The following is a 227141-nucleotide window of genomic DNA, read 5'->3' as shown; positions in this document are numbered from 1 at the left end:
CTGGGCACCACCTCGATCGAGAAATCCGAACTGCTCAGCCAGATGCTGACCAAAGAAGGCATCCAGCACAACGTTCTCAACGCCCGCCAGCACGAGCAAGAGGCGCAGATCGTCGCCGATGCGGGGCGTCTGGGCGCAGTCACCATCGCCACCAACATGGCCGGTCGCGGAACCGACATCCAGTTGGGCGGCAATGTGGAAATGAAAGTGCTGAAGGCGCTGGCCGAAAACCCCGAGGCCGACCCCGCCGAACTGCGCGCGGCCGAAGAAGCAACTCACGCCGAGGAAAAAGAAAAGGTTCTGGCCGCTGGTGGTCTGTTTGTTATGGCATCAGAACGCCACGAAAGCCGCCGCATCGATAACCAGCTGCGTGGCCGTTCGGGCCGTCAGGGTGATCCGGGCCGCACAGTATTTTACCTCAGCCTCGAAGACGACCTGATGCGCATCTTTGGCTCGGAACGTCTGGACAAAGTTCTACACACCCTGGGCATGCAAGAGGGCGAGGCCATCGTTCATCCCTGGGTCAACAAATCGCTGGAGCGGGCGCAGTCCAAGGTCGAAGGCCGCAACTTTGACATGCGCAAGAACGTTCTGAAATTTGATGACGTGATGAACGACCAACGGAAAGTGGTGTTCAGCCAACGGCGCGAGATCATGTCTGCCGATGACCTCTCAGATGTGGTCTCGGACATGCGCGAACAGGTCATCGACGATCTGATCGACGAATACATGCCGCCGAAATCCTATGCTGATCAGTGGGACACCGATGGATTGCACGAGGCGATCAAGGACAAGCTGACCATCGACGCGCCCGTACAGGATTGGGCCGCCGAAGAAGGCGTGGATGACGAACAGGTGCGCGAGCGTTTGGTCAAGGCCGCCGACGAGATGATGGCGCAAAAGGCGGCCGCTTTTGGCCCCGAGAACATGCGCAACATCGAAAAGCAGGTTCTGCTGAACACCATCGACAGCAAATGGCGTGAACACCTGCTGACACTGGAGCATCTGCGCTCGGTCGTTGGGTTCCGGGGCTATGCCCAGCGCGATCCGCTGAACGAGTATAAGAACGAAAGCTTCCAGCTGTTTGAAAGCATGTTGGACAGTTTGCGCGAAACCGTGACTCAGCAATTGTCGCGCGTGCGCCCTCTGACCGAGGAAGAACAGCGCGAGATGTTGGCGCAGATGCAGGCGCAACAGGCCCAAGCGCAGCAGGCGGTCGATCAGGCCGCAGGCCAGGCCGAAGCTGTGGCCGAGGCCGAAGCCTCGGGTGATGCGCGACCCGGTTTCGATGAAAACGATCCAAGCACATGGGGCAATCCGTCACGCAACGACAGATGCCCCTGCGGTTCGGGCAAGAAGTTCAAACATTGCCACGGACGCCTGACCTGACATCACCTTAGTTCAGACACAATTAACCCGCGTCACGGCCACATATTGGCCGTGATTGACCCGCAGGGTGCGACTCGCTCCTTCAACTGGGGAGGGTGTTTTGTTTGTAATTAAGAACTACGTGACCACTGGGGGTACCGTTGCCTGTGCCCTGGCCATTGGTTACCTGATGCAGAATGGAACGCCTGCGGAACCTGACGTCCCGCAGACGCAGATCAGTTCTGTCATGGATCACACGGCGATCATCGCAGGGCTGGAGGATATCGTTCTGACCTCCTCGACTCCGGCCCACGAAACGCCGGACGACACCACAACCGGACATCGCAAGCTGCACGCCAACGGGTCTGCCCCCTCGGGCCCGACGGACTGCGCTATCGGCGCACGGGCGCGGGCTGTACCCGGTGCTGCAGCGCAACTGACCGTCCTTGCCCCTTGCCACGCGGGCGAACGGATTGATGTGCATCACAGCGGCCTGACCGTCACGCAACAAACAGACGCGACCGGTCGTCTGGAAGTGACAATCCCGGCGCTCAGCGAATATGCGATCTTCCTGATCTCGGTCGGGGATCAGGCGGGCACTGTTGCGACCACACATATCCCCGATATCACCCATTTCGATCGCGTGGCCCTGCACTGGCAAGGCAATACGGACCTGCAAATCCATGCGCTGGAGTTTGGCGCAAGCTATGGCAGCACCGGCCATGTCTCGGTTGACGCCAAAACACAGGGCGCCGGGCAAGTTGTCCATCTGGGTCAACCCGACCTGAACGACGCGCAGAACGTTCAGGTCTATTCCTACCCTGCAGGGCAATCCGATCAGACCGGCTCGATCACCCTGTCGGTCGAGGCCGAAGTGACCCGGGCAAATTGCGGCCAGGAACTGCACCTGCAATCGCTGGAACTGCGCGGCGATCAGCGCCTCAGCGCGCGCGACCTGTCCGTCACTCTGCCGGAATGTTCGAAAGCGGGTGAGTTTCTGGTGTTGAATAATCTGCTCGAAGACCTGAAAATCGCGGCAAAGTAAAACCGCAGGCAGGCTCGGGCATCTTATGACATTTCTTCGTGTGGCGACCGCCGCACTCTTCTCCTTGGCATCTGCGTCGCAGGCGGCTGCGCAAGACATCACCCTGACCTCGCATGACGGCAAGGTCGAGGTAATCGGCAATCTGCTAGGCTATGACGGCGAGTTCTATCGCATCGACACCCGGTTCGGCGCGCTTACCGTTGACGGCTCGGGCGTGACCTGCACGGGTCCCGCTTGCCCCAGCCTGACAGATTTTGTGGCCGAGGTTCGCCTGTCCGGCGCGTCAGTCATGGCCGAGAACATCTTGCCCGCGCTTTTGGTGGCCTTTGCCCGACACGAAGGGTGGGCCGCGACCCCACGACATCTGGAGGGCGGGCAATTTGCCTATGAGCTGACTAGACCCGACCGCGCGGCGCCGCTGGGTCGGTTCGTATTCACCCCCACAACCACCGACCAGGGGTTTGCCGATCAATTGTCAGGTAAGGCCGACATCGTCATGGCCCTGCGCGAGGTTCGACCAACCGAGCAAGACAGCGCCATCAAGGCCGGTTTGGGCGATCTGTCCCTGGCCCGGCGGTCCCGCATCGTGGCATTGGACGCGTTGGTGCCGGTGGTGTCACCAGACAATCCGATCCGACAGATATCACCCGCTGATCTGGTCCGCATCTTCACCGGAGAGATCACGAACTGGACCAGCCTGGGCGGACCCGACGCGCCAATTGCCGTGCATCTGCCGGACACCGACCCGTCGCAAGCCTTGCAGGACAGTTTGCTGACACCGGTAAACGCCTCCCTGCCCGCAAGGATCAACCAGCATAACCGCAGCAGCGCTCTGGTTCAGGCAGTTGCACGGGATCCGTTCGCCATCGGCATCGCCAGCCAGGCGGCGGTCGACACGGTCCGCGCGTTGCCCCTGACCGGCGGCTGCGGTCACGCGCTGGCGGCGACCCGACAATCCATCAAGACCGAGGACTACCCCCTCACCTCGCCCATGTTCCTTTACTTGCCCAACCGTCGCCTGCCCCGGATCGCAAGGCAGTTTCTGTCTTTCGCCCAAAGCCCCGAGGCGCAAGTCGCAATCCGAGATGCAGGTTTCGTCGATCAAGCCCCCGAGCTGTTGTCCATCGACCAGCAGGGACATCGCCTGGCCAACGCCGTCGCCTCGGGCGGGGCTGAAATTGGGCTGGACGAGCTACAACGCATAGTAGGTACATTGCGCGCCCAATCTCGGCTGTCGCTGTCCTTCCGGTTCGAGACAGGCTCCTCCCGCCCCGACGCGCAATCGCGCGCCAACATCCAGCTTTTGGCTCAGCTGGTGGAATCCGGCCAATTCGACACCCGGCGCCTCACATTTATCGGCTTCAGCGACGGCGACGGATCGGCACAAGCTAACGCCCAGATCGCCCTGCTGCGCGCCAAAACCGTGCGCAACGCCGTTCTGGCCGCAATTGAAGCTTCGATCTCCGAAAAGGTGGAACTGAATGTCGACGGTTTTGGCGAAGCCATGCCCATGGCCTGCGACGACACCGAATGGGGACGAAAGGTCAATCGTAGGGTCGAGGTTTGGGTCCAATAGCCCGGCCCTTCTTCTCGTTCCAAATACGGCGGGGGTGAATCGTCCCCAAAGGCGAAGAAGAGCAAAGCCCCTACAAATATCCTTCCGACAGGAAACTCAGTTCTGTCGATTTCCCGATGATCAGGTGGTCATGCAAGGTCAGACCCAACGCGACACAGGCATCCTGAATCCGGGTGGTCATATCGATATCCGACTGCGAGGGCGTTGGGTCACCTGACGGATGGTTATGCACCAGAATAAGCGCCGAGGCATTCAGCTCCAGCGCCCGTTTTGCCACCTCCCGCGGGTAGACCGGCACATGATCGACGGTGCCTTTAGCCTGCTCTTCATCCGCGATCAGCACGTTCTTACGGTCCAGATAGAACACCCGGAACTGCTCGGTCTCGCGATGGGCCATGGTCGTGTGGCAGTAATCCAGCAGCGCGTCCCAGCCCGAGATCACATGCCGCTGCATTACTCGCGCGCGGGCCATACGATGGGCGCAAGCCTCAAGAATCTTCAGGTCGGTGATGACCGTCTCACCCACACCTTTGATCTGACGCAGCCGTTCTTCGGGCGCGGTCAGCACGCGGTTGAAATCCCCAAACGTATCCATCAGCGCCCGCGCCAGCGGTTTCACATCCTGCCGGGGGATGGACCGGAACAGCACCAGCTCCAACAACTCATAATCCGGCATTGCAGCGGACCCGCCCGACATGAACCTTTCGCGCAGCCGCTTGCGATGGTCTTTGATATAGGAGGGCAATCGACCACTTGGCAGCGGCTGCGCGGGCGCTTCGTCCGTTTCAAACAGCATTGGGGCTTCGGCAAAGGCGTCCTTGGTCATGTTCTCACCCTGACGCCGAATCGGTTTCCAAACCGTTAACGCACTTCACCTGCCATGCGCGCCGTCGCGCGGCGGAAGATCAGATGCAATAGGATCGAAAACACGCCCAAGGTCAGCATCGCGGCAAACATCAGGTCGGTCTTGGCACGCCCATTGGCCAGCAGCATTAGATAGCCCAAGCCTTGAGACGAGCCCACCCACTCGCCAATCACGGCCCCGATGGGCGCATAAACCGCCGCCAGCCGCATCCCCGACGCCAGCGAGGGCAGCGCAGCCGGAATGCGGATATGCCACAACACTGCACGCGGGCTGGCCTGCATGGTGCGTGCAAGGTCCAGATAGCCGGGGGGCGTGCGCATCAATCCGTCAAAAAAGGACGAGGTGATCGGGAAATAGATGATCAGCACCGCCATCGCCACTTTGGACCACAGCCCATAGCCCAGCCACAGGGTCAGCAGCGGGGCCAGCGCAAAGACCGGCAGCGCCTGCGTGAACACCAGCATCGGCTGCACCAACACCCGCGCTGCCCGCGAATTGGCCAATTGCAGAGCGGTAATGACGCCGAGAGCCGTGCCGAAAGCCAAGCCGATCACCACCTCTACCGCTGTAATCCACGTATGTTCGGCAATCACCCAGCGGTTCTGCCACCAGGTTTCAGCCACCAGCGCGGGACCAGGGAGGATGAATTTCGGTAGGCCCGTCAAGCTGACGATCGCCTGCCATACGGCCAGCGCGAATACAGTTGCGGCAAGAGCGGACAGGATCTTCATGCCGCCTCTCTCAACAACCGCAACAACGCGCCCTGCGTCTCAAGCGTTTCCAGATCGTCCACATGGCGCGGGGCCGGAGCCGAGGGCGGATCGCAGGGCGTCAACCCCTGCGCCGTCATCACCATGATGGATTGACCCAAACGCGCGGCCTCGGCCGGATCATGCGTCACCAACAACACGGTGCGCCCGGCCAGCGCCTCGGCCGCCAAATCCTGCATATCCGCGCGGGTACGGGCATCGAGGGCAGAGAACGGCTCATCCAACAAAACGATGGGGCGATCCTCCATCAAGGTGCGCGCCAGAGCCACGCGCTGACGTTGACCGCCCGACAACTCACCGGGTTTCTTGTTCAGATGATCCTGCAATCGCATCCGCTCGATCAAACGGCCCCGGCGGGCCAGGTCGGGTTTTTCCCTGCGCAGCCGCGCGCCCAGAGACACATTCTGCGCCACCGTCGCCCAAGGCAGCAGCAAGTCGTCCTGCGCCATATAAGCCACCCGGCTTGGCACCGGCTGCGCATCGCTGGCTGTGATCTGTCCTTTGAAATCCGCGCCCGTCTCCAATCCAGCAATCAAGCGCAGAACGGTGGTTTTCCCCACACCCGATCCGCCCAGCAGACACGTCCACTGCCCCGCCCCAAGGGTCAGGGTCAACGGCGCGAACAAGGGCGCGCCGTCGATTGTGGCCGAGCCACTGATGGTCAGATCAGGCGCTTGGGTCACGGGGTCAGACCCATTTGCCAGAAATTGACCTCAAGCTCGGTCGCGGTGCGGAAGGTCTGACACAGACGGTTCCAACGCGGTGAGGCTTCGAAATCTGCCCCAATACGTCGAGTTAGAGCCTGGTCCAACAATTCTCCTACCGCACTGCACGCGCCCTGATAGTCCTCACCGGCATAGGTGTTGATCCAATCACGATAGGTCTCGGATGTAGCCTCGGCAGCCAGCCGCGCACCGATCTCACCATAACCCATGACACAGGGCGCAAGGGCCGCCAGCAGGTCCAGCAGATCTCCGCTATACCCGGCCTCTAACACGAACCGTGTATAGGCCAGATTCTCGGCCCGCTCGGGAGTCGCGAACAGCTCCTCCTGCGAAATCCCGGCAGCCTCGCAGATGCCGATATGCAGCTGCATTTCTTCAGCGACCAGAGCATTCACTGTTCCCACAGCGGTCAACATCTCGGAATGCGTTTCCGATTTCACCACCGCCAATGCCCAGGCGCGGCTAAAATGGATCAGGAACACGTAATCCTGCCGCAGATAGTGCAGGAACGCCTCACGCGGCAGCGTGCCGTCCTTCATGCCTTCGACGAAGGCGTGGCGGGTATAATCCCGCCACGGCCCTTGCGCCGCGTCACGCATCAGCGCGAAGGCTTTGCCGTAGCCGCTCATTGCGCGGTCACGTCAATGGTGATGTCACTAACCGGGTTGATGCTGTCGATCATGCCGCTGTCTTTCAGGAACGCCTCGAACCGTGCGTAGCGACCAGCGTCAAAACCAGCCGGACGCAGGGCGAAACGGGGCAGAGTGTCGACCCATGCGCGCGCGTTCAACTCATCCTGCAGCTCGGGCGATGTGGCCGCAAAAATCTCCCAGCTTTTTTCGGGGTTGTTGACGATATACTGCGTGGCTTTCTCGGTCGCGGCCAGAAAACGCGCGATCATGTCGGCATCCATGGTTTCGGGGTTGGCCACATAGATCAGCTCATCATAGGGCGGTACGCCTTCTTCCTCGATGTAAAAGCAGCGGCCCGCGACACCTTCGATATCCATCTGGTTCAGTTCGAAATTGCGGAACGCACCGATCACCGCATCCACCTGCCCGGTCATCAGCGACGGCGACAGCGAGAAGTTCACGTTGATCAATTCGATATCGTCCAGCGCCACCCCATGGGCATTCAGCATGGCGGTCAGAATGGCCTCTTCCACGCCCGCGACCGAGAAGCCGATCTTTTTCCCCTTCAGGTCGGCCAAAGATTTAATCGGACCGTCTTCCAACACCAGAAGGCAGTTCAGTGGGGTCGCAACCAGCGTGCCCACGCGTTTCAGCGGCAGGCCTTCGTGGATTTGCAGGTGCAGCTGCGGCTGGTAGGACACGGCCAGTTCGGCCTGACCTGCTGCCACCAAACGCGGCGGGGCAGAGGGATCGGCGGGCGGGACGATTTCAACCTCAAGCCGCTGCTCGGCGAAATAGCCATTTTCCTGCGCCACGATGATCGGGCCGTGGTCGGGGTTGATGAACCAGTCCAGCAGGACGGTCATCTTATCCTCGGCCCAGGCAGGCGCGGCAGCCAGCAAAGCAATGGCGGTAATCAGCTTTTTCATATCTCGCGTTTCCTTTTCGCTTACGAGGTCGAAGCCGCGACGAGGACAATCTCGCCTGGCCAATCCGGTTGAATCTGTTCGGCAGCACGCCATGCGCGCAGGCCAGTGGCGCAACACAAGGCCAGTCTTTTGCCTTGTTTAGGGTCTATTTCTTCCAAATTTTCAGGCGAAATGCGCTGCGCGTTCGGATGCGCTGGGATCGCCGCCTCAGCCTCATCGCGCAGCTCAATGATTTGATCTTCAGCACCGAGTTGACCGGCTGAGACGAACCGAAAACAGCTATTGGGTTCGGGCGCGTTGTCGAACCGGAAGGTGCTGGTACGCAGGGTACGCGCGTCGTATTGAACCATCTGCCCCAAGGGCGAGGGCGAGATCCCAAGGATCAGATTCAGCGCCATCTGCGCCTGCATCGCGCCAATTGTTCCAACGACCGGACCCAGTACACCAGCTGTGGCGCAGCTCGCTCCGCTATCGGGCGCGTCAGGGAACACCGCGCGCAGCGAGGGCGCCCCTCCGCAGAACCCACCAACATAGCCCGACAGCCCCAGCACCGAGGCGCTGATCAACGGTTTCCCCTGCGCCAAACAAGTATCGGACAGAATATAGCTGGCCGCATAGCTGTCAGCACAATCCAGGATCACATCCGCCTGCGCGGCCATATTGGGCGCATTTGCACTTGTTAAAGCATGTTCTAGCGCCTCAACTTCGATCTCATCGTTTAAGGCCCGACACCTCTCGGCGGCCACTTTGGCCTTGAGTCGCCCACAATCCGCCTGCGCGAACAGAGTCTGGCGATGCAGGTTGGACAGATCAACTGTATCCCTATCCATCACCGTGATCCGCCGTACCCCAGCCCCAGCCAACAATGGCAAGACCGGCGCAGCCAGCCCTCCGGCCCCCACAACCAGCACATGCGCCGAGGACAGACGCGCCTGTCCCTCTGCCCCCACCTCAGGCAGTATTGTTTGACGCCCGTAACGGCTCATCGGGTGGCCTCGATCCATTGGCGCACGCGCGCTTCGGGGTCCGTGTTCAGGGTGATATCTGTCACGACCGAGACGATATCCGCCCCCGCCTGCAGAACACCCGGCGCGCGTTCGACGCTCATCCCGCCGATCCCGACCAGAGGGATATCGCCCACCCGCGCCTTCCATTCGGTGACACGTGGCAGGCCCTGCTGATGCCATTTCATCTTTTTCAGGATAGTCGGATAAACCGGCCCCAGCGCCACATAATCCGGGTCCATGGCCAGAACGCGTTCCAACTCGTCGTCATCATGGGTCGATACGCCCAGCTTCAGTCCAGCCTTGCGAATGGCTTGCAAGTCGGCGTCGTCCAGATCCTCCTGCCCCAGGTGAATCCAGTCACACCCGGCCTCAATCGCGGCCTGCCAATAGTCGTTCACCACCAGAACCGCGCCATGCTGGCGGCACAGATCGCGTGACTGTGCAATCTGTTCGTGCACCACCGCATCGGGTTGATCCTTGGCGCGCAGCTGCACCAGTTTCACGCCCAGCGGCAGCATCCGCCGCAGCCAGTCCGAGTGATCAAAGATCGGGTAAAAGCGGTCGAGGCTCATGACAGAAACGCCTTTCCGATCACGGGCGTCGAGGCTTCGGCCATATCGCGCGCCTCGATCGGGTCGGCTTGATGGGCCAGTTGCCCGGCCTCAATCGCCTGCATCATGGCCCGCGCCATCGCCGGCGGATCACCCGCGCGCGCCACGGCGGTGTTCAGCAGTACCGCGTCATAGCCCAGCTCCATCGCGCGCGAGGCGTGGCTGGGCAGGCCAATGCCCGCATCAATCACCAACGGCACATCCGGGAATTCTGCCCGCATCGCCCGCAACGCGTATTCGTTGTTCAGCCCGCGCCCCGACCCAATCGGCGCGCCCCAGGGCATCAGCACCTCACACCCTGCAGCCAGCAGACGTTCACCTACGATCAGATCGTCGGTGGTGTAGGGGAAGACCTGAAACCCTTCCTCGGTCAGGATGCGGGCAGCCTCGACCAGTTGGAACACATCCGGCTGCAGACTATCCGTGTGCCCGATCAGTTCCAGCTTGATCCATTTGGTGTCGAACACCTCACGCGCCATCTGTGCAGTAGTCACAGCCTCTTTAACCGTATGGCACCCGGCGGTGTTCGGCAGGACCAACACGCCAAGATCGCGGATCATCTGCCAAAAGGTCTGACCGGCCCCGGATTCGCGCCGCAGCGACACGGTGGCCACCCCGGCCCCGCTTTCCCGAAACGCCTGCTCCAGAATGGCCGGGCTTGGATATTGCGCCGTGCCCAGCATCAAGGGGTTGGGCAAATCTGTGCCGTAAAACGTCTTCATCCTCAGCCCCCCTGCATCGGTGCGACGACCTCGACCCGGTCGCCATCTACCAGTTCGTGCGCAATGCGCAGGCTCGAAGGAACGAATTCCTCGTTCACCGCCGTTGCGACCCGGCCCGAGAATCCGCATTCAACCAACATTTCCGACAGCGTCAGAGCCGTAATTTCTCGGGTCTCGCCATTAAGCACGATCTTCATCGACCATCTCCGAATGTTTGTTTTCAAGCGCCAGATCGGCCACACCCTGCGCCAGCGCCGGGGCCAGTAGATAGCCGTGGCGATAAAGACCGTTGGCGTAGATCGTGTGGCCCAAGCGCCGGATACGCGGCAGATTGTCGGGAAAAGCAGGACGTAGATCGACACCAATCTCCAGAACCTCGGCCTCACCGAAGGCCGGGTTCAGCGCATAGGCTGCACTGAGCAACTCCAGAATGGAGCGCGCGGTGATCCGACTGCTGTCCTCAGACTCGATCATCGTTGCGCCCAGCATGTAAACGCCATCTCCGCGCGGTACGATGTAGAGCGGCATCCGCGGATGCAACAGCCGCACCGGGCGGGTCAGGTGGATATCCGGGCAGCGGATCACCAGCATCTCACCCTTCACGCCGCGCAGATCATGCAAAACCTCGCGTGCATGTAACCCTCGGCAGTCTATCGCGTTTTCCAGACGGGGCGGGGCGAGTTTCTGGTGAAATTCAACCCCTTGACCCTGCAACTGCCGGTAGAGGTCCTGCAGCGCTTGCCGAGGGTCCAGATGCGCCTCATCCGGGAAGAACAAAGCTTTGGAGAAGCCATGCAGATCAGGCTCTAATTCTTGAATTTGGGTCTGATCAACATCTGAGAATGCCTGGGTCCTGCGCGCAAACCGCCGCAAATCCGGCAGATCGCGCGGATTGGCCACGACCAGAGTTCCGCGCCGCTGCACCTGTGTACGCGCGGCCCACCAGTCCAACGCGGTCTTTCCCAATCGCAGCACCGGCTCTTCGGCATTTTCATATTCGCACCATGGGGCCAGCATCCCGCCAGCCCACCACGAACACCCATGCGCACCGGGCGGGCCACCGGGATCAAAGACCTGCACCTTGGCGCCGCGCGACACTATCTCGCTAGCCACGGCCAACCCTGCGACACCGGCGCCTATGACCGACCAGATCGTCACGCAGGCCAAACCTCATGAAAATGATGAACCGGGCCGTGGCCCTGCCCAATATCCAATGCATCCGCCTTGGCAATCGCACCTTGCAAATAGTCATGAGCCTGCGCAACCGCGTCCGGGATCGTCAGGCCCTCGGCCAATCCGGCCGCAATAGACGAAGACAAGGTGCACCCGGTGCCATGCGTGTTTCTGGTTTGGCGGCGCGGTGCGGTGAACTCGGCGATCAGCCCTGCCGAACTGACCAGAAGATCATGGCAAATCTCGCCTTGCCCATGCCCCCCTTTCATCAGAACAGTTTGCGCCCCATACCCACATAGGGCGCGACCTTGTTCAACCATCTCATTGGGGCTTTGTGCATCAGAAGACCCCAGCAAACACGCAGCCTCGGGCAAATTCGGAGTCAAGACCGAGGCGCGAGGCACCAACACATCCCTAAGCGTTTGAACAGCATCCTCGGCAAGCAAAGCGTCGCCGGATTTGGCGATCATCACAGGGTCTAACACAATAGGGCCGTCGAATTCGGCGATGCTGCCGGCCACAGTGTGGATAATGTCTGGCGTTGCGAGCATTCCGATCTTGATGGCACCCACGTCCAAGTCCGTCAGAACCGCTTCGATCTGCGCCGCAATCACATCCAGCGGGATGCCATGAACCGCCGTAACCGCCCTGGTATTTTGCGCCGTCACTGCCGTTATCACACTGGCGCCGTATACGCCAAGCGCCGACATGGCCTTGAGGTCAGCTTGAATTCCAGCCCCACCGCCGCTGTCCGAACCGGCAATCGTCAATGCAATAGCGGCCATATCGTTGCTCCAAATTCTTGGGGCAATCGCGGCGTAGAAACCGTCTATAGTTTGACGACCGTTCCCTCCGCCGGAATTGCCCGGATCAGGTTCGATGGGTTGATGCGAAAGCACCTCTCAGCCCCTTCTAGGAGGCACCCCAACGGTTGGCGCGGAACATCTCAGGCGCGCAAGAAATAATCAAGAGGATTCTGCGAGGCTCTGCCTCGCGCTCCGGGATATTTACGACCAGATGAAGAGCGGATCCCACTTTACCTGGCCAAAAGTATACCGGGGGAGTCGCCTGGAACATACGGCGGGGGCAGGGCCCCCTATTCGACTTTTCAGCCCTTCATTCCGTCCCAGAAAGACTTGACGGATGAGAAAAAGCTTTTGGACTCTGGGTGGTTATCTTCACCCAAGTCGTCGAACTCCTTCAACAGTTCTTTCTGACGGCTAGTCAGGTTCACTGGCGTTTCCACTGCAAGTTCAATAAACATGTCGCCTACACCGCCGCCGCGCAAAGCGGGCATACCCTTACCGCGCAAGCGCATCTGACGACCTGACTGACTGCCCGCCGGGATTTGCACGCGACCGCGGCCACCGTCGATGGTAGGAACTTCGATCGAACCGCCCAACGCTGCTTTGGCCATGCTGACTGGCACGCGGCAATAGAGGTTTACGCTGTCTCGTTCGAACAGTTTATGGTCCGACACTTCGACGAAGATGTACAGATCACCCGGAGGGCCGCCGCGCATTCCGGCCTCACCCTCGCCCGCCAGACGTATACGGGTACCCGTTTCCACCCCGGCGGGGATGTTGACGGATAGCGCGCGCTCTTTTTCCACGCGACCCGCACCGCCACAGGATTTACAGGGGTTCTTGATGATCTGGCCCAGACCCGAGCAAGTCGGGCAGGTGCGTTCCACAGTAAAGAAACCCTGCTGTGCCCGAACTTTGCCCATACCCGAGCAGGTCGGGCAGGTTGTCGGTTCTACACCACCTTCGGCACCCGAACCGTCACAGGCTGAACAGGCCACAGCGGCCGGCACGTTGATGGTTTTTTGCAGACCTGAGAACGCCTCTTCTAGCGTGACGCGCAGGTTGTAGCGCAGGTCCGAGCCGCGGGCGGCGCGACGTCCACCGCCTCCGCCACGTTGGCCACCCATGAAATCGCCGAACAGATCGTCGAACACGTCCGAGAAGGCGCTGGAAAAATCGCCCTGACCGAAGCCGCCGCCAGGACGGCCACCACCGCCCATGCCATTTTCAAACGCGGCGTGGCCAAAGCGATCATAGGCCGCTTTTTTGTCAGCATCGCGCAGGACGTCATAAGCCTCATTTGCTTCTTTGAACTGCGCTTCGGCATCCGGGTTGTCTTTGTTGCGGTCCGGATGCAATTCCTTGGCTTTCTTGCGAAAACCTTTTTTGATCTCATCCGCCGATGCGCCCTTGGCTACGCCGAGCACATCGTAATAGTCGCGTTTTGACATCAGTATGTCCTTCTGCCTCAACGTAAATAGGCCGGCCCGGAGAACGGACCGGCCCGCATTGGCCCGGTGAGCCGTTAGTTACGTTTGTCGTCGTCCAGATCTTCGAACTCGGCGTCGACAATGTCATCATCGCCCGGCGCTGCATCGGCTGCGGCCGGTTCTTCTTCGCCTTCCTCGGACTGCGCCTTGTAGATGGCTTCGCCCAACTTCATCGCGGCTTCGGTGACGTTCTGGATGCCAGACTTGATCTTGTCGGCATTCTCGGTTTCCAGCTCGTCCTTCAGCGCGGCAATCGCCAGCTCGATCGCTTCGATAGTGGTCGGGTCGACCTTGTCGGCATGCTCTTCCATCGACTTTTCGGTCGAGTGGATGAGGCTTTCCGCTTGGTTCTTGGCGTCGACCAGCTCGCGGCGTTCCTTGTCGGCCTCGGCGTTTTCCTCGGCGTCCTTGACCATCTTCTCGATATCCGCGTCGGACAGACCGCCCGAGGCTTGGATGGTGATCTTCTGCTCTTTGCCGGTACCTTTGTCCTTGGCCGAAACCGAGACAATGCCGTTTGCGTCGATGTCAAACGTCACCTCGATCTGAGGCATACCGCGCGGTGCGGGCGGGATATCCTCGAGGTTGAACTGACCCAGGATCTTGTTGTCCGCAGCCATTTCACGCTCACCCTGAAACACGCGGATGGTCACGGCGTTCTGGTTGTCCTCGGCGGTCGAGAAGACCTGAGACTTTTTGGTCGGGATCGTGGTGTTGCGGTCGATCAGACGGGTGAACACGCCACCCAGCGTTTCAATACCCAGCGACAGCGGGGTCACGTCCAGCAGAACCACGTCCTTGACGTCGCCTTGCAGAACACCGGCTTGGATAGCGGCGCCCATGGCAACAACTTCGTCCGGGTTCACGCCTTTGTGCGGCTCTTTACCGAAGAATTTGGTGACCTCTTCGATCACTTTCGGCATCCGGGTCATACCACCGACCAGAACAACCTCGTCCACATCGCTGGCCGACAGACCGGCGTCTTTCAGAGCGGCCGCACAGGGCTTCATCGACTTTTTGATCAGGTCGCCCACCAGCGATTCAAGCTTGGCGCGGGTCAGTTTCATGACCATGTGCAGCGGTTGACCGTTGGCACCCATCGAGATGAAAGGCTGGTTGATTTCGGTCTGCGAGGTCGAGGACAGCTCGATCTTGGCTTTTTCGGCGGCTTCTTTCAGACGCTGCAGGGCCATCTTGTCTTGCGACAGGTCGACACCGTGTTCCTTTTTGAACTCATCCGCCAGGTAGTTGACGATGCGCATGTCAAAGTCTTCACCACCCAGGAAGGTGTCACCGTTGGTCGATTTAACCTCGAACAGGCCGTCGTCGATTTCCAGAATGGTCACGTCGAAGGTACCACCACCAAGGTCATAAACCGCGATGGTTTGCGTTTCTTCCTTGTCCAGACCATAGGCCAGAGCAGCCGCTGTCGGTTCGTTGATGATCCGCAGCACTTCCAGACCGGCGATTTTGCCGGCGTCTTTGGTGGCCTGACGCTGAGCATCGTTGAAGTATGCCGGAACAGTGATAACCGCTTGCGTGACTTCCTCACCCAGATAGCTTTCTGCGGTTTCCTTCATCTTGCCCAGAGTGAAGGCCGAGATCTGGCTTGGGGAGTACTTTTCGCCGCGAGCTTCAACCCACGCGTCGCCGTTGCCACCGTTCACGATAGCATACGGCACCATTTTCTTATCTTTTTCGACTTCGGCATCATCCACACGACGACCGATCAGGCGCTTGACGCCAAAGATCGTGTTGTCGGGGTTGGTGACCGCCTGACGTTTTGCAGGCTGACCGACCAGTCGCTCATCTTCGGTGAAGGCGACGATCGAGGGCGTGGTCCGCGCCCCTTCGGCGTTTTCGATGACCTTCGGCTGCGAGCCGTCCATGATAGCCACGCACGAGTTGGTGGTTCCCAGGTCAATCCCGATTACTTTGCTCATATGTTCGATCCCTTTCTCTTCAAGGCGATGTCCCGAGGCCGGGACCCGTTATGGCATCCCTGCCTCGATCTCAATTGCGCAATGGCCCTACACCATCACGCGTCCCGGCGTATATAAGGGCGAGACCAAAAGCCTGCAAGCGGTGTAAATCGCAGGTTTTCGGGAATCTGGGGCCTTTTTTGCAACGTTTCGGCAAGGATTGAGGAATCTTCGATGACGCGGCTGCTTTTGCGCGATTTCGATATCAGAAAAGCCTATCTGGATGTGGCGGCGCAGACCGCGCTGATCGACCTGTTGCGCCCGATTCTGAAATCCGCACCCCTGTTCCGCCCGACGACGCCATCAGGCAAAGAGATGTCGGTCCGAATGACCTCGGCCGGGGCGCTGGGATGGGTGTCGGACCGGGCGGGGTACCGGTATCAGGATCACCATCCCAAGGGGGTGGCATGGCCCGCGATACCCGATCCGATCCTTGAAATCTGGCACGCCCTCGCCAGCGTCGAGCGCGACCCAGATTGCTGCCTGATCAACTATTATGGCGAGGGCACCCGCATGGGCCTGCATCAGGACAAGGATGAAGCTGACTTTTCCTGGCCAGTCCTGTCAATCTCGCTGGGCGATGATGCTTTGTTTCGCATCGGCAACACCACCCGTGGCGGCAAGACCGAGTCGATCTGGCTGAACTCGGGCGATGTGGTGATCATGGGCGGCCCCGCGCGCCTGACCTATCACGGGGTGGACCGTATCCGGTTCGGATCATCCAAACTGTTGCCCAAGGGTGGTCGGATCAATCTGACGTTGCGCGTGGCGACCTAGCTGCGCGCCCCCCAGCTTTTCGACACGTGCTGACGGGTGAAGAAAATGCCCAGCAAACCGATCAAAAGCAGGATAATGCCTACCCAAAGCGCGTATTCCCAGCTGGTCTGGCGCGGGAAATAGTTGCGAAACACGAACCCGCGGCATTGGTCAATGACGTGAAACAGCGGGTTCCAGATAAACATGGTCAAAGTGAACCCACCCAGACTGTTGGCCACAAACATCTTGCCAGAAAAGATCATATTGATCCGACGGTAGACGACGGACGAAATGGACACAAATGTCGGAAGCCAGGGCTTGAGCGCCATAAACAGGACGCCAACTGCGCTGCCGGTAAACCAGGCCAGCACAAGCATATAGAACGCGCCACCCGGATCCTGTATTTCAAGCGGTTCGATGGCGACGTGATACATGAACAGGATGACCAGGATCGAAACCAGTTGCGTGTAGAACGTCCCGAACGCCGCCGCCAGAAGCGACACCATCATGTTCATCGGCGAATGCAGCATCATCGGGTTGTTTCCGGTCGCAACCCCGGCCACGCCGCTTACGGATTTCACGTGGGTTAGAAACAGAAACACTCCTGACAGCAGAAACAGGATGGGATTGCCGCGAATCTTGGACAAGCCGGTTATCTTTCCAACCAACGTCATGATCAGATAGAACACCGTTACCAGCGCAAGGATCTGGACGATATTCATGATCACCGCCAGCACCGCGTTCGACCGTTGCGAACGGATGCTGCGCACCACCGAATGAAACACCAGTTCCGAGGTGGTGAAGGCACCACCCAAAAGCGTCCGGTTTCGCTTAAAGTAATACACCTGCGCGGTCTTTCCTGCTTTATTGCCAGCAATCTGGCACGAAATTCTTGCTGTTCCGTAACCGGGACATCATAAGGCCGTCAGGATTTTCAATCAACAAATCACAGGAACGGAGCCTTTTTGTGACCTACGACGCCCTCATCCCCGTCATTCGACGTTTGGCCCTGGAAGCCGGTGACAAGATCATGGAGATCTATAACTCGGATGATTTCGACGTGAAGGTCAAATCTGATGCCAGCCCTGTGACCGAAGCGGATGAGGCTGCGGACGCTCTTATCTCGGCCGGCCTGCGCGCAGCCTTCCCCGATATCCTGCTGGTGACCGAGGAACAGGCGGCCTCGCACTCTGAGAAAGGCGACACGTTCCTGATCGTGGACCCGCTGGACGGCACCAAAGAGTTCATCAACCGTCGCGGGGATTTCACAGTGAACATTGCGCTGGTGGAAAATGGCGTACCGACGCGCGGGGTGGTTTACGCCCCGGCCAAGGGACGCATGTTTTATACCCAGCCCGATGGACAATCGGTTGAGGAAACCGGCGCTCTGGACAAGGATGTTGTGGGCAACGTGACGCCGATACTCGTCTCTAAACCAAACAATTCGGCGCTTCTGATCGTGGCCTCCAAGTCGCACCGCGATCAGGCAACTGAGGACTACATCAACAAGTATCAAGTGCGCGACAGCAAAAGCGCGGGTTCATCGCTCAAATTCTGTCTAGTCGCAACCGGTGAGGCCGATCTGTACCCTCGCGTTGGCCGCACAATGGAATGGGACACAGCCGCAGGTCACGCAGTTCTGGCCGGTGCCGGCGGCAAGGTGGTTCGCTTCGACAACCACGAACCGCTGACCTATGGCAAGGACGGCTATGCAAACCCGTTCTTCATCGCCTACGCTCCGGGTGTTGAGTTGAAGGAAGCCTGATGTCCGTTCTGATCGCCATTCCCGCCCGCTATGCCTCGTCCCGCTATCCGGGCAAACCGCTGGTGCCTCTGACCGGGGCAAGCGGCAAGGCGATGACGCTGATTGAACGGTCGTGGCGTGCGGCCTGTTCAGTGTCGGGCGTGGACAAGGTAGTTGTCGCCACCGATGACGACCGTATCCGCGAGGCGGCCGAAGGGTTTGGCGCCGAGGTGGTGATGACTTCAGACACCTGCCAGAATGGCACCGAACGCTGCGCTGAAACCCATGCCAATCTGGGCGCGGGCTATGATATCGTGGTGAACCTTCAGGGCGACGCGCCACTGACACCGCATTGGTTTGTGGAAGACCTGATCGCGGGCCTGCGCGCCGCACCCGAGGCCGGTGTGGCCACACCTGTTCTTCGCTGCGATGGCGATGCGCTCAACAGCCTGCTGAACGACCGCAAACATGGCCGGGTCGGCGGCACTACGGCGGTTTTTGCGTCCGATCACAGCGCCATGTATTTCTCGAAAGAGGTGGTGCCTTTCACAGCGCAGACCTATGCGGGCACCGAGGATACCCCGGTGTTTCACCACGTAGGCGTCTATGCCTATCGCCCTGACGCGCTGGCCGCCTATCCCACATGGCCGGTGGGCCCGCTGGAACAGCTGGAAGGTCTGGAACAGCTGCGCTTCATGGAAAATGGTCGCAAAGTTCTGTGCGTCGAGGTCGAGGCCAAAGGTCGCCAGTTCTGGGAACTGAACAACCCCCAAGACGTGCCCAAGCTAGAGCAGATGATGGCCGAAATGGGCTTGGAATAAACCATGAGCCTTGATGCAGAACTGCATCCTTCCACAACGCGGGAAAAGACTGTCCGATGACGAATATTCTTGTAACCGGCGGCGCCGGATATATCGGGTCCCATGCTTGCAAAGCGTTGAAACTGGCCGGATACACGCCCGTCACCTATGACAACCTGATCACCGGCTGGCAGGATGCAGTGAAATTCGGCCCGTTCGAACAGGGCGACCTGCTGGACCGAGCCAGGCTGGATGAGGTCTTTGACAAATACAAACCCGCCGCCGTCATGCATTTCGCAGCCCTCAGCCAGGTGGGTGAAGCGATGTCGGAGCCCGGAAAATACTGGACCAATAACGTCACCGGCTCGCTCAATCTGATCGAGGCCACGGTCGCTGCGGGCTGCAAAAATTTCGTATTCTCATCGACCTGCGCCACCTATGGCGAGCATGACAATGTGGTTCTGGACGAAGATACGCCGCAATTGCCACTGAACGCCTACGGGGCTTCGAAACGCGCGATCGAGGATATCCTGCGCGATTTTGATGCCGCGCATGTACTGAACCATGTGATCTTTCGCTATTTCAACGTAGCTGGCGCGGACCCCGACGGTGAAGTGGGCGAATTCCACCGTCCCGAGACTCATCTGATCCCCCTGATGCTGGACGCCATAGACGGCAAGCGCGACGGGTTGACCGTGTTCGGCACCGACTACGACACGCCTGACGGCACCTGCATCCGCGACTATGTACATGTCTGCGATCTGGTCGATGCGCATGTGCTGGGCCTGAACTGGCTGGAGCACGGCAAGGGCAGCCGCGTGTTCAATCTGGGCACCGGGACGGGTTTTTCAGTGATGGAGGTCATCGGTCATTCCAAAGCGATCACCAACCGTGATGTGCCCTATTCCATCGGTCCGCGTCGGGCGGGGGATTGCACCAAGCTTGTTTCCGGCTCGATTCGGGCCGGGGCTGAACTGGGCTGGACGCCAAAAAGCTCAACGTTAGAGACGATGATTGCAGATGCATGGCGCTGGCATCAAAACGGGCATTACGAGAAATGAGGGCGCGGTGACCGCTGCCACCAACCCTCTCCCGCCGATCTCATGGGCGCAGAAATACCGGTTGCGCCTGAAACGTCGGCGGCTTTTGTGGCGTGCGTTCCGCAGCCGACATGACCTGACATGCCTGATAGACCGGACCAGCGACATTCGTCCCGGTGCCATTCTGGCCTTCACCACCCTGCGCAATGAACGCAATCGGTTGCCGTGGTTTTTCAACCATTACCGCGCATTGGGCGTCGGTCATTTTCTGATCGTCGACAATGACAGCGGCGATGGCTCAACCGAGTATCTCGAATGCCAACCCGACGTTTCGCTTTGGCAAACCACGGCCAGCTATCGTGCGTCACGTTTTGGTCTGGATTGGCTGACATGGTTGCAGATGCGATACGGTCACGGCCATTGGACCTTGATGGTCGATGCAGATGAGCTGTTAGTTTATCCCGACCACGACACCCATCCTTTGCCAGACCTCACCGGATGGCTGAACCGCACCGGGCGAAACGCATTTGGCGCATTGATGCTGGATCTCTACCCCGACACGTCACTGGGGATGCAGGACTATGACCCCAGCGCCGACCCAACCGAAGTTCTGAACTGGTTCGACACTGGGCCATATCGGATGCAGAGGCAGGCTCCGCTGGGGAACCTATGGGTTCAAGGGGGCGCGCGGGAACGGATGTTCTTTGCCGAAACGCCGCAAAAGTCACCCACATTGAACAAAATCCCGCTGATCCACTGGTCGCGGCGCTATGCATATGTGAATTCGTGTCATTCTGCCCTGCCGCGCAGGCTGAACGCAGCCTATAACGGACCGGGCGACAACGCGCCCTCTGGGGTTTTGCTGCATACGAAATTCCTGCCCGAAGTGGTTGAGAAATCAGGTGTCGAAAAGACTCGCCGACAACATTTCCACGACCCCGATCAATTCAACACGTATTACGACAGCATTCTTAATCGCCCCACCATGTGGACGCCCAACTCGGCCCGTTACAAAGGCTGGAGACAGCTTCAGCAGCTTGGCCTGATGGGAAAAATTGAGTGGAAATCCGCCGCGCGGGCTAACGACTTGTAAATGCGTTGCTTTGATAGATGGAAAGATGGCATAACGCGGCAATGCTCCGGCACCACTCTGGTTGATCCAGGCCCCGGAGATGCTCGCGTAAAGTAAAAGGTTGGGCCGTCACGTGAGCCTGTTGGATTCGTATCGCATGAGATTGCGGCGCAAGCGCCGCCTTTTGCGTTGCCTGCGCAAGCGGCGCGAACTGACGCCTGTCTTGGACCAGACTAACAAGATCAGCCGCCGCGATATTCTGCTGGTCAGCGTCGTGCGGAACGAGAAAATTCGCCTGCCGTATTTCCTGGACTATTACCGAAAGCTGGGGGTCGATCACTTTCTGTTCGTCGACAATGACAGCGAGGACGGAACCGGTGCGTTTCTGGCCAATCAACCCGATGTCTCGCTTTGGTCAACTGATGCCAGCTATCGGCGGGCAACCTTTGGCATCGACTGGTCCAACTACCTGCTGCGGAAATACGCCCACGGTCATTGGGTACTGACAGTCGACCCGGACGAGTTCTTTATCTACCCGTTCTGCGACACGCGCCCCATCCGCGCTTTAACCGATTGGTTGAACGGATGTGCCGTGCGCAGTTTCGGCACCATGCTGGTCGATATGTACCCACGCGGACCCGTGGATGATGAACCTTACCACGAGGGTCAGGACCCGTTCGAAATCGCCCGTTGGTTCGACGCGGGCAATTACATGATCACCAAGAACCCCGAGTATGGGAACCTGTGGATACAGGGCGGCCCCCGCGCGCGCACGTTTTTTCGCGACACACCGGAAAAAGCCCCCGCGTTAAACAAGATCCCGCTTGTGAAATGGGACCGGCGCTATGTCTATGTCAGCTCGACCCATTCCCTGCTGCCGCGCGGGTTGAATCAAGTCTATGACGAATGGGGCGGCGAAAAAGCCAGCGGTGCCCTACTGCACGCCAAGCTGATCGACACGCTGGGCGCCAAGGCGTTGGAAGAAATGCAACGCGGCCAGCACTACCGCAAATCCGGTGAATACCGCGCCTATGCCGAAGGGTTGGAGGATCAGACGGTGTTCTGGTGTGACTGGTCCGAGAAATACATCAACTGGCGGCAGCTTGAGATTCTCGGCCTGATGTCCAAGGGGAACTGGGCATGAGCCTTGGGGTTGTCATGCTGGTCCACACTGCCTTCAACCGGGCCGAACAGGTTGCCCGCCATTGGGCCGCCGCCGGATGCCCTGTTGTCATTCACGTGGATCGCAAAGTGCCCGACCCCACATGCGCTGCGTTCAGAGCCGCTTGTAAAGATGAACCCCTGATCCGCTTTTCAGACCGGTTCACCTGCCACTGGGGTGGCTGGGGAATTGTGCGAGCCACGCAATCAGCGTCCGAGATGATGTTGAACGCTTTTCCCGATGTGCATCACGTTTTTCTGTCCTCTGGCGCGTGTCTGCCTCTGCGCCCAGTTGCCGAACTCATCGACTACCTTGCACAGCGGCCCCGCGTCGATTTCATCGAAAGCGCCACGACCGCAGATGTCAGTTGGACAATTGGCGGGCTGGATCAGGAACGGTTCACCCTGCGGTTTCCGTTTTCCTGGCGCAAGCATCGCAAATTGTTTGATGTCCATGTGAAGCTCCAACGCGCGCTCGGTCTGCGCCGACGAATTCCAGACGGTCTTGTACCACATATGGGCAGCCAATGGTGGTGCCTGACCCGTCAGACTCTGTCCGCCATTCTGCAAGACCCCAAACGCAAGACCTATGACCGCTATTTCAGTCGGGTCTGGATACCGGATGAAAGCTATTTCCAGACGCTGGCCCGAATGTATTCGACACATATTGAAAGCCGGTCTCTGACTCTGTCGAAATTCGATTTTCAGGGTCGTCCGCATATTTTCTATGACGACCATCTACAATTGCTGCGCCGGTCCGACTGTTTTGTTGCCCGCAAAATCTGGTGCGAGGCTGATCGTCTGTACCAAAGTTTTCTGAAGGATCAATCCGGCGCGTTGGAACGGGCAGAGCCCAACCCCGGCAAGATTGACCGAGTCTTTTCCAAAGCGGTCGAACGTCGGACCCGCGGCCGGGACGGGCTGTACATGCAAAGCCGCTTCCCCCGCCATGGCAGCGAAAATGGCCTGACCTGTTTCCCCTATTCTGTGTTTCAGGGCTTTGCCGAGTTGTTCGATGATTTTGCACCCTGGCTGACGGATTGTACCGGAACGCGTGTTCACGGACATCTTTTCGACCCTGAGCGGGCCGAATTTGTGGATGGGGCATCTGTCATCAACGGTGCCTTAAGCGATTGCGCCACTTTGCGCGACTATAATCCCACTGCATTCGTTTCAAACCTGATCTGGAACACGCGGGGTGAACGACAATGTTTTCAGTTCAGCCCGCGCGACACGCAAAAGATCAACTGGTTCTTTGCCCGCGACCGAAATGCCCAAATCTCGGTCATCACGGGGGCCTGGGCGATCCCCTTGTTCCGGTCCAACCGGGATTTCGCCGACATCCGGGCCGAGGCGGCGCGACTTCAGCAAATCGAGACCAAACAGCTAGAGGTTCTGAACTCGGTCTGGACCAAGGCACGGGTCAGGACCTGGACCTTGGCCGAGTTCGTGGAATCGCCGATGGAAGCTCTACAAACCGTGATTGATGAGATTGGTACACAACCCCACGGCCACTTGACCAAAGCCCCCACCATGGTGGATCTCAGCGGATTTGGCCAATTCCTTCAAAATCTGAAAAACCAGGGCATGCACCCCTATTTGATGGGCGATTTTCCGGCGGATGACGTGTTTGGCACCAAACTCCGCCCGTTTCCGAAACCCTATCTGGTGCAATAGCACGCAATGGCCAAGACCTTCGACTATTTCGTTATTCTCGCAGCCATGCGCACCGGTTCGAACCTTTTGGAAGCAAACCTGAATGCGCTGGACGGCGTGACCAGCCATGGAGAGGCGTTCAACCCGCATTTCATCGGGCGCATCAAAAAGGACGATCTGCTGGGGATCACGTTGGATGAGCGCGATGCGGACCCGCTGTCCCTGCTGGACGCCATCCGGTCGGGCGACGGTCTGAACGGGTTTCGGTTTTTCGACGGTCACGACAATCGTGTGTTAGAGCCTGTTTTGACCGATCCGCGCTGCGCCAAGATTATTCTGACGCGCAATCCTTTGGACAGCTATGTTTCGCTTAAGATCGCGCGGGAAACCAAGCAATGGCAGCTCAAGAACATAAAGCGACGGCGCGAAGCGCAGGTTGGTTTTGACGCGGCCGAGTTCGAACGGTTTCTGGATCAACACCACGCCTTCCAAACCTCGATCCTGCACCAGATGCAAGCCACCGGTCAGACCCCCTTCTACCTTGCCTATGAGGATCTGCGGCGGCTGGACAGTTTGAACGGCCTGGCCGCATGGTTGGGGGTTGAGGCGCGGTTGGATGCATTGGACGACACGCTCAAACCGCAAAACCCGGAACCGGCGCGCTCCAAAGTGACAAACCCTGATGAGATGGAGCGCGCGCTGCCCACTCTGGACCGGTTCAACCTGCATCGCACGCCGAATTTCGAGCCCCGGCGCGGTCCGGCTGTTGCGACCTATGTGGCCGCCCCGCAAACGCCGCTGATGTATCTGCCTGTGCGCGGCGGGCTGGAAGGGCCGATTACGCAATGGCTGGCGGATCTGGATGGCGTGCCGCAGGATAATCTGACCACGGGCCAGAACAGGCGACAAGCACGGAACTGGCTGCAATCACATCCCGGACACCGCAAATTCACGGTGCTGCGCCACCCTTTGGCGCGGGCTCATACGGCCTATTGCCGCTATATCCTCAGCACCGAACCGGGCGCTTATCTGAAAATTCGCAACATGCTGCGCAATCGGTTCAAACTGCCAATCCCCGGTCAATTGAGCGACGGCAATTATCCGATCGAGCAGCACCATCAGGCTTTTTGCGAATTCCTGACCTTTCTCCGCCAGAATCTGGCCGGTCAGACTCCGGTGCGCGTTGACGGGGTCTGGTGCAGCCAGGCACAAGTGCTGGAGGGGATGGCGGGTTTCACGCCCCCTGATCTGATCCTACGCGAAGAAGACGTCACCACTGCCCTGCCCGAGTTGGCGCGCCGTTTCGGCCATGAGGCCCCCCCGACTCCAACGGCCGTAGTGCGCGATGCGCCTTACGACCTGTCAGACATTTGTGACGAAAAAATCGAGGCGCTGGCGGCCGAAACCTACCAGCGCGACTATATGCAATTCGGATTTGATCGGTGGAAACCGGTTACGCGCGCAAGGTGATGATCGTGCCGCGGTTTACCATCGCGTAGATCTCTTCAATCTCTTCATTCTTGACGGCGATGCAGCCTGCCGTCCAATCGGGCGTTTTCTTGGCGCGTTTGCGTTCAGCCCGTCTGTTCGGTTGGCCGTGGATAAAGATATCCCCACCCGGATCAACCCCGGCGGCTTTGGCCTGCGCAACATCGTTGGAATTGGGATACGAGATTCCCAACGACAAGTGATATCGGCTGTTGGGGTTGCGGCGGTCGATCAGATAGGTGCCCTCGGGGGTGCGCCCATCGCCGCGCTTGGTCTTGGTCCCTTCGGGGGCGAATCCAAGATCTACATTATATTCCTTGAGGACGTGTTCGTTGTGCAGAAGATACAACTTCCGCGCGCCCTTGTTGATGACCAAAGATGTTACTTCGGGTCCATCATAAGTTAGAAAACGTGGGCTGGCCGAGGCACAGGCCGAAAGGCCTACCGCTGCCACAGCACCCAATCCAAATGCTCGACGATCCATATTTCACTGCCTGCTACTTATTTTTTTCCGAAATTATGCCATAAAACACAAAAACTGAAATCACTTTTTGCTGTTCGCCCGCTCGGCCAGGCGTCGTTCGATATTTTCCAGCCGTTCCAGCACCTCGTCCCGATAGGCATCGGTTTTCACTTCATCCTCGGCATGGTGCGCGTCCTGCATCGAGTTCACGATCAGACCAACCAGCAGGTTCACAACTGCAAAGGTCGTGACCATGATGAAGGGAACAAAGAACAGCCATGCATAGGGATAAACCTGCATCACTGGGCGGACGATCCCCATAGACCAACTTTCCAGCGTCATGATCTGAAACAGTGTATAGGCCGACAGACCCAGATCGCCGAACCAGTCGGGAAAGCTGCCCGAGAACAGCTTGGTCGAGATCACAGCCCCGATATAGAACAGTATCGCCATCAGCAAAAATACGCTGGCCATGCCCGGCAGCGCCGAGATAAAGCCTTCGACGACCCGACGCAGGCGCGGCGCGACCGAGATCACGCGTAACACTCGCAGAATTCGCAATGCCCGCAACACAGACAATGCGCCGGCACTGGGGACAAGAGCTATGCCCACAATGATAAAATCAAAGATATTCCAGCCGCTTGTGAAGAACCGACGCCCGGTCGCGACCAGTTTCATCGCGATCTCGGCCACAAAGATCGCAAGACAAAGCTTATCCAGAGTCACGATCAAAGGGCCCGCAGCCTCCATCAACGTCTCGGAGGTTTCCATGCCCAAGAGAGCGGCGTTAAACAGGATGACACCGGTGATGAATTTGCCGAAAATCGGCGCTTCTATAATGGTCAGCAGACGCTGATTGATGCCCATTCGGGATCTCCAGTGCGATTAGGGGTTCAGAGCGAACCGGGCGGCAAGTTCGGTGTGGGACGACCACCGAAATTGGTCAACCACCTGTACCCATTCAAGGGTGTAGCCTGCGTTAACCAGCGTCTTTGCGTCGCGGGCAAAGGTGACCGGGTTGCACGAAACATAGGCAATCACCGGCGGTTTGGCCTGCGCCAGCTCGGCAGTTTGTGCCTCTGCCCCGGCGCGGGGCGGGTCCAGCACCACGGCGTCATAGGGTTTCAGCTCGTCCGGCATCAGCGGGCGGCGGAACAGATCGCGCGCCTCGGTCGTGACTTTTTTCAACCCCTGTGCCCGGCGCCACCCCTGATCCAACGCGTCGGTCATCGCAGACTCGCCCTCAACTGCATAAACTTCGGCAGTTTGCGCCAGAGGCAGCGAGAAGGTTCCGCATCCTGCAAACAGATCGACAACCCGCTTTGCCCCCTGCGTGGCCTGCAAAACTGCCTGTAACAGAGCCTGTTCGCCCTCTTTCGTCGCCTGCAAAAACGCACCGGGCGGCGGTACAACCGCAGCTCCGTCGAAGCGCTGAACCGAGGCGTGGCGCATCGCGATAACCTCGCCCTCCCAACTGAGGCGGGCAAGCCCGTGTTTCTCGGTCGCTTGCGCAAGGGCCAGTTCCAACGGGCCATCCAGCGGCTTGCCGCCTTTGACCGCAACGTCCAGCCCGCCTTCGGACAGGGTCAGGGTCACCGCCAGCACACCTTTGCGACTACCACCCAACAGCGCAAGCGCCTCGGCCACGGGAATGGCAGCGATCAGGGCCGGGTCCAGCAGGTGACAATCGGGGATCTCGGTGATGGTATCAGACGCGCGTCCATGGAACCCGGCAAGCGTGCCTTTCTTCGTCCGCCGCACGGCAATCGTTGCACGGCGACGCGAACGTTCCGGCGAGGTGTGAATGGGCCGCATCGGGGCATCGAGCCCCTGCGCGGCCAGCGCGTTGCGCACCACCGCCACTTTCCAGTCAGCAACAAAATCATCCGCCGCGTGCTGCAATTGACAGCCGCCGCAGGCCTTATAGTGGCGACACGGTGCCTTCACCCGTTGGTCCGAGGGGGTTTCGACCCGGATATCAGTCAAAACCTGCCCGTTAAGCGTGCCGCTGACCACCTCACCCGGAAGGGTTCGGGTGGCATAAACGGGACCGTCGGCTATCCCGTCGCCCTGATGGCCAAGGCGGTTTATGGTGAATGTCTGAGTCATGCGGGCCTGATACAGGTGCTTTGCACACAACAAAAGCCCTTTGGGCGCTATTCCGCCGCCTCGGCCTGAATGAATCCGCCCGACTGGCGGTGCCAGAACCGCGCATAAAGCCCGCCTTGATCCAGCAGCGCGTCATGCGAGCCGGATTCGACGACGCGGCCCTGATCCAGAACCACGATCCGGTCCATCTCGCTGAGGGTGGACAGGCGGTGGGCAATGGCCAGAACGGTTTTGCCTTCCATCACGCGGTGCAGGGCTGTCTGGATCGACGCCTCAACCTCGGAATCCAGCGCCGAGGTCGCCTCATCCAGCACCAAAATTGGGGCGTCTTTGAGGATTGCGCGGGCCAAAGCGATGCGCTGACGCTGTCCACCCGACAGCTTTACGCCCCGCTCACCCAGATGCGCGTCATAGCCGGTGCGACCGTGAGCATCTTGCAGGGACAGGATGAATTCATGCGCCTCGGCCTTTTTTGCGGCGGCAATCATCTGATCCTCAGAAGCATCGGGGCGGCCGTACAGAATATTGTCACGCGCCGAGCGATTGAACATCGCGGTTTCCTGCGTGACCATGCCGATCTGACGGCGCAGGCTGTCCTGCGTCACCTGCGACACGTCCTGCCCATCAATACGAATAGCGCCTTTTTCCCCGTCATAGAGCCGCAATAGAAGCGAAACGAGCGTCGATTTCCCTGCGCCAGAAGCCCCAACGATCCCCAGTTTTTCGCCGGGGTGAATGACCAAATCCACATCCGATACGCCGCCGATATCACGACCATAGGCAAAGCTAACGTGGTCGAAGGCGATCTGACCCTGACCCACTTTCAGTTCCTTTGCGGCATGTGCATCCTCGACCCGGTCACGTTTGGCCAGGGTTTTCATGCCATTTTCGACCTCGCCGATATTGGCGTAAAGACCCATCAGGGTGAAACTGACCCAGCCGGTCATCTGCGAAATGCGGATCGAGACTGCGCCCGCCGCAACGATATCACCCGCAGTCGCAATGTCGCTGCGCCACAGCAACAAGGTCGCGCCCATCAGCAAGACCGGCAGAACACCTGCCAGCACCATCAGGATGAACCGGAAAGCGGCGGACAGGCTGCCGAACTCCAGAGATCTTTCGCGTAGATCGACCATAGCTGTACGCGCGGCCTGATCTTCGAACGCGGAATGGGCGAACAGCTTGACCGTCTTGATATTGGTGATCGTATCCACCACCTGCCCCGACACCATCGCCCGCGCCCCGGCCCGCGCGCCCGAGCGCAACCGGATTCGCGGCAGGTACCAGCGGATCAAAAGGAAGTAGACGATGAGCCAGCCGATAAAAGGCATCATCACCAGTGGATGAATCGATCCTAACAAAAGCAAAGAACCCACAAGCGAGGCCAGCGCAAAGACAATCGCACTGATCGTCTCGGACACGACCGAGGCCATCGCGTTCGAGGTCTGCATCTGTTTCTGCGCAATCCGTCCAGCAAAATCGTCATCGAAATAGGTAACCGACTGGCCCAGAGTCCAGCGGTTCAGCTTCGCCAACACCAAGGGCGTGATATTGGGCATCACGACATAGTTGTTCGACAGGGCCGACATGCCGAAAAACACAGGGCGCAGCAGCATGAAGAACGCGGCACCGCCAAGGATGACCCACAGATTGCTGCCGCTCAGAAAACCCTCGGGACCGCCTTGGGTCGCCACGTCTATGACGCGTCCCAAGATCCAGGCAGTTCCGGCTTCCATCGCACCTGCCGACGCCGAGAAGAACGCGGCAACAAAGATCATCGGCCAGGCGCCCGACAGGCTCCAGCGAATGAACGCCCCCAGCGTTTGCGGCGGGGGCGTTTCGGTGGATTTGAACGGGTTTATGAGGTCAGCAACCCTCATTCCGCGGCCTCCGGGTTCAGAAAGCCGCCGGATTGCCGCGCCCAGAACTGAGCATACAGTCCGCCCTGCGACAGTAGCTCTGCATGGCCACCCTGCTCGACGATCTTGCCGCCATCCATGACCAGAATACGGTCCATGCGGGCGATCGTGCTAAGACGGTGAGCAATGGCGATCACGGTTTTTCCCTGCATCATGCCGTAGAGCGTTTCCTGGATTGAGGCTTCGACCTCGGAATCTAGGGCGGACGTCGCCTCATCCAACAGCAAAATCGGCGCATCTTTCAGAATGACTCGCGCCAACGTCACTCGTTGCCGTTGGCCACCAGACAGTTTCACGCCACGCTCACCCACATGCGCGTCATAACCCGTGCGCCCCTGCGGGTCTTGCAGATCAAGGATGAACTCATGCGCTTCGGCTTGCTTGGCGGCGGCGATCATTTGCCCCTCTGTCGCTCCGGGGCGGCCATAGAGGATGTTGTCCCGGACCGAGCGGTGCAGCAACGCGCTGTCCTGCTGCACCATGCCGATATGGCTGCGCAAACTGTTCTGCGTGACCTGTGCGATGTTCTGATCGTCAATCAGGATCGCGCCCTGTTCGACATCATAAAACCGCAAAAGCAACTTGACCAAGGTCGACTTACCGGCTCCGGACCGCCCGATCAGACCGATCTTTTCACCAGGCTGAATTGTCAGGTTGATGTGATCCAGCCCTCCGGTCTCGCGCCCATAGTGATGCGACAGATCGCGGATGTCGATCTGACCGTGGGTCAGCTGCAAAGGCTGTGCGTCCGGTGCATCGAGCAGGTCGATGGGTTGAGCAATCGTCTCCATCCCTTCGGCCACAACACCCAGCTCCCGAAAGAAGCTGGTCAACGCCCACATGATCCAGCCGGTCATCGCATTCAGCCGCAAGGTCAGCGCCGTCGCCGCCGCGACCACCCCGACCGAGGCGCTACCCTGCATCCAAAGCGCAATGGCCCAGCCGACCACGCTGACGATCAGCAGCCCGTTCAGCGCAACCAGGACAGCATCCATGATGGTGAAAATCCGCATCTCGATCTGGAACGTGCGACGCGTTTCCTCGATCGCTTCGCGGGCATAGCCCAGCTCTTGCGCGTCATGGGCAAACATTTTGACCGAATGGATGTTGGTATAGCTGTCCACCACCCGCCCTGTCACTTCGGACCGCGCATCCGAGGCCGCCTTGGACGCGGGCCCCACCCGCGCAACCGTCCATCGTACTAGCAGCGCATAGAGCGCAAACCAGATCAGCAACGGCAATAACAGGCGCGGATCGGCGGCCATCAACAGGATCGCCGCACCCACCAGATACGCAAGCGAGAAAGAGATCGCGTCAAACACCTGAAACACCGCCTCACCCGCGGCGGGAGGCGTCTGCATGATGCGGTTGGCGATACGGCCGGCGAAATCATTTTCGAACCATTTCACCGACTGGCGCAGCACATGATTATGGGCACGCCATCTAAAAATAGTCCCTACATTGGGCAAAATTGCATTGTTCAGCAGCAATACATCCACCACATGCAACAGCGGACGCAGCAGCAGAACGAAGATGGCCATCAGAATCAACTCGGTGCCATGGGCTTTCCAGACTTCGGCCGGAGAGCCGGACAACAGGTCCACAACGCGGCCCATGTAGTAGATCAGCCCAACTTCGACCGCGGCCACAATGATCGAGATCAGCGCCGCCCAGACAAACAGCCCATAGAAGGGCCGGGTATATTCCAGCATGAACGGCCACAGCCGCGTGGGCGGCGTGTTGGTTTCCGTGTAAGCGGCAAAAGGGTCAACAAGGTTTTCGAAATAGCGAAACATGAAGCGTGCTCCAGATTGAGCAGATAATAGGTCGTGCGAAGAAAGATGGTGCCAGAACACCACCCTTACGGGTCAACGTGTCCCGGCTTTAGCCGAACCAGATCCCGTAATACATTCGCATCCCTCCATTCATGTGACAGGCGCACGTAAGCACAAAGAATCCAAATTGTCATCCCTTTTTGAGGCTTTGGCTCAGCTTCCCAGCAGTTCTTCACGGGTGAGGGCAAACCCGGACGCAATCCACCGCGTCTCAAGCTCTGCCAGTTTTTTGCCCAGCGCGGGGCCGGTGAAATCCGGGATCAGATCGGTCGCTTGAACTGGGAAATCAGCGGCAGCCCCTTTACGCAGATCAGCGCGCATGTCTTCTGACCAAGGCTGTTCCAGAAGAGCGCAGCGCAGCAAAGCTTCGTGCAGACCATCCTCTTCGCCGTCGCGAAAGCCCAACTCGGCAATGGATGCGGTGCCGCTGGCCTCATCCCTCATCCGGGTCAAGCGTTGAAGCTGGGTTTTGCTCAGGCGCAGGGTCTTGGCGATCTCAGGCGGGGCAATGGCGGCCAGACGGCGGATCGGTTCGGGATCTACCCCCGCCTGTTCTTCTAATGCAATCAAAGGAGCAAGCGCGCGGTCATCCGCCCCTGGCAGGATTTGAGACAGAGCCCCCGCCTGCCGCATCGCCGCGACCGAAGGCGCAGGATCCTGCGCACCCAATAGTTTCAACAGTTCAGCGCCAACGCGTTCGCGAGACAGGGCGACAAGCCCGTCCAGATTGGACGCAATCGCGGCCAGTGCATCGGGGTCAAACCCCGCCTCAGCGTCGCCATACCACGCATGAAACCGGAAATAGCGCAGCGACCGCAGGTAGTCTTCGCGAATGCGGTGTTCTGCCGTGCCTATGAACCGCACCCGTCGCGCCTGCAAATCGCCCAACCCGTTCAACGGGTCCAAAACCGAGCCGTCAGGCTGGGCGTAAAGCGCGTTCATGGTGAAATCGCGGCGGGCCGCGTCCTCTTCCACGTGATCGGAAAAGGCCACTACGGCCCGGCGACCGTCGGTTTCCACGTCACGGCGAAAGGTCGTGATCTCATGCGGGATGCCATCGCTGACGACAGTGATGGTGCCATGATCAATCCCGGTGGGGATCGCTTTCAGACCAGCACCTTGCGCCAGTTCCATTACGTGTTCAGGCCGCGCATCCGTGGCGATGTCGATATCCGAGACCGGAGCCCCCAGCAGCGCATTGCGCACGCAACCACCGACAAACAAGGATTGCGCGCCCGCATTCACCAGCGCCGCGCAAACTGTTTGCGTCGCCGGGTTTGACACCCAATCTTCGGTGATCACCGTCATTCGCTCATCCGTGCAGCCAAACCTCGCAGCATTCGGGCCGTCGCGCCCCAGATGTAGTAGGGACCATAGGGCACCGTAAAATAATACCGTTTCTGACCCCGCCACCGGCGCGATTCAACGAGATAGTTTTCAGGGTTCAGCACATGCGCAAGCGGGACCGAGAAAACCTCGTCCACCTCACCAGGTTCAGATACAAACCGGACCCTGTCATGCAAGATTGCCACGACCGGCGTGACCGTGAAGGACGTCACCGTCTCATGCGTGGGCAGATGACCCAGAATTTCCGGCAGATCCTCGGGCAAGCCAATTTCTTCACGGGCCTCGCGCAGGGCGGTGGCGGTGGCATCCACATCCCCCTCATCCTGCTTACCGCCTGGAAAAGCGATCTGCCCCGGATGATGTTTCAGGGCCGAGGAACGTTTCGTCAGGATCAGGCGCGGCGTGCCATCGGCGATGGAAATCGGAACCAGAACTCCGGCCGGTCGCAGCTTGCGCCCTTCGGGCAGAACCGTGTCGGGGTTCAGGTCAAAATCGCTTGACCCGTTGCCGGGGCGGCGCAGGGCCACCCGCAGCTGGTCTGTCAGTTCAGGCGTTGTCAACATCGAAACCAACAGTGCTGGGGTCCAGCACATAATGCGCACCGCAGAACTGGCAATCCGCGGTCACGTCACCCTCGGGCGTGGTCATCTTTTCGATGTCCTTGGCCGAATAGATCGACAGGCTTTGCCGCACACGGTCTTCGGAGCAGGTGCAGCCGAACTGCACCGGCTGCGCATCGTATACACGCGGCTGTTCCTCGTGAAACAGGCGGATCAGCAGGTCGGTCGGCGCTATGGACGGTCCTATTAGTTCAAGATCGTCCACCGTATCCAACAGGATGTTGACGCGGCCCCAATTTTCGCCCTCTTCCCCGTCCACCAGATCATTGGCGGTCAGTATCTCGCCCGCGCCCTGACCCGAAGCCGCAAAAGGCGAGGCTTTGGGCATGTGCTGCAACATCACCCCGCCCGCGCGCCAATGCTCACCGACGCCCGGTTCGGTCGATTTCCCAAAACTCAGCGAGAACCGCGTCGGCAACTGTTCGGACTGTGCGAAATAAGCTTCGGCACAGGCGCTGAGTGAGCCACCGGCCAGCGGCGTAATGCCCTGATAGGGCTGCGTACCCTCGCCCTGGTCGATGAGGATGGCGAAATACCCCTCGCCAACCTGATCAAACGGCGCGGCATCGGTCAGCTTATCATGGTCGAAACTGGCATAGGCGCGGATGCGGGCCGGTTCACCCTCGGCCTGCGGGGCATAGTAATCGGTTGCAATCATGCGCACCGCCCCCTTGGATTGCACCTGCAAAGACAGCTTCCAGCGCAGCGAAACCGTCTGACCGATCAATGCGGTTAGCAGGGCCATCTCGGCCACCAAAGCCTCGACCTTTTCAGGGTAATCATGCTGCTTCAGGATGCCGTCCAGCACCCCGTCCAACCGCGCTACGCGGCCACGCATATCGGATACATCGAGTTGAAAGGGCAGGACGGTGTCGTCCCACGCGATTTTGGTTCCAAGAGACATGGGGTTTCCTTACACGCCACAGATTGGCATACCGCCAGCATATAGGTCGAAGATTTCGGGTTGTAAGGGGCCATACATGATCAGACGGTTCGGTGAAACCCCGCAAGCAGGGCGCAAATACACGCAGCGGGTAGGAGTTTACGCCTTATTGCCGCGCGGGCAGCAGCTTTTGCTGACCTGTCAGTTGGAACCCGGCCCCGATCTGCAACTTCCGGGCGGCGGTATCGATCCCGGCGAATCACCCATCACCGCGCTGCATCGCGAAGTGGCCGAGGAAACCGGCTGGCTGATCGCCGCGCCCCGGCGCGTCGGTGCCTTCCGGCGCTTTACTTATATGCCGGAATACGACCTGTGGGCCGAAAAGGTCTGCCTGATCTACCGCGCCCGTCCGGTGCGGCGCATCGGCCTCCCGACCGAGCCGTTTCACGAAGCGCTTTGGATGGAGGCCACAGATGCAGCCCAAATGTTGGGAAATGACGGGGATCGTCACTTTGCCACGCAATATCTGCTGGATCTCTAGTTCCCGTTATATTCGAAGAATACGGCCGAGACGTCATCATCCATGCCCTTCCCCGGTGCCATGGATTGCGTCAACCGCCAGAACATGTCGTCCAGAAACTCGGTCCCGCTGCGACCCGGCACGCAGTCGGTTGCCAGGCGCCGCAGCCCGTCTTCGTCTAGCAGAGAGCCATCGGCCAAGCTGCATTCGGTGAACCCATCTGAATAGAGCAGCAGCTTGTCGCCCGGTTCCATATAGATTTCGGTCCGCTGAAAAGACACGTCTGACAGCAATCCGATCGGTAAACCGCCTTCGCCCAGAAACTCGGTCCCACCGTTCCGGCGCAACAACAGTGGATGCGGATGGCCAGCCTGCACCATTTTGACATGCCCGTTGCGCAAATCGACAATGGCATAGACCATGGTGAAATATTCTTCGACCCCTGCATCCGCCATTAAACGGGAATTGAGCGTTTCGGCCACGTCTTCAGGCGGTAAAAGCGCAAAGAATTTGTTAAAGCGCCGCTCCATCGCGACGTTTTGGTCAAAATGCTGACTGGAGAGATATCCACCCAGACGCGCGGTCATCATCGCCGAAGTGATCCCGTGGCCCGAGACATCTATGCTGTAGAACCCAACGCGATTCACGCCAGGTGAGAACATACCGACAAGGTCGCCCCCGATGTGACCACACGGCTTGAGCAGCATACTTACGCGCGACTTACCGAATTCCCGCGACAATTCGGGCACCAGAGATTCCTGGATCTTGCGCGCCTGCATCAGGTCCTTGTCGATTGCATCATGGGCCACCCGCAATTCGCTGAGCGCCGTTTCGATCAACCGGTTCTTTTCCGAAAGCTCGTGCTGCATGTCCAAGATGCGCGCCCCGGCCGAGATGCGCGCGCGCAGCTCATCCGCCTCAAGCGGTTTGATCAGAAAGTCATCCGCGCCGGCATCCAGACCCCGTGCCACCTCTTGCTTTTCACTTTTAGCGGTCAGCAGGATAAAGTAGCTGTATTGATCCGTTTCCAACGCCCGAAACGCCCGGCAAAATTCCGGCCCGCTCATCCCCGGCATAACCCAATCGCTGAGCACTAGATCGGGCAGGTCCTGCGCACAAATCTCAATTGCGGCATCGCCACTGTCAGCTTCGAGAACATCGAAGCCCCATTTTTTCAGCGACGCCACCAGGATTCGGCGTTGCAGGCGACTGTCGTCAACGACAAGCACCGTTCGGATACCGCCGAACCCCAGTTCTGCCCTGGTTTCTGTCTGACTGACCTCTGCCACCTGAATGCCCTGCGGTTCCCGTCTTTGCAGGCAGACCCTAGCGCAGGGCTGTTTAATATCCGGTGAAGGGTGAAGCAGTTTGAAATTTAACCGGGTTTTTACCGCTTTCACGTTACCAATCCTCCGTCACCGAAAATACGGAGGTTTGGGTATGATCGACTGGCCCAGGGTCAGCCAACTAAGGGATGAGGTCGGCGCCAGCGAATTTGATGAGGTGGTCACAATTTTCCTGGACGAGGTGCAAGAGGCACTAGCCCGCCTGCGCGCCGACACAAACCGCGACGGGTTCGAACGAACCCTGCACTTTCTGAAAGGCGGCGCGCTGAGCCTTGGTTTCAAAACCCTTGCAACGCTCTGCCAGGATGGTGAAAGGCAATCGGCGCAGGGGCAAAGTCAAATGGTGAATGTCGCGCAGATATTCAAGGCGTTCGAAACCTCATGCGCCGAGTTCAAGTCCGGTTTGAGCAACTTGAAAGGGCTATAGCTTTATGGGGAATTTCTCGGGAAACCGGAACTTTCGCAAGGTGACGTCCATTTTCCGATCATGGGTGAAATAGCCATCATTCATGGCCATCAATGATTTCAAGGCATCCTGACGGCACAGCTCGACACTTTCCGTCATTGGGAATTCTGCGCAGCGTAACAATTCCCGTGTCAACCGCCGGTGTCGCCGTGATCGTCTGCGCCAGCCTACGATCCCCACGGATTGTCCCGGCGTACTGGCAATCTCAACCCCACCCGCCATCGAGTCATCCACCAACGGAGACCTCTCCTGTTCCCGTCGGTGCAACTCGTCCAGGTTGCCATAGTGAAAATGCATGTTGAACAGGCCCGGAAGCAGGTCGAAACTGTCATTCATCACCCCATGCCCGCCGGTTCCGAAGGACACGCGCCGCTGGACAAGGCAAGGTTTGGAATAGGGGACCTCGAACAGGCAGAATTTATCGGGTGAAAACAGCGTTTCCTGATCACTGCCCTGCGTTGCCACCAGATTGAACCCCACCGCCCCGGCCGCGTTTTCCTCGAAGTCGAACTTGTAGTCCAACAGTGCAGATCCGTCCGCCGTTACCAGCAATTCGTCGCAATCTGCCACGATCACCCGGTCATAGAACTGCGTCAGCATGGCCGAAAAATCCGACAACATGCGCCAGCGGGCGTAGTCAAAGCTTTGATGCAGCCCGTCGCGCAGAATGGCGATGACGTTGCAGCCCTGCCCGATCCGGTCAATCTCGGGATCAGCACCGTGGGACAGGATATACACATTCTCGGGGCCAAGCTGAGTTGTGTAGTAGGCGACCCATTTCTCAAGGTACCAATAATCGCGCCATACCATGGTCACTGCTGCAAGCGGCTTCATCTGTGCACTTTCCGGTCCTGTTCACCTGAACGTGCCTAGGCGAAAACCAGAAGGCAAACAAGGCGGTCGGCGCGCTTGCAATCAGATCACGAACTGCGCCAGCGTTTCGTCCTCGGTGATATCGGTATAGGTGAACCCAGCCTCGTCCAGATGCGCAAACAAGCGGGCGAAATTCTCGGGTTTGCGCGTTTCAATCCCTATCAGGACCGAGCCGAAATTGCGGGCCGATTTCTTCATATATTCGAACCGGGCGATGTCATCCTCAGGGCCGAGGATATTGAGAAACTCTTTCAGCGCACCCGGACGTTGCGGCAGGCGCAGGATGAAGTATTTCTTGACCCCCGAATAACGCTGCGCTCTCTCTTTCACTTCCGGCAATCGCTCGAAATCGAAGTTGCCACCCGAGGTCACGCATACGACGGTTTTGTCTCGGATAAAGCTTTGAATGTCGCCCAGCGCCTCGATCGCCAATGCACCTGCGGGTTCCAGCACGATGCCTTCGACATTCAGCATTTCGATCATGGTGGTACAGATACGGTCCTCGGACAAGACATGCACGTCAGACAAGTGGCGCGATTTCAACAGCTCGAACGGTTTCGCGCCGATTTTTCCGACGGCCGCTCCATCAACAAAATTGTCTACGTGATCCAATGCAACCGGATGCCCGGCCGCCATAGCTGCGTGCAGGCAAGCCCCACCCTTGGGTTCGACAAACAGGCAATGGGTGCGGTCCCCGAACCACGTTGCCACGCCCGAGGACATCCCGCCCCCGCCCACCGGCAGGATCACGTGATCTGGTATTTGGCCCAGCTGTTCTTCGATCTCAACCGCCAGAGAGGCCTGCCCTTCGATCACGTCCTCATCGTCGAAGGGCGACAGGAAATGTCCACCCTCCTGCGCACACCACGCTTGTGCCGAGGACAGAGTATCGTCGAAATAGTCGCCGGTCAGGTGGATCTCGATATTGTCGCCACCAAAGATTCGGGTTTTCTGGATTTTCTGCTGCGGAGTCGTCACTGGCATGAAGATCACACCGCGCACGTTCAAATGTTTGCACATGAAGGCCACGCCCTGCGCGTGATTGCCCGCGCTGGCACAGACGAACAGGTCCTGTCCTTGCTGCTTGCGCATCGCATTGAACGCGCCCCGGATTTTGTACGACCGCACGGGGCTGAGGTCTTCACGCTTCAGCCAGATATCTGCACCGTAACGGTCAGACAGATGGGCATTCCGCTGCAACGGCGTCGCCGGAAAGACTGAGCGCATCGCCTGTTCGGCAGCGCGGGCGCGGGTCATGAAATCACTCATGACCCGTTCAGTGGCCGATCCTGACTAAAAGAGCAAGGAATACATATGTGTACGCAGCTTCACCGCAGCTCGCGTTTCTCCACAAACACGCCGAACATAGTGGTCAGGATGCTGACATTAACCATCGGCAACACCAGTGTTCCGAAAAACAGCGCCAGCAAGGCACCCAAAATCGGAACGAAAGCCAGTGCCGATATTACAAACTGAATAAGCATATGAAAAATTGCTCCCACGATCACCAACACAATGATCGCCCCACTGGACCCAACAGTGCCAGCCCACGCTTGGCCAAGCGTCAAAGGCCGCCCAATGGCCGCCGCAGGAAGAATGATCGACAAGCGATAAAATGCGATGAACACGAAGATTGAAAAGCCCACCATAGCGATCAGGGCCAACACGCGCCCTCCGGTAGCCGTTGCAAGAAAACTAAGGGGCACAAAGGCAAGCGCAACGAGCGCAACAAGCAGGCCAATCAAAATCAACCGTCCCAGATAGGCAAGGATTCTGTCGAACCGGAATGTCGGGAAAAGACCCCGAGGGTATTCCTCAAGCAGTATGAACCGGTGCCACGACACAGCGATCCAGAACATCGTCACGATGAAAATAACCGCCAAGCAAAGGAAAAACAGAACAACCGAGCCAGAAGGTTCAGTCGAGTCGGCATCAAGTTGGTCCAATGGGACATCCAGCACAAAAAACAAGCCGATCAAAAGCGCTGTCGCCACGATGGCCGGACCAAGTGTGATCTGCAAAACCTGTTTGAGATTTCCAAAAACCATTCGCACCGAGTGCATAAAAATCTGCCAACCCAACATCGTAAAATCTGTCCCTTCAACCAATTCGTGTTTTATGTGCGAATGTTTCACCCGAAATCAGGCAGCCCGTCAACGCAGATAACTTGCCCCGCGCGGCAAAACCCGTTAGGGGCCAGTCGTTCTACGCATAAAGGGAAGTCAGATGTCCGCGCCCAAGAAAGTTGTTCTGGCCTATTCCGGTGGCCTTGATACCTCGATCATTCTGAAATGGTTGCAGACCGAATATGGTTGTGAGGTCGTCACCTTCACCGCCGATCTGGGTCAGGGTGAAGAGTTGGAACCAGCTCGCCAAAAGGCCGAGATGCTGGGGATCAGCCCCGAGAACATCTTTATTGAGGATATTCGCGAAGAGTTCGTCCGTGATTTCGTCTTCCCCATGTTCCGCGCCAATGCCCAGTATGAGGGTCTGTACCTGCTGGGCACGTCGATTGCGCGGCCTCTGATCTCGAAGCGTCTGGTTGAGATCGCTGCCGAAACCGGGGCCGACGCCGTGGCGCATGGCGCGACCGGCAAGGGCAACGATCAGGTGCGGTTCGAATTGGCTGCTTACGCTCTGAACCCAGAAATCAAGGTGATCGCACCTTGGCGTGAATGGGATCTGACCAGCCGGACCCGTCTGATCGAATGGGCCGAAGCGCATCAAATTCCGATCGCCAAGGACAAACGCGGCGAGGCCCCGTTCTCGGTCGATGCGAACCTGCTGCACACCTCGTCCGAGGGCAAGGTTCTGGAAGACCCCGCCGATATGGCACCCGACTACGTCTATCAGCGCACAGTCCATCCCGAAGACGCCCCGAACGAGCCCGAGTTCATCGAAATCGGCTTTGAAAAAGGCGACGCGGTCAGCATCAATGGCGAGGCGATGAGCCCGGCTACCATCCTGACCAAGCTAAACGAATATGGAGGCAAGCACGGCATTGGCCGTCTGGATCTGGTCGAAGGCCGGTTCGTTGGTATGAAATCGCGCGGCATCTATGAAACGCCAGGCGGCACAATCCTGCTGGAAGCGCACCGTGGTATCGAATCCATCACCATGGACCGCGGCGCGATGCACCTGAAAGACCAGCTGATGCCGCAATATGCCGAGCTGATCTATAACGGCTTCTGGTACTCACCCGAGCGTGAGATGCTGCAGGCCGCCATCGACAAGAGCCAGGAACATGTCACCGGCACCGTCCGCGTGAAACTGTACAAAGGTCTGGCCTCGACCGTAGGCCGCTGGTCGGATCACTCGCTGTATTCCGAAGCGCATGTGACCTTTGAGGAAGATGCCGGTGCCTATGACCAAACCGACGCGGCGGGCTTCATCCAGTTGAACGCGCTGCGCCTGAAGCTGCTGGCCGCGCGTGAAAAGCGTCTGTCGAAGTAATCAAAACCGATCTTTGATGGAACCCGGCGCCCGAAACGGCGCCGGGTTTTCTTGTGCCATCACTGCCACGTCAGTTCCCGTTGGGTCACCCTTGCCTGACGTCGCGCTTTACCTTTACGCAAAGGTCAACCGAGGAGGAACACCATGTTGCAAGAGATCGCGGACGGCATTCAAAAAGGTCTGACCGGCAAGAATTTTGACGGCTCGCTGAAGTTCGATTGCGGAGAGGACGGTGTCATCGTTCTGGCCGATAATCAAGCCACGACGCAGGATCAGGATACCGACTGTACGATCCGCATTTCCAGGGACAATCTGACCAAGCTGCTAACCGGGAAACTGAACCCGATGACAGGCGTCGCGTTGGGCAAGCTCAAGATTTCGGGAAATATGGGCGTGGCGATGAAGCTTGGGCAGTTGCTGGGATAAACTCGTCTCACCACCGCGTGACAAACCATGTCAGCGGATTGCATGAGACGAAAAGAGAGGGCAGCTTTGATCTCAGAAGGAGACCTGCCATGACTCGCATCGCTTATCTCGACTACGTCAAACCGACGCTTCTTTTTGCTTTGATTACGATCGCAGCCTTGCTGCGTGCAGCCCCTGCGCCCGCCGCCGGGACCGAAACCCTAACCGTTGCCGGAGGGTGTTTCTGGTGTGTCGAATCCGATTTCGAATCTGTCCCCGGCGTGATCGGAGCGGTTTCGGGCTTTACAGGCGGTCAGGTGGCCAACCCCACTTATGATCAGGTGTCCAAAGGTGGCTCGGGCCATTATGAGGCCGTGCAGATCACGTTCGATCCGGCTCGCGTTTCCCGTGAAACCCTGCTGAACATGTTCTTCCGCTCGGTCGACCCCACGGATGCTGGCGGTCAATTCTGTGACCGAGGTGACAGCTATCGCACCGCGATTTTCGTCTCTAACGCAGGCGAAAAAGCCAAGGCCGAAGCAGCCAAAGCCGACGCCCAACGCGCCTTGGGCCAGACGGTCGTAACGCCGATCCTGCAAGAAGGCGCGTTTTATCCGGCAGAGGAATACCATCAGGACTACTACAAGGGCGACAAGCTGGTCTTCACCCGGTTCGGCCCAAAGCGTCAGAAGAACGCCTATAAGGCCTACCGCAAAGCCTGCGGCCGCGATGCCCGCGTTAAACAGCTTTGGGGTGGCGACGCACCCTTTGCCGGGTCTTAATCGAACCGCGCCTCCCGGACCTCTTTGAGGTCCGGTATTACATCCGCCGTACCGTGCCGCGTGACCATCAGGGCCGCGGCACGATTTGCTTGGGTGATCGCCTGCGCCATTGGCATCCCGCGATCCATTCCGGCCAGAACATACCCCGTAAATGTATCGCCCGCACCCGTAGTATCCACAGCATGCACCTTGTGGGCCGGAAAATCCGAGACCTCTCCACGGTGATAGTACCGCGCGCCCTCGGCACCCAGTGTGACAATCACATGTTCAATCTGAAGGTCCGTTACAGGTTGACCGGTGGCCTCGCGCAGCTGCTCGGCCTCGACCGCGTTGAGGATCAAAAAATCCAGATATGGCAGCACGGCCTGAACGGACTCTGCCTGAAACGGAGCAGCAGCATAACAGACCGTCAGGCCCAGCTCGCGTCCCATCTTCGCCGCCTCAACCTGCAGATTGGTTTCGTTCTGCATCACCAACAGATCGCCTTGCGACGCAGATGACAGCGCTTGCCCCAGTTGATCCTGTGAAATCGCATGGTTCGAGCCCTGAAACAGGATGATATTGTTCTCACCCTCGGCATCCACGGCGATGATCGCATGGCCCGTCGGCACATCCACCTGCGCGATATGGCGAGTATCGACGCCATATTCCGTCAACCGATCCCGCGCCCAGCGCCCATCGAACCCGACGGCCCCGATATGTGCAATCCGCGCCCCGGCTCGGGCCGAAGCCACGGACATGTTCGCACCCTTGCCGCCCAGAAACCGGTCGAGCCGATTGGCCGAGAGCGTTTCCCCCGGTCCGGGAAGGTGCGGCACATCATAGATCATATCCGCATTGATCGAGCCGAGGTTCCAGATCGTCATGGTTTGCCCGAAATGTCACACGAGGCCAGAATGGCCATGTTCAGGATGTCATTCGCCGTCGAGACGGTCGAACAGATTTGAATCGGCTTGTCGATCCCAGACAGGATCGGGCCAATCACGGTCGCGCCGCCCATCTCCTGCATCAGCTTGGTCGAGATCGAGGCAGAGTGCCGCGCGGGCACGATCAGGATATTGGCTGGGCCGGTCAAACGCTGGAACGGATAGCCCGCCTGTTGATCCACATTCAGGGCCACATCCACGGTCATCTCGCCTTCGTATTCGAAATCGACGCCGCGCTGATCCAGAACCGCAGGCGCACGGTGCATCTTTTCGGCGCGTTCCGACACCGGATAGCCAAAGGTCGAGAAACTGACGAAGGCAACGCGTGGTTCAAGCCCCATATGGCGCGCAACGGCGGCTGAGCGTTCGGCAATATTTGCCAGATCATTCTCATCCGGCCATTCATGGACCAGCGTATCGCCGATCAGAACAATCCGCCCCTTGTGCAAAAGGGCCGTCACACCCGCTGCTCCGTGCGCGGCGTCGGCGTCAAACACATGGTTGATCCGGTCCAGCACATGCGCTGACTTGCGCGTCGCCCCCGTGACCAGACCATCGCCATGGCCATGGGCCAGCATCAGCGAAGAAAACACATGCCGGTCGCGCGCGGCCAAACGGTGAATATCCTTGCGGTCGAACCCTTTGCGTTGCAGACGCTGATAAAGAAAATTCGAGTAGGTCTCGAGATGGTTGGTATTGGCAGCATTCACCACCTCCAACTCGCGCACGGCATCGCCCAGACCGGCCTCTTCCAGCTTTTGCTTCACGTCATCGGGGCGCCCCACAACCAGTGCCTTGCCAAAGCCCGACCGCTGATATGTCACTGCGGCGCGCAGCACGCGAGGGTCGTCGCCCTCGGCAAAGATCATCCGGCTTTGCGCGGCGCGGGCACGGGCGTTCAGACCACGTAGGATGCTGGCGGTCGGGTCCATGCGGGATTTTAGGCTCAGCTCATAGGCGTCCATGTCAATGATCGGACGCCGCGCTGCGCCGGTATCCATCCCAGCCTTGGCCACGGCAGGTGGAATGCGGTGGATCAAACGCGGGTCGAACGGCGTGGGGATGATATAGTCGCGCCCGAATGTCAGCGATTTGCCATAGGCCATGGCGACCTCATCCGGCACATCCTCGCGCGCCAAATTTGCCAACGCGTGGGCACAGGCAATCTTCATCTCGTCATTGATGGCGCGGGCGTGGATATCCAGCGCGCCGCGGAACAGGTAGGGAAAGCCCAACACGTTGTTCACCTGATTGGGGTAATCGCTGCGTCCTGTGGCGACGATGGCATCGACGCGGACCTCATGCGCTTCTTCCGGGGTGATCTCAGGGTCGGGGTTTGCCATAGCGAAGATGACAGGGTTGTCGGCCATCGAGGCAACCATATCCTGCGTCACCGCGCCTTTGACCGAAACGCCCAGGAAGACGTCTGCGCCTTTCATCGCCTCTTCCAGCGTGCGCAGGTCCGTGGTGATCGCATGGGCCGATTTCCACTGGTTCATCCCCTCGGTCCGGCCTTGATAGATCACGCCCTTGGTGTCGCAAACGATGCAGTTCTCATGCCGAGCGCCCATGGATTTGAGCAGCTCAATACAGGCGATCCCCGCCGCACCTGCCCCGTTCAGAACGATCTTCACGTCCTCAATCTTCTTGCCCGAGATATGCAGCGCATTCAGCAGACCCGCTGCACAGATCACCGCGGTCCCGTGTTGGTCATCGTGGAAGACTGGAATATCCATCTCTTCCTTCAGGCGCTGTTCGATGATGAAACACTCGGGCGCCTTGATGTCTTCAAGGTTGACGCCGCCGAAGGTCGGCCCCATGAGTTTCACCGCACGGCAGAATTCATCCGGGTCCTCGGTATCCAGCTCGATATCGATCGAGTTCACATCGGCGAAGCGTTTGAACAGAACGGCCTTGCCTTCCATCACCGGCTTACCGCCCAGTGCACCAAGGTTCCCAAGGCCCAGAACTGCCGTCCCGTTCGAGATCACAGCCACCAGATTGCCCTTGTTGGTATAGTCATACGCCGTCTCGGGCGCGGCAGCGATGGCCTCACAAGGCACCGCGACACCGGGACTGTAGGCCAGCGACAGATCGCGCTGCGTGGTCATGGGAACGGTGGCCTGCACCTCCCACTTGCCGGGGGTGGGGTCCAGGTGAAAGGCCAGTGCCTCTGCTTCGGTGATCTTCGTTTTGGGCATCTTTTAGGTCGTTTCCATGACTTCGGGGCTTATGCGTCATAGCGCAGGCAGGGCTGCGCCTCAACGACAATACGTTTTCACCTTTCGTCACGGTTGGGGGATTTGTAAGGTCGCGACCGGAAGACGCCAAGAGGGGGCCGCTTTTGTCCACAGTCACGCCGATGATGGCGCAATATCTTGAGATCAAAGAGGCCCATTCAGACGCCCTGCTGTTCTACCGCATGGGCGATTTCTATGAGATGTTTTTCGAGGATGCGGTGAACGCCGCCGAGGCGCTGGACATTGCCCTGACCAAACGCGGCAAGCACAACGGGGCCGACATCCCGATGTGCGGCGTGCCGGTTCATGCCGCCGAGGGCTATCTGCTGACGCTGATCCGCAAAGGCTTTCGCGTGGCCGTATGCGAACAGATGGAAAGCCCGGCTGAGGCAAAGAAAAGAGGCTCTAAATCGGTCGTTCGGCGCGATGTTGTGCGTCTCGTGACGCCCGGCACACTGACCGAGGACGCCCTGCTTGAGGCCCGCCGCCACAACTTTCTGGCCGCTTACGCCGAGGTCCGGGATGAGGCCGCTTTAGCCTGGGCCGACATTTCCACCGGGGCGTTTCACGTAATGCCTTTGACATCCGTTCGGCTCAGCCCTGAGCTGGCGCGGTTGGTCCCGTCCGAGTTGATCGTGGGCGACGGGATGGAACAGGCGTTGAACGAGACGGTCCGTGATCTGGGCATTTCGCTTACCCCCATCGGGCGCGCCAGTTTCGACAGTACAGCTGCGGAAAAACGCATATGTGGGCTGTTTCACGTAGGTGCCTTGGATGCGTTCGGTAGTTTTAGCCGGGCCGAAGTGTCCGCCATGGGTGCGCTGATCGATTATCTTGAGATCACCCAAAAGGGCAAATTGCCCTTGCTGCAAACACCGCTCAAGGAATCCGAGGACCGCGTGGTGCAGATCGACGCCGCCACGCGCCGCAATCTGGAACTCACACGATCCCTGTCAGGTGGGCGCGCCGGATCACTACTTTCTGTGGTTGACCGCACAGTGACGCCGGGCGGCGCGCGACTGCTGGAGCAGCGCCTGTCCAGCCCGTCCCGCAATCTGGACGTGATCCATGCGCGACTCGATGCGGTGGCTTTCGCGACCGAGGACAGCCTGATCGCGTCAGATCTGCGCGAGGCGCTGCGCAAAACCCCCGATCTGGACCGCGCCCTGTCGCGCCTGTCACTTGAACGCGGCGGGCCACGCGATCTGGCCGCAATCCGCAACGGCCTGACGCAGGCGGCCGCGATTGCTGAAATCTGTGAGGCGCAGGATCTGCCCGTTCTGCTCTCGACCGCATTGCAAAACCTTGTAGGGTTCGACGATCTACTAAACCTTCTGGACGAAGCATTGGTGGCCGAGCCACCCCTTCTGGCCCGCGACGGAGGCTTCATCGCCCCCGGTTTCGACGCAGAACTGGACGAAGCGCGCACCCTGCGCGATGAAGGTCGATCCGTCATCGCTGGATTCCAGCAGAAATACGCGGAACATACCGGCATCACGTCGCTGAAAATCAAGCACAACAACGTGCTGGGCTATTTTATCGAAACAACGGCCACACATGCCGAAAAAATGCTGAACCCGCCGTTCTCTGAGACCTATATCCACCGCCAGACCACCGCGAACCAAGTACGGTTCACTACGGTCGAACTGTCCGAGATCGAAACTCGCATCTTAAACGCAGGAAACATGGCGCTTGAGATTGAAAAACGGCTCTATCAAAGGCTTTCTTGCGATATTCTGACCCTCGCCGCCCGTCTCAACCAAGCTGCCCGAGGGCTGGCAGAACTGGACCTGACCACCGCGCTCGCCGATCTGGCGCGGGGTGAAAACTGGTGCCGCCCACAGGTCGACAGCTCGCGCGCGTTCAACGTGCAAAGCGGTCGCCATCCGGTCGTGGAACACGCGCTGCGCCAGCAATCGGGTGATGCTTTCATCGCCAATGACTGCGATCTGAGCGCCGATCAGGGGGCCGCGATCTGGCTGCTGACCGGTCCCAACATGGCCGGTAAGTCAACCTTCTTGCGCCAAAACGCGCTGATCGCCCTGCTAGCCCAAATGGGCAGCTATGTCCCAGCAGAACAGACCCATCTCGGCGTGGTCAGCCAACTGTTCAGCCGGGTCGGAGCCTCCGACGATCTGGCCCGCGGCCGCTCGACCTTCATGGTCGAAATGGTCGAAACCGCCGCCATCCTCAATCAAGCCGACGACCGCGCGCTGGTTATTCTGGATGAAATTGGCCGCGGCACCGCCACTTATGACGGCCTCTCGATCGCCTGGGCCACGCTGGAGCACTTGCACGCCGCCAACCAATGCCGCGCGCTGTTTGCCACCCACTACCACGAACTCACAGCACTGGCCGGAAAACTCGAAGGCGTCGACAACGCCACCGTCGCTGTCAAGGAATGGCAGGGCGAGGTGATCTTCCTGCATGAGGTCCACAAAGGCGCCGCCGACCGCTCCTATGGCGTGCAGGTCGCACAGTTGGCGGGCCTCCCAGCATCTGTCGTCGATCGCGCCCGAACCGTCCTTGAACAACTGGAAAAAACCGAACGCGAAGGCGGCAAGCAAAAAGCGCTGATTGACGACCTACCACTTTTCTCAGCTGCGCCACCACCTCCACCACACACGCCGAAACCCTCGCCGGTCTCAGACATGCTGCAAGATATCCTGCCGGACGAACTCACTCCACGCGAAGCACTCGACCTGATCTACAAACTAAAAGAGGCGGCCAAAAACTGACCGCCCCTTCTTCTGTTCAAAAATACCTCCGCCGGAGGCTTGGCCTCGCAGAGGCCAATCAGCTCGCAGGTGTCGACGACACTCCAACCTGCGCCGGACGCAGCAAACGGTCATGTAGCATGAATCCTTCAGCCGAGACCTGAATGATGTCGCCCGCCTTGGTGCCAGGAACCGGGGCTTCGAACATCGCCTCATGCATGTTTGGATCAAACCGATCCCCAACTTCCGGCGTGATCACCACAATCCCATGTTTTTGGAATACATCCTTCAGTGCGCGCATGGTCAGTTCCACGCCTTCTATCAAACCAGCAGCCACTTCTTTCTGCTCATCGGTCGCAGCCTCAAGCGCGCGTTTCATGTTATCGTAAACCGGCAGCATGTCACGGGCCAGCTTCGACCCACCATACTGTTCCGCATCGCGACGGGCCTTATCGCCACGTTTCCGCGCGTTCTCCGCATCCGCCAGGGCGCGCATGAACTTGTCCTTGAACGCATCTCGCTCGGCGCGCAACGCGTCGATCTCAAGCTCTTCTTCGCTAATCTCAACAAGGTCCTCGGCCAGCTCTTCCGCTTCGGCCATTGCGATATCGTCCAGAAAATCTTCGTTTTTGGGCTCTGCCATCTCTTACCCTCTAGCTCCGGTCGGAAATCAGCTTGCCGACCAGTTGCGCCGTATAATCCACGATCGGCACGATCCGTCCATAGTTCAGTCGCGTGGGTCCAATAACCCCGACCGCACCGATTATCTTACGATCAGCGTTCATATATGGAGACACCACCAAAGAGGAACCCGAAAGTGAGAAAAGTTTGTTCTCAGAGCCGATAAAAATGCGTACACCCTCGCCATCTTCGGTCAATTCAAGGAATTCGGCGATGTCACGCTTACGTTCCAGATCGTCAAACAGGGTGCGAATGCGGTCCAGCTCTTCAACTTCGCCCGAATCCGCCAGCAGATTCGCCCGCCCCCGCACGATCAACCGGGCCGAGTCGCCTCCGTCCCCGTCCCAGGCCGCGATTCCGCTTTCGACCATGTCACGCGCCAGAACATCAATTTCCTGTTTACGCGCGTCGATCTGAGACAGCATCTGCTTGCGCACTTCGCTAATCGTGCGGCCCTCAATCAGCGCGTTCAGGAAATTCGCCGCCTCGCGCATGGAACTCGGCGTCTGCCCCGGCGGCGGAGTGAACAGGCGGTTTTCCACGTGCCCGTCCGAAAACACCAGCACCACCAAAGCGCGGTCATGGCCCAGCGAGACAAACTCGATATGCTTGATCTCGGCCTCATGCTTGGGCGTCAGCACCAGTGACGCACCTTGTGTCACGTGTGACAAGGCCGATCCCACCCGGTCCAGCATTCCGCCCACATCGCCCGTGTTAGAGCCTAATGTCTCATTCAGCTTCTGCCGATCGTCGGCGCCCAGATCGCCAACCTCAAGCAACCCGTCAACAAACATTCGCAGCCCCTGCTGCGTCGGAATCCGCCCTGCGCTTACATGAGGGCTGTCCAGCAGGCCCAGAAACTCCAGATCCTGCATCACATTGCGCACCGTAGCGGCGCTGACTTTCTCCGACAAGGTGCGGGTCAGGGTGCGGCTGCCCACCGGCTCGCCGCTCTCCAAATAGCTTTCGACGATCAACCGGAACACTTCGCGCGAGCGGTCGTTCATCTCATTCAGAATATTACTTGCTTCGCTCATCGGCGGCCCCCTGCTGGATCGTCATTAAATCGCAGGTAAATGAAAGGTCAATCGGGGTTGCATCGTAACGCCACGGGGCGGTATCCCAAAGCCAGCAAACAAAGGAAATTCCATGCGACCCTCAGGACGTAATCTAGACGAAATGCGCGCTGTTTCCATCGAGACAGGTTTCACCAAACATGCCGAAGGGTCTTGCCTGATCAAGATGGGCGACACCCATGTGCTGTGTACCGCCACGATCGAGGACCGCGTGCCGCCCTTTATCAAGGGCTCGGGCCTTGGCTGGGTGACTGCCGAATACGGTATGCTGCCCCGCGCGACCAACACGCGTATGCGGCGTGAGGCGGCCTCAGGCAAGCAAGGCGGTCGCACCGTGGAAATCCAGCGCCTGATTGGCCGCGCCCTGCGCGCCGGTGTCGACCGGGTGGCGCTGGGTGAACGACAGATCACTGTCGACTGCGATGTCATTCAGGCCGATGGCGGCACCCGCTGCGCCTCGATCACCGGCGGTTGGGTCGCGCTGCGTCTGGCGGTGAACAAGCTGATGAAAACGGGCGATGTGATTTCCGATCCTCTGGTCGATCCTGTCGCCGCCGTGTCTTGTGGCATCTATGCCGGTCAGCCGGTGCTGGATCTGGACTACCCCGAAGACAGCGAAGCCGGTGTGGATGGCAACTTCATCATGACCGGCTCGGGCAAGCTGATCGAAGTACAGATGAGCGCCGAAGGCTCGGTCTTTAGCCGCCCGCAGATGGATCAGCTGATGGATCTGGCCGAGAAAGGCGTCGGCGAACTGGCAGCGGCACAGAAAGCCGCCACCGCATGACCCGCAAGTTCGACAGCGACAGGCTGCTGGTCGCCACGCACAACAGAGGCAAGCTTGAGGAGATGGCGCATCTTCTTGAGCCCTTTGGCGTGACCGTGATCGGCGCGGGCGAGATGAACCTGCCCGAACCGGAAGAGACAGAGGATACCTTTGTCGGCAATGCCCGGATCAAGGCGCATGCCGCGGCCAAAGCGACCGGCCTGCCTGCCCTGTCGGACGATTCCGGGATCACCATCGACGCGCTGAACGGCGCACCCGGCGTCTACACTGCCGATTGGGCCGAAACTGGCAATGGCCGGGATTTCCTGATGGCGATGACCCGCGCTCATAATGAGTTGGACACCAAAAACGCCCCCCACCCGCGTACTGCCCAGTTCCGCAGCACCCTGGTGCTGGCCTGGCCCGACGGTCATGACGAAGTGTTCGAGGGCATCGCCCCCGGCCATCTGGTCTGGCCCATTCGCGGCGAAGGCGGGTTTGGATATGACCCGATGTTTGTTCCCGACGGCTATGACATTACCTTTGCCGAGATGGATCGCTGGGAAAAGAACAAGATCAGCCATCGCGGTCGCGCGGTGGAGATGTTCGTGAAGGGCTGCTTTGGCGGATGATTGGCGCAACGGGGGCTTTGGCCTGTACGTGCACTGGCCCTTTTGCGAGGCCAAATGCCCCTATTGTGATTTCAACAGCCATGTATCGCGTAATATCGATCAAAAACAATGGCTTGAGGCATATCTGACCGAGTTGCGTCGCTCTGCCACAGAAACGCCCAATCGCGTCCTGAACACGATCTTCTTCGGTGGCGGCACCCCATCCCTGATGGACCCCGACACCGTCGCCGCTGTGATTGATGAGGCCCGCGCCCTGTGGCGGCCCGCCAATGACATGGAAATCACGCTTGAGGCCAATCCCGGCTCGGTCGAGGCTGGGCGCTTCGCTGCCTATCGTGATGCCGGCGTGAACCGGATCTCGATGGGGGTACAAGCGCTGAACGATGAAGATCTGCGTCGTCTGGGCCGTATCCACACGGTGGCCGAGGCCCGCGCCGCCTTTGATATCGCCCGTAATTGCTTTGACCGCGTCAGTTTCGACCTGATCTATGCCCGCCAGCATCAAACGTTGGACGATTGGCGCGCGGAACTAACCGAAGCCCTGTCGATGGCCGTTGATCATCTGTCACTGTACCAACTGACGATCGAGGAAGGCACCGCCTTTGGCGACCGTTACGCGGTGGGCAAACTGCGCGGCCTGCCCGAGGATGACCACGCCGCTGACATGTACCTCGCCACGCAGGAGATTTGTGAGGCCCACGGCCTGCCCGCCTATGAAGTGTCAAACCACGCCCGACCAGGCGCGGAGTCGCGGCACAATCTGATCTATTGGAACTACGGGGATTATGTGGGCATCGGACCCGGCGCTCATGGGCGCATCACGGTTCATAACACCAAATACGCCACTGAAACCTACTTGTCGCCCACCGCGTGGTTGACCGCTGCCCTCAAGGGATCGGGTGAAAAGGAACGCACCGCGCTCAGCCCGCAAGATCAGGCAAATGAATACCTTATGATGGGGCTACGTGTTTCGGATGGTCTAGATATAGATCGCTACAGTGCACTATCATCGTATGAGCTGCCACATGGCAAACTCAACGATCTGAGTGAAATCGGCATGGTCGAGGTGCAAGACCGTCGGCTTAAGGCCACCAAAAACGGACGCGCCGTGTTGAATGCCGTTATCCGGGAATTGCTGGGGTAGCATGCAGTATCTTTGGGCTACTCTGGGATTGATTTGCGTGGCGCTTGCAGTCATCGGTGTCGTGCTGCCACTGCTACCGACCGTCCCGTTCCTGCTGTTGGCCGCCTTCTTCTTCGCGCGCTCATCGTCCCGTTTGCATAATTGGCTGATCACACATCGCACGTTCGGCCCAATGATTATTGATTGGCAAAGCTCCGGCGCCATTCGTGCAAGTGCAAAAAAAGCGGCAACCGTGTCGATTGCCGCCGTTTTTGGAATTTCAGTCCTGATTTCTGTACCGGGGTACGTTCTTGCAATCCAGGCGATCGTTTTGGGCGCTGTGCTAACCTTTATCTGGACCCGCCCTAACGGCTGAGCTTGGCGCAAAGATCGTCGAGTTGATCCAGGTTTTCATAGGTTAATACAACCTGCCCCGTCTCGGTCCCCGCTTTATGGTTGATGACAACCTTCATCGCCAGAATGGCTGACAGATCCTTTTCCAATGCCCGCGTATCCGCATCCTTCCCTGCATCCAGATTACGCGCCCGAGGGACCGGTTTGGCTTCATTCGGCTGCTGTTGTTTCTTAACCAACGCCTCGGTCGCGCGGACTGAAAGGCCATCGCGGATCACAATTTTCGCCAGCTCAGTTGGGTTTTCGGCGGTAATCAACGCCCGCGCATGGCCGCCGGACAGCTTTCCCTCGACCACGAAATGCTGCACATCCATTGGCAATGACAGCAATCGCAGCAGGTTTGCGATATGGCTCCGGCTTTTACCCAGAGCCTCGGCCATTTTTTCCTGCGTATGGCCAAAGCGGTCCATAAGCTGTTTGTAACCCGCGGCCTCTTCTACAGCGTTCAGGTCAGCACGCTGGATATTCTCAATTATCGCGACTTCCAGAACCTCGGTGTCGTCGAAATCCCGCACAATAACTGGAATTTCATGCAGTTGCGCCATCTGCGCAGCGCGCCAGCGCCGCTCACCAGCGACAATCTCATAATCACCTTCCGAGATTTCACGCACGATCAAAGGTTGGATAATGCCCTTTTCCTTGACCGAAGCCGCCAGTTCATCCAGTTGCTCTCGTGAAAAAGTACGGCGCGGCTGGTTCGGATTGGCGTGCAGTTTTTCAATCGGGACTTTCATGTCCGGGCGGCGTGGTTCGGACATGACGCGGCCTTCGGTTTCCTGCGTTACATCCGCCATCAATGCAGACAATCCGCGCCCCAACCCCCGAGGTTTCGATTTCTTTGCTGCCACTGTGACCTCCTACCGCCATTCAGGCGGCTTTTTTATTCTTATGCATGACCTCGCGCGCCAAGTGTCGGTACGCCATCGCCCCTAAGGACCCAGAATCATATTGCAGAACTGGCAAAGCGTAAGACGGAGCCTCGCTGACCCGAACATTTCTGGGTATCTTGGTTTTAAATACCATCTCACCCAGATTGTCACGCGCGTCTTTTTCCACCTGACGGGACAAGTTGTTGCGGTTGTCATACATAGTCAGCACAACACCTTCGATTCTGAGGTCGGGGTTTGCGGTTTGCCGAACCTCTCGAATGGTCAGCATAAGCTGCGATAGGCCCTCAAGCGCAAAGAACTCACTTTGCAGCGGAACCAGCACAGAATGCGCTGCAACCATTGCGTTGACGGTTAAAAGGTTCAGCGAAGGCGGGCAATCGATCAGAACAAAGTCAAACCCAAACTTGTCGATAGCGGTTTGACGCAATGCGTCATGAAGCAGATAGCTGCGTTTTTCGTTGGAAATAAGTTCGATATCAGCCGAACTTAGATCCACAGTCGCCGGGATAACAAAAAGCCCACCAATTTCTGTTTCCTGAACGACCGCCTCCAGCGGTGCATCATCCAGGATCAGATCATATGTCGTCCAATCCCGGTCTTCGACACCTAAACCGGTGGACGCGTTGCCCTGCGGGTCCAAATCGACCACGAGAACTTTGCATCCAGCTTCTGCCAGGCCCGCAGCGAGGTTGATCGCAGTTGTTGTCTTTCCAACACCGCCCTTCTGATTAGCTACCGCAATTATCCGAGGGCCAGAAGGACGAGACAAATCAACCACGAGAAACTCCTTTTATCTTAAGGATAACGGCTTGGGACTCGGTTAAACTTTTAATCGGCTCGGCATCGAAATTCCATTCCTCCTGCGCGTCCGACAGTTCTTTTTTCCACTTCGCGCCTTTCGGCAACAGGGCTGTCCCAGATTCGCCTAAATGCCTGTCGCAAAACGATAATAAGACCTTTAATTCTGCAAGCGCGCGGGCTGACAAAACATCGGCATTCAAGGGGTCAACGGATTCAATTCGTTTGGAAATTACCCGGCAATTCGTGCTGCATTCACGCGCCACATTTCGCAGAAATGCTGATTTTCTTTGATCACTCTCCACCAGTGTGAACAAGGCGTCCGGATATTCTTCCATAGCCAGAATCGCACAGACCATACCTGGAAATCCGCCCCCACTACCCAGATCAACCCAAGAATTGAAGCTGTCGGCGCAGCGATAAACTTGCACAGAATCTTTGATGTGCCGCTCCCATATGTCCTCCAGGCTGTTCCTCGAGACAAGATTTATGCTTTGATTCCACTTTTTGACCAAATCCACATAAGTGGTCAGCCGGGAAAATGTTTCACGTGAAACATTCAAGTCGTCCCTCATATCTTTCGCACTTTCTGGTCGCGGCGAAGTCTGGCCAAAACCAATGTCAGAGCTGCAGGCGTAACGCCTTCGACGCGACTAGCCTGACCGATATTCTCCGGCTTTGCTCGGGACAGCTTTTGTTTCATCTCTGACGACAGGCCTTCCAGGGCAAAAAAATCGAAACCCCTAGGAATTTCATAAGCTTCATCCCGGCGCATTGCTTCGACGTCTCTTTTCTGCCGCTCAATATAGTTCGCGTACAGCGCGTCACGCTCCACTTGTTGGCGGATATCAGGGTCAACGGCTTCCGAGCCCGAAATTAGTGGGATCAAATCCGAGTAATTGACTTTGGGAAACGCCAGAATCGCCATGCCATCTCGACGATTGCCGTCGTTATTAACCGAAATTCCTGCCGCGTTTATCTCTTTCGGCGTATATTTCCGCTTATTTAGCAACGACTTTGCCGCCGTTAACTTCTTCATCTTCTCGGAAAACACTTCTTCCCGTTTAGGTGTTACGCACCCCAGCTTAATTCCGACCGGCGTTAACCTCTGGTCTGCATTGTCTGCTCGCAATGACAGGCGAAACTCAGCACGAGACGTGAACATCCGGTAAGGCTCCGCGACTCCCTTGGTGGTAAGGTCGTCAATCATTACCCCTATGTAACTGTCTGCACGTGTAAAATGAACAGGTTCTCTATCCAAGGTGGCCAGGGCGGCATTTAGTCCCGCTACCAAGCCCTGAGCAGCCGCCTCTTCATACCCAGTGGTTCCATTAATTTGACCTGCCAAATATAAACCTGGCACAGATGGCAGAGACAGCGAGGAAGTTAACACACGAGGATCCACGTAATCATATTCGATCGCGTATCCTGGTTGCAGAATCTTGGCTTTTTCCAAGCCCTTAATAGACTGGACATATTCGCGCTGAATGCCCTGCGGCAACGAAGTTGAGATTCCATTTGGATATATTGTGTGATCATTGACCCCTTCCGGCTCCAGAAATATCTGGTGGGAGTCCTTTTCGGCAAATCGAACAATCTTATCTTCAATTGAAGGACAGTACCGCGGGCCAACGCCATCAATATGGCCGCCATACATTGCTGAACGCGCCAAGTTCTTTTCGATTATCTCGTGTGTTTGGGCATTCGTATGTGTAATACCACACGAGATTTGGGGAGCTACAACCGAACTGGACAAAAAAGAGAACAGGCTTGGTTCATCGTCTCCGTCTTGACGCTCTAGATCTGACCAATCAATCGTTCGTCCGTCCAATCTTGGCGGAGTGCCCGTTTTCAAACGACCAAGTGGTAACTCAAAGCTATCTAATCTTTCTGCCAATCGAACCGACGGTCTGTCGCCCATTCGTCCGCCCGGTTTGGCCTCATCCCCAATATGGATCACACCACGCAGAAATGTCCCGGATGTTAAGATCACTGCTTTTGCTCGGATTTCTGAGTCGTCCGCCAATCGGATACCGGCAACACGATCGGCGACGATCAGGAAATCAGTCACTTCACCGACAATAACGCTCAACCCTTGTTGAGCTTGAGTTTCTTTTTGCATTGCCGCCCGGTACAAAGTCCGGTCTGCCTGCGTTCGGGGACCTTGCACCGCGGGCCCCTTGCGACGATTTAGCAACCGAAACTGAATTCCGGCCCGATCTGCAACGCGCCCCATAACGCCGTCCATGGCATCGATTTCGCGTACTAAGTGGCCTTTGCCCAGCCCTCCGATTGCTGGGTTGCATGACATGACACCAATGTCGGCGGCTGACAAAGTCACCAACGCGGTATTCACACCCATCCGTGCGGCGGCGTGGGCTGCCTCGGTTCCTGCGTGGCCCGCGCCGATGACGATGACATCAAAATCCGAATGTTTCACGTGAAACACTCCTTACTTGCCCAAGCAGAAACTCGAGAATATTTCGTCCAACAAGTCTTCAACCCCGATCCTCCCAACCAGAGATTCCAACGTTCTGATAGCTGTGCGCATTTCTTCGGCAGCGATATCATACAGGTCTGGGCCTGATTCCAGAACCGAGATTGCCGCGTTCAAGGCCTGTTGCGCATTGATCAGCGCAACACGGTGCCTTTCTCGTGTCGCAATACCAGATGTCGTGGTTCGCGATGACAAAATACGCGATATACGGGCAACAAGTGCATCCACTCCGTGGCCTGTTTTCCCAGAAATGCCATTTTCACCCTCATCTCGAAGGTCGGATTTAGGGAAAACTTGGATATCTTCGGACTGAAACTGCACATCCAATTCGGACGGGTCAGCTGTCAGAAACACTCGCATATCCGCAGCTTCCGCCCGTTTCTTTGCCAACGCAATCCCCAATGATTCCACATGATCTTCGGTTTCGCGCAATCCGGCCGTGTCCAACAGTGTTACCGGCAGACCGTCCAAGTCCATCCGCACTTCGATCACATCGCGTGTAGTTCCGGCATATTCCGATGTTATCGCGGCTTCTCGCCCGGCCAGCGCATTCAGCAAAGTAGACTTTCCAGCATTGGGCAAGCCGACAATAGCAACTTCAAATCCTGTGCGAATACGTTCAGCAATCTTGACGCCTTCGGCTTCACGCATCAGGTCGGACATGACACCTTCAACTAAGGCCCGAACTTCAGGCGTGACATCGGTTGGCACCTCTTCATCCGCAAAATCGATCACGGCCTCAAGCAGGGACGCAGCACGGATCAGGTCGCGACGCCAACGCTCGGCAAGCTGCCCCAGACCCCCAGCTAGAATAGTCTGCGCCTGCTTGCGTTGCGCTTCAGTTTCCGCGTCGATCAAATCGGCAAGACCTTCGACCTGAGTCAGATCCATCTTGCCGTTTTCCAACGCGCGACGGGTGAATTCTCCGGGTTCAGCCAGGCGCAAACCATCGGTATCAGACAAACACCGCATCACAGCATTCACCGACGCAGTGCTACCATGAATTTGCAGCTCTGCGACGTCCTCACCGGTGAAACTGGCCGGAGCCTGGAACGTCAGCACCAACCCGTTATCCAGACGAGATCCATCCGGCCCGCGTAGCGTGCGAAAATTCATACCGCGCGCGGGAAGTTCCCCGCCCGTCAGATCCTTGACCGCCGAGTGCGCTAAAGGACCAGAGAGGCGTATAACCGCCACCCCTGCTTTGCCTTGCGCGCTGGCCAAGGCGAATATCGTATCCATTCGAAGGCCTCGCGTCCGTTAAGACCTGTGTCAGGTATTCATTGAATCGAAGAACTCGCCATTCGTCTTCGTCTGTTTCAACTTGGACAGCAGGAACTCGATCGCGTCGGTCGTCCCCATCGGGTTGAGGATGCGGCGTAGAACAAATGTTTTGGCCAGATCACCCTTGTCGACCAGCAGATCCTCTTTCCGGGTGCCCGATTTGAGGATGTCAATCGCCGGGAACACACGCTTGTCGGCGATTTTGCGGTCCAACACGATTTCCGAGTTACCCGTGCCTTTGAATTCTTCAAAGATCACCTCGTCCATCCTGCTGCCGGTGTCGATCAGCGCTGTGGCGATGATGGTCAGCGAACCGCCCTCTTCGATGTTCCGGGCCGCACCAAAGAACCGTTTGGGTCGTTGCAGAGCATTCGCATCCACACCACCGGTCAGAACCTTACCCGAAGATGGGACCACAGTGTTAAACGCCCTACCAAGTCTTGTGATAGAGTCCAAAAGAATCACAACATCTCGTTTGTGCTCAACCAGACGCTTAGCCTTTTCGATCACCATTTCCGAAACGGCCACGTGGCGCGTCGCCGGTTCATCAAAGGTCGAAGACACGACCTCACCCTTCACCGAGCGCTGCATGTCCGTCACCTCTTCGGGACGTTCATCGATCAGCAGGACGATCAGATAGCACTCGGGGTGGTTCTGTTCGATCGAGTGCGCGATGTTCTGCAGGATCACCGTCTTACCCGTCCGCGGAGGCGCCACGATCAGCGACCGCTGTCCTTTACCAATTGGTGCAACAAGGTCGATCACGCGAGCGGACTTGTCTTTGATGGTGGGATCTTCGATCTCCATCTTCAGACGTTCGTCTGGGTACAAAGGTGTCAGGTTGTCGAACAGGATCTTGTGCTTAGCTTTCTCGGGGTCTTCAAAGTTGATCTTTGTGACCTTGGTCAGCGCAAAATACCGTTCGTTGTCATCGGGCGCCTTGATTTCACCTTCAACGGTGTCGCCAGTGCGCAGCGAATGCAGGCGGATCATGTCAGGCGAGACATAAATGTCGTCAGGACCCGGCAGATAGTTTGCCTCGGGCGAACGCAGGAAGCCAAAACCGTCTTGCAGCACTTCCAGCACGCCATCGCCGCCAACGGTCCAGCCCTCATCCGCGCGTTCGCGCAGGATCTGGAACATCATCTCGCCCTTGCGCATGGTCGAGGCGTTTTCGATCTCCAGTTCTTCGGCCATCGCCAGAAGGTCTTTGGGGCTTTTGGCTTTCAGATCGGCCAGATTCAAGGATTCATTGGACATGATACAAACCTTCACCGCTGTCAGCGCGGCACGAAGTGGAATTTCAGTACGGAAGATACGCCGCCCGGACGGGCGTGTTGACCTCTACATAAGCGTGACCTTTGTTGGAGTCAAACTGCCCTTGTATTTCCTAAGTAGTTTGTGCCCTCAGAACTTCAGAACGACCGCCAGGACAATGATAACCATCAAAACCGTCGGAACCTCGTTCATCATGCGGTACTGCCGCCCAGTGAGCTTATTTCGCCCCTCTATGAAGTCCTTGCGCCGCGCCATCAGCCAATGATGGAACCAGGTCATCCCGATCACCGCGACCCCCTTGGCCCAGGGCCAAGTCCAATCCCAACCAACAATGCCGGGCGTGAAGACCATGATCAGCCCGCAGACCCACGCCACGACCATAGCCGGGCGCATGATCACGCGCAGCAGCTTTTCTTCCATTTCAAAGAAGATCTCCTGCGCTCCGTCGACCGCCTGAGCCTTTTCTACGTGATAGACGAACAAGCGGGGCAGATAGAACAACCCTGCCATCCATGAGATCACGGCCATGATGTGAACCGACTTTACCCACGGGTAGATTGCGAAAAGAAGGTCGGTCATGCTGGCTCCGAAGGTTTCCCGGAACCCTCCCTAATAAAAAAATAAGAAAAGAAAAAGGATGATGGTTTTGTAGGGTGGTTCAAATCCGTGGATTACTTTTTTACACATATGTTTTCCCCAAGTGGACAGAATCCGGTTCTGGCCGGGTGATTCTGTTGAGGGAAATTTTTTCTGATTAATTTCAGTGATTTATACTTTTCTTGAATATGAATCACTGGGGATAAGTCTTTGGGTATATATGGAAAACCCTGGTTTTCCCGTCTGTCGAGTTATCCTTGTCCCTATTGGATAGTATTCGGGCGAATCCGGGATGTTTGGCGCGAAAATCGTGGGCTTGCGTGTCAACAGGAAAACCATACAAACCATCCCGGAACCGTTAACGATTTGCTCAGGGGGTTTTCCACATGTCTGTCCCCATCATTCTGGCCTCAGGCTCGTCCATCCGGGCGGAGTTGTTGCGCAATGCGCAGGTGCCGTTCAGCGTGCAAACCGCGCGCGTCGATGAAGACACAGCCAAACGCGCCCTTCTGGCCGAAGGTGCCTCGCCCCGTGATGTTGCGGATGCTCTGGCCGAGATGAAGGCCCGCAAGGTCAGCGACAAAAATCCCGGCGCGATGGTGTTGGGATGCGATCAAGTGCTGGACTTCGACGGTCAGCTTCTATCGAAACCACAAACGCCTGACGACGCGCTGGCGCAGCTTAGGGCCATGCGGGGGAAACGGCATATGCTGCTATCGGCGGCCGTGATCTATCAGGATGGCGAGCCAATCTGGCGGCATGTGGGTCAGGTTCGCTTGCGGATGCGGATGAGCTCGGACGCATATCTGCGGGGCTACGTGGATCGAAGCTGGGACAGTATCCGTCACGCTGTTGGGGCCTATAAGCTGGAAGAAGAAGGTGTGCGCCTGTTCGCCACCATTGACGGAGACTATTTTAACGTCTTGGGTATGCCCTTATTGGAGCTGTTGAATTTTCTGGCCGTCAAAGGGGTGATTGATCAATGAGCAAGGCAAAGATTCCTCTGGCCGGGGTGATCGGGCACCCAGTGGCGCATTCGAAATCGCCTCAGTTGCATGGGCATTGGTTAAAGACCTATGGGTTGTCGGGTCACTACGTGCCGATGGATGTGTCCCCGGACGATTTACAGGATGTGTTGCGCGCTTTGCCCAAGGCTGGGTTCGTGGGAGCCAATGTCACCGTTCCGCATAAAGAGGCTGCGCTACGTCTAGCCGATGAGGTCACGGACCGAGCGCGCAAGATTGGCGCGGCGAATACGCTGGTGTTTCAGGACGATGGCCGAATTCACGCCGACAACACCGATGGCTATGGATTTCTCGAGAACCTGCGCAGCGGCGCGCCGGATTGGTCCCCGACGGACGGACCTGCGGTTGTGTTCGGGGCAGGCGGTGCCGCGCGAGCGGTGCTTCAGGCTTTGGTCGAGGCAGATGTGCCCGAGATTTTTCTAACCAACCGTACCCGGGAGCGGGCCGAGACATTGCGAGATGAATTTGGGCCCAGCATCACGGTTGTCGATTGGGTTCAGGCCGGAAATGTGATCGAGGATGCCGAATTGGTGGTCAACACCAGCTCTTTGGGGATGCAGGGGCAGCCCGAGTTACGCGTGCCGCTGGACGGGTTGCAGCCCGGTGCGGTTGTGACGGACCTGGTCTACGCACCGCTGAAAACGCGTCTGCTGAAAACCGCCGAAGAGGCCGGCTGCACCACCGTCGATGGTTTGGGCATGTTGCTGCACCAGGCTGTGCCGGGTTTCGAAAGCTGGTTCGGTGTCCGCCCTGAAGTCAATGTAGACCTGCGCGCGGCTGTTTTGTCATGAGTTTCGCGCTTGGCCTGACGGGCTCGATCGGAATGGGCAAAAGCACCACAGCGCAAATGTTTGTCGATGAAGGCTGCGTGTTATGGGATGCTGATGCAGCAGTGCATAGACTCTATTCACGGGGCGGTGCTGCCGTTGAACCGATGCAAGCCACTTTTCCCGCCGCAATCGTTGACGACGCGGTCAACCGCGATGCGCTGAAACAGATCATCACAAATGACCCGGCTGCGCTCAAGCAGATCGAAGGCATCGTGCACCCCTTGGTTGCCGCAGACCGCGCTACGTTTCGGGCAAACGCTACCGCGGATATTCTGGTTTTCGACATTCCCTTGCTATTCGAAACCGGTGGAGATGCTGCGATGGATGCCGTGGCTTGCGTGTCGATCCCGGCGGATGAACAAAAACGCCGCGTCATGGCGCGGGGAACGATGTCTGAGGCGCAGTTCGAACAGATCCGCACCAAACAGATGCCGAATGACGAAAAATGCGCACGATCTGATTTCGTGATCGTGACGGACAGTCTGGACCATGCCCGCGCGCAGGTGCAGGATGTGGTCAGGCAGATACGGGCGGGTTTGGCAGATGCGTGAAATTGTACTGGATACCGAAACCACGGGGTTCGATCCCGAAAGTGGCGACCGCATCGTGGAAATCGGCGCGGTCGAGCTTTGGAACCACGTGGCCACGGGCGAGACCTATCACGTCTATATCAACCCCGAACGTTCGATGCCGGAAGAGGCGTTTGGCGTTCACGGTATCGGCCCGGACCTGCTGGAAACTCCGCGACCACCGGAAAAAGGTGAAGTAACACTGAAGGACAAGCCGGTTTTTGCCAAGGTCGGTCAGGGATTTCGCGACTTCATCAAGGATTCGAAACTGGTCATCCACAACGCCTCGTTCGACATGAAGTTCCTGAACGCCGAGTTGAAATGGATGGGTCTGCCGCAGATTCCGATGGATCAGGCGCTCGATACGCTGGCCATCGCGCGCAAACGCTTTCCGGGTTCACCCGCCTCGTTGGATGCGCTGTGCCGGCGGTTCAATATCGACAACTCGAACCGAACGCTGCACGGAGCGCTGCTGGACTCTGAGATTCTGGCCGAGGTCTATCTGGAGCTGATTGGTGGACGGCAGCCGGATTTCGGCCTTTCGACTGTCGCCTCTGCGGCAGGTGCGGGCGGCGAAGAGTGGCGACCCACGGCACGACCGACACCCTTGGCGTCAAAGATCACCGATGAAGAACGCACAGCACATGAAATATTTGTGGAAAAACTGGGCGAAAACGCCCTGTGGACCCGCGCCTGAGGGATTATCCGGCGCGGGTCGAATGGCTTAGGCTTCGGCTTTTTGTGCTTCGGCCTGACGACGCATCAACTCGTTGCGGTACAGGGCGACAAAGTCGATATTGTCCAGATTCACCGGCGGATAACCACCGTCGCGGGTTACGTCGCTGACGATGCGGCGCAGGAACGGGAACAACATCCGCGGGCATTCGATCATCAGGAACGGATGCAGTTGGTCATCGGCCACACCTTCAACGTGGAACAAGCCGCAATAATCCAGCTCGCACAGGAACAGGATATCTTCCATGCCCTTGGCTTTGGATTTGAGGTTCAGTTTGACCGAAACCTCATACTGATGCTCAGTCGGGCGCTTTTTTGCATCAAGATTGACCTGAACGGAAATCTCGGGCTGCACGTCGCCGGATACGCCCTTTTGGGCCATCACGTTTTCAAACGACAGATCACGAATGAATTGTCCCAGAACGCGCATCTGGATCTGCGGTGCCGCCTGGGCTGCGGCGGCTGTGTTTTCTTTGGCGTCTTCTTCGGCCATTTATCTACTCCGAAACTAAAATTTGCCTTTGCTTAGCAAGTTGGGCGCGGCACCTCAATGCAGGTCACGGACCTTCGACCCATTTCGATGGTTTTGATGGGTCACGGCGGGGGTGAACCTCGGTGTATTCCCCGTCGATCACGTCGTCTTGCGGTGCAGGGTCAGGACCGGTGCGGAACTGCGCGCCACCACCCATCTGAAACTGGGTGATGGTTACCCTGGACTTAAGAAAATTGAAAACGGCCACCCGAACTCCGGGAATAAGCAAAGCAAAACCAATGGCATCGGTGAAAAACCCCGGTGTCAGCAGCAATACGCCAGACAAGAGGATCATAGCGCCATGGGCCAGCGGCTCGGTCGGGTCGTCCAGTTCGGCAAAGGATCGCTGCAGATTGGCCAATGCCATGCGACCTTGTGTCCGTACCAAAGCTGTGCCCAACACAGCCGTCAGAACGACAATCGCAAGCGTTGGCCACAGACCGATCAGGCCGCCTACCTGAATGAACAAGGCGATCTCGATGATCGGGACCAGCAAAAAAGCGAGGAACAGATACATATGCGTTATCCTTTAACCAGGCTCGGGCAGTAGACTTGGCCCGAACTGTCACCTACATAGTGGCAAGAGGCTGCGTATACAAAGTCGCGGTCCGATAAAGAGGATGAAATGAACGAACCGATGATCCAGTTGCTGGTCCTGGCCGGAATTGCCGTTTTCCTGATCCTGCGCCTGAGAAGCGTGCTGGGGACGCGTGAGGGTTTTGAAAAGCCTCCCGTTCAGCAGCAGCCAGACGGGCAGAATTCGCGCCGTGACTTCGAGGTGATCGAAGGCGGCCCGGATCACGACATCACCGACCACGTTGCCGAAGACAGCGAACAGGCCCAGACCCTGACCGCTATGAAGCGGGTTGAGCCCAGCTTTTCGGTGTCCGAGTTTGTTCAAGGCGCGCGCGGCGCGTATGAGATGATCGTGATGGGGTTCGAAAAGGGCAATCTGGACGAAATCCAGCCCTTCCTGTCCGAAGAGGTGTTTGACACTTTCGTCGATGTCGTCGCAGCGCGTGAGGATCAGGGCCTGACGATCGAAGCTGAATTCATTGGGGTGCGAGAAACCGCGCTGGCCGATGTAAAGTTCGACAAGGACACCAATGAGGCCGAGATTACTATGCGCTTTGTGGGTGAGCTGACCTCGGTCGTGCGAGATCGCGGTGGGGATATCATCGAAGGCAACCCCAACACCGTCAAACGCCAAAAGGACAGCTGGACCTTTGCCCGCGTCATGGGCAGCGACGATCCAAACTGGCTGCTTGTTGCCACGGACGCATGATTGCTGCGCTTCGGTCGCTTTTGCTGGGGGCTGTGATGGCAACCTCTGTCAGCGCCGAAGCGACGCGTTCTATTCTGTCGTTTGACGATCTGGATGGCTGGGCTGCCGATGACCACGGGGCGGCTCTTTCGGTTTTTTTGAACACATGCGGCGATCTGGATGACCCGGATTGGCGCGCACTCTGCAGCGTCGCGCAGACCTATGAAGCCGATGCCGCCCGATCTTTCTTTGAGCTGTTCTTCCGCCCCGTTCTGGTCGAAGACGGCAAGGACGCGTTGTTCACCGGGTATTTTGAGCCAGAATTGGACGGATCGCGCACCCGATCGGATCGGTTCCGATATCCGCTGTACAAAATGCCGCCCGAGGCGCGCGGGGTCGAGCAATGGCTGTCACGTCGGGACCTGTTGACCAGCGATGTTTTGCAAGGTCGCGGGCTTGAGATCGCTTGGGTCGATGACCCAGTCGAGCTGTTCTTTCTGCAAATCCAGGGCTCGGGCCGTATCCGCCTGCCGGATGGCGGTGCGTTGCGGGTGGGTTATGGGGGCGCAAACGGGCATCCCTACCGCTCCATCGGGTCGGAGTTGATCCGAAAGGGCGCATTGGCCGCCCATCAGGTCAGTGCGCAGATGATCAAGACATGGGTGCGCAAGAACCCCGAGGCCGGGGCCGAGCTGCTGTTTCACAACCCCTCATACGTGTTCTTCCGCGAAGTCACCCGCGTCGCGCCCGAGCTTGGGCCTTTGGGCGCCATGAACCGATCCGTCACCACGATGCGCAGCATTGCGGCCGATCCTGGCTTCACGCCTTTGGGCGCGCCGGTTTGGGTCGAGAAGGATGGAAAGAACCCGTTGCGACGGTTGATGATCGCGCAGGATACCGGTTCGGCCATCAAGGGCGCGCAGCGGGCAGATATTTTCTTTGGCACTGGCGATGAAGCGGGCCGCGCCGCGGGGCGTTTAAAAGACCCCGGACGCATGATCGTTTTACTGCCGATTCAGCGTGCCTATGCACTGGCACTGGATTCGTTCTGATGGCACGGCGCAAACTCACCTCGGACGAAATCGAACTATGGCGCAAGGTCGCCAAACAGGCCGAGCGGATGCACCCCGAGATCCCGCAAACCGTGCATCCGACCACCCTGCCGAAACCGAAGCCCACCAAAACGCCAAAAGCGCGGATCGACACGTTTGAGCCTGGGCAGACCGTGCCCTCCAAACCATCACCCCATGCGCTGAAACCTTCTATCACGGAAAGCCTGCGCGCTAGCCCCGTGCAGATGGACAACAAAGCGTTTGGTCGGATGAAGCGCGGCAAGCTCAAGCCGGAAGGCAAGCTGGACCTGCATGGAATGCGCGTGGATACGGCCCATCCGGCGTTGGTGCGCTTTGTTCTGACCGCCCAAGCGCAAGGTAAACGTCTGGTTCTGGTCGTCACCGGAAAAGGCAAGGACCGGGACGAGCCTGGCCCCATCCCCACCCCGCGCGGCGTATTGCGCAACCAAGTGCCGCATTGGCTGAGCATTTCGCCGCTGGCGCAGGCCGTGCTGCAAGTAACCCCTGCCCATATCAGCCATGGTGGCGACGGGGCGTATTACGTTTACCTGCGGCGTATCCGTTAAAAACTGCGCGCGGCTCGGGTGATCCCGATCCAGACCAACGCGCTGGCTGCGACGAAGAACGCTCCTATCCACAGGAATTGCTGATCCAGCGCGACGCGATGGTCGATCAACACTCCGGTCAGTCCCGGCCCGATGGCCGAGCCCAAGACCATCACGGCGGTTGCCATGGCCTTGATCGCACCGATGTGGCGGGTGCCATAGAACTCGGCCCAGAACGCGCTGGGCAGTGTGCTATTGGCCCCCACGGTCAATGCCAGAAAAACCAACGCCAAACTGGCCCCCACCAACCCTGTCACAAACGAGACAAGGGCAAACCCGATCGCCATGGGCAATAGGAAATAAGGCATCATCCGCGCGGTGCCCCATTTGTCCAAAGCCCAGCCGGTTGCAAACATCGCCAGCAGGGACACAGCGGTGTAGATCGGGAATAACGCAACCAGTTCGATATGCTGCCAGCCCTTGATCTCGGCCAGATGCACCTGATGAAAGAAAAACGCGGTGATGAAGGCGGATGGTCCCAGCAATGCTGGAGCCATAAACCAGAAAAGTGGACTAAGTAGAGCCTGTTTTCGCGTCCAATGGCGCCTTTGCATCCCGGTTGAGGAATGCTCAGACGCCAGGCTTTGCGGCGTGCGTTCCTGTCGCAGCAAACGCACCAGAACCGGGATGCCTAACAGCACCATTCCAGCTGAAATCACCCAAAGTATCCGCCAATCCAGCACTACCATCGCGGCGACGAAAATGACCGGCAGCAGCGCCTCGCCGACCGAGAACCCGACCGAAGCAATGGACAGCGCTTTGCCCCGCGTGGCGGTGAACCAGCGTGTCATTGCCACCAGGGCCAGATGCACAGACATCCCCTGCCCGAACAGGCGCAGCAGAAAGATGATGATGGGTAAAAGGAACAGCCATGCGTTCAGCGCCATCGCCATCGCGGCCAAGGCCAGACCGACCAGGACAACCGGCCCCAGAACGCGCACGCGAAACATATCGGTCAGCGCCCCGGCCCAGATCATGACCACGGCCGACACTGTCGTGCCCAGCGAATAAAGCCCGCCCCACGCCCCATGGCTCAGGCCATACGCGGCGCGGATTTCGCCGGAAAAGATCGAGATGAAGAAGGTTTGCCCAAAGCTGGACAGAAATGTCATCAAAAACCCAGCGCCCAGCCATGCTGCGTTGTCGCGCAGAAACCCGCCGGGCCGAGGCGACATCACGGGGCGCTTACCTGTGCCTGTCCGGTTTCGGTCAGAACGATCTCGGTCGCGCCGGTTGGGTTGCGCACATTGGCCGGGGCGATGACATCAAGCCCCCGCGCTTCGGTTCCAAATGTGTCACTGACCCGCCGGGCCGATGCGATGATTGCCAGCAACGCTGGCGAGGTCGCGGCCACGAAATGCGAGGATTGCGCATCGTCATTGAAAGCGGTCGTGTCCAGAATGTTGATCTTGTATTCAGACAGCGCCTCGGCCGAACTGATATTGCCCAGACGCTCACCCTTGGTGGTGCCGCGCAGCCGGGCCGAGATATTCAGCAACTTGTCCTTTTTCGAGGTGATGACGATGAACGGATCCGGCGGTGTCTTGATCACATCCATCTGCGAGCGGAACAGATCCACGTCCAGATCCGGTGAAATCAGCACCACGCCTTCCAGATTGCGACTGGCCCAGCCTGGTTCGCGCAATTCGGCCTGTCGCATCATCTCCATCGTCAAGGCAGTGCCCATGGAGTGCGCCACCAGAACCACGCGTTTGACTCCCATGGTTTTCAAGTGGCGGACGGTCTGCTCCAACCCGTCGCGGGCAAACAGCATACTGTCCAGATCATAGGCATAGCCATATCCGGTCGCCTGGCTGGGCCAGGAATAAACCATTGTGGCACCGGGAATATTCAGATCGTGTCTAAGCTGCGCGGCGCGAAACGTAGTTTCGGACTGTGTTGTGTTGTAGCCGTGAATGAAGATCGACACCTCATCCACGTTGCCCAACCGGGCTTTCAGATCGCCGGGCCCTTGTAACTCATCCACGGCTGCCATTACGAACTGCTTTTCGGGGTTTGGATTGGCGTAAGAGAAATCCAACGTTCCGGGTGTGTGATTGGGCGGGATCGAGACGGTCATTTCCAGAAACTGCAACCCATCTCCCCGCTTGAACCCGTAAGAGCCATCAGCCTCGCGCGCGCGGGTTGTGGTGGCGTAGATGGTTTGGGGTGTGCCCACATCCAAAGCCGACGGCACCGTTTCCGAGATGGTACGGTCGACGCAGGCTGTCAGAAGAGATGCAATCAAAAAAATGGAAATATAGCGCAGCACGAAAATAGCCCTCGAGGGTTTGCGCATAAGCTAACGAATTCCTGCCGCGGGTCCAAGCGCGACGGGTTCAACCAAGCAGCGAAAATCGGCCAGTGTCTGTTACAGGACGTATCGGCTCAGGTCGGTGGATTTGGTCAGCTCACCCAGATTGTCATCCACAAACTGCGCGTTCACAGTGATTTCCGCACCGGCCTGATCGGGTGCAGTGAACGAGAGTTCTTCGAACACACGCTCCATCACCGTATAAAGCCGCCGCGCGCCGATGTTTTCGACGCTTTGGTTCACATCTGCCGCGATCTTGGCCAAAGCGGCGATGCCGTCATCGGTAAAGCTGACCGCAACCTCTTCAGTACCCATCAGCGCAGTGTATTGGCGGGTCAAGGCGTTGTCGGTCTCGGTCAGGATGCGGACGAAATCCTCTTCGGTGAGCGCTCGCAGTTCCACCCGGATCGGCAGACGCCCCTGCAATTCCGGCAACAGATCCGAGGGTTTGGCGATGTGAAACGCGCCAGACGCGATGAACAGGATGTGGTCGGTTTTCACCGGACCATGTTTGGTGGATACGGTTGTGCCTTCGATCAGGGGCAGCAGGTCGCGCTGCACCCCCTCGCGACTGACATCGCCACCGCGCGCTTCCGCGCGCGCGCAGACCTTGTCGATCTCATCCAGAAACACGATGCCGTTCTGTTCAACCGATTCCAAAGCCACGCGGTTGACCGTTTCATCGTCCAGCAGCTTGTCGGCTTCTTCCCCGATCAGCGCGTCATAGCTTTCGGCCACGGTCATGCGTTTCTTGACGGTGCGTCCGCCAAAAGCCTTGCCGAAGATATCACCCAAATTCATCATTCCCATCTGACTGCCCGGCTGTCCCGGCACGTCAAACATCGGCATCGGGTTTGAGCTGTCCGACAGTTCCAGTTCGATCACCGTATCGTCCAGTTCCCCCGCTTTCAGCTTTTTGCGGAACATATCGCGCGTGCCCTCGCGGGCGTCTTCGCCGGCAATGGCGGTGATGACGCGATCCTCGGCGGCCTGATAGGCGCGCGCTTTCACGTCCTCGCGCATATACTCGCGGGTCTGGATGATCGCCGCATCGGCCAGATCGCGGATGATCTGTTCCACGTCGCGGCCCACGTATCCGACCTCGGTGAACTTTGTGGCCTCGACCTTGATAAAAGGCGCGCGGGCCAGCTTGGCCAGACGGCGGCTGATCTCGGTTTTGCCGACACCGGTGGGGCCGATCATCAGGATGTTTTTGGGGTAGACCTCATCGCGGATATCATCAGCCAGCTGCTTGCGCCGCCAGCGGTTGCGCAGCGCCACGGCCACCGCGCGTTTGGCATCTTTCTGACCGATAATGAAACGGTCCAGTTCCGAGACAATCTCGCGCGGGGTCAGGTCGGTCACGTGTTGGGTCCTTTCGATCAGCGGTTTGGCTTACGTAGTCACCGCACAGGCGAAAACAACTGCGGCAGCGTTGGTTAGCAATGCGCCTGCCGGTTTGCAAATGCTTTCCATAGGTGAAACGTTTGTGCTCTGATACAATCATTTCAATATGTTGAGGGTCAGGAGCGCGCGAATGACGAAAATTGCCAAGATCACCCTGTTGTTCGTGGTGTTTGTGGACCTAATCGGACAAGGTTTGGTCTTTCCCATCATCAACTCATTGATCATGGAGACGAAATCCGGCTTCCTTCCCGACAGCACGCCGATGGGGCAGCGGCATTTCTACTATGGGCTGGTGATCGGGTGTTTCTTTTTGTCTTGGTTTCTGGGTGTGGTCTATGTCTCCAAAGTCTCGGATTCCATAGGGCGCAAGAACGCGCTTCTGGTCTGTCTGGCCGGGGCGTTGGCGGGCTATGCGCTGACGATTGCGTCGCTTTACCTCAACAGCCTTCTGCTGCTGATCATCGGGCGGTCAATCACAGGGTTTACGGCTGGCAACCAGCCCATCGCGCAGGCGGCAATGATTGATGGCAGCACGGATGCCGCCGATCGCGACCGAAACATGGGCTATATCGTGACCGGTGTCAGCTTTGGTCTAGTCGGAGGGCCCATCATAGGCGCCGTCCTGTCTGACGCGGCCCTGCTGGGCAGCGTGGCCACCCTTAAAACGCCGTTCTATGGCGCGTTTGCTCTGGTCCTGATCGCCATTTTCCTGGTGATCACCTTCTTCAAGGACACCCGCACCGAACGTGAACCCTTTGTCTTTCGCCCGCGTGATATCACCGATAGCCTGTTCGCTGTGCGCAGGCATCCGATGGTTCTGAAAATCTTGCCGGTCTATTCCTTCTTCATGATCGCCAACGTCACCTTTTACGTTTTTGTCGACAACTACCTGACCAGCCGGTTCGGCTATGGCGTGATCGGCGGCAGTATGGCGATGGTTGTGATCGGCTTTGCACTGGCCTTTTCCAGCACCTTCCTGGTGAAACCCGCGCAGGAAAGGTTCAGCAAGCACAAGATCATTTATGTCTCGTTGATCACGATGGTAATCTGCGGGCTAGCCTTTGCCTTCAGTCCTATCGGATGGCTGAGCTACGTGCCGGTGTTCTTCTTCTATTTCTTCTTCGGCGTATCCTACCCGACGCTACTGGGCCTGTTTTCCGCAAGTGTCAGCGAAACTGATCAGGGCTGGGTCATGGGCGTGACGACAGCCGTCTTCTGCCTGGCCGGAGGGGTCATGTCTCTGATCGGCGGCGGATTGATGAGCATCGACATCCGTGTGCCCTACTACATCGTCATCCTTGCGGCGATACTGGGCCTGATCGGCATGCACCGCCGCTGGAAAGGGAAGGAGATTAAGGTTTTATTGGCCTGAGATTTCCTCGACCGTCAGATTGCCGTTGGTGTAGACGCAGATATCGGCGGCAATCGCCATTGCCTCGCGGGCGACGGTTTCGGCGGGTTTGTCGCTGTCCATCATCGCGCGGGCGGCGGCCAATGCGAAATTGCCGCCCGATCCGATGGCGGCGACGTTGTGTTCGGGCTCCAGCACATCCCCTGCCCCGGTGATCACCAACAGGTCTTTGCCGTCGGTCACGATCAGCATCGCCTCAAGCTTTTGCAGGTATTTGTCGGTACGCCAATCCTTAGCTAGCTCGACCGAGGCGCGGGCCAACTGACCCGGTGTGGCCTCAAGCTTGGCTTCCAGCCGCTCGAGCAGAGTGAATGCGTCGGCGGTTGATCCGGCGAACCCTGCGACGACCTCAAACCCACCGGGGGACAGGCGGCGCACCTTGCGGGCGGTGCCCTTGATCACCGTCTGGCCCAGGCTGACCTGACCATCCCCGGCAATCACCACCTGGCCGCCTTTCTTGACGCCAATAATTGTCGTGCCATGCCAACCGGGAAAATCGCTGTCTGCCATTGGGGCCTCCGTTCTTCACTGGCCCCCTATATGGGCCGGGCGTGCGTTCAGCGCAACTCTTCTCAAACTGCTCAAAAGATATGCACTAATTGCAATTCGGGGTTACCAGACTAGCAATTGTGAGACTCGGGTATTGATCCTACATGAGCCTCACAACCGACAAGAGGTCGGCTGTTTCAGTTAAAAGGAATGCGCAAATGGCAACCACCGCAAATATCCATGCGCCGCTCGGAGCAGCTACCATCCTGCATGTAGTGGACGCATTTTTCGGAACCTACGAAAAAGCACTAGCGTGGAATGAATCCCGCAAGACCCGCAAGCTTTTGTCGAACCTCAGCGACGCCCAACTGGACGATGTTGGCCTGTGCCGTGCGGATATCGCAAAGCTCTGATCTTTGCACCGACCACACCGTCAAGATGAGCCGCTCAGCCCCTGAGCGGCTTTTTCTTTGCGCATCCGTTTCTTTGGCTACCCATGAAAAAAGGCGCCCCGAACGAGGCGCCTTTGAATTCCGTTCGAAACCCGGGTCAGATCGAGTCTTCGATCCAGCTTTGCAGCGCGGCTTTCGGTGCCGCGCCAGCGCGGTTCGACACAACCTGACCATCCTTGAAAATGAACAGCGCAGGAATACCGCGGACGCCCATTGCAGCAGCCGAGTTGGGGTTGCTGTCCACGTCCACCTTGGCGATTTTCACCTTGCCGCCATATTCCGACGCCAATTCTTCCAGCGCGGGGCCAATCTGCTTACAGGGGCCACACCATTCGGCCCAGAAATCGACAACAACAGGGATGTCGGAATTCTTGACTTCGGCGTCAAAGGTTTCGTCGGTTACGGCTACGGTCGACATATTCTGTCTCCTGAATGGGGTAAACTCGGGAACAGAACGTAGGGGCGCGACTTGGCAAGGTCAAGATATGTGGGCGCGTGTCAGTGCATCCGTCACAATATCGTGTGGCAACCACATAAGCTGCGCGGTACGCGTCCACAGGATCGCGGTTTTGATATTCCGACCGGGATAGATCTGCGCCAGCGCGTGCGCATAAGCTCCCATCTGCCGCAACAACCCATCAGGGCAGGTTTCGGGGCTGTTTGGTGCGCTCATATTTGTTTTGAAATCAATGATCTGCACCTCGGTATCCGAGATGATCAACCGGTCGATGACCCCATGCAAACGCCGCCCGTTCAGCGTGGCCGTCACCGGAACTTCGGCCAGCGTGTCCGGCGCAAAGACTGGGCGCAGATGATCTGCGGTCAGGGCGGTTTTGGCCTCGGCCAACAGCTCGGACCTGTCTGCGTCGGACATATCCGGTAGAATGCGCGCGCAAAGCTGTGGCCAGTTTTCCGGCGGAGTCGACGGCAAATGCTCCAGCAGCAGATGCAGGCGCGTGCCGCGTAGCTTTGCGGCCTCTTCATCTTGCCCCGCATCTCCGAACAACGCCTTTGGCCCACCCAAATCTGATGGGCTGAGAATGTCCGGTTCAACCTCAGGCGCGTCCGGGTTCGAGCGGAACATATCGGGCAAGATCTGCTCTGCTGCACGGGTGTCTTTGTGTTCGGTTTCTGGCAATCCGTCCCAGTCCCCATGCGCCAATCGCAGGATCTCCGTGCCTTCGATGGCAACAGCCCCTGCCCGTTCCATGGCAGCCTGCACCATTTGATACCAGCTGGTTCCATCCGTTCCGACATCTCCCGCTGCGGCCACGATCAACCACTTCTCCGCCCGTGTTAGAGCCACATAGAGTAGGCGCAACCGTTCATTCTCTTCCCGTTCCCGAGCCTGCGCCCGCGCGCGGGCAATCAGGCTGGGTGAGGCATCGGCTGGTAATTTCCAGGCAGGAACACCGTCGCCCACCATAATCTCGGCATCGCGCGGGGCCTGTCGTTTGCCCGTATCTGGCAGGATCACGATGGGCGCCTCCAGCCCTTTCGAGCCATGCACCGTCATGACGCGGATCATATTGCCGACGCCGCTCATCTGTCGTTTGATTTCCAGATCGTCGGTCTGCATCCAGACAAGGAATCCGGTCAGGCTCGGAGTATCCGTGCGCTCATAGGCCAGCGCCTGCGACAGCAGCGCATTGATGCCATCCTCGGCCTCGGCCCCCAGACGACCCAGCAATTTGCGCCGCCCGTCATGGCGCGTCAGGATGCGTTCGATCAGGTCATAGGGGCGCAGAAAGTCGATCTGGCGGCGCAAATCGTTGAGAACCTCAAGCGTTTCAGGAAAGTCATCCGCGCGATGGCGCAAAGCCGCCCATAGAAATTCTTCCTGCCGCCGATGGGCCAGATCAAAGAGCTGTTGCTCGCTCCACCCGAATAGCGGAGATTTCAGCACGGTCGCCAGCGAAAGGCTGTCCTCGGGCGTGGCCAGAAAGCTCAGCAAGGCGGCAAGGTCTTTCACAGCCAGCTCTGCGCCGACCTTCAGCCGGTCCGCCCCTGCGATGGGCAGGTGCAGGGATTTGCAGGCGCGGATGATCTCGGCAAACAGGTCGGATCGGCGTTGTACGAGGATCAGGAAATCGCCCGGCTGCACCCTGCGGCGCACGAAGGTGCCGGGGATGTCGCCATCCTCGGGGATGGTTTCGCCCGAGTCGATCATGGTTTTGATAGACTGCGCAACCTGCTCGGCCAGGATCACCGTGTGATGGCGCGCGCCAGGTCGGTCGACCGGGTCGGTCCAGTCGGCATCCTCATCCGCTTCGACCTTTTCCACCACGGGCCACAGATCTACGCGCCCCGGTAAATCGGCCTTAAACGCCCGGTGCTGGCTGTCTTTGTGAAACCCGGCCTCGGCCCGGTTTTCGAACAGGATATCGACCAGAGACAAGATCGCACTGGAGGACCGGAAGGAATATTCCAACGTCGAATCCCACAGTTTAGAGCCTGATTCTTTAAGCCGCCGCCCAAACTCTCGCTGCATGCGATCGAACGCGGCAGGGTCCGCGCCCTGAAAGGAATAGATCGACTGTTTCTTGTCGCCGACCACAAAGATCGTGCGCTCGACCCCGGACCGGGCACCTTCCCCGCTGGTGAATTCCTGCGCCAGTTTCTCGACCACATCCCATTGGTCGGGGCTGGTGTCCTGTGCCTCGTCCACCAGAATATGGTCGATGCCGCCGTCCAGCCGATACAGCACCCATTCGGCCACCGCTGGGTCGTTCAGTACTTGCCGCGCACGCAGGATCAGATCGTCGAAATCCAGCCAGCCGCGCAACTGTTTGCGACGCTCATATTCCGGCAGGAAGGCGGAGGCAAACCGGTGCAACACATGGGTCTTGCGCGCGGCGACCAGCGCCAACCTCAGTTCGCGCGCGTCCTCGATGCGCAGCATCAGGGCCTCAAGCTGTGGCATTTGGTCGGCCAATGCGCCTTCGCGCAGGGCCTTGGTCGGAAAGCTGTTGATCTTGGCCGAAAATGGCTCCTTGGCGGACTTCCCCGTCAGGAAAACGCCTTCGAGGATTGGCAGGCTGTCCAATCGCGGCTCGGTAAAGGCGGCCAGTTTTGCGGCAGCCTTGGCGTTGTTGCCGCCGCTCTCGGACAGTGCCGGCAGGATCGAGCGGATCAGATCGACCTCACCTCCCAGAAAGACCTTGCGCAACAATGCGTCTTCGTCAAACCCGTCGGGCAGGTCAAATTTGCCCAGAATGTCGCCCCAGCCCAGCGCGTTTGCGAAAAGGTTCCGTTTCTGGGTCACGGCGGCTGTCAGAGCGTCAAATCCAGAGTCGGTTACAAACCGGGCCACATCCTCGATCAGTCCGGCCTGCGGTCCCGTGGCGAAATCTTCGACGATTTCCTCACGAAGTAAGGCGGCGGCGCGGTCTTCCATCTCAGAGAACTGCGGGCTGACCCCGGCCTCAAGCGGAAATCGGCGCAGCAACGCCGCGCAGAACGAATGGATCGTCTGGATCTTCAACCCACCGGGCGTTTCGATGGCGCGGGCAAACAAAGTACGCGCCTGCGCCAGGCGATCCGGGTCGATCATTCCCGCCACGCCCAGATCGGTCAGCTGCCTGCGCAACGGGTCGTCACCCAGCATCGCCCATTCGCCAAGGCGCTTGAACAGGCGGTTCTGCATCTCGCTGGCGGCAGCTTTGGTGTAGGTCAGGCACAAGATGTGCTGCGGCTGCACGCCGTCCAACAAAAGCCTCGCCACCCGGTCGGTCAGAACCCGCGTCTTGCCCGAACCCGCATTCGCGGCCAACCAGGTCGAGGCATCAGGCCGCGCTGCCTGCACCTGCCGTTCGGTGGCGTCGTTGCGGGCGCTCATGACAGATCCTCGGGCTTGGTCTCGGCGGTTCGGTCCCACTCGCCAAAACGGGCAAGGTGATCGTAGTCCCCGATATCCGTATCCTTGTGCAACATTCGCCGTGACGAGAACCCCTGATCAGGCTCTAAATAGGCAGAAATCAACTCTTTTAGTTCAGCCAACACCTTGTCAGTCGGTTCCTTGGCCAAGGGCGCCGGCACCTCTTTGTAGCTTCCGCCCATGCCGATAAACACCGCTTCGGCCACGGGCAGAGGGTCAAACCCTTCGATCCCGCCCTGCTCGGCCATGGCGGCTTCGATCAACAATTGCTTGTCGAACTTGGCTTGCTGACTTTCGGTGGGAGGTGTCCCGGTTTTATAGTCGATCAACCGCACGGCACCGCGCGTGTTCAGGTCGATCCGGTCGGCCCGACCAACGATCGTGACATCCATCGGGGCGAGGACCAGTTTCATCGCCGCTTCGAACGCCACCGGCCCGCCATCGCCCCTGCGCGCGGTTTCAGCAGTCAGAAAATCGTCGGCAATACGCTCCAAACGCGCCAGCCACAATTTGCGTGTGGTTGGCCAGGCGACATGCTGGTCCAAGAGCATCTCGGCACGTTTCAGAAAGTTCTCACGGTTCAGCAGGGCTGTGTCCAAAACGCTGTCTTTCACGAAATGTTCGAGGATTTCATGAATCACGATCCCGCGCAGCAAGGCATCCGGTGCTTGCACCAATGGGTCCAGAGGTTTCAGCCGCAGTACATGTTTCGCATAAATAGCGTAAGGATCGCGGATCAGGCGTTTGATCTCGGTGACGCTCAAGCGACGGGGCCGCGACGCGACGGGCGGGCGCGGTGAGGGGCGCGCTGCCGCTTTGATCTCAGGTGCATGCTCCAGCTGTTCCGACCAACGCAACCATTGGCCGCCCCGGTCGCGCATCTTGGTAAGCGCCGAGCGTCCGCCCTGATCCGGCAAGCCCTGCAGCAGATTGGTCAACCGGTTCAACCAGCGCGACGGCACAGTTTCGGCGTCGTCCGAGCGGGTGGCGCGGGTCAACCAGACCTCGGGCGCGCCGATGGCCTGCTGGAAATCGTGTGCCGACAGCCCGATCCGCCGTTCCGGCAGCAACAAACCGACCTTGTCACGCATCTGCCGGTTCAACCAAGGGTCCGGGGCTGGGGCCTCGGGCCAGCTGCCCTCGTTCAAACCGCCCAGGATCAGAAGATCAGCCCCCTGAACCCGCGCCTCAAGCGTCCCCCAGATCATGATCCGGGGATGCGGCGCGTCACGGTCGCGAACCTCTTCCCCTGCCAGCAGCGCACCCAACAGATCGGCGAAATCATGCGCCGTCATCTGGCCGCCATGGCCGGACTCATCCTCAAGCGCAGTCAGAACGGCCAGTGCTTTTTGACCTGCGTTCTTGTCCCAAAGCGGACCGCTTTCGCCGGAGCTGCCGGTCGAGATCGCCTCGGCCAGACGACGCAAACGAGTGACCCATTCGGACAACGGCAATTCGCCCGAGATCTGTTGATCGCAGAAATGCTGGATCAACCATTGGACCCAACCCTCAGACACTTCTTTGCGGATCGCAAAGGCGGTCAGGCTGGGCCCGTCTGGAAAAGGAGGACCATGGCGACGCAAATCCAATTCCAGATCGCGGGTGTGCAGCAGATGCGATCCGCGCTCGTCGCCACCGTGGCATAGAGGATGTTTGAGCAGCGTCAAAAGCGCCTCACCATCCAGCCGCCGGGCAAACAGGCCCGCGACATGGCGCAGGAACCGGCCGGGCGGGGACAGTTGCAAAGGCAGACCCGCACTGTCGTCGGGTGTGATGTTCCAACGATCCAGAGCAGCGCTGACCTGTCGGGTCAACATCCGGTCGGGCGTGATCAGCGCCGCAGTTTGGCCCGTTTCTGCCGCCTGTCTCAGCCGAAGAGCGATGGCCAAGGCTTCGCTCCGCGGAGATTGCGCCTCAACCAGGGTCAGGTCTGCGGTGGCCTCGGTCAAATCCGTCAGTTGCGGACCCTCGGTCATCCACGCATCCGTTATTGGCGCTGGGCGCAATGCCAGTGACACCAGCCGATTGCGCGGGGCTGAGGGTGGGGCATCCCGCGTCCAGCGTTCAATCTGATCGGGCCGCAGATCCAACATCGTCATCAGTTTGCGGAACCGGTATTGCGGGTGATCTTCCGAGGTCAGCGCCTCATCCAGCCGGGTCCAGACGGCGTCGGGTTGGTCAAAATCGTATCCGGGCAGAATCAACGCGCCTTGTGGCAGGCGGGCGATTGCCTCCATCAGCATCAGTGTCGTCCCACGTGACCCGGTTGACCCCGCCAGAATGACCGGATGTTGCGGCGGTTCCACTTGCCAGCGCGAGATCAGGTTTTCGACAACGCGACGTTGGCGCGCCTGTGCGTCCAGCGCATTATCGCCAGTGTCCACGAACCTGTCGGCAATCCCGATAAACGCCTGCGCGCGGGCCCAATGGCCAGACATGTCGCTGACATCCAACTGCCGGATCGCCTCGGGGGAAACGCCTTCGCCCTGCATCTCGTCAATCAAGGCGGCCAGGCTGTCGGACAGATCAAAAAGCGAGGACCGCGCCGCCAGATCGGGCTGTTGTTCCAGCAGCTTTGAGACCAGCTGAGTCAGTTCCAACCGTCGTCTCAGTGCTGGAATCGCGGGTGGAATCTGCGCAAGATCAACGCTTTCGCCCAGATCCGTGACCAGCGAAAGTCGCGGGAGCAAACACGCAGGCCCCTGATCGAACAGATCGCGGACCCGACGCGCCATCCGCCGCGTGTTGACGACAAGTTGTACGCGAGCCAGCGCCTCGGGCGGTTGGCCGGTGCTGCGTGCGTGCAATCCCGCCACCAGCGCCTTGGGAAAATCCGAACCCGGTGGAACGGCAAAAACGCGCGGAGCCGTGGAGGGGTCAAACATCGGCAATCAACCCTTCGGCCAGCGCGATACCCTCTGGATGGCCTACATCGCACCATCGACCAGGATAGGTCAGTGAAAACAGATGGTTGTCGCTGTGCATCCGGTCCCACAGCAGGTTCAGGGAAAAGGATGTCTGAGGGATATCCATCAGACCTTCAGTTTTCAAAATCTGCGCCCCGCCATAGATCAATCCGGGCCCGCGCGAGATGCGCCCATCCGCATCTGCGGTGAAATCTCCAGTGCCGGTGTAGCCCAAGGTTTGTGCCACAGGTACGCACATCAACAGCGCGTCCATTCGATCTGGGTCCCATGCCTTACGCAAAAGTGTTAACGGATTTGGGCCGGACCAGATTGCATCGGGATTCAGAGTGAACACCGGCTCCGGCCCTAGCATCGGCAGAGCGGCGCGCAATCCGCCCCCTGTTTCAAGGATGTCGTCTGTTTCGTAAGTCAGCGTCACACCTTTCGGTGCCAAATGCGCCTCAAGCTGCTCGGGCAGATAGTGCAGGTTGGCGACGATCCGCTGAGGGTTGATCGCATCAACCAGCTCTAGTGCATGGTCGATCAGCGGCCGACCCGAAACTTCGATCAGCGGTTTGGGTCTATCTTTGGTCAGCGCGCCCATACGGGTCCCGAACCCGGCGGCGAATACCATCACAGCGTCGGGTGATTGCGTCATTTCTGTCGTAGCCTGTTCAGGTTTTCTTCGGTGGGCGCGGGCAGGGCGCTGCGCAGCAGATCAGCCACGCCGACCAGCGCGGGATGCTCTAAATCGCGCATTAAATGCGCCCATGTGGCCGGGATCAGGTCCACGTATTGGGGCTTGCCGTACTCCGTGGCCAGCCGGGCAAAACCACCCAGAATACGTAGGTTTCTTTGCGCCCCCAGCACCGTATAAGCGGTGCGGAAGTCATGATCGTTCACTCCGGTCTGCGAGATATAGTGATCAATCATACGCATCTCGGTTCCCAAGGATACGTCGCGACGAATGTCTTGCAACAAGGACACAAGATCATAAGCCGGATGCCCCAGCATCGCGGTTTGGAAATCCAGCAGGCCCACGCGTTTTACCCCGTTTCGATCGGGCAGCCAAATCAGATTCTCGGCGTGGTAATCGCGCTGGACCACGACCTTTGGTCCCGATGTTTCCTGGTGCAGGATGTCGGCAAAGCGATGCTCAAACCGACTACGCGCGTCTTGATCATGCGCGCCAAGAATGGCTTGCGCGTATTTGGTGAAGGACAGCGCCGACAACTCGGCCATCAGCGAGGGACCGTAAGACGGCAGGGACAGTGTTGGTGCCGCGTGCAGTGTGATCAGAACGTCCGTAGCAGCCTGATAGAGCTCCCGTTCCATCTCAGGGCGGGTTTCTAGGACGCGCGCGAATAGGTCATCGCCCAAATCTTCCAACAGAAGGAACCCGAACTCGGTGTCCTCAGCGTAGATCTCGGGCGCGCTTAGCCCGGTCGCGCGCAGGTGGTGCGCCATCCGCACAAACGCTTCGACCGGTTCGGCTTGACCGGGGGGGGAATCCATCAGCACGGCCGTTGCCCCTGTTTCGGGATTGGTAAGCCGCTCGTACCTGCGGTTCGAGGCATCCCCGGCCAAGGGCGCGCGCAGGGCATTCGCCCAAGGTGTCTGCGCGATCAGCGCTTCGGCTAGAATGGCGCGGTTTGTCATGTGATCGCCTCCGGCAATTCAGCCCAGCGCGGGTCCGACCAACTGATCGTCAGATGGCGTTTTTCTAGTGTATCAGGGTCTGTTTCAAACTTTAGCGTCAGAGCTGAGGCCGGTTTCAACGGCCCCAGTTTGTTTGGCCATTCGATCAGGCTGATCGCGGTTTCGAATGCGTCGGTCAGACCCAGTTCCTCGACCTCTTCCAGTGCGCTTAGCCGGTAGAGGTCGCAGTGCCAAATCTCGCCCAAGGAGGTGTCATAGACCTGCACAAGCGTGAAGGTGGGCGAGGGGACATCTTCGGGGTGGGTCATCACGGATTGGATCAGACTGCGCGCGAAATGTGTCTTGCCGCTGCCGATCTCGCCGTCCAGCAACAGAACGTCGCCGGGGCGCAGCACGCGGCCCAGTAAAACCGCCAATCGGGCGGTTTCCTCGGGCGAATTCAGGGTGATTACATGGGGCGCGCTTGTCATGGCGCCACAATGGCCTTGCGCCCGGTTGGCTGCAACCCGGTTCAGGCGCTGATCTGGTGAATATCCTGACTTATCATCGCGTCCGCATCCGGTGAAAACCGCACGATCGTCGCGCCGTTCTGCATCGGGCACAAGGTGCAGATCAGGCGCGTGCCATTGCGCAATCGCAGGTCCGCAGACCACTCGGATCGGTTTTCGCGCATGGCTACGAAATCTCGGATGTCGCCAAGGACCGGCGTTGCCAGGCATTGATCCTGCCAGCCCCGTGTCACATCAAGGATCGAGTCCGGCTCGAACCCGCTGTCGTCGGTTTCACCCCACAATTCCTGATAGGCGTAATTGGTGAAAGCTAGGGTTCCATCCGCACCAAACACAGCGATTGCATCCGCCAGCTTGTCCAGAATGGATTGCATCAGGTCCATCTCGGACCGGAAGCGGCGGGTCAGGGTGATCTCGGCCGTGATGTCCTCGAACAGAAAGGCGACGGCACCGTCAGGGTGCGGGCGGCCGCTGACCGAATAGACTGAGCCCGAGGGCAGGGACCATGTTTCCTGATAATTCCCGTCCTCGGCCGCTTCGAGAAGATCGTTCATCTGGCTGCGCCAACCGCGATAATTCTTTGGTTCGGGCATCATGTGCTGATCGCGCAGCCGGTCGAAAAAGCTGGACAGGCTGGGGCGACAACTGAGGAAATCGGGCGGCAGGGTGGTCAGGTCGATCAGGGCGGGGTTGAACAGGGCCAACTGACGGTTTCGGTCGAAGATGGCCAGTCCGATGGACAGCTGCGCGAAGGTCTTGGTCATCGTCTGCACAAATTTGCGCTGGGCGGTTTCGGCGTCGACGATGGCATTGATATCGACTGCATAACACAAATGCCCCTCGGGGTGATCGGACAGCGTCAGATCGAACCAGAGCTTGCTGTCGCTGCCCTCGGTCGAGATCGAAACGCGCGACTTTCCTGACGGTTTTGCGTCGTCTTCAAGGCCCGGAAAGAGCGGTGCGGTCAGGTCCGTATCCTGCCCGCGCACTTTGCGCACCAATGCAATATAGGCCGCGTTACACCAGCGCACATTGGATTGGTGATCCAGCAACCAGACTGGGTAGGGCGCACGTTCCATGGCCAATCGGATTGGATCGTTGGTTTCGCGATGAACAGTCGAGGGACACCCACCGCTGTCACGCAACTGAACCCGTACAATCCCGTCGATCCATTCACACAGGACATCGCGTTCTACCGTGCAATCAATCGCGGGGATCACCATGTTGCCTTCCTGCCGGATACGTTCGGGCGTTTCGGGGAACGAAGGGAAATCCCGCTGCAACAGACGGCGCAGGTCCGGCCAGTCGCGCAGGTCGTCGAACCCTTCAAGCGCGATGTCCGAATGGCTGATCAAACGATCCCCATCAAACAAAAACACCGCGTCGAACAGCGACGAGGGCGAGGACAGGCCGAAATTGTCGCCTCTTTGCCTGCGACGTGGCAGCAGCCACTGCACCGCAAGGCTGGCAGAAACCAGACCGATAACAGCCAGAATGATCCAGTCCACCATGAGTTCCTCGCAGGGTTGCTCGTGGCGTCGGATAATGGGTTGCAATGGTTAACAGGGTCTTAACTCAGACCTCAATGCGCTGATTGGCACCCGATGGCACAGGGGTGTCGCCGGTCTGGGCATCCAGCAATTTGCGGGGCCATGTGACCCTGACGATTGCCCCCCGGTGATCGGGGTTATCGGAATAGGTCTGATAGGGGTCCGAGCCATTGGCAAAGTCCAGCTCGGCCCCGGTCCGTTCCAGCAGCGTTTTGGCGATGAACAGACCCAGCCCCATACCCTCATATTCCGGGCGCGCGCGCTGGTCCGTCTCGGCGCGGCGGCGGCGCATGAACGGATCACCGATGCGGCCGATCATCTGCGAAGGATACCCGCGCCCGTCATCCATGATGTGGACGGTAATCTGATCGGCGGTCCACTCGGCCTCGACCCAGACATTGGCGCGGGCGAAATCCACCGCGTTCTGGATCAGGTTACGCAGCCCGTGGATGATCTCGGGCTTACGCAGGATCGAGGGTTGCTGAACATCGCCGTCATCGGCAGGCCCTTCAAGGAAATGAACACTTTTGCCTCGGTTGATATGAGGCTCGGCGGCTTCATGCACCACGGTGGATAGTGGGGCTTGCCGCAAATGCAGGTCGTCCTTGCCTGCCCGACCCATGTCACGCAGGATATCGCGGCACCGGTTGGCCTGTTCGCGGATCAGGGCGGCGTCTTCCTTCAGGTCGGGGCGGTCGTCCAGTTCCTCATAGAGTTCAGAGCTGGTCAGCTTGATCGTGGCCAGCGGCGTCCCCAACTCATGCGCGGCGGCGGCGACCACGCCGCCCAGATCAGTCAGCTTCTGTTCCCGCGCCAGCGCCATGTGCGTGGCGGACAACGCGTCAGACATGGATTGCACCTCAGAGCTGACCCGATGGGAATAGGCCCCCAAAAAGACGATGGCGATCACTATGGCAGCCCAGTTGCCGAACAGCAGGATGTCGGGGATATCCAGATCCATGCCCACATCCGTGCGTAGCGGCACATGAAACTCGGCCAGCAGGGTGGTCAGCGCGATGGCCACACCGCCAATGATCAGGGTCGAACGCGTGCTCATCACACTGGCCGAGATCGTGACCGGCCCCACCAACAACAAGGCAAACGGATTGTTCAGCCCGCCCGTCAGATACAAAAGGATGGTCAGTTGCAGCAGGTCGAACAGCACCATCAGGAAGTTTTCGAACTCGGACAGGCGCTTGTTGCGAGGAAAAACAAGGATCGCCGTCAGGTTTCCCATGACCGAAACACCGATCGCCAGATAACACAGCATCACGTCCAGCTGCACACCATAAGTCTGTTGCGCGACAGTGATGGCGGTGATCTGGCCGATGATGGCCACCCAGCGCAACAGGATCAGTGTGCGCAGCCTGATCCAGCTGCTGCGTTCCTGTCCACGCCAGAATGTGATGTTGGAATTGGCCATGGGTCCATTTTGTCCTGTTGCATCGGCTGACCATCTTGATAGGTGTCCGGGCCGAAACGATCAACAACCCCTCTGATCTTTAGGATTGATGCCATGGTCCGCCTTTACGCCATTCTCGCCGCTATTGTTCTAGTCATAGGTCTGGGGGCTATGTGGTTGCTGACGCGCGGAGCCGGTTCGGACGACAAGTTCGCGCAATGCCGGTCCAGCCAGATCGCAGGCGGCACCGCCGCCATTGGTGGACCGTTCGAGCTGATCAACGGCGAAGGTCAAACCGTCACCGATACCGACGTGATCACCGAACCCACGCTGGTCTATTTCGGCTACACCTTCTGCCCCGATGTCTGCCCCTTCGATATGTCCCGCAATGCCGAGGCCGTGGATATTTTGGAAACCCGCGGCCAGTCGGTGACGCCGCTGTTCATCTCGATCGATCCGGACCGCGACACGCCCGAAGTTGTGGCTGACTATGCCTTCAACCTGGGTGGAAAGACCATCGCTCTGACCGGTTCGGCCGAACAGGTCAAGGCTGCGAGCCAAGCTTACAAGACCTATTACAAGGCCCATGACAAAAGCGACGAATACTATCTGGTCGATCATTCCACCTTTACTTATCTGGTCACCCCTCAGGACGGGTTTATCGAGTTTTTCAACCGGAATGACACAGCCCAGCAGATGGCGGATAAGGTCGGGTGCTTCCTGGACAAGATCTAGGACTTAATGGCCTGTTTGACCTTTGCCTTGGCGCTGCTATTACTCAGTACCAAGCCAACGGCGTGAAATAGCGGAAAGAATAGAATATGGCGGACAGCTCTGACCTGGATATCGGCCCGGATAAATCCCTGCTTCTGGTGGATGATGACGAGCCCTTTCTGAGACGTCTGGCCAAGGCCATGGAAAAGCGCGGTTTCGAGGTTGAGACCGCAGGCTCGGTCGCCGCAGGACGGGCCATTTCCACCGCCCGCCCACCTGCCTACGCGGTTGTGGATTTGCGGCTTGAGGATGGCAACGGGCTGGACGTGGTCGAAGTGCTGCGTGAAAAGCGCCCCGACAGCCGGGTCGTGGTTCTGACCGGCTATGGCGCTATTGCTACTGCCGTGGCCGCCGTAAAGATTGGCGCGACCGACTACCTGTCGAAACCCGCCGATGCCACCGACATCACCAATGCGCTGCTGACCAAAGATGACGAGCTGCCGCCGCCCCCGGAAAACCCTATGAGCGCCGACCGCGTACGTTGGGAGCATATCCAGAGGGTCTATGAACTGTGTGACCGGAACGTCTCGGAAACCGCGAGGCGGCTGAACATGCACCGCCGGACGTTGCAGCGAATTTTGGCGAAGCGCAGCCCGCGGTGAAGCGGATTTTTTGAATGTCATTCAGCTTTAAGTGTAAAACTTGCGGCGAGAGACATGAAGGTCTTCCGAGTTTCGGGCCCGAGGCTCCACTAAGCTACGCGGTTTTGGATGAAGAAGACCAAAAATCACGCGCCGAGCTTGGCACTGATGATTGCATCATTGATGATCAATACTATTTTGTTCGGGGTAGGTTGCAGCTCCCTATCATAGGACAAACTGAACCCTTTGTATGGTTGGTCTGGTGTTCATTAAGCCTAGACAGTTATGCGCAATGGCGAGAAATGTTTGGTGAAAAAAAGCGAGCGCATGTTGGCCCATTTTTTGGTTGGTTGAATGTTCAGCTCCCCTTTTATGAGGACACTTTGAATCTTGCTACTTCTGTTCAATTGGTTGACGCTGGATCCCGACCGCTCGTCATAGTTCACGAAGCAGACAACCAGCTATACTTCGATCAGCGTGACGGGCTGTCCCAGGCAAAGGTGGAAATGATGGTCCACGACCTTTTGCATCCAGAACTGTAATTTTCAGAAACCTCATTTCACAGCTTCGTGACTTGCACCTCTGCGCCCTGAGACCAAGTGTTCGCTTCTGGAAAACACTTAACAAGACAGGAACTTCATAGATGATCGGCTATGTGACCATCGGCGTCTCGGATATGGAACGCGCGAAGAAATTCTATACGGAACTGCTTTCGGATCGCGGCGCAAAGGTGGTCAACGATGTAGGGCGCATCGCGTTTATCGGAACCAAACCCGGAGAGGCGATGTTGGCCGTCTGCGAGCCCTATGACGGAAATGAATGCTCTGTTGGCAATGGCGTCATGATCTCGTTTGCCGCCGAATCCGAGGATGAGATCAAAACGCTCTATAGTAAAGCCCTCAGCCTTGGTGCAACCGATGAAGGCGCGCCGGGTGTCCGTGTGCCGGGTCGGTTCACTGGCGCTTATGTGCGAGACCACGACGGCAACAAAATCTGCTTTTATATGTTTGCTTAAAGCTGTGCCAAGAGGGCGGCGTGTCTGTCCGTGTAAGCACGCCGTACCTCGATCGGGGGGCGCAGAACGATGTTCAGCCCCTCCATCGCGGTTTTGTCGGGGTGTCCAAAAAACTTCGTCGCCTCGGCCTCGGAGAAGCCTGCGATCTGCGTGGCCTCCATCCAGGCGCTGATCTTGTCGGCCTTTTTTATCTGACGCTTCACCGTTTTCGGCATGGCGGCGGGCAGGCCGAACCGAATGTGGATCGCCGCGGCCAACCGGTCATCCAGCGCGCCATAGTCGGGACCGACGGCGGATTTGACTGGAGAAATCATATCTCCAATCACGTATTCGGGGGCGTCATGTAACAAAGCAGCCAACCGCCATTTGACCGGAGCCTTCGGGGCGATGCGGCCATAGAGTTCTTCGACCAGCAGCGAATGTTCGGCCACGGAATAAGCAAAATCCCCCGCCGTCTGACCGTTCCAGCGCGCCACAAAGGCCAGTCCATGGGCGATATCTTCGATCTCGATATCCACCGGGGTCGGATCCAGCAGATCCAGCCTGCGGCCAGACAGCATCCTCTGCCATGCGCGGGGTTGTGTTGCCATTATACCATGCCTTGTCCGAACAGCCGCGATTGCGCCGCAATTTTGTGGTATGGTTTACCTGTCAAGATCACCAGCTGCCAACTTTTTCTTGAGCATTCGTGCTTTGAACAAGTGCGCGGTGATACCGACATGAAGTACCGAGGGGGGCGCATGCTTCTCCCGGTGTGCCCCTCTCGATTGAAACCAGAATCGAAAGGAGCTTGTTATGTTCAAGCGTTTGTTTGGAATTGCACTGGCCTTTGGCATGGCCGCCACTGCCCCTCCGGCGTTTGCCCAGCAGCAAAGTTGTGCGCAGCGTGACCACGTGATCGCCAAGCTACAAGACAGCTATTCGGAACAGCTGGCGTTTGGCGGATTGCAGAAATCACGCGGCGGGCAATCGGTGATGGAGGTTTGGACCTCACGGGAAACGGGAAGCTATACCGTTTTGGTGACCCATGCGAACGGCCTGAGTTGTATCGTCGCCGTTGGCACCGATTTTTTCGAAGCGATCCCCAAGATCAAGGTAGAAGGCACGCCTAGCTAAGTTTGGCGCATAAAATCCCGTTTCCGGCCATCTGCGTTGCCACGTCCCCAAAGGGATGCTAGGGGCAACCCGGACCAAGATTTACCGGAATGGAGTACCTGATGGCCGGGGACTATATCGTCAAAGACATTTCATTGGCCGGGTTCGGCCGCAAAGAGCTGGATATTGCCGAAACCGAGATGCCGGGGCTGATGTCCCTGCGTGCGGAATATGGCGAAAGCAAGCCGCTAAGCGGTGCGCGGATCGTCGGCTCTCTGCACATGACCATCCAAACCGCTGTTCTGATCGAAACGCTGGTGGCGCTGGGCGCGGATGTGCGCTGGGCGTCGTGCAACATCTTCTCGACCCAAGACCATGCTGCCGCTGCGATTGCCGAGGCCGGTATCCCCGTCTTCGCCATCAAAGGCCAGACGCTGGAAGAACATTGGGATTATCTGGACAAGTCCTTCCTGTTCGACGAAGGCCCGAACATGATCCTGGACGATGGCGGCGACGCGACGCTGTACATCCTGCTGGGCGCGCGTGCCGAAGCGGGCGAAGACATCATCCCCGTTCCGGGTTCGGAAGAGGAAGAGGTGATCAAGAAGCAGATCGCCAAGCGCATGGCCGCAAGTCCGGGCTGGTTCACCAAGATGCGCGATCAGATCCAGGGTGTGTCTGAGGAAACCACCACCGGCGTGAACCGCCTGTATCAACTGGTCAAAGACGGCCACCTGCCGTTCCCGGCAATCAACGTCAATGACTCGGTCACCAAATCGAAGTTTGACAACAAATATGGCTGTAAGGAATCGCTGGTTGACGGTATCCGCCGCGCTACCGACACCATGATGGCCGGCAAGGTTGCCGTCGTCTGCGGCTATGGCGACGTAGGCAAAGGGTCGGCCGCCTCACTGCGCGGTGCCGGTGCCCGGGTGAAAGTCACTGAGGTTGATCCGATCTGCGCGCTACAGGCTGCGATGGACGGGTTCGAGGTGACACTGCTGGAAGACGAAGTTTCCAGCGCGGATATCTTCATCACCACCACCGGCAACAAGGATGTGATCCGCATCGAGCATATGCGCGAGATGAAGGATATGGCCATCGTCGGCAACATTGGCCACTTCGACAACGAAATTCAGGTGGCCAGCCTGAAGAACCACAAGTGGACCAACATCAAAGAACAGGTGGACATGATCGAGATGCCCTCGGGCAATCGTCTGATCCTGCTGTCCGAAGGCCGGTTGCTGAACCTCGGCAACGCCACGGGCCACCCCTCGTTCGTGATGTCGGCGTCCTTCACCAACCAGGTTCTGGCGCAGATCGAGCTGTTTACCAAGGGTGATGAGTACGAAAACAAGGTCTATATCCTGCCAAAGCATCTGGATGAAAAAGTCGCGCGTCTGCATCTGGACCGGATCGGCGTGAAGCTGACCCAGATGGATAGCGAACAGGCGGCCTATATCGGCGTGAAACCCGAAGGCCCATATAAGCCCGAGCACTACCGCTATTGATCGCGGATCGGGTATGACGAAACGCACAGGACGCCGCCGGTTCACGCAACTGGCGGCGTCTTTCTTTTCCATCATCGTATTTCTATTTCTTGTTGGCTCTGCCGGATTCCTTCTGGTGACACACCCGAAGTCACCCTTGCCTGACCATTGGAACCCCCTGCGCGATCTGTCGATTACGGCCCCGGTTACTCTGGTTACGCGGTTTCAGTTGAACCGTGCTCTTGCGGATGGGGCGCAATGCAAGGCGGTACTGTCTGCGGACGAAGTGGCGTTTGCTGAGATGGAGGATTTGGTCGTCGATCAGAATTGCGGGATCAGCGGACGGGGCCTTCTGTCGCGCGTTGTTACCGCAGATGTCCGAGGGGTCGAAACGCGCTGTACCACAGCTCTGCGTCTTGCCATGTGGGAACATCACGTGGTTCAGCCTGCTGCGCGGGACATTTTGGGTACTGAGGCGCGTGCTCTGCGGCACCTGGGCAGCTATAACTGCCGCCGGATGCGGACCGCGCAGGGGCAGGACAGCCGATGGAGCAGTCATGCAACTGCAGATTCCATTGATATCGTGGGGGTCGATCTGGCCGATGGACGCACACTAAACCTGTTGCGCGACTGGCCAACTGAAGGGCCCGAATCCGAATTCCTACGCCAGATCGGGCAGGGCGCTTGTGATTGGTTCCGGGTGGTGCTGAGCCCCAATTTCAACAAGCTGCACGCGGACCACTTCCATTTGCAGGGGCCGGGCTGGGGCTATTGCAGATAATCCGGCCCCGAGAACCGGGGCCGGAGATTGGCTTAGCGTCCGCTGACCGCATCAGCCAGCGATTTGAACCGAACGATCTTGTAGATACCCTTCGAGGCATCCTCGCCATTGTTCAGTACGGGCGAGCGGTGCAGCTCGTTAATCGTGGCATAGACATACCCGTCAGCACCGATCGAAAACCCGTCTGGCCACGGCAATTCACCATCCGACTGGAACAGCACTTCATAGCTGCCATCCGGCTTGGTGACGCCCAGCGCATTGTCGGTCATCGCAGTGATATAGACATTGCCGCCGGTATCCACGGTCGACCCATCCGAAATCGGCTTGTCGCCATAGCGTTCAACCTTGGCCTCTAGATCGGCATCTGACAGGCTTTCATCCAGCAGCGCGGCGGTGGGGATGCGGTACATCGCACTTGCCGTCATTGGGGCGAAATAGACCCACGTGTTGGTCGGATCGACTGTGATCGGGTTGATGCCAATCTTGGCCGGATTGCCGCCCAGCGTGATCTCGCGCCCGTCAATCACCATCGGCGTATCCTCGGGGATCGTGTATTGCGACCCCTCCAGAACGCGCCGCGCGCGTCCGGTCTCCAGATCAACAACGATAATGGCCGAGTTCTGACCGTCACCGGTATCCGAGATATAGATAGCCCCGTGATCGCGGTCTACAGCCAGATCATTCAGGAATGAGGTCGGCCGCGCCACAGGCGCACCGATATAATGGATCGCGTGCAGGGTTTCGGTTTTGGTGTCCCAGCCGACGACGCGCCCGGTCTGGTTTTCTCCCTGACCATCCAGCATCCAAAGGATACCATCTCGATCCGCACGCAGGCCCAAAACGCCGTTCAACCCATCCGCATCGTCGTTGGGTGCGCGGGCCCAGTCTTCGGTCGGGTAAGGCTTGGTGGAGCCATCAGGCATCACCTCAACCACGCGCAATTCAGGGCCGTAGAATTCATGCACCGACATGAACATGCGCCCATCTGGGCCAATGGCCAAATTGCCCGGAGGCATGGCCTTTTCAAACTCAAGATAAGTTTCCAACTCGGCTGCTGCGGCGGGCAGGGCCAGCGCAAGCGCGCATGTGGCTGCGTAAAGTGATTTCATCAGGTCCTCCTCTGGTCGTGATCCAGCAGATACCATTTGAAATTTTCCGCGATAACTGGCTCAATATTGAAACCAGCGTTAGGAAATTTCGAATGTATCATGTTAATGACCTACTGACCTTTGTCTCGGTCGCAAAAACCGGCGGCGTCGGGTCCGCGGCCAAGGCGCAGGGGATCTCGGCGGCGACGGTCAGCCATCGCATCACGAAACTTGAGGAGGTTCTGAACCTCAAACTCTTTCACCGCAACAGCCGCAAAGTACAACTGACTGATGAGGGATTGATCTTTCTGGATCGGGTCGAACCGCTTTTGGCCGATCTGCGCGAGGCCGAACTGGATGCCGGCAGCGGCAGCGGGGCATTGCGTGGGCATCTGCGCGTCACGCTTTCCCCGTGGATTCTGTCGCGCTTTATTATGCCGGTGATGAGCTCGTTTCAGGCCGAAAACCCGGACCTGACGGTCGAGTTTCTGGCCGTTGACCGCTATGTCTCGCTGGTGGATGAGGGGATAGACTGCGCGATCCGGGTGGGGCGGCTGGCTGACAGCACGCTAAAGGCGCGCAAGCTCAGCGACAATGACCGGATCATCTGTGCTGCGCCCTCGTTTTGCGACACGCATGGCATGCCGCGTTCAGTCGAGGACTTGCGCGTGATGCGCTGGGCATGCCTGCCGTGGCAGACGCGGCTGGATATAACGGACGGACATAGCGCCACATTATTCACGATCCCGCGCGGCATTGCCGTGTCAAACTCGGACATGCTGACCGAGGCGGCAGTACAGGGGTTGGGACTGGCCGTTAAGTCTCGGTTGGCCGTGCAACGTGAACTGGAAAACGGCGCTTTGATCGAGGTTCTGCCCGGGTGCCTGCGATCCCCCGATGCGCCGATTTCCTTCGTGCATGCGGGCAGCGCCACCGCCGGGCGCAAGGTGCGGGCGTTCTCGGAATTGGCAAGCCGCGCCTTCCATTAAAGCGCTGCGGGGGGAAACCCGCTAAATTTCCCCTTTGTGGCCTGCATCCGACATATTAACCTATCTGCACGTGTTTCAAGGTTTCACACAACAGCGGCCCTGCCGCCTTACCGGAGAGTTATTCATGGGAAAACGCGACGAGTTGATCGCCAAATATGCCGAAGATCTGAAATCCAAATGCGGTATGGATGCCGATATGGATCTGTTGACCAAGGTCACGATTGGCTGCGGCCCGGCGATTTACGATGCAGATGCCTCGACCGTGGCGGCAACGCAGGACGGTGAGATCGAGACGGTCAAGAACAATTTCCTGATCAAGAAACTGGGCCTGTCGGACGGCCCTGCGCTGGACGAGGCAATTCAGTCGGTGCTGGAGACCTATGGCCAGTCCGAGCGTAACAAATACCGCGCGGTCGTCTACTACATGCTGACCAAGCATTTCGGCAAAGAGTCGGTCTACGGCTGATGACAAACGCGCCCGTCCCTGTGACGGGCGTTTTCAATTTTAGGTACTTGGTGTTTGTATGCGCGGCTGCAAACGGCTAATGTCTGGATGTGACCAGGACGGTCAGAACCAACAGATTTCTATACGCGTGTGGTGAGTCGGGAGCACGCGGGGTAGGGAAGGTTCTGCATCGTCGGAACCTTCCCTTTATTATTCTGCCTGCGACTATTCGGCCGGGGTCTGCCCCAGATCGCAGATCACCTGCCATTCGGCATCTGTGACCGGTTGAACCGACAGGCGCGAGTTCTTGACCAGCACCATCGCGCCCAATCGTTCGTCGGCCTTGATCTGGTCCAGCGTGACCGGCGTTGCAAAGGGCCGAACCGCTTTGATATCCACACATTCCCAGCGTTCGTCATCGGTGGTGCTGTCGGGATGGGCGGCGGCGCAGACCTCGACAATGCCGACGATCGCCTTGTCCTTTTGCGAGTGGTAAAAGAACCCCCGGTCGCCCACTTCCATCTGACGCATGAAATTGCGCGCCTGATAGTTGCGCACGCCGTCCCATTCCTCGCCTGCGTCCCCTTTGGCGACCTGTTGGTCCCAGCTCCAGGTCGAGGGTTCGGACTTGAACAGCCAATATGCCATCAGCCGACGACCTTCTTCCAGGCAATCAGATCGACGGACTGGAACAACCCCGCCTTGGCATAGGGATCATTGTCAGCCCAGCTTTGGGCTGCAGCCATGTCTTCCACCTCAAGGATGATCAGCGAGCCTATCATTGCGTCGCCATCCAACAGGGGTCCAGCCTGTGCAACGACACCGGTTTCTTCGATGTAAGCCAGGTGGTCGGCGCGATTGTCCAGCCGGGTTTGCAATGCGCCGTCCTTGTCACGGGCGATCAGAGCGATGAGCATATTATTCCTCCTTCAGGGGTCTGTTGAGCAGGGTTTCGATGGCTTGCATGACGCTGTAGGTGCCGTGGCTAAGATCTGCCACCGTGGCGCTGATGGGCATGTCCAGACCTTCGGCTTTCGCGATATCCGACATCGCGCGGGCGGTGGCGACACCTTCGACCGTGGTGGTACTGTCAAATGGCTGTTTTCGACCTAAACAAAGGCCAAATCGGTAATTTCTCGACAGTTCAGATGAGCAGGTCAATACCAGATCGCCCAGTCCAGACAGGCCCATCAAGGTCTCGGACCGCGCACCACGCATCAGGGCAAAACGCTGCATTTCAGCGAATCCCCGCGTCATCAGCGCAGCGCGGGCGCTGTCGCCCAAACCGGCTCCGATCGCTGCTCCGCAAGCGATGGCCATGACGTTTTTCAACGCGCCGCCCAGTTCCGCCCCGATCAGATCTGTGGTGCGGTACAGGCGCAGGTTCGCCGTGGTTAGGTCATGCTGTAGCTCATGCGCATCCTCAGCGCAGGCCAGCGTCAGCGCGGTGGGCAATCCGCGTGCGATATCATCGGCAAAGCTCGGGCCGGTCAGCAGGGCAGGGCGCGCGTCGGGAATGGTCTGGCGGATGACCGAGATCGGACCCAGCCCTGTGGACAGTTCAATCCCCTTGCAGCAAGCCACCAGCGTTTTCCCGGTCAGAACCTCGGCGTGATCCTCTAACGCGCCACGCAGTTTCTGCATTGGAACCGAGACCAGCAATATCTGGCTTTCCGCAGCCTGCGTGATGTCAGAGGTTACAGTGATCGCATCTGGCAAAGCCACACCCGGCAGTCGTGCCGCGTTTTCACGCGTAGTGAGCATCGCCCGCGCCAGTTCCGAGTCCCGCGCCCACAGCGTCACCGGCCCGTTCCCCGCCAATGAGATCGCCAGCGCTGTGCCAAACGCGCCCGAACCCAGAACGGACACGCTCATGCCTTGGCCCCTTTCTTGCCGCTGCCCAGCATGGTGGGGCTGGTCTGGTCCAGGGGCCAGCGGGGTCGCGCGGTCAGGTCCAACCCGTCGCGCGCGCCGGTGCGAAACCGCTCGATCCCTGCATAGGCTATCATGGCGGCGTTGTCGGTGCACAGGGCCAGTGGCGGTGCGGTGAAACGCGCGCCTTTCTCAACACAAACAGCCTCTAACGCGAAGCGAATGGCTGAATTTGCTGCGACGCCTCCGGCCACGGCAATCACCGGCTCCGCGGGGTTTTCGTCCAAATACAGATCCATCGCGCGGCGGGTTTTCTCGGCCAGTGTATCCACGATGGCTTGCTGAAATCCGGCGCAAAGGTCGGCGCGGTCCTGACGGGTCAGCCCACCTTTCTCGGCCACGACCTGATCGCGCATCCGCATCAGTGCAGTCTTCAGGCCCGAAAAAGACAGATCACATCCGGGGCGGTCCAACAAAGGCCGCGGAAAGCGGAACCGTTTGGGATCACCTGCGCGGGCCTCGGTTTCTACCGAAGGGCCACCCGGTTGCAGCAGTCCCAACAGGCGGGCGGTTTTGTCGAACGCCTCACCCGGCGCGTCGTCGATCGTGCCGCCCAAACGGGTAAAGCGGTCCGGCCCGTGGGCGATCAGGTATTGGCAATGCCCGCCCGAAACCAGCAGCATTAGGTAAGGAAATGCGATCCCGTCGGTCAGGCGCGGCGTCAGCGCGTGGCCTGCCAGATGGTTCACCCCGATCAAAGGCAACCCGGTTGCCGCACTGATCCCCTTTGCGCACATGACGCCGGACATGACGCCTCCGATCAGGCCCGGCCCAGCGGTGACTGCGACGGCATCCATGTCGGACAGGCCCAGCCCGGCATCCGCCAGTGCCTGCACGACGCAGGTATCCAGTTTCTCGGCATGGGCACGGGCGGCAATCTCGGGCACGACGCCGCCAAAGGCGCTATGCAGCTCGGTTTGGCCATGCACGACAGACGACAAAACCTCGGCCCCGTTTTCGCCATGGCGCACAACGGCGGCGGCTGTGTCGTCACAGCTGCTTTCCAACCCGAGGACAGTAAGTGTTTGCACCATTGGCCTGATCCGTTACACCTTGGTTGCCAAGCGGGGTATCACCCTGCGCGGATGCAAACAATCCCAAGGCCCAAGGCGCCGAACGTTGTATTTGTTGATGACCCGCCCGCGCGCGGCCTCTGAAAGGTTCGTCGCGCAGCTTCCGACCCGCGTCAGGTCTCGGGTGCAGGTCATTTATTCCCCGATTCTGGAAATCAAACCCCTGCCGGTGAGCACGGATATGCGCGGCGTGCAGGGTCTGATCTTTACCTCGGCCAATGCGGTGAACGCGGCGGCCTCAATGGGGGTTGATCGGTCGCTGCCGGCTTTTTGCGTCGGACCGGCGACAACCGGGACGGCCAAGGGCGTCGGATGGGACGCGCAATTGATGGGCCAGACCGCCGAGGAGTTAATCGCAGCCCTTTTGCAAACCCGCCCGCTCAGTCCGCTACTGCACCTGCGCGGCGAGCACAGCCGGGGCAATATTGCCGAGCGGCTGACCGAATCCGGTCTGACCGTGCGCGAACAGCCCGTTTACCAGCAAAACCTGTTACCGCTGACACCGGAGGCGACTGCCGCAGCAAACGGCAAATCCGCTGTTTTGGCTCCGATATTTTCGCCCAGAACGGCGCGACATTTTGCCGACATCTGGCGCGGTTCTGCCCCGCTTTGGGTGGCTGCCATCAGCCAGGCCACCGCCGAACCCCTTTATTCTTTGCCCTATGCGCGGTTGAAGGTCGCGAAAGAGCCGACACCAAAGAAAATGCGTAAGGCCGTTAAAAAACTTGTGAAACATGCGTTGCGGGTTGAGGGCGACGTGGCCACCGACTAACTTAACTGGGTCTGTTGTTCCAAGCATTTCGGATTCGATAAGGGGAATATTGCGGTGGCTGGTAAGAAGAAGTCCGATCAAAAACCGGTGGATGACCCCAAGGTGGAGGAGGCGGTCGATGCTGTTTCCGTATCTGACGAAGCATCGGTTGACGAGATCGCAGCGCTAGACGAGGCCCCTTCCGAAGCCGAAGCCGAAGCCGAAGCCGAAGCCGAAGCCGAAGCCGAAGCCGAAGCCGAAGCCAACCTTGAACGCTTCAAGGAAAAGATGGCTGATCGTAAGGCGGAAAAACAGAGCGGCTTTATGCCCGCTGTGATCGGTGGGGCCGTCGCTGCAGCGATTGGTTTTACGGCGGGAAGCGCGGGTATGTTCGGTAGCGGTGACACAGATGCTGTAGCCACGCTCGAGGCCAAGCTGGCCGATCAGGCCAACCAGATCGAAGCTTTGACCAAATCTCTGGCAGATGCGCCGGATGTATCGGCAAAGATCGACGCGTTGACTGGGCAGATTGCGCCGATCACGGCGGATCTTGATGGGGTGAAATCCAGCCTTGATGGCCTGGCCGGGCAGATCGACCCTTTGACCAAACGGCTGACCGATTTGGAAAGCGGGGCCCTGACCCAAGGCGCTACGCCCGAGGCGACAGCTGCTTTTGAGGCCGAGTTGAAAAAGCTGCAAGACTCGCTGGCTGCGCAACGGGCTGAGGTTGAAAAGATGGTTTCGGACGCGCAGGCGCTTGAAATGAAAGCCTCGGCGGAGGCACTGGCAGCGGCCAATGCCGCGATTTTGTCAAAACTGCACGGTCAGTTGAATGCGGGCCAACCCTATGGCGATTTGTTGTCCGAACTGTCGGCCGGAGGGGTTGATATTCCCGATGCTTTGTCGGCGTCGGCAGATAAAGGCGTGGCGGCAGTTGCAACCCTGAATGAAACCTTTGCACCTGCGGCGCGCGCTGCTTTGGCTGATGCGCGTGACGCGGATAAGGGAACGGGGATTGTCGCTTTCCTCCAACGTCAGACTGGAGCGCGTTCTGTGACGCCGCAGGATGGTGACGATCCCGATGCGATCCTGTCGCGCGCGCAGGCGGCGCTGTCAGGTGGTGACGTCGCGGGGGCGTTGAGCGAAATTCAATCCCTGCCTGATGCGGCCCGTGCCGCGTTGGCCGAATGGGAACAGGCGGCGCAGGCACGGGTTTCTGCCGTGGATGCCGCAGATGCGCTTTCCTCTGGCGCGAACTCGAACTGAAGGACCTGCCATGCTGTGGTCACTGTTAAAAATCCTAGTTTTTGTTGCCATTGTCGGCCTGCTGGCCGTTGGGGCCGGGTTCCTGATGGAAAGCAGCGGTGGTATTCAGATCACCGCTGGCGGCACGGAATACACGTTGGGGCCGTTGCAATCGGTCATTGCTCTGGGTGTGCTGGTCCTTGCGATCTGGCTTTTCTTCAAATTGCTGACCCTGCTGGTCGCCACGCTGAAATTTCTCAACGGTGATGAAACGGCCCTGTCGCGTTATTTCGACCGCAGCCGCGAGCAGCGCGGCTATCAGGCGTTGGCCGATGGGCTTATGGCGCTGGCCTCGGGCGAGGGGCGGATTGCCATGTCCAAAGCCGCCAAGGCGGAAAAACTGCTGAACAAGCCTGAACTAACCAATCTGCTGGTGGCACAGGCGGCCGAGATGAATGGTGACACCAAGAAAGCCTCGGATACCTATAAGAAACTGGTGACGAACAACGCCACCCGGTTTGTGGGCGTGCGTGGTATCTTGAAGCAGAAACTGGCCGAGGGTGATGACGATACCGCCCGGAAGCTGGCCGAAAAGGCGCTGGCAATCAAACCGCGCCACGCCGAAACACAAGACATCCTGTTGGGGCTGCAAACCAAGTCGCAGGATTGGGCAGGCGCGCGTTCGACTCTAACGGCCAAGCTCAAGGCTGGTCATCTGCCGCGTGACGTGTTCAAACGCCGTGATGCAGTGCTGGCTCTGTCCGAAGCCAAGGGCATTCTGGAAGAAGGTGCCACGGTCGAACAGCAAGAACACGCGATCGAGGCCAACCGCTTGTCGCCTGATCTGGTTCCTGCCGCTGCGATGGCCGCGCGGGCCTATATCGAAAAGGGTAAGCCGCGCGCCGCGACCAAGATCCTGAAAAAAGCGTGGGAGGTGCAGCCGCATCCCGATCTGGCCCATGCCTTTGCGGAAATCGCGCCGGATGAAACGCCGGATGCGCGGATCAAGCGGTTCGCCGCCCTGACCCGTATCCACCCGGAAAACCCTGAAACGCGCCTGATCCTGGCCGAGTTGAATATCGTGGCCGAGGATTTCCCCGAAGCTCGCCGTGCGCTGGGCGATGTGGTCGAAAAACAAGCCGATGCCCGTGCCTATACGCTGATGGCGGCGATTGAACGGGGCGAGGGCGCCTCGGACGCGGTGGTGCAGGGATGGCTGGCCAAAGCGTTGAACGCCCCGCGCGGGCCGCAATGGGTCTGCGACAACTGCCATGATATCCAGCCCGAATGGGCGCCGGTCTGTCAGAACTGCCACAGCTTTGACACGCTGAGCTGGCAAACCCCGCAAACGCCCGAGATCGCCTCGGCGACCGGTGTTCACATGCTGCCCCTGATCGTTGGCGCGCTTGAAGACAAGGTCGAGCCGGAGGTTGAAGAGCCGGAAGAAGAAGTTGCGCCCGACGTGATCGAAATGGAGGCCGAACCCGTGCGCCCCGATGTCGAGCCTGCGATCGAAGAGAAGGTCTGAGGACTCGGATCAACGGACACTTTAGAACCTTGATGCCACTTACGTGTCGCTGGGCAAGTACGTCCAGCGATACTTTGGCGGGGTCGGTCCCTTGTTTCGGCCACCCTGCTGAGACTGTTCCCACGCATGTGCAAGAATGCCGACAGAACGGGACAGGCAAAACAGGCCACGCGCCAATGGCGCGTCAAAACCAAGCTCGGCATAGATCACCGCTGTGGCTCCGTCGATATTCATCGGAACGGGTTTGCCTTTGCGCTGCGCCAATTCGCCTTCGATGTCGATCGCGACAGATTTGTAGCGCCCATCACAGGCACCTGCCTCAATCGCTTCGTCCACAAGGCTCATTAAACGTGGTGCGCGTGGATCCGTTGGGGTGTGAAAGCGGTGGCCGAATCCGGGCAGAATTTTCCCTTGCGCGGCAATCCAGTCATCCAGCGCCGTGCCAACGGCGGATGGGTGAGCATTGACAAACTGATACAGGGTCACCGCTTGCTCGCCAGCACCGCCGTGGATGTCCCCTAGCATGTTCACCGCGCTTGCTATGGCATTGTTGAGCGGCAGTCCGCACGTCACTGCCATGCGTGCCGTAGCGATCGAAGGGGCTTGTGGCCCGTGATCCACGGCAGCAACCAAGGCGGCCTCGAACAATTTCAACTGTGCGGCGGATGGCCTGTCTCCGCGCACCATGAACCAGATCATTTCCGCGAAACCAAGGTTGCCGATAAGGTCCTGAATAGGTGTGCCCCGCAGGTCTATTCGTCCGGGTTCCATGTCGATGATGGATGTTGACCACCAGTCAGCGACATCGCTCATATGATCCCCTCCTTCGTCAACGCATTTATTTCGTCACGGCTCAGACCAAGCTCAGACCAGATCACAGCATTATCTGCCCCCAAGTCCGGCGGGGCGGTCCGGGGCATTCTGCGTTGACCATCCATCACAACAGGGCTGCCGGTCAGTTTCAGCTCCTCGCTGTGGGACGGCAAAGATCCAATCAATCCGCGGCCTGTAAGCTGTTCGTCGGCCAGCGCTTCGGGCACGGTCATCACCTGCCCGGTCGGAACGCCAATCGCGTTCAACTCGCGAACCCATTCCCGGGAGGGTCGGGTGCGTAGCGTGGCTTCAAGATCGTCCCTTAGGGTATGGCGGTTCCTCTTGCGATCTTCACGCGAGGCATAGTCAGGGTTGCCCAGCAAATCTTCCCGTCCAAGGTGTCGAGCAAGCGCCTGCCATTGTTCGTCACGATTGGCCGCGATATTGATCGGGTTGTCCGCAGTGGCAAAGGTTCCTGACGGGGCGGACGTGGTGTTTTCGTTGCCATGCGCTGCCGGTGTGACATCCCCGATCAGGTAGTTCGACACCACCCAGCCCATGGTGGAGATCACCGCCTCGGACATTGCGATATCCAGAAACGTGCCGCGTGGTCTGGCGTTCAGGGCTGCACTGATCGCAAAAGCGGCTGTTAGCCCCCCGACGGTATCGGCCAGCGGGTAGCCGACGCGATAGGGCGCTGTATCGGCTGCTCCGGTGATCGACATGACACCGCTGATACCCTGAACGATTTGGTCGTAGGCCGGGTCTTTTTTGCGAGGACCGTCCTGCCCAAAACCGCTGATTGCACAATAGATCAGGTTGGCATTTTCAGCGCGCAGAATGTCATAGCCAAGGCCAAGCCGGTCCATTACACCGGGCCGGAAATTTTCGACCAGCACGTCGGTGGTTTGAACCAGCTTCTTCAGCAAGTCTTTGCCCTTTGCGGGCTTCATATCCAGCGTGACGGATTTCTTATCCGCGTTCTGGGCGAGAAAACTGATGCCCATCCCGGCCTTGTTGCGGTCTGGGTCTGCCCCCAACACCCGAGCAAGGTCGCCGCCCTCAGGCCGTTCGACCTTGATCACCTCGGCCCCCATCAGGGCAAGCTGATAGCAGCAATACGGGCCCGCCAGAACGTTCGTCAGGTCAAGAACCCGTATTCCTGCCAGAGGCTCAGTCGCCATCGGCGATACCGGCAGCCCGTGCCCGTGCGCGGCGCGCGCGATAGCTGGGCAGCAGCACCAACAGCGCGGCGATGACCAGCAGGCCCAGCGTCATGGGGCGTTCCCAGATAAACCCGATTCCGTCATAGAGCTGCATGGACCTTGCAAAGTTGTCTTCCATCATTCCGCCAAGGATGAACCCGATCAGAAGCGGGGCCAGCGGATAATCGGCAAATTTCAAAGCCGTGGCACAGACGCCGAACCCAACAAGGATCAACAGCTCCGTTGCATTGTTCTGTCCGATGTAAGCGCCCATCAACGTAAAGAACAGAATGAACGGTATCAAGTAGTTGCGCGGAACGGATAGTACCTTTGCGATGTAGGGGATCAGCGGCAGGTTCAGGATCAACAGGACAAGGTTTCCGATAAACATGGACATGATCACAGCCCAGAAGATCTGAGGCTCATCCAGCATCAGACGCGGACCGGGTGTCACGTTCAAAGCGATTAGCGCGCCCAGCAGGATCGCCGTTGTGCCGGAACCTGGAATGCCCAAAGTCAGCAGTGGAACAAATGATCCGGTGCAGGCCGCGTTGTTTGCTGTTTCCGGGGCTGCCAGACCCTTGATCGAGCCTTTGCCAAATTCTTCTTGTTCCTCTTTCGGAGCGATGTTGCGTTCAACGGCGTAGCCGAGGAAACTGGCGATCGTCGCACCGGCGCCAGGAAGAACGCCGATGAAGAAACCTTGTACGGACTGCCGTCCCACAACTGGTGCAATTGCCTTGGCTTCTTCCTTGGTGATGCGCAGGTCTTTGATCTCGCCATCATCACCTTTAAGATCTTTTGGCTTCAGGACCAGAAACAGCGCTTCGGGCAAGGCAAACATGGCCATGGCCAGTGTGATGAAGCCGAAGCCCGATTGCAGGTCCATGATTCCCATGGTGAACCGAGGCAGGTTGAACAACGCGCCCTCACCAACGGTAGCCATGATCAGCCCCAGTACCGTCATGATGACAGCTTTGGCGACTTGACCGCTTCCGGCGAAGGCAGCGATGGCTGAAAGACCAACGACCATAAGGGCGAAATACTCGGCCGAGTGGAACAGCAGCGCAACAGAAGACAAAGCCGGTGCAAACACCATAAGCAGGACGGCACCCAGCGTACCGCCTGCGAAACTGGCGATTGCGGCGATTGTCAGTGCTTTCCCAGCCTTGCCTTGGCGGGCCATCGGATAGCCATCAAAACTTGAGGCCACCGTACCGGCGACGCCCGGCGCGTTCAGCAAGATGGATGACGTGGAACCGCCAAAGATCGCTCCGTAATACACCCCAGCCAAAAGGATCAGTGCGGCGGATGGGTCGCCCATCGAGATTGCAACCGGGATCATGATGGCGATGATCGACATCGGTCCAAGACCAGGCAACATCCCGATGAATGTGCCGATCAGACACCCAGCGATGACCATCAGAAGGTTTTGGATTGAGAATGCCGTTTGCAGGCCGATCAGAAGTCCTTCAAGCATATCAGCCTCCGAAAATGCCCGGCAGCGGGCGCATGTAAATGCCAAGAACTTCCTGAACCAGATACCAGACGGCCCCAGTAGCGATGAAGGCAACAGGCAGCATGATGTGCCACTTGCGCTCACCCAGAATAAAAGAGCCAAGGATCAGGAATGCCGATGTGGAAATCAGGAAACCAACAGGACGCAGGCACAAAGCGTAGATCACCATCAAAGCCAGCAGCATCAGCGCCTGATCCAGATGATAATCACCCAGCCGGCGATAATCGATGTCGGCTTCCTTGATCTCGGACTTTTCAAAGCCCAGCAGGATAATTGTCGTCGTGATGATACCCAGAATGGACAGCACTTTGGGGAAGGTGCTTGGCCAGATGGGATTTCTTTGCATGAAGGGGGGGAGGCTACCGTCCATCGTGAACCAGGCGGCGTAGCCATATGTTAAACAAACACCCAGCAGAACGAGCGCGATCCAGCGATCCAACGCCATGATGCCCCCTCCTTTTTTGTTGTATTTGGGGAAGGCAGAGCGGCGGTCCGCTCTGCCGATTTTTAGTTAGAGGAAGCCCAGCTTCTTCATCAGATCACCGATCTGCTGTTCCTGCTGCTCAAGGAACGTCTGGAAGTCAGCTCCCGAGTTGTGGATGTTGACCCAACCGTTACGCGCCCGAACTTCTTCCCATTCAGGAGTGTCGTACATCTTGGCGATTGCGTCTTGATATGCCGCCAGCTTGTCTTCCGGCAGGCCGGGTGCTGCGAAGAAACCGCGCCAGTTGACGAAGGTGGTATCAATACCCTGTTCCTTCATGGTCATCGCATCAGGAGCAGCGTCGACGCGTTCTTCCGATGTGACACCGATGATTTTGACTTCGCCCGCGTTCGACAGGTCAACTGCTTCTGAGAAACCGGTCGACAGAGCCGCGATTTCACCGGACAGAAGCGCCGCCATGGCTTTACCGCCTGCGTCATACGGAATGTACTTCACGCCCAGAGCGTCTTTTCCAGCGGCTTCCATGACCATGGCTGCAACCAAGTGATCCATGCCGCCCGGTACCGAGCCACCACCAATTGCTGTGGCCGAGGGATCAGCGTCAAAAGCTGCCAACAGATCGTCCATCGAGTTGATCGGGCTGTCTTTGCCTACGACGATCGCCGCATAGTCACCGATGGTGCCTGAAACCAGAGTCAGGTCGCGGAAGTTATGCGGGAAAACACCGGTCAGCGAACGGATCACGATGGGAGTTGAGTTCACCATCAAAGTACCGTGATTGCTGTCAGCGTTTTCAATCAAAAAGCCGATGGCCTTACCGCCGCCGCCACCTGACATGTTCTCATAGGATGCAGTGCCAACAAGACCCGCATTCGTAAGGGCTTCACCCGTGCCGCGGGCAGTTCCGTCCCAACCGCCACCGGCACCACCGGGGATCAGAAAGTGGATGCTGTCCACGACTTGATCTTCGGCCAACGTCGGGCCGGTCAGGCCGATTGCGGCCACAGCTGCGATTAGGGCGCGACGGCCCAGTTTAATCGTTGTCATGATTTCCTCCCGTTTGACAACCGGCCGCATGGCGGCTCAGATTGGATGGAACAAAAACACACCAACCTGACATCAACCTGTCACGCGGCAAAATACTGAAAAAGCCTGATGAAATTTCTACTTGTCGAAGACAACCTGGACCTCGCGAACGCGGTCAGTTCGCGCATGCGACTGGACGGTCATGTCATTGATCACGCAGCGAATTTGGAGGACGCAACCGCCTTTGTCGAAACCGAAGAATATGACCTGATCCTGCTGGATATCATGCTTCCTGATGGGGACGGGCGAGACTTTCTGAAACGGCACCGGGCAAGTCGACTGGATACACCCGTGATCGTTTTAACCGCGCGCAGTCAGGTTTCGGACCGAATCGGTTCACTTGATCTGGGGGCGGATGACTACGTGACCAAACCGTTTGATCATGCCGAGCTTGAGGCCCGTTGTCGCGCGGTTCTGCGGCGTAAATCCGGCAGCGCGAAGTCCACGATCGAGATCGGCGGTGTCGTGTTTGATCCGGTGGCCGGACATTTGACCGTCGCCGGAGAAACCCTTTCGCTGCGAAATCGGGAACTGCGCATGATGGAGTTATTCATCAGCGCGCCTGGTCATGTATTCTCGAAACAGAAGCTGGCCGACCGGTTGTTCTCTTACGACGACAGCGTTTCGGACAACGCGATCGAGGTCTATGTGGGGCGGCTCCGCAAACATCTTGAAAAGTCGGACTTAAAGATAACGACCTTGCGCGGTCTGGGATACAGGCTGGATCATGACCGCTAATCCAACTGTTTCCGGGTCACTGCGCAACAGGTTAGTGCTGGCCTTGATTGGTGGCGCGGCGGTTCTGGCAGTCTTGTTGTTCCTTGCAGTCAGGAACTATGCGGCTCAGGTAGCGCAGCAGGGACAGGACAACATCCTCGAAGCATCCGTTACATCAATTCTTGATGCCGCCGCGCTGAGGGACGGGGTGCTTGAAGTGGATATTCCCTACGCGGCCTTTTCGATGTTGACCACCCCGTCAGATGACCGGGTGTTTTATGCCATTTATCAGGACGGTGCGTTTTTATCGGGATACGAAGATCTTCTTTTGGCAGGGGCGTCCGGACAAAGTGATTGGTTATTCACGTCGGGCGAACTGCGTGGGGAACGCATTCGCCAGGTCAGCGCAAGTCGAACGCTTGTCGGGTTAGGGAGGCAGACGGAAATTGCAATCGTGCTGGGTCAGACGCAGGATGCGCTTTCGCAGACTTTGGACCAGATTTCGCGCAATGCCGCATTTCTGGGTCTTGGCTTCTTTCTTTTGACTGCCGCGCTTTCTTTCTGGATCACATCGACCACTATCGGCCAACTAAACCGACTGACAACCTCGGTCACAAGACGGGGGCCGCAGGATTTGAGTCCCTTCAAGAAGCCGGTGCCCCGGGAAATGGCGCCGCTTGTCTTGTCCCTGAACTCACTGATGGGGCGCTTGGATCAATCGCTCAGCCAGTCAGAGGATTTTATTGCCGAAGCGGCCCACCGTGTCCGCACGCCGCTGGCGACTGTACGGTCCTATGCCGAGGCAACTCTGCATAGAGTTGAAAAGAAAGAAAACCGAGAGGCACTCCGTGCGATGGTTCGGGCGATAGATGAAAGTTCGCGCGCTGCGGGACAGTTATTGGATCATGCCATGATCACCTTCCGCGCCGATCATCTTGAGAGGGAAGATGTCGATTTAGTTGAACTGATCCGGGAACTTGTGCAGCGTTTGACGCCGATTGCGGAAATGAAGGAACTTTCGCTTTCTCTGAGAGGCGATACTGAGGTTCTCTATTCCGGCGACCCCATTCTGATTCAGAATGCAGTCCGCAACATGATCGACAATGCACTAAAATACGCGCCTGCTGACAGCGTGGTCGATATCGAAGTTACCGCCACACCTGATGTTGCAGTCAAAGTGAGCGACTCGGGCCCGGGCTTTCCAGCAGAAGAGATTGAACAGCTGACGCGCAGGTTCGAACGCGGCAAGAATGCAGCTGGGACGATTGGATCAGGTTTGGGTTTGACCATTGCCCAGGATGTGGCGACGGCCCATGGCGGAACCTTGGTTTTGAATAATAAGCCCACGGGGGGAGCATGCGTAGTCTTGTCACTTTAGTTTTTCTTGCGTTCCCCTGTTTTCTTTGGGCGCAGGATTGGGAAGACCAGTTGGTTTTCAATGATGGCGCAGAAGGCGCGCACCTACGTATCATCTCGAGCACTGACACAGTTCTCTTCGCGCCATTGATAGAAGGCTTTGTTGCGCGCAATCCCTCAATAAGTGTCGAATACTTCGTTTCGGGCACGGCGGATATCGACCGACGCGTTCGCGCGTCGCCGGACGCTTTCGACATTGTGGTATCCAGCGCAATGGATCTGCAACTGAAGTTGGCGAATGATGGCTTTGCGCTGGCGCTTAAGGATATCGAGGCTCCGCACTGGACGCAGTGGCACCAAAGCTTGTTTGCATTCACGACCGAACCTGCTGCTATCGTCATCAATCGCGAAGCGTTTGAAGGTCAGGACATTCCGCACACCCGGCAGAGTTTGATCGAGGCGCTGCGCGAGCGACCGGAGGAATTTCGCGGCAAGGTTGGCACATACGATGTACGTGAATCCGGGTTGGGTTATCTTTTCGCTACGCAAGATGCGCGCGCCTCGGAAACCTATTGGCGGCTAATGGAGGTCATGGGTGGTCTTGATGTGCGACTGTATTGCTGTTCGGGAGAAATGATAAACGATCTGGCAGATGGAAAAATTCTGGTAGCCTATAATGTCCTTGGAAGTTACGCAGCTGTCCGCGCCGAGCGCAAGGATGCGCTTGAAGTGATTTTTCCGACAGATTTTCAAACAACGATGATGCGGACAGCGTTAGTGTCTGAAGAAACACAGGAGCCGGACGCAGCCGAAGCGTTTATCAACTACTTGATTACTGAAAAGCCAGTAGCACAGGACAGCCCGTCTTCGCTTCCTCCACTGGTGTTGCAGAACGGCGCAACAGACCGAGAAACAATAGGATTAAACCCGTCACTGCTGACATTTTTGGATGACCTAAAGCGAAAAAAGTTCCTGTCAGCGTGGGAAAACGCGGTCATTCAATAGCAAAAGGACCACTAGCTTTACGTCGGTAGCGATTGGTTCAGTGTCGGGGCGGTCAGCGAAACCCAACCTATACAGAGATGGCCACAATAGTGGACCAGTAAACTGATATTCGCCGTCTACAGCCAATTGTCCCAATCAAATCCGTTTGCTAACGTCGCCCTCGCGTCGGGGAGGGCGTGCAGACCAAGATGCTGGACTATTCGCATAACGCCTGGCTTGTGGCGGCCTCACTGGCCGTGGCGCTGATGGCAGGCTTTACCGGCCTTTACCTGACCCATGGCGCGTCCAAGCTGGACGACCAGAAGCGCAAGATCATAGTGGCGCTGGCAGCGGTGGTTCTGGGCGGCGGCATCTGGTCGATGCATTTCGTGGCCATGCTGGGGCTGCAACTGCCAATCCTGTTCTACTATGACGCGCTGATCACGCTGATCTCGGCCCTTGTGGCGATCCTGATGGTCGGGCTGGCGCTACTGTTGTTGCATTTCCGGCCACGTTCGGTGCAGACGATCATTGGCGCAGGCGTGATCGTCGGGCTGGGCATCGTGGTGATGCACTATATCGGAATGGCTGGGATGGAACTGTGTCGCCCGGTCTACAACGCGTGGGACGTGCTGTTGTCGACGCTGGCCTCGGTCGTGCTGTCGGTCGTGGCGATCTGGGTGGCCTATGACAACCGCACGCAGCGTAACATCTTGCTGGGAACGGCCTGTTTCGGTTTGGCCGTATTTACCATGCATTTTGTGGCCACCGGCCTGACGGATTTCACGGCCAGCGACAGCGCGGGGGGGGCCGGTCCGGCGCTTAACAATCAGGTGCTGGCGATGGGTGTGACGGTGGCCGTGTTCTTGATCTGCGGTGCATTCCTGTTGACTGGCGTTAGCTTTCTTGAACCTGCCGCAGTTGCGGCGCCTGCTCCACTCAACCCCGAACCCGCGACTTTGCGGGCGGGCATCCCGTTTGAGCGCGAGGGCCAGACCTTTTTCGCCGCCCCGACCGAGATCGCCGCAATCCGGGCCGAGGGGCATTACACCGTTCTTTATATCGGGGCCGAGAAATTGTTTTGCCCCTGGTCCATAACCGAGGCCGAAACCCGCCTGACCCCCGATGGCTTTTTGCGTGCCCATCGCAGCTATCTGGTGAACCCCAAACATGTCTCGGGGTTCGAACGTCACAAGGACAATGGCACGTGTTATTTCGACGGTGTGGATGCGTTGACCAAGGTGCCGGTCAGCCGGTCGCGCCTGTCCGACATTCGCGACGCACTGGGTCTCTGATCGCAACTCGTGCAGCCTATTCGCGTTTCGTGAAACAAGCTACGCGCCCCGTTCCCCTTGGCTGGAACCCCTGATGTGACCGTTCTTTTCTGAGTGCAGGTACCCCAAGGCATATTGCTTCGGACCCAGGGAGGAAAATTATGATACCAGCCGGTTTTGAGTATCACCGGCCAGGCGACATCGCCTCGGCCATCGGCATTCTACAAGAACACGGAGACGAGGCGCGCGTGATCGCGGGCGGGCACAGCCTGATCCCGATGATGAAGCTGCGCATGGCCGAGATGGGCCATCTGGTCGATCTTCAGGCCATTGAAGAACTCAAGGGCATTGAGGTCGGCGCCGACACCGTGACCTTGGGTGCGATGGTCACGCAGCACGAGTTGATCACGCATGACGGTCTGGCCGCTGCCATTCCGCTGATCCGCGAGGCGGCTTTGCAGATCGCTGATCCGCAGGTGCGCTATGTGGGCACCGTCGGTGGCAATGTGGCCAATGGGGATCCGGGCAATGACATGCCGGGGTTGATGCAATGCCTGAACGCCACATTTGATCTGTCCGGTCCCGATGGCAATCGCAGCGTCGCCGCGCGTGAGTTTTACGAGGCCGCGTATTTCACCGCCCGCGAGGATGAGGAAATCCTGACTCGTATCTCGATCCCGGTGCCCAGCGCGGGAGTCGGTCAGGCGTATGAAAAGCAAAAGCGCAAGATTGGCGACTATGCCACGGCTGCGGCTGCTGTGATGGTGGGTAACGGAACGGCCTCGGTCGCGATGACCAATCTGGCTGACACACCTGTGTGGTCCGAAGGCGCAAGCGCTGCGCTGGCGGACGGTGATGTGAATGGCTGCGTTGCTGCCATGTTGGATGCGATTGATCCGGTTGCCGACAATCGTGGCCCCGTCGAGTTCAAGAAACATGTGGCAGGCGTCATGCTGCGCCGCGCCATCGACCGCGCACAAAGCCGCGCGGGTTGAGGGGAGGAGAACCCATGTCAAAAATGCACGTCAAACTCACCGTGAACGGCAAAGAGGTCGAAGGTCTGGCCGAGCCACGCACGCTGTTGATCCACTTCCTGCGGGAAGATCTGAAAATCACAGGCCCCCATATCGGGTGCGAAACCAGCCACTGCGGCGCTTGCACCGTTGATATCGATGGCAAGTCTGTCAAGTCCTGCACCACCTTCGTGGCGCAGGTGAACGGCGCCGATATCACCACGGTCGAAGGCCTCACCAATGATGACGGCAGCCTTGGTGTATTGCAGGAGATGTTCCGCGAACATCATGGCCTGCAATGCGGTTTCTGCACGCCGGGCATGATCACCCGCGCCCATCGCCTGCTGCAGGAAAACCCAAACCCGACCGAGGAAGAAATTCGTTTCGGTATGGCTGGGAACCTCTGCCGCTGCACCGGCTACCAGAACATCGTCAAGGCGATCTCGGCCTCGGCTGACATGCTGAACGCTCAGAAGGAGGCCGCGGAATGAACGATCAAACTCTGACCCCCGAAGAACGCGCCGCCAACCTCAAAGGGATGGGCAGCTCGCGCAAACGCGTCGAGGATGTGCGCTTTACCCAAGGCAAGGGCAATTACGTCGACGACATCAAGCTGGATGGCATGCTGTTCGGCGACTTTGTGCGCTCCCCCTACGCACATGCCCGCGTTGTCAGCGTGAACAAAGAGGCGGCGCTGGCGCTGCCCGGCGTGATCGCTGTTCTGACTGCCGAAGACTTGTCTCCGCTGGGCCTACATTGGATGCCGACACTGGCAGGCGATAAACAGATGGTGCTGGCCGATGGCAAAGTGCTGTTCCAAGGTCAGGAGGTCGCTTTCGTTGTGGCCGAGGATCGCTATATCGCGGCGGATGCTGCGGAACTGGTCGAGGTTGAATACGAGGAACTTCCTGTTCTGACCGACCCGTTCGAAGCGCTGAAATCCGATGTGGTCCTGCGTGAAGACCTTGAGGGTCAGACCGAAGGTGCGCACGGGCCGCGCAAGCATCACAACCACATCTTCACCTGGGAACAGGGCGACAAAGACGCGACCGAGGCTATTCTGGCCGAGGCCGATGTGGTGGCTGAAGAGATGGTCTATTACCACCGGACCCATCCGTGTCCGCTTGAGACCTGCGGGTCCGTGGCCAGCATGGACAAGGTGACCGGCAAGCTGACTCTCTACGGTACGTTCCAAGCCCCGCACGCGATCCGTACGGTGGTGTCGCTGATCTCGGGCATTGCCGAGCACAATATTCGCGTGATCAGCCCCGATATCGGTGGTGGCTTTGGTAACAAAGTTGGGGCCTATGCGGGCTATGTCTGTTCGGTCGTGGCGTCCATCGTGACCGGCAAGCCGGTGAAGTGGGTCGAGGACCGGATGGAGAATCTGATGTCCACCGCCTTTGCCCGCGACTACTGGATGCAGGGCAAAATCGCGGCAACGAAGGACGGTAAGATCACTGGTCTGTGGTGTCACACGACGGCGGATCACGGCGGGTTTGACGCCTGTGCCGATCCAACCAAGTTCCCGGCGGGGTTCATGAACATCTGTACCGGGTCCTATGACATACCGACCGCTTATCTGGCCGTGGATGGGGTTTATACCAACAAGGCTCCGGGCGGGGTAGCCTATCGCTGTTCCTTCCGTGTGACCGAGGCGGCCTATTTCATCGAACGGATGATCGAGGTTCTGGCCATCAAGCTGAACATGGACGCGGCCGAGCTGCGCCGGATCAACTTCATCAAGGCCGATCAGTTCCCCTATCAGTCCGCACTGGGCTGGGAATATGACTCGGGCGACTATCACACCGCTTGGGACAAGGCGCTGAAAGCGGTGGATTACGAAGGTCTGCGGGCCGAACAGGCGCAGCGGGTTGAGGAGTTCAAAGCCGGTAAGACTCGCAAACTGCTGGGCATTGGTCTGACGCATTTCACGGAAATCGTTGGGGCCGGACCGGTGAAGAACTGCGATATCCTCGGGCTTGGCATGTTCGACAGTTGCGAAATCCGCATCCACCCGACCGGGTCCGCTATTGCTCGGCTGGGGACAATCTCTCAGGGTCAGGGTCACGCGACGACCTTTGCGCAGATCATTGCCAGTGAGATCGGGTTGCCTGCCGATGACATCACGCTGGAGGAAGGCGATACCGACACCGCTCCGTATGGTCTGGGAACTTACGGGTCTCGATCGACGCCTGTTGCAGGTGCGGCAACGGCAATGGCCGCGCGCAAAATCCGTGCCAAGGCGCAGATGATTGCGGCCTATCTGCTGGAGGTCCACGACGACGATGTTGAATGGGATGTGGACCGGTTTGCGGTCAAAGGTGCGCCCGAGCGGTTCAAGACCATGAAGGAAATCGCCTTTGCTGCCTATAATCAGGCGATCCCTGGCTTGGAGCCAGGTCTTGAGGCTGTGAGCTACTATGACCCGCCGAACATGACCTATCCGTTCGGGGCCTATATCTGCGTCATGGAGATCGATGTGGATACCGGCGAATGGGATGTTCGCAAGTTCTACGCGCTGGACGATTGCGGCACGCGGATCAACCCGATGATCATCGACGGACAAGTTCATGGTGGCGTGACCGAAGCGTTGGCCATCGCGATGGGTCAAGAGATTGCCTACGACGAGATGGGTAACGTTAAGACTGGCACGCTGATGGATTTCTTCCTGCCGACCGCGTGGGAGACGCCGAACTATATCACCGACTATACGGTGACGCCGTCCCCGCACCATCCGATTGGCGCGAAGGGTGTTGGGGAAAGCCCGAATGTTGGTGGAGTGCCCTGTTTCTCGAACGCGGTGCATGATGCGTTCCGGCCCTTTGGGTTGGTGCAGAGCCATATGCCGCATGATCATTGGCGGATCTGGAAGATCGCCAATGGGTTGGGGATGCACGGGTGAATGGGTTCGGACCGGCCTGAGCCGGTCCGACTAAGCAAGGGGGCTCTGCCCCCTTGGACCCCCGGGATATTTTTGGCCAGATGAAGAATGGATCCTGGTTTTGACTTTGAGTGATGTGCAGAACGGATTGGCCGCGCAAGGTTATGTTGCTGATGATCGGTTGGCGATGGCGTTGCATTTGGCGCAGGCGCTGGGGCGACCTTTGCTGCTGGAAGGGCCGGCAGGAGTTGGTAAAACCGAGGTGGCCAAGGCGATGGCGGCTTGGCGGGATGCCAGATTGATCCGGTTGCAGTGCTATGAAGGGCTGGATTCCAGCCACGCGATTTATGAGTGGAACTATCAGCGGCAACTGTTGGCGATCCGAGCGTCGGACGCGCAGGGAGGGGTTGGCGAGGCGCAGTTGTTTTCCGATACGTATTTGCTGAAACGGCCTTTGTTAGAGGCTATTTCACAGGATGCTCCTCCGGTTTTGTTGATTGATGAGATTGATCGGGCTGATGAGGAATTCGAAGCATATTTGCTGGAAATCCTGTCTGACTTTCAAATCACCATCCCTGAGCTTGGGACGGTCGTGGCAAAGACTCGGCCCATTGTGATCCTGACCGCCAATGGGACACGGGATTTGTCAGATGCTTTGCGGCGGCGGTGTCTTTACAGTTTCCTTGATTACCCCTCGAAAGAGGTTGAAATGGCGATCCTTCGGGCGCGGATGCCCGAGGTCGAAGGCGTGCTGGCGCGGCAGATCATTGAGGTCGTACAGGCGTTGCGCAAGGAAGATTTGGAAAAGACGCCGGGCATTGCAGAGATGTTGGATTGGGCTGCGGCGCTGTCAGGTTTGGGCGTCAACGACATGGCGCAATCGCGCGACGCTGTGCAGGCAACGCTTGTGTGCTTGTTGAAAACCGCCGTCGACTATGACGCCGCCCCGCCCGAGGTGATGGACCGGTTGATCGGGAAGGTAGCGTGATGCAGGTCACGCGGTTTCCTTCTCGGGCCGATGGGTTGGCAGATCGGATGTCTGGCTTCATTACGCATTTGCGATCGAACGGATTGCGGGTTGGTCCGGCTGAGACAGGCGATGCATTGGCCGCCTTGACCGCGGTACGCGCGACGGATGCGCGGCAGGCAAGGCAGGCTCTGTGCGTTTTGTTGACGGGGGATGCTGAGGATTGGCGTCGGTTCGACGATCTGTTTGATGCCTATTGGTTCAACACCGGCAAACAGCGGGGCGGTGTGGCGGAAACCAGCCATGTGCGGGTGCAGTCGGCAAAACCGATGATCTGGCAGCAGGAAACGCAAACGGAAACCGAGGCCGGAAATGGCTCGGATCAGGATGGGTCGCCGGATTCGGGTGACGGTGAAGCAGAAGGCAAAGACGGCCAGCTCGTCGCAACGCGCACCACCAATCTATCGCGCAGGGATTTGCGGGAGCTGATGGATGAACAGGCTCTGATGGAGGCCGAAAAGGCTGCAATGACTTTGGCACGCGCCATTCGGGATCGACGCTCGCGTCGGCGGAAACGGGCATTGCGCGGGCCAGCACTGGACATGAGACGGATCCAGCGCGCCAGCCTGGCGCGTGGGGGTGAGCCGATGGACCTGTACCGACGGGCGAAACCGCCGCGTCCTATGCGGATCGTGGCGCTGTGTGATGTCAGCGGGTCGATGACTGTGTATTCGCGGGTGTTTCTGGCCTTTCTCAAAGGCCTGATTGGCAGTGGGACCGAAGCGGATGCTTATCTGTTCCACACGCGCCTGATGCGGGTCACAGACGCTTTGCGCGATCACGACTCTATCCGCGCGGCTGGGCGGTTGTCCTTGATGGCTGAGGGGTTTGGCGGCGGCACCGACATTTCAGGGAGCCTAGAGAGCTTTCTGAACGGCTATGGCGCGCGTGCTTTGAACGGGCGGACCATCGTGCTGATCCTGTCAGACGGCTATTGCAGTTCCGACCCGCAAGCGCTGGGCGCAGTCCTGGCGCGCATACGGCGCAAGGTCCGGCGGATCGTTTGGCTGAATCCGCTGAAGGGATGGAAAGACTACCAACCCATCGCAGCGGCGATGCAGGCAGCGGAACCCCATTTGGACGCGCATTTGCCTGCCAACACGCTCGAGGCGCTGGCAGCGCTTGAGCCGCAGTTTCGCAAGTTGTGAAAGGAGTCTGATATGGCAAATTTCGACATATTCGACACGATCGAAACCCTGCGCCAAACCGGTGAGCCTTTCTGCGTCGCCACGGTGCTGCGCACAGCGGATGCAACCTCGGCCAAGGCCGGGGGAAAGGCGGCGATTGCGCGCGACGGGCGGATATTGGGTCATCTGGGCGGTGCCTGTGTGCAGCGCGCGGTGCGCAGTTCAGCGATACAAGCGCTGGCCAGCGGTGCGCCGCAGATGATCCGCGTGAAACCCTCGGACAAGGTGGTCGATATGACGGACCCGGATGGCGTGCAAACCTTCAAAAGCGGTTGCCCCTCGGGCGGGACGGTGGATTTGCTGGTTGAACCGTATCAGCACGCGCCAAGATTAGTGATCTTTGGCACCTCGTTGATTGCCAAGGCGCTGGGCGAACACGGGACGCTGGCTGGGTTTCGGGTGACGAGCAGCACGCCCGAGACGGTCGAAGACTTGGGTATCGAGGCGCGCGACTTTGTTGTCGTGGCCTCGCAAGGTCAAGGAGACGGCGCAGCCCTTGGGGCCGCGCTGAACACGCAAGCCGCGCGGGTGTCGATGGTGGCCAGCCGCCGCAAAGCTGAAACACTCACGGAAAAGCTGATTGGACAGGGTTTGGACCCAGCCCGCGCGGCGCGTCTGAAATCCCCAGCCGGGCTGGACATTCATGCCATTGATCCACACGAAATTGCCCTGTCGATCCTGGCCGAGATCGTGATGTGGCGGAACACGGATAAATCGACGGAGGTCACTGAAGATGAAAAACTGGCTTAAAAGTCTGTGGCCTGCGCGCCCGAAACAAACACCGGAACAGGCGACCGAAACCGCCCTTCTGGTCTTTCCCAAGTGTTGTTGAACAAAGGAAACATGAATGGAACTGAGTGACGAAATCCGCATCACCGCCCCGCGCGACGTGGTCTACAAGGCGCTGAATACGCCCGAGATTTTGCAGGAGTGCATTCCCGGTTGCGAAGAGCTGATCCAGAATTCACCCGAGGATCTTGAGGCCAAGGTGGTTCTGAAAATCGGTCCGGTCAAAGCGAAATTTGCCGGGCAGGTCACCTTGGACAACTCCAACGCTCCGGGCGGGTTTTCCCTGACCGGAGAAGGCAAAGGCGGTGCAGCCGGGTTCGCCAAGGGCGGTGCCGAGGTCACGCTGACCGAGGATGGGGCCGAGACAGTTCTGGCCTATACCGCCAAGGTCGATGTCGGCGGCAAGATCGCTCAGCTGGGCAGCCGTCTGATTGCCGGAACGGCCAAAAAGCTGTCGGGCAAGTTCTTCACCCGCTTCGGTGAGATCGTGGCTGAACAGGCTGTGTCCTGATCATTTTTTCGGGTCGGTTTCCGGACTGGCCCGAATTTTACTGTGCGAATTGATCCCGCGCAAAAAGCTTTGTTCTTTGCGCACATGGTGCAAGTCGCTAAGTTAGCTTGATGTTTTATGTGCAAAGTTAAGCAATTTGGCGGTGAAAATGATTGATGAAAGTGACCCTTCGGGGCGGGATTCCCATGTCTGGATTTCTACGACTTGGAACAACAAGTCCGGCGTAACTCCGATGACGCGGAGGGAATATGAGCGGCATTGGCGCGCAGGTCAGCCCAAAGAAATCGGTGAAAAATACAGCGAATTACTCCAGCGAACTTATGCGAAAGTTCCTAAGGGCGAGGTGCTGACGGAAGAAGAAATTGGCGATGTCTGGTACTATGGTTCGCAGGACGGCAATCCTGCACTGAGTTTCATGAACGGAGGCGGTCTGCCGGTGCTGTCGGACTCGGCCAAAGCGGTTCTGGAACAGTTCGATCTGGGCGAGACCTATTTCCACGTGATCAGATTGCAGGCTCCGGCGGGCCATGCAACCACGGACGAGCCGTATTTCATCCTGAATGTGTGCAACAAACGGTCGATGGGGAACTACGAAGCTCTGGGGCCCGAGGGGGATCTGACAGCCCCTTTGAACAACAAATATGGTAAAAGGTTTCTCCCGAGAAAAGGGTCGGAGCATAAACTGGTGGTTTCCCCCGAGGCACTGGGCGGTCTCGACATCTGGATCGATCCGAAAGTTCCCGAACTCCTGTTCCTCTCTGAACGTCTCGTCTCAGCTTTGAAGGCAGCCGGAGTCGATGACGGTTGGGGTTTAGTCCGGTGCCCTGTTGGGGTTCTGTGACACAAACGGTGCGTCGGAACAAAAAACCCCGCTGCATCGACAGCGGGGTTTCTCTGTGACAGCAGACTGACCTTAGCCCTTTTTCAGAACCTCACGGCCCAGCAACTCAGCGATCTGCACCGCATTCAGGGCTGCGCCTTTGCGCAGGTTATCGGACACGCACCACAGGTTGATGCCGTTCTCGATTGTCGAATCCTGACGGATGCGGCTGATGAAGGTGGCGAAGTCACCCGCGCATTCGATGGGCGAGACGTAGCCGCCGGGTTCGCGCTTGTCGATCACCATGATGCCGGGGGCCTCGCGCAGGATGTCGCGGGCTTCGTCCTCGTCCAGGAATTCCTCGAACTCGATATTCACGGCCTCGGAATGGCCGACGAACACGGGAACGCGGACGCAGGTGGCTGTGACCTTGATCGACGGATCGACGATCTTTTTGGTCTCGACCACCATCTTCCATTCTTCCTTAGTCGAGCCGTCTTCCATGAAGACGTCGATCTGCGGGATGACGTTGAAGGCGATCTGCTTCTGGAACTTCTTGGGTTCCACCTCGGTTGTGGGGTTATAGACCGCTTTGGTCTGATCCCACAGCTCATCCATGCCCTCTTTGCCCGCGCCTGAAACCGACTGATAAGTCGAGACGACAACGCGCTTGATCTTGGCGCGGTCATGCAGCGGCTTCAGAGCGACAACCATCTGCGCGGTCGAGCAGTTGGGATTGGCGATGATGTTCTTGTTCTTATAGTCGTGGATCGCCTGCGGGTTACATTCCGGCACGATCAGCGGAATGTCGGGGTCGTAGCGATAGAGCGACGAGTTATCGATCACCACACAACCCGCCGCAGCCGCCTTGGGCGCGTAGACTTTGGTTGCGTCCGAGCCGATGGCGAACAGCGCCATGTCCCAGCCGGTGAAGTCGAAGGTATCGATGTCCTGGGTGGTTAGTGTCTTGTCGCCAAAGCTTACTTCGGTGCCCAGCGAACGACGGCTTGCCAGCACGGCAAGTTCATCGACGGGGAACTGGCGTTCCGCCAGAATGTTCAGCATTTCGCGGCCCACGTTACCCGTGGCGCCGGCGACAACGACGCGATAGCCCATTTCATGTCTCCAAAGTTAAGGACGCGCGTTCATAGCTGCGTTGCGGCAAAGAAAAAAGGGTTTTTGGGTCGGATTCCGCCCGATGACACCGATTTGACGCGGCGCATCGCCTCAGGTGTCGGTCAAAAGCCGCTCGTAGAGGGCGACAAGGGTCTTTGCTTCGCGATGGATGTCGAAATTCTGCTCGACATGGGTACGGGCGGCGCGGCCGGATTGCGCTAGGGAATCGCGGTTTTCCAGCATCTGGGCTGCGGCATCGGCCAAGGTTGGGATATTGCCGGGCTCCACCACATGGCCCAATGACGGGTCGGTAACGATCTCAGAGAACGCTCCGACATCGGTGGCCACGACGGGCACGCCGCAGGCCATCGCCTCTAACGGGGTCAGGCCGAAGCCTTCCCACCGCTGGGGCGCGATGAAGAGGTCCAGAACTTGATACCATTCGGCGATCTGGTCGACTGTGACCTCGGGCATGAAGAGGATGCGGTCGGACAAGCCCGCCACCGCGACCTTGTCTTTCAGTTCTGCCAAGAAGGTGGTGTGCTGTTCCGTAGCGCGGCCCATGACAATGCCATGCACATCGTCAAAGCGGCCACACAGATCGATCATTGCATCTACAAAGGCGTCAGTACCCTTCTGGTGGCGGATACGGCCATAGCAGCCCAGCAACAACCCATCAGGCAGGCCCAACCGGGCACGAACGGCTGCTTTATCCTCGGGCGGGGTAAAATCCTGCAGGTTGATGCCATGCATGATCACCTCTGCATCCCGATCCAGATACCCTGCGGTTTTGCGCGAGGTGGCGACCACGGCGTCCATCTTGTCGATCAGCCATTTGGTATAGCCCGTATGCGCCCGCTGCGACGCGCTGGTGAACAGCAGTTTCAGTCGCAGCCGCAGGATGTTGCGCAGGAACAGACCCAACAGCATCTCGGTATTACGGCGGGCGTGCCAGACGCGCAGGGTTTTGCGCGACAGAAAGGGCAGGCGGCCAAGCGGGATATGCGGGATGTCATCCGGTAGGCCCGGACCGGTGGCTGCAATGTCGATCCATTGCACTTGCAACGGCACCAACCGCGCAATCGTCGCCGTCACGCCCGAAAGCCTGCGTTTGAGATTAGGGGCAATGACGCGCGGGTCGGACATGAGGTCTCCTGTCGGGGTCAGCTTCAGTCGACGCTGTCCCGGCTGAATAGATAGATCACGCAGCCAATGGCAAGCGAGATGGCAAAAAAGCCGAATATCGCTGTGTAGGGCGCAGAGGGGCTGATGTCCACCGTGGCCGCATGGACGCGGCCGGTGACAAATTGGGCAAGGCCGACACCTCCGATCCCGAACAGGTTCAGCAGGGTCACGCCTCGGCCCACTAGGTGTGGAGGAACAAAGGCGCGGCCATGGGCCATGATGACCGGAAAGCTGGCCCCGGTGAACCCGATGACCGAGATGAGTACCACCGATAGCCAGACCGCATTGTCGATCCACAGACACAACAGGGTCAGGGCGACCACGCCCAGCGCGTTGCCGCCAAAGATCACCCATTTCCGGGTCCCCAATATCCGGTCAAGCGGCCCATAAGCGAAGGTGCCCGCAATCATCGACGCGCCCATGATCAGAGTGGCGGTTCCGATCTGTGTGGTGCTGAGGGCGAAGATATCACTCAGATATGGTCCGGCCCAAAGGCCGCGGGTCGCAGCCGACGGTGCATAGGCCACCAACATCAGGGGCAAGATGGCCCAGAGTGCGGGCTGCTTCAGCAGATCCAGAACCGATCCCTTGTGGTCGGTTTCAACGCGTTTGGGATCATGAACTGTGAACAGAATGCCGATGGCGATCACGCCCGAAAACAGGGCCAAAGTGACCATCGTAGCGCGCCAACCCATCAGCTCAACGGCCAGCGCAGTGGGGTAGGAGGCGACCAAATTGCCAACCGACCCAACACCCAGCATCAGGGCGGCCAGCGTGGCAAAACGGGCCGGAGGGTATTCACGGGCGAAGATAAAGTACGAGGCCATCAGGATCGGCGAGCATCCCACTCCGATCAGCCCCATGGCCACGGCGACATGAAAAGGCGTGCTGGCCACGGCAAAGATCAGTGCGCCGCCTGCGCCACCGACCAGCAACAAAACGGTCGAGGTCAGCCGCGGCCCGACCCGATCCAGCGCCCAGCCAACCGGGAGTTGCATGGCGGCAAAGACCAGAAACCAAAGGCCCGAGGCAAAAGCGAGGTCCTCTGGCGTGGCGCCGATATCACGACCCAGATCGACGCTGAGTACGGCCAAAAAGGCACGAAAAAACTGGCTGAGCACATAGCCCAGACACAACACGACCAAACCTGCCTTCATGAAATGCCCCTTTTGCCATCATCTGACCGGACATGCTTGGCACGGGACACCGCTGCGCACAAGCACGTGTGTCTTGACGATTTCGCGGGACTTGGGCCGCATTCGGGCTATGTTAAATCATGATTTGAGACCGAGGTATTCATGAAAGACGCCCAGGCCGCCTTCTATGACAGCCTACCCCTTTTGCGCGATTTTTCACGGCTGACCGATCCCGCGCAGTTCTCGGCGCTGCCTGATGATTGGGTTGTGGGGGTTGCGGACATTGTCGACTCGACGGCTGAGATCGCCAAAGGCCGCTATAAGACGGTGAATATGGTTGGCGCGGCTGTGATTTCGGCCATGATCAACGCCATGAAAGGCGCTGAGTTCCCTTATGTGTTTGGCGGCGACGGGGCCGGATTCGCCGTGCCCGCAAGTGCGATGGATGATGCGCGGCAAGCACTGGCAGACTTGCGCCGCTGGGCCGAGGATGAGTTTGGGATCAAGTTGCGCGCTGCGCTGACGACGGTCGCCGAAATCCGGCAGGCTGGGAAAGAGTTGCGCGTCGCCCGCTATGCCCCGTCCAGCGGGGTGGATTACGCCATGTTCTCGGGCGGCGGGCTGGCCTGGGCCGAGACGCAGATGAAATCCGGGTCCTCTTCCGTCGACCCGTCCGGGCCGGGCGCGCTGCCCGATTTGAACGGCTTGTCCTGTCGATGGTCGAATGTACGGTCGCAGAACGGGCAGATCGTGTCTTTGGTGGTCGAACCCACGGCGCAGGCTACCGAGAGCGATTTTGCCGATCTGGCGCAATCGGTGCTGCGTGCCTCGGAAGAGTTGGAACGGGCGGGCCATCCCGTCCCGGTCGGGGGACCGCCAATGCGCTGGCCACCTCCGGGTTTGGATCTGGACGCGCATGTTTCACGGGCTGGGCGGAATGTAGCTGTGCAAAAGCTGCTTCTGTTGGTCCAAAACCTGCTGATCGCGCTTTTGTTCCGGCGCGGCAAGCCGCTGGGAAATTTCGAGCCGGTCCACTATCGCAACATGGTCAGCAGCAACGCGGATTTTCGCAAGTTTGATGACGGGCTGAAAATGACGCTGGATTGCGACCCGGCCACGCTGGCGCAAATTCGCACGATGCTGGAGCAGGCGCGTGGCCAGGGAAAGATCAAATACGGCCTGCATGCGCAGGATGAGGCGATGATGACCTGTTTTGTGCCGTCGGCCACCCGCGACGACCACGTGCACTTCGTGGATGGTGCTTCAGGCGGCTATGCACAGGCGACGGCTGCGATGCAGGGCTGAAGGGTTACTTCGCTTTCCACTTGGCTGAAAGCGCCCGCGCGGCTTGCGTCAGTAGCATCACGTCTATGCCAACCGCCTGAAACTGCGCGCCCATGTCCTGAAATGCCTGAGACGACTCGTCCGTAACTCCCAGAATCCCCGGGGCTTTGCCTGCTGCAAGCGTTCGCGCAATCGCATCCGCAATCGCCGCCCGCACCTCGGGCGCGGCACTGTTGCCCTGATAGCCCATGTCGGTGGACAGATCGGCTGGGCCAATAAAGACCCCATCAATACCGTCGACCTTCAGAATATCGTCCAAGGCGGCCAGACCCGCGCGGTTTTCAACCTGAACCAGCAGGCAGATCTGGGCATCTGCGGTGGGAATGTAGTCCGGGATCGTCCCATACATCGTCGCGCGCGAGGCCATGGCGCCGACGCCGCGCACGCCTTCGGGCGGATAGCGGCAGGCACGCACCAGGTCCCTTGCCTGTTCGGCGCTTTCGACCATCGGCACCAGAATTGTTTGCGACCCCGCATCCAGCACCATCTTGATCAATGCGGCATCCCCAACCGGAACACGAACCACAGGATGGGTCGGGCTGGCGGACAGGGCCATCAACTGATCCCGGATAGACCGGATATCGTTGGGCGCGTGCTCGCCATCGATGACCAGCCAGTCGAACCCGGCGCTTCCCATGATCTCGGCGGTGACGGCCTCGGCAAAACTGGTCCAGCAGCCGATCAACCTTTCGCCGTTAATGAGAGCCTGTTTGAACGAATTTAACGGTGCGGGCATGATCAATCCTTTAGGTCAGAGAGCGGGCGATTTCGGTGATGACATCGTAAGCCACGCGTACATCATCTTCGGTCGTTTCAAACTGTCCGACTTGGAACCGGATGGTCAGGTTGCCGTCCACTCGGGTTTGGGTCAGGTAAATACGACCGTCGTCATTGATGGCGTTTACAAGCCGCAGGTTCAGATCGTCCAGATCAACCGCACCGTCCGGGGCATAACGAAAGGTCCATAGCGACCACATCGGTTTCGTGGTGATTTCGAAATCCGGCTCGGCGGCCAGACGGTAATGCAAGTCCACAGACCAGTTTACATGATTGCGCAGTCGGGTGCGCAACCCCTCAAGCCCATAGGCGCGGATCACGAACCAAAGCTTCAGCGCCCGGAATCGCCGCCCCAAAGGCACCGACCATTCCGAATAGTTGATGATCCCGTCCTTGCCGTGGGTTTTCAGAAATTCTGGGCTGATCGCCAAGGTCTGCACCAGATCTTCAGGGTTTTTCAGAAAATGCGCGCAGCAGTCGAATTGGACGCCCAGCCATTTATGCGGGTTGAACACGATGCTATCGGCGCGCTCGACCCCCTGCCAATAGTGGCGGTATTCCGGGCAGATCATCGCCGACCCCGCCCACGCCGCATCTACATGGGTGTAGAGCCCGTATTTGGCGGCGACCTTCAGGCATTCTTCGACCGGGTCGGTACCGCCGACACTGGTGCCGCCAACCGACAGAATGACCCCCGCCGGATGCAAACCGGAGTCTAAATCAGATTGAATCGCCTGTTCCAACGCCACAGGATCCATGCCGCGCCAGTCACCTTTGGTCAGGACGCGCACCAAATTCTGCTGCCCGATCCCTGCGACCCAGATCGCCCGGTCAATCGAGGTATGCACCTCGGCCGAGCAATAAACGCGCAAGGGTTTCTGTGCAAACAGCCCCTGTTGATTGCCCTGCCACGACAGGGCCTTTTCGCGCATGGTCAGCACCGCAGCCAGCGTCGCGGATGAGGCGGAGTCCTGGATCACGCCGGCGAACCCTGTGGGCAGGTCCAGCGCGTGACGCAGCCATTCCATCATCCGCGTTTCCATCTCGGTCGCCGCGGGTGAAGTCTGCCACAGCATGCATTGCGCTGCGATCGCGCTGGTCAGAAACTCGGCCAGCACCGAGGGCGGAGAAGTGTTTGCGTTGAAATATGCGAAAAACCGGGGATGTTGCCAATGTGTGATGCCCGGCATGACGATCTGTTCGAAGTCCTGAAAGATGTCTTCGATAGGCTGCGCTTGCTCGGGCGGAAGTTCTGGCAAGGCATTCAGGATGTCGCTTGGCTCGGTCTGCGCGCGTACTGGCTTATCTTTGACGGTTTGGTGATAGTCCTGCGCCCATCTGGCGGCTTTCTCGCCCCACTCTGCAAAGGAATCCCAATCCATGTCCTGCCCCATGTGATGTATCATCTTCGGGTTTTCGTCGGAAAACCCGCGATGCCAGTGGTGGCTATCGGGCGAAAAAGGTCAATCCAAATCGCCGAAAAAAGGGTTGCGAACTTTTCGTCGAGAGTGGAGTTTGCAAATAAATTCAATCATCTTAATTATTGAGTTTGGTTGCAGTTTTTGGGAATTTCGTTCAAGATTTCATATGTCCAGAGATTTGCCACTGACTTCCCGCTCTTTGCCGATTGCGCTGCTTCGGGCGCGTGAAAGGGTCATGGGGCCGATCCGTCGCATGTTGGCGGATGTCGGCGTGACCGAGCAACAATGGCGTGTGTTGCGTGTTCTCAAGGAAGATGGCCCGCAAGAACCAACCCATATCGCCGAGCGAGCCTGTCTTCTTCTGCCCAGCCTGACCCGCATCCTGCAGAAGCTTGAGGCCAAAGGGCTGATCCGTCGACACGTGCACCCTGTCGACAAACGCCGCCAGATTGTAGAGATCACGGCTGCTGGGGATAAGATCATCCAGGACAATATCAACCTCATCCTGCAAGAGGCAGAAGGCATTCGCATCCAACTTGGCCCCGAGCGCCATGAGGCTTTGCTGGACTTGTTGAACGACCTGCACGATCTGAAATCCTGACCTCAAAAAACGCAGTCCCGCCAGAGGTATGGGGGGCGCCCTCTGGCGGGGTTGGCCAGACCAAGACTGGACTGCGTGTCTGGCCCACAAGCAGATGCCCCGGGACGATCCGGGCGATCGGCTTGTGTTTCGGATAACCTGTCAACCTAGAATAAGGTGTACGTACGGTCCTGAGACTCTTGGGTGAGTAGCCTCTGACCGAGGCGATCCGAAACTAGTCTACCGCAAATGTGTTAGTGCGGTGATATTGTGTTGCGCGAGACCCGCCCATCCCATAGCGCGGCGCTCAGGCGCATCGTATTGATGTCATGCGTTTATACGCATAATCTAGCCTATCTCGGCGGATTTCCAAGATGTGAAACCGGATTGTGAACCGGGTTGAGTTGACGGCAGTCATCTGCTTGCCCTGCGCGTGGGGTCGCCTAATATGCCCGAAACCAAGCAGACCCGAGACTCATATGGCCGATACTTTGTTTTCCCTGCCCAAGCCGGTTGTTTTACCGGTTCAGGGGCTTTCCACCCCCTATCCTGTTGGCCGGATATTCTGCGTTGGGCGCAATTATGCCGCCCATGCCGCAGAGATGGGCCATGAAGTGGATCGTGAGGCACCGTTCTATTTCACCAAATCCGCGGCAAACGCGATCCTGACCGGCGCAACCGTGCCATATCCACCGGGAACTGAGAATTTCCATCATGAGATGGAATTGGCGGTCGTCATTGGCGCGCCCGTGTTTCAAGCGTCGAAATCCCAAGCGACCGAGGCGGTCTATGCCTATGGATGCGCGCTGGATATGACGCGGCGTGACCTGCAAATCCGGGAGCGGAACAAGCAGCGCCCTTGGGATTTGGGCAAGGACCTAGAAAACGGCTCGGTGTTTGCCCCTCTGACCCGCGCCACGGACTGGTCGCCCAGCGATGACAAGCGGATCCATCTGAACGTCAACGGCGAAACCCGTCAGGATGCCACACTGCATGAGCTGATCTGGAAGATCGACGAGATCATCAGCCATCTTTCCGGTTACTACCATCTGCGCCCAGGTGATTTGATCATGACCGGAACACCGGCAGGGGTAGGACCAGTTCAGGCAGGCGACGTGCTGGAGGGCGGCATTGACGGGCTGCATCCAATCCGCCTAACGCTAACTGAGGCAGAATAGACCCTAAACAGGGTCTTTCAGCCATTCACCGACAAACTCGATCCGCGTCAGACCGGTAAATCTGCGCACTCTGTCCAACTCGGATTCAAGGCGTCGGGTGCGCGCATCCGTCCAACGCACGCCACGTTCCGGCCACAGCGCGGTGACGCGCAGGACATCCTGATCCCGATGAGCTTTCATATCGATCCGACCCACCATCCTGTCCCCTTCAAGCAGGGGAAAGACGTAATAGCCATAATTGCGTTTGGGGGCAGGCACGAAAACCTCGATCCGATAGTGAAAATCAAACAGTCGCTCAGCCCGGTTGCGATCCCGCAACATTGGATCAAACGGGCTGAGAACCCGCATCCGACCAGGGGCCGGGGGCAGGTTTGTAGGATCGGGCCATTCTGGCCGTGTTATCACTTTGCGCGCGCGCCCGTCGGCGCAAGTGACTTCGATTTCCTCGGCATGGCCTTTGATTAGAGCCTGTTTGACCCATTCCCGAGCCTCAGACGCGCTGACCGTATCCCAGAATGCAGCCAGTTCCCCGGATGTCGCAAAGCCCAATCGGTCCAGCGCGGCGTTGCACAACCAGTCGATGGTCTGCTCTGCGTCACAAGGCAGGTTGCCAGGACAAAGATGGGTTTCGATCACCCGCTCAGTCAGATCATAGCGCTTCTGAAACCCCTGACGGCCCACAACGGCCAGTGCGCCGGACCGCCACAGGAATTCCAGCGCCGTTTTCGAGGGGTGCCAGTCCCACCATCCGCCCGAGCCTTTTTTCTCGTCCTTGCCGACATCCGAGGACGAAACTGGCCCGTGGTCGCGGATATGGGTCAGCACCGATTCAAACTGTTGCTCGAACCCATCCCGCCGCCAGTTCCTCCAGCGCGATTTCAACAGGGCTGCGTCACGTTGAAACCGCAGGTGCCAATGGGGGTAGAACGCCATCGGAATTACGGCGGCGTCATGGGTCCAGTGCTCAAACAGGGCACGATCTTGTTCATACAGCCGACTGAGGTTGCGCGCCCGATAGCTGGGCCTGCGCGAGAACAGGATCATGTCATGGGCGCGTGCGACGGTGTTGATGCTGTCCAGTTGCACAAAGCCCAGACGCTGGATCAACTCCAGCAGGCCCGCACCCTTGGCATTGCCCGAGGGCCGTTCCAGCAATGCGTGCCGATCCATGAACAGCGCCCGCGCTGCGCGGTTGTCCAGCCGTCGCAACGCCACGGCGTCAGCGCCGCTTCAGAGTGTCGCCAAAGCTGATCTTGGGGGTCAGGGTCACACGGGTTTCAACGTCAGCCTCTGGATCAGCCAGTTGCGAGGCGATGATTTCGGCAGCTTTGCGCCCGATCTCAAGCCGGCAGGCATCCATCGTGGCCAGCTTGCGTGGCAGGCCCTGCAACAGTTCGACATTGTTGAACCCGGCCAGCCCGATCTGCCCTGGCACGTCGATGCCCTGATCCAGCAGGTATAGCAACCCGCCCGCGCCGATCATGTCGTTGGAATAGTACAGAAAATCCAGCTCGGGTGAGCGTTCCAGCATCGTTTGCGTCATCTCGCGGCCCTTGGCCAGAGCCGAACCACCTGAATAGAACTCGCGGTCTTCAATCTCGATTCCGTTCTTGCCCAGCACTTCAGTGAAGCCTTCGAACCGTTTGCGGGCGCGGTGGTCCAGCGGCATCTTGGTGCCCATAAATCCGATATGTTCATACCCCGCCTTCAGGATCGCCTGCGCCATCTCGCGCCCTGCACGCCGATGGGAAATACCCACCATCGCATCTACGGGCTTACCGTCGGTATCCATGATTTCAACAACCGGAATCCCCGCAGAATCCAACATCGCGCGGGCTGCCTCTGTATGTTCCAGCCCTGCAATGATCACGCCCGAAGGTCGCCACGAGAGCATCTCGTACAGTACTTTTTCTTCTTTCTCGGGCAGATAATCCGTGACGCCGACAACAGGCTGCAACTCGGTATCTTCCAGCACCTGGTTGATCCCGGTCAGCACCTCGGGGAAGACCATGTTCGACAGCGAGGGGATGATCACTGCCACCAGATTCACCCGGCTCGACGCCAGCGCGCCCGCGATCTTGTTGGGGACGTACCCCAACTCTTTCGCCGCAGCCAGAACGCGGGTGCGGGTGGCATCGGACACATCGCCCCGGTTGCGCAGAACCCGGCTGACCGTCATCTCGGACACCCCCGACGCCTCTGAGACATCACGAAGGGTAAGCGGGCGTTTTGTTTCTGTTGTCACGAGGGCACCTGCGTCGTTGTTTTGAGGAATGGTAGCGTGAACAGGGCGCAATTTACAACTGCCCATCAAAGCCCATGACAACCCCGAAAAACCAAGCTAGAGAGAGGCTTGCGCGGCCCCGTGGCTCAACTGGATAGAGCAGCCCCCTCCTAAGGGGCAGGTTGCAGGTTCGAATCCTGCCGGGGTCGCCAGCCAGTCTTATGAACGAACATACCTCTCGCTTTGGATGATTTCGCGTGATGAGCGAGCATTGAAAAACCTTCGGAGACTGCAGTGTAACCGGACTTAGCGGCCGAGATTGTCAGGCATGATTTGGAGGCCAGCTGCTTTTTTGGCGAGCCGGTTCATGCGTCTTTCGATCAAGATGGCTCCACACCAGAAATTGTCGCCCAACTAGGCTAAAGGCCGGTCTTTTTGCCAACAATTGAACCGAACTGCCAAATTGGACCTGATCAGAAATCGACAGCACTGAATGGTTACAAAGCGTTTAGACAAAATCGCGATAACTTGTCCGCAAAAGGCACATTTACGCCCCAGGCCACACGTCAAGACGACGATGTCCCTCCTTAGCACTGTTCCCAACTACCAACGGGAATGGAGTGCGGCTAATGCAATTTCTGAGTTTGAGGCTCTGCAAATGGAAGAGACGGTTTGCAGGTTATGTGATGGGGCTTTCTGTCCTGTCATGCGTGCTTGCAGTGCCTGGCGCCGGATACTCGGAACAACCTTTGGTGGTTGGCAGTGATCGAGGCGGTTTCTTGCATGATCGTTTGGTCGAATTGGAGAACCTTCAAAGAAATGGCATACGTGTCGAGCTGCGCGGGCGGATCTGTTATTCGACCTGCACGATGTTTCTTGGCCTGCCAGGGACATGCGTAACACCGGACACAATATTTGGATTTCATGGTCCGTCGCGTCATGGCCGGCCGCTCAGTGCCTTAGATTTTCAGTACTTCAGCGAAGTGATGGCGGAGTTCTACCCCGAGCCCATCAAGACTTGGTTCATGGAAACAGGACGAAACCGAATTCGCGGCGTACACAAAATCAAGGGTTCAGAGCTTATTCGATTGGGTGTTCTTGCTTGCCGCACGGCGTAGCGTCGCGCTTGTCTTCAAACCTCTAGATAGGTATGAGTGTGTTGTGTGAGCACAATCATAGCGTGTGCTTTGACGGGTAGCCTTGCATAGGAAATTAGTCTGGTTGATTTCGGGACTCCTTCATCGAATTCATGGGGGCAAAGCGCGCAGAGCTCCTGCGCCGACAAAGCCGATCTGCGTCATAGGGGATGTCCATGGCTGCATCGGGCTTTTGGAAAAGCTCTTGTCCCAAGTACCGCATGACGCCCAGATCATTCTGGTTGGAGATTACATTGACCGAGGCGAACACAGCTCGGAGGTTTTGCGGATGATGCAAGCCTGCCCAGAATTTATGTGTTTGATGGGAAATCATGAGCAAATGCTACTGCGTTTCCTGGCCGATCCGAAAAAACACGGTCGTCAGTGGCTACGAAATGGGGGCTTGCAGACACTGGCGTCGTTTCGCATCCCAGCCGCTCGGCCAGAAATGACCTCCGAGGAACTGACCAAGTGTCGGGATAGTTTGCGGCGCGCTATGGGTGATGAACTTGTTGGCTGGATCGCAGATTTGAAGACCAGTTTCCATAGTGGGAATATCTTTGTCTCGCATGCTGGGGCAGACCCCACATGTCGGCTTGACCAGCAATCTGAGCACGACCTGCTTTGGGGCAACAAACATTTTCAGACCAAAGACAGGAAAGACGGTCAGTGGGTTGTCCATGGCCATACAATCGTGAGTCGCGCTGCGGTTCGGGGCGGCCGAATTGCTGTCGACACGGGCGCGTTCGCGACCGGCGTGCTCAGCGCAGTCTATCTGGACGGTTCTGAGCCAGAGTTTCTGACGGCGCTTGGTTAGTATTGGTTGTTTTTGCAACACTGAAAATAACAATCTAAGGTAGAATGTTTCTAAATATTATTTCGCAAAAAGAGTGAACTAAACCTGAGATAACTAGGTATTTCGAGCGATTCATGTGCACCCTTCGGATCCCATTTTACGGCGTTCTGCAAACTGGACGTCGGCTGCACCCTTCAGGAGATGACTTGGGCCTCATGGCATTGCGGGGTGGTGGCAACACGGGCTTACAAATCAGGCCCGCGGTGACAGCGGAGTGTTGGGCAGATTGAAAGTTGCCATCGTACATTATTGGCTAGTGGGAATGCGCGGCGGTGAAAAAGTCTTGGAGGCGCTGCTGGATCTATTTCCGGGCGCAGTGATTGTGACTCATGTCTGTGACCGCGAAAAGGTCAGCGCCAAGGTCAGAAAACACGAGGTGCGAGAGACCTTTATCGGGCGCTTGCCCGGTGCGCGAAAGCACTATCAGAAATACCTGCCCCTTATGCCCCTGGCGCTTGAACAGATGGACATGCAGGAATTTGATCTGATTCTGTCCAGCGAATCCGGTCCGGCAAAGGGGATCGTGCCGCGCCCCGATGCGTTGCATGTCTGCTATTGTCATTCACCGATGCGCTATATTTGGGATCACTATCACAGCTATCGGCAACAGGCGGGGGGTGTTGCGCGGATGGCGATGCCCTTCCTAGCGCATAGGCTGCGCGTTTGGGATGTCACGACTGCTGCTCGCGTGGATCGTTTCGTGGCCAATTCGTCCTTCATTCGTGACCGAATCCAAACCTATTATCGGCGCGAAGCAGAGGTTATTTTTCCTCCGGTCGAGACGCAGGCGTTTCAGATATCGAACCATGTTGAAAACCACTACCTGCTTGCAGGTGAGATGGTTTCTTACAAACGGGCCGATCTGGCGATTGATGCGTTCAACGCCTCTGGCCGTAAACTGGTGGTTGTTGGTGATGGTGAGATGCGCGGCGTGTTGGAAAAGAAATCCTGCCCCAATATCATTTTTCTTGGCCGGGTTGATAATGCCGAGCTAAAGCGTCAATTCGCCACCTGTCGCGCGCTGATTTTCCCCGGTGAGGAGGACTTTGGCATAGTTCCGGTCGAAGTGATGGCCAGCGGACGACCGGTGATCGCATATGGGCGCGGTGGGGCATTGGACACCGTCATCGAGGGTGTCAGCGGTGTTTTGTTTCATGAACAGACCGCCGAAGCTCTAAACCTGGCCATCGACCGGTTCGAGAAGAACCCGGATTTGGTGAAGGATCCAGCGACGATCAGGGCGTTGGCGGATACATTCGATGTTGAGGTCTTCAAGCAAAAGATATGGGCACTAATCGCTGACGCGCGGGCAAACGCCTGACGCGGACGCAACGCACGCAGGACTTGTAGGTCATTAAGCGGTTTTTCCTAACGTGCCGCTGATTGACACACAGACAGCGAGTCCTGACCCATGACCACCAATCCTTTCGTAAACCGAGTATCCAGCCTGTCCGGTCCTGCCCGAGATATTGCACCCGTGACGCCTTCGGATACTGCGGACCTGCCCGATGTGGCGATCGGGCTATACGTTGAATCGGGCGGGACGATTGTGTTGACGACTGTTCGCGGGGAAATCCGCACGGTGCAGGTTCTGGACTTTTCGATCCTGCCAGTGGGCGTCAGCCGTGTGCATGCCACGGGCACAACGGCCAGTGGAATCCATGCAATGGTGCTGGCATGAAGCTGACCCGCGACCTTTCTGTTACGTCGCACCCTGCGCGCCGGGTATCCGGCCCAGCCCTGTCGCTTGATTTCGAGCGGCAGGAGTATCGGCGGTTCGGGCGCCCCATCGCGTTGAGCGAGGCGATGACTTTCGCGCGCGCCTCTTCGGCACGGCAGGTTGGGGCCACGGGCATGATCGAGACGGTGGGCAATGACGTATTGCGGCGAGATCATGTGGCCGGAACCGGTGCGTTCCGGGGGGCCTTGGTCGAAGGTCAGGCCACCAATCTGCTGCACTATTCAGATGACTTCACCCAATCCTACTGGAATGGATATGCGCGTAAGCCCAATTTCGTCGGCGGACAGCTTGCGCCGGACGGGACGGCTTCGGCCCTGACGTGGAATTGCGCGGATACCACGGGCGGCCCGGACCTGAACCGAGGTGGGGTACTGATCCCCTATCCTGGTGCGTCGGGCACGGCGACGGTCAGTATCTGGTTGCGCGCCAGCGTACCTCTGACCATGCGGTTCGGGCAGTCGGACAAAACATCAAAAACGATCAACGTCACGACCCAATGGCAACGGTTCAGTCACACGGATCTGTTGCCCAACAATCAGAACCGGATCTTTATCCTGTATGAGGCCATCAACAGCGATATTGACCTCTTTATCTGGGGCGCGCAGGCAGAAACCGGCAACACACTGACAAGCAATATCGCCACAAACGGGGCCGAGGTCACGCGCGCAGCCGATCAAGCTGGGTTGACCGGTTTGACCGGAGCGTTTGAGGTCACTGTCACATACGAGGATGACAGTCAGGACGTGATGACCAATCAGACCGTCACCGACGGCTGGTGGCCTGTGCTTTCGCGGCCCAGAGTCAAGTCCATCGTGCTGAGCTGATGGGGCCTGCATCCACCTGAAATGCCGTGGACCTGTGTTTGGTCTACGGCATTTCGGCATTCAAAAAACAACTTAAGATTGTTTCTCGCCAAGCGAGCGGATAGGCTTGCATAAGGTCTTTCGGGTTCGGCAATAAGGCGGTCCTCCTGCGATGTTCTTTCTGGTTTGGATGCTGATATGCGCTGTACTGGGGCTGTTCTTTTGGGTGGCCCTGTCGTTGCGGTCAGCTCCGATTGTGCTGAGCCTGATGTTCTTCGCCCTGATCTATTGCATCCGTCCCGCAATGATCATGCTTGGGGCAAATCTGGTGAATCCTGCGCTGTTCAATGACACAGCAAAGCTGAGTGCATTCGCGTTGATCTACGCGGTCTTGTATCTGTCTGCGGCGCTGGTCACGGTTGTGATCTTGAGTGCCGTGCGTCCCGGATTAGGTGCCGGTCTGTTCCCCGAAATGTCGTCACGCGTCGATACCGTTTCGGCGCTTGTGGCCATTCTTCTGACCATCGTTGGAATGGGAATCGGCGTACAGCTTTTTCTGAAATTCGGGTCGCTTCAGGCAATCCTTTTTGCCGCGAAGATCACCAAGGATCTGGCGGGCACTTTTGGGCTCAGGTCCCTTGTAGGGCTGGGTGCATTCTTTTCTTCGGTCGCCTTGTTGATCAGTTTGCGCGACAGGCGTATCGGCAAAACGGCCATATTTAGCCTCTGTTTTGGTATCAATCTGTTTGTCTTTTCCCTGTGGGGCACTCGGCTGGAAGCGTTCGTACTGCTGTCCGGTACACTGCTGGTCTTGACCTCACGCGCGGGGCAGATCGACCTGTGGGGTATCATGAAATTCTCGGTCTGGGGGTTTTGCCTGCTGTTTGGTGCGACAGTGTTGTACATCTACCGCCTTGCGCAATTGTCCGGCAGTTGGGAGGTCGCCTTTTCCCGCGATTTGACCACGACGACCGCGGTGTCCATGCATATGACGCGGTTCGATTCCCTGATGCTGGTGGTGCAGGATTTTACTTCGGGGCTTCACACGCGGGTCGGAGAAGACTTTTACAACGGTCTGATCATGGTCATCCCGCGCGCTCTGTGGCCAGACAAACCTTCGCAACTGTTGATCGGCCAGTGGTTCCGGCAATGGTATGAGCCGAACGCGGTCAACGGTTGGACGGTCGGGGGACCGGGCGAGTATCTGGTGAACTTCGGGTTGGCGGGTGTCATTCTAGGCGGGATCGTGTTTGGCGTGATGCTGACAGTGATCCATTCGGGCTATCGCAAGATGGGCGCGGATCAGCCCTTGTCGGTCATGCTGTCGGTTGTGTTGGTGCTGATCGTGGTGCCCGAAGGCTCGCCCATTCAACTACTGCCAAGGGTTGTGCTGTGGTGTATACCGATTTGGCTGGTTGTTTGGGCGGCAAGAATGCGGCTCAGAGCTCCGGTTGCAAGCGTTCCAAAAGTGCCGTTTCCCGGTCGCTGATGGCTTGGGCCAGAGCTGCGCGCAGTTCAACCTCGCGGGCGCTTTGGCCGGGCTTGTGCGGGGTTGTGTTGAGCCTTCGGTACACTCGGCGCGCTGTCTCATACAGAGCGCCTTTGGGCAGTTTACCCCGGATCGCCGTGTTCAAAGATTGCAGCAACCGGTTACGGACAAAATAGGTTTCGTTCGACCCGTCAAAGAACAGCGGCACATTCGTTTCAAGCCCCAACCGCCCAAGCAACGCAGCTACAGTATTTGCAGGGTCGGACAACATATGGCGCATCTCAAGATGGATGACGCGTTCCGGCCCCAGATCCCGCCGCCACAAGGCCAACCAATAGCCGAACGCGGCCCAGTCCAGAGCGTTGCGCAGGTGATCCTGAGGAAAATGGCTGGATGCACGCCCGTCCAGAACCATCTCGAAAAACATCTCGATCGAAATTGACGCGTCGATATAGCTCTTGTTGTTCGAGAAGTAGTGATAGGTCGAGGTGATCTGATCCACCGGGTCACGTGTGATGAAGATGACCGGCGGCCGGTGCGCCATCGCGGCGATGGTTTTACGGGCGGTTTCGTGATGCGCATAGGCAGGTGTTGAATCCAGCCACAACGCATTGTCGGGCGCATCGGGAAACAGCGCAGCATATCCCGCAAGACCCTGGGTAAAAACGCTGTGTTCGGGTCGAAAAAAGTGGCTGTCGCGGTCATAGAGGAACTCCAGCTCTTTGCGCACACCGCCCGAGATTTGCGGATGCTGAACCAACCAGTCATGCAGCGAACTGGTGGCGCATTTGGTGAAGCCGCAGATGAACAGATCGGGCAGGCGGTGGGGGCGCTCAGTCATCGCGGGTCTCCTTCGGCAGACCGGTGGCGCGATACAGCAGGTCCTCGTAGGCGTCGATCATCCGCGTCGTGCGAAACGGGGCAAGATTGGGTTCAGGGTCTTGCATGCGTGTCGCGCGCACCCGGTCGGGATTTTGGGCAAGGTCGTTGAAAATCGCTGAGAGCGTCGGGGCGTCGATTTGTTCGGGGGTCAGGCCGCGATGGGGTGGGATCAGTTCCGGTATGCCGCCATTTGGGCTGCCGACCACGAACAAGCCGCGCGCCATGGCCTCGATCACGGTGCGCCCAAAAGGTTCGGCCCAAAGCGCAGGCAGAAAAAGCACGTCGAGCCTGTCGAGAAATGCGATGGCCTCCTGTCGACCGGTCAGACAGATCCCGGCGGCAGCGGGGTCATCCGGCAGGGCGATGCCCTGATTGTCCCCGGCCAGAAGCAATCGGTGCCCGTTCTGCGCGAGGTCAGTGTTTTGCCATGCGGTGATCAGCTCGGCCACGCCTTTGCTGGGGTGAAGGCGGCCCAGATAACCAAAGGTCAGGGGCGTGCCCGCATCCGGCGCAGGTGCGCGCGGTGCTTGCAGAAATCTGTCCGGCACCGCGTTGTAGATGACGGTTGGCGCATATCCCAGCATGGTTTCGTAAATCCGCGCCACGTGATTGGAAATCGCCACGACGTGTTTTTGTCGTCGCAGGATCAACCGGCGCAGGCCAGTGGCGTAGAAACACGGGCTGAGGGCGGAATTGCAGCCTGCGCCGCCATGCTCCATCGTGCCAACGGCGCAAAACCAGCCGTAGTCGCGGATGACCGGGACACAGGCGGTGCGGGTCAGCAGACAAGCCAGCATGAAAGCCGACCCATGTCCGGCAGGGTTATTCATCAGCACCACATCTGGACAGTTGCGCCGCAGCCATTGCAGAGAGCGCAGGAACAGGACGGGGTCTATTTCGCTGCGCAAGATCCAGGCCATGCGGGTGGCAAAGTGGCGCACGCCATGCAGGGGGCTTTTGCCGATCGGCAGGCCCTGAACGACTTCAATGGGGATGTTATCGACATGATCCGGATATGGGCGCGACCCGTCCGAGACCACAACCCGCACGTCATGCCTGCGTGCCTTTAAGCTGCGCGCGATGTCCCGTGCTGATCGCTCGGACCCGCCCAGCTCGTTGGGGGCATAGTTAAAACACTGAATGGCGATCTTCATGAGAGCTGCCCTTGACGCATGAGACCCAGAACCGAAGGGTCAATGCCCATCTCGCGCCGGGTGTATCTTACGGCCTCAAGGTTCCAGCCAGCGACGGACAGAGCCAGACACAGCGCGGCCCCTACCGGGCCGAAGGCCCAGATCATTGGGATCATCGCCGCCATTGCTATCAAGTTCATCCGCGCCAGCAGCCGAAAGGCCGCTCGGTCATGGCTCGTAAGCTCAAGCAGGACCGAGGTCGGTCCGGTCAGCGCATTCACCGCATAGGAACCTGCCACGATTAACAGAACATTGTAGCCGGTTTCGAACCCGGTTCCGAACAAAGACAACAGCCAGACACCAAACAGGATCAGCCCGAGGAAGATCAGCAAGGCCGACCCCCCAGCGATGGCGGCGACGGTAGCGCATGTGCGTTGCAACGCACGGGTTTTGCCGTCGTGATGCAGGCGCGAGATTGTGGGTGAGACGACCATATTGGCGGCCAGCAGTACAAGGTTCATCAACAACGCTATCCGCAGCGCGGCAAAGGTTGGTCCGGTGTCCGCCGGGCTCAGCATCAATCCCAGCAAAACCACGACAAGGTTCGGGGCGGTGATTTGCAGGACAGATACACCCCAAAGACCCCACATACGCGGTCGCCATGTGGCCCGGTCATAGGCAGCTGGGGCCAGAAAAAGAGCCTTGGGTCGGGTCGCTGGATGCAGATGGACCTGAACCAGAACCATCGCCACTAGCAGTGCGGTCAGCAACCAGGTGATTTGCGCAGCACTGCTCTGCCCCGGCCAGAACAGGATTAGGGGGATCGCCGACAGTATCACCAACCCGCGCCAAATCACATCCCGAGGCGCTAGGGCCAAGCTCATCCGGTCATAGGCACGCAGGACAAATGCGAAATATTCCGCCCAGGCCGTGGTCAGCGCGAATACCCCCGTGGCCGCAATGAAAGGCCATCCAAGCTCGGGTCGCATCCAAATAAAGGCTGGGGCCGACAGGACCGCAAAAGCCACGGTACCCAGCGTGATAATCCAGAACCCATCGCGAATCCGACCCGTTGCAAGCCTGTTCTGACCTTGCGCTGCGTAGATCGAGACATAGCGCAGGCTCAGCATCCGTTGTCCGAAACTGCCCGCCACCGCCAGCAATACCGCTAGCGAAAATCCAAAACCGAAGGTGCCATAAGTCGAGGCATTCAACGCCTGTGCCAAGACCAGAAACATGGCAAATTGCAGGCCTGCGGCCCCAACCTTGATGACAAGGGCGGCAAGCCCGCCTTTCATGAGGCGCTGTCTTATGGGGTTGGACTTGTCTGGCATCGGTGGATTTACACGAGTCCCTTAGCTTCCCACCGCCACAATCGGCGCGGTGATCAGAGACGGGGTGATCTGGTCGATCGTGCGGCCCCAGCGCGTAACCGGGTTTTCGGCGATGAAGATGATGTCGTTGCGGCGCAACTCAAACCGAGCGGCCAGCGTTAAATGCGCGGCGTTGCGGATGTCCAGATGCCAGGCCGTCACCGCGCCGAATTCGCGGATATCTTCGGACGCGCGCAGCACATAAACCTCAGACGCGTCCCCGGTTTTCTTGGCGATCCCGCCGCCCGTGTCAAACAGCGCGTCCGCCAGTGTGGCCGTGCGCTCGAAGGGCAGGGCATAGCGGCCCTGATTGCGGACCTCGCCGCTGAGATAGACATAGTCCCGGTCCACCGCGTCCAACTCGATGGTTTGCAGGAATGTCTTGCGCCGCTCGTTCAACTCGTCCCGGCGTAGGGTAACAGCGGTCGACAGTTCCTGCAGGGCGGTCTGGCGACCCTCCAGCACCGTTTCGCGCAGCTGGATTTGCTGCGCAAAATACCGCTCGGCCCGGTCCAGATCGTAATCTGTATCCACAAAGACCGAGTCATCAGCGATCAGGGTCAGGTTCTGCAAATCCGGGCGCGCATAAAGGTCCTCAAGCGGGATCTGGTACATCTGCCCGTTGCGGTAAACGCGGACCGAGCTGTTGTCGATATCGCTGACCTTGACCGACCCGGCGGCAGAGAGCGCCTCGCCCAGCGTTAGTTGCGTCAGGGTGATGTGCTGCACGCCGGGCTGTCCGACCGCCCCCCCGACCGAGACGCGGCGGGCGTTGAACTCGGCAATTTCCAGGCTGAACGTGGGGTCGATCTGGTTTTCGACAAGGCGCTGGAACAGCACGGCTTCGGCCTCGTCCACGGTCAGACCTTCTAGGCGCACGCGGCCGACATCGGGGATGTTGATCGCTCCGTCATCCTGCACCGTATAGCCGTTGCGGCTGTTTTGGGCGGCCAGCAGGCCAGATAGTTCTCCGGCTGTGCCCTGGGTCGAGGGGGTCGATAGCACCAGCACATCCCCGGTGCCGATCGTATAGGGCCCCGGCGTGACATCGGGCGGTGGGTCCAGCTGCAACCCGCTGCGCGACCCATCTTGAGTTGAGGGGGCATCGGGCAGCGGGCCCAGTCCCCGCTGGCTGGTGCCCGCGCCGGACCCCGCCGAAGTTCGAAACACCGATGGCAGGGTTTTGGGCGCATAAGGTGCGCGATTGGCGACCATCACGGTTTCCGGTGTCACCGGCACCACCCGCACCTTGCCGCTGTCGGACACACCCGCCGTAACCGAGGGGCTGCGATAGATCGTCGAACAGCCCGAGATCAGGCCGCCCACGGCCAGCGCAAGGACGAAAAGTGGAATTCGGCGCATGGTTAGCCTCCTGCCATGTATAATTCTAACTCGCATCCGGCACCGCCTTCATGAACAGGTTGCCGAGGAAATCGCCGGTCCATTGCGAGGACTGGATGATGGTTTGGCTGCCATTTCGCAGCCAATATGTATTGGTGAAACTCTGCGCGGTGCCAAAGCACTGTTCTTGCCACTTGCGCGTGGCCACAGGATTACCTTGCTGCACGATGGTATCCGGCCCAAGCGCTGTGATCCGGCAGTCATAAGCATGCAGCTCGATCTCATCATTGCCGTTGAGAAAGCTGTGAAACCGCTCGGCGCGCCCTTCCTGACCGCTCAGGATCAACCCGGCGCTGTGCCGGATGTCCGACCCAGTCATGCCAGAGCCGAACCCTTTGGTCGAGGTCAGAAAACCCTGTTCCAGCGTGATGGTTGCCCCATCTGCCGTCAACCAGGTTTGCACGTCGTCCCGTGTCACCTCTAACAGCATCACACCGCTCAGGTCGCGCGACGGAAAGGCGACCTCAAGCCGGGGTGGGATCGGGCGTTGTGCGGCCAGCGCATCGGCACGGGGGTGAAAGCGGGGCGCATCGGGACGCAGCGCGCCGCGCAAAAGGTCGAACTCATCCCGCGCCTCGCCACAGGCGGCCAGCGAGAGGGCAAGGCAGAGGAGCGCGAAAACTCTCATCGCCAGAACCTACCCCAGCCGCGCGACAATTCCTGCGCTCGCGCCTCGCGGGTGACGCCATATAGCCGATTGCGCACATTCAGCCGCGCGCCACCGTCGCGCAGGACGGGGCGGATGGTTTGTCTGATCTTGTTGCGCGATGGGCGACCCGTCAGCCATGAGATCGGGATCTCAAGCCGAATGCCCTTGTCGAATGAGCCTTCGCCGAACTCTTCGAACCCTACCGTGGTCAGGGTAAAGAAAGCACCTACCGTGAACCCGTTGGTAAATTCCCGATCCAACGAGAACGTCGCGCCATAGTCCCCTGCCAGATAGCGGCCTGCGTCGATCTGGGCATGATAGTCCCCTGGCAGGTCGTAATAGGCTGAGACATGGCCTGTGGCGACGGAATAATCCTGAAAGCCGAACAGCACGTCAAAATCACGCTGCGCCACGTAATTCGCCTCGACCCCCAAGGCGAGGCGACTGTTGGTCGGGTACCACAGAAGCTCGGCCGACACCCCGCCAAACATGGTCTCCAGATATCCCAGCGTGGTGCGGGCGTAGAAATCGGTGCGTGGTCTCCACAGGTATTCGGCGGTCATATGCTCGACCCGCAGGTTGGATTCGCGGGCATAGATCGCCCAGTCCGACCGAACACGCGGCAGGGTGGAATCCGAAACGCGCGTGCTGTCGTCCAGCGTGCTCAGAACTGGTTGGCGCAGCCCGGTGGACAGGGTCAGGCCCGGCCTCAGCGTATAGTCCAACCCCAACGCGGCGCCGATTTCATACCGCAATGGGTCGTCGGGATCGAAGAAGGAAAAGTTCAGATAAGGCCCGAACCGATAGGAAAAATGCGGATAGGCGTCGCGCAGTACGCCGCCTTGAAAGATCGGGATCGTGTCCGAAATCTCGACCCGCGCGAGGCTGCGCCATGCGTTGTCCGGGTCATGCTCCGATTCGTACAGATCGTTGCGGTCCACCTGCACCGCACCCAGTGGCGCGCCGTTGGACATCAGCGCAATGTTAAAGGTCTGCGTCCGCGGCGGCTCGGTATTGGCCAGAACCCGAGCGGTGCGGCCCAAGGCCTGCGCCGCCTGTCCATAGGTTTCGTTCTCGACCCCGACCGTGACAGCATCGCGGTCCTGCGACAGGTAGACCAGCCGCAGCCCCTCGCGGTCCAGCGCGGTGCGGACGTCCCCTTGGTTGTCACCGGGTGCGCGCAATGGCGGGGGCGAGGCCCCTTGCCCCCCCGGCGCGGGCGTCTGCCGCGGGTCGATGAAATAGCTATAGGTCAGCCCCAGCGTGGTTCCGTACAGCACCGAAGTGGTCAGTTGCGATCCGTTCCGAAACCGATACTGTGCGGCGATGTTGAACGGGGTGCGGATGTCGAACCCGATCCGGTCGCGCTCCACATCATAAAGATCGGAGGAGTATTCTGCCAAAAAGGTTAGCCGGTCGTTATATTGCCAACTGCCCCCGGCGAACAGGGCGGCGTCGCCCTGAAACCAGTTGCCGAAGTCCAGACGTCCGGTCTCCGAAATGTCACCGGCGCGAGGATCGCTGCGCTCGTCAAAGCGGCTGCTGATCAGGCCCAGCGGGTTGGCAAAGCTGCCACGTCCGGCCAGGCGCCCCCAGCCGATGCCTCCGGTCAGCTTGAACCGGTCGCGGATCGTTTTGGTCGCAACGATATATTCCGAGGCATAAAGCCCGGTCCCGCCGAAATCCCGCAATCCCAGCACGATGGCGGGCGCCCGACGGCTTTCTTCGCGCAGGCGGAAATGGATGTCGAAGCTGCGGTCATAGCGATCACCGCGCTCTCCATCAAAGCCTTTCAGGACGGCGTAGCGGAAGCTGCCATGAACCCAGGGCAGCATCTGAAAGGTCATGGTTGCGCGCGCGGTGTCCCGAAAGGCGGATGCGGTAAAAACCAGCGCGCCATCATCGAACATCTCGGCGGTGGGCAACTCGATCAGGCCCGGCGTTCCGTATGTGGACACGGTCTGCGCCTGTACTATGCCTGCCAGAGTTGCGCCGATCACAGCCATCGCAATTGTCCAGCCTCGTATTCCCGTTTGGTTCGTCACGTCACCTTGTCACTTCAAACTTTCCGAGCGATCCCGACACAGGAATGTGGATTGTAGTCAGCACCAAGTAATACTCACCCTATAGGAGAAAAACAGTTTTGAATTCCCGGTAGCTGAATTTCCTTTGGGATGAAAGGTCGGTAATTGGGTCGAAAATTCTGGGGCGTATTTCATTTACCGCTGAAAGTCATTCAATTTATTGAAATAAATGTTGATTTTTTTAATACATCGTTCACCATTGACGCTATAAAGACAGTGTAATTTCTCAGGTGTGGTATAGGCGGCACAGGTTTCGCTTCAGGAGCTTTCGGATGTTCAGAACTTCAGCATTGGTTCTTTTTCTATCAACCACAGGTGTAGTTGCTCAACAGGCAGAAAACACCGACGCCACGGAAGACGTCGAGGATACAGTCACAGCCGCCGAAGCCGCTGAAGAGGCGGGTGTAACGGGCTTTGTCCCTCTGGTCGCCCCTGCGCTGGGTGCTGCTGCCGCCGCTGTGGGTTTGGCGGCTGCCGGGGGTGGGTCGTCGACCACAACGACCAGCACGGTCAGCACCAACTGATCCTTGACCCCGCCAAAAATGGCGCGCCTAGTTGCTATAGTAGGATGCGCCGTAGCGGCCATAGGCATAGCCATATTGCTTGGCGCTGCGCATATTGATCTGCCCCATGACGATCCCCGTTAGGCGTTGATTGTCCATGTGGAACAGCCGAATGGCCTCGGTCACATCCTGTTCGGCTGTGGCATTCCACTTAATAGTCAGCAAAACGGCGTCGGCATTGCGCGCGATCAGTCGGGCATCTGACACCAGTAGCGTGGGCGGCGTGTCGATCAGGATGACATCATAAAACTTGCGCGTATCCTCCAGAAACTGTCGGAAGCGATCCGAGGCGAACAGATCCGCCGCATTGGTCGCTGTTTTCTGACCTGCCAGGATATCGCACCCGATCAGCGGGTCTTGAAAGATTGCATCCGTGGCAGCAACATCTCCGGCCAGAACCGAAACGATCCCGGTATTCGGCACATCGCGCAATTGGTCGGTCATGGTCAGGCGGCGGATATCTCCCTCGACCAATAGGACTTTTTTACCAATCCCGACAAAGTTCTGCGCCAATGCCATGGTGTTGGTGGTTTTGCCTTCGCCAGGCAGCGATGACGTCATGACAATAACCTGCGGCGGGCGATCCACGTTGGACAACATCAGAGAGGTTCGCAGATTGCGCACCGCCTCAGCCGTTGCGGAGGCGGGCTTGGCGGCGAGATAGTCCAAAACCTTGCGCCGGTCGCGGGCTGGAAAGGTCGGGATTTGACCCAGAACGCTGTAGCCGGTCTTGCGCTCAACCTCGGGCGCTGAACGATACCCTTTTCTCCGCGCCTCCAGTACAAAGACAATGGCGGTACCCAGGATCAGACCAAGGATTGCGGCCAAAACCAGCATCAGCGGTTTTCTCGGGCGCGACGGGTCCGTCGGAATAACGGCGCGCGAGATTTGGCGACTGTCAGCCTTCTGTATCCCCTCCTGCGCCGAGGTCTCCTTAAGACGGGTCAGGAGATACTCGTACAGCAGACGAACAGCCTCGGCCTCTCGGGTGAGTTGCTGTAATGCGATGAGGTCCGCATTCTGCTGAGTGATCTGTTCGGACAGGTCTTGCGCAGATTGGGTCAAAGCCTGCGCCTGTTGCGCGGCGCGCCGGGCCTCAAGCGCGGTGCGGGCCAAAAGACGTTCGAAGGCTGTGTCGAACTCAGTCGTTTGGCCACCCGCCAATTGCGCAAACAACCGGTCCAGTTGCGGATCACCCGCCTCCTGCGCCTGTTCCGCGCGGGTGGTCGCGGCGGTCAGGCGATCAAACCTTGCTTGCGCTGCGATTTGCGCAGCCGCAGCGGTTTCGCCCCGGTCACGCAAATCCTTGAGCTGGACTTCCTGAAGCTGCAACGCCTCCGCAGATACCAAAGCGGTTGACGTGTCAAAGGCACTCAACTTGGTCTCTGACGCTTCCAATTCCTGCTGCAACTCAGCCACTCGGTCGGTTAGCCAGGCGGTGGCCTGCTCAGTCGCTGCGAATTTTACTTCGATCTGGTCGCGCACATAAAGGTCAACGATCGTATCCGCAATCAGGGCTGATTTGCGGGCCGATTCAGTCTCGACCGTCACGCGGAACACAAGGCTTTGGGGCAGGTTTCGGATCGAAGTTTTCTGCAACAGCGCGGTGATCACGCTATCGCGGGTGATTTGGGCGCTGATTTCATCCGGCAAAGGCGCGGGCTGCGTTGACAGGCCTAAACCATCCTTGATTTTGTCCCTCAGCGTTTTAGGCAGCAGCGCAGCGTTGAATTCCGGATCGGAGGTCAGGTCCAGCCTGTCGACGACCTTGCCAATCAGTCCACGGGATCTAAGAACCTCAAGCTCGGAATTCACCTCGGTCGACTCGCCGGACAAACCGCCGACAACAGACTGGAGGTCGACAATGCTCTGCTGTTGCGTCTCAAGCATCACAACGGCGCTGGACCGGTACATCGGTACCGCCGCGAAGATCAGGTAGGCGAGCGTTGCCATCACAGTCAGCGCTGTGGCGGCGGCGATCTCCCATTTCCCGAACCAAAGGGTTGCGAAAAGGGCGCTCAGGTCAACGATCTCGCCATCAAATGGGTCAGCGCCCGTGGGCCGCGGAGCGGTCAGGGGCGGGTTTGGAACAGTGAATTGCTTCATCAGAGTTTGGTCGTCTGCTCGAAATGCATTCTATGCGCGTTTTAGAAACCATACAGACACGCAAGGGTAGAATAAACCCTGACAGTGCGTTTATCGTCCCGTTCGCATGACCACGGCAGAGACTGTTCGGAAAAGGATGCTGATATCTTTTCGAAAACTGCGCTGAGCCAGATAGGCCACGTCCATCGCGATCCGTGCGTCATAGCTGACATCATTGCGCCCCGAAACTTGCCACAGCCCTGTAATGCCCGGTTTCTGCGCCACATAGGCCGAAGCGGCGGCGCCGTATTTCACCAACTCGACGGTGACGACGGGGCGTGGGCCGACAAAGCTCATCTCGCCTTTCAGGACGTTCCAGATTTGCGGCAACTCATCCAGACTGGTCCGGCGTAGAAGATGACCCAGCCGGTTGATGCGTGGATCATGGGTGAGTTTGCGGTCTCTTTCCCATTCAATCGCAGCCTGCGGGTTGGCCTGAAGATAAGCACGTAGCTGTGCCTCGGCATCGACGCACATGGTTCGGATCTTCCAGCATTTGAACAACGTTCCGTTCTTGCCAACGCGTTTTTGCCCAAAGAAACCTGGACCGCCCTCGCAGCGCATCAAGGCCCAAAGGACCAGAACGACCGGCGCTACAACTGGCAGCAGTAGCAGCGCAAGGCAGATATCAAAAGCGCGTTTGCCCAACCCGGAATAAATCCCCGATGGTGTATCAGGCGGGACGGATGAGGGGGCCGCGGCATCCTCGGCAATTGTTGCTGCGCCAAAATCCAGCATTCAAAAAAATCCCGGTTCCCAAATGTTGAACTACAACTTAAGGGTGTAGAAAACGAAAATTAGTTAATGAAAGGTTGATAAGAGCTGAGTGCAGCAAATTTTTGTTGACCAACTTGCAGAAAACTCGATGGCGCAGGCGTATACGCAAAGCAGCCTGATCAAACGTGGGTTTTTAGCATGGAGGAAGGCACGAGACCGAGATGTCAGGCCTTGGGCAGTGGCAGACAGCCCGGCAGGCCCGCAGGGAGCACCAGGCGAGCGCCCATATTATATAGGGATTTTACAAATCCCTCGCTTTCTGACGCGACGGTCAGGCTGAAGGGCGAGGCCGCAAGGACCGAGACGTCGCCGGGCAGCGCCTCAAGCATCTGCGTTTTGGGCAGGACAACCACATAGGCCGGGGCGTCGTCTGTCAGCAAAGCCACAACAACAAGCGTGGACAGCCACCCCAGAAACATCAGCGGCAGGGCAATCAGAACCGCCCTAATAGTCATGGATATGTTCCAGTGCCAGGCCTGACCCCGGAAGTTGGCGCAGACGTTCGGCCAGATCGGACACTTTGACGACGATCAGATGTCGGTGGTCGCCGAACCCTTGGCGAGGCGCGCTGTAGATCGCGTCTGCCCGCGTGGGCTGATCCGAAATTGCGGTAAACAGGATGTCGTCATTGCCTGCGATCTCGACCACGTTCACACCGTCACCGGCCATCTGCACCAGCAGATTTGTCAGGGCGCGGTAGCGTGGCGTCTCGATCTCAATCCCTTCAGGGCGCTGGGCGATGACTTGCATGTCGGGATAGGCGGGCAACTCGCCCTCTGAGGTGACGATCATGCGAAGGGTCAGCTCATCCTGACCGACCTGCTCAACGGCCTGTTCAATCACCCCGGCATAGCCACCCTTGGCGGTGTATTCCAGACCCAGAGCTATTGCGCGTTCAGTGTCGCGGATCGAGCCGCTGGACTGGTCAATCAAGCTTTGGGCATCGTCGTCAAAGCGCCACTTGTACCATGGCACCTGTTGCAGGAATTCAGCGTAATCTGATGCCTGCTGCGCCGACAGTTCATCCAGCGGAGCCCGTTCCGGGCCGCGCAGGGCGGTAAACAGGCGGCCGACTGTCTCTTCATACAGTGCCTTCAACGCCAGTTCCGCCGTGAAACTGGCCCCGATCACATAGATCGTCTGCTTGGTCTCACCGTCAATCTCGCCATGGGCAGCGGCTGTTTCGGTCAGTGCGCAGAGCGAGCTCCAGAACCCCGTGATCCCTTGCCAGAAGCCGTAGTCATGTGGATCGCCTTGGCTCAGAACCTCGGCATAATCCTCATAGGCGTGGACGATGTGCCATTCAGGATAGGTCATCAGGCTGCGGGTTTCGGGGCGGTGATGCTCGGCCGGTAGCAGGGCGTCATAGGGTTGCGCCTGCGCAGTGCCCTTGCAACTTGTTTCGACATAGATGATCGGGGCGGCCAAGCCGATCCCGACCAGCACCAACAGCAGAACCAGCCTGCGCAGCCACCTCAGCAGAAATCTCATGTCGTCCTCCGTGCGTCACGCAGACCGGCCCAGGCGGCCACCCCTCCCAGCGCCAGATGCGGCAGGTTTGCCAGCACGCGCCCGAGGGACAGGTCCATCCCGGCTGAATTGTTCGTGAAGATCCCCAGATCCAGATAGCCATAGCCAGTGAAGAACCCGAAAACTCCGTCGCCCAGATAGGCCAGCCCGAACAGGATCAGAAAGGTGCGCGCCGCGCGATGGGACCAGAGCCCGGCAATCAGCGCCCAGAAGGCCGATGCCACATGCAGCGCGTCATCATAGATATCCAGCGCAAAGATACCGAAAGCCAGACCGTTTTCATCCGCCAGGCCGGGTATGTAATTCAGCGACGCGGCAATCATCAGTGCCACGAAATACCCCATACAGAGTTTTTGAAGATTGGTCATAGCTGCCCCAAATAGCTGTCCCAAAGGTTGTTTCTTAGCACCAGTTGCGGATCTAACGCGCGTTTGGCCTGCACAAACTCGCGCGCGCGCGGATAGGCGGCGGTCAGTTGATCCAACCGCGCGTGCGGGCGGTAGGGCAGGTAATAAGCCCCGCCGATCGCGGTGATCCGGTCGATCAGCTCTTGCGTCATACGGGCCATGTCGGCCTCGGCGCGGTCGGTCATCTCCTGACTGAAGGACATAACCGCAGCGATGCGTGGTTCCGAGGCGAAGGACAGAACCGCCTGATCGTCTTGCGCCACATAGCGCAGGGTCACGTTCAGAAACTCCTGATACGAGGCCGGGATCACCTCGCGGCAGGCGGCCAGGAAATCGTCAAAGGACTCGAAGCCCACGAAATATTCGTGCAGGATATCGGTGCGGTCCGGGTTGCGGTCGTCCAGCGTGACAACCGGTTCGTTGATCAGGGAATTCCGCGTTGCCTCACCCCCGCCCAAGGCTGGGCCTAGCGTGGTTTCGTTCCACCAGCGAAAGGACTTGAACGCCTCGTTGCCTAGCTGCGCGCGGTAGAGACGACTGGCGGCATGCGACATCCATCCCGAGCCGGATGCCGGCGGCAGGTCCGATTGATCCTCGGTCTCGCGGTAGGTGATCAGCAAGGCTTTTTCAAAGAAGGACGCCCTTTCGACATTGAGCCTGCCATAGGCCATCGACACAGCCGGGTCAGCCACGGCCTGGCGGAAAGCGTTGGCAAAGGCGCTGGCTTCCATCACTTTGAAAGTAGGTGATAGCCGTGTATTAGAGACCATTTCGACTTCTAGATCGACGATGATGCCGATCAGCCCATAGCCTCCCATGCCCAGATTGAACAGGTCGGCGTTTTCCGTGGGCGAGCATGTCACAAGCTCTCCGTCCGGTAGGATCATGCGCAGGGATCGCACGGTTGCGCCCATCGGTCCGAACGGAACCGGCCAGCCATGGGCGTTGACGGAATAGGTCGCGGCGACGCCGAAGTCGTGGTTCGATTGCATCACCTTGGGCGACCATCCTGCAGGGTCCAACGCCGCAATGACCTGAGACCAGCGTGCCCCGGCATGGGCGCGGTATGTCTGCGCTGCGCTGTCAATCTCGACCGAGCCGTTGTCAAAGGTGATCGCTGTGCCATCGCGCGGGATGGCTTGCGCCCCCATCGAATGGCGCGCGGCGCCGACATTCACCGGGCGGCCCTCGGCCTGTGCCTGCGCCAGTTCCTGACGGATGGCCGTGATCAGGGCTTCATCAGCATTCTCGGTCATCACCAGATGCTTGTGTACCGGCGTCGGTGACAATCCGCTGGCGTCATTCAGGATCGTGGCATCCGACACGGCAGGCGTGTAGCGGGTGCCGTCATAAACGGGCAGGTCTGGTCCCAACCAACGAGACAATCCCCAGCCCGCCACTCCACCGGCGGCGAAAAGTGCGGCGCGTCTGGTGAAAATCGTCATACGTCTTCCTTTGATAGCGTCGGCCCGGGCATGGCCTTCAGCACGTCAATTAATGCGGTTTGAAACTGCTCTGGGTCCTCGATTTGCGGGATGTGACCTACATCGGGCAAGACGATCAGCGGTGCTTCGGATAGCAGCGCGTGCAAGGCGTGGGCTTGCGCGACCGGGGTCACGGTATCTTCCGCGCCCCAGATCAATGCGACCGGCAGGTCGAGCGTACGCCAGCTTTCTGCCCGTGTGCTGCGCGCGTTCTGCGGCGGCACAAGCAGGTGCGGCAACCAGTCCGCAACGGCCTTGGTATATCCTTCGCGGGCCATTGGATTGCGCAATATCGAGACGATTTCAGGCGTTGCAGCCTGTTTCACATGCAAAAACGCGCGAAGGAAATGGCGCGTTAGCAGTGGATTAGAGACCGTTGTGGCGGCTATACCCTGTCGCAGCAGCCCATTTCGCAGGTAAATGGGCTCAGAAGTTGGAGATTCATGCGCCTCAAGCGCAATCGCCCCACAAACTATTACCAACCCAGACACCAAATCGGGGCGCAGCATAACAGCCTCGGCCACGGGCCCTGCGCCGATGGAGTGCGCGACGGCGATCGGAGGGCTGTCCAGCTCTTCGAGAAGGGCGATAATGCGTTCGGCCTGACGCGTCCGACTGTAGTCCTCATCCTGTGCTGGTTCCGACCAGCCGAAAGGCGGCATGTCAAAGGCGATCGCGCGAAACCCGGCGTCGGACATGTGGGAAAGCGTGGGTCGCCACAAACCCGACCACGCCGCTGTTCCATGTGCAAACAGAACCGGCGGCGCCGAAGGGTCGCCGACGTCCAAAGCAAAGATCGCACCCTCAGAGGTTTCGATCATCCGGCCTGTGTCATCAGGCAAGTGGCCCACCGGAACAGTCTCACGGTTGCTGGCTGCCACCCAAAACCCGGTCAGCACAACAGTGACAAGCAACAGAGCTGAAAAAATGAACCTGAAAAATACCTTCATTGCCCGGATAGTTGTGCGCGCTAGACGGAAATGCAACCGCCGGAAATCCTTACCGGGCAAGGGTGCTGCAATTCGGACGCACAGCAGAATCCGGGTGATGACACTGCATTCAGCGCTCTAAACTTGACCAAGCGGTCAACTAATTTCTATACAAAACAGTCTCTAATCAATGGGAAAACCAAGAGTCGAGATAAACATTTCAGCTGGCTCACAATCTAGTGTTGCAACTGTGAAAATGATCTGGATGATCAGGACCACCAAGGCCGCGACAACGGCCTGCCGTCTGGGATGGCGGCGCTAACAATAAACGGGGAGATTATAATGATCCTAAGAAACCTGATGATTGCCGCCAGTGCGACCGCAATGATGGCGGCAGGTGCATCGGCTGAAACTCTGCGCTGGGCGCGCGCGGGTGACGCGCTGACGTTGGACCCGCATTCGCAAAACGAAGGTCCGTCGCACACCATTCGCCACCAGATGTACGAGCCGCTGATCATCCGCGACGTGACCGGCGCGTTTGAACCCGCGCTGGCGACCGAGTGGGGACCAAAGGCCGATGATCCGAACGTTTGGGTCTTCAAGCTGCGCGAAGGTGTGAAGTTCCACGATGGCGCGGATTTCAACGCAGAAGACGTGGTGTTCAGCTTTGAGCGCGCCAAGCAGCCGAACTCGGACATGAAAGAGCTGATCGGCTCGATCACCGAAGTGCGCGCGGTTGACGATTACACCGTCGAGATCGTCACCGATGGTCCGAACCCGATCCTGCCGTCGAACCTGACCAACCTGTTCATTCTGGACAAAGGCTGGGCCGAGGCGAACAACACCGTCAACGTTCAGGATTTTGAGGGCGGCGAGATCACCTATGCCACCACCAACGCCAACGGCACGGGGCCATATAAGCTGCAAAGCCGCGAGCCTGACGTGAAAACGGTGATGGTGCGCAACGACGACTATTGGGGCATCGACCAGTTCCCGATGGAAGTGACCGAGATCGTCTACACGCCGATCCAGAACGCTGCGACCCGCGTGGCTGCGATGCTGTCGGGTGAAGTGAACTTCCTTCAGGATATGCCAGTGCAGGATATTGAGCGCGTCAACGGTGCCGATGGCCTGATGGTCAAGCAGGCGCCGCAGAACCGTGTGATCTTCTTTGGGATGAACCAGGGCGCAGATGACATCGAAGCGGATAACGTGGACGGCAAGAACCCCCTCGCCGATGTGCGTGTGCGTCAGGCCATGTCGATGGCGATCAACCGCGATGCGATCAAGCAGGTCGTGATGCGCGGCCAGTCGCAGCCTGCGGGCATGATCGCACCGCCCTTTGTCAACGGTTGGACTGCTGATATGGACGGCGAATCCTCGACCGACCTGGAAAAAGCCAAGGCCCTGATGGCCGAGGCAGGCTATGGCGACGGTTTCTCGCTGCGGCTGGACTGCCCGAATGACCGCTACATCAACGATGAGGCGATCTGTCAGGCGGCTGTCGGTATGCTGGGTCAGATCGGCGTGACTGTGAATCTGGACGCCAAGCCCAAGGCACAGCATTTCCCGCTGATCACCGACAGCAAGACCGACTTCTACATGCTGGGTTGGGGTGTGCCGACATATGACTCGGAATACATCTTCAACTTCCTGGTCCACGGTCGCGAAGACGATATCGGCACGTGGAACGGCACCGGCTATCAGGACGATGCGCTGGATGCGAAGATCAAGTCGCTGGCCTCGAACACCGATCTTGATGCGCGGAACGCTGACATCGCCGACATCTGGCGCGTGGTGCAGGACGAAGCGCTGTACATCCCAATCCACCACCAGGTTCTGAACTGGGGTATGGCTGATGGCGTGGGCATCGAAGTGGATGCGGAAGACCAGCCGAAGGTCAAATACTTCACGATGAACTAAATAGGTTCGATTGCGAACAAGGCAGGGCGCGGATTTCGCGCCCTGTTTTTTGTTTCGCCCTGAGATTTCCTTGCGTGCAAGCGAAAAACCAAGAAAACTCAGGCGCAGAGAACAGGGAGAGATAAAAATGATCCTTAGAAACAGTGCCATTGGCCTGGCCCTGCTGGCTGCGACCAGTGTTCAGGCGGCCGAGTTCAAATGGGCCTCGACCACCGATCCGCAGACCATGGACCCGCACGCCGTCAACTCGGCCCCGGTTCTGGGTTTTCTCAACAATGTCTACGAAGGGCTGGTGCGCCGCGGCAAAGACATGACGGTCGAACCTGCGCTGGCCGTAAGCTGGGAGCCGATCGGAGAGGGTGAAGGCTGGCGATTCAAGCTGCGTGAGGACGTGACCTTTCACGACGGCAGCACCTTCGAAGCGCAAGACGTGCTGTTCAGCTATCAGCGGGCCTCAGGCGAGGCGGCGGATACGCGCAGCTGGTTTGCGCCGGTCAGTGAGGTGATCATAGTCGATGACTATACGGTCGATATCATGACCTCGGCGCCGAACCCGCTGTTCCCGTCCTCGATCGCCAACTGGATGATCATGGATCAAGGCTGGACCGAGGCGAATGACGCCGTGGTGCCTGACAAGGAAACCGGCAACTACGCCACGATCAATGCCAATGGCACCGGTGCATTCAAGGTGACGGCCCGCGAACCGGGGCTAAAGACCGTGTTAGAGCCACATGGCGGTTGGTGGGGTGAGGTTGAACACAACATTACTCGCGCCGAGTTCAACCCGATCCAGAACCCAGCGACTGCTGTTGCAGCGCTGCTATCGGGTGATGTGGACATGATCAATCCTGTCCCGATCCAAGACGTTGCACGCCTGAAGGAAAACGCCGACGTGGACGTCATTCAGGGGATCGAGGCGCGCGTGATCATGCTGGGTTTCGATCATGAAGCCGAGACGCTGAAATACACCGATGACGCGGGTAAACCGAACCCGTTCCGTGATGTGCGGGTCCGTCAGGCAGTTGCGCAGGCGATCAATGTGGACGCTATTCTGGCCACGATCATGCGTGGCAACGCCGAAGCCGCTTCGCAACTGGTCAGCCCGGCCATGAGCGGCTATTCTGCAGCCAATGCAGACCGCCCCGCCTTTGATGTCGAAGGCGCCAAAGCGCTGCTGGCCGAGGCAGGCTATGGCGATGGGTTCTCTTTCGGGCTGAAGTGCCCCAATGACCGCTATCTGAATGACGAACCGGTCTGTCAGGCCGTCGTCACCATGCTCGCGCAGATTGGGATCACGGCGGAACTGGATGCCATGCCCGTCCGCAACTACTGGCCAGAACTGCGCGAGGATAACTACGACATGTATATGCTGGGCTGGAGCCCCGGCACATTCGACGCCGAACATCCCGTTCGCTTTCTGGTAGCCACGCCGAACGAGGAGAAAAAGCTGGGCAGCTGGAATTTCGGCGGCTACTCGAACGAACGGGTGGATGAACTGTTGCCGATGATCCAATCCGAGCTGGACGCGACGAAGCGTCAGGCCATGCTGGATGAGGTGACGGCCATCTATCAGGACGATCATGTCTATGTGCCGATGTATGTTCAGCCTCTGGTTTGGGGGACCGGCAGCAATATCGACCTGACACAACGCCCGGATAACTTCTTCATCCTGCGTTGGGTCACGGTGAACTGACCGCATGGGCGTCATGATTGCCGGGGTCTACCACGTGGACGACCCCGCCCCCGACACATCGCTTGACGGCGCATACCGTCGTCAAGCGTCGACCATCCGCAACGCTCTGCCAAACGGGCCTTATGAGCCAGGGCGGTTCCACCTGTATGCCGCGTGGAATTGCCCTTGGGCGCATCGGGTCCTGCTGACGCGCGCCGTTAAGGGATTGGAGGAGTTGATAACCGTCGCCTACGCCCGCCCGCGCCGCACGCCGGACGGTTGGGTGTACGACACCGATGGTGACTATGCCGATCCTCTGTTCGGTGTCACCGCGTTGCATCAAGCCTATGCAAAGGTTGATCCTGCTTATACCGGGCGCATCACCGTGCCTTTGTTGTGGGATCGCGCCGAAAACCGCGCGGTGTCGAATGAATCCGCCGATCTCGTGCGTATGCTGGGCACGTTAGAAGGCTATGGCCTCAATCTGGCCCCGCCAGACAAATTGGATCAGATCGATGCCTGGAACGACAAAATCTATCCGCGCCTGAACAATGGCGTCTATCGCGCCGGGTTCGCCCGCACGCAAGAGGCGTATGAGGCCGGGTTTCACGATGTCTTCACCATGCTGGACGAGATCGAGGCGCATCTGGCCACCAACCGATACCTGTGCGGCGATGATCTGACCGAGGCCGACCTGCGCCTGTTCCCGACCCTGGCGCGGTTCGATGTGGCCTATCACTATGCCTTCCGCTGTAATTTGCGGCGTTTGGTCGACTATCCGCATCTGTGGGGCTATGCGCGGGATCTGTATTCTCGACCGGAGATTGCCCGGACACTGAAGCCTGAGATCTACAAGGCCGGGTATTTTTCACCCTCCGAGCTGCGAAACCCGCTGGGGATCGTGCCGTTGGGACCGCAGATAAACTGGGCTGAGCCGCAGGATCGGGCCAGCTTGGCCTCTGCGACATCTTGACCATTCGGGCGAGGCATGCGTAGAGAAGCAGATCAACGGGGAAACTAAATGTTCGCATATATCGTCCGAAGGATGTTCCAATCCGTGATCGTGTTGCTGGTCGTGGGTCTGGTCGCATTTTCCATGTTCCGATTTGTCGGCGATCCGATCGACAACATGCTGGGGCAGGAACGCACGCAGGCTGATATCGACCGCCTGCGCACCGAGCTTGGGTTGGACAAGCCCTTCCCGGTTCAGTATTTCAAGTTCCTTCAAGGGGCCGTTCGAGGCAATTTCGGTGTCTCGTACCGTCAGGGCCGCCCAGTCTCGACCATCATCGCCGAGCGCGCGCCCGCGACGCTTGAACTGGCTTTTGTGTCGGGCTTTCTGGCGATTGCGGCGGGTATTGCGCTGGGCGTCTTTACCGCGATCCGACGACAAGGGGTTGCGGCGAATGTGATCATGACCGCCAGTCTGATCGGGGTGTCCCTGCCCACCTTCCTGATCGGGATATTGCTGATCTATATCTTCTCGGTCGAGCTTGACCTTCTTCCCAGCTTCGGGAGGGGCGAAACCGTTATGATTGGCAACTGGTCTACGGGCTTTTTGACGTCGTCGGGACTAAAGGCGTTGATCCTTCCGGCGATCACGCTGGGCCTGTATCAGATGACCCTGATCATGCGGCTGGTCCGGTCCGAGATGCTGGAAGTGTTGCGCGCCGATTACGTTCGTTTTGCCCGTGCCCGCGGGTTGTCGGACCGGGTGATCAACTTCCGCCACGCGCTGAAGAACACGCTGGTACCGGTGATCACCATCACCGGTTTGCAATTGGGCTCGATCATTGCTTTCGCCATCATCACCGAGACGGTGTTCCAGTGGCCGGGCGTTGGCCTGCTGTTCATCAACGCGATCCAGTTTGTCGATATCCCCGTCATGGCCGCTTATCTGATGCTGATTTCGGTCATGTTCGTGACGATCAACCTGATTGTCGATCTTCTTTACTATGCCATTGACCCGCGCCTGCGTGTCGACGCGAGGGCCACATGACCGATATTCTCGATACCCCCAAAGCGCCGGAAAAGTCGCGGTTCGCCAAGTTCTGGGACAGCGATTTCGCGTGGTCATTCCGGCATTCGCCCGTGGCCATCATTGCAACGCTGGTTGTGGTTGTTCTGGTGCTGTCCGCGATCTTTGCACCGCTGATTGCACCCTATAACCCTTTCGATCCGGCCTCGCTGAACCTGATGAACGGGTTCACGCCGCCCGGGACACCCAACGCCTTCACGCAGGAGACCTTCCTGCTGGGCACCGACGATCAGGGGCGCGACGTATTCTCGACCATCCTGTACGGGATGCGCGTTTCCCTGTTCGTGGGCGCATCTGCCGTGCTGTTGGCCTTGATCATCGGCATCGTTCTTGGGCTGGTCGCGGCTTATTTCGGCGGCTGGATTGAAACGCTGATCATGCGGGTCGCCGATGTGCAGCTGACTTTCCCGGCCATTCTGGTCGCCATGTTGATCTTTGGTATCGCCAAAGGCGTCACCCCGCCGGAATACCGCGATGAGATGGCGATCTACGTCCTGATCGTCGCCATTGCGCTATCTGACTGGGTCCAGTTCGCCCGTGTGGTGCGTGGTGCGGCGTTGGTCGAGAAAAACAAGGAATACGTCCAGGCCGCCCGTCTGATCGGGCGCGGATCCTTTCCGATCATGTTCCGTCACATCCTACCCAATGTCCTCAGCCCGGTTCTTGTGATCGCCACGATCTCGCTGGCTTTGGCGATCATTGCCGAGGCGACGCTCAGCTTCCTCGGCGTGGGCGCCCCACCGACCCAGCCTTCTCTGGGGACACTGATCCGCATCGGGCAGGGCTTCCTGTTCTCGGGTGAGTGGTGGATTCTGTTTTTCCCGGCCTGCACCCTTCTGGCGTTGGCCTTGTCTGTGAACCTGCTGGGCGACTGGCTGCGCGACGCGCTGAACCCCAAGCTGCGGTGATTTCATGAGCCTTCTGACGATCAATGACCTGACGGTCGAATTCCCGACCCGCCGCAAACTGTTCACTGCCGTGGACCATGTGGACCTGTCGGTGGAGCCCGGCGAAATCCACGGTCTTGTGGGCGAATCCGGGGCCGGTAAATCCACCATTGGCGCCGCCATCATGGGCCTGCTGGATCGCCCCGGCCGTATTGCCAGCGGTACCATCCGGCTGAGTGGCGACCAGATCAGCGGTCTGGACGCCGACGCGATGCGTGGGCTGCGCGGCAAAAAGATCTCGATGATCTTTCAGGATCCGCTGACCTCGCTCAACCCGCTGTTCACGGTGCGCGAGCAACTGGTCGAGACCATTCAGGCGCATCTGGGTGGTTCAGATAGTGAGGCCAACAAACGCGCCCGCGATCTGATTGACCGGGTAGGTATCCCTGACCCCGATACACGGCTGGACCAGTACCCGCACCAGTTCTCGGGCGGGATGCGGCAGCGTGTGGTGATCGCCTTGGCGTTGTGCACCGAGCCGGACGTGATCATCGCGGATGAACCGACCACGGCGCTGGATGTATCCGTTCAGGCGCAGATTCTGGACCTGATCAAGGAACTGGCGACCGAGCGTCAGGTGGGCGTTATCCTGATCACCCACGACATGGGTGTGATTGCCGACACCACCGACAAAGTGACGGTGATGTATGCGGGTAAAGTGGTCGAAAGCGGCCCTACGTCTCAGGTCATGGGCCAGCCGACCCACGAATACACCAAATCCCTGATCGCCGCCGTCCCGCGCCCGACGCTCAAGTTGCATCGCTTTCCGCAGATCAGCTATGGCGGGCGCGAGACCCGCTTTGCGATAGAAGACATGGCCCGCCACTGGCCCAAGGTGGACAATGACACCAGCAAGCCGGTGTTTGAAATCCGTAACCTGACCAAGAAGTTCCTGCAAAAGCGCGGACTTCTGCCGTGGGACCGCACCTATTTCACCGCTGTTGACGATGTCAGCTTTGACATCCGCGCCGGTGAGGTGTTTGGCGTCGTGGGGGAGTCCGGCTCGGGCAAGTCCACCGTCGCGCGGATGATTGCGGGGCTCTATCCGGTTGATGGCGGCACGATCACATTCGAAGGGCAGACAGTCAGCGATCTGACCAACAAGGCCGCGCTGGATGCCTATCGCAAGAACATCCAGATGATCTTTCAGGACCCCTATTCCTCTCTCAATCCGCGGATGCGAGTGGATGAGATTGTGGCAGAGCCGATCCGTCATCACAAGCTGATGGACGGGGCCGATATCAAGCGCCGCGTGGATGAGCTGTTGGATCAGGTTGGGCTGGGTCATGAGGCCGGGCTGAAATACCCGCATGAATTCTCGGGCGGTCAGCGTCAGCGGATATCCATTGCCCGCGCGCTTGCCACGCAGCCCCGCTTTTTGATCTGTGACGAACCGACCAGCGCGCTGGACGTGTCAATTCAGGCCCAAATCCTGAACATCCTGAAGGATTTGCAGGAGCATCTGGGTCTGACCTTGCTGTTCATCAGTCACGATTTGCCAGTTGTGCGCCAGATGTGCGACCGGGTGGCCGTGATGAAACAGGGCAAGGTGGTCGAGCTGCAAGAGACCAACGACCTGTTCGCCAATCCACAGACCGAATATGCGAGCGAGCTGTTGCGGTTGATGCCCAAACTGGACGATCTGTCCACGGAAGGGTTGAACGCCGAAACCTAACTCTCGCAATCCGTGCAAATATGCGAAAATAAACATTAAATTCGTTAACCATTGCAGACTCGGGCGTGTCTGCCGTGCTAGTCTCACCTTTGGAGTTGGGGGCTTCAGAGGGGCGACATGTCTCAGGACCTTAGGGACTGGCTGAGCGCGCTTGGATTGTCTGACTATGCGCAAGCCTTTTTGGATAACAAAATTGATTTCGCCATTTTGCCCGATCTAACGGGCGAAGACTTGATCGAAATCGGAGTGACCGCAGTCGGTGATCGCCGACGGCTTCTGCGTGCGATTTCGGAACTGGACGTGGCCGAAATGGTCTCGGCCTACACGCCGCAGGCCCCGCTCGAGCCTGCCAAGCGGCAAGTCACCGTCATGTTCGCGGACCTGACCGGATTCACGCGCCTGTCCAGCGAGTTGGATGCAGAAGACATGCACGCGCTGCTGAACGAGTTCTTTCAAAAGGTCGATCACGTGGTCGAGAAATACGGCGGGCGGATCGACAAACACATCGGCGACGCGGTCATGGCCGTATTTGGCGCGCCGATCTCGCACACCAACGACACCGAACGGGCGGCGCGGGCGGCGTTGGAAATTCACGCGGTCCTGCCCAGCCTGACGCGGCCTTTGACTTGCCATATCGGCATCGCCTCGGGGCAGGTGATCGCCAGCACGACCGGCAGCGAAGCGCATACGGAATACACGGTGACGGGAGATGGCGTGAACCTGGCCTCGCGCGTGACAGATATGGCGGGGGTTGGCGAGACGCTGGTGTCCCACGACATTCAGCGCGCGCTGGGGCCCTTGTTCGTGGGCGAGTCGATGGGCGAGAAGGCGATCAAGGGTCTGAATGACCCGGTCGAGCTGTGGCGGCTGGAGCGTCTGGCGCAAAACATCCGGTCGCGCCGTCACCGCTTTGTCGGGCGCGAGCGCGAGATGTCCATCTTCGAGGCCACATTCGACCGGTGCAAGCGCCACGGCAAGGGCGAGGTGCATATCATTCTGGGCGAACCCGGTATCGGCAAAACACATTTGTCGGAACAGGTGGCCGAGCTGGCCAGTGGGCTGTCTTATTCCACGCATACAGGCGTCGTGATGGATTTCGGCGCGCGCGAGGGGCATTCCGCCATTCAATCCGTCGCGCGGAGCATTCTGGGATTAGAGCCTAGCGCCGATGCCGCCACCAGCGCCGACGCTGCCAAGCGGGCAGTTGCGAAAGGGTGGGTGTCGCCCTCCAATGCCGCGCATCTGAATGCCTTGCTTGAGCTGGAACAGGACCCCGGTCTGGCGGAAGTTTATGCCGTGATGGACAACGCCACGCGCCTGCGCGGGCGGCGTAGTGTGATCGATGAGTTGATCGCCGGGCGCAGCCGGGACAACCCGCTATTGATCCAGATCGAGGATATCCACTGGGCCGCGCCAGATATCCTGACCGCATGCGCGCATATGGCGGCGGCGACGCGTGACTTGCCCTGTGTACTATTGATGACAAGCCGCGTTGAAGGCGACCCGATCGACCGGGAATGGCAGATGGGCACGGAGGGTGCCTTGATCTCCAAGCTGGAACTGGCGCCGATGGGAGATGATCAGGCGCGGCAATTGGTCGAGGAATTCACCGGAATAGACCCTGAATTGCTGGAGGCCTGCGTAGAACGGGCCGGTGGCAACCCGCTGTTTCTTGAGCAGCTTCTGCGCAATATCGACGTGCTGAAACGCGAATCCGTGCCCGGCAGCATACAGGGCATCGTTCAGTCGCGGCTGGATTCACTGGACCGCAAGAACCGGGCGGCAATTCAGGCGGCCTCGGTCCTGGGGCAGCGGTTCTCGCCCGAGGTGCTGAATTTCGTGCTGGGTGAGGGGCATCTGGATGTGTCCACCCTGATCCGCTCGGCCCTGATCCGCGAGGCGGGGCAGGATCTGATGTTTGCCCATGCTCTGATCCGCGACGGGTCTTACGCCACGCTGGTGAAATCCGAACGTGCGCGGCTGCATCGGCAGGCAGCAAAATGGTTCGAGGATCGCGACGCCACCCTACGCGCGCAACATCTGGACCGCGCCGGGGCAAATAACGCTGCGCAAGCCTATCTTGAGGCTGCGGACAAGCTGATCCAGGCCTTCCAGTTCGACGATGCCAGCCCGCTGATTGAACGGGCACTGGAACTGCCTGCACCGGCCGGAGTGCGGTTTGATCTGCTTTGCGCGCGGGGGGAGACGCACCGCCTGCAGGGCTTGTCTGACGAGGCCCTGCGCGAGTTCCACGAGGCCGCATCGCTGGCCGATACCGACGAACAGACCTGCCGCGCCCATATCGGGTTGGCGCAGGCCGCGCGTCAGGCCAGCCGGTATACCGAGGCTTTGGAAAGTCTGGCGACAGCCGAGGCCGCCGCCAAGCGCTGTGGCTCGGATCGGGACATCGCCCAGATCAACTATGTGCGCGGCAATGTCTATTTCCCGCTGGGGCAGGTCGATAAGGCACTGGCCAGCAATGAAACGGCTCTAACACTGGCGCGTAAGCTGGATTCGGTGCGACTTGAGGTTGGGGCGCTCAGCGGTTTTGGCGATGCCAATTTCATGAGCGCCACGATGCAGACGGCGGTCGGGTTCTATACGCAGGCCGTAGAGCGGGCGCGTGAGAAGGGCCTTGTTCGGGACCTTGCGGCGAACCTGCACAACCTCAGCGTTGCGCGCAGCTATTCCGGCGATGTGGCGCAGGGCAAGATGGACGCGCAAGAAGCCATTGAGGTGTCGCAAAAGTATTTTGCCTTTGTGCCGGAATGCGTGGCCCAGACCTGTCTTGGCGTGGCGCATACCTTTCTGGGTGAGCTGGATCAGGCGTCCGAGGCCTTTTCGGTTTCCGCCGAGATTGCCAACCGGGTCGGGGCCAAACGGCTTGAGGCGCAGGCGCTAGAGCATCTGGCCCGCACACAGGTTTATGCCGGGCAACTGGATCAGGCCCGGAAGACGGGCCAGCATGCGGTCGAGATCGCTCTGGAACATGGCCGGAACTTTGTGGGCCCCAAGGCGCTTTCGGCGCTGGCTATGGCCGAGCCGGATGTTGATGCGCAGGATCGCCATCTGAAACTGGGGGCCGAGATCATCGCCGAGGGCTGCGTTGGCCATAGCCATTTGCATTTCTACACCGATGCCAGCGCGGTGATGTTGACCCGGCAGGAATGGGACCGGGCCACGGCCTATGCTGATGCCCTGGCCGCCTTCACCGCGAAAGAGCCGCTGCCCATGGTGGACCTGTCCATTCAGCAAACCAAAACGCTGGCCGAATGCGGAGCGTGGGGCATTCCGCTCACCGCACATGAAGGGCTGGAGGCCCTGCGCGCCGGGTTCCGCGACATGGGCATCACGCAGACGCTGGTCGGGCGGTTGGACGATTAGGTAAGGGGTTGCATGAGTATCGAACGCAAAGTCTGGCGCATCTCAGGTGTATTGACCGTTCTGTTGTCTATCCTGCTGATCGTACTTTGGAACGCGCTGAACCATTTCGAAGGCGATCCGACGCAACTGCCCGATCAGGCTTCGGTCGAGGATTATCTGAAAGACCTTGAGACCGTGCCCGAATATCGCGTTAAAACCGGGATATTCATCAAGTCCTTTGTCTTTACCGGTGCCAGCGACGTTCATGTGACCGGCTATGTTTGGCAGCACTACAAGGATGGTGTGCATGATGCGATCAAACCGGCCAAGGATGAAATCGGGTTTGTTTTGCCCGATGCCTCGGACGCGGCCAGCGGGACGATTGAAGAGGCGTATCGCATTGATCAGGGCGACGAAGAGCTGATCGGTTGGTACTTTGAACAGACCCTAAGACAGAGTTTCGATTACACCAGCTATCCGTTCGACCACAAAACCGTCTGGGTGCGGTTCTGGCCTGCCAGTTTCGACACTGCCGTGGCACTTATCCCCGATTTCGACGCCTATCCTACCACAGGGCCCAAGGATATTTTCGGCATCGACAAGCGCATCGTCATGGGCACGTGGGAGCGTGAGAATACCTATTTCGACTATCGCCTCTCCGATCTGGGCACCACGATGGGCCTGAAGAATATCGACTTTCAGACCAATCTGCCCGAGCTACACTACAACTTTGTCATCAAGCGCAATTTCGGCAACGCGTTCATCGTGCATATGATCCCGCTGATCGTGGTGACGATGCTGCTGTTTGGCGCGGTGATGACCGTGACTCGTCGCCCCGAATTGGTCGAGAGGCATGATTTCAGTACCTCCAGCGTGATCGGTACCTGCTCGGTTCTGTTCTTCGTGATCCTGCTGGCCCATGTGCAACTACGCGAAGGCTTTGCCGGTTCGCCGGTGATCTACATGGAGTCGTTCTTTTTCCTGATGTATTTCCTGCTGCTGGCCGTGTCGGTGAACACCTATCTGTTTGCGTCCGAGGCCGTGCCATCCCTGCGGTTCATTCACTACAAGGACAACCTGATCCCCAAGGCCGCGTTCTGGCCCTTTGTTCTGCTGTGCATGGTGGCGATCACGGCCTACAACCTCAGCCTCAAGGCGGACCCCGAGGATGAGGCCGTGATCGAGATGCTTAACTAGGGGGCGTAAAACCCGGCTTTGGCGTGCCGGTCGCCATATCCAGCGTGTATTCCGCCACCACCCCGGCAGACCCATCGGCCCATTGGTCCAGATATTTGGTCGGATGCGCGATCACATAGACATAGGCGGGTTTCTTCACCCCATCCAGCAGCACATTGATCCGCTTGCGGACATAGACATTCTCGGGCGAGCCGGGACCGTGATACCCTTCGAGCTTGTCCAGATCCTTTAACCCCGAGGATGACACGCGATAAACCTCGCCCTGGATCGGTTCGCCTCTGCCTTTCTGATCGACCAGCGTGGCCATCCGGTGCAGATAGCCGCAATTGGGATTGTCGCAATGGGGTTCGTGCGGAACGATCAGTGGCATCCGTTGCCGCGTCACCGCCTGCCCGACGAAATCATCCAGCACTTCGGCATGGGCGTCGTGGTTGGGGAAGCCTTTCTTCAGCGACCCGTAGGTGAAATACAGATAAGTCCGCTCGCGGTCGTCGATCAGATCGTCTTCGTCCACCTCTTCGGGGGCGATGACCGTGTGCGCATTGGCCCAATCGTCCAGCATCGCCGCAATCTCGGGCTTTACCTTCCGCACGTCCCTTGCGTTCTTGGGATCGCGCAGGAAATTGATGCAGGAACTGGCGTCGATCCCCGGCGCGCCCAGTAGAACCTTCACCATCTTGGCCGAGTTGTTCATTACCGCCACATGTAGGCTGGTAAAGCCGTGATCGTTGGTGGCGTTGACGTCGATCCCGCGATCTATCAGCTCTTGCGCTGCTTCAAGGTCGGGCTTGCCAAGGTCTTGCCCGTTCTCGTGCAACTCGCCCTCACCACCGGCCGCATAGTGCAGCAGCGTGTCGCCATTGCTGTCATCGACGATGTCTATCCCAGCCATGCCTCGGTCGATGGCATCAAAGACGCGCCCCCATTGGGCGAACTCGTCCGAGGCCGCGGCCTCCTGCGCCCATTTGCAGATATTGTGCTCCTGATCGGCTAGTTCTTCGAAGGCTTCGTCCAGGACCTCCATGATCTGATCCGGGGTGGCCATCATGCCGATCCCCATCATGCCGTTCGAAAGCCGTCCCCGGCGCGGTCCGACGATATCGACCCCCAGATCCCGCAGCTTTTCGACATTGTTCTGGGTTGTGACATTGTTCCACATATTAGTGTTGCAAGCAGGGCAGAGGATCACCGGCTTGTTCCGGTACTGCCACGCCACAAAGACCGAGGTCAGCAGATTGTCAGCAATACCATTAGCGATCTTGCCCATCGTGTTGCACGTCACCGGCGCCACGATCACGCAATCTGCCCAGTCGCACAGCGCCAGATGCGAGGCCCGCAGGGGCATTCCGAACTCGGTATAGCGGAAATTCCACTCATCATCGTCGCGGTAGTAATCATGATGCGAGATGTAATCCTCGATCGTTTTGGGGCGCATGGTTCTGGGGCCGTCTGTTTCGTCCTCGACCTCGATATCGCGAAAGAATTTCTCGGCCGAGACGGATGGGATCAGCTTGACGTTATGGCCCGCATCCTTGATCCGTTTGACCAGATCCGGCACCTTATCCGCCGCCGAGGACCCGCAGGCACACAGCAGTACATTGCGCTTTTCGCTGGGCGCATCGGTCAGCCCGCCTTTGGGATAGCCGAAGATATTCTTGTCGAGGCTGGGGGATTCATGGCGCAGCAACACCGGCAGCCCGGCATCTTTGACGCTTTGCTGAAAACTGCCATCCAGAACAACATCGACGATATCCTTGCGCCGCCCCAGACATTCGCCCTGAAAGAACAGGTAGGGCGCGGTTTCCTTGCCGGTCATCATCGTCAATTGCCGCCGCATCTTCATCACGTTGGCCCCGTGGCCTTCGATGTCGATCAGACGGGCGGTGGTGATGCCGATATTGGCCAGCATACTGCGCAGCATATAGGACCACGGGTCCTCATCCGCGTAGAACAGCACGATCGGGTTCTCGCGCACGATCCGTTCCACATCAGTGGGGTCCTCGGGCGGCTCGTGTTCCTCGATCACCAGCATCGCAGGGTTTGACAGGTCACGTAGGCCGCGGAACAGATGCCCGCGCGGCGCTTGCCAGACTTGCGAGGTCGCGGGGCTCATATCCACCACGGTCACCAGATCGGTTGCCTCATCATAGGCGATGCACAGGCACCAGAATTCTTCCAGCAGCGCGGTCTCGCGATACACATTCGCAGGGGGGCGGATCACTTCGAACCCCAGCACGCGGTTGAAGTCGATATTGATCATCAAATGCCGGTCTTTTTCGATGTTCAGACTATGCAATTGAGCGCGAAACCACTCTTCCGGCGTTGGGTTCCCCTTTCCGGGGTGTTCGGCAAAGCTGCGGAAAGTGCTGCCCAAATGCACATCGGGGGATTGTCCCAGATAGCGCTGCGCCAGCAAGTGCATTTCCTTGGCCGTGGACACCCGGTTGAGTTTGTCGGTCAGATTGGTCTGCGTGGCGATCAACAGCTTGTCTTCATCCACCTGTTCATCCCCGAGGATGTTGAGGCTTTCCGCCAGAACCCCCAGCGAGTTCATGTTCGGGCTGGCCCGCCGGAACAGGTTGCGGCGTTTCTTGGGGTCTTTCGCCAGATATTCGGTGCTATCCACATAGTTGCAATCCTGTTGCAGCGTTTGCAGCGTTGTCTTCACAGCCTCGAGCGCCGAGAACCGCAAAATCCCCCGCGACCGCATCGAGGTTCCGTCGCGGTCGGACATGCCCGCCCATAGTCGGTCAATCGTCGTGACCCAAAGCTTGCCGTATTTCTCGGGGTGGACATCCATCATATGCACAAGACCGGTGCTGGGGTTGCATTTGGCGATGATCGCAAAATGCCCGCCCGGCATGTTCTGCTTGCCATGGGCCACGCCGACCTGAAAATTGGCCACCAGAATGTCGTTGTCGCCGCCCACCCGGTTGGATTCATCAATCGCCTGCAACAGCAACTCGACCGAGGTTGTGGCCTCATCCATGAAATAGGCCTGAACCTGTATCTTCTCACGCAGGTCCTGCGTGTTGATGAATGTGCAAGCGACGTCGTAGAGCTCGCCCAGCGAAATCCCGTCATTGACCACAAAGGATGTGGGCAAGGCGCATTCGCGGAAGATGTCGTTGACCTCGTAGCTGAACCCCAACGCCGACATGCTCAGCGCTGCCGCTGTCACGCTGCAACAGTTGATGGGTTGCTGAAAGTTGTGCAGATGCACGCTGACCAGATCCCCAAACAGGGTGTCGTAACAGTGTTTACGGATCGCAATAGGGATTTCCAGCCATTGGCTGCTGGACAAATAGGCCAGCCTGGTCCCCGCCGTGGCCAGCGCCTGAAGGCTGACGGGGATATCGAAAATTTCAAGATGTTCTTCATAGAAATAGTCACCGGCGTCAGCGGTGGCCAAAACCACCTCATCCTGCTGCAACTGGACCAGACCGGACAGAACAACATACATGCCTTCGGGTGGCAGGATGGTGTCGGCTTCAACCTCGAAGCACTCGAAATGCGGTTTGATGGGTTTGTCTTCCGATGCGGACAGGATCGCATAGATCACTGACCAGTCAGACTCGGATGGATTGAATGTACGGAAATTCTCAATCGGATCTTTAGGCACGCCTGTTCCCCCCTGAACGTTGGCTTCAATGCATTTCAGGACCGATGTCGGGATCAACCAGAACAGGCGCATTGGTCCGGTAATTGGGCGCAATGCGTTTCCCGACAGGGTCAGGGCCACGCGTGACGCGGAATTGGCGCGGACAAAATGGCCCAATAGCCTGCACCTTACCTTAGGTTAGGCGGAAAATCACGGAAGTATTTGGATAGTTGCATATCTACTCGGTATTCGTGTGGTCCGTCTAAAAGACGAAAAAACCGACATTATGACGGATCAATTTGCTATTTCGTCAAGATTGCCTCTGCGGATCGAACAACCGCGCCTTCATACTTTTCCAAAACACTTGAGGAGGCGCACTATGAGCTGGAATATCTGTGTCATCGGAGCAGGCAAGATCGGTCATATGATCGCCGCCCTGCTGAAATCGTCATCCAACTATTCGGTCACCGTGGCCGACCGCGACTTGTCGGCCCTTTCGGTGCTGAACCGGCAAGGTATCTCGACCCGGCAGATCGACGTCGGCGATGAAACGCAATTGGCGCAGGGCTTGGCGGGGTTTGATGCCGTGATCTCGGCCGCGCCGTTTTTTTTGACCCCGCAGATCGCCAAGGCGGCCAAAGCGGCAGGGGCGCATTACTTTGACTTGACCGAGGATGTGGCGGCCACCAATGCCGTGCGCGAACTGGCCGACGGCAGCGAAACCGCGTTCATGCCGCAATGTGGTCTGGCACCCGGTTTTGTCGGCATCGCTGGGGCTGCACTGGCGGCCGAATTCGACACGCTGGACAGTTTGCATATGCGGGTGGGGGCGTTGCCTCTGTTCCCGACCAATGCGTTGAAATATAACCTCACATGGTCCACCGACGGGTTGATCAACGAGTATTGCAACCCTTGCGACGCCATCGTGAATGGTGAGCGGATCAAGACCGCGCCGCTGGAAGATTACGAACTGCTGGGCCACGACGGGGTGGAATATGAGTGTTTCAACACCTCGGGCGGCTTGGGCACTTTGCCCGAAACGCTGGAGGGCAAGGCGCGCGCGGTGTCCTATCGCTCGATCCGGTATCCCGGCCATTGCGATATCCTGAAGCTGCTGCTCAAGGATCTGGGGCTGGAACGCCGGCGCGATCTGCTCAAGGATATTTTCGAGACCGCCCTTCCGCGCACGGATCAAGACGTAGTGCTGGTCTATTGCACAGCCAAAGGCATGATCGAAGGAAGCTTCCGCGAGAAATCCCTGATCAACAAAAGCTATGCCCGCAAGATCAACGGACAGGTCTGGAGCGCCATTCAAGTCACCACTGCCGCAGGCGTATTGGGCGTGGTCGATCTGATGCGCACCGGTGCGCTGCCTGCCAAGGGCTTTGTCCGGCAGGAACAAGTGGCCCTGTCCGATTTCCTGAACACCGAATTTGGCCAGCTTTATCGCGCTGGCGATGCAACCCAACAAAACAAGGCGGCCTAAGATATGAAAGACATCGTGATGAATGCGCAAACCACCCTTGCCAATCTGGACCTGACAGCGGCTGAGCTGACCGGCGGCTCGCTGACCGTGCGCTCGCCCATCGACGGCAGCCTGCTGGCCGAAGTGCATAAAACCCCGGCGGGCGACATGGAGACTGTGTTTGCCAATGCCAAAACGGCGTTCAATGCCTGGCGCACCGTACCCCCGCCGCGCCGAGGTGAGCTGATCCGCCTGCTGGGCGAGGAACTGCGCGCCGCCAAAGAAGATCTCGGCGCTCTGGTCAGTTGGGAGGCAGGCAAGATCACCTCCGAAGGGCTGGGCGAAGTGCAAGAGATGATCGACATCTGCGACTTTGCCGTGGGTCTGTCGCGCCAGCTATACGGTCTGACCATCGCATCCGAGCGCCCCGGACACCGGATGATGGAGACATGGCACCCGGCGGGGCCAGTCGGCGTGATTTCGGCCTTCAACTTCCCGGTTGCGGTTTGGTCGTGGAACGCGGCGATCGCGCTGGTTTGTGGCGATACGGTGATCTGGAAACCATCCGAAAAGACACCTCTGACCGCGATGGCTTGCCAGAAGATTTTCGAACGGGCACTGGCTCGGTTCGGTGATGCGCCGGATCACCTGCTGCAAACCCTGGTCGGCGGTGCCGCGCTGGGCGAGGCGTTGGTGGCCAGCGAAGATGTGCCGGTGATCTCGGCGACCGGTTCCACCCGCATGGGTCGCGCAGTGGCTCCTGTGGTGGCATCCCGCTTTGGCAAGTGTATTCTGGAACTGGGCGGCAACAACGCGATGATCGTTGGCCCCTCGGCAGATCTGGAAATGGCGGTGCGCGCAATTGTCTTCTCAGCCGTGGGAACAGCCGGTCAACGCTGCACCACGCTGCGCCGCCTGATCGTGCATAACTCGATCCGTGAGGAACTGGTGGGTCGTTTGAAAAAGGCCTATGCCGGTCTGCCCATCGGCAACCCGCTGACCGAGGGCACGCTGATTGGCCCGCTGGTCGATGAGACCTCGGGCGCCGCCATGACCGCAGCGTTGGACGCGGCCAAAGCCGAAGGGGGCACCGTGTTCGGCGGTCAGCGCGTCACCGAAGGCGTGCCGGATGGCGTCTATATGCAGCCCGCCATTGTCGAGATGCCCGACCAGACGGCCACCGTAAAGAGCGAGACCTTTGCGCCGATCCTCTATGTGATGGGCTACGACGATTTTGATAACGCCATCGAGATCCAGAACGATGTGCCGCAAGGCCTGTCGTCTTGCGTGTTCACCCTGAACATGCGCGAAGCGGAACAGTTCCTGACCGCAGCCGGATCAGATTGCGGTATTGCCAACGTCAATATCGGTCCGTCTGGGGCCGAGATTGGCGGAGCCTTTGGCGGAGAAAAAGAAACCGGCGGCGGGCGCGAAAGCGGATCGGACGCGTGGAAGGCCTATATGCGACGCCAGACCAATACGGTGAATTACTCGGCCGAACTGCCGCTGGCGCAGGGTGTGAAATTCGACATCTGATCGTTGTCCCGGCGGCCTTTTCGGAGTGTCGCCGGGATTAATCTGCAAACAGGTAGTCCAGACGCAGAATGCGTTCCGCAATGTCCGTCGTGGCGTTCAAAAACCCGGCAACAGCCACCGCATTATCGTCTTTTGTATTGGTTTCACGAATGCGGAAATAATCGTCCGAGGCAGCCGCGCGGATCATTTCAGATTCGTAGGCCAGCGAATGGCGCAGAGTGGGGATCAGGGGCGCGACCGTCTGTTCGGGGCTTTGCGCGCCTGCCAAACCGACCCGACGGGCGTGCCCGATCAAGTAATCGTCGGAATACTCGCACTCGACCTCAAGCACATGGGTACGCGCTTGATCGGCGCAGAAGTCCTGAACGATGTCCAGATTGGCTGGGTCAACGCACAGAACCAGCTTGTCGGTGTTGAAACTGTCGAACAGCATACCCACAATCGCCCGCCTGTGGCGTGAGCGTTTCAGCAAAGTGGTCTCGATCCCGCCCAGATCAGGTAACGCAGTGTCTTGTTCGTTGAACAGATATTCGACGCAGGCCATGTCAGTTTCCGAGACGATCTGATCAATCAACCGCTTGGCCACGTGCCACTTTTTGCACACCACCAGGTACAGGTCACGATCCGGGCCTAGCGTATTGGCGGCCTCCCAGAACCTTTGGCCGTGGCGACGTCCGACTCGGCCACGCCCGGTTAGGAAGCCGTAGAGATTGCGCCCCTCATCCGAGATCTGAAACTCCACCCCCTCAGCCGCGTAGAGCGCGCCAAGCCGGTCCTTCAGCTCATGCGCCTCGGGGCTGATTTTGCGGGCAAACAGGTAATCCTGCCCCAGCAACATGTCATAGTGGTCGTTGTAGAACGTGACCGGCATCCCGTAGTCCGAAAACATCAGGAAAGTGGGCGTTCTGTTCTCGATCTCGTCGCGGGGAACCAGGTGGCGGACGAGGGTCTGAAAGAAGGTCTCATCCGGAATCCATGTGGTCGAGAAGAACCGTTTCACGTCCGGCCGTTGGCGCAGGAATTCCAGGATCATCTCAATCGTGCGGCGGCGCAGGCACCACCATTGACTGCCGATCATCACTTGGATGTCTGCCGGAACATCGCGGGTCAGGCCAAAGCGTTTCTGCAATTCGTATGAGGTGTAGAACGACCAGCTTTGCGTGCGTTCGTTGAAGAAATGACGATAGATCAGCCGGTCTTCCTTCATCCCGGTCTTGATCCAGTTGCTGTCAAAGAAATCGTGGCTTTCGACAAAGTCGTGGTCGCGTTCGTCCAGAAAGTTGTGCGTGTACTCGGCCGTCTTGATCGCCATGCAATCGCCCGAGACCATGTAGAAATGCGTGGCGCGTGGAAAGGCTGTAACGGCGGCTTCGATCGCATTGAGGGTGGCCTGAACCAACGACCATTCCCCCCAGCCGCATTTGATGCGCTTTTTGGCAAAGGTGACGTTCGGGTTGCCCTTTAACGCGTCTTGAATGCGCTGAAAGGCGTCCTTGCTGGCGCGCGCGTCGAAATGGATCGCCATGCAATCGCCTGCGGCCGTCAGTTGTTCAGCCTGCGCGATGATCGCATCAGGGTCTTTGTGGCACAGCAAAATATAGGCAATCTTTGCCATTTGTTTCACAATTTCCGTTTCTGCCCGTTTGCAACCGTGATACTGAGGATGAGCGATTGAATAAACAGAATATTTTTGGTTCTCTGATTTGAAAATGCGGACAAGATTTCAAGGTTCTGATCCGCGCAGGAGGCATAGCAGATGGGTTTTCCCGGTACATGGATGACCGAGAGTGAAAGCATGGTGTACCGGGTGGTGCCGAAATGTGCCTGCTCGACCATTGGCCAGATCATGTACTACTCGGATCATGGCCGCTTCTTTGACGGTGATATCCATGACGCCAAGGATGGGATGCACAAATGGGCCTTTGATGGCAGTCAGGGGCCGATCTCGGACAATGTCAGGTCTCATGCGTCTTACGCGTTCACATGCGTGCGCAATCCCTACACGCGGATTCTCAGCTCGTTTTTTGACAAGATCTGCGGGATTCAGCGCAACGGCAAGCGCTATCGCGGCAATCTGGTGCCGACGCTGATCTATAATTATGGGATTGAGGTTGGCGGCGATGACGGCAAGGGTGAGTTCGACCAGATCGCCAGCTTCCGTCGGTTTTTGCTGTTCGCGCGTGATACGATCCGCTGGCGTAGGCCGATGGACCCCGATATTCACTGGTCGGCCATGTCAGGCCATGTCTCGACCTTTATCGTCAACGGCGGGCGCTATGACCGGATTTTCTGGACGGAAGCCTTCAACGAAGGGATGCAGGATGTCCTGAACCATCTGAACACGCCGCACTCTGTGGACCTGTCCCAGATCCCGCGCTTCAACGAATCCGAAGGGCATGGCCCCAAACGGGCGCACCCGGTCGAGGATTACTTTGACGATTTGTCGATGCATCTGGTCTATGAAATCTACAAACAGGATTTCGAGCTGTTCAAATACGATTTCGAGAACCCTGCGAACAAAATGCCAACCGGCGCGATTGATCTGGACGAGGTCCACGCCAAACTGGGGGATTGAGGGGCACTAGGTGCGTCGCGCAGAGGTGCATCTGCCTAGGGCAGGATTTGCAAGTCAGGGTCTGCTTTGAGCCCTAAAGTTACCAGATACTCAATTTGACACGTTGCCACAAATCGAGTTGCTTGTTCGCATGTTCATTTATCAATTCGTGCCGTCTGACACACTCGTTTTAATCCCTTCCCATCTTGGAAAATACAAATGCCTTTTGCTGATCGAGAGACCCGTTGGAGAAGAATTTCGACATGAATTAAGTCGGTTGTTGGTTAGTAGTGGATGCCTTTTTACCATGGCGTGGGGTTTGGACTGCTCTCTTTGGGATGACAGTGTAGACTATGCGAACATTGAAAAATTCGACTATCGCGGCATTCCTGATGATCAAGTCGTCATGACGACTTGGCATGAAGAGGATACACTAGAAGAAGTGCTCAGGTTTGCAAAAGTGGACGCCGTTGTTTCGTATGCAGATGAACCGCTTCACAATCTTCTAGTTCTCGACTTCGTAAAGGAAAATCGAGCCGAGCTCATCGAAGCAGCTTACAACCGAATAATCTAAAAAGCGAGAAGTTCATCGCTCGGCGAACGGCAGCAAAAGGTCCGCACAACAGAACAAAAAACGGCCCACCGTAAAGGCGGACTGTTTCCTGTTGAGCGGTGTCCAACTCAAACCTGACGCACAGCCCCTTTGGCCGCGCTTGTGGTCAGTTTGGCATAGGCCTTCAACGCCGTGGAGACTTTGCGTTTGCGCGGGGCGGCGGGCTCCCAGCCTTTTTCATCCTGCTCGGCGCGGCGGGTGGCCAGTTCTTCGTCCGAGACCGCCAGATGGATCGAGCGTTTGGGAATGTCGATCTCGATCTTGTCGCCCTGACGTACCAGACCGATGACACCACCCTCTGCCGCTTCGGGCGAGACATGGCCAATCGACAGACCCGAGGTGCCGCCCGAGAACCGACCGTCGGTCAGCAGCGCGCAGGCTTTGCCCAGACCTTTGGATTTCAGGTATGAGGTCGGGTAGAGCATTTCCTGCATCCCCGGCCCACCGCGCGGACCTTCGTAGCGGATGACGACCACGTCGCCCTCTTTCACCTTGCCGGTCAGGATGTCGTTCACCGCCTGATCCTGGCTTTCGCAAACATAGGCCGAGCCGGTAAAGGTCAGGCTGGCGGGGTCCACACCGGCGGTTTTCACAATACAGCCGTCGCGCGCGATATTGCCGAACAGAACGGCCAGACCGCCATCTTGGCTAAACGCGTGTTCCTTGGACCGGATCACGCCGCCTTCGCGGTCGGTGTCCAGCTCTTTGTAGCGGTTCGACTGGCTGAACGCCTGCGTTGTGCGCACGCCACCGGGGGCGGCCTTGAACAGGTCTTGCGCCTTGGGGTTATTGGCAACCTTGATGTCCCAATTGGCAATCGCTTCACCCATGGTGCCGGAATGTACGGTGCTGCACCCCTCGTGCAGCAGACCGGCGCGGCTGAGTTCGCCGAGAATCGAGAATATGCCACCGGCGCGGTGGACGTCTTCCATATGCACGTTCTCAGTATTGGGCGCGACCTTGCACAGACACGGCACCTTCCGGCTGAGTCGATCCATGTCGGACATGTCGAAATCCACGCCGCCCTCATGCGCGATGGCCAGCAGGTGCAGCACGGTGTTGGTCGAGCCACCCATGGCGATGTCCAGCGACATGGCGTTCTCGAACGCGTCAAACGTGGCGATTTCGCGGGGCAGGAAGCCCTTTTCGTCCAGATCATAGTGGCGCTTGGTGATCTCGACGATGCGGCGGCCTGCTTCAAGGAACAGCTCTTTGCGATCCGAATGGGTGGCTAGCGTCGAGCCATTGCCCGGCAGGGCCAGACCCAGCGCTTCGGCCAGACAGTTCATCGAGTTTGCAGTGAACATGCCGGAACACGACCCGCAGGTGGGGCAGGCATTTTCTTCGATGTGCTGAACCTGTTCGTCGGTGAACCGGTCATCCGCGGCAGCAACCATGGCGTCTACAAGGTCGATTTTCTTGGCGTCCAGATCGGCGATGTCGATCTTGCCGGCCTCCATCGGCCCGCCCGAAACAAAGATTGCAGGGATGTTCAGGCGCATGGCGGCCATCAGCATACCCGGCGTGATCTTGTCACAGTTCGAAATGCAAACCATCGCATCGGCGCAGTGTGCGTTGACCATATATTCGACCGAATCCGCGATCACCTCGCGCGAGGGCAGCGAATACAGCATCCCGTCATGGCCCATTGCGATGCCGTCATCCACGGCGATCGTGTTGAATTCCTTGGCGACGCCGCCGGCTTTTTCGACCTCGCGCGCGACCATCTGGCCAAGGTCTTTCAGGTGAACGTGACCGGGCACAAATTGCGTGAACGAGTTGACGATGGCGATGATCGGTTTGCCGAAATCGTCATCCCCCATACCTGTTGCGCGCCACAGGCCGCGGGCTCCGGCCATGTTACGGCCATGGGTAGAGGTTCTGGATCGGTAGAGTGGCATGACGCTGTTTCCCTATTGCCTCGGGTTGCATGTCTTGGGGTTCGTACGTTATAGCGCACGTATCACATGTGCGCTATAACGCACAAGAGGATTCGAAAGACGAACGACATGGCACCGGATGAAATAACGCTGAAACTGCGGGACGTGCGCGCGGCCTCGGGGCTGAGCCTGTCGAAGGTGGCCGAGATGACAGGCGTCAGCAAAGCCATGCTGGGCCAGATCGAGCGTGGCGAGTCCAGCCCGACCATCGCGACCCTATGGAAGATCGCCAAAGGGTTTCAGCTGCCGCTCAGCGCGTTGATCGGATCGTCCGTTCTGCGTGACCCGGCGGATGCCAGCCTGTTCCGAACCGTGACTTTCCCCGGCAGCATCGAGGTCAAGATTGTCTTTCCTTATGACCCCGCCCTGGGAGCCGAGACCTTTCACGTTGATCTTGCCCCAAACCAAAGCCACGAATCCGCCGCCCATGCCGCAGGGGTGACCGAAGAGGTATTTGTTCTGAATGGATCGCTTGAAATTCTGCGCGATGGCGAATGGGTGCCTTTGCGGGCCGGACAGGGGCTGCGTTTTGCCGCCGACTTGCCGCATGGCTATCGCGCCGGGCCCGAGGGGGCCGCGTTTTTGAATATGCATCACTACGCGCGGGTCGCATCCGTCTGAAGGTCTTAGAAAAGGGGCTCTAGTGGCAGATTTCATCACCTCACTCACGCTGGCGGATGCCATCGGGTCTTTCGGGGCGCTTGTCGTTGTGGCCGCGTATTTTGCCACTCAGATGCGGATGATGAATTCAGACGATCTGGCCTTCCCGATCCTGAACCTCGCCGGGTCCATCCTGATCGTGTATTCCCTGCTCGAGAATTTCAACCTCGCCTCTATGCTGATCGAGACATTCTGGATCTTGATCAGCCTGATCGGTATTGTGCAGTTTTTCCGCCTGCGCCGCACAAGGTAGCTGTTCTGCCGCCCATCCAGCCTTGAACCCGCATTCGCGCGCGTATAGGGAAAACGCAAGCGCGCGCAGCGGAGGCCCAGATGCAGGACGATCCGAAAACCCTCGTTTCCACCGAATGGCTTGCAGCCCATATGAAAGACCCCGATCTGCGGGTATTGGACGGGTCGTGGTACCTGCCGCAACAGCAGCGCGACGCCAAGGCTGAATATGATGCGGCCCATATCCCCGGTGCGCGGTTCTTTGATATCGACGAGATTTCGGATGCGCGGTCCGACCTGCCGCACATGGCTCCTCCGGTCGAGAAATTCATGTCGCGGATGCGGGCGATGGGTGTCGGCGACGGGCATCAGGTCGTGGTCTATGACGGCGCAGGCCTGATGTCGGCGGCACGGGTCTGGTGGCTGTTCCGCCTGATGGGGCAAGAGAACGTGGCCGTTCTGGACGGCGGCTTTCCCAAATGGCAGGCCGAGGGTCGCGAGATCGAGGATTTGCCTCCTGTGATCCGGGACCGTCACATGACAGTGCGCGTGCAGAACCATCTGGTGCGGGATGTGACGCAGGTCTCGGCCGCAGCCAAGCTGAACGATCACGAAATCATCGACGCCCGCGCGGCCGCCCGCTTTGCAGGCACCGCGCCCGAGCCGCGCGAAGGGCTGCGTTCGGGCCATATTCCGGGGTCGCGCAACGTGCCTTTTGGCGAATTGCTGAACAAAAATGGCACGATGAAATCGCCCGAGGAGTGCCGCGCCGTGTTCGAGGGCGCTGGCGTTGATCTGTCGAAACCCGCCATCACCTCATGCGGGTCGGGCGTAACCGCCGCGATCCTCAGCCTTGCGTTGGAACGCATGGGCAAGAAAGACCATTCGCTTTATGACGGCTCCTGGGCTGAATGGGGTGCCTTCCCGACCCTGCCCGTCGCAACCGGAGAGAACTGATGTTCGAGAACCTCAAACCGCAGCCTGCCGACAAGATCTTGGCGCTGATGCAGATGTACCGCGACGACCCGCGCGATCAAAAGATCGACTTGGGTGTGGGCGTCTACAAGAATGCCGAAGGCGTGACCCCGGTGATGCGCGCCGTCAAGGCCGCCGAAAAGCGCATTCTGGAAGAGCAGGAGAGCAAAGCCTATACCGGTCTGGCTGGTGATCCGGCCTATGCGGATGCGATGATCGGCCTGATCCTTGGCGATGCCGTGCCGCGCGGCAATATCGCTGCCGTGGCGACCCCCGGGGGCACCGGTGCCTGTCGTCAGGCGTTTGAGATGATCCGCATGGCCAACCCTGAGGCCCGCGTGTTCGTGTCGAACCCAACATGGCCCAACCACCTGTCGATCCTGAACTATCTGGGCATCGAAACCGTCCCGTACCGCTACTTCGACGGCGAGACGCGCGGCGTCGATTTCGACGGCATGATCGCCGATCTGAAAACGGCCAAGGCGGGCGACGTGGTGCTGCTGCATGGCTGCTGCCACAACCCCACCGGTGCAAACCTGAACATGGTGCAGTGGCAAGAGGTCGTGGACTTGATCAATGCGCAAGGCCTCGTGGCGATGATCGACATCGCATATCAAGGCTTTGGCGATGGTCTGGAAGAGGACGCGCAGGCGACTCGTCTAGTGGCCTCGTCGGTCAAGCGTTGCCTGATCGCGGCCTCCTGTTCCAAGAACTTCGGCGTCTACCGCGAACGGACTGGCCTGCTGATGGCGATCAGCGATGACGCGGCGCAGACATCGCTGAACCAATCGACGCTGGCCTTCCTGAACCGTCAGAACTATTCCTTCCCGCCTGACCATGGCGCGCGCGTTGTGACCACGATCCTGAATGACGACGCCCTGCGCGCCGACTGGGCGGCAGAACTGGAAGAGGTGCGCCTGTCGATGCTGGGTCTGCGCCAGCAACTGGCGGACGAGCTGCAACGCCTGACCGGTTCTGACCGCTTTGGTTTTGTTGCTCAGCACCGAGGCATGTTTTCGCGCCTGGGTGCTGCGCCGGAACTGGTCGAGCAACTGCGGGTCGATCACGGCATCTATATGGTGGGCGACAGCCGGTTGAACATCGCCGGTCTGAACGCAACGACGGTGCCGATTTTGGCTAAGGCGATTGTTGACGTCGGCGTCTGAGGCCCTTTCAAAATCAAGCAAAGCCGCGCTTTCCTGCGCGGCTTTCTTTTTTGAAAAACAAAAAACCGGGCGCGAACGCCCGGTTTTGATTTGAATACTCTCGAGTCTTAGCCCTTCGAGAACTCGGGGTAGGCTTCCATACCCAGCTCTGCCATGTCGAGGCCGTTGATCTCATCCTCTTCGCTAACGCGGATGCCAACGGTGGCTTTCAGGATACCCCAGAGAACCAGTGCACCGACAAAGGTGAACACACCGTAGGCCGCGATACCCAGCAGCTGAGTGCCCAGCGAGGCCTCACCATAGAAGATCACGGCGATGGTGCCCCAGATGCCTGCGAACAGGTGAACCGGGATGGCACCGACAACGTCGTCGATCTTGAACTTGTCCAGCATCGGAACCGCGAATACTACGATGATGCCGCCAACCGCACCGATCCACAGCGCGCCGAACAGGGTCGGGGCCAGGGGTTCAGCGGTGATCGAGACCAGACCGGCCAGCGCGCCGTTCAGCACCATGGTCAGGTCAGGTTTCTTGTACAGAACTTGCGTCAGGATCAGGGCTGCTACAGCACCCGAGGCTGCGGCCATGTTGGTGTTGGCAAAGATGCGCGACACGTCCGATACGTCACCCACGGTGCCCATCGCCAGTTGCGAGCCGCCGTTGAAGCCGAACCAACCCAGCCACAGGATGAACGTCCCCAAGGTGGCCAGCGCCAGGTTCGAACCGGGCATCGGGTGCACTTTGCCGTCCTTGTACTTGCCGATACGCGGGCCAAGGATGATTGCACCGGCCAGTGCCGCCCAGCCACCGACCGAGTGTACTACGGTCGAGCCTGCGAAATCCGAGAAGCCAGCCTCAGACAACCAGCCGCCGCCCCACTGCCACGAGCCCGAGATCGGGTACAGGATACCAGTCAGAACAACGACGAAGATCAGGAAGGGCCACAGCTTGATCCGCTCGGCGACGGCACCTGACACGATCGAGGCGGTTGCCGCAACGAATACAAGCTGGAAGAAGAAATCCGAGCCGATCGAGGCATAGTCAAGCGCCGCTGCATCGGAACCAATACCCACTGGATCAAGCACGGTCGGACCACCAATGGCAAAGAAACCATTGAAGTCGCCGGGATACATCGTGTTGAAGCCGACCAACCAATACATGATCGCCGCTATGGAAAAGAGCGCGATGTTTTTGATCATCTGCATCGCCACGTTCTTGGAACGCACAAGGCCGCCTTCCAACATGGCAAACCCGGCCGCCATGAAGAAGACCAGGAAACCGGCCATCAGGAACAGCAGAGTGGTGAAGATATAGCCCACGTCCTCCATCGAAGAAGGCGGGTCATTCGCGAATGCAGCCGCCGGAAAGGCGACCAGCACAGCGGCTGTGGCGAGAATTCGGTTTAGTTTCATTTGATATCTGTCCTTTTACGGATTGGCGCGGATTACAGCGCTTCCTCGTTGGTTTCCCCGGTCCGCACGCGCAGGGCCTGCTCGACGTCGAGGACGAAAATCTTGCCGTCGCCGATCTTGCCGGTCTTGGCGGTTTTGGTGATGGTTTCGACGATCTGATCGGCCATCGTGGCGGGCACCACGATCTCCAGCTTGATCTTGGGTACGAAGTTCACGGCATATTCTGCGCCGCGATAGATTTCTGTGTGACCCGATTGCGAGCCGAAGCCCTTGATTTCGGTCACCATCATGCCGCGCACGCCTGCTTCGGTCAGTGCCTCGCGCACCTCCTCGAGCTTGAACGGCTTGATTGTCGCAATGATCAGTTTCACGTTGATCCCCTCTGCTTCCCCGGTCTGTCCGGCTTGTTTGCACTCGCAGCAAAAAAGCGTGCTCGGGTGCTGTAGGAAACGTCCCGGGTCTGCGAAGAGGGGGAAAATTGTGGCAAGGTGCACAATTTTTGCACAAATAATGCAAAACGATTAAAAATTATGCATTCAAGAGAGGGAATTTACCAGTAATTCTGACCTCAACTTCATCGGTACGGCAGGGTATGGTTCGTCAAAACGATAATCGGGCAGAGTTCGGAAATGACTGAGTCCAGGCGCCGCAAGACCCCTCTGGTCGCGGATAAAAGATACCCGTCCAAGGGCCGCAAGCCCAAGACGACCAAGCGCGCGGCCAAGCCAGCGGGCAAGAAATCTGTTGCGCGCAAAACCACCTCGCGCAAGGCCACGCGTAAGAAAACACGAAAGAAATCCGGTGGCGAGGGTGGCGGAATCTTCCGCCGGATGTTCCGCTGGCTGTGGCGTCTGGTCTGGGGCGTGACCTGGCGCGTTGGGGCTGTGTGTGCGCTGCTATTGGCGCTGGCGATCGGCGTTGTCTACTCAACGCTGCCCAATGTCGATTCGCTTTTGGACGGTCGCGCGCGCGGTTCGGTCACGATGCTGGACCGCGATGGTAAGGTTTATGCGTGGCGCGGGGATCAGTTTGGTGGGGTCATCACCGCCGATACCGTGTCGCCGCATCTAAAACACGCGGTCATCGCGACCGAGGACAAACGCTTCTATCGCCATTTCGGCGTCAGTCCCCGTGGCGTTGCCAGTGCTGTGCGCATCAACCTCAGCGAAGGGCGAGGGCCGTTGTCGGGCCATGGCGGGTCGACCATTACCCAGCAGACGGCCAAGCTGTTGTGTCTTGGCGTGCCCTACGATCCCGCCGAGTGGGAGTCCGAGGCCGCGTATGAGGCGGATTGCCGTCAGGGTTCGCTCTGGCGCAAGGCAAAAGAGGCCGTCTATGCGATGGCGATGGAGGTCAAGTATTCCAAAGACGAGATTCTGACCATTTACCTGAACCGCGCTTTCCTTGGGGCCGGTGCCCGTGGGTTCGAGGCTGCCAGCCAGCGTTATTTCGGGATCTCGGCGGCCGAGGTTTCGCCGTCCGAGGCAGCGATGTTGGCAGGGTTGCTGGTCGCGCCCACACGCTATGCTCCGACGAACAACCTGCAACGCTCGCAGGATCGGGCGCGACTGGTCGTCGGGCTGATGGAGGACCAGGGATACCTGTCCACCGCGCAGGCTAGCGAAGCCCGCGCGCGCCCGGCAGTTTTGTCGGATGCTGCTGCTGCCCGCGCAGGGGGGTATTTCGCCGATTGGGTCATGGCCAGCGGACCTGAATTCTTTACCCGTAATACGACCGAGGATGTGGTGATTCGCACCACGCTGGATCAGCGCATCCAGACATCGGCAGAAGAGGCGCTGAAATACATCTTTCAGGAAAAGGTGCGCGAAGGGTCCAAGGCGCAGGCCGCCATTGTTGTGATGTCGGCCGATGGGGCGGTGCGCGCCATGGTTGGCGGGCGCAAGACCCGCGTGTCGGGGGCGTTCAACCGCGCCACGCAGGCGCTGCGACAGACCGGGTCATCGTTCAAGCCGTTCGTCTATGCCACGGCGCTGGAACTGGGCTATTCGCCGTTGGATACGGTGATGGACGAGCCTTACTGCATCGATATCCCCGGCTCGGGCCAGTGGTGTCCCAAGAATTACACCAACAAGTTCTATGGTCGGGTGACACTGGCGGATGCCCTGAAGAACTCGTTGAACATCCCGGCGGTGAAAGTGGCCGAGATTTCAGGGCTAGAGAATGTGCGCACCGTTGCCAGCGAATTCGGTATCGCCAGCGATCTGGCCGAAGGCCCGGCACTGGCATTGGGCGCGTCTGAGAGCACGCTGATCGAGATGACGGGCGCCTATGCGGGTATTTTGAACGGAGGCTCTGCGGTTGAACCTTATGGCCTGACCGAGCTGAAGCTGTTGGGTGACGATACCCCTGTCATGGTGACGACAACCGGTATTGGTGAGCGTGTCATAAATGACAAGGCGGCCAAGCAACTGACCTGGATGATGGAGCGTGTGGTGTCCGAGGGCACCGGTGGGCGCGCCAAACTGCCGGGGTGGCAGGTGGCAGGCAAGACCGGCACCACGCAGGCGGCGCGGGATGCTTGGTTCATTGGCTTCACGGCGGATTATGTGACCGGTGTCTGGATGGGGTATGACGACAACACGCCGCTGTCTGGCGTCACAGGCGGCGGCCTGCCCGCCGAGATCTGGAAAGAGACGATGGTGCGCGTGACCGAAGGGATGACACCCACCCCACTGCCCATGCTGGCCCCGGACCCGCCGGTGCGAACCGAACAGCCTCGGCAGCAGCGCCGCAGGCAGAACAACGGGTTTGAGAAGGCCATCAACAACCTGCTGAACAATATATTCGGCAACTAAGTCACAAAAAAAGGCGGTGCGCTGGGCACCGCCTTTTCTACACGTGGTGAGGCGAAATCAGACGCTTTCGTTCAGTGCGGCCAGAATGGCGTCGCCCATTTCTGTGGTCGAGACCGGCTCAACGCCCTCTTCGGCCAGCAAGTCGGCGGTGCGGACACCATCGGCCAGAACCTTCTCGATCGCGGCTTCCAGGCGATCGGCCTCATCCCCTTGGTCAAAGCTGTAGCGCAGCGCCATGGCAAAGCTCAGGATACAAGCAATCGGGTTGGCCTTGCCCTGACCCGCGATATCGGGGGCCGAGCCGTGGACGGGTTCGTACATCGCCTTGGGGCGGCCGTTGGCCATGGGCGCACCCAGCGAAGCGGATGGCAGCATACCCAGCGAACCGGTCAGCATCGCCGCGCAATCCGACAGGATATCGCCGAACAGGTTGTCGGTGACGATCACGTCAAACTGCTTGGGTGCGCGCACCAGCTGCATCGCGCCGTTATCGGCATACATATGGGACAGCTCGACCTCGGGGTAGTCCGCTGCGACACGGTCCACGACCTCGCGCCACAGGATGCCCGATTCCATCACGTTGGCTTTCTCCATCGAGCACAGCTTCTTGTTCCGGCGCATCGCCAGTTCAAAGGCCGAGCGCGCGGCGCGTTCGATCTCGGACTCGGTATAGCGCTGGGTGTTGATGCCTACACGCTCATTACCTTCGTTGAAGATGCCGCGCGGCTCGCCGAAATAGACACCCGATGTCAGTTCGCGCACGATCATGATGTCCAGACCGGCGACGATGTCTTTCTTCAGCGACGAGAAATCCGCGAGTGCGTCAAAGCACTGGGCCGGGCGCAGGTTGGAAAACAGGTCCATTTCCTTGCGCAGGCGCAGCAGGCCGCGCTCGGGCTTTACGCTGAAATCCAGATCGTCGTATTTCGGGCCACCCACGGCGCCCAGCAGAACCGCGTCCACCTCTTGCGCCTTGGCCATGGTTTCGTCCGTCAAAGGCGTGCCATGCGCGTCATAGGCGGCACCGCCGACCAGATCCTCGCTCACGTCAAAGTGAAGGCCGCGTTTTTCGCCGAACCAGCCGATGATTCTGCGCACTTCGGCCATAACTTCCGGGCCAATTCCGTCTCCGGGCAGGATGAGGAGCGAGGGGTTGGACATGAAAGGTCTCCTTGCGTTTCGTCGCACAGGCCCTAGCGTCTGCATCGCATCGGGTCAATGAGACGATCCCGCCAAACCACGAGGAAAACACATGCTGACACCCGGAAACCCGGTTCCCGCACTGAAAATTGAAACCGTCGCCGGTGGGGACTTCGATCTTGAGCGCGACAAGGGCGAAAACGGCACGTTGGTGATTCAGTATCGCGGGTTGCATTGCCCGATCTGCATTCGTCAGATGGGCGAGGTCGAAGCGGCGCTGGATGACTTTGCCGAACTGGGGATCGAGGTGGTGATGATCACCACGGACACCGCCGAGCGCGCTGCTGAAACGGTTGAAAAAGCGGGCGTGTCGCGCCTGCGTGTGGGTCACAGTCTGCCTATGGCCGAGGCGCGGGAAGACTGGGGGCTGAACATCTCGGAAGGACGTGAAGGGACTGCAGAGGCCGCGTTCTTCGCCGAGCCGGGACATTTCTACATCTCGCCCGACCGCAACCTGTATTTCGCCTGGCAGCAGACCATTCCCTTTGCACGCCCCGCCATTGCCGATATTGCCGGAGGCATCAAATTTGCGCTGAACAACGGCTATCCCCCGCGCGGCACCTATACCGGTGCCCTGTAGGTGGTGGTAGATGGACCTTCTGGATCAGCCAGAGGGCCCAAATGCGTCCGAAAAGGCGGCGCGCAGCCATTCGACCGTGACCTGAACCCGTTTGTATCCGACTGTGTCGGGGTTGAGATAGAGGTTCAGGCTTCGGTTAAATTCGGGCCGGCCTGTGCCCACACGCACCAGATCGTTGCGCCCTTTGGCCAGACACATCGGCAACAGACCCTTGCCGACCCCTGCGGCGACGGCTGAAACCAGAACGCTGGCATCGGTGGCGGTGACGCGCATGGTTTCGGTACTTTTGCTCAGCCGCTCGACAGCCCGGCTGATGATCGGGCGACTTGCTTCTTCGTCAAAAAAGGCGACCCAATTGGCAGGGGGTGTGTCCAGATGCGCCGCACGGTATACGGCATATGGCACCTGACCAAGCGTAACGGTGTATTCCGCAGCTTCGGGTGGAACCTCGAACCACATCTGGATCGATGCTTCACCCGAGACACGCGCAGACGGTGCGCGGGTCATCAGTCTCAGATCCAGCCCCGGATTGGTGGCCAGAAAGCGATCCATGCCGGTCATTGCCAGCCGTTGCATTGTCCATGAATTTCCAACCAGCCGCATCACGCCTACGGCGCTGGCCTGCGATTGCGAAATCTGGTCGGTCATCTGGTGATAATGTGCCTCGATCTGTTCGGCCTGCCGGATCGCGATGACGCCCGCCTCGGTCGGGACAAAGCCGGATTTAGAGCGCACGAACAGGATAACTCCCAGCTCTTTTTCAAGCGCAGTCAGACGCCGCCCCATCGTCGTCGCGTCGACGTCAAGCGCGTGCGCCGCGCCGGTCAGTGAACCGGCCCGACCAATGGCCAGAAGCACTTTCAGATTGTCCCAATTCATGTCAGTTACCTGCAAAATTGCATGATCTTGATGCAGTTTAGTGCCTTTTTGTCAGCAGAAATCAAATCTAAATTCAGGCAATCCAGAAGAGGCACTGCACTTTCCAAAGTTCACAGTGGGTTACGAGTTTTCTTTTTGGGGTGTTGGGGTCTGTTCTAGATCCCGTGATAAAGGACAAGTGAATGCAAGTTTTTTCGAAAGTTTGGACTACGGCGGTCTGCCTGACATTTGTGGCGGCGTGCAGTCAAACCGAGGCTCCGCAGCCCATTCAGGCTGAGCCGATTTTCAACAAGTATGGTGACGTTATCGGATGCTCGGACGGTTCATCACCCGCAGGTACGGCAACCGAGCCCTGTGTGCCGCCGCCGCCTCCACCGGAAGGCTGTGATGATTCCTCGGTTGCTGGAACGGCGTCTGTTCCTTGCACCCCTCCGGGGGAAGAGCGTGACCCAAGCGACAGTTCGACATCCGGCGGTGGGCGTGACCCTGACGGAGGGCGCGATCCAAGCGACAGCACCTCGACCGGAGATGGGCGTGACCCAACGGGGGGGTCGTCCGCACCCGGCACGCCGCGCACGTAAGTTTTTCGATTTATAAGTCTGTATAGTAACGAGTCTGTCCGGGTAATTGACAATCCTCGACCTGAAATTGGGCCACCGCTTGGTGGCCCTTTTTTCTTCAGTCCATGTCTATGTCGACCCAGACCAGCCGGTGGCGGCTGGCTTTTTTGGCCGCGTCCCGCTCTGGCGTGCCCGGTTTGGGCCAGTACACGCCCGCGCGTTGCACGGTCCAGTGGGCCGAGGGCAGAACATAGTCGACCCTCAGATCCCCGACCGCTTTCCATGTGACCGTAGTCAATGCACCGGTAGGGTCCTGCGGACGCGGGTCGGTCAGGCGCGGGTCGGTCAGCAGGCTGTGGATCGCCAGTTTGAGGCCTTCACCCTGCGTCGGATCCTGGTTTGCATCCCCGGCGATGATGAAAGGGCCATTGGGGGCCTGTCCCATATCGCCATCCAGAACTGCGCGCCACAGCATGATCTCATCATGATTGCGCAGACCATTGCGGTCCTCTGACCCATCAAACACCGGAGGGGCAGCATGGAAGGTCATCAAAGTTAGCGGCCCTTGTGGGGTTTCTATTGGGACCGCCCAATGGGCCACGGACGAAAGTCGCTGGATGTCCTGCGCGTTGGTGGAGGGGAAGGGTCGCCCATCGACCAGCGGCAACTTGGCATTCGGCAGGTCGCGCCAGCGCAGCGCGGTAAATTCCTGCACCTGATCCGTGGTGATGGGATAGCGCGACAACACTGCCATCCCCGCTTGACCGGTGAACCGGCCCCAGCCCTGGGCATCACCGGGCCCTGATGTGCGGCCATCGCCATCCATATCCAGCCCGGTTTCCAGGCCAGAGTTCGGCTGGGCGGCATAGATATGCGGATAGCTCAGCCCCTGTGATGACACTTGCGTGGTCAGCGCCCGGATCGTCTGACCGTTCAGGTCCCAGTCGATCCCCTGCAACGCGACAATATCGGCCTGAACCGCCAACAGGACCTCTACCACCGCTTGAACCTGTGCTTCGCCGCGCTGGATATCGCGCAGCAACAGTCCGGGCCCGTCGCGGCTGAGTTCGGTGTTGAAGGTGGCCACGCGTAAAGGTTCTGCCTGCGCCATGATCGGCAGCAGCAGAAGGATCAGGGCACGGATCATGCGGCCTGAGTGGACTCGGTTGTGGAATAGGCGCGGCGTTTTTCGACGATCAGGTTGGCAATCCGCAAAGTCGCCATCCCGCGCATGATCATGCTAGCGGGCAGGAAGGCCCATGCGCTCATCGTCCAGATTAGGGTTTGCGGGTTATTGAGCGAGATGGGATCGGCGTATTCCGTCAGTATCTTGATCAACGCCGGGATCAGGAAGGGCAACAGCACCCCGATCGAGATGTTCAGCCGTCCGTCCCGTTGCAGCCGGGTGACGACGTCGCCGCCCTTGGTCGGGTCGAATAGCGGTAGATTTGTCCAGACATTGAATGCACCGTTGCCGGTTGGCCAACCACGCAGCTTCACCGCATAAGCAAAAGCCGCGATGGTCGCCAAGGCGGCGACATAGGCGACGCTGGCGGAAATACGCACTAGCTCGGTCAGTGGCGCACTTGCCCCTGACGGCAGGATCAGGACGATCAGGCGGACCGGAGAATAGGGGAAGTCCACGATATTCGCGATACCTAGGCCGACCGAATAGAAAACCTCGGTCAGGCTGGTGGGCATATAGGCGTTCTTGCAGATCAGCGTCAGGAAGGTGACCATTGTAACTAACCCGACAAAGCGCAACCGGTTCACCGGCGGCGCATCGCGGAATTCGATAAAGCTGGGAAAGGCCGAGTTATATTCGGCAAAGGTCAGAAAAAATGCGAGAATGGCGAGAAAGACGACGATCTCGGTCCCATTCGTTGACGATACGGGCAGATACAACGCGGGGGTCAGCACCACAAGTGCAACAAGAATGCCCCGAATTGCCGCCCCTGTTGTGCGCGCAATCACTTTCCGAACCCTTTCAAACTGGACGGGCCGATCTTTGCCGACTTCATTCCAACTTGTGCCCGTCATTGATTATTTTGACGGATGCCTCATTAGCGCCAACATTGACCCCCCAAGGCAATTCGCTCAAGCCAAGGTGCAGAAAACACTCCATTTGGGGCAAAAAGATGGCAAAACTGGTGCTGGTTTGCATCATTCCTGACGCAAAACCGTCGTCTATTTTAAGGTCACCGCAACATGTTGTGGTTGCTGAATTTCAGACCCCAAGAATGCGAAAGGGACCGCCGAAGCGACCCCTTTAAGTTGCATTGCATACGATGTCTAAAAGAATCACACCCACGGACGCGCCTGAGAGGCGTGCTCTTCGAATTTGTCGATATGATGTTCTTTTTCCATCGACAGGCCGATATCGTCCAAACCGTTCAGCAGGCAGTGCTTGCGGTGAGGGTCGATGTCAAATTCGATCTCGACGCCGTCCGAGGTCGTGATCTTCTGATCTTCCAGATGCACAGTCATGCGGGCGTTCTCGCCCTTGTGCGCGTCATCCATCAGAACCGCATGATGCTCTTCTTCGACGACGATGGGCAGGATGCCGTTCTTGAAGCAGTTGTTGAAGAAGATGTCCGCGAAGCTGGTCGAGATCACGACCTTGATGCCGAAATCCTTGATCGCCCAGGGCGCGTGTTCCCGCGACGAGCCGCAGCCGAAATTGTCGCCTGCTACCAGAATCTCGGTGTTGCGATAGGCAGGTTTGTTCAGAACGAATTCTTCATTCTCGCCGCCATGGTCGTGATAGCGCATCTCGTCGAACAGCACGACGCCAAGGCCAGACCGTTTGATGGTTTTCAGGTGCACTTTGGGAATGATCATATCGGTGTCGATATTGATCAGTGGCATTGGGGCGGCCACCCCGTGGACTTTGTCAAACTTTTCCATGTTCACACTCCTGCGGGAGAGGGCCGCGCCCGTGCCCCGCGTTTAAGCTTCTTTCGCTTCTGTTGTTTCGTCTTTGGGTGCGTCTTTGACGTAGAACGCCATAAAGACCAGGCCGAGCCCGTTAAAGATCATCTCGATGCCCAGTAGAATGCCCAGCAATTGCAGCATGATCGCAGGCTCGACTGTGGCAAAGCGCCAGATAAGCATCGCCAGGACAATCGACATGATGCCAGAAATCAGCGTGGCCCAGAAATATTGAGTGCCACGCATCTGGAACGACAGGATAACTCGGGCGATTCCGCCTGCCAGAAACAGGATCAGACAAACGGTGGCCAGCGTCAGCGTGCCCTGCAACGGGTGACCCAAAAAGGACCAGCCCAGAAACAGCATCACCACACCCATGATGAGTGACAGGATTTTGTTACCCGTGCCTTCGACGGTAAAGCCGCCGACAACCTGCAACGCGCCCGAGATCAGCAGCAACACACCCGTCACCACCGTTACGGCAATCGACGCCACCGCCGGCGCGCCCAGCACAAAGATGCCAAACACGATGGACAGAAGTCCAAGCAGCAGCCATTTGATCCAGTCACTCATTTGTTCAATCCCTCAAATATCTAGATATGAGGGTACCTTACATCAAGTCGCGGACGTCTGTCAGCCGTCCTGTGAGGGCCGCTGCGGCAGCCATTGCCGGGCTCAGCAGGTGGGTGCGTCCTCCGCGGCCCTGACGACCCTCAAAGTTACGGTTCGAGGTCGCGGCACAGCGCTCGCCCGGTTGCAACTGGTCGGGGTTCATCGCCAGACACATCGAACATCCTGCCAGACGCCATTCGAAACCGGCCTCTTTGAAGATGTCGGCCAGACCTTCTTCCTCGGCCTGCAATCGGACCAGACCCGAACCGGGCACGACCATTGCGCGCATCCCGTCCTTGATCTTTTTGCCTTTGAGGATTTCAGCAGCGGCGCGCAGATCTTCGATCCGGCCATTGGTGCAAGACCCGATAAAGACGGTGTCGATTTCCACGTCGCTCAGCTTCTGACCGGCTTCCAGTCCCATGTATTCGATCGAGCGGCGGGCCGCGTCAACTTTGCCGCCTTCGAAATCTTCGGGGTTCGGCACGGTTGCGGTGATCGGCAACACGTCTTCGGGGCTGGTGCCCCATGTCACCACGGGCGCGATATCTTCGCCGCGCAGGGTCACGACCTTGTCGAAATGCGCGCCTTCATCGGTGTAAAGCGTTTTCCACCACTCCATTGCGGCTTCCCACTGGGCGCCTTTCGGGGCGTGGGGGCGGCCTTTGACGTATTCGAACGTGGTCTCATCGGGGGCGATCAGACCCGCGCGGGCACCGCCTTCGATCGCCATGTTGCAGACGGTCATGCGGCCTTCCATCGACAGATCGCGGATCGCTTCGCCGCAATATTCGATGACATAGCCGGTGCCGCCTGCTGTGCCGGTCTCACCGATCACAGCCAGAGTGATATCCTTGGCGGTCACGCCCGGCTGCAATTTGCCGGTGATTTCCACCTTCATGTTCTTGGATTTCTTCTGGATCAGAGTCTGCGTGGCCAGAACATGCTCAACCTCAGAAGTACCAATTCCGTGGGCCAGAGCACCAAACGCGCCATGGGTGGCGGTGTGGCTGTCGCCGCAGACAACGGTCATGCCGGGCAGGGTCCAACCTTGTTCGGGGCCGACGATGTGGACGATGCCCTGACGGACGTCATGCACCGGGTAGTAGTGAATGCCGAAATCCTTGGCATTCTTGTCCAGCGCCTCGACCTGAATGCGTGATTCCGGGTTTTCGATCCCGTTCACGCGGTCCGGCGTGGTGGGCACGTTGTGATCCGGCACGGCGATGGTTTTTTCCGGCGCACGCACCTTGCGGCCCGCCATGCGCAGGCCTTCGAAGGCCTGAGGGCTGGTCACTTCGTGTACCAGATGGCGGTCGATATACAGCAGGCAGGTGCCATCGTCGGCTTCATGCGCGACATGGGCATCCCAGATCTTGTCATAGAGTGTTTTGGGGGACATCGGTCCTCTCCCGTATGTAATGAGAATTGGCTGGCGAGGTGGCTTAGGCCGCCGATAGGCGGGCCAGAACCGTGCGGGCAGCCCCATAGAACCGTTCGCGCAGACGGGCGCGATCTTCAAGGTTCTGAATCTGGGCTACGGTGAGTCTCATGGCGTCCAGATATATTGCCAATTGCCGTCAATCAAGGTTCAAAACCGCGTCAGGCTTGCATCATGGGGCTGTGCTGTCCAAGCTGCAGGTATGAATCAAGACCTGATCCCCAGCTCGCTGTCGGACCTTTATGACAACATGGTCGCGGGCTTTTCTGTGCAATTCGAAAACCTTCTTGAACTGGTGGTCACGCCCGGCTGGCGTCAGCACCAGCTGGTGATCATTCTATTGCTATGGGCTTTGGCATTTGGCCTTAAGCTTTTCACGCAAGGCCGGTGGGATTCTTGGGCGCGGGCGCGCACTGGGTGGCCCAAATGGCGTTTGCGCGTTTTAGTACAGCTGATGCAGCGCTTGACACTGGTCTATTTCGTGTTGCTGTCCTGGGCACTGTATCTGGTCATGCAGCAGATCACATGGCCGTCCCGCAGTTATATCATTGGCGTTATCGCGACTTTGGCGACGGCGTGGTTGGCCATAGCGCTGGCGGCGCGACTGGTGCGCAACCGGACGCTGCGGCGGATCTTCAAATGGGCCATGTGGGTCTATGCAACGCTTGTCGCCCTGAATCTGACTGATGACGTGGCCGAGTTTTTGGACGGAGTCGCGATTTCTATTGGAGATCTGCATATCTCGGTGCTGGGGATCATCAAGGCGGCGCTGTTGATCGGTGTTCTGCTGACGTTGGCGCGTGTGGGTACGCGCGCAGCCGAACGTGGTTTGAAAAGCAATGATGACATCACGCCTTCCATGCAGGTGCTATTGGCCAAAGGCATTCAGGTGGTTCTGTATGGGGCCGTCTTCATGGCTGCGATCCGGACGCTAGGGTTTGACCTGACCGGAATCGCGCTGCTGTCTGGTGCGATCGGTGTGGGCATCGGGTTTGGGCTGCAAAAGGTGGTGTCTAACCTGATCTCGGGAATCATCATCTTGATGGATCGCTCGATCAAACCGGGCGACGTGATCTCGCTGGGGGATACGTTTGGGTGGATCAACGCGCTGGGCGCGCGTTATGTCTCGGTGGTGACACGGGACGGGCGGGAATACCTGATCCCGAACGAAGATCTGATTACCAGTCAGGTCGTGAACTGGTCGCATTCCGACAAGTTCGTGCGGCTGGATCTAGAGTTTGGTACCAGCTATGGCGACGATCCCCACAAGGTGCGCGCCACCGCTATCCGTTCAGTGAAGTCCGTGGCCCGCGTGCTGAGTGGCGGTCTACATGAACCGGTCTGCCATATCACTGGATTCGGGGACAGCAGCGTCGACTACGTGCTGCGGTTCTGGATCAGCGATCCGACCAAGGGGCTGACCAATATACGCGGCAATGTCTACCTAGCGCTCTGGGATGCGTTTCAGGCCGAGGGTATCTCGCTGCCCTTCCCGCAGCGCGAGGTGCGCCTGCTGCCCGACGCAGACCCGCAACAGATCGTAGAGGATTGACGCTGCGTTGATGGCGCGTTCATTGAAATGTTGCATTCCCCTTGTTACCTTATTAGTACCCCGGCGCCGGGATTTGATGGCGCGCAGCAAAGGAGGACTATGTCCTGTCTCTACATACCCAGGCGGGGTTGCCCGCCGATGACGGGGCCAGCGTGATGGCCCACTCTCAGTCAATCAGCGACAAGCTGCTTGAGCGTATCCTTTCCTCACTTTCCGATGACAAGGCCGAAGACGTCGTGCAGATTAACCTGCAAGGTAAGTCTTCTGTTGCGGATCACATGGTGATTGCCTCGGGTCGGTCGACCCGTCAGGTCTCGGCCATGGCGGAAAAGCTGACGGATCGCATCAAGCAGGAATTCGGTTTCACCTCGAAGGTCGAAGGCAAGGATGCCGGCGACTGGGTGCTGATCGATACGGGCGACGTTATCGTCCATATCTTCCGCCCCGAAGTGCGTGAATTCTATCAGCTGGAAAAGATGTGGCTGCCTCAGGGCGGCAGCGCCTCGGCGAACTGAGGCGCTATCCCGGCCTGTATTGAAAGGCCGGAGGCGAGAGAGATATGCGGATTAGCATAGTTGCGGTCGGGCGATTGCGCGCCGGACCCGAGAAGACCCTGCTTGACGATTACCTGACACGCTTTGACCGGACCGGACGCGCTTTGGGCCTTGGTCCTGCGCGGGTGATCGAGGTTGAAGACAAGAAAAACGCTGGAATGGGCGCCGAGGCGACGCTGCTTCGCAAGGCGCTGCCCAAAGGCGCGGTCATCTGTACTCTGGACGAACGGGGCCGTGTGATGTCCTCGCCGGAATTTGCCAAAAAGCTGGGCGGCTGGCGCGATGCCGGGCGGCAAGATTTGGCGCTGATCATCGGCGGGGCAGACGGAATAGACCCTAATCTGCGTGCCGAGGCGGATTTTTCGATCTCATTTGGTTCGATGGTATGGCCCCATATGCTGGTCCGTGTGATGCTGGCCGAGCAACTCTATCGGGCCGCAACCATTTTGTCGGGCGGCCCCTATCACCGGGTCTGATATGGCGCAGCTTTTGATCATTTACCATTCGCGCACCGGCGGGGCCCGGCAAATGGCCGAAGCTGCAGCCAAGGCTGCAGGGGATGAGGCGGATGTGGTTCTGAAACCCGCCGATCAGGCCGGACCCGAAGATTTGTTGCAAGCCGACGGCTATATCTTCTGCGCGCCCGAGAATCTGGCCGCGATTTCGGGTCTGATGAAAGAGTTTTTCGACCGCAGCTATTATCCGGTGCTGGGTCGGATCGAAGGCCGCCCCTATGCGCAGATGATCTGCGCCGGGTCTGATGGCGAAAACGCCGCGCGACAAACCGCCCGCATCGCAACCGGTTGGCGGTTGAAAGAGGTGCAGCCGCCGCTGATCATCTGCACCCATGCGCAAACACCCGAGGCGATTCTGGCCAAGAAAACCATCCCCGACGACCAGCTTGAAAATTGCCGCGAGCTGGGTCTTGCCATGGCCGCCGGTTTGCAGATGGGCGTGTTCTGACTTCAGTTCAGGTCGACCACAAAGGTATTTTTGGCCCAGCCATCGGTATTGGTGCGGGCCTGTACCTGCACTTGCGACGTGCCCGCCGGGATCGCCACACCGCTTAGTGAGCGCGTAAAGGGCTGTTCATTCTCATGCGGGTGATGCAGCACGCGCAGTCCCAGCTCTTTCCCCTCCATATCCAGCACACGCCAGCCATCTGCATAGTCATCCCACCCGGTTTCAGGATGTGAGACGGTCACATCGAATCGCCATGTGCCACCGTTTGATTTCGCGGTGACGGCTTCGATCACGGGGTCATCTGCAAGGGCCGGAGTGGCCAGAAGGGCGCTCAGAACAAGATATCTCATGATATGAACTTAACCTTTTGTGGTGAACTGAGGGATCACGATCCGGTGTTGAGGAGAATTGTGCGGGAATGCGACGCGAATTCACGCCGATAGAGCATAGCCAGCGTGATCACCGTGCCCGCAATCAGCGCATAGGGGCCCAAGATCCATGCAACAGAAGCCAGCGCAAAATAGGTCGCCCGCAGACCACGATTGAAACTACGCGCGGCGGTGACGCAAATCTCGGCCGCTTGGGCGGCGCGCGGATAGGCGGTGGGCTCTTCAGGGTCATTTGGCACAGCCGCCATCAATACGGCGCAATAGCCAAACAACCGGTGTGCCCAGACATATTTTAGAAAAGCATTCGCCAAAAACAGCAGGATCACAAGAATTTTGACCTCCCACACCAGCGCGGGCGCGGTTCCCAGTGCCAGATCCTGCGCCAGCCCGGCCAGGTGCTCTGTGTTGCCCAGCAGAGCTAGTCCACCCCCGATGGCAATCATCGTGGTTGAGGCAAAGAACGTGCTGCCCTGCCGCATCGTGCCGACGACCTGCGCGTCAAACATGCGCGGCTGACGGGTCACCATTTCTTTCATCCAGTCTCGGCGGTAGTCGTCCATGATCATTCCAACCGAGGGCTTGTTCGGTGACGGGTTTTCGATCCGCCAGCCGATCCCCAGCCACGCGCCGATCAGCAGGGCGATACCGACGAAATCCAAAGGTGCGAAGGGCATTGATTGATAAATCCAGGACATGCATTGGACCCTACGTTTTACGGGAAAAACTTGCCAGATCGGAAAATTGGTAATATTATTTTACCAAACTGGAGGATCAGCCATGGAAATGCCGACGCCTAACCCTGACGTTCTGCGCCGAAAGGATGCGGTGTTGCGCCGTTTGCTGCAAGTGCTGCCTGAAGACGCCGTTATTCACGACCCGGCCGAGACGCGCGCTTATGAATGCGACGCGCTGACAGCTTATCGTTGCCCTCCGATGCTGGCGGTGCTGCCGTCTACGACCGGCGAAGTTTCGGACGTGCTGCGCATCTGCAATGAAGAGGGGGTTCCGGTGGTGCCGCGCGGCTCGGGTACCTCGCTGGCGGGTGGGGCGTTGCCCACGGCTGACAGTGTTATTCTGGGCATTGCCCGGATGAACGCTGTGTTGGAGACCGACTATGACAACCGCATCATCCGCGTGCAGACCGGCCGCACCAACCTGAGCGTGACCGGCGCGGTGGAGGCGGAAGACTTCTTCTATGCTCCTGATCCTTCATCGCAGCTGGCTTGTGCGATAGCGGGCAATATTGGAATGAATTCGGGCGGGGCGCATTGTTTGAAGTATGGCGTGACCACAAATAATCTGTTGGGCGTCAAAATGGTGATGATGGACGGCAGCGTGGTCGAGATCGGCGGCGCGCATCTGGACGCGGGCGGGTTGGACCTGCTGGGCGTGATCTGTGGTTCGGAAGGGCAGTTAGGCGTTGTGACCGAGGCAACGTTGCGAATTCTGCGAAAGCCCGAGGGTGCGCGGCCCGTGCTGATGGGGTTCGATGACAACGAAGTCGCCGGGCAATGTGTCTCTGACATTATTAAATCGGGCATTCTGCCGGTGGCGATCGAATTCATGGATACACTGTGCATCAAGGCGTGTGAGAATTTTGCGCAGGCGGGCTATCCCGATTGCCATGCTTTGCTGATTGTCGAGGTCGAAGGATCAGAGGCCGAGATCGACTATCAGCTGTCCAAAATCATAGAGATTGCCAAGCGTCACAATCCGGTCGAGCTGCGCGAAAGTCAGTCGGCTGAGGAAAGCGCGAAAATCTGGTTGGGCCGAAAATCCGCCTTTGGCGCGATGGGGCAGATGAACGATTACATGTGCCTCGATGGGACGATCCCAGTTTCTGCCTTGCCGCAGGTACTGCGCCGTATCGGAGAGCTGAGCGAGGAATATGGCCTTCCGGTGGGCAACGTATTCCACGCGGGCGACGGCAATATGCACCCGTTGATTCTGTTTGATGCCAACAAGCCTGGCGATCTCGAGAAATGCGAGGCGTTCGGCGCGGAAATCCTGAAGCTGTGCGTGGATGTGGGTGGCTGCCTGACCGGCGAGCATGGTGTGGGCATCGAAAAACGGGATCTGATGTCGCATCAATACGCGCCAGCGGACCTTGAAGCGCAGATGGCCGTCAAGGATGTGTTTGATCCGAACTGGTTGCTGAACCCGGCCAAGGTGTTCCCGCTGGATGTGTCTGAGGCGCGCCGGATTGCAGCCGAGTAAGGGGGCGCTGCCCCCATCGCGGCAAGCCGCGATTCCCCCGAGGTATTTTTGAACAGAAGAAATGTCATGAGACCTGAAACAGAGGCCGAACTGGCCGAAATAGTGGCCGGGCTGCAGGGCCCCGTGCGAATTGCCGGTGGTGGATCCCGCGGGATCGGCGGGCCCGAGATGACCATCGAAACCGGCGGACTGAGCGGTATTTCCCTGTATGAGCCGGGTGCGCTGACGATTGTGGCGCAGGCCGGTACTCCGGTGGCCGAGGTCGAGGCGGCGTTAGAGGCCGGAGGGCAGCAATTGGCGTTTGAACCGATGGATCATCGCGGTCTGTTGGGCACGAATGGTGCGCCGACCATTGGCGGTGTCGTGGCCGCTAATATCTCAGGCCCGCGCCGCATTCAGGCCGGGGCTTGCCGTGATTTCCTGTTGGGCGTGCGATATGTCGATGGCAAGGGCCATGTGGTCAAGAATGGCGGGCGGGTGATGAAAAACGTCACCGGCTATGATCTTGTCAAACTGATGGGCGGGTCATGGGGCACGTTGGGTGTTCTGACCGAAGTGTCGCTGAAAGTGCTGCCCAAGCCAGAGGCGGTGGCGACATTGGCCTTGCGCGCTGATGATGTCAGCGCGGCTGTTGCGGTGATGTCAGCGGCGTTGAAATCCCCTTTCGAAGTGTCGGGTGCGGCCTATGACCCGCAAGAGATGCGGGTTCTTCTGAGGGTCGAAGGGTTCACGGACTCTGTCGCCTATCGTGTTGAGCAGTTGAAATCGACATTGGCCGTTTTCGGAGAGATTGCTGAGATCGATGGCTCGGTCGAGCGGTGGCAGGCCATTCGGGACGTATCTGCGTTTCATGGTGTGGATGGGGATGTGTGGCGGATTTCGGTCAAACCTTCGGATGCGACCGGGATTGCGCAGCGGATTGGAGCGGATCGAACCCTCTATGACTGGGGCGGCGGGCTGATCTGGGCGCTGGTGCCCAAAGGCACGGACCTGCGCGCACGCGTCGGCGCATTTGACGGTCACGCGACCTTGGTCAGAGCAAATGCGGAAACGATTGAGGTCCTGGGGCGTTTTCAGCCGGAAAGCCCCGGAGTTCAGGCTCTGACAAAGGGCATTCGACAGCGTTTCGACCCGCGCGGGTTGTTCAACCCGGGTCTGATGGGGTAAACAGATGCAGACAATATTCACTGAAAAACAACTGCAAGACCCGGCGATTCAGCGCTCGAACGAGATCCTGCGCAACTGCGTCCATTGCGGGTTTTGCACCGCCACATGCCCCACCTATCAGGTGCTGGGCGATGAGCTGGACAGCCCGCGCGGGCGGATTTACCTGATCAAGGACATGCTGGAAAACGAGCGTGTGCCGGATGAGAAAACGGTCAAACATATCGACCGCTGCCTGTCCTGTCTGGCCTGCATGACCACGTGCCCGTCCGGTGTGCATTACATGCATCTGGTCGATCACGCGCGTGAATATATCGAACAGAATTACAAACGGCCCTTCACCGACCGCGCCCTGCGCTGGGTGCTGGCGCAGATCCTGCCTTATCCGATGCGGTTCCGATGGGCTTTGATCGGGGCTAAGCTGGGCCGTCCGTTCAAATTCCTGATGCCAGATGCGCGGTTGCGGGCGATGCTGGATATGGCGCCAAAACATATCCCTCCGGTCAGTCGCAACGACGACCCGCAAAGCTTTGCCCCCAAGGGTGCGCACAAAAAGCGTGTCGCGCTTATGACGGGGTGCGCGCAAAAGGCGCTGAACACTGATATCAACGATGCCACCATCCGTTTGCTGACCCGGCTGGGGTGTGAGGTCGTGGTGGCCGAGGGCGCAGGCTGTTGCGGGGCGCTGACGCATCACATGGGCAAGTCCGATGACAGCCACAAAGCGGCCGCTGCCAATATCCGCGCTTGGGTGGCCGAGATGGACGGGGACGGGTTGGATGCCATCGTCATCAACACTTCGGGCTGTGGAACGACCGTGAAGGACTACGGGCATATGTTCCGCAATGACGCGTTGGCCAAAGATGCGGCGCGGGTGTCGGAGATTGCCATGGATATCAGCGAGCTACTGATGCAGCTGGATATGCCCGAAGGTGGCGAAAAGGGTCTGACTGTGGCCTATCACGCAGCCTGTTCGTTGCAGCATGGTCAGAAAATCAAAACCTATCCTAAGGACCTTTTGAAACGTGCAGGGTTTACTGTGGTCGAACCTGCGGACAGCCATCTGTGCTGTGGCAGCGCCGGAACCTACAACCTGATGCAGCCCGAGATTTCCGGGAAACTCAAACAACGCAAGGTCAGGACGCTGGAGGCTGGTAACCCTGATGTGATTGCCGCAGGCAACATCGGATGTATGATGCAGATCGGATCGGCTACCGAGGTTCCGATTCTGCACACGGTCGAGTTGTTGGACTGGACGACCGGAGGGCCCCTGCCAAGGGCCATGCAGCAGGACCACAGGCCGGACCGCGAGGTGCCGATCTTAAGGTAGGTGTCTGAAGACGACTACGGTCGCGTTCAGATCCCGGCTGTCAAGCAAGCGCCCTATTTTCGCCTTACGCACTGCGTAGGAGGATAAGTCGAAGCTACGCCGGAGAACCGCTTGCGAAACTGGATCAAGGTCTTAGCCCTGGCACTGATGCCAATGCCCGCCACGGCACAGGATTCAAGGTTGAAAAGCCTGGAAACCACCGATGCCGGGCGCGCGTGGATGGCTGTTGGGCGGCTGGATATCGGCGGTGCCGGGTTTTGCACAGGCACCCTGATTTCGCCGACTCTTGTACTGACCGCCGCGCATTGTTTGTTCGACAAGGTTACTGGCCAACGCGTGAACTTGTCAGATGTCGAGTTTCTAGCCGCATGGCGCTTGGGTCGAGCGTCGGCCTATCGGGCGGCGCGGCGAGCTGTCATTCATCCCGAATACCAGTTTGGCGAGGACTCCACTGCCCGGATTGGCAGCGATATCGCGCTGGTCGAGCTGTGGCAACCGATCCGCAACACCACCGTCATCCCGTTTGAAACCGGCGCACGCCCGGCGCGAGGGGAAGAGGTTGGCGTGGTCTCATACGCGCAGGACCGGGCTGAAGCGCCATCGTTGCAAGAGGTCTGCTCGGTCATGACCCGACGTTCGGACGTTTTGGTGATGTCCTGTGATGTGGAATTCGGCGCGTCCGGGGCGCCTGTGTTTTCGTTCAAAGGCGACCGCCCGCGCATCGTCTCGGTCGTGGCTGCCAAGGCCGAATTCAATGGCCAACGTGTGGCCGTGGGCACAACGGTCGAGGATTCACTGGATGTTCTGCACCGTGAATTATCCGCAGGGCGCGGGTTCATCGCCGACACGCCGCCAGGGGCGGCCCGCAACAATGTGGGTGCGAGGTTTATCAAACCGTGACGCGTATTCTTGCGACCCTATTGTGTCTGCTGGTGATGGCGACAACCGCAAGCGCCCAAAGTGCCAAGCGCAAGCTGACCGACCGGGAAGACCTCTATGGTTGGGAAGCGGTCGGGCGTCTGGATATCGGAACCCAAGGCTTTTGCACTGGCACCCTGATCGCGCAGGACATTGTACTGACCGCCGCGCATTGTGCGCTGGATAGGGCAACGGGCCGACCCTATGCGCCGGGGCAGGTGACGTTCCGCGCGGGTCTAAGTCAGGGGCAATCGCTGGCAGACCGAAAGGTTGTACAGATCGCAGTTCATCCCGACTATGCCAAGCATCCATCGCTTTCGAATGCTGGCGTTCGGGCCGACGTTGCCCTGATGAAGCTGGAACAACCGATCCCTCTTTCCGTTGCGGACCCTTTTGCCTTGCACAGCGGGCGTGTGACGGGGGGTGAGGTCAGCCTGGCCTCATACGGGCGGGGTCGATCCGAGGCGATTACCCGAGAACGGTCCTGCGATATTCTGCAAAGAGTGGAGGGGCTAATCCTGTTTAACTGCGATATCACCTTTGGGTCTTCGGGCTCGGCCCTGTTGGCGCGCAAAGGGTCGCGCTGGCAGATTCTGTCGGTGGTTTCGGCGGTTGGCGCAGTTAATGGCCGCAAGGTTGGGTTTGGCATGGAACTGGCCGGAATTGTCTCGGAACTGAAGGCCGATCTGCGCCGCGACGCACCGCAGCCCAAAGCCTCGATCAATCGTCTACAGGTCGGGTCGGGCAAGTCCAATTCCGGTGCGAAATTCATCAGCCCCGGCGGGGGTTGAACTCGGCCAAATCGTTACCCATGTGAACTGTATCGGGTCGCCACGAACGGGGCCTGATACAGCAAACCGCCCGTCCGAACCGGAGGGCATATCGTAGATCGCTCAGACTTGAGGATATGACACATGCGTACTTTTGATTTTGCTCCGCTGCACCGCGCAACCATTGGCTTTGACCAGATCGCCGACATGATGGATCGCGTTCTGACCAATGACGTGGCTCAGCCCAGCTACCCGCCCTATAACATCGAAAAAACCGATGCTGACACCTACCGGATTTCCGTCGCTGTCGCCGGTTTTGCCGAGGCCGATCTTTCGGTCGAAGTGAAGGAAAACGCCCTGATCGTGGCCGGCAAGAAAGCTGCCGAGGACAAGGACCGCTCTTACCTGCATCGCGGCATTGCCACCCGCGCGTTCGAGCGCCGCTTTGCGCTGGCCGACCACGTGCGCGTCACCGGTGCCAGCCACGAGAACGGCATGTTGAACATCGACCTCAAACGCGAGGTGCCCGAAGCTCTCAAGCCGCGCCGGATACAGATTTCGTCTGGTCAGGCCATCGAAAAGGACGTGGTTGACGCCAAAGCCGTGAACTAAGGCCGTCCGACCACCGCGATAGTCCTGCCTCTCGGGGCTATCGCAGACTGCACGCCCCGCGTTCCTCCAGACGCGGGGCGTTGTTCCCCAAACCAATATCGATCCTGCGCAATAGTGCAGAGGTTGAATGTTCAACGAGTTACTTGAACCCAGCCGTCTTGATCTGGGTCAGTCCCGTGGTGGGTAGGGGTTCGTTGGGTCTTACATGACCAAAAGTAAGGACAATTGAGTGCGAGTGAATGGAAGGAATCTGAAATGAAGAAAGTAACTGTATCTTGCTTGCTTGTGGGCACGCTTGCGTTAGCGGCGTGCGGGGCGCCAACGACGCCAACACAGGCCCAGGTCCAGCACGATGCGCGTTGCGCAGCAGGTATTTTGGGTGGCGCGGCTCTTGGTGGCGTTGTCGGCAATCGCTTTGGCGGCGGTTCAGGTCAAACACTGGCGACTGCGGCAGGTGCCGGACTTGGAATGTATGCAGGTCAGTCGGCTTGCAACTGACGAAAAGTTACATGCTGAACAGTTTAGCGCCGCGCAGGTAATGCGCGGCGCTTTTAATTTAGGAATATGTGCTTCAGTTCCCAGCCGTCACCTGACCGATCGACCAGAACATCGTCTCGCCCGAGGCATCGTCGACGCCGTCATTGTCGGTCATCACGAAAGCCTCGCCCGAAGGCAGGATGGCCAGACCTTCGATCTTGTCCAGCACGTAGCCGCCCGTTGAGGTCAGGTCTGGCAGCAGGTCGCGGACCTCTTCCTTGGTGACCACTGGCAGTTCACCACCCAGCGGGGCAGGGGTCATTTCTGACAGCGGGATGCGATAGATCTTTTTGGTCACGGCGCGGTGGTCGTGCTGGTTGTCGCGTTCGATGACATAGACATGATCACCAAAGGCCACGATCTCCGACAGACCGACCCAGCCTTTTTCCGGGTCAGCCTTGGGATAGTGCACTGCACCCCATTCCTTGGTGTCCAGATTGTACGCGACCAGTTTCACGTGGTTTTCCGGGTCGTCCTTCCATTCGCGCTGTACGGCCATCCACAGGGTTTCGCCGACTTTGGTTATGCCCTCGAAACCGAAACGCTTCTCGACTGCCATCAGTTCAGGCGGCAGGCCGATCTCGCCTTTGCGGTCCTTGATCTTGCCTTCAGCAGAGACGTGGTAGATCGCGTGCGGGATAACGCTGTCGGTCCGCCCTTCGGACGCGACATAGAAGCCACCCTTGCCATCCAGCGTGATGCCCTCAAGGTCCAGCTTTTGCGCCGGGTTGCCGTCCTGACGGTGAATGCGGATCACGTCCACGATGCGGGCGGGTTGCTGGCTAGGGTCGATCTTAAAGATCGAAGGCTGGAAGCCGTAGAAGCTGTCATTGACCGCATAGATCATGCCGTCCTCATCCGCGACCAGACCGGAGAGGGCGCCCCAACCGATCAGCTCATCCGCGCCTTCCGAGGTCAAATGCGGATAGTTGGCGGGGGCGTCCTGATACTCAAAAATCGAGACATGCGCACGCGGGCCTCCATCTTCGATCAGGTCTTTTTCGTTGGCTGAGATCAGCAGATTGCGCTCGGGGATGGCAACATAACCTTCCGGCCCAACGCCTGAGGGCAGCAGCTGTTTCAGAACCGGGCTCGCAGGGTCGGTGGCGTCATAGACCCCCACAACCGAGGCGCGCTCGGCCCCCACAAAGATCATCGGAGTACCGCCAAAGGTGGCTGCGGTCACGCTTTCCGGCTCAACGCCTTTGCTGTCCGAGCGTTTGTCGGGGTAGTGACCGATCTGGATGATGGCTTTCTCGAACTCGGTGCCGTTCTCATACACAACGGTGCCGTCCTTGTGGAAGATCGTCCAACCACGCGAGCCGCCCTCATAGTCGCCTTCATTGGCAGTGGCGAAGTGGTTGTCGTCGATCCATTTCACAGCGTCGGGTTCACGCAAGCGGCCCGGCTGGCTTTCGGTGAAGATTAGCGCGCCACGTTCATCGGTGGCATCGATGCCTTCCAGATCCACACTGCCGGCCGAGAAATGGCTGATCACGGTGCCATCTTTGGCAATAACCGCCATGTGGTTATTTTCTTGCAGGGTGACGACGGTTTCACCCAAGCTGTTTATGTCCACGAACTCGGGCTCGGGGTCGGTCGGCGCAACCTCGGCCAAACCGGTCAGCGAGGCCATTTTCATGCCCGCACAATCCAGCGCGCCATCTTTCAATGGCACCAGAGCCAGCTCACCTGCAGGTAGCTGTGGGATGAAACCGTCGTTCAGATCTTCGTCACGCTCATTCTCAATGGCGACGGCGACAAAGCTGGCATCCGGGGCGATTGCGACGCTGTCAGGCTGACCGCCCAGATCACAAGCGCCGGTTTGCGCTTTGCCCGCAATATCGACCGAGATCAGCTTGCCCGAGGGTGCGGTGTAGCTGTCCGACGTGTTCACGCCAACAAAAGCCGTCGAGCCAACGATTCCAACTGAGGTTGGCTCGCCACCCACCTCCATCGCACCCAAAGGTGCCGGGTTCGCCGGGTCGGCGATGTCGACCATACCGATCACGCCCAGCGGGCTGTCGGTATAGACCAGCGTCATGCCATCTGCAGTCGCCGCGATAATCTCAGGCGAGGTTTCGCGGTTCATATCCGCACCCTCAGCCATGTTCTTCACAACTGGAAATGACGCAATTCGGTTGAAATTCATCTCTGCCACGGCCTGACCGGCGGTCAGGGCCAAGGCAGATGTCAGACAGACACAGCGCAATGACATCGGTTGGTATCCTCTCTTGCTTAGTTGCAAGGGGGGATGGACGTGGTTCATTACGCTGGCGTGACGGTTTTGTTTCAAATTGGTGACAAGATGGGCTGCCTTCTTGCTGCCGCGATGCGTTTGTTCGTTTCAGGTCGCGCCCAGATTGCAGGGTCTATCTTTTGCCATGTATTTTTGCCAGTCTTTGCAGGAATTTTCCGCCCAAGGGGATGTAAATAGGCGTAACATTGCCTATCTTATTGGGGATTTTAACAAAAAAAGGGATAGCAGATGTCGAACCATCAATTTGACGCCTTGATCGAAGAAACGCAGACGAAAGTGCGTGAAAGCCAGTCGCAGATCGAAAGCCTGACCTCGCGGATTGACGCGGCGCGGGCCAAGATTGGCACGGCCGAGGCAGATATCGACATCGAAAACGCCACGCTTGAAGACGTACATGCCCATACCGAGGTGATGAACGCCAATATTGCTGAGCTGATTATGGGGCTGGACGACGTCACCAACGCGTTTTCCAAGGATTTCGACGAGATGCGCTCGAAAACCGGGTGGGAGTCGTTTGTGGGCATCTTCGCCAAGGGCAAATCCGAGTCGATGCGGCAGGAGCGGATGCGCACGGCCAATATTGACGACAAGCTGCAGGACCTGATTGCCAAATCGGACGTGATCGTAAAGTTGCTGGAAGGCCAACTGTCGGTGCTGGAAGAACAGCGCGTGAAGGTCGAGGACAACCTGACCGTCACGCTGGATGATCGCGAGGCCACCGTGGCCGAGTTGGAGGCCTTGCGTGCCGAGATCCAAGGCATGGACCCGACGATTATCACGCTTGAGAACAAGATCAGCGTCGAACAGGACGCCGCCGCGCGGACCCAGTTAGAGACTGAATTGGCCGAGCTGAACAAGCAATACAACGCCAAGGTTCAGGAGGAACAGGTCAAGCTGGCCAAATCGCAAACGCTGGAGCGCTATATCGAAAAGGGCAAAACCTGGGTCGATTCACTGCAAAACCAGGCGGCGACGCAGATGGTGCTGATCAACAAGCTGCAGACAGACACGCAACAGCGCGTGGTGCTGTATGACGCCCTGACCAAATCGCTGAAAACCGCGCAGCAGCAGGACGTGGCCCACCGCATCAACGAGATCGGCGTGCAGACGGACCAAGAGGCGCAGACGGCGATGGCCGCCATCGGCACCGCGACCAACCAGAAAATGGCCGACATGCTTGAGGCGCACGAAGGCCACATGGTCTTTGCCCGCGATGTGCTGGAGAAAAAGGCCAAGGCGGATGAGCGCTTTGCCCGCCGGTTTGCCTCGATTGTCGAGAAGCATGATAAGAATTTGTATGGGGGTTCTTGAGGGTCACCGTTGTGACTAAACACACCAATAACCGTTATACATCGGGTCTTGCGCGCAGGGACATTCAGCTTCCCGCATGGGTAGAGAATGCGATGATCCTGCGCTGGTTCGCTATCGGCCTTGGCGTAATTTTCTACTGGATCACGGAGTCCCTTTGGGCTCCGGCTATTGGGATCGCAGTGTTCGCAGGGATCGGGCACTTGGTCTATCAAATTTACAAAAAGGAAGACCCGGTTTCGGCCGAAATCGCGTTCCACAATGACACTGATGGGTATCACTCAGGAGACGCGGATGGGGACGGAGACGGTGGAGACTAATGGAGACTAACCCCACCCAAGACCATGTCGGCCTGACTGACACCTTCGCCTCGCGCCGATATTTCCGCAAATTCGAGGTGATCTCCGTCCACCTCCTGCGCGTGGCCGCGACGATGGAGGCGGAGGGCGCCATCAGCAAGCAAGAGGTGCGGATCGTGTCGCGCTACCTTTCGGGGCTGCTCTACACCTTTAGGGCGCTCAGCATGAAATACCTGCTGGTCGGTCGCGATACGGGGCGGTTCTTTGGCAGCCTCGCCATGGACAAGCGCGACAGCGGGTTTCCGGTGTCGGCCGAATTGCTGACCATGGCCAACGACGCGCAGCAGGCGAAGGTGCATCTGGCGAATATGCCCTCGGAAGACGATCTGAAAACCGACATGGTGCGGACGATCATTGGCGACCGGGAAATTCCGACCAAGCTGCAGTTCGCGCTGTCTCAAAGGCTCTATTACGAGGAATTGCTGAAAGGTCAGTTGTTCTGGTCCCGCAACGATCCCGAGTGCCACTGGATTGGAAATGAGGGTGAGCGGCGCAAGTTCCTGATCCATTGGGCGGTCTATGACAGCCAGATCAACCTGCCGGTCATCTACATGATGCAGGTGGAGGACAGTGGCAGGACAGCTCTGCCCAAAGACCAACGCCGCTGGCCCGAGGTGCAGGCGCATCTGATGGCGCAATCCTTGGGCGGGTTGAAGCTGGTGACGATTGCCAAAGGGTTCGATCAGGATTTCGACGATCTGCACCCCAAGCACCTGCGCCGCATCCATGTGGGGCCGATGTATTCCTCGGCCTATACCGAGCAATCCGGTCCCTTGCGGCAAGTGCTGGAGGACGCTCAGGCCCCCGAGGGTCAAGATTGGGCGCTGGCCTGGACCACCGAGGAACTGGAGAGCGAGGACGTTTTCGAGGAACGCGCCGGGTGGTTCTCGACCGTTGAGCGCGAAATTTTTGCTTTGGATCCGTTTGGCGCGCAAGGGGCCGAGACTGGGGCCACGCGCACGCAGCGGTCGATTATCCTGCCTCAGCGCCCGTTTCAGGTTCTGGCAGAGCGCGACCCGCCGGGCTTTGGTGACGTGCGCAAATTCGTTGTCAGCAAGACGGGGCAAGTGTTGCGCTATTAGATTTTTTGCCTCCGGCGGAGGTATTTTTGAACAGAAGAAGCAAGGGCAGTTTTTGAGATGAGTTTGACGTCAGATCAGATGGAATTGCGCGAAGACGATATTCGTAAGCATTACCCGGCAGCGACCGCCTTGCTGAACGGGTTCGAGCATGCGCCGCGGATTGCCAAACCGGTTGAGGCGGCGGTCGAGCGGTCCTCGGGCGTGTCGACGGGGCGGCGGTTTCGATCCACCACACCGGGGTTGGTGACACGGCGCACGGTGCGCGCGGATGGGGTGCATCTGGTCGAGCGGATCGAGGCTGCGGATGATGGCGATGCGTTGGTTTCTCCGCAACAGGCCACGACGCAGCAGGCTGTGCGCCGCGCGATTGCCATCGCCCTGGCCGTGGCCGAGGCTTATGCGGAGCAAACCGCTCTGGCCGATCTGAAGCGCGCCAATCTGGCGGGGGATTTGCCAGCTGCGCGCAAGAGCGAGTTTTCGGAATTGCTGACGGCTGAGGCTTTGATTACATCTCACACCTTCGGCAATGCACTGGCGTATCTGATGTCGTCCCATCTGGGCGAAACCACCGTTGATCTGGGCGAGATTGAAGAGATTCTGACCGACAATGGCCAGCTTGCGCTGCACGGTGCCTTGTGGGAGCTGGATCAGATGTTGGCGAAACACGCCCCGGACGATGCGCATCTGATCGCGGCCACCAGCGCCTATGCCGAACAACTGATGGACAAGGCCGCCCTACGCGCGCAGTCGGCGGGTCATTTGACCCCGTTCCAGAACGCCGCCTGGCATATCGAGGCGGATGACTTGACGATCCGGGGGTTCGAACCCGCCTCCAAAGCCAAATCCACCACCCTGACCATGACGTTCAAGAAACCGAACGAAGTGGTCGGCAACCATATCGCCAAATATCAGGCGATGAAGCTGGCCAAGATGCTCATGGCCTATGATTTTGACCGCCGCCTGAACCCGTTTGCCGAGTTGGGCGGGTTCATCTTTACCTTCATGGGCGACGGCAAACCGGGCACCGGCAAGACCACCCTGATCCAGATGATGGCCGGGTTGATCAACGAATATTGCCAGAACGCGGGCTATCCGTTCCGCTATCAAAACCTGAGCACCGACAATATAGACAGCTATCAGGGCAAGTCCGGTCAGAACGCCAAGGCGTTTATCAACACGATCATCGACCCCTCGGTTATCGGCTTTGGCACCATCGATGATATCGACCAACTGGCAGGCAAACGCGGCGACCGGCAGTCCAGCGCGGGCCAACTGGAAATCACCGCCGTGCTGATGGAAAGCTTTGCAGGTGCCAACACTGTTGTGCGCGGCAATTGCACCTTTGGCATGTTCTCGAACTACCCCGAGAATGTGGACGACGCCCTACGCCAGCGGGCGGGCGCGCGGTTCCTGGTGGACGGGCCGCAAACGCGCGAGGATTACATCGACATCCTGCACCTGTTAATGGGCCGCAACCACGATATCCCGCTGGGTGAACACGACGCCTATGCCGCGCAGGAGATTAAAAAGGCCGTCGCCGCCAGTTTCGAAAGCCACTCCCGCCCGCATGAGGACGCCTTGCTACAGGTCTATGACCGGGTTTCCGGTGAGATCGGCCAGATGGACACAATTGCCAAGCTGGGCACCTACCTCAAGGCGATCCAGCAGGCGGACGAGCGGTTTACGGGTCGCGCGATCAAGAACATCACCGACGCGGTCAAGGTCCGTGCGATGGATTTCGAACTGCCGGATGAGTGGATGGAGAACCCCGACCTGTTCCTGTTCCGCGACTACGACACCAAGAAGGGCATGATCGAGGAGCTGCGCCAGCCGATCACGGTCGAGATGGTGATGCAGGAAATCAACCGCTACGCCGACAGCGAGTTCCGCTATGCCGACAAGAGCGATGAGGTCGCGATTGAAAACGCTGTGCGCGAGATGGGTCGGATGGAAGAGGCCAAGCGACGGTATCTGGAGGGGAAAGGGTGACGGCTACTTTGATCAAGCAATCAAACTGTCCAGATCAGTTGGCTGAAATGCCTTCACGTTTTCTTGGTCGGCCGTTGTTACCTCATGTGATCGCGCAGACTTTGAGCGTCAGAGCGCGCACTGATGCGCTCTGTCAGTCAAAGGAGAAAGAGACATGACGTTGACAGTCGCAATCATTGGTTTGGCCCTTGTTCTGGGCCTGATTTTGCCTTTGCGCTGGGGTGTGATCGGTTTTTTGGCTGCCGTAGCGGTACTGTTCCTGACCCAATTCGGCGTGAACGCGGGTGGCGGGTTCGAGGGCACCTCATGGGAAGAGACGCTGATCCTGTTTGAGGGCAGCGTGGTGTCTTACATCGGGTTCAACCTGCAAATCACCGCGCGGGCGTTTGCGTTGCCGTTGTTGGTGTTGGCGGTTGTTTTTGTACGCCGTGCGACAGCGAGTGCAGATTAGTCGATATTCATTCAACAAAAAGGAAAGGATAGGGCCATTTGAAATCCAAAGGACTGAAAAGGATCATCTACATTCTAGCGCTGCCTTTGTCGGGCGCGTGGCTTATAGTCTTCGCCGAGTTCGGAGAGTTATGGCCGTTTTCCAACATTCCAGTCGAGTTGGACGGTCAAACGCCTTCGAGCGCTTTTAGGAAGAGCTTTTTTGGGTTGGCCGTCGTCGTTTTCGTGATTGTAGACTTACCTAACATTCTGGGATGGAACGACCGTGCGAAGCGACTGGGCTCCCATTCAAACGAAGATACGACCAATGCTTGATGTACGAAACGTTGTCTGTGAACTCCCAGCGCGAATTCTACTCTTGGAGGCCTTCCAATGATCCGCCTCATCGAAAAAGGCCTGATGTTCGGCAATCTCGTCCACATCTCCAGCCCGGCTTTGGTCGAGCGGTATAACCGCGCGTTGCAGCATCTGGCGGGCAAGGCCACTCAGCTGACGGATTTCCACGTGGATATCTCGGGCTATTCCCCAGAGATCGGGCAGGAATTGGACGACCCGCTCTACCTCAATCCAAACGGGGTGAACCGGCAGTTCATCCTGCTGACGACCGAGCAGAAACGCGCGCCTTTGCTGAACGTCAAATTCTCGACCTCGCGCGACATTCTGCGCGAGTTTATCGAGATGAACGAGGCGCAGTTGTTCGCCCTGACCGCCACCGATGCCGTGGCCGGAGAGCTGGTGAACTCGGTCTTCAAACTCAGCACGCCCAATGATCTGCTGAACCTGCGCAAGATTGAGATCGAGGCCGATACGGTCGGCGGCACCTTGCGCAAGGCTGAACAGCTTGCGGGTTTGGTCGAACGGTTCAAGACCGAACAGGACGCCTGGTTCGATGATGTTCTGATTGCCGAGATGATCGATACCGCCAAGGACACCGGTGACGTCACCCGCAACCCGGTTCGGCTGCGCCACACAGCCTTTGAGCAGCCGAATTTCTGGACCGCGCATTATGGCGGGCTTTACCTTTTTCCGGACCTCGACCATCCGGCGGCGATCTGTATGGGTGATACGCCTGACGATCTGTCGATGAAGTATGTGTTCCACAAATCGCAGCGCAATCAGATCGCCAAGTTTCTGGGCTACAACAATCTTGTCGAAACGGTCATCGAGGCGCGCGGCGTGGATTCCGCCGCCATTCTGCAACAAAAGATGGATTTTCTGACCGTGGCGGCGGCTGCGGGTTCAGGGGTTGATCTGACAGGGTTGGAGCGCCGCGACATGCGTCGTCTGGCCCGAAACCACGCCGACCACCTGCCCGATGCCTATCACGGGTTGGCGCAATTGCTGCGCTGGGCGACCGATGGCGGGCCGTGGCCGCGAATCACTTCGGACCATCCGGCCTATTTCTACACCCTGCGCGCAAAGGACACCCCGCATCGGGATCTGGTGAATATGCTGCTGGCCGAATTGGCCCCGTTGGACCCGCGCCAGTTGTTCATCTGCCACAAGGAATTGTTCTACAGCACCTACAAAACCTGGCCTGACAACAAGAAAACCTATGTTGCCGACTTTCTCGCGCGCGAGTATCAGGTGGACAAGGCCGGGGCTCGCGCCGCCTTGTTTGGGCATGAGCCCGACATGAGCGGCCAGGACCGGGTCAGTGAGGCGGTGATTGCGCGGGTCGGCCCCTGGGGCGCATTGGAGAGAGGGTGAATGTTCGTCGCGATACGATTTCTGATCCCCCTGTTGATTGTCCTGACCGTGATCTATGTTGGGCTGTCGATCTATTCCCGTCTGGTGCGTCGCCGCAAGCTGATTGCCCATTGGGAAAAGAAAGGGTTGCGCGGTGATCGTGACGCATTTCTTGAACGTGGGATGCGGCAGTATGACAACTCGTTTCGCAAGAAACTGTTGTTGGGTGTCTATGTCATCCCGCTTGGGGCGATTGCCCTGTTGATCTATATAACAAATTTCATGTGAGGACCGGATAGATGGTCTATGTCAAATGGGCGTTCATCATTGTGTTCTGGGGGCTGATTGCCTCGGTTTTGGAATACACTCTGCCACAACAGGATGTGGTGCGTATCGTGAAGACCGAGGTGCGGCGCGTCGATTTCGGTGAGAATTCGATCTTTTGGGCGCAGCAGGACACCGGGCAAGAAGGTGCGCAGACCGTCAACCGCGACGTGCGCTTTGTCGAAACCTTCCGCCCCAACGGCAAGCCGCGCGTCTATCGCAACGAAGATACCGGTTGGGGCTGGCCACCCTATTTCAAGTTGGATAGTTCCAACTTGCAGGCCGAGTTGACCAACCTTGTTTCGACAGCAGACAACCCGCAATGGGTGGTTTTGCGCCACTATGGCTGGCGCAATCAGCTGATGTCGATCTTTCCCAACGCTGTTTCCGTACGCCCCGTCGACAGCCCGGATGTGCGCCTGATCCCCTGGTTCAACATCATTTTTCTGACGGTGCTCGCAGCGCTGATCTGGGCCATTTGGGTGCGTTGGCGACGCTTCCGCGCGGCGCGGGTCGATCCGGTGATCAAGAATGTTGAGGATGGGCTCTACGCTGCCGGCGACGCGATCGGCGAACAAAGCAGCCGTTTCAAAAAGTGGCTGAATACCTGGAAATCGAAGTAACGTATTCCAGATACCGGGTCTGCTGCCATTCTTTGCCGAAGCAGACCCTTGTACATCTAGCGAACGACAAATTCCGCATGGAGCGCCCCAGCGGCTTTGATTGTCTTGAGGATGTCGATCATGTCACGCGGCGACACACCAAGCGCGTTCAGGCCGGCGACAACCTCGGACAAGGTTGTCGCCTCGGGAATTTCGGCCAATCCCGTGCCTTCTTCCTCTTCGATCCCGGCGATCGTGCGGGGCACCACAACAGTTTCTCCCCGGGCAAATGGGTTGGGTTGTATCGCAATTGGGGCTTCCTCGACCGTTAGGGTCAGGTTTCCTTGCGAGACTGCGACGCGCGAAATGCGCACCTCTTGTCCCATTACGATTGTGCCTGACCGTTGATCGACGACCACGCGGGCCTTTGTTTCGGGCTCGACCAGGATGTTTTCGATCCGACCGATCGCGTGCGCTGTTGATATGGCCTGAGTGGCGGCGATGTTCAGCTCAACGGTGCCCGAATCCCGCATGATGGCAACAGGTCGGTTGAATTCGGTATTGATCGCCGCCTCAATTCGGCCTGCGGTGGTGAAATCCGGTTCGCGCAGGGCCAATCGCATCTGTGTCAGGGTCGACAGATCAAAGTCGATTTCCCGTTCCACCCGCGCACCCGAAGGGATCACGCCCGCGGTCGGCACGCCTTGCACCACGGTTGCGGCCTGACCTTCAGCCGAGGCACCGCCCGCAAGTACTGTACCCTGCGCGACCGCATAGATCTGCCCGTCGGCGGCGTTCAGCGGGGTCATGATCAATGTCCCACCCAACAGGCTGCTGGAATCCCCTATGGCAGAGACTGTCACGTCAATCTGCCCACCTACCCGCGCAAATGGCGGCAGGCTGGCTGTCACCAGCACAGCCGCTACGTTTTTGGGACGAAAATCTTCACCGGTGACGTTCACGCCCAGCCGTTCCAGAATGTTCGACATGATCTCTTCGGTGAACGGCGAGTTGCGCAACCCATCCCCGGTTCCGTTCAGCCCGACCACAAGACCATAACCGACCAGATCGTTGCCGCGCACTCCGTCGAAATCCACCAGGTCTTTAAGGCGGATTGCCCCGGCAGATGCCAGGCTGGGCAGCAACATCAAAAGGAAAACAAGAACTCTCATCTCAGGAAATTCACCAGTGACAGGTTGGCGTTGCGGACTGTGACGGAATACAGGCTTTCCAACTGGAACTGGACTGTTTGCAGCTGTGCCGCCGTTTCATAGGGGTCTGCGGCGATCAGTTTGTTGCGGCTGTATTCCAGACTGGTCCGGGCGGCATTGTTGCGCGTGGCGGCTTGTTCAATCCGCGCCTCGGCCACACCGATCCTGGCCCGCAGATTGACGGTTTCGTTCTGGGTATTGGCCAGATCAACCCCGAGTTGCTTGAAGAGATCTGTTCGTTGATCCCGTGGAATTCCCAAGGCAGGGTCGGCGACAGCGGCCGCAACAGCGATATCGCGCAAGGCCGCCTTGAGCGCAGGATCGGTTGCCGTCACCGGGACTCTGACGCTTTCTGATTCCGATATTTGCATTGGGGACAGCGTTGTTGCAGAGCCTCGATAGATCACCGCATCAAAACCTGCCGGATCGTTGAACCAATCCTCGGCGCGTTGACGGATATCGGCCACTGTAACCGCCCCGGTTAGCTCGGTCTTGAGCGCGGCCAGCAGGGTTTGCGCCGGCGGTAAAGGAGAGACATCGGTCGCCGTTCCGGAAAACAGGCTGCGCCCGCCCGCCCGCGTGTTCAGCGCAGAAATAACCGTGTCCAACTCATTCTGCGCCTGAACCGAGGCGTTTTCGTGGGTCACGGCCTGGTTGGATGTTCCGAATGACAGCAGAGATGCAGTGATTTCCGAGACGGAATGGTCAACGGTTGTCAGGCTCAGCTGCATGGCATCGGTGAACAACCCGGCCTCGGACGTGGCGACCTGAAAGGCATCAAGTCGGGCAAGGCTGCGATCCAGATCCAAGAGATGCGAATAATCTCCGTCCAAACGGCCCGATACATCCTGCACTTTGCCGGTGGCCATTTCGTAGGACAGTGTTTCGATCTGGTTTTTGATGTCGGTCGCGCGAGTTTTCAACGTCAAACCCCGCGCCAGATCTCCGATAGACGTCAGACTCATTCTTACAACCTCAACAGGGTTTCCATCAGCTCATCCACTACCGAGATCAGCCGCGCATTGGCGGCGTAGGTCTGCTCGATCTGGATGAGGCGCTGTAATTCCTGATCCGTGTCGACGCCCTGCTCGGCTTCGATCCGGGCCATCTCTTCTTGCGTGCTGTTGGCGAAAACCAGACGCTGATTGGCCGTATGCGCGTCGGCCCCGGTTTTGGACATCAGCGCTTCGGTCAAGTCCGAGGCGCGCATATCTCCGGTGCCGAAAACTGGGTTTGCAACCGGCCGGGCCGCACTGAGGATGGCGCTGAACGCATGCAATTGCGAGGCATCCCCCGGATCACCCGGAGCCGCCGCCCCAAGCCCCACGCGCAGCCGCCAGCTTTGGCCACCCGCATCAGGATCGACGATTTGGTTCAGACTGATTCGCGACGCAAGTCCAGCCGGAGCAGCCGGGTCAAACCGATTGCCTGCATCCGTAAACACCCCTGCGTCAGTGGGGAGGGCGGTCGGGTCCAGCCCCGGTGTTTCGAACCGTTCGATCAGGTCTTGGGCCACCGTGTCCAGATTGGACTGAACCTCAACTGCAAGCGTGTCGCGGATAAGGAACTGCGCGGCCAGTGCGCCGCCTCGGATCTGCGCGTTGTCGCCTAATGTTCGAACCGAGTTACCGTTTAGTGTCAGACCTGAAAGCAGCCCGTTGTCGACGGTCATATGGGGCTTGGTGTCACCGGTCGTGGTGTAAGAGAACTCGGCCGCGCTGCCCTCTAAGAGGATCAAGCCGCCGTCAGAATAGATCGATACCTGATCATTCGCGCGCGGCACGACGTTGACGGGTAAGATCTGGTTCACCTGATCGATTAGTACTTGGCGCTGATCCAGAAGCGCGCCGATGTCGCCCCCCGCATATTTCACGGCGGGGATTTTGGCGTTGATCTCTTCCAGATCTTTGAGTGCCTGGTTCAGGCTGTCCACCTGTTTGCCGATTGCGCGATCGGCGTCCGATCGCATCTGACGCAACCCTTCCGAGGTCGCGTTCAATTTGTCTGCAAGGTCGCGCCCCGTACGCGCCACCTGATCCAACCGTTCGGACGAATCAGGTAGGCTGGCGGCGGTAATCAGACTGCCGTCGAAATCGGCAAGCCTAGCCGCAAGCGAGGTCGAATCGTCGGGTCCGCCCACCAGACGTTCGAATTGAGTGTGAAACCCCGAAACAGCTGTTTGAAGGGAAAGATCCGCGTCCGCGCTTCGCCTATTGGCCGTCAGGACCGGGTCCTGGTGCCGAACCACGCCGACACTCCGAACGCCGTGGCCGGAAATCGTGTTGGTCGTCAGCTCCAGCGACCTGCGCGCGTATCCCGGTGTCAGCGCATTGGCGATGTTGCCGGAGACAACTGCGGCGCCGCGGCTGGCGGCGGTCAGGCCGCCGATGGCGTTGTTCAAGGCTGTCGACATGTTCATGAGACAGATCCCCCTGGGTTATCGTTTGATATTGGTGGTTTCCTGAAGCATCTCATCCACCGTCTGGATCACCTTGGCACTTGAGGAATAGGCCCTTTGTGTCTGGATCATCGAGGTCAGTTCGGTCGCCACATCGGTCGTGGATTCCTCGCGCGCGAATGAGACCAGATCGCCGGTTGGACCCTCGCCCGCGTTCCACAGGAAAAAGGTCCCGCTTTCACGGGAGGGGGCGTAGGTCTGGCTGTCCAGTGCCGTCAGCCCGTTCGGGTTGGGCACATCCGCCAGCGGGATCTGGAACATGCGGCGACTGACGCCTGTGTCATAAAACGCGTAGACATATCCGTTCTCGTCGACCTGAACGCTGGTCATCGTTCCAACCGCCGAACCATCTCGGGTGATCGAGACCGGAGCAAACGTATCCGACAACTGCGTGATGCCATCGGCGTCGCCAATCTGACCGATATTGATCTCCATCGGGCCGCCCGCCACGTTCACCATCAGGCTTCCCGTCGCCGGGTCATAAGCACCACCGGAAACCGCTGTCACGCTGGCCAGTGTTCCGCCCGCGGTGCGACTGTCGGTGAAAGTCAGGGTATATTCCCCGACGATTGCCCCACCCGACGCGGAGTCGCGCAGGATCATAGTCCACTCATTACTACTGCCTGTGGCGGGAACCGTTGGGACCAGCTCAATATCCACGCTTTCCGATTTGCCCAAATTGTCGAAATATTCAACCGACAGGGGCTGTGTGTCGCCCGGTGCCCCGGCATCGGTGGCCGTGGCGGGCAGGTTCATACGCAGGTTCATCTGTGTGGTTGGCGCACCGGACAGTTGGTTGACGCTCAGCTGGATTGGTTCCAGCGCGGCAGGTGTGTCGCGCGGTACAGCCGGGATTGTCCCGTCCGGATTGGCGCGCCAGCCCAGCAGCACCAGTCCGGATTCCGTGACCAGATACCCTTCTTCGTTGGTGCGAAACGAGCCCGTAGTGGTCAGCAACATCTCATTCGAGCCACTCGCGATTTGCGAGCTGGGCCGCACCGGCAGCATCCCACGCCCGCGTACGGCCAGATCGGTCGAATTGTTGGTGGTCACAAGCGAGCCGCGCTGGTCGATCAGACGCTGGCTGGTGGTGCGGACACCCCCCGCGGAATAGCTGCCGCCCTGACCGGACGTGACCATGGAATGAAAATCCGTCTCGACCCGTTTGTATCCGAAAGTCGATGAGTTCGCGATGTTGTCGGAAATGGTCGCCAGCCGGTTGGCATTGGCCTTCAATGCGGCCACACCGGCATTCAGCGAAGAAGAAATAGTCATTGGCACGCCCTTCTGTTGCGTCAATTCTTGATGCAACAGCTAACGCGCTGGGCCTTAACAGCGCGCTAACAGGTAAAATGCGTCCTACCTTTTGCGGTCAAGGATTGCGTAGAAAGATGACCTCAACCCTGTTATTGCGCACGGCCATCGGGTTTTTGGCCGTCAGTTCTCGGTCAGCATGTCCCGTGACGCGATCCAGTCGAGACGGCGTAACCCCTTTATCCTGCAGCATTTGCCGCACTTTCTGAGCGCGCGCGGTTGATACGTCCCAGGCCGGGTTCTGTGCCAGAACCACGGGCGAGGCGCGCACATGCCCTTCGACGGCCACCGCATTTGTCACCAGGTCCGAGGACCGCGCCACCAAAAGTGCCAGCGCCCGCATCATCGCCGTTGGTGTGTCACTATCCGATTCGAACAGGGGCTGGTCTTCGGTATCGAACAGCTCGACCACAAGACCTTCGTCGGTGACGCGCGTGACGATGTGCTGCAAGACCTTGTTCGAGACCATGCTTTCGCCTGTCCGCCCCATCAGTTCGGCCTCAAGCGTGGTGAAATCCTGAACCTCGCGCTCGCCGCCATCTGCACTGACCCCGATGGATCCCTGCGCCTGCCTTGCTTCGGTCGGTCTGCGTTGACTGGCGCCAGAACCGCTCATGGCCAGGGTCTTCTCCGAGAACATATTGTCACCACCAAAGGCCCCGCTACCCCCACCCGAAACCGGGTTCACCGGGATCGTCGGCGAAAAATAGTCCGCCAGCCCTTTGCGTTGTTTTTCCGTCGTTGCATTCAGCAGCCACATCAACATAAAGAACGCCATCATGGCCGTGACAAAGTCGGCATATGCGACTTTCCACGCGCCGCCGTGGTGGCCATCACCACCTGACACACGTTTCTTCTTGATGATGATTGGCGCCGCATTGGATTGCGCACCCATCTCCACCACCTTTTTTATCACCCGACTACAGGGGTAGCCGGGCAGGTCTTAAGGTGGGCTTAACACTTAAAACTGTCTTGATTTCCCTATCGCGGAAGGTTGGATCCGGCCCGCCGCAAGATCAGGTTCAACCGGTTGAAGCTGCCTTCGATCCCATCTGGTTCAGCCTTGGCAAAAAATGTATCCAGTTCCTCATGCACGCGCACGGCCTGATCCAGCAGCGGGTCTGCGCCCTCGGAATACAGCCCTGCCTTGATCATCACCTCGGATTGCTCGTAGCTGGCGACCAGCTTGCGGGCCTCGGCGATCATGCGGTTTTCGTCTTCGGTCGCCGCGCCGGGCAGGCTGCGCGAGACTGAGCGGCTGAGGTCGATGGCCGGGAAACGCCCGCGCTCGGCAATTTCGCGACTCAGGACAATGTGGCCGTCCAGAACGCCGCGCAGAATGTCGGCCACGGGTTCATCCATATCCGATCCGGCCACCAGAACACTGAACACGGCGGTGATATCGCCCTGATCCGCCGTCCCCGGTCCGGCGCGTTCGCACAGACCGGCGATCAGCGGCGTGACCGACGGAGGGAAACCGCGAAGGGACGGGGATTCGCCCATGGCGACGGCGATTTCGCGATGCGCCTCGGCAAAGCGAGTGACCGAATCGGCCAGAAACAGCACGTTCAGCCCCTGATCGCGCAGATATTCAGCCACCGACATCGCCGACCAGGCGCAGCGTCGGCGGGCCAGCGCGGACTGATCCGAGGTCGCGGCCACCACAACCGACCGTTTCATCCCCTCGGCCCCCAGCGCGTGTTCGACGAATTCATTCACCTCGCGCCCGCGTTCACCAACCAATGCGACGACAACGGCATCCGCCTGCATCGACTTGGCCAGCGTGGCCAACAGCGTCGACTTGCCCACGCCCGAACCCGCGAACAACCCCACGCGCTGCCCTTGTACCACCGGCAGCATGGTGTTGAGCATGGCCAGCCCGGTCTCCATCCGCGTGCCCAGCGGTTTGCGGGCGACGGCAGCGGGCGGGGCCTGCATGATGTCGCGATCCTGTGTGCCGGGCAGCAGAGGCTTGCCATCCAGTGGTTTCCCGAACGGATCAACCACCCGTCCAAGCCAATGCATCCCCGGCGCAAACTCAGGCGTCTGCTCTAGAATCACCCGGTCGCCCAGACAAACACCATCGGGCGCGGACGCGGGCATCATATGAATCAAATCCGATTCGACATGCAGCACCTCCCCGCCTAGATCCGGACTGCTGCGTCGCCGAAGGGTCAGGTGGTCGCCGATCCGTGCTTGCCCTTCAAGTCCTTGAATTTCAACAACTCCACGCGCCACGCTGGACACACGCCCCACATGGCGCACAGCGGAAAGACGGTCGAATTCGCATTTTAGAAAGCTTGGGTCGAGATCGGACATCGTGGGTTCTCCAACGGGTTTCTGAAAACGGTTTCTAAAGGAATCGGGGTTAAGCCTTGATTGAAATTGATCGAGGGAGAAGCCCCGATGTTCTATGACCTGAACGTCTTTAAGACAGCGCACGCAATGGCAACCCATGCCGGGCAACGGCAGGCCGTAATTGCGCGTAACATGGCCAATGCGGATACGCCGGGCTACCAGCCCCGCGATCTTGAGGCCTTTCGAACAGCATTCGAAGAAACCGGGCTCGAGGGGGCGATGATCGCCACGCGGGCCGGGCATCTGAACGGCAACAACGCGTCGCAGCCTTGGGCCGAATATGACGTCGCGCCTTCGGGCGATCCCAATGGCAACGGTGTTTCTATCGAGGAAGAGATGTTCAAGGCGGTCGAGGTCAAGCGCCAGCATGACCGCGCACTGACCATTTACAAATCTTCGATGAACATCCTGCGCACCAGTCTTGGCCGGTCATAAAGGGGTAGTGAGATGAGTGATTTTTCCCATTCCCTTGCCGCCTCGACCAGCGCCCTGCGCGCGCAATCGGCGCGTCTGCGACACGTGTCCGAGAATATCTCGAACGCCGATACGCCGGGGTATCGCCGCAAGACTGTACCGTTCGAAACCGTGCGAAAAGACGGGCGTGAGGTGGTACAGGCCGGGCGGGTCAAGCTGGACCGCCGCGACGCGTCGCGCGTTTACGACCCCGGTCATCCGATGGCGGATGAGACCGGCCATTATCGCGGCTCGAATGTCGATCTGATGATCGAGATCGCCGACGCCCGCGAGGCACAGCGCAGTTACGAAGCCAATCTCAAGATGTTCGACCAGACACGTCAGATGTCGTCGAGCCTGATGGAACTCCTCAGAAAATAAAGGACACCAGAATGGATATCCGAGCCCTCAATGCTGCCCAGAACTATGCTGGCGCGCGCTCTGCAACGCAGGCCGATCCCGATCACGCCGGAATGGCGCAGGGATTGCGCAGCACGTTTCAGGATTTTGCCGCGACGCTGAAACAGTCCGAGGCCATCTCGCAGACCGCGATGACCGGCCAGGCTGATCCGCACGCGCTGGTGCAGGCGCTGGCGCAGACCGAACTGGCGGTCGAGACAGCCGTGGTCGTGCGCAACAAAGTGGTCGAGGCCTATCAGGAAATCCTGCGGATGCCGGTCTGACGCGATGCTCAGCGAAGGTCTGTTCTATGACATCGTGCGTCAGGCGCTGTGGGTCGCGGTGATCACCTCGGTCCCGATCCTGGCTGTGGCGCTGGTTTCGGGCCTGATCGTGGGCCTGTTCCAGGCGCTGACCTCGGTGCAGGAGATGACGCTGACCTTCGTGCCCAAGCTGATCGCCATCGTCATCGTGTTCTGGATTTCCATGGGGTTCATGACCCAGACGCTGGTGACGTTTTTCACCACAACCCTTGTCCCGCTGATCGCCGGAGGTCGCTGATGGATACCGCCTATACCACCTTGTCCCGCCAGTCGGGGCTGATGAACGAAATGCGGCTGGTGGCGAACAATATCGCCAATGCCAACACCACCGGATACCGCGCGCAAGGCTTGGTGTTTTCCGAATTCGTGCGCGACATGCCCGGCAATCCGTCCTTGTCAATGGCGCGGGCCGAGGTGCGCAACACGTCATTGCAGCAAGGGGTTCTGACTGAGACTGGAGGCGATTTTGATTTCGCCATCGAAGGCGATGGATTCTTCATGGTCGAAACTCCGGCCGGCAATCGATTGACACGGGCAGGGGCGTTCTCGCCAAGCGCCGAGGGAGATTTGGTCACGATGGATGGCCACCGTGTGCTGGATAGCAACGGCGCGCCGGTTTTTGTAGCCCCCGACGCGGCCTCGATCGAGGTGGGCAGCGACGGCACACTCAGTATTGAGGGGCAATTGCTGGGGCAGCTTGGTGTCTATCGGGTCGAAGATCCCAAGACCCTGGTGCGCGAAGGTAGCACGCAGTTCCGTAGCGAAGGCGACGTAGTGCCGATCGAAGAGCCGGTGATCGTTCATCGCTTTCTCGAAGGGTCCAACGTCAACGCGATCGAACAGGTGACACGGCTGGTCGAAATCCAGCGCGCCTATGAGCTGGGCCAGAGCTTTCTTGAAACCGAAGACGAACGGGTGCGTGGCGCGCTCAAGGCGCTGATGCGCTGACTTTAGAACGGAGGATTTGACATGCGGGCATTGAAAATCGCAGCGACGGGTATGACCGCGCAGCAGATGCGGGTTGAGACGATCTCGAACAACCTCGCGAATATGAACACCACCGGCTACAACGCGCGGCGGGCTGAATTTGCCGATCTGCACTATCAGCAGATGGCGCGGGCCGGGTCGGTGAATGCCAATGACGGCACGCTTTTGCCGACGGGTATTCAGTTGGGGCTTGGCGTCCGACCCGCTGCCGTAACGGTGCAACTTGCGCAAGGTGCGTTGTCGGCGACGGGCAGCGATCTGGATGTGGCGATCGAAGGGCGTGGCTATCTGGAGGTGACGTTGCCCAACGGTCAGTCCGCCTTTACCCGCGACGGAAGCCTGAAGCGATCTGCCGAGGGTCTGATTGTCACCTCGGACGGGTTCGCCGTTGCGCCCGAGATTACAATCCCCGACGACGCGCGCTCAATCTCAATCAACGCAGCGGGCGAGGTCTATGCCTATTTCGACGATGCCGCCGAAGGGCAGTTGCTGGGTGAATTCGCCCTGGCAAGTTTTTCAAATGCCAAAGGCTTAGAGGCCATCGGCAGCAACCTGTTCAAAGAAACCGAAGCTTCGGGCGCACCAGTTGTCGGATCTCCGGGCGAGGATGGCCTGGGCACGCTGCGACAGGGCTATCTTGAGGACAGTTCCGTCGACGCCGTGCGCGAGGTCACCGAACTGATCGAAGCCCAGCGGGGATACGAGATGAACGCCAAGGTGATCTCGGCCGTCGATCAGATGATGGGCGCAACCACACAGGTGCGCTGATGCGGGTACTGCTTATTATTCTTGTGATGGCCGGACCCTGCGTGGCGATGGCCGATATTGTTGTCCCGACCCGTACGATCCGCGCGAAAGAGATCATCGCGCCCACTGATCTGGCCACCAAGGAACAGGACATACCCGGGGCGATTTCCAGCCAGGACGTGTTGATCGGGCAGGAGGCACGCGTGGCGCTCTATCCCGGCCGCCCTATTCGCGTGGGCGACTTCGGACCGCCCGCAATCGTCGACCGCAATGATCTGGTGGTTCTGATTTTTGATCGCCAGCCGCTGTCGATCACTGCCGAAGGGCGCGCGTTGGGTCGCGGGGCAGTCGGCGATCGCATTCGGGTGATGAACCTGTCGTCGCGAACCACCGTGACCGGCTTTATCCGAACCGACGGACAAATCGAGGTAAAATGATGCCAGTATATACCAAATCACTCCTACTGGGCGCGTTGGTTCTGACCGCCTGTGGCCGCGTCGATCACCTGGGTAAACCCCCCAGCTTCACACCCAATGAGGATTCGCCCGAACATGTCGCCATGCTATGGCCCGGTCTGCCGCTGCATACGCAGCCCCAACGCGCGGTCGATCAATCGTCGCTGTGGACGGGTGGGCAGCAATCGCTGCTGGGCGATCAGCGGGCGATCAAGAAAGGCGATATCCTGACGGTCGTGATCGAGCTGGATGAAAAAGCCGAGATTTCCAACGACACCAACCGGTCCCGCGCGGGGTCCGAAAGCCTTTCGGTGCCCGGTCTGTTCGGGCTGCCGCAAAGAGCGGCAGAGCAACTGCCCGAAGGCGCCTCTTTGGATGAGGCGGTGTCGATTGATTCAGCCTCCAACAGTCGCGGCAAAGGGTCGGTAAAGCGCAAAGAGAAACTGACGCTGCGCGTTGCAGCAACCGTGATTGATGTGCTGCCCAATGGCGTATTGGCGATCTCGGGTTCGCAGGAATTACGGGTGAATTTCGAACTGCGCGAGCTGCTGGTAACCGGCTATGTGCGCCCGCAGGATATCTCGCGCCAGAACGAAATCACGTATGACAAGATTGCCTCTGCGCGGGTGTCCTATGGGGGGCGCGGTCAGATTACCGATGTGCAGCAGCCGCGCTATGGGCAGCAGGTTCTAGACACTCTTCTACCGTTTTGAGGGTTGATTGATGAAAAAACTGATCCCCGTTTTGTTTCTGTTGGCAGGCCTTGGCGTAGGTGTCGGGGCCGGGCTTTTCCTGGCCCCATCCGACGCGCCCGCACAAGAGGGCAAGGAATATGCGTCCGCGGAAAAGGAGCCCAAGGACAAAAAGGCCAAAGATGAGAAACCCAAACCGAAGTTCAAAACGTCGGAGAAAGACGACAAGAGCAGCGATGTGGAATATCTGAAACTGACCAAACAGTTTGTGATACCAGTTGTTGAAGCCGAGCGCATTTCGGCCATGGTAACGATGTCCGTTAGCCTTGAGGCTAAACCGGGCATGACCGACACTTTCTATGCCATAGAGCCGAAATTGCGCGACCGCTTCCTGCAAGTTCTGTTCGATCACGCGAACACAGGTGGGTTTGACGGCAATTTCACCACTTCGGAAAATCTGGACACGCTGCGTAAGTCCCTGTTGGAAGTGGCGCAGAAAGACCTGGGCAAGGAAATCTCGAACGTGATGATCCTGAGCGTGAACCGGCAGGATGCCTAAGCGCATTAAGGTATCTGTTTCTTCTGCAAAGCGCGGCGTCGGTTTTCCGTTTCGATATCAGACAGCCGGGTAACCGCCTGCTGGCGCCCAAACGCGGATCGCAACGCGTCCAGAGCTGCAAGCTTTTGCGATCTCACCCGCGCCAGTTCCATGTTCAACTGACGACGGGTATTGGATTCCCACCCATGCCACAGGATATCTGTTCCGGTGACACGATATCCTTCGGTGTCGTTGGTATCCCGGCGCGTTTGCCGAACTTGACCGTCCAATCGTGCCAGCTGGTTTTGGATACGGATCTCGGCCTGCAAGATGGGTGCCAGGGCTTGATGCTCTTTCTGGAAAAGTGCGTCTGTGGCTATTTGCAAGTTTGAAAGCTTTTGGCGTTTCATCAAATCTGCCCTTTTGCTTTTTTGCGCATTGCCTCGGCAAACCGAATAGCCGCAGCGACGGGTTTATAATGTTCCTCTGCAATCTCCTGCCCGATCTCGACGGTCGCGTGCAGCGCGCGCGCGGTTGGCGGGTCCGAGTGTATTGGAACGCCCGCTGTTCCAGCCGCCGATCGAATGGCGGCTGCCACCTCGTCCACGCCCTTGGCAACACAGACCGGGGCTGAGCCGGCGGCCCGCGACCACTTTAGCGTGAATGCAAAATGGGTTGGGTTGACAACAACCACATCTGCCTTGGGCACGTCCGCCATCATCTGATTTGTCGCGATCTCTTGCGCGCGCTGGCGGCGCTGCTGTTTGACATGCGGATCGCCCTCGGCGTCCTTGGTTTCGTCCTGAATTTCTTTGCGCGACATCCGGTTTTTGCGGATATGCTCGGCATATTGCCAAAGGTAATCCACCGCTCCGATCGCGAGAGCCACGGCGACGACGATAAACAGGAACCGAAACAACAAATTCATCATCAAAAGCAAAGATGCCTTGGCCGGTGCCGCGCTGGCTGACAGGATCTGGTCCAGATTGGCGCGCAGAAACAGGGCCAGGCACGTTCCATAGATCACCAGTTTCACAAAGCTCTTGGCAAATTCGAACAGACCGCCACGCCCGAACTTGTTCTTGGCGTTGGATGGGATCGAAATACGCGAGAGTTTGGGCTTCAGCTTGCTGGGCGCAAAAATCAGGGCCCGCTGGGCAATCAGGCTGAGCAATACGGCCGCGGCGGGCAAGGCGAACAGGATGGACATCGCCACCAGAGCGGTTTGTAGTAGCCCAGCGACCGGATTGACGGCTGGACCCTCGATCAACAATTCTGACAAGTCGCTGGCTTGATCGACCAGAACGACAAACAGTGTCCCCATTTGCTGGACGCCATAACTGCCTGCGGCCAGCAGAGCCACCAGCAACCCCGAATAGGCCGCGACAACCGACAGGTCGTTAGACTTGGCAACTTCGCCCTTCTCGCGTGCTTTCTGAAGCTTCTGTGGCGTTGGCTCGAATGACTTGTCACTGTCGTCATCACCGCTCATCTGCTGGCTCCGACCGGGTTGACGATGAAGGAAAACAGCACGTCGGCCCAGACCGACAAGATCAAAGGCGTGCCGGCAAACAACAGGAACAGACCGGCAAAGGTAATCGCGGGGGCGCCGACAAAAGCCACCATAAGCTGTGGCATGGCTCGGTTGATCACGCCAAGCGCGAGGTTATAGATCAATGATGCGATGACGAAGGGCATGGCGAGGCTGAACGCAAGGCTGAAACTGCGCGCGATCCGCTGCACGCCCCATTCCGACAGGTCCGAGGCTGCCGGGGCCACGCCCATCGGAAACAGCGTGTAGCTTAGGATCAGGAATTGCGCGACGTGAACATGCAGCCCCAGCAATACAGCCAGGGTCAGGCCGGCCAGGGTGAGCATGTAGCCCATAGCCGGAACCGGGTCAGCGGCCGCGCCACCCAGGATCTGGGACAGAGAGGTCGCTTGCGCGGCGATAGAGCCGGCGGTTTGCAGGGCCAGCACGAAAAGTCGCAACCCCAGCCCCAGTGCCACGCCGACCAATATCTCGGTCACGATAAGCCGTACCATCGGCAGTAGGCCGGGGGACGGGATTGGTGCCGGGGTGGCAGGCAGGATGATCAGTGTGAACGCCACCGAGATGCCCAGTTTCACGCGGGTCGGAATGCTGCGCTCGCCAAATGCGGGCAGCAGAGAAACCAGTGCAGAGACACGCAGTAAGACGGCAAAGAGGTGCCACAGCCCATCCCCCAATTGGGGTAGAAGCTCGGGCGGCAGGGCGATCACGCGGGCACCGTTCCGACCAGGGCAGGGCGTGCTTCCAGTCCGATTTCCTCGAACGAGAGGACCGGGTTCGCGACGCCGCGCGCGTGCATGATCGTGCGCAACAATCGCCGTCGCCGGGTCGAAGTCACAACCGCCGGAAACAGCCCATGATCGGCCGATTGTGACACCGTGTTAACGACTCCATCGGCTAGTTTGTTGAACAGGTTCGGCGGCAGCGCGACGTCCAGCCCCGCATTTGGCGCGTCGATCTGGTAGGTCGAAAACGTATCCTCCCATTCCGGGGCCAGTTGGATAAGTGGGATCGAGCCATCCTCGCGCTTCATCTCGGCCACCAGTTGGAAGCCCAAGCGCTGACGGACCAGTTCGCAGATACCTTCAGGCTGTGTCGTGGTCAGGCGCGCCTCGGCCACGCTTTCCAAGATCAGGGCCATGTTGCGGATCGAAACACGCTCATCCAGCAGCAGCCGCAACACCGCATGTAGCGTGTCGATCGGCACTTTGTCGGGGATCAGTTCATCCAGCAGCTTGCGGTTGGCCTCGGCCCGGATGGGATCGCTGAGCTTGGTCATCTCGGCCAGCAGCCGGCGCAGAGATTTCAATGTCAGCAGGCGCGAGAAGTTCTGTTTGATGATCTCAAGCAGGTGCGTGGCGAGGATCTCGGGGGGCGAGACGATGGTGGCCCCGCTCATCGCCGCGGCCTCTTGATCTTTGGGCAGAATCCAGCGGGCAGGGGCGCCATAGACGGGTTCGGTCACGTCGGTGCCGTCGGGTAGCAAATCTCGGTCGTCCTGTACCAGCGCCAGCACCAGATCGGGGTTCAATTCGCCACGCGCCTGTTCAACCCCGTGGACCTTGACCACATAGGTGCCCATGGGCAGATCGGCGCGGTCGGTCAGGCGGATGTCAGGTAGGATCAGACCGAAGGTCGAGGCCACATAGGTCCGCATATTGGCGATCCGGGCATCCAACCCGGTGCCGGGGTTCAGCACCATGCTGACCAGATCCGGCGCAAATTCCAGATGCACGTCGTCCAGATCCAGAATGTCTCCAATCGCCTGAGAAACCGGCGTGTCGTCGGTGGTCGCTGGGCTGATGGCGGCGTCGGCCTCGGCCTTTTGTTTGCGGTGCACGCTGTAGGCCGCATAGCCTAGCACACCTGCCCCAAGGATGAAGGGCAGGAAGGGCAGACCCGGCACCAAAGCAAACAGCACCATCAGCATTGCCACCGTCCCCAACGCCGCCGGGTGCTTGCCCAGTTGTGAGAAAATAGCGTTGTCCGTGACCCCCTGCGTACCGCCACGCGCCAGCAGCAGCGCCGAAGCGATCGAGATGATCACGGCTGGGATTTGCGACACCAACCCGTCGCCCACGGTCAGGATGGCATAGGTTTCAAACGCCGAGGATATTGGCATCCCATGCACAATCACTCCCATGATCAGGCCCATCACAAGGTTCAGCAGTGTGATCAGCAGACCAGCAACCGCATCGCCTTTGACGAATTTCGAAGCACCGTCGAGCGAGCCGAAGAATGTCGTCTCTTGCTGTTCGCGCTCGCGCCGTTCCTTGGCTTGCTGGTGGTCGATGGCTCCGGCGGACATGTCGCTGTCAATGGCCAGCTGTTTGCCCGGCATTCCGTCCAGGGCAAAGCGCGCACCAACCTCGGCCATGCGGGCAGCGCCCTTGGTGATGACCATGAAGTTCACGATCAGCAGTACGCCGAACACCACCAGCCCCAGGAAGATGCTGCCGCCCATGACGAAATTGGCGAATCCCTCGATCACGTCCCCGGCGGCGCTGGGGCCGGTGTGCCCCTGACCGATGATCAGCTTGGTTGACGACACGTTCAGCGACAGCCGCAGCATCAGTGAGGCCAGCAGGATCGTGGGGAAGGATGAGAAATCCAATGGCCGTTCGATGAACAGGGTCAGAGTGAAGATCAGGATCGCCAGCGCGAAAGACGCCGCCAGACCTACATCCAGCACCCAGGCGGGCATCGGCAGGATCATCATCACGATGACCGTCATCAGCGCCAGCGCCAGCAGGACGGTGGGCGAGAACAGGGAACGAGGGTCGATCTTGGGCACGCGACCCTCCTAGTTGAATGGGATGAAGGCGGTGGCGGTTCCGGTCGCAGGAACCAGCGAGCCAAGTGCAGTGCCGC

The 227141-nt window shown here is 58.7% G+C and carries 220 protein-coding genes, 1 tRNA gene and 1 riboswitch (2 of these 222 cut by a window edge); of the genes, 112 read left to right on the top strand and 109 right to left on the bottom strand.

Annotation, left to right across the window (positions count from 1 at the left end; genetic code table 11):
* The 3 genes from secA to GOV79_RS14040 all read left to right on the top strand — a co-directional run.
* Nucleotides 1-1389, top strand: partial view of a preprotein translocase subunit SecA gene (gene secA / locus GOV79_RS14050; RefSeq protein WP_170786096.1) — the 3' portion only. 1329 nt of this gene lie to the left of the window's left edge; the window shows 1389 of its 2718 coding nt (coding positions 1330-2718); the start codon falls outside the window, past its left edge; its stop codon occupies nucleotides 1387-1389.
* A gap of 100 nt (nucleotides 1390-1489) precedes the next feature.
* Complete coding sequence (locus GOV79_RS14045) at nucleotides 1490-2413, top strand: hypothetical protein (RefSeq protein ID WP_170786098.1); 924 nt, start codon at nucleotides 1490-1492, stop codon at nucleotides 2411-2413.
* Nucleotides 2414-2438: 25 nt separating this feature from the next.
* Nucleotides 2439-3989, top strand: coding sequence for a substrate-binding domain-containing protein (locus tag GOV79_RS14040; protein WP_170790239.1), 1551 nt, complete (start codon nucleotides 2439-2441; stop codon nucleotides 3987-3989).
* 70 nt (nucleotides 3990-4059) lie between these two features.
* Here GOV79_RS14040 and radC read toward each other — a convergent pair whose 3' ends face one another.
* The 13 genes from radC to dnaK form a co-directional block, all read right to left on the bottom strand.
* Nucleotides 4060-4815, bottom strand: a complete 756-nt coding sequence (radC, locus tag GOV79_RS14035) for a RadC family protein (protein WP_170790238.1) — start codon at nucleotides 4813-4815, stop codon at nucleotides 4060-4062.
* 35 nt (nucleotides 4816-4850) lie between these two features.
* The gene (locus tag GOV79_RS14030; RefSeq protein ID WP_170790237.1) at nucleotides 4851-5585 is read right to left on the bottom strand and encodes an ABC transporter permease; all 735 of its coding nucleotides are present in this window, start codon (nucleotides 5583-5585) and stop codon (nucleotides 4851-4853) included.
* Complete coding sequence (locus tag GOV79_RS14025; protein ID WP_170790236.1) at nucleotides 5582-6307, bottom strand: ABC transporter ATP-binding protein; 726 nt, start codon at nucleotides 6305-6307, stop codon at nucleotides 5582-5584. The genes GOV79_RS14030 and GOV79_RS14025 overlap by 4 nt, the downstream gene beginning before the upstream one ends.
* Nucleotides 6304-6978 carry a thiaminase II gene (gene tenA / locus GOV79_RS14020; RefSeq protein ID WP_237218026.1) on the bottom strand — a complete coding sequence of 225 codons (675 nt, stop codon included), beginning with the start codon at nucleotides 6976-6978 and terminating at the stop codon, nucleotides 6304-6306. Before tenA ends, GOV79_RS14025 begins: the two co-directional genes overlap by 4 nt.
* The gene (locus GOV79_RS14015) at nucleotides 6975-7910 is read right to left on the bottom strand and encodes an ABC transporter substrate-binding protein (protein WP_170790235.1); all 936 of its coding nucleotides are present in this window, start codon (nucleotides 7908-7910) and stop codon (nucleotides 6975-6977) included. Before GOV79_RS14015 ends, tenA begins: the two co-directional genes overlap by 4 nt.
* A gap of 20 nt (nucleotides 7911-7930) precedes the next feature.
* On the bottom strand, nucleotides 7931-8896 hold the full coding sequence (locus GOV79_RS14010; protein WP_170790234.1) for a HesA/MoeB/ThiF family protein: 966 nt from the start codon (nucleotides 8894-8896) through the stop codon (nucleotides 7931-7933).
* Nucleotides 8893-9489 carry a thiamine phosphate synthase gene (locus GOV79_RS14005; protein WP_170790233.1) on the bottom strand — a complete coding sequence of 199 codons (597 nt, stop codon included), beginning with the start codon at nucleotides 9487-9489 and terminating at the stop codon, nucleotides 8893-8895. The genes GOV79_RS14010 and GOV79_RS14005 overlap by 4 nt, the downstream gene beginning before the upstream one ends.
* Entirely contained in the window at nucleotides 9486-10250 is a 765-nt protein-coding gene (locus GOV79_RS14000) for a thiazole synthase (protein WP_170790232.1), read from the bottom strand. Before GOV79_RS14000 ends, GOV79_RS14005 begins: the two co-directional genes overlap by 4 nt.
* Nucleotides 10251-10252: 2 nt before the next feature.
* Complete coding sequence (gene thiS, locus GOV79_RS13995; RefSeq protein WP_170790231.1) at nucleotides 10253-10447, bottom strand: sulfur carrier protein ThiS; 195 nt, start codon at nucleotides 10445-10447, stop codon at nucleotides 10253-10255.
* Complete coding sequence (gene thiO, locus GOV79_RS13990) at nucleotides 10431-11408, bottom strand: glycine oxidase ThiO (protein WP_170790230.1); 978 nt, start codon at nucleotides 11406-11408, stop codon at nucleotides 10431-10433. Before thiO ends, thiS begins: the two co-directional genes overlap by 17 nt.
* Entirely contained in the window at nucleotides 11405-12208 is an 804-nt protein-coding gene (gene thiD / locus GOV79_RS13985) for a bifunctional hydroxymethylpyrimidine kinase/phosphomethylpyrimidine kinase (RefSeq protein ID WP_170790229.1), read from the bottom strand. Before thiD ends, thiO begins: the two co-directional genes overlap by 4 nt.
* Nucleotides 12209-12253: 45 nt before the next feature.
* A riboswitch (TPP riboswitch) is annotated at nucleotides 12254-12360 on the bottom strand.
* A gap of 171 nt (nucleotides 12361-12531) precedes the next feature.
* A complete protein-coding gene (dnaJ, locus tag GOV79_RS13980) occupies nucleotides 12532-13680 on the bottom strand; it encodes a molecular chaperone DnaJ (RefSeq protein ID WP_170771415.1) in 1149 nt (382 codons plus the stop codon).
* Nucleotides 13681-13754: 74 nt separating this feature from the next.
* Entirely contained in the window at nucleotides 13755-15662 is a 1908-nt protein-coding gene (gene dnaK, locus GOV79_RS13975) for a molecular chaperone DnaK (protein WP_170790228.1), read from the bottom strand.
* A gap of 213 nt (nucleotides 15663-15875) precedes the next feature.
* On the opposite strand from dnaK, the gene GOV79_RS13970 reads away from it, so the two are divergent.
* Nucleotides 15876-16478, top strand: coding sequence for an alpha-ketoglutarate-dependent dioxygenase AlkB family protein (locus GOV79_RS13970; protein ID WP_170771411.1), 603 nt, complete (start codon nucleotides 15876-15878; stop codon nucleotides 16476-16478).
* Here the strand turns inward: GOV79_RS13970 and GOV79_RS13965 are convergent.
* Nucleotides 16475-17302 carry an ABC transporter permease gene (locus GOV79_RS13965; RefSeq protein ID WP_170790227.1) on the bottom strand — a complete coding sequence of 276 codons (828 nt, stop codon included), beginning with the start codon at nucleotides 17300-17302 and terminating at the stop codon, nucleotides 16475-16477. The genes GOV79_RS13970 and GOV79_RS13965 overlap by 4 nt on opposite strands.
* A gap of 122 nt (nucleotides 17303-17424) precedes the next feature.
* Here GOV79_RS13965 and cysQ point away from each other — a divergent pair, with 122 nt between their 5' ends.
* The 7 genes from cysQ (at nucleotide 17425) to GOV79_RS13930 (ending at nucleotide 25400) form a co-directional block, all read left to right on the top strand.
* Nucleotides 17425-18222 carry a 3'(2'),5'-bisphosphate nucleotidase CysQ gene (cysQ, locus tag GOV79_RS13960; RefSeq protein ID WP_170790226.1) on the top strand — a complete coding sequence of 266 codons (798 nt, stop codon included), beginning with the start codon at nucleotides 17425-17427 and terminating at the stop codon, nucleotides 18220-18222.
* Nucleotides 18222-19022 carry a 3-deoxy-manno-octulosonate cytidylyltransferase gene (locus GOV79_RS13955; protein ID WP_170790225.1) on the top strand — a complete coding sequence of 267 codons (801 nt, stop codon included), beginning with the start codon at nucleotides 18222-18224 and terminating at the stop codon, nucleotides 19020-19022. The genes cysQ and GOV79_RS13955 overlap by 1 nt, the downstream gene beginning before the upstream one ends.
* Nucleotides 19023-19078: 56 nt before the next feature.
* A complete protein-coding gene (galE, locus tag GOV79_RS13950) occupies nucleotides 19079-20062 on the top strand; it encodes a UDP-glucose 4-epimerase GalE (protein WP_170790224.1) in 984 nt (327 codons plus the stop codon).
* 7 nt (nucleotides 20063-20069) lie between these two features.
* Nucleotides 20070-21134 carry a glycosyltransferase family 2 protein gene (locus tag GOV79_RS13945; protein ID WP_331252619.1) on the top strand — a complete coding sequence of 355 codons (1065 nt, stop codon included), beginning with the start codon at nucleotides 20070-20072 and terminating at the stop codon, nucleotides 21132-21134.
* 136 nt (nucleotides 21135-21270) lie between these two features.
* On the top strand, nucleotides 21271-22257 hold the full coding sequence (locus GOV79_RS13940) for a glycosyltransferase family 2 protein (protein ID WP_170790222.1): 987 nt from the start codon (nucleotides 21271-21273) through the stop codon (nucleotides 22255-22257).
* Nucleotides 22254-23951 carry a DUF5927 domain-containing protein gene (locus GOV79_RS13935; protein WP_170790221.1) on the top strand — a complete coding sequence of 566 codons (1698 nt, stop codon included), beginning with the start codon at nucleotides 22254-22256 and terminating at the stop codon, nucleotides 23949-23951. The genes GOV79_RS13940 and GOV79_RS13935 overlap by 4 nt, the downstream gene beginning before the upstream one ends.
* Before the next feature lie 6 nt (nucleotides 23952-23957).
* The gene (locus GOV79_RS13930) at nucleotides 23958-25400 is read left to right on the top strand and encodes a nodulation protein NodH (RefSeq protein ID WP_170790220.1); all 1443 of its coding nucleotides are present in this window, start codon (nucleotides 23958-23960) and stop codon (nucleotides 25398-25400) included.
* On the opposite strand, the gene GOV79_RS13925 is transcribed toward GOV79_RS13930, so the two are convergent.
* From GOV79_RS13925 to hslO, 8 genes are all read right to left on the bottom strand, one after another.
* A complete protein-coding gene (locus tag GOV79_RS13925) occupies nucleotides 25384-25902 on the bottom strand; it encodes a L,D-transpeptidase family protein (RefSeq protein ID WP_170771395.1) in 519 nt (172 codons plus the stop codon). The two genes, GOV79_RS13930 and GOV79_RS13925, sit on opposite strands and share 17 nt — an antisense overlap.
* Nucleotides 25903-25962: 60 nt before the next feature.
* Complete coding sequence (locus GOV79_RS13920) at nucleotides 25963-26748, bottom strand: ion transporter (protein ID WP_170771393.1); 786 nt, start codon at nucleotides 26746-26748, stop codon at nucleotides 25963-25965.
* Between the two features lie 18 nt (nucleotides 26749-26766).
* Nucleotides 26767-27990, bottom strand: coding sequence for a class I SAM-dependent RNA methyltransferase (locus GOV79_RS13915; RefSeq protein WP_170790219.1), 1224 nt, complete (start codon nucleotides 27988-27990; stop codon nucleotides 26767-26769).
* Between the two features lie 47 nt (nucleotides 27991-28037).
* Complete coding sequence (locus GOV79_RS13910; protein WP_170790218.1) at nucleotides 28038-29870, bottom strand: ABC transporter ATP-binding protein; 1833 nt, start codon at nucleotides 29868-29870, stop codon at nucleotides 28038-28040.
* Nucleotides 29867-31705: an ABC transporter ATP-binding protein gene (locus GOV79_RS13905; protein WP_170786147.1), complete on the bottom strand. Its 1839-nt coding sequence runs from the start codon at nucleotides 31703-31705 to the stop codon at nucleotides 29867-29869. The genes GOV79_RS13910 and GOV79_RS13905 overlap by 4 nt, the downstream gene beginning before the upstream one ends.
* Nucleotides 31706-31897: 192 nt before the next feature.
* The gene (locus GOV79_RS13900; RefSeq protein ID WP_170790217.1) at nucleotides 31898-33052 is read right to left on the bottom strand and encodes a CCA tRNA nucleotidyltransferase; all 1155 of its coding nucleotides are present in this window, start codon (nucleotides 33050-33052) and stop codon (nucleotides 31898-31900) included.
* Entirely contained in the window at nucleotides 33049-33654 is a 606-nt protein-coding gene (locus GOV79_RS13895; protein ID WP_170790297.1) for a CoA pyrophosphatase, read from the bottom strand. Before GOV79_RS13895 ends, GOV79_RS13900 begins: the two co-directional genes overlap by 4 nt.
* A complete protein-coding gene (gene hslO, locus GOV79_RS13890; RefSeq protein WP_170790216.1) occupies nucleotides 33638-34615 on the bottom strand; it encodes an Hsp33 family molecular chaperone HslO in 978 nt (325 codons plus the stop codon). Before hslO ends, GOV79_RS13895 begins: the two co-directional genes overlap by 17 nt.
* A 76-nt stretch (nucleotides 34616-34691) precedes the next feature.
* Here hslO and GOV79_RS13885 point away from each other — a divergent pair, with 76 nt between their 5' ends.
* Nucleotides 34692-35135 (top strand): NUDIX hydrolase, encoded by a 444-nt coding sequence (locus GOV79_RS13885; RefSeq protein ID WP_170771379.1) that lies wholly within the window; start codon nucleotides 34692-34694, stop codon nucleotides 35133-35135.
* On the opposite strand, the gene GOV79_RS13880 is transcribed toward GOV79_RS13885, so the two are convergent.
* The gene (locus GOV79_RS13880) at nucleotides 35132-36403 is read right to left on the bottom strand and encodes a PP2C family protein-serine/threonine phosphatase (RefSeq protein ID WP_170790215.1); all 1272 of its coding nucleotides are present in this window, start codon (nucleotides 36401-36403) and stop codon (nucleotides 35132-35134) included. The two genes, GOV79_RS13885 and GOV79_RS13880, sit on opposite strands and share 4 nt — an antisense overlap.
* Before the next feature lie 151 nt (nucleotides 36404-36554).
* On the opposite strand from GOV79_RS13880, the gene GOV79_RS13875 reads away from it, so the two are divergent.
* Nucleotides 36555-36887 (top strand): Hpt domain-containing protein, encoded by a 333-nt coding sequence (locus GOV79_RS13875; RefSeq protein ID WP_170790214.1) that lies wholly within the window; start codon nucleotides 36555-36557, stop codon nucleotides 36885-36887.
* On the opposite strand, the gene GOV79_RS13870 is transcribed toward GOV79_RS13875, so the two are convergent.
* The 3 genes from GOV79_RS13870 to GOV79_RS13860 all read right to left on the bottom strand — a co-directional run bounded on the left by GOV79_RS13870 (nucleotide 36882) and on the right by GOV79_RS13860 (nucleotide 39820).
* On the bottom strand, nucleotides 36882-37760 hold the full coding sequence (locus tag GOV79_RS13870; RefSeq protein ID WP_170790213.1) for a glycosyltransferase family protein: 879 nt from the start codon (nucleotides 37758-37760) through the stop codon (nucleotides 36882-36884). The genes GOV79_RS13875 and GOV79_RS13870 overlap by 6 nt on opposite strands.
* Nucleotides 37761-37841: 81 nt before the next feature.
* Nucleotides 37842-39068, bottom strand: a complete 1227-nt coding sequence (gene ilvA / locus GOV79_RS13865; protein WP_170790212.1) for a threonine ammonia-lyase IlvA — start codon at nucleotides 39066-39068, stop codon at nucleotides 37842-37844.
* Nucleotides 39069-39127: 59 nt separating this feature from the next.
* Entirely contained in the window at nucleotides 39128-39820 is a 693-nt protein-coding gene (locus tag GOV79_RS13860; RefSeq protein ID WP_237218024.1) for a hypothetical protein, read from the bottom strand.
* A 205-nt stretch (nucleotides 39821-40025) separates the two neighbouring features.
* On the opposite strand from GOV79_RS13860, the gene GOV79_RS13855 reads away from it, so the two are divergent.
* The 3 genes from GOV79_RS13855 to msrA all read left to right on the top strand — a co-directional run bounded on the left by GOV79_RS13855 (nucleotide 40026) and on the right by msrA (nucleotide 42439).
* Nucleotides 40026-41252, top strand: a complete 1227-nt coding sequence (locus GOV79_RS13855) for an argininosuccinate synthase (protein WP_170786164.1) — start codon at nucleotides 40026-40028, stop codon at nucleotides 41250-41252.
* 144 nt (nucleotides 41253-41396) lie between these two features.
* Nucleotides 41397-41678, top strand: a complete 282-nt coding sequence (locus tag GOV79_RS13850) for an SCP2 sterol-binding domain-containing protein (protein ID WP_170786166.1) — start codon at nucleotides 41397-41399, stop codon at nucleotides 41676-41678.
* A gap of 89 nt (nucleotides 41679-41767) precedes the next feature.
* On the top strand, nucleotides 41768-42439 hold the full coding sequence (gene msrA, locus GOV79_RS13845; protein ID WP_170786168.1) for a peptide-methionine (S)-S-oxide reductase MsrA: 672 nt from the start codon (nucleotides 41768-41770) through the stop codon (nucleotides 42437-42439).
* Here the strand turns inward: msrA and GOV79_RS13840 are convergent.
* Nucleotides 42436-43305, bottom strand: a complete 870-nt coding sequence (locus tag GOV79_RS13840) for a ribokinase (RefSeq protein ID WP_170790210.1) — start codon at nucleotides 43303-43305, stop codon at nucleotides 42436-42438. The genes msrA and GOV79_RS13840 overlap by 4 nt on opposite strands.
* Nucleotides 43302-45566 (bottom strand): NADP-dependent malic enzyme, encoded by a 2265-nt coding sequence (locus GOV79_RS13835; RefSeq protein WP_170786172.1) that lies wholly within the window; start codon nucleotides 45564-45566, stop codon nucleotides 43302-43304. Before GOV79_RS13835 ends, GOV79_RS13840 begins: the two co-directional genes overlap by 4 nt.
* A gap of 161 nt (nucleotides 45567-45727) precedes the next feature.
* Between GOV79_RS13835 and mutS the strand changes: the two genes are divergently transcribed.
* A complete protein-coding gene (gene mutS, locus GOV79_RS13830) occupies nucleotides 45728-48343 on the top strand; it encodes a DNA mismatch repair protein MutS (RefSeq protein ID WP_170790296.1) in 2616 nt (871 codons plus the stop codon).
* A gap of 58 nt (nucleotides 48344-48401) precedes the next feature.
* On the opposite strand, the gene GOV79_RS13825 is transcribed toward mutS, so the two are convergent.
* A complete protein-coding gene (locus GOV79_RS13825; RefSeq protein ID WP_170771360.1) occupies nucleotides 48402-48965 on the bottom strand; it encodes a nucleotide exchange factor GrpE in 564 nt (187 codons plus the stop codon).
* A gap of 10 nt (nucleotides 48966-48975) precedes the next feature.
* A complete protein-coding gene (hrcA, locus tag GOV79_RS13820; RefSeq protein WP_170790209.1) occupies nucleotides 48976-50040 on the bottom strand; it encodes a heat-inducible transcriptional repressor HrcA in 1065 nt (354 codons plus the stop codon).
* A 112-nt stretch (nucleotides 50041-50152) separates the two neighbouring features.
* On the opposite strand from hrcA, the gene rph reads away from it, so the two are divergent.
* Genes rph through GOV79_RS13800 form a run of 4 tightly spaced genes read left to right on the top strand, consistent with a single transcriptional unit; the run spans nucleotide 50153 to nucleotide 52976 of the window.
* Nucleotides 50153-50866 (top strand): ribonuclease PH, encoded by a 714-nt coding sequence (gene rph / locus GOV79_RS13815; protein ID WP_170790208.1) that lies wholly within the window; start codon nucleotides 50153-50155, stop codon nucleotides 50864-50866.
* Nucleotides 50863-51477, top strand: a complete 615-nt coding sequence (rdgB, locus tag GOV79_RS13810; RefSeq protein ID WP_170790207.1) for an RdgB/HAM1 family non-canonical purine NTP pyrophosphatase — start codon at nucleotides 50863-50865, stop codon at nucleotides 51475-51477. The genes rph and rdgB overlap by 4 nt, the downstream gene beginning before the upstream one ends.
* The gene (gene hemW / locus GOV79_RS13805; protein ID WP_170790206.1) at nucleotides 51467-52621 is read left to right on the top strand and encodes a radical SAM family heme chaperone HemW; all 1155 of its coding nucleotides are present in this window, start codon (nucleotides 51467-51469) and stop codon (nucleotides 52619-52621) included. Before rdgB ends, hemW begins: the two co-directional genes overlap by 11 nt.
* A 1-nt stretch (nucleotide 52622) precedes the next feature.
* The gene (locus tag GOV79_RS13800) at nucleotides 52623-52976 is read left to right on the top strand and encodes a YbaN family protein (protein WP_170790205.1); all 354 of its coding nucleotides are present in this window, start codon (nucleotides 52623-52625) and stop codon (nucleotides 52974-52976) included.
* Here the strand turns inward: GOV79_RS13800 and GOV79_RS13795 are convergent.
* The 7 genes from GOV79_RS13795 to GOV79_RS13765 all read right to left on the bottom strand — a co-directional run bounded on the left by GOV79_RS13795 (nucleotide 52966) and on the right by GOV79_RS13765 (nucleotide 60340).
* Nucleotides 52966-53862, bottom strand: coding sequence for a ParB/RepB/Spo0J family partition protein (locus GOV79_RS13795; protein ID WP_170786179.1), 897 nt, complete (start codon nucleotides 53860-53862; stop codon nucleotides 52966-52968). The two genes, GOV79_RS13800 and GOV79_RS13795, sit on opposite strands and share 11 nt — an antisense overlap.
* Nucleotides 53863-53881: 19 nt before the next feature.
* Nucleotides 53882-54682, bottom strand: coding sequence for a ParA family protein (locus tag GOV79_RS13790; RefSeq protein WP_170786181.1), 801 nt, complete (start codon nucleotides 54680-54682; stop codon nucleotides 53882-53884).
* Nucleotides 54675-55277 carry a 16S rRNA (guanine(527)-N(7))-methyltransferase RsmG gene (gene rsmG, locus GOV79_RS13785; RefSeq protein WP_170790204.1) on the bottom strand — a complete coding sequence of 201 codons (603 nt, stop codon included), beginning with the start codon at nucleotides 55275-55277 and terminating at the stop codon, nucleotides 54675-54677. Before rsmG ends, GOV79_RS13790 begins: the two co-directional genes overlap by 8 nt.
* The gene (gene mnmG, locus GOV79_RS13780) at nucleotides 55274-57142 is read right to left on the bottom strand and encodes a tRNA uridine-5-carboxymethylaminomethyl(34) synthesis enzyme MnmG (protein WP_170771341.1); all 1869 of its coding nucleotides are present in this window, start codon (nucleotides 57140-57142) and stop codon (nucleotides 55274-55276) included. Before mnmG ends, rsmG begins: the two co-directional genes overlap by 4 nt.
* Nucleotides 57143-57154: 12 nt before the next feature.
* Entirely contained in the window at nucleotides 57155-58441 is a 1287-nt protein-coding gene (gene mnmE / locus GOV79_RS13775) for a tRNA uridine-5-carboxymethylaminomethyl(34) synthesis GTPase MnmE (protein WP_170790203.1), read from the bottom strand.
* Nucleotides 58442-58471: 30 nt separating this feature from the next.
* Nucleotides 58472-59743, bottom strand: coding sequence for a transcription termination factor Rho (rho, locus tag GOV79_RS13770; protein ID WP_170771337.1), 1272 nt, complete (start codon nucleotides 59741-59743; stop codon nucleotides 58472-58474).
* A gap of 147 nt (nucleotides 59744-59890) precedes the next feature.
* Complete coding sequence (locus GOV79_RS13765; RefSeq protein ID WP_170790202.1) at nucleotides 59891-60340, bottom strand: CopD family protein; 450 nt, start codon at nucleotides 60338-60340, stop codon at nucleotides 59891-59893.
* Between the two features lie 404 nt (nucleotides 60341-60744).
* On the opposite strand from GOV79_RS13765, the gene GOV79_RS13760 reads away from it, so the two are divergent.
* The 4 genes from GOV79_RS13760 to dnaQ are packed head-to-tail and all read left to right on the top strand — an operon-like array spanning nucleotide 60745 to nucleotide 63479.
* On the top strand, nucleotides 60745-61344 hold the full coding sequence (locus tag GOV79_RS13760; protein ID WP_170790201.1) for a Maf family protein: 600 nt from the start codon (nucleotides 60745-60747) through the stop codon (nucleotides 61342-61344).
* Nucleotides 61341-62174: a shikimate dehydrogenase gene (locus GOV79_RS13755; protein ID WP_170790200.1), complete on the top strand. Its 834-nt coding sequence runs from the start codon at nucleotides 61341-61343 to the stop codon at nucleotides 62172-62174. The genes GOV79_RS13760 and GOV79_RS13755 overlap by 4 nt, the downstream gene beginning before the upstream one ends.
* Nucleotides 62171-62764 (top strand): dephospho-CoA kinase, encoded by a 594-nt coding sequence (gene coaE, locus GOV79_RS13750; RefSeq protein ID WP_170790199.1) that lies wholly within the window; start codon nucleotides 62171-62173, stop codon nucleotides 62762-62764. Before GOV79_RS13755 ends, coaE begins: the two co-directional genes overlap by 4 nt.
* Nucleotides 62757-63479: a DNA polymerase III subunit epsilon gene (gene dnaQ / locus GOV79_RS13745; protein ID WP_170790198.1), complete on the top strand. Its 723-nt coding sequence runs from the start codon at nucleotides 62757-62759 to the stop codon at nucleotides 63477-63479. Before coaE ends, dnaQ begins: the two co-directional genes overlap by 8 nt.
* A 27-nt stretch (nucleotides 63480-63506) precedes the next feature.
* On the opposite strand, the gene secB is transcribed toward dnaQ, so the two are convergent.
* The gene (gene secB / locus GOV79_RS13740; RefSeq protein ID WP_170771325.1) at nucleotides 63507-64010 is read right to left on the bottom strand and encodes a protein-export chaperone SecB; all 504 of its coding nucleotides are present in this window, start codon (nucleotides 64008-64010) and stop codon (nucleotides 63507-63509) included.
* 64 nt (nucleotides 64011-64074) lie between these two features.
* Nucleotides 64075-64566, bottom strand: coding sequence for an FxsA family protein (locus GOV79_RS13735; RefSeq protein ID WP_170786195.1), 492 nt, complete (start codon nucleotides 64564-64566; stop codon nucleotides 64075-64077).
* 108 nt (nucleotides 64567-64674) lie between these two features.
* Between GOV79_RS13735 and GOV79_RS13730 the strand changes: the two genes are divergently transcribed.
* Genes GOV79_RS13730 through GOV79_RS13720 form a run of 3 tightly spaced genes read left to right on the top strand, consistent with a single transcriptional unit; the run spans nucleotide 64675 to nucleotide 66952 of the window.
* Nucleotides 64675-65334 carry a Tim44/TimA family putative adaptor protein gene (locus tag GOV79_RS13730; RefSeq protein WP_170790197.1) on the top strand — a complete coding sequence of 220 codons (660 nt, stop codon included), beginning with the start codon at nucleotides 64675-64677 and terminating at the stop codon, nucleotides 65332-65334.
* A complete protein-coding gene (gene mltA / locus GOV79_RS13725) occupies nucleotides 65331-66365 on the top strand; it encodes a murein transglycosylase A (RefSeq protein ID WP_170790196.1) in 1035 nt (344 codons plus the stop codon). Before GOV79_RS13730 ends, mltA begins: the two co-directional genes overlap by 4 nt.
* Nucleotides 66365-66952 (top strand): Smr/MutS family protein, encoded by a 588-nt coding sequence (locus GOV79_RS13720; RefSeq protein ID WP_170790195.1) that lies wholly within the window; start codon nucleotides 66365-66367, stop codon nucleotides 66950-66952. The genes mltA and GOV79_RS13720 overlap by 1 nt, the downstream gene beginning before the upstream one ends.
* On the opposite strand, the gene GOV79_RS13715 is transcribed toward GOV79_RS13720, so the two are convergent.
* The 3 genes from GOV79_RS13715 to hslU all read right to left on the bottom strand — a co-directional run bounded on the left by GOV79_RS13715 (nucleotide 66949) and on the right by hslU (nucleotide 70670).
* Nucleotides 66949-68166, bottom strand: coding sequence for an MFS transporter (locus GOV79_RS13715; RefSeq protein ID WP_170790194.1), 1218 nt, complete (start codon nucleotides 68164-68166; stop codon nucleotides 66949-66951). The genes GOV79_RS13720 and GOV79_RS13715 overlap by 4 nt on opposite strands.
* A complete protein-coding gene (locus tag GOV79_RS13710; protein WP_170790193.1) occupies nucleotides 68166-69290 on the bottom strand; it encodes an alpha/beta hydrolase in 1125 nt (374 codons plus the stop codon). Before GOV79_RS13710 ends, GOV79_RS13715 begins: the two co-directional genes overlap by 1 nt.
* 72 nt (nucleotides 69291-69362) lie before the next feature.
* On the bottom strand, nucleotides 69363-70670 hold the full coding sequence (hslU, locus tag GOV79_RS13705; RefSeq protein WP_170790192.1) for an ATP-dependent protease ATPase subunit HslU: 1308 nt from the start codon (nucleotides 70668-70670) through the stop codon (nucleotides 69363-69365).
* A 172-nt stretch (nucleotides 70671-70842) separates the two neighbouring features.
* Between hslU and GOV79_RS13700 the strand changes: the two genes are divergently transcribed.
* The gene (locus tag GOV79_RS13700; RefSeq protein ID WP_170790191.1) at nucleotides 70843-72084 is read left to right on the top strand and encodes an MFS transporter; all 1242 of its coding nucleotides are present in this window, start codon (nucleotides 70843-70845) and stop codon (nucleotides 72082-72084) included.
* Here the strand turns inward: GOV79_RS13700 and hslV are convergent.
* Nucleotides 72073-72633: an ATP-dependent protease subunit HslV gene (hslV, locus tag GOV79_RS13695; protein WP_170771306.1), complete on the bottom strand. Its 561-nt coding sequence runs from the start codon at nucleotides 72631-72633 to the stop codon at nucleotides 72073-72075. The two genes, GOV79_RS13700 and hslV, sit on opposite strands and share 12 nt — an antisense overlap.
* 197 nt (nucleotides 72634-72830) lie before the next feature.
* Between hslV and GOV79_RS13690 the strand changes: the two genes are divergently transcribed.
* Complete coding sequence (locus GOV79_RS13690; RefSeq protein WP_170771304.1) at nucleotides 72831-73025, top strand: DUF1127 domain-containing protein; 195 nt, start codon at nucleotides 72831-72833, stop codon at nucleotides 73023-73025.
* 136 nt (nucleotides 73026-73161) lie between these two features.
* Here GOV79_RS13690 and trxA read toward each other — a convergent pair whose 3' ends face one another.
* From trxA to regB, 8 genes are all read right to left on the bottom strand, one after another.
* Nucleotides 73162-73482, bottom strand: a complete 321-nt coding sequence (trxA, locus tag GOV79_RS13685; RefSeq protein ID WP_170771302.1) for a thioredoxin — start codon at nucleotides 73480-73482, stop codon at nucleotides 73162-73164.
* Nucleotides 73483-73542: 60 nt separating this feature from the next.
* Nucleotides 73543-76902 carry a double-strand break repair helicase AddA gene (gene addA / locus GOV79_RS13680; RefSeq protein WP_170790190.1) on the bottom strand — a complete coding sequence of 1120 codons (3360 nt, stop codon included), beginning with the start codon at nucleotides 76900-76902 and terminating at the stop codon, nucleotides 73543-73545.
* Nucleotides 76899-79826 (bottom strand): double-strand break repair protein AddB, encoded by a 2928-nt coding sequence (gene addB / locus GOV79_RS13675; protein ID WP_170790189.1) that lies wholly within the window; start codon nucleotides 79824-79826, stop codon nucleotides 76899-76901. The genes addA and addB overlap by 4 nt, the downstream gene beginning before the upstream one ends.
* Nucleotides 79819-80505, bottom strand: coding sequence for a nucleotidyltransferase family protein (locus tag GOV79_RS13670; RefSeq protein ID WP_170790188.1), 687 nt, complete (start codon nucleotides 80503-80505; stop codon nucleotides 79819-79821). Before GOV79_RS13670 ends, addB begins: the two co-directional genes overlap by 8 nt.
* On the bottom strand, nucleotides 80502-81506 hold the full coding sequence (locus GOV79_RS13665) for an aminoglycoside phosphotransferase family protein (protein WP_170790187.1): 1005 nt from the start codon (nucleotides 81504-81506) through the stop codon (nucleotides 80502-80504). Before GOV79_RS13665 ends, GOV79_RS13670 begins: the two co-directional genes overlap by 4 nt.
* A complete protein-coding gene (gene tsaE, locus GOV79_RS13660; protein WP_170790186.1) occupies nucleotides 81503-81976 on the bottom strand; it encodes a tRNA (adenosine(37)-N6)-threonylcarbamoyltransferase complex ATPase subunit type 1 TsaE in 474 nt (157 codons plus the stop codon). The genes GOV79_RS13665 and tsaE overlap by 4 nt, the downstream gene beginning before the upstream one ends.
* Nucleotides 81977-82017: 41 nt before the next feature.
* Nucleotides 82018-83526, bottom strand: a complete 1509-nt coding sequence (locus GOV79_RS13655) for a PAS-domain containing protein (RefSeq protein WP_170790185.1) — start codon at nucleotides 83524-83526, stop codon at nucleotides 82018-82020.
* Between the two features lie 64 nt (nucleotides 83527-83590).
* Nucleotides 83591-84988, bottom strand: coding sequence for a sensor histidine kinase RegB (gene regB, locus GOV79_RS13650; protein WP_170790184.1), 1398 nt, complete (start codon nucleotides 84986-84988; stop codon nucleotides 83591-83593).
* Between the two features lie 93 nt (nucleotides 84989-85081).
* Here regB and GOV79_RS13645 point away from each other — a divergent pair, with 93 nt between their 5' ends.
* The 4 genes from GOV79_RS13645 to GOV79_RS13630 all read left to right on the top strand — a co-directional run bounded on the left by GOV79_RS13645 (nucleotide 85082) and on the right by GOV79_RS13630 (nucleotide 87337).
* Nucleotides 85082-85702: an SCO family protein gene (locus tag GOV79_RS13645; protein ID WP_170790183.1), complete on the top strand. Its 621-nt coding sequence runs from the start codon at nucleotides 85082-85084 to the stop codon at nucleotides 85700-85702.
* An 86-nt stretch (nucleotides 85703-85788) separates the two neighbouring features.
* Nucleotides 85789-86343: an ActR/PrrA/RegA family redox response regulator transcription factor gene (locus tag GOV79_RS13640; RefSeq protein WP_170771283.1), complete on the top strand. Its 555-nt coding sequence runs from the start codon at nucleotides 85789-85791 to the stop codon at nucleotides 86341-86343.
* A 14-nt stretch (nucleotides 86344-86357) separates the two neighbouring features.
* Nucleotides 86358-86864 (top strand): DUF2199 domain-containing protein, encoded by a 507-nt coding sequence (locus GOV79_RS13635; protein WP_170790182.1) that lies wholly within the window; start codon nucleotides 86358-86360, stop codon nucleotides 86862-86864.
* A gap of 101 nt (nucleotides 86865-86965) precedes the next feature.
* Complete coding sequence (locus tag GOV79_RS13630; RefSeq protein WP_170790181.1) at nucleotides 86966-87337, top strand: VOC family protein; 372 nt, start codon at nucleotides 86966-86968, stop codon at nucleotides 87335-87337.
* Here GOV79_RS13630 and GOV79_RS13625 read toward each other — a convergent pair.
* Nucleotides 87334-87927: an HD domain-containing protein gene (locus GOV79_RS13625; RefSeq protein ID WP_170771277.1), complete on the bottom strand. Its 594-nt coding sequence runs from the start codon at nucleotides 87925-87927 to the stop codon at nucleotides 87334-87336. The genes GOV79_RS13630 and GOV79_RS13625 overlap by 4 nt on opposite strands.
* 205 nt (nucleotides 87928-88132) lie before the next feature.
* Between GOV79_RS13625 and GOV79_RS13620 the strand changes: the two genes are divergently transcribed.
* From GOV79_RS13620 to GOV79_RS13610, 3 genes are all read left to right on the top strand, one after another.
* Nucleotides 88133-88453 carry a hypothetical protein gene (locus tag GOV79_RS13620; protein ID WP_170771275.1) on the top strand — a complete coding sequence of 107 codons (321 nt, stop codon included), beginning with the start codon at nucleotides 88133-88135 and terminating at the stop codon, nucleotides 88451-88453.
* A gap of 101 nt (nucleotides 88454-88554) precedes the next feature.
* Entirely contained in the window at nucleotides 88555-89943 is a 1389-nt protein-coding gene (gene ahcY / locus GOV79_RS13615; RefSeq protein ID WP_170771582.1) for an adenosylhomocysteinase, read from the top strand.
* Between the two features lie 13 nt (nucleotides 89944-89956).
* On the top strand, nucleotides 89957-90703 hold the full coding sequence (locus GOV79_RS13610; RefSeq protein ID WP_170790180.1) for an extensin-like domain-containing protein: 747 nt from the start codon (nucleotides 89957-89959) through the stop codon (nucleotides 90701-90703).
* Nucleotides 90704-90735: 32 nt separating this feature from the next.
* Here GOV79_RS13610 and GOV79_RS13605 read toward each other — a convergent pair whose 3' ends face one another.
* Entirely contained in the window at nucleotides 90736-91812 is a 1077-nt protein-coding gene (locus GOV79_RS13605; protein ID WP_214648131.1) for an L-dopachrome tautomerase-related protein, read from the bottom strand.
* A 92-nt stretch (nucleotides 91813-91904) separates the two neighbouring features.
* Here GOV79_RS13605 and GOV79_RS13600 point away from each other — a divergent pair, with 92 nt between their 5' ends.
* Both GOV79_RS13600 and GOV79_RS13595 read left to right on the top strand, forming a co-directional pair.
* Entirely contained in the window at nucleotides 91905-92780 is an 876-nt protein-coding gene (locus tag GOV79_RS13600; RefSeq protein WP_170790178.1) for a LysR family transcriptional regulator, read from the top strand.
* Between the two features lie 124 nt (nucleotides 92781-92904).
* Entirely contained in the window at nucleotides 92905-93246 is a 342-nt protein-coding gene (locus GOV79_RS13595) for a DUF2853 family protein (protein WP_170771266.1), read from the top strand.
* Between the two features lie 204 nt (nucleotides 93247-93450).
* On the opposite strand, the gene GOV79_RS13590 is transcribed toward GOV79_RS13595, so the two are convergent.
* From GOV79_RS13590 to tsaD, 4 genes are read right to left on the bottom strand one after another with little or no spacing between them, the layout of a single operon-like run.
* Nucleotides 93451-93873: an EVE domain-containing protein gene (locus tag GOV79_RS13590; RefSeq protein WP_170771264.1), complete on the bottom strand. Its 423-nt coding sequence runs from the start codon at nucleotides 93871-93873 to the stop codon at nucleotides 93451-93453.
* Nucleotides 93873-94142, bottom strand: coding sequence for a YciI family protein (locus tag GOV79_RS13585; RefSeq protein ID WP_170771262.1), 270 nt, complete (start codon nucleotides 94140-94142; stop codon nucleotides 93873-93875). Before GOV79_RS13585 ends, GOV79_RS13590 begins: the two co-directional genes overlap by 1 nt.
* 1 nt (nucleotide 94143) lies before the next feature.
* Nucleotides 94144-95100 carry an NAD(P)H-dependent glycerol-3-phosphate dehydrogenase gene (locus tag GOV79_RS13580; protein ID WP_170790177.1) on the bottom strand — a complete coding sequence of 319 codons (957 nt, stop codon included), beginning with the start codon at nucleotides 95098-95100 and terminating at the stop codon, nucleotides 94144-94146.
* Nucleotides 95097-96191, bottom strand: coding sequence for a tRNA (adenosine(37)-N6)-threonylcarbamoyltransferase complex transferase subunit TsaD (gene tsaD, locus GOV79_RS13575; RefSeq protein ID WP_170790176.1), 1095 nt, complete (start codon nucleotides 96189-96191; stop codon nucleotides 95097-95099). Before tsaD ends, GOV79_RS13580 begins: the two co-directional genes overlap by 4 nt.
* 85 nt (nucleotides 96192-96276) lie before the next feature.
* On the opposite strand from tsaD, the gene GOV79_RS13570 reads away from it, so the two are divergent.
* The 3 genes from GOV79_RS13570 to GOV79_RS13560 are packed head-to-tail and all read left to right on the top strand — an operon-like array spanning nucleotide 96277 to nucleotide 99754.
* Nucleotides 96277-97002 carry a uroporphyrinogen-III synthase gene (locus tag GOV79_RS13570; protein WP_237215880.1) on the top strand — a complete coding sequence of 242 codons (726 nt, stop codon included), beginning with the start codon at nucleotides 96277-96279 and terminating at the stop codon, nucleotides 97000-97002.
* Between the two features lie 54 nt (nucleotides 97003-97056).
* Nucleotides 97057-98247 carry a COG4223 family protein gene (locus GOV79_RS13565; protein ID WP_170790175.1) on the top strand — a complete coding sequence of 397 codons (1191 nt, stop codon included), beginning with the start codon at nucleotides 97057-97059 and terminating at the stop codon, nucleotides 98245-98247.
* A gap of 10 nt (nucleotides 98248-98257) precedes the next feature.
* A complete protein-coding gene (locus GOV79_RS13560) occupies nucleotides 98258-99754 on the top strand; it encodes a heme biosynthesis protein HemY (RefSeq protein WP_170790174.1) in 1497 nt (498 codons plus the stop codon).
* A 39-nt stretch (nucleotides 99755-99793) separates the two neighbouring features.
* Here GOV79_RS13560 and GOV79_RS13555 read toward each other — a convergent pair whose 3' ends face one another.
* From GOV79_RS13555 to GOV79_RS13535, 5 genes are all read right to left on the bottom strand, one after another.
* Nucleotides 99794-100567 (bottom strand): citryl-CoA lyase, encoded by a 774-nt coding sequence (locus GOV79_RS13555; protein ID WP_170790173.1) that lies wholly within the window; start codon nucleotides 100565-100567, stop codon nucleotides 99794-99796.
* Entirely contained in the window at nucleotides 100564-101751 is a 1188-nt protein-coding gene (locus GOV79_RS13550) for a CaiB/BaiF CoA transferase family protein (RefSeq protein ID WP_170790172.1), read from the bottom strand. Before GOV79_RS13550 ends, GOV79_RS13555 begins: the two co-directional genes overlap by 4 nt.
* Complete coding sequence (locus tag GOV79_RS13545; protein WP_170355570.1) at nucleotides 101741-103252, bottom strand: tripartite tricarboxylate transporter permease; 1512 nt, start codon at nucleotides 103250-103252, stop codon at nucleotides 101741-101743. The genes GOV79_RS13550 and GOV79_RS13545 overlap by 11 nt, the downstream gene beginning before the upstream one ends.
* Before the next feature lies 1 nt (nucleotide 103253).
* On the bottom strand, nucleotides 103254-103736 hold the full coding sequence (locus GOV79_RS13540; RefSeq protein ID WP_170771248.1) for a tripartite tricarboxylate transporter TctB family protein: 483 nt from the start codon (nucleotides 103734-103736) through the stop codon (nucleotides 103254-103256).
* A gap of 66 nt (nucleotides 103737-103802) precedes the next feature.
* The gene (locus GOV79_RS13535; RefSeq protein WP_170355568.1) at nucleotides 103803-104783 is read right to left on the bottom strand and encodes a Bug family tripartite tricarboxylate transporter substrate binding protein; all 981 of its coding nucleotides are present in this window, start codon (nucleotides 104781-104783) and stop codon (nucleotides 103803-103805) included.
* A gap of 108 nt (nucleotides 104784-104891) precedes the next feature.
* Here GOV79_RS13535 and GOV79_RS13530 point away from each other — a divergent pair, with 108 nt between their 5' ends.
* From GOV79_RS13530 to GOV79_RS13475, 12 genes are all read left to right on the top strand, one after another.
* A complete protein-coding gene (locus tag GOV79_RS13530) occupies nucleotides 104892-105560 on the top strand; it encodes a response regulator transcription factor (RefSeq protein WP_170771245.1) in 669 nt (222 codons plus the stop codon).
* A complete protein-coding gene (locus GOV79_RS13525; protein WP_170790171.1) occupies nucleotides 105550-106917 on the top strand; it encodes a sensor histidine kinase in 1368 nt (455 codons plus the stop codon). Before GOV79_RS13530 ends, GOV79_RS13525 begins: the two co-directional genes overlap by 11 nt.
* Complete coding sequence (locus GOV79_RS13520; RefSeq protein ID WP_170771241.1) at nucleotides 106896-107900, top strand: ABC transporter substrate-binding protein; 1005 nt, start codon at nucleotides 106896-106898, stop codon at nucleotides 107898-107900. Before GOV79_RS13525 ends, GOV79_RS13520 begins: the two co-directional genes overlap by 22 nt.
* A 188-nt stretch (nucleotides 107901-108088) precedes the next feature.
* On the top strand, nucleotides 108089-109174 hold the full coding sequence (locus GOV79_RS13515; RefSeq protein WP_170790295.1) for an MHYT domain-containing protein: 1086 nt from the start codon (nucleotides 108089-108091) through the stop codon (nucleotides 109172-109174).
* 140 nt (nucleotides 109175-109314) lie between these two features.
* Entirely contained in the window at nucleotides 109315-110148 is an 834-nt protein-coding gene (locus GOV79_RS13510) for an FAD binding domain-containing protein (protein ID WP_170790170.1), read from the top strand.
* A gap of 14 nt (nucleotides 110149-110162) precedes the next feature.
* Complete coding sequence (locus GOV79_RS13505) at nucleotides 110163-110657, top strand: (2Fe-2S)-binding protein (RefSeq protein ID WP_170355562.1); 495 nt, start codon at nucleotides 110163-110165, stop codon at nucleotides 110655-110657.
* Nucleotides 110654-113071, top strand: a complete 2418-nt coding sequence (locus tag GOV79_RS13500) for an aerobic carbon-monoxide dehydrogenase large subunit (protein WP_170786254.1) — start codon at nucleotides 110654-110656, stop codon at nucleotides 113069-113071. Before GOV79_RS13505 ends, GOV79_RS13500 begins: the two co-directional genes overlap by 4 nt.
* Before the next feature lie 100 nt (nucleotides 113072-113171).
* Nucleotides 113172-114038 carry an AAA family ATPase gene (locus GOV79_RS13495; RefSeq protein ID WP_170790169.1) on the top strand — a complete coding sequence of 289 codons (867 nt, stop codon included), beginning with the start codon at nucleotides 113172-113174 and terminating at the stop codon, nucleotides 114036-114038.
* Nucleotides 114038-115225 (top strand): vWA domain-containing protein, encoded by a 1188-nt coding sequence (locus GOV79_RS13490; protein WP_170790168.1) that lies wholly within the window; start codon nucleotides 114038-114040, stop codon nucleotides 115223-115225. Before GOV79_RS13495 ends, GOV79_RS13490 begins: the two co-directional genes overlap by 1 nt.
* A 12-nt stretch (nucleotides 115226-115237) precedes the next feature.
* Nucleotides 115238-116014: an XdhC family protein gene (locus tag GOV79_RS13485; protein WP_170790167.1), complete on the top strand. Its 777-nt coding sequence runs from the start codon at nucleotides 115238-115240 to the stop codon at nucleotides 116012-116014.
* Between the two features lie 97 nt (nucleotides 116015-116111).
* Nucleotides 116112-116564: an SRPBCC family protein gene (locus GOV79_RS13480; RefSeq protein ID WP_170790166.1), complete on the top strand. Its 453-nt coding sequence runs from the start codon at nucleotides 116112-116114 to the stop codon at nucleotides 116562-116564.
* Nucleotides 116565-116712: 148 nt separating this feature from the next.
* On the top strand, nucleotides 116713-117405 hold the full coding sequence (locus GOV79_RS13475; RefSeq protein ID WP_170790165.1) for an imm11 family protein: 693 nt from the start codon (nucleotides 116713-116715) through the stop codon (nucleotides 117403-117405).
* A 72-nt stretch (nucleotides 117406-117477) separates the two neighbouring features.
* Here GOV79_RS13475 and GOV79_RS13470 read toward each other — a convergent pair whose 3' ends face one another.
* The 3 genes from GOV79_RS13470 to GOV79_RS13460 all read right to left on the bottom strand — a co-directional run bounded on the left by GOV79_RS13470 (nucleotide 117478) and on the right by GOV79_RS13460 (nucleotide 120842).
* Nucleotides 117478-118500, bottom strand: a complete 1023-nt coding sequence (locus GOV79_RS13470; RefSeq protein ID WP_170771216.1) for an aspartate-semialdehyde dehydrogenase — start codon at nucleotides 118498-118500, stop codon at nucleotides 117478-117480.
* Nucleotides 118501-118611: 111 nt separating this feature from the next.
* Nucleotides 118612-119646, bottom strand: a complete 1035-nt coding sequence (locus GOV79_RS13465) for a glycosyltransferase family 4 protein (RefSeq protein ID WP_170790164.1) — start codon at nucleotides 119644-119646, stop codon at nucleotides 118612-118614.
* Between the two features lie 23 nt (nucleotides 119647-119669).
* A complete protein-coding gene (locus GOV79_RS13460; protein ID WP_170790163.1) occupies nucleotides 119670-120842 on the bottom strand; it encodes an MFS transporter in 1173 nt (390 codons plus the stop codon).
* A 141-nt stretch (nucleotides 120843-120983) separates the two neighbouring features.
* On the opposite strand from GOV79_RS13460, the gene GOV79_RS13455 reads away from it, so the two are divergent.
* On the top strand, nucleotides 120984-122126 hold the full coding sequence (locus tag GOV79_RS13455; protein ID WP_170771209.1) for a DUF3095 domain-containing protein: 1143 nt from the start codon (nucleotides 120984-120986) through the stop codon (nucleotides 122124-122126).
* Between the two features lie 4 nt (nucleotides 122127-122130).
* Here GOV79_RS13455 and GOV79_RS13450 read toward each other — a convergent pair whose 3' ends face one another.
* Nucleotides 122131-122901, bottom strand: a complete 771-nt coding sequence (locus GOV79_RS13450) for an HpcH/HpaI aldolase family protein (RefSeq protein ID WP_170790162.1) — start codon at nucleotides 122899-122901, stop codon at nucleotides 122131-122133.
* A gap of 10 nt (nucleotides 122902-122911) precedes the next feature.
* A complete protein-coding gene (locus GOV79_RS13445) occupies nucleotides 122912-124324 on the bottom strand; it encodes a pyridoxal phosphate-dependent decarboxylase family protein (RefSeq protein ID WP_170790294.1) in 1413 nt (470 codons plus the stop codon).
* Nucleotides 124325-124529: 205 nt separating this feature from the next.
* On the opposite strand from GOV79_RS13445, the gene hpaR reads away from it, so the two are divergent.
* Together hpaR and GOV79_RS13435 are read left to right on the top strand one after the other, a co-directional pair.
* Nucleotides 124530-124964, top strand: coding sequence for a homoprotocatechuate degradation operon regulator HpaR (hpaR, locus tag GOV79_RS13440; protein WP_170771204.1), 435 nt, complete (start codon nucleotides 124530-124532; stop codon nucleotides 124962-124964).
* 458 nt (nucleotides 124965-125422) lie between these two features.
* Nucleotides 125423-126121 (top strand): fumarylacetoacetate hydrolase family protein, encoded by a 699-nt coding sequence (locus tag GOV79_RS13435; RefSeq protein ID WP_170790161.1) that lies wholly within the window; start codon nucleotides 125423-125425, stop codon nucleotides 126119-126121.
* 3 nt (nucleotides 126122-126124) lie between these two features.
* On the opposite strand, the gene GOV79_RS13430 is transcribed toward GOV79_RS13435, so the two are convergent.
* Nucleotides 126125-127336, bottom strand: coding sequence for a winged helix-turn-helix domain-containing protein (locus GOV79_RS13430; RefSeq protein WP_170790160.1), 1212 nt, complete (start codon nucleotides 127334-127336; stop codon nucleotides 126125-126127).
* A gap of 4 nt (nucleotides 127337-127340) precedes the next feature.
* Nucleotides 127341-128366, bottom strand: coding sequence for a LacI family DNA-binding transcriptional regulator (locus tag GOV79_RS13425; RefSeq protein ID WP_170790159.1), 1026 nt, complete (start codon nucleotides 128364-128366; stop codon nucleotides 127341-127343).
* Between the two features lie 114 nt (nucleotides 128367-128480).
* Between GOV79_RS13425 and GOV79_RS13420 the strand changes: the two genes are divergently transcribed.
* From GOV79_RS13420 to GOV79_RS13390, 7 genes are all read left to right on the top strand, one after another.
* Nucleotides 128481-128557: transfer RNA gene (locus tag GOV79_RS13420), tRNA-Arg, on the top strand.
* Nucleotides 128558-128974: 417 nt separating this feature from the next.
* Complete coding sequence (locus GOV79_RS13415) at nucleotides 128975-129463, top strand: hypothetical protein (RefSeq protein ID WP_170790158.1); 489 nt, start codon at nucleotides 128975-128977, stop codon at nucleotides 129461-129463.
* 82 nt (nucleotides 129464-129545) lie between these two features.
* Nucleotides 129546-130298 (top strand): metallophosphoesterase, encoded by a 753-nt coding sequence (locus tag GOV79_RS13410; protein WP_331252095.1) that lies wholly within the window; start codon nucleotides 129546-129548, stop codon nucleotides 130296-130298.
* A 265-nt stretch (nucleotides 130299-130563) separates the two neighbouring features.
* Complete coding sequence (locus GOV79_RS13405; protein ID WP_170790157.1) at nucleotides 130564-131658, top strand: glycosyltransferase; 1095 nt, start codon at nucleotides 130564-130566, stop codon at nucleotides 131656-131658.
* A 90-nt stretch (nucleotides 131659-131748) separates the two neighbouring features.
* Nucleotides 131749-132018, top strand: coding sequence for a spike base protein, RCAP_Rcc01079 family (locus GOV79_RS13400; protein ID WP_170771188.1), 270 nt, complete (start codon nucleotides 131749-131751; stop codon nucleotides 132016-132018).
* Nucleotides 132015-132902, top strand: a complete 888-nt coding sequence (locus GOV79_RS13395; protein WP_170790156.1) for a phage head spike fiber domain-containing protein — start codon at nucleotides 132015-132017, stop codon at nucleotides 132900-132902. Before GOV79_RS13400 ends, GOV79_RS13395 begins: the two co-directional genes overlap by 4 nt.
* 151 nt (nucleotides 132903-133053) lie before the next feature.
* Nucleotides 133054-134370 carry a hypothetical protein gene (locus GOV79_RS13390; RefSeq protein ID WP_170790155.1) on the top strand — a complete coding sequence of 439 codons (1317 nt, stop codon included), beginning with the start codon at nucleotides 133054-133056 and terminating at the stop codon, nucleotides 134368-134370.
* Here GOV79_RS13390 and GOV79_RS13385 read toward each other — a convergent pair.
* The 6 genes from GOV79_RS13385 to GOV79_RS13360 are packed head-to-tail and all read right to left on the bottom strand — an operon-like array spanning nucleotide 134321 to nucleotide 141814.
* Nucleotides 134321-135211 carry a sulfotransferase gene (locus GOV79_RS13385; RefSeq protein WP_170790154.1) on the bottom strand — a complete coding sequence of 297 codons (891 nt, stop codon included), beginning with the start codon at nucleotides 135209-135211 and terminating at the stop codon, nucleotides 134321-134323. The genes GOV79_RS13390 and GOV79_RS13385 overlap by 50 nt on opposite strands.
* Entirely contained in the window at nucleotides 135204-136406 is a 1203-nt protein-coding gene (locus GOV79_RS13380; protein WP_170790153.1) for a glycosyltransferase, read from the bottom strand. Before GOV79_RS13380 ends, GOV79_RS13385 begins: the two co-directional genes overlap by 8 nt.
* On the bottom strand, nucleotides 136403-137683 hold the full coding sequence (locus tag GOV79_RS13375; RefSeq protein WP_170790152.1) for a lipopolysaccharide biosynthesis protein: 1281 nt from the start codon (nucleotides 137681-137683) through the stop codon (nucleotides 136403-136405). Before GOV79_RS13375 ends, GOV79_RS13380 begins: the two co-directional genes overlap by 4 nt.
* Before the next feature lie 57 nt (nucleotides 137684-137740).
* The gene (locus tag GOV79_RS13370; protein ID WP_170790151.1) at nucleotides 137741-139120 is read right to left on the bottom strand and encodes a polysaccharide biosynthesis/export family protein; all 1380 of its coding nucleotides are present in this window, start codon (nucleotides 139118-139120) and stop codon (nucleotides 137741-137743) included.
* A 25-nt stretch (nucleotides 139121-139145) separates the two neighbouring features.
* Complete coding sequence (locus GOV79_RS13365; RefSeq protein WP_170790150.1) at nucleotides 139146-139787, bottom strand: YjbF family lipoprotein; 642 nt, start codon at nucleotides 139785-139787, stop codon at nucleotides 139146-139148.
* A complete protein-coding gene (locus GOV79_RS13360) occupies nucleotides 139784-141814 on the bottom strand; it encodes a YjbH domain-containing protein (protein WP_170790149.1) in 2031 nt (676 codons plus the stop codon). Before GOV79_RS13360 ends, GOV79_RS13365 begins: the two co-directional genes overlap by 4 nt.
* 350 nt (nucleotides 141815-142164) lie before the next feature.
* On the opposite strand from GOV79_RS13360, the gene GOV79_RS13355 reads away from it, so the two are divergent.
* The gene (locus GOV79_RS13355; RefSeq protein ID WP_170771165.1) at nucleotides 142165-142416 is read left to right on the top strand and encodes a hypothetical protein; all 252 of its coding nucleotides are present in this window, start codon (nucleotides 142165-142167) and stop codon (nucleotides 142414-142416) included.
* Between the two features lie 27 nt (nucleotides 142417-142443).
* Here the strand turns inward: GOV79_RS13355 and GOV79_RS13350 are convergent, their stop codons facing one another.
* The 7 genes from GOV79_RS13350 to GOV79_RS13320 form a co-directional block, all read right to left on the bottom strand.
* Nucleotides 142444-144561, bottom strand: a complete 2118-nt coding sequence (locus GOV79_RS13350; protein ID WP_170790148.1) for a GumC family protein — start codon at nucleotides 144559-144561, stop codon at nucleotides 142444-142446.
* 90 nt (nucleotides 144562-144651) lie between these two features.
* The gene (locus tag GOV79_RS13345) at nucleotides 144652-145338 is read right to left on the bottom strand and encodes a sugar transferase (RefSeq protein WP_170790147.1); all 687 of its coding nucleotides are present in this window, start codon (nucleotides 145336-145338) and stop codon (nucleotides 144652-144654) included.
* Nucleotides 145339-145541: 203 nt separating this feature from the next.
* On the bottom strand, nucleotides 145542-145832 hold the full coding sequence (locus tag GOV79_RS13340; RefSeq protein WP_170771156.1) for a hypothetical protein: 291 nt from the start codon (nucleotides 145830-145832) through the stop codon (nucleotides 145542-145544).
* The gene (locus tag GOV79_RS13335; protein ID WP_170790146.1) at nucleotides 145822-146868 is read right to left on the bottom strand and encodes a hypothetical protein; all 1047 of its coding nucleotides are present in this window, start codon (nucleotides 146866-146868) and stop codon (nucleotides 145822-145824) included. The genes GOV79_RS13340 and GOV79_RS13335 overlap by 11 nt, the downstream gene beginning before the upstream one ends.
* Nucleotides 146865-147275: a hypothetical protein gene (locus GOV79_RS13330; RefSeq protein WP_170790145.1), complete on the bottom strand. Its 411-nt coding sequence runs from the start codon at nucleotides 147273-147275 to the stop codon at nucleotides 146865-146867. Before GOV79_RS13330 ends, GOV79_RS13335 begins: the two co-directional genes overlap by 4 nt.
* A complete protein-coding gene (locus GOV79_RS13325; protein WP_170790144.1) occupies nucleotides 147272-148759 on the bottom strand; it encodes an FAD-binding oxidoreductase in 1488 nt (495 codons plus the stop codon). The genes GOV79_RS13330 and GOV79_RS13325 overlap by 4 nt, the downstream gene beginning before the upstream one ends.
* The gene (locus GOV79_RS13320) at nucleotides 148756-149640 is read right to left on the bottom strand and encodes an alpha/beta fold hydrolase (protein ID WP_170790143.1); all 885 of its coding nucleotides are present in this window, start codon (nucleotides 149638-149640) and stop codon (nucleotides 148756-148758) included. Before GOV79_RS13320 ends, GOV79_RS13325 begins: the two co-directional genes overlap by 4 nt.
* A gap of 429 nt (nucleotides 149641-150069) precedes the next feature.
* On the opposite strand from GOV79_RS13320, the gene GOV79_RS13315 reads away from it, so the two are divergent.
* The 8 genes from GOV79_RS13315 (at nucleotide 150070) to GOV79_RS13280 (ending at nucleotide 162542) form a co-directional block, all read left to right on the top strand.
* Nucleotides 150070-151650 (top strand): ABC transporter substrate-binding protein, encoded by a 1581-nt coding sequence (locus tag GOV79_RS13315; protein WP_170790142.1) that lies wholly within the window; start codon nucleotides 150070-150072, stop codon nucleotides 151648-151650.
* Nucleotides 151651-151777: 127 nt separating this feature from the next.
* Nucleotides 151778-153343 (top strand): ABC transporter substrate-binding protein, encoded by a 1566-nt coding sequence (locus tag GOV79_RS13310; RefSeq protein ID WP_170790141.1) that lies wholly within the window; start codon nucleotides 151778-151780, stop codon nucleotides 153341-153343.
* A 4-nt stretch (nucleotides 153344-153347) separates the two neighbouring features.
* Nucleotides 153348-154295, top strand: coding sequence for a glutathione S-transferase family protein (locus GOV79_RS13305; protein WP_170790140.1), 948 nt, complete (start codon nucleotides 153348-153350; stop codon nucleotides 154293-154295).
* Between the two features lie 48 nt (nucleotides 154296-154343).
* Nucleotides 154344-155321: an ABC transporter permease gene (locus tag GOV79_RS13300; protein WP_170790139.1), complete on the top strand. Its 978-nt coding sequence runs from the start codon at nucleotides 154344-154346 to the stop codon at nucleotides 155319-155321.
* Nucleotides 155318-156268, top strand: coding sequence for an ABC transporter permease (locus GOV79_RS13295; RefSeq protein ID WP_170790138.1), 951 nt, complete (start codon nucleotides 155318-155320; stop codon nucleotides 156266-156268). The genes GOV79_RS13300 and GOV79_RS13295 overlap by 4 nt, the downstream gene beginning before the upstream one ends.
* Nucleotides 156269-156272: 4 nt before the next feature.
* Nucleotides 156273-157982, top strand: coding sequence for an ABC transporter ATP-binding protein (locus tag GOV79_RS13290; RefSeq protein WP_170790137.1), 1710 nt, complete (start codon nucleotides 156273-156275; stop codon nucleotides 157980-157982).
* A 117-nt stretch (nucleotides 157983-158099) separates the two neighbouring features.
* On the top strand, nucleotides 158100-161366 hold the full coding sequence (locus GOV79_RS13285) for an adenylate/guanylate cyclase domain-containing protein (RefSeq protein WP_170790136.1): 3267 nt from the start codon (nucleotides 158100-158102) through the stop codon (nucleotides 161364-161366).
* A gap of 12 nt (nucleotides 161367-161378) precedes the next feature.
* On the top strand, nucleotides 161379-162542 hold the full coding sequence (locus tag GOV79_RS13280) for a hypothetical protein (RefSeq protein WP_170790135.1): 1164 nt from the start codon (nucleotides 161379-161381) through the stop codon (nucleotides 162540-162542).
* Here the strand turns inward: GOV79_RS13280 and GOV79_RS13275 are convergent.
* Nucleotides 162535-166320: a flavoprotein gene (locus GOV79_RS13275; RefSeq protein ID WP_170790134.1), complete on the bottom strand. Its 3786-nt coding sequence runs from the start codon at nucleotides 166318-166320 to the stop codon at nucleotides 162535-162537. The genes GOV79_RS13280 and GOV79_RS13275 overlap by 8 nt on opposite strands.
* Nucleotides 166321-166522: 202 nt before the next feature.
* Between GOV79_RS13275 and GOV79_RS13270 the strand changes: the two genes are divergently transcribed.
* Together GOV79_RS13270 and amaB are read left to right on the top strand one after the other, a co-directional pair.
* Entirely contained in the window at nucleotides 166523-167629 is a 1107-nt protein-coding gene (locus GOV79_RS13270; protein ID WP_170790133.1) for a saccharopine dehydrogenase family protein, read from the top strand.
* Between the two features lie 18 nt (nucleotides 167630-167647).
* Entirely contained in the window at nucleotides 167648-169144 is a 1497-nt protein-coding gene (gene amaB / locus GOV79_RS13265) for an L-piperidine-6-carboxylate dehydrogenase (RefSeq protein WP_170790293.1), read from the top strand.
* Nucleotides 169145-169181: 37 nt separating this feature from the next.
* Here amaB and GOV79_RS13260 read toward each other — a convergent pair whose 3' ends face one another.
* Nucleotides 169182-170759: a DUF5928 domain-containing protein gene (locus GOV79_RS13260; RefSeq protein WP_170790132.1), complete on the bottom strand. Its 1578-nt coding sequence runs from the start codon at nucleotides 170757-170759 to the stop codon at nucleotides 169182-169184.
* A 141-nt stretch (nucleotides 170760-170900) separates the two neighbouring features.
* Between GOV79_RS13260 and GOV79_RS13255 the strand changes: the two genes are divergently transcribed.
* Nucleotides 170901-171719: a sulfotransferase family protein gene (locus GOV79_RS13255; RefSeq protein WP_170790131.1), complete on the top strand. Its 819-nt coding sequence runs from the start codon at nucleotides 170901-170903 to the stop codon at nucleotides 171717-171719.
* 130 nt (nucleotides 171720-171849) lie between these two features.
* Nucleotides 171850-172272, top strand: coding sequence for a DUF7684 family protein (locus tag GOV79_RS22685; RefSeq protein ID WP_456239030.1), 423 nt, complete (start codon nucleotides 171850-171852; stop codon nucleotides 172270-172272).
* A gap of 107 nt (nucleotides 172273-172379) precedes the next feature.
* On the opposite strand, the gene ilvD is transcribed toward GOV79_RS22685, so the two are convergent.
* A complete protein-coding gene (gene ilvD / locus GOV79_RS13245) occupies nucleotides 172380-174212 on the bottom strand; it encodes a dihydroxy-acid dehydratase (RefSeq protein WP_170353840.1) in 1833 nt (610 codons plus the stop codon).
* 108 nt (nucleotides 174213-174320) lie between these two features.
* Here ilvD and GOV79_RS13240 point away from each other — a divergent pair, with 108 nt between their 5' ends.
* The 4 genes from GOV79_RS13240 (at nucleotide 174321) to GOV79_RS13225 (ending at nucleotide 177283) form a co-directional block, all read left to right on the top strand.
* Nucleotides 174321-174872, top strand: coding sequence for a helix-turn-helix domain-containing protein (locus tag GOV79_RS13240; protein WP_170771112.1), 552 nt, complete (start codon nucleotides 174321-174323; stop codon nucleotides 174870-174872).
* Nucleotides 174873-174894: 22 nt separating this feature from the next.
* Nucleotides 174895-175164, top strand: a complete 270-nt coding sequence (locus tag GOV79_RS13235) for a CBU_0592 family membrane protein (protein ID WP_170786337.1) — start codon at nucleotides 174895-174897, stop codon at nucleotides 175162-175164.
* 80 nt (nucleotides 175165-175244) lie between these two features.
* Nucleotides 175245-176099, top strand: coding sequence for a 3-mercaptopyruvate sulfurtransferase (gene sseA, locus GOV79_RS13230; protein WP_170790129.1), 855 nt, complete (start codon nucleotides 175245-175247; stop codon nucleotides 176097-176099).
* Nucleotides 176099-177283 (top strand): amino acid aminotransferase, encoded by a 1185-nt coding sequence (locus GOV79_RS13225; protein ID WP_170790128.1) that lies wholly within the window; start codon nucleotides 176099-176101, stop codon nucleotides 177281-177283. The genes sseA and GOV79_RS13225 overlap by 1 nt, the downstream gene beginning before the upstream one ends.
* Before the next feature lie 107 nt (nucleotides 177284-177390).
* On the opposite strand, the gene GOV79_RS13220 is transcribed toward GOV79_RS13225, so the two are convergent.
* Together GOV79_RS13220 and GOV79_RS13215 are read right to left on the bottom strand one after the other, a co-directional pair.
* On the bottom strand, nucleotides 177391-178695 hold the full coding sequence (locus GOV79_RS13220; protein ID WP_170771102.1) for an ammonium transporter: 1305 nt from the start codon (nucleotides 178693-178695) through the stop codon (nucleotides 177391-177393).
* A 32-nt stretch (nucleotides 178696-178727) separates the two neighbouring features.
* Nucleotides 178728-179066, bottom strand: a complete 339-nt coding sequence (locus GOV79_RS13215; RefSeq protein ID WP_058273036.1) for a P-II family nitrogen regulator — start codon at nucleotides 179064-179066, stop codon at nucleotides 178728-178730.
* A gap of 258 nt (nucleotides 179067-179324) precedes the next feature.
* Here GOV79_RS13215 and GOV79_RS13210 point away from each other — a divergent pair, with 258 nt between their 5' ends.
* Complete coding sequence (locus tag GOV79_RS13210) at nucleotides 179325-181511, top strand: transglycosylase domain-containing protein (protein ID WP_170790127.1); 2187 nt, start codon at nucleotides 179325-179327, stop codon at nucleotides 181509-181511.
* Between the two features lie 57 nt (nucleotides 181512-181568).
* Here the strand turns inward: GOV79_RS13210 and leuB are convergent, their stop codons facing one another.
* Complete coding sequence (gene leuB, locus GOV79_RS13205; RefSeq protein ID WP_170786345.1) at nucleotides 181569-182672, bottom strand: 3-isopropylmalate dehydrogenase; 1104 nt, start codon at nucleotides 182670-182672, stop codon at nucleotides 181569-181571.
* A gap of 91 nt (nucleotides 182673-182763) precedes the next feature.
* Here leuB and GOV79_RS13200 point away from each other — a divergent pair, with 91 nt between their 5' ends.
* Nucleotides 182764-183291 carry a redoxin domain-containing protein gene (locus tag GOV79_RS13200; RefSeq protein WP_170786347.1) on the top strand — a complete coding sequence of 176 codons (528 nt, stop codon included), beginning with the start codon at nucleotides 182764-182766 and terminating at the stop codon, nucleotides 183289-183291.
* A gap of 24 nt (nucleotides 183292-183315) precedes the next feature.
* Here GOV79_RS13200 and GOV79_RS13195 read toward each other — a convergent pair whose 3' ends face one another.
* Nucleotides 183316-184170, bottom strand: coding sequence for a LysR family transcriptional regulator (locus GOV79_RS13195; protein ID WP_170771093.1), 855 nt, complete (start codon nucleotides 184168-184170; stop codon nucleotides 183316-183318).
* 182 nt (nucleotides 184171-184352) lie between these two features.
* Between GOV79_RS13195 and GOV79_RS13190 the strand changes: the two genes are divergently transcribed.
* The gene (locus tag GOV79_RS13190; RefSeq protein WP_170771090.1) at nucleotides 184353-184751 is read left to right on the top strand and encodes a hypothetical protein; all 399 of its coding nucleotides are present in this window, start codon (nucleotides 184353-184355) and stop codon (nucleotides 184749-184751) included.
* Nucleotides 184752-184848: 97 nt separating this feature from the next.
* Here GOV79_RS13190 and GOV79_RS13185 read toward each other — a convergent pair whose 3' ends face one another.
* The 6 genes from GOV79_RS13185 to GOV79_RS13160 form a co-directional block, all read right to left on the bottom strand.
* On the bottom strand, nucleotides 184849-185877 hold the full coding sequence (locus GOV79_RS13185; protein ID WP_170790126.1) for an endonuclease/exonuclease/phosphatase family protein: 1029 nt from the start codon (nucleotides 185875-185877) through the stop codon (nucleotides 184849-184851).
* The gene (locus GOV79_RS13180; RefSeq protein WP_170771085.1) at nucleotides 185874-186704 is read right to left on the bottom strand and encodes a hypothetical protein; all 831 of its coding nucleotides are present in this window, start codon (nucleotides 186702-186704) and stop codon (nucleotides 185874-185876) included. The genes GOV79_RS13185 and GOV79_RS13180 overlap by 4 nt, the downstream gene beginning before the upstream one ends.
* Before the next feature lie 327 nt (nucleotides 186705-187031).
* Nucleotides 187032-187637 carry a 3-isopropylmalate dehydratase small subunit gene (gene leuD / locus GOV79_RS13175; RefSeq protein ID WP_170790125.1) on the bottom strand — a complete coding sequence of 202 codons (606 nt, stop codon included), beginning with the start codon at nucleotides 187635-187637 and terminating at the stop codon, nucleotides 187032-187034.
* Between the two features lie 42 nt (nucleotides 187638-187679).
* On the bottom strand, nucleotides 187680-188234 hold the full coding sequence (locus tag GOV79_RS13170; RefSeq protein WP_170771080.1) for an HdeD family acid-resistance protein: 555 nt from the start codon (nucleotides 188232-188234) through the stop codon (nucleotides 187680-187682).
* 37 nt (nucleotides 188235-188271) lie between these two features.
* On the bottom strand, nucleotides 188272-189675 hold the full coding sequence (gene leuC / locus GOV79_RS13165) for a 3-isopropylmalate dehydratase large subunit (protein WP_170786357.1): 1404 nt from the start codon (nucleotides 189673-189675) through the stop codon (nucleotides 188272-188274).
* Nucleotides 189676-189718: 43 nt separating this feature from the next.
* Nucleotides 189719-189826, bottom strand: a complete 108-nt coding sequence (locus tag GOV79_RS13160; protein ID WP_174819376.1) for an isopropylmalate isomerase — start codon at nucleotides 189824-189826, stop codon at nucleotides 189719-189721.
* Nucleotides 189827-189916: 90 nt separating this feature from the next.
* Between GOV79_RS13160 and GOV79_RS13155 the strand changes: the two genes are divergently transcribed.
* The 4 genes from GOV79_RS13155 (at nucleotide 189917) to GOV79_RS13140 (ending at nucleotide 192783) form a co-directional block, all read left to right on the top strand.
* Nucleotides 189917-191266 carry a mechanosensitive ion channel family protein gene (locus tag GOV79_RS13155; protein WP_170790124.1) on the top strand — a complete coding sequence of 450 codons (1350 nt, stop codon included), beginning with the start codon at nucleotides 189917-189919 and terminating at the stop codon, nucleotides 191264-191266.
* Nucleotides 191267-191421: 155 nt separating this feature from the next.
* Nucleotides 191422-191781, top strand: a complete 360-nt coding sequence (rsfS, locus tag GOV79_RS13150; protein WP_058276550.1) for a ribosome silencing factor — start codon at nucleotides 191422-191424, stop codon at nucleotides 191779-191781.
* 44 nt (nucleotides 191782-191825) lie between these two features.
* The gene (gene rlmH / locus GOV79_RS13145) at nucleotides 191826-192296 is read left to right on the top strand and encodes a 23S rRNA (pseudouridine(1915)-N(3))-methyltransferase RlmH (RefSeq protein ID WP_170771073.1); all 471 of its coding nucleotides are present in this window, start codon (nucleotides 191826-191828) and stop codon (nucleotides 192294-192296) included.
* A 1-nt stretch (nucleotide 192297) separates the two neighbouring features.
* On the top strand, nucleotides 192298-192783 hold the full coding sequence (locus GOV79_RS13140) for a flavodoxin family protein (protein WP_170790123.1): 486 nt from the start codon (nucleotides 192298-192300) through the stop codon (nucleotides 192781-192783).
* 2 nt (nucleotides 192784-192785) lie between these two features.
* Here the strand turns inward: GOV79_RS13140 and GOV79_RS13135 are convergent, their stop codons facing one another.
* A complete protein-coding gene (locus GOV79_RS13135) occupies nucleotides 192786-193133 on the bottom strand; it encodes a hypothetical protein (protein WP_170786363.1) in 348 nt (115 codons plus the stop codon).
* A 35-nt stretch (nucleotides 193134-193168) separates the two neighbouring features.
* Complete coding sequence (locus GOV79_RS13130; RefSeq protein WP_170790122.1) at nucleotides 193169-193867, bottom strand: DUF599 domain-containing protein; 699 nt, start codon at nucleotides 193865-193867, stop codon at nucleotides 193169-193171.
* Between the two features lie 82 nt (nucleotides 193868-193949).
* On the opposite strand from GOV79_RS13130, the gene GOV79_RS13125 reads away from it, so the two are divergent.
* The 7 genes from GOV79_RS13125 (at nucleotide 193950) to GOV79_RS22515 (ending at nucleotide 200681) form a co-directional block, all read left to right on the top strand.
* Nucleotides 193950-195389, top strand: coding sequence for an FAD-linked oxidase C-terminal domain-containing protein (locus tag GOV79_RS13125; RefSeq protein ID WP_170790121.1), 1440 nt, complete (start codon nucleotides 193950-193952; stop codon nucleotides 195387-195389).
* Nucleotides 195390-195455: 66 nt separating this feature from the next.
* Nucleotides 195456-196556, top strand: coding sequence for an FAD-binding protein (locus GOV79_RS13120; RefSeq protein ID WP_170790120.1), 1101 nt, complete (start codon nucleotides 195456-195458; stop codon nucleotides 196554-196556).
* A 4-nt stretch (nucleotides 196557-196560) separates the two neighbouring features.
* Nucleotides 196561-197883, top strand: a complete 1323-nt coding sequence (glcF, locus tag GOV79_RS13115) for a glycolate oxidase subunit GlcF (protein WP_170790119.1) — start codon at nucleotides 196561-196563, stop codon at nucleotides 197881-197883.
* Between the two features lie 180 nt (nucleotides 197884-198063).
* Nucleotides 198064-198783 (top strand): trypsin-like serine peptidase, encoded by a 720-nt coding sequence (locus GOV79_RS13110; RefSeq protein WP_408015520.1) that lies wholly within the window; start codon nucleotides 198064-198066, stop codon nucleotides 198781-198783.
* Complete coding sequence (locus tag GOV79_RS13105) at nucleotides 198780-199592, top strand: trypsin-like serine peptidase (protein ID WP_170790118.1); 813 nt, start codon at nucleotides 198780-198782, stop codon at nucleotides 199590-199592. The genes GOV79_RS13110 and GOV79_RS13105 overlap by 4 nt, the downstream gene beginning before the upstream one ends.
* A 123-nt stretch (nucleotides 199593-199715) precedes the next feature.
* Nucleotides 199716-200183 carry an Hsp20 family protein gene (locus GOV79_RS13100; protein WP_170790117.1) on the top strand — a complete coding sequence of 156 codons (468 nt, stop codon included), beginning with the start codon at nucleotides 199716-199718 and terminating at the stop codon, nucleotides 200181-200183.
* A 255-nt stretch (nucleotides 200184-200438) separates the two neighbouring features.
* Complete coding sequence (locus GOV79_RS22515) at nucleotides 200439-200681, top strand: glycine zipper 2TM domain-containing protein (RefSeq protein WP_170771051.1); 243 nt, start codon at nucleotides 200439-200441, stop codon at nucleotides 200679-200681.
* A 73-nt stretch (nucleotides 200682-200754) separates the two neighbouring features.
* Here GOV79_RS22515 and GOV79_RS13090 read toward each other — a convergent pair whose 3' ends face one another.
* Entirely contained in the window at nucleotides 200755-202938 is a 2184-nt protein-coding gene (locus GOV79_RS13090; RefSeq protein WP_170790116.1) for an esterase-like activity of phytase family protein, read from the bottom strand.
* 270 nt (nucleotides 202939-203208) lie between these two features.
* On the opposite strand from GOV79_RS13090, the gene GOV79_RS13085 reads away from it, so the two are divergent.
* The 8 genes from GOV79_RS13085 (at nucleotide 203209) to GOV79_RS13050 (ending at nucleotide 210804) form a co-directional block, all read left to right on the top strand.
* Nucleotides 203209-204291 (top strand): coiled-coil domain-containing protein, encoded by a 1083-nt coding sequence (locus GOV79_RS13085; protein WP_170790115.1) that lies wholly within the window; start codon nucleotides 203209-203211, stop codon nucleotides 204289-204291.
* Between the two features lie 11 nt (nucleotides 204292-204302).
* Complete coding sequence (locus GOV79_RS13080; RefSeq protein ID WP_170790114.1) at nucleotides 204303-204608, top strand: hypothetical protein; 306 nt, start codon at nucleotides 204303-204305, stop codon at nucleotides 204606-204608.
* Entirely contained in the window at nucleotides 204608-205729 is a 1122-nt protein-coding gene (locus GOV79_RS13075; RefSeq protein WP_170790113.1) for a hypothetical protein, read from the top strand. The genes GOV79_RS13080 and GOV79_RS13075 overlap by 1 nt, the downstream gene beginning before the upstream one ends.
* A gap of 57 nt (nucleotides 205730-205786) precedes the next feature.
* The gene (locus GOV79_RS13070; protein ID WP_170790112.1) at nucleotides 205787-207718 is read left to right on the top strand and encodes an AAA family ATPase; all 1932 of its coding nucleotides are present in this window, start codon (nucleotides 205787-205789) and stop codon (nucleotides 207716-207718) included.
* 154 nt (nucleotides 207719-207872) lie between these two features.
* On the top strand, nucleotides 207873-208169 hold the full coding sequence (locus tag GOV79_RS13065) for a hypothetical protein (protein ID WP_170790111.1): 297 nt from the start codon (nucleotides 207873-207875) through the stop codon (nucleotides 208167-208169).
* Between the two features lie 371 nt (nucleotides 208170-208540).
* Nucleotides 208541-209878, top strand: coding sequence for a DUF6638 family protein (locus tag GOV79_RS13060; protein WP_170790110.1), 1338 nt, complete (start codon nucleotides 208541-208543; stop codon nucleotides 209876-209878).
* Nucleotides 209879-210145 (top strand): hypothetical protein, encoded by a 267-nt coding sequence (locus tag GOV79_RS13055; RefSeq protein WP_170790109.1) that lies wholly within the window; start codon nucleotides 209879-209881, stop codon nucleotides 210143-210145.
* A gap of 11 nt (nucleotides 210146-210156) precedes the next feature.
* Nucleotides 210157-210804: a DUF1523 family protein gene (locus GOV79_RS13050; RefSeq protein ID WP_170790108.1), complete on the top strand. Its 648-nt coding sequence runs from the start codon at nucleotides 210157-210159 to the stop codon at nucleotides 210802-210804.
* A 56-nt stretch (nucleotides 210805-210860) separates the two neighbouring features.
* On the opposite strand, the gene GOV79_RS13045 is transcribed toward GOV79_RS13050, so the two are convergent.
* From GOV79_RS13045 to GOV79_RS13020, 6 genes are all read right to left on the bottom strand, one after another.
* The gene (locus tag GOV79_RS13045; RefSeq protein WP_170790107.1) at nucleotides 210861-211955 is read right to left on the bottom strand and encodes a flagellar basal body P-ring protein FlgI; all 1095 of its coding nucleotides are present in this window, start codon (nucleotides 211953-211955) and stop codon (nucleotides 210861-210863) included.
* A complete protein-coding gene (locus GOV79_RS13040) occupies nucleotides 211952-212959 on the bottom strand; it encodes a flagellin (RefSeq protein ID WP_170790106.1) in 1008 nt (335 codons plus the stop codon). The genes GOV79_RS13045 and GOV79_RS13040 overlap by 4 nt, the downstream gene beginning before the upstream one ends.
* 2 nt (nucleotides 212960-212961) lie before the next feature.
* Nucleotides 212962-214413 (bottom strand): flagellar hook-associated protein FlgK, encoded by a 1452-nt coding sequence (gene flgK, locus GOV79_RS13035; RefSeq protein WP_170790105.1) that lies wholly within the window; start codon nucleotides 214411-214413, stop codon nucleotides 212962-212964.
* Nucleotides 214414-214431: 18 nt separating this feature from the next.
* The gene (locus GOV79_RS13030; protein ID WP_170790104.1) at nucleotides 214432-215727 is read right to left on the bottom strand and encodes a flagellar hook protein FlgE; all 1296 of its coding nucleotides are present in this window, start codon (nucleotides 215725-215727) and stop codon (nucleotides 214432-214434) included.
* Between the two features lie 97 nt (nucleotides 215728-215824).
* Nucleotides 215825-216661: a flagellar motor protein MotB gene (locus GOV79_RS13025; protein ID WP_170790103.1), complete on the bottom strand. Its 837-nt coding sequence runs from the start codon at nucleotides 216659-216661 to the stop codon at nucleotides 215825-215827.
* Between the two features lie 86 nt (nucleotides 216662-216747).
* Entirely contained in the window at nucleotides 216748-218085 is a 1338-nt protein-coding gene (locus GOV79_RS13020) for a FliI/YscN family ATPase (protein WP_170790102.1), read from the bottom strand.
* Nucleotides 218086-218172: 87 nt separating this feature from the next.
* Between GOV79_RS13020 and GOV79_RS13015 the strand changes: the two genes are divergently transcribed.
* From GOV79_RS13015 to GOV79_RS12975, 9 genes are read left to right on the top strand one after another with little or no spacing between them, the layout of a single operon-like run.
* The gene (locus GOV79_RS13015) at nucleotides 218173-218559 is read left to right on the top strand and encodes a FlgB family protein (protein WP_170771566.1); all 387 of its coding nucleotides are present in this window, start codon (nucleotides 218173-218175) and stop codon (nucleotides 218557-218559) included.
* Nucleotides 218560-218571: 12 nt separating this feature from the next.
* Nucleotides 218572-218958, top strand: coding sequence for a flagellar basal body rod protein FlgC (gene flgC / locus GOV79_RS13010; RefSeq protein ID WP_170790101.1), 387 nt, complete (start codon nucleotides 218572-218574; stop codon nucleotides 218956-218958).
* 11 nt (nucleotides 218959-218969) lie between these two features.
* The gene (gene fliE, locus GOV79_RS13005) at nucleotides 218970-219260 is read left to right on the top strand and encodes a flagellar hook-basal body complex protein FliE (protein WP_170755361.1); all 291 of its coding nucleotides are present in this window, start codon (nucleotides 218970-218972) and stop codon (nucleotides 219258-219260) included.
* A 4-nt stretch (nucleotides 219261-219264) separates the two neighbouring features.
* Complete coding sequence (locus GOV79_RS13000; protein WP_170353788.1) at nucleotides 219265-219537, top strand: flagellar biosynthetic protein FliQ; 273 nt, start codon at nucleotides 219265-219267, stop codon at nucleotides 219535-219537.
* Nucleotides 219537-220247 (top strand): flagellar hook-basal body complex protein, encoded by a 711-nt coding sequence (locus GOV79_RS12995; protein WP_170790100.1) that lies wholly within the window; start codon nucleotides 219537-219539, stop codon nucleotides 220245-220247. Before GOV79_RS13000 ends, GOV79_RS12995 begins: the two co-directional genes overlap by 1 nt.
* Nucleotides 220248-220268: 21 nt before the next feature.
* The gene (flgG, locus tag GOV79_RS12990) at nucleotides 220269-221054 is read left to right on the top strand and encodes a flagellar basal-body rod protein FlgG (RefSeq protein WP_170790099.1); all 786 of its coding nucleotides are present in this window, start codon (nucleotides 220269-220271) and stop codon (nucleotides 221052-221054) included.
* Entirely contained in the window at nucleotides 221054-221470 is a 417-nt protein-coding gene (flgA, locus tag GOV79_RS12985) for a flagellar basal body P-ring formation chaperone FlgA (RefSeq protein ID WP_170790098.1), read from the top strand. Before flgG ends, flgA begins: the two co-directional genes overlap by 1 nt.
* Nucleotides 221470-222201, top strand: coding sequence for a flagellar basal body L-ring protein FlgH (gene flgH, locus GOV79_RS12980; protein WP_408015519.1), 732 nt, complete (start codon nucleotides 221470-221472; stop codon nucleotides 222199-222201). Before flgA ends, flgH begins: the two co-directional genes overlap by 1 nt.
* 10 nt (nucleotides 222202-222211) lie before the next feature.
* Nucleotides 222212-222739 carry a flagellar basal body-associated FliL family protein gene (locus tag GOV79_RS12975; protein WP_170790096.1) on the top strand — a complete coding sequence of 176 codons (528 nt, stop codon included), beginning with the start codon at nucleotides 222212-222214 and terminating at the stop codon, nucleotides 222737-222739.
* A gap of 5 nt (nucleotides 222740-222744) precedes the next feature.
* Here the strand turns inward: GOV79_RS12975 and GOV79_RS12970 are convergent, their stop codons facing one another.
* The 5 genes in view from GOV79_RS12970 to GOV79_RS12950 are tightly spaced (at most 9 nt apart) and all read right to left on the bottom strand, a layout consistent with a single transcriptional unit that may run on beyond the window.
* On the bottom strand, nucleotides 222745-223128 hold the full coding sequence (locus GOV79_RS12970) for a hypothetical protein (RefSeq protein ID WP_170790095.1): 384 nt from the start codon (nucleotides 223126-223128) through the stop codon (nucleotides 222745-222747).
* Entirely contained in the window at nucleotides 223128-224210 is a 1083-nt protein-coding gene (gene flhB, locus GOV79_RS12965; protein WP_170790094.1) for a flagellar type III secretion system protein FlhB, read from the bottom strand. Before flhB ends, GOV79_RS12970 begins: the two co-directional genes overlap by 1 nt.
* Nucleotides 224207-224980, bottom strand: coding sequence for a flagellar biosynthetic protein FliR (locus tag GOV79_RS12960; protein ID WP_170790093.1), 774 nt, complete (start codon nucleotides 224978-224980; stop codon nucleotides 224207-224209). The genes flhB and GOV79_RS12960 overlap by 4 nt, the downstream gene beginning before the upstream one ends.
* A complete protein-coding gene (gene flhA / locus GOV79_RS12955; protein WP_170790092.1) occupies nucleotides 224977-227064 on the bottom strand; it encodes a flagellar biosynthesis protein FlhA in 2088 nt (695 codons plus the stop codon). The genes GOV79_RS12960 and flhA overlap by 4 nt, the downstream gene beginning before the upstream one ends.
* A 9-nt stretch (nucleotides 227065-227073) precedes the next feature.
* Nucleotides 227074-227141, bottom strand: the end of a protein-coding gene (locus GOV79_RS12950) for a lytic transglycosylase domain-containing protein (RefSeq protein ID WP_170790091.1). Its footprint extends 619 nt past the window's final position; only the last 68 of its 687 coding nucleotides appear in the window; the start codon falls outside the window, past its right edge; the stop codon is at nucleotides 227074-227076.

Source organism: Ruegeria lacuscaerulensis (genome assembly GCF_013034745.1).
Classification (GTDB): Bacteria; Pseudomonadota; Alphaproteobacteria; order Rhodobacterales; family Rhodobacteraceae; genus Ruegeria; species Ruegeria lacuscaerulensis_B.
The sequence above is the reverse complement of the archived record's forward strand: the minus strand, read 5'-3'. Positions and strand labels throughout refer to the sequence as shown.

What these genes read in the sequence shown, in the direction of transcription:
- GOV79_RS14040 (WP_170790239.1), top strand. Translation starts at nt 2,439, where the DNA reads ATGACATTTCTTCGTGTGGCGACCGCCGCACTCTTCTCCTTGGCATCT.
- radC (WP_170790238.1), bottom strand. Translation starts at nt 4,815, where the DNA reads ATGACCAAGGACGCCTTTGCCGAAGCCCCAATGCTGTTTGAAACGGAC.
- GOV79_RS14030 (WP_170790237.1), bottom strand. Translation starts at nt 5,585, where the DNA reads ATGAAGATCCTGTCCGCTCTTGCCGCAACTGTATTCGCGCTGGCCGTA.
- tenA (WP_237218026.1), bottom strand. Translation starts at nt 6,978, where the DNA reads ATGAGCGGCTACGGCAAAGCCTTCGCGCTGATGCGTGACGCGGCGCAA.
- GOV79_RS14015 (WP_170790235.1), bottom strand. Translation starts at nt 7,910, where the DNA reads ATGAAAAAGCTGATTACCGCCATTGCTTTGCTGGCTGCCGCGCCTGCC.
- GOV79_RS14010 (WP_170790234.1), bottom strand. Translation starts at nt 8,896, where the DNA reads ATGAGCCGTTACGGGCGTCAAACAATACTGCCTGAGGTGGGGGCAGAG.
- GOV79_RS14005 (WP_170790233.1), bottom strand. Translation starts at nt 9,489, where the DNA reads ATGAGCCTCGACCGCTTTTACCCGATCTTTGATCACTCGGACTGGCTG.
- GOV79_RS14000 (WP_170790232.1), bottom strand. Translation starts at nt 10,250, where the DNA reads ATGAAGACGTTTTACGGCACAGATTTGCCCAACCCCTTGATGCTGGGC.
- thiS (WP_170790231.1), bottom strand. Translation starts at nt 10,447, where the DNA reads ATGAAGATCGTGCTTAATGGCGAGACCCGAGAAATTACGGCTCTGACG.
- thiD (WP_170790229.1), bottom strand. Translation starts at nt 12,208, where the DNA reads ATGGCCGCTATTGCATTGACGATTGCCGGTTCGGACAGCGGCGGTGGG.
- dnaJ (WP_170771415.1), bottom strand. Translation starts at nt 13,680, where the DNA reads ATGTCAAAACGCGACTATTACGATGTGCTCGGCGTAGCCAAGGGCGCA.
- dnaK (WP_170790228.1), bottom strand. Translation starts at nt 15,662, where the DNA reads ATGAGCAAAGTAATCGGGATTGACCTGGGAACCACCAACTCGTGCGTG.
- GOV79_RS13970 (WP_170771411.1), top strand. Translation starts at nt 15,876, where the DNA reads ATGACGCGGCTGCTTTTGCGCGATTTCGATATCAGAAAAGCCTATCTG.
- GOV79_RS13955 (WP_170790225.1), top strand. Translation starts at nt 18,222, where the DNA reads ATGTCCGTTCTGATCGCCATTCCCGCCCGCTATGCCTCGTCCCGCTAT.
- galE (WP_170790224.1), top strand. Translation starts at nt 19,079, where the DNA reads ATGACGAATATTCTTGTAACCGGCGGCGCCGGATATATCGGGTCCCAT.
- GOV79_RS13940 (WP_170790222.1), top strand. Translation starts at nt 21,271, where the DNA reads ATGAGATTGCGGCGCAAGCGCCGCCTTTTGCGTTGCCTGCGCAAGCGG.
- GOV79_RS13935 (WP_170790221.1), top strand. Translation starts at nt 22,254, where the DNA reads ATGAGCCTTGGGGTTGTCATGCTGGTCCACACTGCCTTCAACCGGGCC.
- GOV79_RS13930 (WP_170790220.1), top strand. Translation starts at nt 23,958, where the DNA reads ATGGCCAAGACCTTCGACTATTTCGTTATTCTCGCAGCCATGCGCACC.
- GOV79_RS13925 (WP_170771395.1), bottom strand. Translation starts at nt 25,902, where the DNA reads ATGGATCGTCGAGCATTTGGATTGGGTGCTGTGGCAGCGGTAGGCCTT.
- GOV79_RS13920 (WP_170771393.1), bottom strand. Translation starts at nt 26,748, where the DNA reads ATGGGCATCAATCAGCGTCTGCTGACCATTATAGAAGCGCCGATTTTC.
- GOV79_RS13915 (WP_170790219.1), bottom strand. Translation starts at nt 27,990, where the DNA reads ATGACTCAGACATTCACCATAAACCGCCTTGGCCATCAGGGCGACGGG.
- GOV79_RS13910 (WP_170790218.1), bottom strand. Translation starts at nt 29,870, where the DNA reads ATGAGGGTTGCTGACCTCATAAACCCGTTCAAATCCACCGAAACGCCC.
- GOV79_RS13905 (WP_170786147.1), bottom strand. Translation starts at nt 31,705, where the DNA reads ATGTTTCGCTATTTCGAAAACCTTGTTGACCCTTTTGCCGCTTACACG.
- GOV79_RS13900 (WP_170790217.1), bottom strand. Translation starts at nt 33,052, where the DNA reads ATGACGGTGATCACCGAAGATTGGGTGTCAAACCCGGCGACGCAAACA.
- GOV79_RS13895 (WP_170790297.1), bottom strand. Translation starts at nt 33,654, where the DNA reads ATGTTGACAACGCCTGAACTGACAGACCAGCTGCGGGTGGCCCTGCGC.
- hslO (WP_170790216.1), bottom strand. Translation starts at nt 34,615, where the DNA reads ATGTCTCTTGGAACCAAAATCGCGTGGGACGACACCGTCCTGCCCTTT.
- GOV79_RS13885 (WP_170771379.1), top strand. Translation starts at nt 34,692, where the DNA reads ATGATCAGACGGTTCGGTGAAACCCCGCAAGCAGGGCGCAAATACACG.
- GOV79_RS13875 (WP_170790214.1), top strand. Translation starts at nt 36,555, where the DNA reads ATGATCGACTGGCCCAGGGTCAGCCAACTAAGGGATGAGGTCGGCGCC.
- GOV79_RS13870 (WP_170790213.1), bottom strand. Translation starts at nt 37,760, where the DNA reads ATGAAGCCGCTTGCAGCAGTGACCATGGTATGGCGCGATTATTGGTAC.
- ilvA (WP_170790212.1), bottom strand. Translation starts at nt 39,068, where the DNA reads ATGAGTGATTTCATGACCCGCGCCCGCGCTGCCGAACAGGCGATGCGC.
- GOV79_RS13855 (WP_170786164.1), top strand. Translation starts at nt 40,026, where the DNA reads ATGTCCGCGCCCAAGAAAGTTGTTCTGGCCTATTCCGGTGGCCTTGAT.
- GOV79_RS13850 (WP_170786166.1), top strand. Translation starts at nt 41,397, where the DNA reads ATGTTGCAAGAGATCGCGGACGGCATTCAAAAAGGTCTGACCGGCAAG.
- msrA (WP_170786168.1), top strand. Translation starts at nt 41,768, where the DNA reads ATGACTCGCATCGCTTATCTCGACTACGTCAAACCGACGCTTCTTTTT.
- GOV79_RS13840 (WP_170790210.1), bottom strand. Translation starts at nt 43,305, where the DNA reads ATGACGATCTGGAACCTCGGCTCGATCAATGCGGATATGATCTATGAT.
- GOV79_RS13835 (WP_170786172.1), bottom strand. Translation starts at nt 45,566, where the DNA reads ATGCCCAAAACGAAGATCACCGAAGCAGAGGCACTGGCCTTTCACCTG.
- mutS (WP_170790296.1), top strand. Translation starts at nt 45,728, where the DNA reads ATGATGGCGCAATATCTTGAGATCAAAGAGGCCCATTCAGACGCCCTG.
- GOV79_RS13825 (WP_170771360.1), bottom strand. Translation starts at nt 48,965, where the DNA reads ATGGCAGAGCCCAAAAACGAAGATTTTCTGGACGATATCGCAATGGCC.
- hrcA (WP_170790209.1), bottom strand. Translation starts at nt 50,040, where the DNA reads ATGAGCGAAGCAAGTAATATTCTGAATGAGATGAACGACCGCTCGCGC.
- rph (WP_170790208.1), top strand. Translation starts at nt 50,153, where the DNA reads ATGCGACCCTCAGGACGTAATCTAGACGAAATGCGCGCTGTTTCCATC.
- rdgB (WP_170790207.1), top strand. Translation starts at nt 50,863, where the DNA reads ATGACCCGCAAGTTCGACAGCGACAGGCTGCTGGTCGCCACGCACAAC.
- GOV79_RS13800 (WP_170790205.1), top strand. Translation starts at nt 52,623, where the DNA reads ATGCAGTATCTTTGGGCTACTCTGGGATTGATTTGCGTGGCGCTTGCA.
- rsmG (WP_170790204.1), bottom strand. Translation starts at nt 55,277, where the DNA reads ATGAGGGACGACTTGAATGTTTCACGTGAAACATTTTCCCGGCTGACC.
- mnmE (WP_170790203.1), bottom strand. Translation starts at nt 58,441, where the DNA reads ATGGATACGATATTCGCCTTGGCCAGCGCGCAAGGCAAAGCAGGGGTG.
- rho (WP_170771337.1), bottom strand. Translation starts at nt 59,743, where the DNA reads ATGTCCAATGAATCCTTGAATCTGGCCGATCTGAAAGCCAAAAGCCCC.
- GOV79_RS13765 (WP_170790202.1), bottom strand. Translation starts at nt 60,340, where the DNA reads ATGACCGACCTTCTTTTCGCAATCTACCCGTGGGTAAAGTCGGTTCAC.
- GOV79_RS13760 (WP_170790201.1), top strand. Translation starts at nt 60,745, where the DNA reads ATGTCTGTCCCCATCATTCTGGCCTCAGGCTCGTCCATCCGGGCGGAG.
- GOV79_RS13755 (WP_170790200.1), top strand. Translation starts at nt 61,341, where the DNA reads ATGAGCAAGGCAAAGATTCCTCTGGCCGGGGTGATCGGGCACCCAGTG.
- coaE (WP_170790199.1), top strand. Translation starts at nt 62,171, where the DNA reads ATGAGTTTCGCGCTTGGCCTGACGGGCTCGATCGGAATGGGCAAAAGC.
- dnaQ (WP_170790198.1), top strand. Translation starts at nt 62,757, where the DNA reads ATGCGTGAAATTGTACTGGATACCGAAACCACGGGGTTCGATCCCGAA.
- secB (WP_170771325.1), bottom strand. Translation starts at nt 64,010, where the DNA reads ATGGCCGAAGAAGACGCCAAAGAAAACACAGCCGCCGCAGCCCAGGCG.
- GOV79_RS13735 (WP_170786195.1), bottom strand. Translation starts at nt 64,566, where the DNA reads ATGTATCTGTTCCTCGCTTTTTTGCTGGTCCCGATCATCGAGATCGCC.
- GOV79_RS13730 (WP_170790197.1), top strand. Translation starts at nt 64,675, where the DNA reads ATGAACGAACCGATGATCCAGTTGCTGGTCCTGGCCGGAATTGCCGTT.
- mltA (WP_170790196.1), top strand. Translation starts at nt 65,331, where the DNA reads ATGATTGCTGCGCTTCGGTCGCTTTTGCTGGGGGCTGTGATGGCAACC.
- GOV79_RS13720 (WP_170790195.1), top strand. Translation starts at nt 66,365, where the DNA reads ATGGCACGGCGCAAACTCACCTCGGACGAAATCGAACTATGGCGCAAG.
- GOV79_RS13715 (WP_170790194.1), bottom strand. Translation starts at nt 68,166, where the DNA reads ATGTCGCCTCGGCCCGGCGGGTTTCTGCGCGACAACGCAGCATGGCTG.
- GOV79_RS13710 (WP_170790193.1), bottom strand. Translation starts at nt 69,290, where the DNA reads ATGCGCAAACCCTCGAGGGCTATTTTCGTGCTGCGCTATATTTCCATT.
- GOV79_RS13700 (WP_170790191.1), top strand. Translation starts at nt 70,843, where the DNA reads ATGACGAAAATTGCCAAGATCACCCTGTTGTTCGTGGTGTTTGTGGAC.
- hslV (WP_170771306.1), bottom strand. Translation starts at nt 72,633, where the DNA reads ATGGCAGACAGCGATTTTCCCGGTTGGCATGGCACGACAATTATTGGC.
- GOV79_RS13690 (WP_170771304.1), top strand. Translation starts at nt 72,831, where the DNA reads ATGGCAACCACCGCAAATATCCATGCGCCGCTCGGAGCAGCTACCATC.
- trxA (WP_170771302.1), bottom strand. Translation starts at nt 73,482, where the DNA reads ATGTCGACCGTAGCCGTAACCGACGAAACCTTTGACGCCGAAGTCAAG.
- addA (WP_170790190.1), bottom strand. Translation starts at nt 76,902, where the DNA reads ATGAGCGCCCGCAACGACGCCACCGAACGGCAGGTGCAGGCAGCGCGG.
- addB (WP_170790189.1), bottom strand. Translation starts at nt 79,826, where the DNA reads ATGTTTGACCCCTCCACGGCTCCGCGCGTTTTTGCCGTTCCACCGGGT.
- GOV79_RS13670 (WP_170790188.1), bottom strand. Translation starts at nt 80,505, where the DNA reads ATGACGCAATCACCCGACGCTGTGATGGTATTCGCCGCCGGGTTCGGG.
- GOV79_RS13665 (WP_170790187.1), bottom strand. Translation starts at nt 81,506, where the DNA reads ATGACAAACCGCGCCATTCTAGCCGAAGCGCTGATCGCGCAGACACCT.
- tsaE (WP_170790186.1), bottom strand. Translation starts at nt 81,976, where the DNA reads ATGACAAGCGCGCCCCATGTAATCACCCTGAATTCGCCCGAGGAAACC.
- GOV79_RS13655 (WP_170790185.1), bottom strand. Translation starts at nt 83,526, where the DNA reads ATGGTGGACTGGATCATTCTGGCTGTTATCGGTCTGGTTTCTGCCAGC.
- regB (WP_170790184.1), bottom strand. Translation starts at nt 84,988, where the DNA reads ATGGCCAATTCCAACATCACATTCTGGCGTGGACAGGAACGCAGCAGC.
- GOV79_RS13645 (WP_170790183.1), top strand. Translation starts at nt 85,082, where the DNA reads ATGGTCCGCCTTTACGCCATTCTCGCCGCTATTGTTCTAGTCATAGGT.
- GOV79_RS13640 (WP_170771283.1), top strand. Translation starts at nt 85,789, where the DNA reads ATGGCGGACAGCTCTGACCTGGATATCGGCCCGGATAAATCCCTGCTT.
- GOV79_RS13635 (WP_170790182.1), top strand. Translation starts at nt 86,358, where the DNA reads ATGTCATTCAGCTTTAAGTGTAAAACTTGCGGCGAGAGACATGAAGGT.
- GOV79_RS13630 (WP_170790181.1), top strand. Translation starts at nt 86,966, where the DNA reads ATGATCGGCTATGTGACCATCGGCGTCTCGGATATGGAACGCGCGAAG.
- GOV79_RS13625 (WP_170771277.1), bottom strand. Translation starts at nt 87,927, where the DNA reads ATGGCAACACAACCCCGCGCATGGCAGAGGATGCTGTCTGGCCGCAGG.
- GOV79_RS13620 (WP_170771275.1), top strand. Translation starts at nt 88,133, where the DNA reads ATGTTCAAGCGTTTGTTTGGAATTGCACTGGCCTTTGGCATGGCCGCC.
- ahcY (WP_170771582.1), top strand. Translation starts at nt 88,555, where the DNA reads ATGGCCGGGGACTATATCGTCAAAGACATTTCATTGGCCGGGTTCGGC.
- GOV79_RS13610 (WP_170790180.1), top strand. Translation starts at nt 89,957, where the DNA reads ATGACGAAACGCACAGGACGCCGCCGGTTCACGCAACTGGCGGCGTCT.
- GOV79_RS13605 (WP_214648131.1), bottom strand. Translation starts at nt 91,812, where the DNA reads ATGAAATCACTTTACGCAGCCACATGCGCGCTTGCGCTGGCCCTGCCC.
- GOV79_RS13600 (WP_170790178.1), top strand. Translation starts at nt 91,905, where the DNA reads ATGTATCATGTTAATGACCTACTGACCTTTGTCTCGGTCGCAAAAACC.
- GOV79_RS13595 (WP_170771266.1), top strand. Translation starts at nt 92,905, where the DNA reads ATGGGAAAACGCGACGAGTTGATCGCCAAATATGCCGAAGATCTGAAA.
- GOV79_RS13590 (WP_170771264.1), bottom strand. Translation starts at nt 93,873, where the DNA reads ATGGCATATTGGCTGTTCAAGTCCGAACCCTCGACCTGGAGCTGGGAC.
- GOV79_RS13585 (WP_170771262.1), bottom strand. Translation starts at nt 94,142, where the DNA reads ATGCTCATCGCTCTGATCGCCCGTGACAAGGACGGCGCATTGCAAACC.
- GOV79_RS13580 (WP_170790177.1), bottom strand. Translation starts at nt 95,100, where the DNA reads ATGAGCGTGTCCGTTCTGGGTTCGGGCGCGTTTGGCACAGCGCTGGCG.
- tsaD (WP_170790176.1), bottom strand. Translation starts at nt 96,191, where the DNA reads ATGGTGCAAACACTTACTGTCCTCGGGTTGGAAAGCAGCTGTGACGAC.
- GOV79_RS13560 (WP_170790174.1), top strand. Translation starts at nt 98,258, where the DNA reads ATGCTGTGGTCACTGTTAAAAATCCTAGTTTTTGTTGCCATTGTCGGC.
- GOV79_RS13555 (WP_170790173.1), bottom strand. Translation starts at nt 100,567, where the DNA reads ATGAGCGATGTCGCTGACTGGTGGTCAACATCCATCATCGACATGGAA.
- GOV79_RS13550 (WP_170790172.1), bottom strand. Translation starts at nt 101,751, where the DNA reads ATGGCGACTGAGCCTCTGGCAGGAATACGGGTTCTTGACCTGACGAAC.
- GOV79_RS13545 (WP_170355570.1), bottom strand. Translation starts at nt 103,252, where the DNA reads ATGCTTGAAGGACTTCTGATCGGCCTGCAAACGGCATTCTCAATCCAA.
- GOV79_RS13540 (WP_170771248.1), bottom strand. Translation starts at nt 103,736, where the DNA reads ATGGCGTTGGATCGCTGGATCGCGCTCGTTCTGCTGGGTGTTTGTTTA.
- GOV79_RS13535 (WP_170355568.1), bottom strand. Translation starts at nt 104,783, where the DNA reads ATGACAACGATTAAACTGGGCCGTCGCGCCCTAATCGCAGCTGTGGCC.
- GOV79_RS13530 (WP_170771245.1), top strand. Translation starts at nt 104,892, where the DNA reads ATGAAATTTCTACTTGTCGAAGACAACCTGGACCTCGCGAACGCGGTC.
- GOV79_RS13525 (WP_170790171.1), top strand. Translation starts at nt 105,550, where the DNA reads ATGACCGCTAATCCAACTGTTTCCGGGTCACTGCGCAACAGGTTAGTG.
- GOV79_RS13520 (WP_170771241.1), top strand. Translation starts at nt 106,896, where the DNA reads ATGCGTAGTCTTGTCACTTTAGTTTTTCTTGCGTTCCCCTGTTTTCTT.
- GOV79_RS13515 (WP_170790295.1), top strand. Translation starts at nt 108,089, where the DNA reads ATGCTGGACTATTCGCATAACGCCTGGCTTGTGGCGGCCTCACTGGCC.
- GOV79_RS13510 (WP_170790170.1), top strand. Translation starts at nt 109,315, where the DNA reads ATGATACCAGCCGGTTTTGAGTATCACCGGCCAGGCGACATCGCCTCG.
- GOV79_RS13505 (WP_170355562.1), top strand. Translation starts at nt 110,163, where the DNA reads ATGTCAAAAATGCACGTCAAACTCACCGTGAACGGCAAAGAGGTCGAA.
- GOV79_RS13500 (WP_170786254.1), top strand. Translation starts at nt 110,654, where the DNA reads ATGAACGATCAAACTCTGACCCCCGAAGAACGCGCCGCCAACCTCAAA.
- GOV79_RS13490 (WP_170790168.1), top strand. Translation starts at nt 114,038, where the DNA reads ATGCAGGTCACGCGGTTTCCTTCTCGGGCCGATGGGTTGGCAGATCGG.
- GOV79_RS13485 (WP_170790167.1), top strand. Translation starts at nt 115,238, where the DNA reads ATGGCAAATTTCGACATATTCGACACGATCGAAACCCTGCGCCAAACC.
- GOV79_RS13480 (WP_170790166.1), top strand. Translation starts at nt 116,112, where the DNA reads ATGGAACTGAGTGACGAAATCCGCATCACCGCCCCGCGCGACGTGGTC.
- GOV79_RS13475 (WP_170790165.1), top strand. Translation starts at nt 116,713, where the DNA reads ATGATTGATGAAAGTGACCCTTCGGGGCGGGATTCCCATGTCTGGATT.
- GOV79_RS13470 (WP_170771216.1), bottom strand. Translation starts at nt 118,500, where the DNA reads ATGGGCTATCGCGTCGTTGTCGCCGGCGCCACGGGTAACGTGGGCCGC.
- GOV79_RS13465 (WP_170790164.1), bottom strand. Translation starts at nt 119,646, where the DNA reads ATGTCCGACCCGCGCGTCATTGCCCCTAATCTCAAACGCAGGCTTTCG.
- GOV79_RS13460 (WP_170790163.1), bottom strand. Translation starts at nt 120,842, where the DNA reads ATGAAGGCAGGTTTGGTCGTGTTGTGTCTGGGCTATGTGCTCAGCCAG.
- GOV79_RS13455 (WP_170771209.1), top strand. Translation starts at nt 120,984, where the DNA reads ATGAAAGACGCCCAGGCCGCCTTCTATGACAGCCTACCCCTTTTGCGC.
- GOV79_RS13450 (WP_170790162.1), bottom strand. Translation starts at nt 122,901, where the DNA reads ATGCCCGCACCGTTAAATTCGTTCAAACAGGCTCTCATTAACGGCGAA.
- GOV79_RS13445 (WP_170790294.1), bottom strand. Translation starts at nt 124,324, where the DNA reads ATGGATTGGGATTCCTTTGCAGAGTGGGGCGAGAAAGCCGCCAGATGG.
- hpaR (WP_170771204.1), top strand. Translation starts at nt 124,530, where the DNA reads ATGTCCAGAGATTTGCCACTGACTTCCCGCTCTTTGCCGATTGCGCTG.
- GOV79_RS13435 (WP_170790161.1), top strand. Translation starts at nt 125,423, where the DNA reads ATGGCCGATACTTTGTTTTCCCTGCCCAAGCCGGTTGTTTTACCGGTT.
- GOV79_RS13415 (WP_170790158.1), top strand. Translation starts at nt 128,975, where the DNA reads ATGCAATTTCTGAGTTTGAGGCTCTGCAAATGGAAGAGACGGTTTGCA.
- GOV79_RS13400 (WP_170771188.1), top strand. Translation starts at nt 131,749, where the DNA reads ATGACCACCAATCCTTTCGTAAACCGAGTATCCAGCCTGTCCGGTCCT.
- GOV79_RS13395 (WP_170790156.1), top strand. Translation starts at nt 132,015, where the DNA reads ATGAAGCTGACCCGCGACCTTTCTGTTACGTCGCACCCTGCGCGCCGG.
- GOV79_RS13390 (WP_170790155.1), top strand. Translation starts at nt 133,054, where the DNA reads ATGTTCTTTCTGGTTTGGATGCTGATATGCGCTGTACTGGGGCTGTTC.
- GOV79_RS13385 (WP_170790154.1), bottom strand. Translation starts at nt 135,211, where the DNA reads ATGACTGAGCGCCCCCACCGCCTGCCCGATCTGTTCATCTGCGGCTTC.
- GOV79_RS13380 (WP_170790153.1), bottom strand. Translation starts at nt 136,406, where the DNA reads ATGAAGATCGCCATTCAGTGTTTTAACTATGCCCCCAACGAGCTGGGC.
- GOV79_RS13375 (WP_170790152.1), bottom strand. Translation starts at nt 137,683, where the DNA reads ATGAAAGGCGGGCTTGCCGCCCTTGTCATCAAGGTTGGGGCCGCAGGC.
- GOV79_RS13370 (WP_170790151.1), bottom strand. Translation starts at nt 139,120, where the DNA reads ATGCGCCGAATTCCACTTTTCGTCCTTGCGCTGGCCGTGGGCGGCCTG.
- GOV79_RS13365 (WP_170790150.1), bottom strand. Translation starts at nt 139,787, where the DNA reads ATGAGAGTTTTCGCGCTCCTCTGCCTTGCCCTCTCGCTGGCCGCCTGT.
- GOV79_RS13360 (WP_170790149.1), bottom strand. Translation starts at nt 141,814, where the DNA reads ATGGCTGTGATCGGCGCAACTCTGGCAGGCATAGTACAGGCGCAGACC.
- GOV79_RS13355 (WP_170771165.1), top strand. Translation starts at nt 142,165, where the DNA reads ATGTTCAGAACTTCAGCATTGGTTCTTTTTCTATCAACCACAGGTGTA.
- GOV79_RS13350 (WP_170790148.1), bottom strand. Translation starts at nt 144,561, where the DNA reads ATGAAGCAATTCACTGTTCCAAACCCGCCCCTGACCGCTCCGCGGCCC.
- GOV79_RS13345 (WP_170790147.1), bottom strand. Translation starts at nt 145,338, where the DNA reads ATGCTGGATTTTGGCGCAGCAACAATTGCCGAGGATGCCGCGGCCCCC.
- GOV79_RS13340 (WP_170771156.1), bottom strand. Translation starts at nt 145,832, where the DNA reads ATGACTATTAGGGCGGTTCTGATTGCCCTGCCGCTGATGTTTCTGGGG.
- GOV79_RS13335 (WP_170790146.1), bottom strand. Translation starts at nt 146,868, where the DNA reads ATGAGATTTCTGCTGAGGTGGCTGCGCAGGCTGGTTCTGCTGTTGGTG.
- GOV79_RS13330 (WP_170790145.1), bottom strand. Translation starts at nt 147,275, where the DNA reads ATGACCAATCTTCAAAAACTCTGTATGGGGTATTTCGTGGCACTGATG.
- GOV79_RS13325 (WP_170790144.1), bottom strand. Translation starts at nt 148,759, where the DNA reads ATGACGATTTTCACCAGACGCGCCGCACTTTTCGCCGCCGGTGGAGTG.
- GOV79_RS13315 (WP_170790142.1), top strand. Translation starts at nt 150,070, where the DNA reads ATGATCCTAAGAAACCTGATGATTGCCGCCAGTGCGACCGCAATGATG.
- GOV79_RS13310 (WP_170790141.1), top strand. Translation starts at nt 151,778, where the DNA reads ATGATCCTTAGAAACAGTGCCATTGGCCTGGCCCTGCTGGCTGCGACC.
- GOV79_RS13305 (WP_170790140.1), top strand. Translation starts at nt 153,348, where the DNA reads ATGGGCGTCATGATTGCCGGGGTCTACCACGTGGACGACCCCGCCCCC.
- GOV79_RS13300 (WP_170790139.1), top strand. Translation starts at nt 154,344, where the DNA reads ATGTTCGCATATATCGTCCGAAGGATGTTCCAATCCGTGATCGTGTTG.
- GOV79_RS13295 (WP_170790138.1), top strand. Translation starts at nt 155,318, where the DNA reads ATGACCGATATTCTCGATACCCCCAAAGCGCCGGAAAAGTCGCGGTTC.
- GOV79_RS13290 (WP_170790137.1), top strand. Translation starts at nt 156,273, where the DNA reads ATGAGCCTTCTGACGATCAATGACCTGACGGTCGAATTCCCGACCCGC.
- GOV79_RS13285 (WP_170790136.1), top strand. Translation starts at nt 158,100, where the DNA reads ATGTCTCAGGACCTTAGGGACTGGCTGAGCGCGCTTGGATTGTCTGAC.
- GOV79_RS13280 (WP_170790135.1), top strand. Translation starts at nt 161,379, where the DNA reads ATGAGTATCGAACGCAAAGTCTGGCGCATCTCAGGTGTATTGACCGTT.
- GOV79_RS13270 (WP_170790133.1), top strand. Translation starts at nt 166,523, where the DNA reads ATGAGCTGGAATATCTGTGTCATCGGAGCAGGCAAGATCGGTCATATG.
- amaB (WP_170790293.1), top strand. Translation starts at nt 167,648, where the DNA reads ATGAATGCGCAAACCACCCTTGCCAATCTGGACCTGACAGCGGCTGAG.
- GOV79_RS13260 (WP_170790132.1), bottom strand. Translation starts at nt 170,759, where the DNA reads ATGGCAAAGATTGCCTATATTTTGCTGTGCCACAAAGACCCTGATGCG.
- GOV79_RS13255 (WP_170790131.1), top strand. Translation starts at nt 170,901, where the DNA reads ATGGGTTTTCCCGGTACATGGATGACCGAGAGTGAAAGCATGGTGTAC.
- GOV79_RS22685 (WP_456239030.1), top strand. Translation starts at nt 171,850, where the DNA reads ATGTTCATTTATCAATTCGTGCCGTCTGACACACTCGTTTTAATCCCT.
- ilvD (WP_170353840.1), bottom strand. Translation starts at nt 174,212, where the DNA reads ATGCCACTCTACCGATCCAGAACCTCTACCCATGGCCGTAACATGGCC.
- GOV79_RS13240 (WP_170771112.1), top strand. Translation starts at nt 174,321, where the DNA reads ATGGCACCGGATGAAATAACGCTGAAACTGCGGGACGTGCGCGCGGCC.
- sseA (WP_170790129.1), top strand. Translation starts at nt 175,245, where the DNA reads ATGCAGGACGATCCGAAAACCCTCGTTTCCACCGAATGGCTTGCAGCC.
- GOV79_RS13225 (WP_170790128.1), top strand. Translation starts at nt 176,099, where the DNA reads ATGTTCGAGAACCTCAAACCGCAGCCTGCCGACAAGATCTTGGCGCTG.
- GOV79_RS13220 (WP_170771102.1), bottom strand. Translation starts at nt 178,695, where the DNA reads ATGAAACTAAACCGAATTCTCGCCACAGCCGCTGTGCTGGTCGCCTTT.
- GOV79_RS13210 (WP_170790127.1), top strand. Translation starts at nt 179,325, where the DNA reads ATGACTGAGTCCAGGCGCCGCAAGACCCCTCTGGTCGCGGATAAAAGA.
- leuB (WP_170786345.1), bottom strand. Translation starts at nt 182,672, where the DNA reads ATGTCCAACCCCTCGCTCCTCATCCTGCCCGGAGACGGAATTGGCCCG.
- GOV79_RS13200 (WP_170786347.1), top strand. Translation starts at nt 182,764, where the DNA reads ATGCTGACACCCGGAAACCCGGTTCCCGCACTGAAAATTGAAACCGTC.
- GOV79_RS13195 (WP_170771093.1), bottom strand. Translation starts at nt 184,170, where the DNA reads ATGAATTGGGACAATCTGAAAGTGCTTCTGGCCATTGGTCGGGCCGGT.
- GOV79_RS13190 (WP_170771090.1), top strand. Translation starts at nt 184,353, where the DNA reads ATGCAAGTTTTTTCGAAAGTTTGGACTACGGCGGTCTGCCTGACATTT.
- GOV79_RS13185 (WP_170790126.1), bottom strand. Translation starts at nt 185,877, where the DNA reads ATGATCCGTGCCCTGATCCTTCTGCTGCTGCCGATCATGGCGCAGGCA.
- leuD (WP_170790125.1), bottom strand. Translation starts at nt 187,637, where the DNA reads ATGGAAAAGTTTGACAAAGTCCACGGGGTGGCCGCCCCAATGCCACTG.
- GOV79_RS13170 (WP_170771080.1), bottom strand. Translation starts at nt 188,234, where the DNA reads ATGAGTGACTGGATCAAATGGCTGCTGCTTGGACTTCTGTCCATCGTG.
- leuC (WP_170786357.1), bottom strand. Translation starts at nt 189,675, where the DNA reads ATGTCCCCCAAAACACTCTATGACAAGATCTGGGATGCCCATGTCGCG.
- GOV79_RS13160 (WP_174819376.1), bottom strand. Translation starts at nt 189,826, where the DNA reads ATGAGACTCACCGTAGCCCAGATTCAGAACCTTGAAGATCGCGCCCGT.
- GOV79_RS13155 (WP_170790124.1), top strand. Translation starts at nt 189,917, where the DNA reads ATGAATCAAGACCTGATCCCCAGCTCGCTGTCGGACCTTTATGACAAC.
- rsfS (WP_058276550.1), top strand. Translation starts at nt 191,422, where the DNA reads ATGGCCCACTCTCAGTCAATCAGCGACAAGCTGCTTGAGCGTATCCTT.
- rlmH (WP_170771073.1), top strand. Translation starts at nt 191,826, where the DNA reads ATGCGGATTAGCATAGTTGCGGTCGGGCGATTGCGCGCCGGACCCGAG.
- GOV79_RS13140 (WP_170790123.1), top strand. Translation starts at nt 192,298, where the DNA reads ATGGCGCAGCTTTTGATCATTTACCATTCGCGCACCGGCGGGGCCCGG.
- GOV79_RS13135 (WP_170786363.1), bottom strand. Translation starts at nt 193,133, where the DNA reads ATGAGATATCTTGTTCTGAGCGCCCTTCTGGCCACTCCGGCCCTTGCA.
- GOV79_RS13130 (WP_170790122.1), bottom strand. Translation starts at nt 193,867, where the DNA reads ATGTCCTGGATTTATCAATCAATGCCCTTCGCACCTTTGGATTTCGTC.
- GOV79_RS13125 (WP_170790121.1), top strand. Translation starts at nt 193,950, where the DNA reads ATGGAAATGCCGACGCCTAACCCTGACGTTCTGCGCCGAAAGGATGCG.
- GOV79_RS13120 (WP_170790120.1), top strand. Translation starts at nt 195,456, where the DNA reads ATGAGACCTGAAACAGAGGCCGAACTGGCCGAAATAGTGGCCGGGCTG.
- glcF (WP_170790119.1), top strand. Translation starts at nt 196,561, where the DNA reads ATGCAGACAATATTCACTGAAAAACAACTGCAAGACCCGGCGATTCAG.
- GOV79_RS13100 (WP_170790117.1), top strand. Translation starts at nt 199,716, where the DNA reads ATGCGTACTTTTGATTTTGCTCCGCTGCACCGCGCAACCATTGGCTTT.
- GOV79_RS22515 (WP_170771051.1), top strand. Translation starts at nt 200,439, where the DNA reads ATGAAGAAAGTAACTGTATCTTGCTTGCTTGTGGGCACGCTTGCGTTA.
- GOV79_RS13090 (WP_170790116.1), bottom strand. Translation starts at nt 202,938, where the DNA reads ATGTCATTGCGCTGTGTCTGTCTGACATCTGCCTTGGCCCTGACCGCC.
- GOV79_RS13085 (WP_170790115.1), top strand. Translation starts at nt 203,209, where the DNA reads ATGTCGAACCATCAATTTGACGCCTTGATCGAAGAAACGCAGACGAAA.
- GOV79_RS13075 (WP_170790113.1), top strand. Translation starts at nt 204,608, where the DNA reads ATGGAGACTAACCCCACCCAAGACCATGTCGGCCTGACTGACACCTTC.
- GOV79_RS13070 (WP_170790112.1), top strand. Translation starts at nt 205,787, where the DNA reads ATGAGTTTGACGTCAGATCAGATGGAATTGCGCGAAGACGATATTCGT.
- GOV79_RS13065 (WP_170790111.1), top strand. Translation starts at nt 207,873, where the DNA reads ATGACGTTGACAGTCGCAATCATTGGTTTGGCCCTTGTTCTGGGCCTG.
- GOV79_RS13060 (WP_170790110.1), top strand. Translation starts at nt 208,541, where the DNA reads ATGATCCGCCTCATCGAAAAAGGCCTGATGTTCGGCAATCTCGTCCAC.
- GOV79_RS13055 (WP_170790109.1), top strand. Translation starts at nt 209,879, where the DNA reads ATGTTCGTCGCGATACGATTTCTGATCCCCCTGTTGATTGTCCTGACC.
- GOV79_RS13050 (WP_170790108.1), top strand. Translation starts at nt 210,157, where the DNA reads ATGGTCTATGTCAAATGGGCGTTCATCATTGTGTTCTGGGGGCTGATT.
- GOV79_RS13045 (WP_170790107.1), bottom strand. Translation starts at nt 211,955, where the DNA reads ATGAGAGTTCTTGTTTTCCTTTTGATGTTGCTGCCCAGCCTGGCATCT.
- GOV79_RS13040 (WP_170790106.1), bottom strand. Translation starts at nt 212,959, where the DNA reads ATGAGTCTGACGTCTATCGGAGATCTGGCGCGGGGTTTGACGTTGAAA.
- flgK (WP_170790105.1), bottom strand. Translation starts at nt 214,413, where the DNA reads ATGAACATGTCGACAGCCTTGAACAACGCCATCGGCGGCCTGACCGCC.
- GOV79_RS13030 (WP_170790104.1), bottom strand. Translation starts at nt 215,727, where the DNA reads ATGACTATTTCTTCTTCGCTGAATGCCGGTGTGGCCGCATTGAAGGCC.
- GOV79_RS13025 (WP_170790103.1), bottom strand. Translation starts at nt 216,661, where the DNA reads ATGGGTGCGCAATCCAATGCGGCGCCAATCATCATCAAGAAGAAACGT.
- GOV79_RS13020 (WP_170790102.1), bottom strand. Translation starts at nt 218,085, where the DNA reads ATGTCCGATCTCGACCCAAGCTTTCTAAAATGCGAATTCGACCGTCTT.
- GOV79_RS13015 (WP_170771566.1), top strand. Translation starts at nt 218,173, where the DNA reads ATGTTCTATGACCTGAACGTCTTTAAGACAGCGCACGCAATGGCAACC.
- flgC (WP_170790101.1), top strand. Translation starts at nt 218,572, where the DNA reads ATGAGTGATTTTTCCCATTCCCTTGCCGCCTCGACCAGCGCCCTGCGC.
- fliE (WP_170755361.1), top strand. Translation starts at nt 218,970, where the DNA reads ATGGATATCCGAGCCCTCAATGCTGCCCAGAACTATGCTGGCGCGCGC.
- GOV79_RS13000 (WP_170353788.1), top strand. Translation starts at nt 219,265, where the DNA reads ATGCTCAGCGAAGGTCTGTTCTATGACATCGTGCGTCAGGCGCTGTGG.
- GOV79_RS12995 (WP_170790100.1), top strand. Translation starts at nt 219,537, where the DNA reads ATGGATACCGCCTATACCACCTTGTCCCGCCAGTCGGGGCTGATGAAC.
- flgG (WP_170790099.1), top strand. Translation starts at nt 220,269, where the DNA reads ATGCGGGCATTGAAAATCGCAGCGACGGGTATGACCGCGCAGCAGATG.
- flgA (WP_170790098.1), top strand. Translation starts at nt 221,054, where the DNA reads ATGCGGGTACTGCTTATTATTCTTGTGATGGCCGGACCCTGCGTGGCG.
- flgH (WP_408015519.1), top strand. Translation starts at nt 221,470, where the DNA reads ATGCCAGTATATACCAAATCACTCCTACTGGGCGCGTTGGTTCTGACC.
- GOV79_RS12975 (WP_170790096.1), top strand. Translation starts at nt 222,212, where the DNA reads ATGAAAAAACTGATCCCCGTTTTGTTTCTGTTGGCAGGCCTTGGCGTA.
- GOV79_RS12970 (WP_170790095.1), bottom strand. Translation starts at nt 223,128, where the DNA reads ATGAAACGCCAAAAGCTTTCAAACTTGCAAATAGCCACAGACGCACTT.
- flhB (WP_170790094.1), bottom strand. Translation starts at nt 224,210, where the DNA reads ATGAGCGGTGATGACGACAGTGACAAGTCATTCGAGCCAACGCCACAG.